This is a genomic window from Variovorax sp. Soil_C_39 (assembly GCF_057656815.1).
In genome coordinates this window covers 169287-391487 of the sequence record NZ_JBDGJQ010000002.1, presented here as the reverse complement: position 1 = coordinate 391487, position 222201 = coordinate 169287, and the positions used below count along the sequence as shown (strand labels likewise).

Below are 222201 nucleotides of genomic sequence, written 5' to 3'. Positions count from 1 at the left end.
GCGTGCATTCCGAACGCTTCGTGGCGCTGATGAAGTTCCAGGCCGAACGCGCGCACGCGGCGTACGACGAGGCGCTCGCGCTGCTGCCCGTGGCCGACCGCCGCGCACAGAAGCCCGGGCTCATGATGGCGAGCATCTACCGCACGCTGCTGCGCGAGATCGAGCGCGACGACTTCCAGGTGCTGCACCAGCGCGTGAGCCTCACGCCGGTGCGCAAGTTCTGGCTCGCGTGGAAAGTCCAGGCGCTGGGCCGGGTGTGACGCACCCATGAGGATCGCCGTCATCGGCGCGGGCTGGGCCGGCCTGGCCTGCGCGATCGAGGCCACGCGCGCGGGCCACGCGGTCACGCTGTTCGAAGCCGCGGCCATGCCGGGCGGGCGCGCGCGGCGCGTCGAGCGCCTCGATGGCATGGCGCTCGACAACGGGCAGCACATCCTGATCGGCGCCTACACCGCCACGCTCGCGCTGATGCGCGACATGGACGTGGACTCCGGGCGCGCGCTCCTGCGCACGCCGCTGTCACTGCGCTTCGCCGACGGCGGCGGACTGGCGCTGCCAAGGCTGCCGCCGCCGCTGGACCTGCTGGCGGGCATCTTCACGGCGCGCGGCTGGACCGCGCAGGACAAATCGACGCTGCTGCGCACCGCGCTGCGCTGGCGCCTCGGCGGATTTCGCTGCGCCCCGGCCACGACGGTCGCCGCGCTCTGCAGCGGCCTCACGCCGCGCGTGATGGAAGAGTTGATCGCGCCGCTGTGCGTGTCCGCGCTCAACACCCCCGTCGACCAGTCGAGCGGCGAGGTGTTCCTGCGCGTGCTGCATGACGCACTCTTCAGCGGCCGCGGCGGTGCCGACCTGCTGCTGCCGCGCATCGATCTCGGCGCGCTCTTTCCCGATGCGGCGCTCGGCTGGCTCGCCGCGCATGGCGCCATGCTGCGCATCGGCGCGCGCGTGCGCACCATCGCCCGCGAGGCCGGCGCATGGCGGGTCGACGACGACGCCTTCGACGAGGTCGTGCTCGCCTGCGCGCCCTGGGACGCCGCGCGGCTCGTGCGCGCTAGCGGCGAACCGGCCGCGCGCTGGTGCGACACCACCGAAGGCCTGCGCTTCGAGGCCATCGCGACGGTCTATGTGCGCGACGCTTCGCCGCTCGCGGCGCCGATGCTCGCGCTGCGCAGCGATCCGGCCACGGCGCCCGCGCAGTTCGTGTTCGACCGCGGCCAGCTCGGCGGACCCGCCGGCGTGCTGGCCTTCGTCGTGAGCGCCAACGAAGCATCGCGCGACGTGCTCGAGCCGCAGGTGCTCGCGCAGGCGGCCGTGCAGCTCGGCCAGCCGGGGCTTTCAATCGTGCAGACCGTGGTCGAGAAGCGCGCCACCTTCGCCTGCACCCCCGCGCTCGCGCGGCCGCCGATGCGCATCGCACCGGGCCTGCAGGCCTGCGGCGACTACACCGAAGGCCCCTACCCTGCTACGCTCGAAGGCGCAGTCCGCAGCGGGCTGGCCGCCGCCAAGGCACTTGAAAAGCTGTGAACCCATGACGCCACTGCGCTACCTCGATTTCGACTACAGCGAAGACACCGAAGGCCACGGCACCTTCGACGCCATGGCCACCACAGCGCCCGACAAGAACGCCGAAGTGCTCGCCGAGGTGGCGCAGGTGCTGGCCTGGGTGGATGAAACGTTTCCCGATGCGCGCGGCGCACTGGACGACGGCGCAGCCTGGGATTTCGACCTGCAGCAGACCCGCGAAGCACCCGGGCTCGACACGGTGACCTTCTCCCTCGGCGGTACGCAAGCGTTCTGCGACGCGCTGCGTGCGCACTTCAGCCTCGACTGACCCCACCTCTCTCCACCACGCAAACCACCATGGTCACCTGCTACCTGCGCTACGTCGTCGATCCCTACAAGCTCAAGGAATTCGAGTACTACGGCAAGCTGTGGATCCCGCTGGTCGAGAAATTCGGCGGCCGCCACCATGGCTACTTCCTGCCATCGGAAGGCGCGAACAACGTGGCGCTCGCGATGTTCAGCTTTCCGAGCCTGGCCCGGTACGAGCAGTACCGCGCCGATTCGATGCAGGACGCCGAATGCCAGGCCGCCTTCCGGTACGCCGAGGAGACGCGCTGCTTCCTGAGCTACGAGCGCAGCTTCTTCAGGCCGGTCTTCAGTTAGGCGCCGAGCGCCACGCAGAGCGCGTGCAGGTTCGGCACGATCAGCTGCGGCCGGGCGCCATGCACCCAAGGACGCTCGTCGCGCACCAGCCACGCCGCCTGCATGCCCGCGTTGAGGGCGCCCACCACGTCGAGTTCGGCATCGTCCCCCACGTGCAGCACGTCCTTCGGCAGCAGCCCGACCGAGGCCGCCGCGGCACGGAAGATCGGCGCATGCGGCTTGCCGCTGCCAAAGGCGCGGGCGTTGAACGCGGTGCGGAACCAGCGGCCCACGCCGGTCTGGTGGATGTCGGCATTGCCATTCGAGATCGCCACCAGCGGATAGCGCTCGCTGAGCCACCGCAGCGCCGGCAGCGCATCGTCGTAAAGCGTCACGCGCTGGCGTTCGGCAAAGAAGGCATCGAAAGCCGGATCGGCCAGCGCCGGGTCTTCGCCGGCCTGCCTCAGCGCGGCGCGGATCGATTCGCGCCGCAGCGCGCTGAGGTCGTGCGCGAGGTCCGAGCGCTCCTTGGCGGTGGCTTCGCGCAGTTCGCGCAGCACGCCCGGCGTCAGCAGCAGCGAGGCCGTCTTGGGCGCCTCGCGCAGTAGCCATTCATGCAGCACCGCCTCGGCGCGCTCGATGGTCGGCCAGATCGGCCAGAGGGTGTCGTCGAGATCGAGCGAGATGGCGGAAATGCGCTGGAGGTCGAGGGGTTCGACGCTCGCGAGCGCCTTGGAGGCGGTGGTCATGCCCGAGAATATCGCATGCCTCAAGACCCTGGGAACCCCGCCTCCATCCCTTCGCGCACCGCCGTGCTCTGGTGCAACCTGGGCTCGCCCGATGCCCCCACAGCGGCCGCCGTGCGGCCCTACCTGGCGGAGTTTCTCGGCGACCCGCGCGTGGTCGAGATTCCGCGGCTGCTGTGGGCGCCGATCCTGCACGGCATCATCCTGCGCGTGCGGCCCGCCAAATCGGCCGCCAAGTACGCGAGCATCTGGATGCCCGAAGGCTCGCCGCTGAAGGTGTGGACGCAGAGGCAGGCCGCGCTGCTCGCGGGGCGGCTCGGCGACCAGGGCCACCACGTGGCCGTGCACGACGCCATGCGCTATGCGAGCCCGTCGATCGCGTCGAGGCTCGATGCGCTGCAGGCCGCAGGCGTGGCGCGCGTGCTGGTGCTGCAGGCCTATCCGCAGTATTCGGCCACCACCACCGCGAGCGTGCTCGATGCCGTGGCCGACTGGAGCCGCAGGCAGCGCCGCATTCCCGAGTTCCGCTTCGTCAATGCGTACCACGACGACCCCGCCTACATCGAGGCGCTCGCGCTCGGCATCGAGGAGCACTGGCTGGCCGAGGGCCGCGGCGAGGTGCTGCTCATGAGCTTCCACGGCATCCCGGCGCGCAACATCGCGCTCGGCGATCCCTACCAGTCGCACTGCCTGGCGACCGCGCGCCTGCTGGCCGCGCGGCTCGGCCTTCCGGAGGGACGCTACCGCGTGACCTTCCAGTCGCGCTTCGGCCGCGCCAAATGGCTCGAGCCCTACACCGAGCCGACGCTGCGCGAACTCGGCGCCAGCGGCGTGAAGCGCGTCGACGTGGTGTGCCCCGGCTTTCCGGCGGACTGCCTCGAAACACTCGAAGAGATCGCCATGGAGGGCCGCGAGGCCTTCCTGCATGCGGGCGGCGAGACCTTCAGCTACATCCCCTGCCTCAACGACAGCCCCGCGTGGATCGAAGCGCTCGCGGGCATCGCTGAGCGCAACCTCGCAGGCTGGCCCACACGGTCCGCGGCCGAGGGTCAGAACCTGCCGAGATAGTCCATCTTGCCGATCGGCATGCCCCCGTGGCGCAGCACGCCGTAGGCCGTGGTCAGGTGGAAGAAGAAGTTGGGCAGCGCGAACTGCAGCAGATAGCGCTCGGCCGTGAAATGCGCCTCGCCTTCACGCGCCTTGATCGTCACGGGCCGGTCCTCCTGGCCGTCGATCAGCGCGCGGTCCACCGTGGCAAGAAACTCCTGCGTCTTCGCAATGCGCGCCAGCAGTTCCTCGTACGTGGTCTCCTCGTCGGCAAAGCTCGGCGCCGTGATGCCCGCGATGCGCGCCACGCCGAGCTTCGAGGCATCGCTCGCGCGCTGCACCTGGCCCGCGAGCGTGAGCATGTCCGGCGCGAGCCGGGCATCGACGAGCGTCTGCGGGTCGATGTCGTGGGCCCCGGCGTGGGCCAGGCTCTTGTCGAGCAGGTGGGTGAGCTGGCCGAGTCCGCGCGAGAAAACCGGAACGGACAGGTCGTACATCGAAAGCGCCATGGTGTGCAGTCCTCGTGGGTTGTGATCGGCGGCGATTCTCCGGCCGGCACAGACTCAGCGGGTCGCGGCGCGGATAAACCCTTCGACGAGCCCCAGTTGTTCGGGCACGTTGAGCGCGGGCGCGTGGCCGCACCCCTTTATTTCAACCACCTTCAACAGCCCCAGCGCACCGGGACCGCGACGCTGCATGCGCTCGGTCACCTCGGGCAGCACCAGGTCCGACTCGGCGCCGCGCAGGCACAGCACCGGCACGTCGATCGCGTCGTAGTGCGGCCAGATCAGGTAGTCGTCGGCCTCGGCGCTGAACTGGCGGACCATTGCCGGGTCGTAGTGCGGCGTCACGCGGCCATCGGGCAGGCGGCGCGTGGAGCTCTCGGTCAGTCGGCGCCACTGCGCATCGCTGAGCCAGCCGTACGGCTTGTAGACAGTGCGGAAGAAGGCCTCGAGCTCGGCCACGGTATCGAACGCCGGCGGCTGGCCCGCATAGGCGCGGATGCGCTCGATCGCCGCTTGCGCGAGCTCGGGCGCGTTGTCGTTGAGCGTGAGGCTCGCGATGCGCGCCTTCATGCGCGGATCGAACAGGCCTGACGCGCAGACCGTGCCGATCGCGCCGCCCATCGAAGTGCCGACCCAGTGCACACGTTCCAGGCCCAGCGCGTCGCACAGCGCATGGGCGATGCGGGCATAGAACGAGAGCTTGTATTCCTCGTCGGGCCGAGTGCTCCACTGGCTCAGGCCGCGGCCGATCGTGTCGGGGCAGATCACGCGGAAGCCGCGCGCTGCAAAGTGCTGCGCCAGTTCGTCCATGTCGCGGCAGGTGCGCGCGAGGCCGTGCCAGGCGATGACCGCGGGCGCATCGACCTCGCCCCATTCGAGCCAGTGCACCTCGAGGCCCGCGAGCTGCGCATAGTGCGACCGTGCATTCATCATCGCGCAGCCCTCGCCCGGAGCTTGCCGACGATGCCGGTCGGAAAGTAGTACACCGACAGCACGAACAGCACGCCGAGCCACAGCAGCCAGCGGTCGGGCGACAGCAGCGCGGCCAGCCACGGTAGACCGCTCGCGGCCTCGCTGCCGATGCGCAGCAGGTCCTGCAGGTAGCTTTGCGCCACCACGAACAGCACCGCGCCGATCGCCGCGCCATACATGGTGCCCATGCCGCCGATCACCACGATCAGCAGCACGTCGATCATGATCTCGAAGCTCAGCGAGGTGTCGGGCCCGTTGTAGCGCAGCCAGATCGCGAGCATCGCGCCCGCGAGCGTGGCGAAGAGCGCCGACAGCACCGCGGCCGTGGTGCGGTACACCACCACGCGGTAGCCGATGGCCTCGGCGCGGAACTCGTTCTCGCGGATCGCCTGCAGCACGCGGCCGAACGGCGAGTTGACGATGCGCAGCAGCGCGAGCACCAGCACCACGGCGGCGACGAACAGCAGGTAGTAACACAGCAGCCGGCCGTCGAGCGAAACGCCGAGGAAAGGTTCTTCCGCGAACTCGAAGCTCGGCGAGAGCAGCTCGGGCAGCCTGAACGTGAGCCCGTCCTCGCCGCCCGTGAACTCGGAGAGCTGCGACGCCAGCGTCTGGAAGGCCGAGGCCACGGCGAGCGTGATCATCGCGAAGAAGATCGCGCGCACCCGCAGCGAGAACAGACCGATCGCCAGCGAGAGCACCAGCGAAACCGCGAGCGCCGCGCCGATGCCCGTGAGCATCGCGCCCCAGGTCGACCCGAGCCGCGAGGCCGAGATCGCGATGCCGTAGGCGCCGATGCCGAAGAACATCGTGTGCGCGAAGCTCACGATGCCGGTGTAGCCCAGCAGCAGGTCGAAGCTCGCCACCAGCACCACGAACACCAGGATCTTGGCCGCGACGCTGAGCGCCTTCACGCCCGGAAAGATGAACGGCGCGAACGCCAGCGCGACGAACAACGCCACCAGCAGCAGCGCCAGCAGGCGGCTTCGGGGCATGTCGTTGGAAAGGAGTCGTTTCAGGAACATGGCGGTCTCGTTGTTGTTCTTCTTTTTCTTCTCAACGGTTCACCACCGGGTACACGCCCTGCGGACGCCACAGCAGCACCGCCACCATCAGGAAGATGCTCGCGAACTGCGTCAGCGTCGGCAGCAGGAAACCGACGTAGTTGGTCATGAGCCCGACGAGCAAGGCGCCGAGCAGCGCGCCGCCGGTCGAGCCGAGCCCGCCGATGATGATCACGATGAAGATCAGCACGTTGACCTGCGCACCCATCTGCGGCACGAGGTTCTGCTGGAACAACCCCCACATCACGCCGCCGAGCCCCGCGAGCGCGCTGCCCGCGACGAACACGCCCACGAAGAGCCGACCGATCCGGTAGCCAAGCGACTCGACCATCTCGCGGTCCTGCACGCCGGCGCGGATCAGGAGGCCGATCTTGGTGCGCCCGAGCGTCCAAGCCAACACGCCGAACACCACCACGCCCACCGCCACCGCAAGCAGCCGGTACTTGCTGATGGCCGCTTCGCCCACGAAGAGCGAGCCGCGCAGCGCCTCGGGCAGCGGCAGCGGCACCTGCGCCGGGCCCCAGATCACCTTGATGAGCTCCTCGCCGATGATCATGCCGCCCATCGTGATGAGGATCTGCTTGAGGTGCTGGCCGTACACGGGGCGAACGATGAAGCGCTCGAACGCCAGTCCCACCGCGCCAGCGGCCGCCATGGCCACGAGCATGGCCGGAAACACCGCCACGAGGTTGCGCCAGAGTTCCTGCGAGCCGGTCCAGTCGCCCATCAGGCCGAGCACGCTGCTCGCCACGAAGGCACCGAGCGCGATGAACACGCCATGGCCGAAGTTGAGCACGTCCATCAGCCCGAACACCAGCGTGAGGCCCGAGGCGATGATGAAGATGATCATGCCCATCGCGAGGCCCGCCACCGTGAGCGTGAGCCAGGTCGAGAACGAGCCCGTGAGCGGCAGCGCCACCAGCGCCAGCATGGGTGCGAGAAGCAGCGGCTTCCAGTCGAGTTCGAGTTTCATAGCGCAAGGCCCAAGAGAGATTGCTGCAGCTGGGCATCGGCGGAGAAGTCGGCCATCGCGCCGCTGTGCACCACGCGGCCGTTGTCCATCACCGCGACGGTGTCGCCCAGGCGCTGCGCAAAGTGGATGTTCTGTTCCACCAGCAGGATCGTGACGCCGCTTCGCTTGAGCTCGCCGAAGGCATCGATCATGTTGTTGATGATGGCCGGCGCCAGGCCCTTGCTCGGCTCGTCGACGATCAGCAGCTCGCGCGGCTCGACGATGGCGCGTGCCACCGCGAGCATCTGCTTCTGCCCGCCCGAGAGCTTGCCGGCCGGATGGTTCCAGAACTTTTCCACCGCGGGAAAGAGCTTGAAGATCCACTGCAGCCGCGTGTCGTCCATCTGCTGCGCGTTCTTCGCGCTGCGTGCGGCGAGCAGCATGTTCTCCTTCACCGTAAGGTCGGAGAAGATGCCCATGGTCTCGGGCACGTAGGCAATGCCGAGCTCGGCGATCTGCGGCGTGCGCATCGCGCCGATGTCGCGCTCACCGAAGCGCACCCTGCCCTCCGACGCCTGCCACAGGCCCATGATGGTCCGCAGCGTAGTGGTCTTGCCCGCGCCGTTGCGGCCCAGCAGCATCGTGAGCTGCCCGCGCGGCACGTCGAGGTCGACGCCGTGCAGGATGTGGTACGCCCCGATGTGCGTGTGCACGCCTTCGAGGCTGAGAAGATTTTCGGTGGTCATCGGTCTTGCGCCTTCCCCTTCCGGGGGAAGGTTGGGATGGGGGCATGCGGCGCTTGAAAGGCCGCGGCGGTGTGAAGGCCGCCTGCCCCCACCCCTGCCCTCCCCCAGAGGGGGAGGGAGAAAAACATGGAAGTCTTCATGCGGCAACCGCCTTCGCGACGCCGAGGTACGCCTCCTGCACGATCGGCGAAGCGATCACCTCGGCCGGTTCGCCATCGGCCACCAGCGTGCCGTTGTGCAGCACGATGATCCGGTCGGCCAGTTCGCGCACCACGTCCATCTTGTGCTCGACCAGCAGAATGGTCTTGGTCCGGTCCTGCTTGAGCTTGCGGATCAGGTCGAGGATGACCGGCGCCTCGGCGGCGTTCATGCCGGCCGTGGGCTCGTCGAACATGAACACCTTGGGTTCGAGCGCGATCAGGAGCGCCACCTCGAGCTTGCGCTGGTCGCCGTGGGGCAGGCTCGCCACCGTGTCCTGCGCGCGCGGCGCCAGCGCCACGTCGGCCAGGATCTGCTCGGCGCGGTCGGTCAGCGCGCGGTGGTCGCTCCAGATGCTCCAGAGATTCAGGCCGCGCCGGTGCGCGCCGTCGCGCGTGGCCTGCACCGCGAGGCGCACGTTCTCGCGCACCGTGAGGTTCGGAAACAGGTTGGTGAGCTGGAACGCGCGCCCCAGCCCGGCGCGCGTGCGCGCCGACGGCGACAGGCCTGCGAGGGCCTGGCCGTCGAGCGACACCGTGCCCGCGCTCGCCTTGAGCTGGCCCGAGATCAGGTTGAAGTACGTGGTCTTGCCCGCGCCGTTCGGGCCGACGATGGCCGTCAGCGTGCCGGGCGCAAAGCTGCAGCTCACGCCGTTCACGGCCACGTGCCCGCCGAAGCGGATGGTCAGGTCGCGCGTCTCGAGCATCGCTCAGCGCTTGTTCTTGATCGGGATTTCCATCTCTTCAGGCTTGATCTCGCGCACCAGCTCGGGCACGCCCCAGGCGAACGCCGGATCGGCCTTGATCTTGAAGTGGTACATCGACTGCATTGCCTGGTGGTCTTCCTTGCGGAAGGTCATCTTGCCCTTGGGCGTATCGAAGCTCATGCCTTCCATGGCGTTGATGAGCTTGTTGGTGCCGGTGTCGCCGCCGGTCTTCTTGAGCGCCGTGACCACCGCCATCGCGGCCGAGAAGCCGCCGGCCGTGAAGAAGTCGGGCGGCGCCTTGAATTCCTTGTAATGGGCCGACACCAGCGCCTCGTTGACCGGGTTCTTCGGAATGCCGAAGTAGTAGTACGCCGCGCCTTCCATGCCCGGCAGGTTCTTGTAGGCCGCCATCGCCGGCAGGATGTTGCCGCCGGTGGCGATCTCGATGTTGTAGCGCTTCAGGTCGAGGTCGACGATCTTGAACGGGTTGCCCGCACCGGCCCAGACGATCCAAATGATCTTGCGGCCCGGCTGGTCCTTGAGCTTGTCGATCAGGCGCTGCGCGCCGGCCGTGAAGTCGGTGGTCGCGGGCGGCAGGTACTCCTCGTGCACCAGCTTCGCCTTCTTGAGCGCGGCGCCGAACGCCTTCACGCCGTCGCGGCCGAAGGCGTTGTCCTGCGCGAGCGTGGCGACGGTGACACCGGCCTTGTCCACGGCCACGGCGTTGGAGATCGCGTCCTGGCTCGAATTGCGGCCGGTGCGGAAGATGTACTTGTTCCACTTGTCGCCGGTGATCGAATCGGCCACCGCGGGCTCGACGATCAGGATCTTCTTGTATTCCTCGGCCACGGGCAGCATCGCGAGCGCCACGCCCGAGGCGGTCGGCCCCACGGCCAGCGCGGCCTTGTCGTCCGCATAGGCGGCCGCCAGCAGCGACTTGCCGAGGTCGGGCTTGCCCTGGTCGTCCTTCTCGAGCACCACGAGCTTCTTGCCGTTGACCGCCATGGTGCCGCCGGTGGCGTAGTCCAGGCCCATCATGAAACCGGTCTGGGTCTGCTTGCCGTAGGCCTCCAGCGGCCCGGTCTTGCTGTAGATGTGGGCGATGCGGATCTGGTTGGACTGGGCCCACGAGGGCGCGGCGGCGGTGCAGGCGGCCAGGGTGGCCAGGGCGATGAGGTGGTGGCGGCGGTTCATTCTTGTCTCCTTGAAAGGTGACTGAATATTGCACAGTTCGTGCCAACCGCTAAGTCGTTGATCTGCAATGTCGCCCCAGCGCGAAGAGGCAGATTCGACTGATTTCAAGACACTTGATATGCCTGATATTCAGACAGTTGTCTGCGCACCAGTCAGGGTTTTTGCGGAGGATCGCGCCCGCTTCAGGGCGGGTTCGTCATGCGCTCGTACAAGGTCGCGCGCGAAATGCCGAGCAGCCGCGAGGTAGCGAGCTTGTTGCCCCCGGTCGATGCCAACGCGGCCGCGATCGCCTTGCGTTCGAGTTCGGCCACCTGCTGCGCCAGCGGCCTCAGCAGCGCCGCCTGTTCGTCGACGTGGTGCGCGCTCTGCAGCGTGGCCGGCGATGCGATCTGCTCCAGCCCCGCCTCGCGCAGGATGCGTTCGAGCTGCGCGGCGTCGATGCGCAGCGAGTCGCTGCGCATCGTCACCTGCTCGAGCACGTTGCGCAGCTCGCGGATGTTGCCGCGCCAGTGCTGGCCCGCGAGCAGCGCGAGCGCCTCGGGCGTGAGCTCGGGCGGCGCCTCGCCGCTGCGCAGCGCCATGTCTTCGCCAAGCGCCTCGACCAGCGCGGGAATGTCGCTGCGCCGCTCGCGCAGCGGTGGCACGCGCAGCGGCAGCACGTTGAGGCGGTAGTACAAGTCTTCGCGGAACTGCCCGCGCCGCACGAGTTCAGGCAGGTCGCGCGAGGTGGCGGCGATCACTCGCGCGTCGAAGGGCACGAGCTTGTTCGAACCCAGCGGCTCGATCTCGCCCTCCTGCAGCGCGCGCAGCAGCTTGGCCTGCAGGCCGAGCGGCATGTCGCCGATCTCGTCGAGGAACAGGCTGCCGCCGTCGGCGAGCTTGAACTTGCCCTCCCGGCCGCGCTTGTCCGCACCGGTGAAGGCGCCGGGCGCCACGCCGAAGAACTCGGCTTCGAGCAGCGTGTCGGGCACGGCCGCGATGTTGAGGCTGACGAAGGGACCCTTGGCGCGCGACGACGCCGCATGAACCGCATGCGCGAGCAGTTCCTTGCCGGTGCCGGTCTCGCCCAGCAGCAGCACCGGGCTCGCCGACTGCGCCGCGCGGCGCGCATGGCGCTTGACCTCGACCGCGGCCGGGCTGCTGCCGATGAAGCTGGCGAAGGTGTGCTTGGAGCGCCGCTGCCCGTCGGCCGCGTGTTGGTAGAGCGGGTTGTTGCGTTGGCTCGCGAGCTCGCGCCGCGCGTCGTCGAGGTCGCGCTGCAGCAACGCGAACTTGCTGATGAGCGGCTGCAGCGTGGTTTCGGGCTGGTCGAACAGCACGATGCCGATGGCACCGATGACCTCACCCGCGCCGCCCCCGTTTTCTTCGCGCAGCGGGATACGGCTCACGACGAAGGTGCCCGCCTTGTTGGTGAGCAGGTCCACGAGGATCGGCTCGCCGGTCTCGAGCACGCGCCGCATCTGCGTGTTGGGAATCACGTCCTCGACCATGTGGCCAAGGAACTGGTCGATCGACGAAAAGCCCAGCGCCGGCAGGAAGCGCCGATAGCCTTCATTGACCCAGACGATGCGCCCGCTCCGGTCGACCAGGAACATGCCCTGGCTGATGCTCGAAAACAGATGAAACATCGAACGCGCGGCCAGCGCGAGAATGCCCTCGGCATCGAGCGGCAAGGCGGGAGGTGCGGCAACGGGCGGAGCGGCGGACATGGGCGGCATGGTAGCGACAAAGCGCTCAACATTCCTTAAGTAAATCAAACGTTTGATTTTCTTCGTGGTTTAATTCGGCGTATGAGCGCCACCGCCCTTCAGGTCATTTCCTCCGCACGCGCGCCGCGCAGCGACGGCGTCGACGCACGGCAACGCCTGCTCTACGCCGCCCTCGCGCTGTTCGCGGCCAAGGGCTATGCCAAGACCTCCACGCGCGAGATCGCACGCTCGGCGGGCGTCAACATCTCGGCCATCAGCTACTACTTCGGCGACAAAGCCGGCCTCTACGCCGCCACCTTCGGCGAACCGATGGGCGGCAACGCCGGCGACTTCGTGTCGCTGTATGCGGAGCCCGGCCTGCCGATCGACGAGGCATTGCGCATTTTCTTCACGCGCATGATCGAGCCGCTCAAGCAGGGCGAGATCGTGCGCCAGTGCATCCAGCTGCACCTGCGCGAAATGCTCGAGCCCACGAGCCAGTGGGCCAAGGAAATGGAGCGCGACATCAAGGCGCCGCACCAGGCGATCGCGGGCGTGCTGTGCCGCCATCTCGGCCTTGCGCGGCCCGACGACGACGTGCACCGCCTCACCTTCGCGATCACCGGCCTGGCGATGCAGTTGTTCGTGAGCCAGGACCTGGTCGACGCGATCCGCCCGTCGCTGCTCAACACGCCGCGCAGCGTCGACACGTGGGCCGAGCGCCTCACGGGCTACGCGATCGCGCTCGTCGATGCCGAAGCCGCACGCCGCGAGCGCGCCACCACCGTTCGATCCGGGAGAAAGAAGACATGAGACGATTTCGATTGATTGCCGCAGCCCTCAGCCTGCCGCTGTTGCTGGCGGGATGCGGCTTCGCGCGCCCGCCCGCCGCGGTCGAGGCGCCGCTGCCGGCGCAGTGGCATGCGCCGCTGCCGCACGGCGGCTCGCTCGCATCGCTGGCCGAGTGGTGGCGCCAGCTCGACGACCCGCTGCTCGACGAACTCATCGCAGCGGCCGAGGCCGCGAGCCCGAACGTGGCGAGCGCGGCGGCGCGCGTGGCCGAGGCGCGCTCGACGCGCGTGGCGGCCGGCGCGGCGCTACTTCCCAACCTCGATGGTTCGCTGTCGGCGAGCCGCGGCGTCTCGGGCTCGTCGCTCGGCTCCGGCGGCGCGGGCGCCGCGTCGGGCAGCGCGGCGGGCGCTTCCGGGGCCGGTGCCGCGGCCATGGCACCGCTCACCACGCTGCAGGCGGGCCTCCAGTCGCAATGGGAGATCGACCTGTTCGGACGGCTGCGCGCCGACCGCGACGCCGCCCAGCGGCGCCAGGAAAGCGCCGATGCCAAATGGCACGAAGCGCGCGTGGCCGTGGCCGCAGAAACCGCCAACGCCTATTTCGCCGAGCGTGCGTGCCAGCAGCAGCTGCGCGTGGCCGAATCCGACGCCCAATCGCGCGGCGAGACGGCACGGCTCACCGACCTGTCGGCGCGCGCGGGCTTCACCGCACCGGCCGATGCCGCGCTGGCGCGTGCCAGCGCCTCCGACGCATCGGGCCGGCTCACGCAGCAGCGTGCACTGTGCGCAGTGCAGCGCAAGGCGCTGGTTGCGATCAGCGGGATCGACGAGCCCACGCTCGCGCAGAAGCTCGCCGCCGCACCGTCGCAGCGTCCGCTGCCGGCCGTGGGCAGCGTCGCGAGCGTGCCGGCCGAGGCGCTGTCGCAGCGCCCCGACGTCTATGCCGCCGAACTCGGCGTGGCCGCCGCGAGCGCCGACGTGGGCTCGGCCGAGGCCGCGCGCTATCCGCGGCTGTCGCTCACGGGGTCGATCGGGCGCGTGCAGATCCGCACCAGCGGTTTCCGCGAATCGCTCGACACCTGGACCATCGGGCCGGTGGCGCTTACCGTGCCGCTGTTCGACGGCGGCACGCGCCGGGCCAACGCCGATGCCGCGAAGGCGCGCTACACCGAAGCCGTGGCGCTCTACCGCGCCAATGTGCGGCAGGCCGTGCGCGAGGTCGAGGAGGCGCTCGTCAACCTCGACAGCACCGATGCCCGCGCGACCGATGCCGATGCCGCGGTACAGAACTACCAGGCCTCGTTCAATGCCACGCAGGCGCGCTACCAGAGCGGCCTGGCGAGCCTGTTCGAACTCGAGGATTCGCGCCGCACGCTGTTTGCCGCCCAGACGGCGCGCGTGTCGCTGCAACGCGAGCGCACCGAAGCCTGGGTGTCGCTCTACCGCTCGATGGGCGGCGGCTGGCGCCGCCCCGAGGCACCTTCATCACTGACTTCCAACCCGGCCGGCAAGGTCGCGACGTCGCCATGAAAAGAATCAAGCGTTCCACCCTCGCCATCGCACTGCTGGCGCTCCTGATCCTCGTTGCCGCGGCCGTGTGGCTCACGCGCAAACCGGCCGACGAAGCCGGCAAGGCCGAGGATGGCGCCGTGGCGCCGGCGGCCCGGCCGACGCTGACGGTCACCGTCACCAAGCCCGAGCCCACCGAACTCGCGCTCACGCTCTCGGCCAACGGCAACGTGGCCGCCTGGCAGGAGGCGCTGGTCGGCTCCGAATCGAACGGCCTGCGGCTGGCCGAGGTGCGCGTGAACGTGGGTGACCTGGTCAAGAAGGGCCAGGTGCTTGCGGTCTTCTCGCCCGAGACGGTGCAGGCCGACATCGCGCAGGCGCGTGCCTCGCTGGCCGAGGCGAAGGCCACGGCCGCCGATGCCGCCGGCAATGCCGCCCGCGCCCGCACGCTGCAGGCCACCGGCGCGCTGAGCCAACAGCAGATCAACCAATACCAGACCAGCGCCCAGACCGCCAGTGCGCGCGTGGAGGCCGCCGAGGCCGTGCTCAAGGCGCAGCAGGTGCGTGGCCGCAATACGCAGGTGCTGGCGCCCGACGACGGCGTGATCTCGTCGCGCTCCGCCACCGTGGGCAGCGTGGTGGCCGCCGGCACCGAACTGTTCCGGCTGATCCGCCAGGGCCGGCTCGAATGGCGTGCCGAGGTCACCTCGGCCGAGCTGAGCCGCATCGCCGTGGGCATGCCGGTGTTCGTGGTCGGTGCGAGCGGCGCCCAGGTGCGCGGCAAGGTGCGCAGCATCGCGCCCACGGTCGATCCGCAGACCCGCGCGGCGCTGGTCTACGTCGATCTGCCGAACGTGCAGCAGAACACCGGCATCAAGGCCGGCATGTTCGCCCGCGGCGAATTCGAGCTCGGGCGCAGCACCGCACCAACCGTGCCGCAGTCCGCCATCGTGCCGCGCGACGGCTTCAACAACCTGTTCGTCCTTCAGCCCGACAACCGCGTGAGGCAACTCAAGGTGCAGACCGGCCGGCGCGTCGGCGAGCGCGTGGAGATCACGAACGCGCTGCCCGAAGGGGCCCAGGTCGTGGTGCAGGGCGCCGGCTTCCTGAACGACGGCGACCTCGTGCGCGTCGTCGACGCCGCGGCGCCGCCCTCGGCCGCGGCCTCTGCCCCGGCCAACACCACCAAGGCACGCCCATGAACGTTTCCGCATGGTCCATCCGCAACCCGATTCCGGCGGTGATGCTGTTCGTGCTGCTCACCTTCGGTGGGCTGCTGTCGTTCAATGCGATGAAGGTGCAGAACTTTCCGGACATCGACCTGCCGACCGTCACGGTGTCGGCGGCGCTGCCCGGTGCGGCGCCTTCGCAGCTCGAGAACGACGTCGCGCGCAAGCTCGAGAATTCCATCGCCACCATCCAGGGCCTGAAGCACATCACCACCAAGGTGCAGGACGGCGCCGTCACGCTGATCATCGAATTTCGCCTCGAGAAGCCGGTGCAGGAAGCAGTGGACGACGTGCGCTCGGCGGTGCAGAAGGTGCGCTCCGACCTGCCGGCCGACGTGCGCGACCCGGTCGTCACCAAGCTCGACTTCGCGGCCCAGCCGGTGCTGGCCTTCACCATCGCCTCGTCGCGCATGGACCTCGAGGCACTGAGCTGGTTCGTCGACAACGACATCACCAAGAAGCTGCTTGCGCAGCCCGGCGTGGGCGCGGTCAACCGCGTGGGCGGCGTCACGCGGCAGGTGCACGTCGACCTCGATCCCGCCAAGCTCCAGGCGCTCGGCGCGACGGCGGCCGACATCTCGCGCCAGCTGCGGCAGGTGCAGACCGAAAGCGCGGGCGGGCGCATCGACCTGGGCGGAAGCGAGCAACCGGTGCGCACCTTGGCCACGGTGGACTCGGCCGACCAGCTCGCCGACATGCAGATCGCGCTGTCGGACGGCCGCCGCGTCCGGCTCGACCAGGTGGCGCGCATCAGCGACACCATCGCCGAGCCGCGCGCGGCAGCGTTGCTCAACGGCAAGCCGGTGGTCGGCTTCGAAGTGGCCCGCAGCCGCGGGGCGAGCGAGGTCGAGGTCGGCCGCGCGGTCCAGCAGGCGTTGGCCGAAATGCGCGCGCAGCGCCCCGACCTCGAGCTGACCGAAGCCTTCAACTTCGTCGACCCGGTCGAGGAAGAGTACGACGGCTCGCTGCACCTGCTGTACGAGGGCGCGATCCTCGCGGTGGTGGTGGTGTGGCTGTTCCTGCGCGACTGGCGCGCCACCTTCGTGTCTGCCGTGGCACTGCCGATGTCGGTGATCCCGGCCTTCATCGGCATGCACCTGCTGGGCTTCTCGGTCAACGTGATCTCGCTGCTCGCGCTCTCGCTGGTGGTGGGCATATTGGTGGACGATGCGATCGTCGAGGTGGAGAACATCGTGCGACACCTGCGCATGGGCAAGTCGCCTTACGAGGCGGCCATGGAGGCGGCCGACGAGATCGGCCTTGCGGTGATCGCCACCACCTTCACGCTCATCGCGGTGTTCCTGCCCACGGCCTTCATGAGCGGGGTGGCGGGCAAGTTCTTCAAGCAGTTCGGCTGGACCGCATCGCTCGCGGTGTTCGCGTCGCTCGTTGTCGCGCGCGTGCTCACGCCGATGATGGCGGCCTACATCCTCAAGCCGATCGTCGGCGAGGAGAAGGAGCCGGGCTGGCTCAAGGCCTACATGCGCGCGGTGGAATGGAGCACGCACCACCGCTTCAAGACCATGGTCTTCGCGACGCTGTTCTTCTTCGGCTCGCTCGCGATGATCCCGCTGTTGAAGACCGGCTTCATCCCGCCCGACGACAACTCGCAGACGCAGGTCTACCTGTCGCTTGCACCCGGCTCGACGCTGGCGCAGACCTCGGCCGCGGCCGAGGAAACGCGACAGCGCGTGATGCAGATCCCGCACGTGAAGAGCGTCTACACCACGGTGGCGGGCGGCAGTGCGGGCGGCGACCCGTTCGCAGGCTTCGGCACGCCAGAGACGCGCAAGGCCACGCTCACGATCAAGCTGGACGACCGCGGCGAGCGCCCGCGCAAGCAGGTGATCGAGAACCAGATCCGCGAAGCGCTGCAGACCCTGCCGGGCGTGCGCAGCACCGTGGGCCTCGGCGGCTCGGGCGAGAAGTACATCCTTGCGCTCACCGGCGAAGACCCCGCCGCGCTGGCCACCGCCGCCAGTGCGGTCGAGAAGGAACTGCGCACCGTGCCGGGCCTCGGCAACATCACCTCGACCGCGAGCCTGATCCGGCCCGAGATCGCCGTGCGCCCCGATTTCGCGCGCGCCGCCGACCTCGGCGTCACGAGCTCGGCCATCGCCGAGACCCTGCGCGTGGCCACGCTCGGCGATTACGACCAGGCGCTCGCCAAGCTCAACCTCGCGCAGCGGCAGGTGCCGATCGTCGTCAAGCTCGAGGACTCGGCGCGCCAGGACCTGGACCTGATCGGCCGCCTCACGGTGCCCGGCACGCACGGCCCCGTCATGCTGAGCCAGGTGGCTTCGCTCACGATGGAGGGCGGCCCGGCGGTCATCGACCGCTACGACCGCTCGCGCAACGTCAACTTCGAGATCGAGCTCTCGGGCGTCGGCCTCGGTGATGCGAAGACCGCCGTCACCTCCCTGCCCTCGATCCAGAAGCTGCCCCCCGGCGTGCGCGTGACCGAGATCGGCGACGCCGAGGTGATGACCGAACTGTTCGCGAGCTTCGGCCTCGCGATGCTCACCGGCGTGCTGTGCATCTACATCGTGCTGGTGCTGCTGTTCAAGGACTTCCTGCACCCGGTGACCATCCTGTGCGCGCTGCCGCTCGCGCTGGGCGGCGCCTTCGTCGGCCTGCTGATCGGGCAGAAGGCGCTGTCGATGCCGTCGCTGATCGGCCTGATCATGCTCATGGGCATTGCGACGAAGAACTCGATCCTGCTGGTGGAATACGCCATCGTGGCGCGCCGCGACCATGGCATGAGCCGCTGGGACGCGCTGCGCGATGCCTGCCACAAGCGCGCGCGGCCGATCATCATGACCACGCTCGCGATGGGCGCGGGGATGCTGCCGATCGCGCTGGGGCTGAGCGCGGCCGATTCGAGCTTCCGCTCGCCGATGGCGATGGCGGTGATCGGCGGGTTGATCACGTCGACGGTGCTGAGCCTGCTGGTGGTGCCGGCTGTGTTCACTTATGTGGACGACATCGAGCAGTGGATTCGGCGGACGGTGCGCAAGCTGCGTGGCCTGCCGGCGGATCCGCATGGCGATGAGGATCTGGTGAATCGGCCGGCTTCGTCCTGATTTGTTGTCCGGGGCCGGGTCTCGCCCCGGCGGGCGAGCTGTCTGCGACCCCTTCGCTGCTGGGCCTTCCTTTTCCCTCTCCCTCCGGGAGAGGGCCGGCGGCCTTGGCAGAAGCGCGCCATATCCACCGCCGTTGCCCTCACCCCCGCCCTCTCCCGGAGGGAGAGGGAGCAAGACAACCGGGTCGCCTTGTCTTTGGCTGCCCGCCGGGGCGAGACCCGGCCTCCGCCCTTATCCAGAACAGCCCAAAAACCGCCCGCAAACCCGCATGAACACTGGCGAATAAGCTTATCTGCATAAGAGTCGAACCAAAAAGTAGTTTGGATCCATAAGCCCTGCTTTCAGAATCCTGCCTTTCTTGCTGCCAGGCGCCGCGCTTCTTCAAGAACCACACGATGTACCAATACACAGACTTCGACCGCCAGTTCGTCCGCCAACGGGCTGCCCAATTCCGTGACCAGCTCGAACGCTGGCAAAAAGGCAAGCTCAGCGAAGACGAGTTCAAGCCGCTGCGCCTGCAGAACGGCTGGTACGTCCAGCGCTACGCGCCGATGCTGCGCGTGGCCGTGCCCTACGGCGAACTCTCGAGCCGCCAGCTGCGCGTGCTCGCGAAGATCGCTCGCGAATACGACGAGCCCGAAGCCGAGGTCTACCGCCAGGCGCTCGAGATCCAGGGCAAGCTCGGCAGCCACAAGCTGCCGACCCACTACGCCCACTTCTCGACGCGCCAGAACGTGCAGTACAACTGGATCCCGCTCGCCAAGTCGGCCGACGTGATGGACCTGCTGGCCTCGGTGGACATGCACGGCATCCAGACCAGCGGCAACTGCATCCGCAACATCACGAGCGACGAGCGCGCGGGCGTCGCAATCGACGAAGTGGCCGACCCGCGGCCGTACGCCGAAATCATGCGCCAGTGGAGCACGCTGCATCCCGAGTTCGCGTTCCTGCCGCGCAAGTTCAAGATTGCGATCACCGGCGCCACCGAAGACCGCGCCGCCACCGGCTGGCACGACGTGGGGCTGAAGCTCGTGAAGAACGCGGCCGGGGAGATCGGCTTTCGCGTGCAGGTGGGCGGCGGCATGGGCCGCACCCCGATCGTCGGCACCGTGCTGCGCGAGTTCCTGCCGTGGCAGCAGATCATGAACTACCTCGAGGCGGTGATCCGGGTCTACAACCGCTATGGCCGACGCGACAACATCTACAAGGCGCGCATCAAGATCCTCGTGAAGGCCGAAGGCCAGCGCTACATCGACGACGTCGAGGCCGAGTACAAGCAGATCATCGAACACGACGGCGCGCCGCACACGATCACGCAGGCCGAGTTCGACCGCGTGGCCGCTTCCTTCGTGCCGCCGACGCTCGCCACGCGCGTGCTGCAGAGCGCCGAGAAGACCGACGCCGAGCTGCGCGCCCATGCCGCCGACGACGTGCAGTTCGCGCGCTGGCTCGCGCGCAACGTGGCGCCGCACAAGAACCCCGCGCTGCGCGCCGTGACGCTGTCGTTCAAGCGCCTGAAGCAGGCCCCCGGCGATGCCTCTGCCGACCAGCTCGACACGCTGGCGGTGCTGGCCGATCGCTTCTCGGCCGGCGAAGCCCGCGTGACGCACGACCAGAACATCGTGCTGCCGTGGGTGCATGCCGAAGACCTGCATGCGCTGTGGCTCGCCGCGCGCGCGGCCGGTTTCGCCAGCGCCAACGTGCACCTGCTGACCGACATGATCGCCTGCCCGGGCGGCGACTTCTGCTCGCTGGCCAACGCGCGCTCGATCCCGATCGCCGAAGCGATCACCGAGCGCTACCAGGATCTCGACGAACTCGACGACATCGGCGAGATCGACCTGCACATCAGCGGCTGCATCAACTCGTGCGGCCACCACCACAGCGGCCACATCGGCATCCTCGGCGTCGACAAAGACGGCAAGGAGTGGTACCAGGTGACGCTCGGCGGCGGCGACGGCTCCGAGCTCGGCGGGCCTGCGCAGGCCGGCAAGGTGGTCGGCCCCTCGTTCTCGGCGGCCGAGGTGCCGGCGGTCATCGAAGCCGTGCTCACGGCCTACCGCGACAGCCGCGAGGGCGGCGAGAACTTCATCGACACGCTGCGCCGCGTGGGCCACGACCCGTTCAAGGCCGCGGCCAACGGTGCGCGCTTCAAGGTGGAGGAAGCGGCATGAACCGTCGACTCAACATCCTTGCGGCCGAGGAACACGTGGACGACGGCGACCCGAAGGTGCTGCAGCTCGCGAACGACGCCGACCCGCTCGCCATCGAGGTGTGCCTCGAAGACATCGAGCGCATCGACCTGCACTTTCCCAAGTTCACCGACGGCCGCGCCTACAGCCAGGCCTTCCTGCTGCGCCGTCGCCTCGGCTTCAAGGGCGACATCCGCGCGACCGGCGACGTGCTGATCGACCAGCTGGTGCAGATGGAGCGCATGGGCTTCTCGAGCGCGGTGCTCAAGGAAGGCGTGGACGCCACCGACGCGCAGCGCCAGTTCGACCGCTTCGCCAATTTCTACCAGGGCGACGCGGTTACCCCCGCGCCCCTCTTCAAGCGCGAAGGCGCAAGCGCATGAGCAACCTCGAGCTCGAACTGGCACGCATCAACACCGAGCTCGGGCGCAACGCCGAGGGCTTGGTGGACTGGGCGATCAGCCTCGGCCAGAGCGCGATCGTCACGACCAATTTCCGGCCCTTCGAGGCGGTGATCCTGCACATGGTCACGCGCGCCAGGCGCGACGTGCCCGTGGTCTGGATGGACAACGGCTACAACACCGAAGCCACCTACCGCTTTGCCGACGAAGTAACGAAGCAATTGGGCCTCGACCTGCACATCTATCTGCCGCGCCGCTCGCGCGCGCACCGCGAGGCGGTCGATGGCCCGACGCCCGCGCTCGACGATCCGCGCCATGCCGCGTTCACCGAGGAGGTCAAGCTCGAGCCGTTCGCGCGCGCGCTGCGCGAGACGGCGCCGAAGGTGTGGTTCACCGCGCTGCGCGCCACCGACACGGCCGTGCGCGCGCAGATGGACCCGGTCAGCGTCAACCCCGACGGGCTGATCAAGGTCGCACCGCTCCTGCACTGGTCGTCGAAGGAGCTCTACGCCTACTGCGAAGCGCACGGCCTGCCGAACAACTTCGACTACGTGGACCCCACCAAGGGCGAAGACAACCGCGAGTGCGGACTGCATCTCGCACACTGACCGAGCACCCATTTGATGAACGCCCGCACCGAATCCGAACTGCTGCTGCCACCGACGCACCTGTCGAACACGCACCTCGATGCGCTCGAGGAAGAGACCATCTTCATCCTGCGCGAAGTGGCGGCCGCCTTCGAGCGCCCCGCCCTGCTGTTCTCGGGCGGCAAGGACTCGCTGGTGCTGCTGAAGTGCGCCGAAAAGGCCTTCGGCGCCGGTCGCATTCCGTATCCGCTGCTGATGATCGACACGGGCCACAACTTTCCCGAGGTGACGGATTACCGCGACCTGCGCGCGAAGGAGCTGGGCGCCGAGCTGATCGTGCGCAGCGTGGAAGATTCGATGGCGCGTGGCACGGTGCGCCTGGCGCACCCCGGCGAATCGCGCAATGCGCACCAGTCGGTGACGCTGCTCGAAGCGATCGAAGAATTCCGCTTCGACGCGCTGATCGGCGGCGCCCGCCGCGACGAGGAAAAGGCGCGCGCCAAGGAGCGCATCTTCTCGCACCGCGACGCCTTCGGCCAATGGCAACCCAAGGACCAGCGGCCCGAGCTCTGGACGCTGTTCAACACGCGCCTCGCCCCGGGCGAGCATTTCCGCGTGTTCCCGATCTCGAACTGGACCGAACTCGATGTGTGGCAGTACATCGAGCGCGAGCAGGTCGGCCTGCCGTCGATCTACTACACGCACAAGCGCGAAGTGGTCGAGCGCCGCGGCCTGCTGGTGCCCGTGACGCCGCTGACCCCGCCGCGCGACGGCGAGACGGTGCTAACGCGCGACGTGCGCTTTCGCACCGTGGGCGACATCACGACCACCTGCCCGGTCGAAAGCCTGGCCGCCGATGCCGGCGATGTGGTGCTGGAGACGCTGTCGGTCGACGTCAGCGAGCGCGGCGCGACCCGCATGGACGACATGACGTCGGAAGCTTCGATGGAAAAGCGCAAGAAGGACGGATATTTCTGATGACCACGACGACTGCATCCCCTGCCATCGCCGCCGACACCGGCACCGCCCTGCGCTTCATCACCTGCGGCTCGGTCGACGACGGCAAGAGCACGCTGATCGGGCGCCTGCTGGTCGACAGCAAGACGGTGCTGCAAGACCAGCTGGCCGGCGTGCAGCGCGGCGGCGAGACCGACCTGGCGCTGCTGACCGACGGCCTCTCGGCCGAGCGCGAACAGGGCATCACGATCGACGTGGCCTACCGCTACTTCTCGACCGCCAAGCGCAAGTTCATCATCGGCGATGCGCCGGGCCACGAGCAGTACACCCGCAACATGGTCACGGCCGCCTCGGCCGCCGACGCCGCGGTGGTGCTGGTCGATGCCACCAAGCTGGCCTGGGCAGCCGAAGTCGAGGACGGCACCGTGGTCAAGCGCGAGCTGTTGCCGCAGACGCGCCGCCACACGCTGCTCACGCACCTGCTGCGCGTGCAGTCGATCGTGTTCGCGGTCAACAAGCTCGACGCCATCGGCGACGCCGCGCTGGCCTTCGAACGCATCTCGACGGCGCTGAACGCGTTTGCGGAAGCCGCGGGCGTGAAGGTCGCGGGGATCGTGCCGATCTCGGCGCTCAAGGGCTGGAACGTGGCCACGCGGCATGCCGACTGGGTCGGTTACGAGGGCCCGAGCCTGCTCGAGTTGCTCGAGGCACTGCCGGTCACCGTACAGGACGAGGCCGTGCCCTTCGCCTTTCCGGTGCAATGGGTGGAAAAGTTCTCTTCCTCCGCAGACACCTCCCAAGGCCGCCGCGTGTTCTGGGGCCGCGTGGCCTCGGGCCATGTCGAGCCTGGCCAGCGTGTGACCGTGCTGCCGAGCGGCCAGACCGCAACGGTCGCCCAGGTGCTGAGCCACACGCGCACGCCGAAGGCGGTGCATGCGGGCCACAGCGCCGGCATCGTGCTCGACCGCGAGGTCGACGTGTCGCGCGGCGACTGGCTGCTGGCGCCCGGCGCCTTCGAACCGGTGCGCGAGATCACCGCGACGGTGGCCTGGCTCGACGACGAGCCCCTGGTGGCGGGCCGGATCTACTGGGCGCTGCAGGGCCACCGCTGGGTCAAGGCCAAGGTGGCGCGCATCGTCGATCGCGTCAACATCACCACGCTCGAATCCGAACCTACAGCGCAGCTCGAAGCCAATTCCATCGGCGACGTGGTGCTGGCGCTGCAGCAGCCGCTGGCGGTGCTGCCGTTCACGCAATCGCGTGCGCTGGGCTCGCTGGTGCTGGTCGATACCGCCACCCACAAGACCGCCGCGGCCGTGCTCGTGCAGCCGGCGGCTGTAAACGCCTAAAATCACGGGTTTTCCCCGACCATTGCCGTTAGAAAAAGCCCATGACCCACGTCGTCTCCGAAGCCTGCATCCGCTGCAAATACACCGACTGCGTGGACGTTTGCCCCGTGGATTGCTTCCGCGAAGGCCCGAACATGCTGGTGATCGATCCGGACGAGTGCATCGATTGCGCCGTGTGCATTCCCGAATGCCCGGTCAATGCGATCTATGCCGAGGAAGACCTTCCGGCCAACCAGATCGCGTTCATCAAGCTCAATGCCGAACTCGCCCTGGCCGACGGCTGGAAGAGCATCACCAAGCGCAAGCCCGCGCTGCCGGACGCCGAAGAGTGGAAAGACAAGACCGACAAGGTCGGAGAACTGGTCCGCTGAGACCCCACTGAGACCAGGGACCTGCGCCGCATGCCGAACCCGACAGAGACCGACGCGCTGATCATCGGCGCCGGCCCGGTCGGGCTGTTCCAGGCCTTCCAGCTCGGCCTGCTCGAGATCCCCTGCCACATCGTCGATGCGCAGCCCGCCGCGGGCGGCCAGTGCGTGGCGCTGTACGGCGGCAAGCCGATCTACGACATTCCCGGCACGCCGGTGACCACCGGGCGCGGCCTCGCGGACGCGCTGCTCGCGCAGGTGGCGCCCTTCAAGCCGCAGTTCCACTTCGGCGAGCAGGTTGCCACGCTCGAACGCCAGGCCGACGGCCGGCTGCTGCTGGCCACCACGGCCGGCACGGCCTTTCTTGCAAAAACGGTGTTCATCGCGGCCGGCGTGGGCGCCTTCGTGCCCAAGCGCATCGCGCTCGATAACATTGCCAGGTTCGAGGGCACCGCCCTCTTCTATCACCCCGATTCGCTGGAGCGCTTCGCGGGCCAGGCCGTGGTGGTCAATGGCGGCGACGACACCGCACTCGAAGCGGCCATGGCGCTCGCGGGCATTGCGCGCCAGGTCACGCTGGTGCACCGGCGCGACGGCTTCCAGGCCGACGAGGCCACGGTCGCCGCACTGCGCGCGCAGGTGGCCGAAGGCCGGCTGGCCTTCGCGGTGGGCCAGCCGAGTGCGTTCGACGGGCGCACGCTCCAGATCACCACGCCCGACGGCGCCGCGGTCGACCTGCCGCTCGACGCGCTGGTCGCCTTTCTGGGGATTTCGCCGCGGCTCGGGCCGATCGCCGACTGGGGTTTCGAGCTCGAACGCAAGCAGGTGCCGGTCGACACCGAGAAGTACCAGACCCGCGAGCACGGCGTGTTCGCGGTGGGCGACATCAACACCTACCCGGGCAAGAAGAAACTGATCGTCTGCGGCTTCCACGAAGCCACGCTGGCCGCCTGGGCCGCCGCGGCGATCGTGTTCCCGGGCAAGGCGATTCCGTTGCAGTACACGACCACCAGCACCCGCCTGCACGAACTGCTCGGCGTCGCCGGACACTGAGGCAGCAACCGCTCAGCGCCCCGCGGGCAGCAGCAGCAGCGCGCGGTACCGCGCGATGAAGCGGCCGATGGCGGCGGCGTAGCGATCGATGTCCGCATCGGCGAGCGGCAGCGACAGCACGACGAAACCCCGCGGCGAGGTGTAGATGCCCTCTTCGAGCAGGTGGAAGAACAGCAGCTGGCGCAGCCGGGCGTCGACGCCCGCGAGATCGGTCACGCGCCGCACCTCTCCGCGCACGAAATGCGCATTCATCAGCGAGCCGATGCCCGTGAACTGCATCGCCACGCCCGCCTCCGCGCAGAGCGCATCGAGGCGCGCGCGCATCGCCTCGCCGCGCGCGCTCAGCGCAGTGGCCGCTTCGGGCGTGAAGAGCTTCGTGAGCCCCGCATGGCCGGCGGCCATCGTCATGACGTTGTTGTTGAAGGTGCCCGAATGCGCGAGCGCGCCGCTGCGCGGGTCGAACTGCGCCATCACGTCGGCGCGACCGCCGAAGGCCCCGAAGGACATGCCGCCGCCGATGTACTTGCCGAGCGTCGTGAGGTCGGCACGGATGCCCAAATGTGCGGCAAGGCCCTGCGACCCGAGCCGCGAAGTCATGACCTCGTCGAAGACCAGCAGCGCACCCGCTTCGCTCGCCGCTGTGCGCAGGGCGTGCAGAAAGTCGGGCTGCCCCGGGATGCAGCCGGCCGCGCCCTGCATGGGCTCGACCAGGACCGCGGCAATCTCGGACGCATGCCGCGCGATCTGCGCCTGGGCGAGCGCGGTGTCGTTGTAGGGCAGCACGAGAAAGTCGAAGGGCACGGTGGTGGGCAGGGGCTTGTCGCCGAAGCCCAGCACGCCGCCGTGGTAGCCGCCCGAGAACACCACGATCTTGCGCCGTCCCGTGAAATGCAGCGCGGCCGTGAGCGCCATCAGGTTTGCCTCGGTGCCCGAGTTGGTGAAGCGCAGCTGTTCGATCTGCGGAAAGCGCTCGCAGATCAGCTGCGCGAGGCGCCCTTCGAGCAGGTTGTGGCCCGTGAGGTTGATGCCGCTGCGCATGGCCTCGATCACCGCGTCGCGGATCTCGGGCGCCGAGTGGCCGTAGACGCCGGCCGTGTACTCGGCGATGAAGTCGGCATAGCGGTGGCCGTCGGCGTCCCACAGCGTCGCGCCCTCGCCTTTCGCGATGGTGAGCGGGAACGGCGCGTAGAACAGCACCGAGCGGGTGTTGGCGCCGGGCAGGTAGCGCACCTGTACGTCGAACTGGGCCCGGCTTGCGGGGTTGGCCTCGGCGAAGCGGCGGTGCGCGTCGGCAAGGGCCTGGTCGATGTCGTGTGTCATGCGGCTTCTCCTTGGAGCGAGGCGGGTTCGGCCGGTGCGTCGCGCCCGATGCGCAGCAGCGCGTCCTTGAGCCACAGCACGCCGGCATCGGAATTGGAGCGCCGGTTCCAGCACACCACCGAACGGTAGCCCTGCAGTTCGAAGGGCAGCGGATGCACCGCGAGCAGGTGGCGAAAGCGGTCGGCCACGCGCAGCGGCATCACCGCCACGTGGTCGGTCTGGGCGAGCAGGTCGACGATCTGGCCGAAGCTGGTCATCGCCACGCTCATGGTGCGCGTGCGTCCTAGCCGCGCCAGCACCTGGTCGATGAGGTCGTCGAGCGCCGAACTCCCGTAGCCCAGGAACACGTGCGGCCAGGCGCAGAAGGCATCGAGCGTAGCCTCTTGCGCCATGGCCGGGTGCCCGCGTCGCACCGCCACCACGTAGCGGTCTTCGTACAGCAGTGCCGACTCGCAATCGCTCGGCGGTGCCAGGCGCGGCAGCACCGCGATGTCGAAGTCGCCCTTGCGCAGCCGTTCGGTCAGGGTAAGGAAAGAGCTGGTTTCCCAGTAGATGCGCACGCGCGAGCCGCATGCCACGAGCTCGTTTGCGAGCCGCGGCAGCAGCAGGTGGCTCGCGTAGTCGCCGCCCGAGATGCGGAAGATGCGCTGCGACGCCGCGGGATCGAAGCCCTCGCCGGGCTCGAGCATCGCCGAGAGATCGGCCAGCACGCGCTCGACCTGCCCGGCCAGCGCCTGTGCGCGTGCGGTGGGCGCCACGCCGTGCGCGGTGCGCGTGAACAGCGGATCGCCGAAGGTGTCGCGCAGCCGGTTGAGCGATGCGCTCACCGCGGGCTGGCTCAAGAACAGGCGAGTCGCCGCGCGCGACACGCTGCGCTCGCGCATCAGCGCATCGAAGGTCCGCAGCATGCCGACGTCGAGGCTGCGGATATCACGTTGGGCCATATCTCATATCCAAAGCTTCGAATTGCCCGTGGGGCGGGCTGTCCGTATCGTCGAGCGCACAAGTACATCATGACTGGAGACCTGCGATGAATCGGTTCAGACCCTCGCCGCGTGCGCGGCACGCCACGCGGCGCCGCGCGCTCGGCATTCTTGGCGCGGGCTTCGCGGCACTGGCCGCCGGCCCCGCCTTCGCGCAGCAGCAGCCCGCGCAGTTTCCCGCGCGTGTCGTACGCATCGTTCCCTTCGGCACGGCGGGCGGGCCGATCGACACCATCGCGCGCATCTATGCCGAGAAGCTCAAGGCGCGCTGGAACCAGCCGGTGATCGTCGAGGCCCGGCCGGGCGCGAGCGGCACCATCGCGGCGGATGCCGTGGCCAAGGCCGCGCCCGACGGCTACACGGTGCTTCTCACGCTGCCGCTCACGCACATCAACAACGTGGTGCTGCAGCCGCGCCTTCCCTACGACCCGGTAAAGGACTTCGAGCCGCTCTCGCAGATCGCCACGGGCGGGCCGATGCTGATCGCGCGTGCCGCCGCGCCGTTCTCTAACGTGCGCGAGTTCGTGGCCTACGCCAAGGCCCATCCGGGCCTGAGCTACGGCACCTGGGGCAACGGCTCGAACGCGCACCTGTTCGGCGAACTGCTGGCGCGCCAGGCCGGCATCGAGCTCGTTCATGTGCCCTACAAGGCCGAGGCCGCGGCGCACAACGACATGTTCGGCGAGTCGCTCGGCGTGGCCTTTGCCAATCCGTCGACCGCGCGCGGCCTTGCGCAGGCCGGCCGCATCAAGGTGCTCGGCATCACCGGCCGCCAGCGCGTGCGCTCGATGCCCGACGTGCCCACCTTCACCGAGCAGGGCTTCCAGGGCTTCGACCTCGACAGCTGGATCGGCGCGTATGCGCCCGCGAAGACGCCGCAGCCCGTGCTCGACGAGTGGTCGGCCGCGCTGCGCGAGATCACGAAGATGCCCGACGTGCAGGAGCGCCTGGCCGGCTTCGGCTTCGAGCCGCTGGGCAGCACGCCGGCCGAGTTCCGCGCCAGCTACAAGGCCGATTTCCCCCGCGTCGCGGCCCTCATCAAGGCCGCAGGCGTCACGCCCGAATGAGCAATTCCATGCCCTCTTCCGCCACCTCTTCTGCCACCTCGCCTTCCGCTTCGCCCACCCTCCCCGCCGCCACCTCCGACCCCGGCTGGCAGCCGATCTCGTTCGACACCGGCACCGCCTACGGCCGGAAGCCACCGCACCACAGGCCGGAGCTCACCGAGGTCGGCGCCGGCACGCCCATGGGCGAGCTGCTGCGCCGTTACTGGCACCCCGTCGGCCTGGCCGCGGACGCGAGCGACACGCCGCGCAAGGTGCGCGTGCTCGGCGAAGACCTGATCCTCTTTCGCGACAGGAAGGGACGCCCGGGCCTGGTGCACTGGCGCTGTGCGCACCGCGGTGCCTCCCTCTACTACGGGCGCGTCGAGGAGGAAGGCATCCGCTGCTGCTACCACGGCTGGATGTTCGACGTCGAGGGCCATTGCGTCGACCAACCCTGCGAGCCCGAGGGCGGCGCACGCAGCCGCGGGCGCGTGCGCCAGCCCTGGTACCCGGTGCAGGAGCAATACGGCCTGGTCTGGGCCTATCTCGGCCCGCCCGAGAAGAAGCCCGTGCTGCCGCGGTACGACTGCCTCGAAACCCTCGGCGAGGGCGAGACGCTGGAGGCCGACGGCAACAGCATTGGCGGCGGCGGGCCGCAGATCATTCCGTGCAACTGGCTGCAGCACTACGAGAACGTGGCCGATCCGTTCCATGTGCCGGTGCTGCACGGCAGCTTCAGCGGCACGCAGTTCGTGGCGTTGATGGGCCAGATGCCCGAAGTGCAATTCGAGAGCACCGAGACCGGCGTGCTGATCACCTCGGTCCGCCGGCTCGAGGACGGCAGCGTCTTCCGCCGCGTGGCCGGCCCGGTACTGCCCACGCTGCGGGTGGTGCCGAATCCGCGCGTGGCGGAATTCGGGCGCGTCGAGTCCATCGGCTGGGTGCTGCCGATCGACGACCACAGCTTCCGGATCTACACCGCGGGCCGGGTGAAGAACCCCGGCGATCTCGCCCGTGTGCGCTCGCGCCTGAACGGCAAGCTGTGGGAGGAACTGAGCGAAGCCGAGCACCGCGCCTTTCCGGGCGACTACGAGGCGCAGGTGAGCCAGGGCGCGATCACTGCGCATTCCGAGGAACACCTGGCCTCCTCGGACCGCGGCATCGTCATGCTGCGCCGGCTGCTGCAGCGCCAGCTCGACGCGCTGCGCGAGGGCCGCGACCCGGCCGGCGTGAGCTTCGATCCCGCAGCGCCCCCGGTGCAGTTCGAGGCCGGCAACTTCCTCGTGCACCAGTGAACCTCGCGATCCCGGTGCGGGTGGCGCAAAAGACGGTGGAAGCCGAAGACGTGGCCGGCTTCCGGCTGGTCGCTGCCGATGGCCGGCCGCTGCCGGCCTTCGCGCCGGGCGCGCACATCGACGTGGCGCTGCCCGGCGGCCTGGTGCGGCAATACTCGCTGTGCAACCTGCCCGCGCAGGACGCGCACTACGAGATCGGCGTGCTGCGCGATGCGGCTTCGCGCGGCGGTTCGCGCGCGCTCCACGACGCGGTAAACGAGGGCGCGCTGTTGCAGATCGGCACGCCGCGCAACCATTTCCCGCTCGCCGAGGACGCCACCCACAGCCTGCTGCTCGCCGGCGGCATCGGCGTGACGCCGCTGCTGTCGATGGCGCAGCGGCTGGCCGCGCTGGATGCGGATTTCGCGCTGCACTGCTGCAACCGGACGACCGCGCGCACGGCCTACCGGCGGCGGCTGGAAGACAGCGCCTTCGCAGGCAAGGTGTTCTTCCACCACGACGACGGACCGCCCGAACAGCGCCTCGACCTCGCGGCCACCCTCGCGCATCCGGGACCCGGCAGGCATCTCTACGTCTGCGGGCCGCAGGGCTTCCTCGACGCAGTGCGCGCCACCGCGCGCGCGCTCCAATGGCCGGACGCGCAGGTGCACTTCGAGTACTTTGCTGGCGCCGCCCCGGTCGGCGACGACGCAGGCAGCTTCGAGGTCGCGCTGCGCAGCAGCGGCCGGGTGATCCGCGTGCCCGCCACGGTCAGCGTGGCCGACGCGCTCGCGGCCGAGGGCATCGAGATCCCGCTGTCCTGCGCCCAGGGCGTGTGCGGCACCTGCCTCACGCGGGTGCTGGCCGGCGAGATCGAGCACCGCGACCTCTATCTCACGCCCGCCGAACAGGCGGCCAACGACCGGTTCCTGCCCTGCTGCTCGCGGGCCCGCTCAGCCCGGCTGCTGCTCGACCTCTAGCAGTTCGTACAGCACCATCGGCATCTGCCTCCCGCGCAACTCGACCTGGCCCTCGATCCGGCGCGTGGGCAACCGGTCGCCGAGGCCCGCACGGGTGGCTTCCGACACCAGCGTGCGCGTGCCCAGGTGCTTGTTGGCGCCCTCGATGCGGCTTGCGACGTTGATCACGTCGCCGAGCGCGGTGTAGGCAAGGCGGTCGCTCGAGCCCAGCACGCCGGCGATCACCATGCCCGTGTGGATGCCCACGCGGGTGCGGAAGGCCTGCAGGCCCTCGGCCTGCCATCGGCGATTGAGCGGGGTCATCTCGGCATGCAGTTCGAGCGCCGCGATGCAAGCACGGTATTCCGCGTCGGGCAGGTCGAGCGGCGCGCCCCAGAGCACCATGATCCCGTCGCCCATGTACTTGTCGACGACCCCGCCGTGGCGCGCGAACACGCGCTGCGCGAGGTTGAAGTACTCGGTCAGTTGCGCCACCAGCACATCGGCCGGCAGCGACTCGGAGATGCCCGCGAAGCCTTCGACGTCGGTGAACATCGCGGTCACCCGGCGCGGCGAGCCGCTGGGCGCGAGCGCATGGCCCTGGGCGATGAGCTGGCGGATCACGCCCACGGGCACGAACTTGCTGAAGGCCTTGAGGCTGCGCGCCGAGTCGTCGAGCGCCTGGTTCAGGTGCTGGATCTCGAGCACTCGGCTGTGCTCCTGCGGCAGATCGTCGAGTTCGAGCCGGCCGATGCGGCGCGCGGTGTGCGAGAGCTTCTCGATCGGCGTGGTCACGAGCTTGGACAGCCGCAGCGAGATGAGCAGCGCGAGCACCAGGAACACCAGCGTGAGCACCAGGCCCCAGCGCAGCAGGCGCCTCAGGTCGCCGAGCAGCGCGTCCTCGGGCTCCCAGCTGATGAGCTCCCAGCCGGTCGCGCCGATGTGCGAGGCCTCCACACGGTAGCGCCGCCCCTCGTACGCGAGGGAGAAGCTCTCGTCCTCCACGTTGTACGAAATGCCGTGGGCCTTCATGTAGGCGTCCACCGCTCCGAGAATGCCGCCCTCGGGCGCCTTCAGCATGCGCACGGGATCGGTGTGGTCGCTGCGCGCGAGCACATGGTGGTCGTCGCTCAGCAGCACGCTGTCGCCGGGGCCGCGGCTGCCGAATGCGCGCACCAACCGCGACAGGTGCCCGAGCGAGAGGTGCGCCACCACCACCAGCCGCTGGACGTTCCCCTCGTCGTCGGTGCGCTGCGCGGGCTGCACGTAGCTCACGCCGAGCTCCTCGTCCTCGGCCAGGTGGAACGGCGGCGTCCACACCGGGAGCGGCGCCTCCAGCGCGCGCTTGTACCAGTCGCGCTCGGTCACGTCGTGGTCGCTTCGGAAGGCCTCGATGCGTCGGGTGGCGAAGCGCTCGCGCGCGCTGCCGCCTTCGGCGTCGGGCGAGGGCTTGAACTCCCAGGTCTCGGTGCTGAAGCCGCTGTCGCGCACCACCTTGCGGATCGCGGTTTCGGGATAGCGCTCGGCCATCAGCAGGTGGCCGTCGTCGCTCGCCACGCCGATGCTGTCGAGCTCGGTGGCCTCCTCCAGCATGGTCCAGAGCAGCTCGGCGCTGCGCTCGCCGTCCTCGCCGAGCGGATGCAGGCTCGGCGAATCGCCGATCGCATGCACCACCGCCTGGGTCTTGGCCAGGAACGCGAGCAGGTTGTCCTCGACGCGGTCGTGGCTCACCTTGTGCGCCGAAGCGCCGACACGCGACACCAGCCGCTGCGCGCCCCAATAGCCGAGCGCCACCAGCAGCAGCGACTGCACCAGCGCGACCAGGCAGATGATGGTGCCGACGTCGACCCTGAAGCGTCGCAGGCGCACGGGGGCGGCCTCGGTGGTCTCTGGCGCGGGATGGCTGGATCGGTCTGGCATGCGGGGCGGTGCTCGTCGGGACGGATTGTCTCCCGCCCGGCGTCCCCGGGGAAATACCGGTCGGCGTCGCGTTCGGCGGCCGGCACGGCCCGTCGACAGCGCCTAGCATCTCCTGGAATAGTGAAGGCGTTCTGGACAGGACTCGGGCATGCGAAAAGCCCGCGCAAGGCGGGCTTTCGAACATTGAACACGGCGTTCTCGACTACGCGGCTTTCTCGTTGTCTCCCGGTCCATTGAGACGCCATTGCACGTCATCGCTGAGGTCCGTTTCCATTGTGATCGGCTCTTCACTTTCGTTCACGCGATTCCAATGCATCACGTCGAAAGTGAGTTGGACGGCATCACCGACCATCTGTTCGCGTCGCTGTTGGAAGGAGCGGTGAGCAATATTGCGGGGCGCTTCATCAATATCTGTCCAAAGCGTTATTTGCTGACTTCCCTGCCATGTTGTCACTGCGAGGTTTGCGCGATAGGGTCTTCCTGTCACTTCGTCGCGTCGAACTTCTTCGCGCGCTGCACCCGAGAACTGCTCGGCCAGACGCTCCAACGCAGTTTTCGGCTTCGGCAGAGGCCAGCCCATGGAAACCGCGTACTTCGCGACGTCGTGCATGTCGACAGACGACTTGCCGGTCGTCTCCTTGTAGCGCTTCATGATGCCTTGCATTTCTTGAGACTTTTTCGCCATGGCTAACCTCCTTTAAATTCCAACTGGAGCTACATCGCCCCAGCCGTCGACGACAGCGCTAGGGGTCACGATTGATCTGATCTTCGCCAAGTGAGTGGCGAATCGGTTGTATTGACCGGTCCGAAAACGAAGTTGACCGGCAACTAGTCCTGGGTGAACTTTGAGTGTCGCGGCCACGCCAAGAATGTCGCGGTCGGCGAACATCGGCGCCTTCCGAGCGATGAAGCTATCCATCGTCTTGCGCGGCACGCAGAACTCTGATGCCGCAATATTGGCGATCCTCTCTTCTTCGGAGACGGACTGGTCCGTCCCAGCCTTTACCCCTTCCAACTCCGAGTCAATCACGATCTCGCTCTTTCCATGCTCGTGCAGGACATGCTCCAATTCATGCCGCAGTACGAACCAGAAGTTGTCGATTCGATCAAAGCGCATCGACAGACCGACTACGGGCGAGCTGGGATTGAGCCAAAAACAAACGCCATCGATCTTGGCAGATGGAAGTGACTCGACGATCACGAATCGGATGCCGCATTCAGCGAGCACACGAGGCACCTTGCGAGCTTCTTCAGCGGCCGACATAAGCGGTTTGAGTAGTTCAATCGCGCGCAACCCGCTGGTCTGTGAATACTTCGCCACGATCATCTCGGAGGCAATTTGTTTGACCCGGTACAGCCATGCCAACTGCACTGGCGTTGCATCCGCTGATATCGCAGTGCGCTTCGCCGCGTGCGGCATGATTTCGATTTCTTCGACCGAACTCACTCCGAAAAACTCAGAGAGCGATTTCTCGACCGCGGGCATATCACGCACATCGCTAACATTCAACCAGCCGCGCTTGATCATCTCGGCCACCGGCAGGCCACCAAAAAGATGAGCACGGGCAGCGCGCTTCGGGTTCGGACGAGCGACGAGTCGCGCCTTTGCCAGATCGTAGTCACGCTGCAATGCCAAGAATCGCTCGGCCGGGACCCCGAAAACTTCCTCCAGAGAAATCGCAATCTCCGGAGTCACGGCCTTCTTGTCAGCGATCATCTTGCTGACGCCCGTCTCATCTGACTCCAGCACAATCGCAAGGACACGATTGGTCCAGCTCCGCTGCTCCAGCAACGCCGCTATCAACTGTCCGGGGGTTCTATACTGCTCATCAATCGACATGTTTGCGATCATACGTCGACTTGCACAAAATCGCAAACTGTTGTTTTTTTTGGTGTTCACTTGGACAGTAGCCAAACGTCCGACCTTCCATGGGTAACCTGAACGATCCGGATACCGCGTCTTCATCAGCCCTGCCGACTAGGCCGTCGTCACTTGCTAAGCTCCCTCGACGACTTCGGCAGATTCTGAGTGGCAGGTCATCGGCACCGTCCTCGCCGTAGTCGGACTGTCGATTCGACCAAATAAGACCATCACGCCCAACAAAATGGCTGCTCCCAACCCCGTACTCGACACACTGCTGTTCGTAGATACCAATGTGTTGTTGGACTTCTATCGGATCAGAAAATCTGATGTCAGCACGAGCTACCTTGAGCAACTTGAAATTTGCCGTGATCGGCTCATCATCGGCGCGCAGGTCGAGATGGAATACAAGCGGAACCGACAGAAGGTTCTGCTGGACTACATCACTTCTTCGTCCGCACCCGACTGGTCAAAGCTGACACCACCTGCCTTGATCGCGGACGCCAAGGCAGTCGAGATGATCGAGAAGTACCAGGGCCTGATCATGGAAAAGAGAAAAGTGGTGACGGAAAAACTCAAGAAGGTGTTGAGTGATCCGACGCATCACGATCCTGTCTACCGTACTTTGCAGCGGCTCTTCCGGCGGCAATCGCCCCTGAACCTGAATCGAGCTAAGGAAGTTCGTTTCGAGGTGCGTGAACTCGCTGAAAAGCGCTTCAAGCTTGGATACCCGCCGCGCAAGTCGAGTGACACATCCATGGGCGATGCGATCAACTGGGAATGGATAGTGCGGTGCGCGGCCGACACTGGTAAGCATGTGGTCATCGTCACCCGCGACACGGATTACGGGGTCATCCAGGGCGGCCAATCATTCTTGAACGACTGGTTGCGGCAAGAGTTCAAGGAGCGCGTCGGGATAAGACGGAAGCTGATCCTGACGGACAAGCTATCCGTTGGCCTAAAGACTGTCCACGCAGCCGTGACACAGGAAATGGAAGAGGAAGAAGCACTGCTTCTTGCTCAGATCCCACCTTCGGCCGCCGATGAATTTGATCATGTTGAGGGCTAACTCGGGGTGAAGAAATCGGGTTGATAAAACTTCATACGAAGTACTCAAACCGAAGAAAAACAAAGCGGCGCCGACCCTAGTCCCGGAAGATCCATGGCTCCCTCTCCGAAGTGAAAGGCGAGGCTCAATTGCCTGCTTCTTCGTCCAATGTGAAAGGTGCGTCGGTTTCGCCACAGATGCCTTTTCCTGAGAGCCAGGGAGGCTGACGCGCCTGTTGTGCAGTGAACGAGTCTCGGTGCGTCAACGCTTGTCGCCAAGAAGCTTCACAGCCCGCGCGCATGCCATACGGTGACTACAATCGTGACCGCACGGCGACAAGCTGCCGTGTACCGCTAGGGGTGCTGGTCCGCAGGGGCCGGCTGAGAAAGTCCCTTTGAACCTGTTTGTGCCTGCTATGCAGGGAAGTTTTCCGAGAGGAAAACCCTTTTATATCAAGCACTTAGGCCGATTTACCTCAGTAGTCGGTCCGAGATAATCCTCGCGCAGGGAAGCTGGTCTGGCGGCCACTCGCGTTCTTTCTTCGCGCGGGGCCCGCGCCGCCCGGACACCGCCCACCTGCCAAACCTTTTGCATGGAGCAAACGGATGGCACGCACCGACGACGACAACAACACCGGACCCACGGGCACCGGGCCCGTGCCCAACGAGGCGCTCACGCCGCTGCCGCTTTCGCAGCGCGTCTTCGGCTGGCACGACCATGCGGCGCTGTGGTTCAGCCTCGGCGTCGGGCTGCTGGTGATGCAGGTCGGTGCCTACCTGGTGCCGGCCGTGGGCACGCGCGATGCCGCCCTCGCGATCGTGGTGGGCTCGGGCATCGGCGCTGCGCTGCTGGCCTGGACCGCACGCCTCGGCTGCGAGAGCGGGCTCGCGAGCGCGGGGCTGATGCACGCCACCTACGGCAGCGCCTTCGCGCGGCTGCCGGTGCTGCTCAACATCGTGCAGCTCGTGGGCTGGACCACCTTCGAACTCGTGATCATGCGCGAGGGCACGCAGGCCATTGCGGGCAAGGCCTTCGGGCTGCCGCTCGACGGCGCCTTGGGCGGCGCGCTCGCCACGCTGCTCTGGGGCGCGGTGCTGCTCGCGCTGCTCGCGGGCTCGATGGTGAAGCTGGTGCGCCGCTTCGTCAGCCGCTTCGGGCTGCCGCTGGTGGTGCTGTCGCTGTTGTGGCTCACGTGGCAGTTCGCGGCCGAACTCCAGGCGCGGGGCTTCGACGTCTTCTGGAGCCGTGCCGGCAACGGCGGCATGGGGCTCTTCGGCGCGATCGACCTGGTGATCGCGATGCCGGTCTCCTGGCTGCCGCTGGTGGCCGACTATGCGCGCCACGGCAAGCGCAGATTGAACGGGCGCGGCCTGGGTGGCGCCTTCGGCGGCACCTGGCTGGGCTATGCGCTCGCCAACATCTGGTGCTATGCGCTGGGCGTGATGGTGGTGAGCGTGGCCGAGCCCGGCACCGGCCTCGTGACCGCGCTGCTGCTGGCGCAGGGCGGGCTGGTGGCGCTCGGCCTCATCCTGGTCGACGAGCTCGACAACGCCTATGGCGACGTGTACTCGGGCTCGGTCTCGACCCACAGCCTGCTGCCGCGCTGGAGCGTGCGGCGCTGGGGCCTGCTGCTGGCCGTGCTGTGCACGGGCCTTGCGCTGGTGCTGCCGATGCACTCGCTCGAACCGTTCCTGCTGATGCTGAGCTCGGTGTTCGTGCCGCTCTACGGCGTGATCCTGGGGCGGCTCGGCACGGGACAGACGGTGGCTTCGTCGCTGCGCCGGGTGGACCTGGGTGCGGCGCTGATCTGGATCGGCGGCATCGCGGCGTACCACGCATGCGCCAAATGGGCGCCGCAATTCGGCTCGGCACTGCCGACGCTGGCGGCCACTTTCTTGATGGCGTGGATCAGCCGGCCGAAGCCGGTGCCGGGCACGGCAGGCGGTGCATCGGCACTGGCGCAAAACCGTGGTTGAGCGGCCCATGCCCGGCACCGGTCTTCACCTGCACGCCCGCGGCCATCGCGCCAAGGATGTAGGCGCGTGCACGCTCGACCGCATCGGGCAGCGCGAGGCCGAGCGCCAGGTGCGCCGCAATGGCGGACGACAAGGTGCAGCCGGTGCCGTGCAGGTTGCGGCTCGCGATGCGCTGCGACGCGAGCCGGCGGCGCGCGCCGCCGGCCTGCAGCAGCACGTCGACCACTTCTTCGCCCGGCAGGTGCCCGCCCTTGAGCAGCACCGCCTGCGCACCGAGCGCCAGCAGTTCGTCGGCAGCGCCGTCGAGCGCATCGATGCCGCCGATGGCGTGGCCGACCAGCAGCGCGGCTTCGTCGAGGTTGGGCGTGACCACCACGGCACGCGGGAACAGCTCGCGCACCAGCACCTGCACCGTCTCGGCCGCGATCAGGCGGTCGCCGCTGGTGGCCACCATCACCGGATCGAGCACCACGTTCGGCAACCGGTAGTGGTCGATGGCCCAGGCTACAACCTCGACCACCTCGGGCGCGTGCAGCATGCCGAGCTTGACGGCGTCGACGCCGATGTCTTCCACCACGGCCTGGATCTGCGCCTTCAGAAAGGCGGGCGGAACAGCATGGATGCCCGAGACGCCGAGCGTGTTCTGCGCGGTGAGCGCGGTGATGGCCGTCATGCCGTAGCAGCCGAGCGCGGCGAAGGTCTTGAGGTCGGCCTGGATGCCGGCACCGCCGCCGCTGTCGGAGCCGGCGATCGAGAGCACGCGTGCATAGCGCAGGGGCGCTTGCGGCGCGTCGGTGGGTGCTTGGTGGGTCATGCCGAAAATTATCGGCGACGCGGAAGGGCTCGGCCATGGTGAACCCCCTGCCAACGGCCGAACTGCCGTTCCGCTCGGTCGCCATCCTCGGCGCGGGCCTGATGGGCCGGCTGCTCGCCGTCACGCTCGCGCGCGCCGGCTGCCAGGTCGCGCTGCACGAAGCCGGCGGCCCGCAAGCCGAAGGTTCGGCCGCGCGCGTGGCCGCGGCCATGCTCGCGCCCCTGGCCGAATCGGCCGTGGCGCCGGTGCCGCTCGTGCGCATGGGCCACTACGCGCTCACGCGTTGGCCCGAGCTGCTGGCGCCGCTGGCCGAACCGGTGTTCTTCCAACGTGAAGGCACGCTGGTGCTCTGGCACCGGCAGGACGCTGCCGAGGCGGCGCGGCTTTCGCGCGTGCTGGCGCGCACCGGCGAAGACGTGCCGGCGCTCGCACCGATGCAGGCGCTCGACGGCGCAGGCATCGCTGCACTCGAACCGTCGCTGGGCCAGCGCTTTGCACGCGGCCTGTTCCTTCCGGGCGAAGGCCAGCTCGACAACCGTGCGCTGCTGGCGGCGCTGCTCGCCACGCTCCAGGCGTGCCCCGCCGTCGAACTGCACTGGCAGTCGCCGCGCGCGCCCGAGGATTTTTCGCCGGGCGCAGCCGGCCAGCCCGAGCAAGTGATCGACTGCCGCGGCCTCGGTGCGCGGCCGCAGTGGCGCGAACTGCGCGGCGTGCGCGGCGAAGTCATCCGCGTGCATGCGCCCGAGGTGGCGCTCAAGCGCCCCACGCGGCTGGTGCATCCGCGCTATCCGCTCTACATCGCGCCCAAGCCCGGCAGCGTGTTCGTGATCGGCGCGACGGAGATCGAATCGGACGACATGTCGAGCGCAAGCGTGCGCTCCACGCTCGAGCTGCTGAGCGCCGCCTATGCGGTGCACAGCGGCTTCGCAGAAGCGCGCATCCTCGAGATCGCCGCGCAATGCCGCCCCACCTTGCCAGACAACCTGCCCGCGATCCGCCGGCCGCATCCGCGCGTGCTGCAGATCAACGGGCTCTACCGCCACGGATTCATGATCGCACCGGCGATGCTCGACTGCGCGATGGAACTGCTCGTGCACGGGCACTCTGCACTCGCGCGCGAGTTCGGCCTGGAGACCTGACCACCATGAAGATCGACGTCCTGATCAACGACAAGCCCTTTGCACTGCCCGAGTGCGCCACGCTGGTGGACGCCGTTGCGGCGATCGAAGCCGTGCCGCCCTTCGCCGTGGCGGTGAACCGCGAATTCGTGCCGCGCTCCGGCTACGCGGCGCGCGCGCTGCAAGCCGGCGACCGCATTGAAGTGATCCGCCCCGTCACGGGCGGTTGAATGGAGACAACAGAAATGACCACGAACGACCCGCTGGTGCTCTACGGCCAGACCTTCCAGAGCCGGCTGCTGCTCGGCACCGCGCGCTACCCGTCGCCCGACCTGCTCGAAGCCGCCGTGCAGCGCGCGAAGCCGGCCATGCTCACCGCCTCGCTGCGCCGCCAGACGGCCAACCAGGGCTCTGGCAACAGCGAGCTCGGCAACGGCTTCTGGGAGCTGCTGCGCCGGCTCGCGGTGCCGGTGCTGCCCAACACGGCGGGCTGCCACAGCGTGCAGGAAGTGATCGCCACCGCGCAGATGGCGCGCGAGCTGTTCGACACGCCGTGGATCAAGCTGGAGCTGATCGGCGACGACTACACGCTGCAGCCCGACACGCTGAACCTGGTCGATGCCGCTTCGCAGCTGATCCGCGACGGCTTCCAGGTGCTGCCCTACTGCACCGAAGACCTGGTCCTGTGCCAGCGCCTGGTCGACGTCGGCTGCCAGGCCGTGATGCCCTGGGCCGCGCCCATCGGCACCGGTCGCGGGCCGGTCAACCCCTACGCGCTGCAGCTGCTGCGCGAGCGGCTGGACGTGCCGATGCTGGTCGATGCGGGCCTGGGCCTGCCCTCGCATGCCTGCCAGGTCATGGAGTGGGGGTACGACGGCGTGCTGCTCAACACTGCGGTGGCACTGGCGCAGGACCCGGTCGCCATGGCCGGCGCCTTTGCCGACGCGGTGCAGGCCGGCCGCGCCGCCCACCGCGCGGGCGCGATGGCGGCGCAGGACGCCGCCCAGCCGAGCACGCCGGTGCTCGGCACCCCTTTCTGGCACCACGCAACATGACCACCACCACTCACACCCCGGACGCGCGCAGCGTCGCCCATGCGATCGTCGCGGCCCACGGCCTGCGCTTCGGCGCCGCCACGGCCGCGCCCGTCTCGGCGAGCCATTTCTCGTCCGACGCGCCGGTGTACCGCGGCGCCAAGCAGGCCTGCACCGCACTCGGCTTCATCGAGGTCGACGCCGAATGCCTGGCGCGCGCGTGGCAGGCCCAGACCTTGCGAACAAGCGCCTTCGACGCCGACCATTGGCCCTGCACACCGGCCGACTTCGGCCTGCGCCCCTTTCCGCCCGCGGCGCGCGAAGACGCCTTCGCGCCCTGCCCCGAAAAGCTCGGCCTCTACGCCGTGCTGCCCGACGCGCAATGGGTGGGCCGCATGGCGCGTGCCGGCGTGCCGACGGTGCAGCTGCGCTTCAAGTCGGACGATGCGGCGGCGGTCGAGCGCGAAGTGCAGGCCGCCGTCGACGCCGCACGCGACACGGCCGCCCTGCTCTTCATCAACGACCACTGGCAGGCGGCCATCGCGGCGGGAGCCTACGGCGTGCACCTGGGGCAGGAAGACCTCGATGCGCTCGCACTCGAGCAGGTGCGGCAGATCCGCGACTCGGGCCTGCGGCTCGGCGTGAGCACGCACGGCTACGCCGAGATGGTGCGCGCCGACGCGGTCAGCCCGAGCTACATCGCGATGGGTGCGGTGTACCCGACCACGCTCAAGAAGATGGCGACCGCGCCCCAGGGCGTGGCGCGCCTTGAGGCCTATGCGCGGCTGATGCGCGGCTACCCGCAGGTGGCGATCGGCGGCATCGACGCGCTGCGGCTGCCCGAAGTGCTGGCCACGGGCGTCGGCTCGGTGGCCGTGGTGCGCGCGCTGGTCGCGGCCGAGGATCCCGAGGCAATTGCGACGCAATGGATGGCAGCCCTCGGCAGCGCCGCGGCATGAAGACCGCCGCCGTTTCAGCGTTGTGGCTGCTGGCCGGCACCTGCGGCGCACAGGCACAGCAAGCCGCCACCGAACTGCCCGCGATCACCGTCGTCGAAGGCGCCGCCGCGCCGCAGGCCGAGGTCGGCGGCTTCGGCGACGTGCCGCTGCGCGAGCTTCCGCTTTCCGCCACCGTGATCGACAGTACGCAACTGCGTGCGAGCGGCGCGCGCCGCCTGTCGGACCTGGCGCAGTTCGATGCCTCGGTCACCGACGCCTACAACTCTGCCGGCTACTGGGACTACCTGACCGTGCGCGGCTTCGTGCTCGACAACCGCTACAACTACCGGCGCGAGGGCCTGCCGATCAGCGCCGAGACGACGATCGCGCTCGACAACAAGGAGCGCATCGAGATCCTGCGCGGCACGAGTGGCATCCAGGCCGGCACCAGCGCGCCGGGCGGGCTGGTCAACTACGTCGTCAAGCGCCCGACCGAGCAGGACCTGCGCAACGTGCGCATCGAGACCACGAGCCGCGGCAGCGTGCTCGGCGCGCTCGACCTGGGCGGGCGCTTCGGCACGCGGCGCGAGTTCGGCTGGCGGCTCAATGTCGCGGGCGAGAACCTCAAGCCGCTCGCGCACAGCCTCGACGGCCACCGCAACCTGTTCGCGCTCGCGGGCGACTGGCGCATCACGCGCGATTCGGTGCTCGAGTTCGAGATCGAGCGCAGCCACAAGACCCAGCCGAGCCAGAACGGCTTCAGCCTGCTCGGCCACACGCTGCCGCCACCGGTCGACCCGAAGATCAACCTGAACAACCAGCCCTGGTCGCAGCCCTCGCAATTCGACGCGCTGACCGGCAGCGTGCGCTTCAGCCAGGCACTCAATGCCGACTGGCGCTGGAGCGCGCAGCTCGGCCAGCAGCGCCTCAAGACCGACGACCGGTTGGCCTATGCCTTCGGCTGCGGCGCCGAAGGCAACTACGACCGCTACTGCAGCGACGGCAGCTTCGACTTCTACGACTTCCGCAGCGAGAACGAACGACGCACCCAGACCGCGGGCAGCCTGAACCTCAAGGGCAACCTCACCACCGGCAGCGTGCGGCACGAACTCGGCTTCGGCCTGCTCGCAAGCCGCGTGCGCAACCGCTTCCAGGACCAGGCCTACAACTACGTCGGCACCGGCAACATCCTGGCCACCGCCGTGGTGCCGCCGGACCCGACGCTGACGGATGCCAACACGAACCGCGACGAGCGTTCGACCGAGCTCTCGGTGCAGGATGCGATCCGCTGGAACAGCCGCTTCACCACCTGGCTCGGCGTGCGCCACACGCGGCTCGACCGCGACAGCGTCCGCACCGATGGCACGCGGTCCACGGGCTACCGGGACGGCATCACCACGCCCTGGGTCGCCGCCAGCTACGCCATCCAGCCCGGCCTCCTGGCCTATGCCAGCTGGGGCAAGGGCGTGGAGTCGCAGGTGGTGCCGAACAAGGGATCGCAGTACGCCAATGCAGGCGAAGCGTTGCCCGCGCTGGCCTCGCGCCAATGGGAGCTCGGGCTCAAGGGCGGCACCGATACGTTCAACTGGCAGCTCGCCTGGTTCGACATCCGCCGGCCGATGACGAACCTCGACGCCTGTAACCGGCTCGGCACCACGCCCTGCGAAGGCCGCTACGACGGCAGCGCGGTGCACCGCGGGCTCGAGGCCGGCGCGCAGTGGTCAGCCGGGCCCTGGCGGCTCGGCGGCAGCGTCACGCTGATCGACGCCAAGCGCCATGGAAGCATCGACGAGCCCGCCACCAACGGACAACGCCCCACCAACGTGCCCAAGCAGGTGCTGCGCGCGCAGGCCGCCTATCGCGTGGCTGCGATGCCGGGCCTCGAACTACTGGGACAACTCTCGCACGAAGGCCAGCGCAACGTGCTGCCCGACGGCTCGATCGCGCTGCCGTCATGGACCCGCGTCGATGCCGCGCTGCGCTACGAAACCCGGGTGCGCGGCATGCAGACGAGCTGGAGCATCGCCATCGACAACCTGTTCGACCGGCGCTACTGGAAGGAGTCGCCCTACCAGTTCGGCCATGTTTATCTGTTCCCCGGGGCGCCGCGCACGCTGCGGCTCGGGCTCAGCGTGTCGCTCTGACCGCGGGCCCCGAAAAAATTCTAAGAAATTTATGCGGCCACATTCGCCTGCTCAAAACCTCAAAAAAACCACGCTATAATCTGAGGCTTGTTCCTCGATAGCTCAGTTGGTAGAGCGCCGGACTGTTAATCCGTAGGTCCCTGGTTCGAGCCCAGGTCGAGGAGCCAAAACAAACCCTCGCGGTTCCTGGATGCCCTGCTACCCCAAAGGTGGCGGGGCATTTTCATTTGGGCGGCTCATCCATCGTCAGGCGTCGCCGCCTCGCTGGCAATTTACAGTGCGGGCATGGTCCTCGATTACTGCATCCTTCTCGGCCTGGCCGCACCCCTGCTGTTGAGCGGCGTGCTGTTCCTGATCGTGCAGATGGCCGTCGCCCGGCGGCGCATCGGGCCGATGGCTGCCACCCTCTTCTACGGCCTGTGCGTCACGGCGCTGCCGCTGCCCGTGTGGTGGGGCGTCATCGCGCTGGCCGAGTTCTACATGGTTGGCGACGACACCTCGATCTGGGCATCCATATTGAAGGTTGGCCTGGCCTTTCTCATGTACGCGTACCTCGGCGTGTCGTGGGCCTTGAGCCTCGTTGCCGCTGGCCTCGCCGCATGGCGGTTCGAGGTCTGCGCGCGCCGAGCGGTTGGCGACACCGCCCCAGCGCCTCGCGGGCCGTAGGAAATCCCGGCGCACAACTTCAGGTTGTTTCCTCCAACCCGCGCTCGACGCGGCGAGAGACTGGCGGTGTTCAGCAACATCGCAAGGACAACAACAATGAAGAACAGATCGATCTGGAAGCTCTACGGCTACGGCTGGGTGACCCTCGGCTTCTTCCTCATTTCGCTGGTGGGCCACTGGATCTTCGGCTGGTTATCCTATGTGGACGAGCAGAAGCAGTTCGGCCACGCAATCGAGTTCAGCGGCTATGCCCTCCAGATGGGGCGCGACACGCTGGAGAACTGGCAGTCGGAGTTCCTGCAGCTGATCTGGCAGATCGGAGGCCTGGCCTTCCTGCTGTGGGTCGGCTCGCCGCAATCCAAGGAGGGCGATGACCGGATCGAAGCGAAGATCGATGCCATCCTTGCGGCCGTCGATCCCAAGAACGCCGACCAGGTCATCGACGAGATCGACAAGGAATACGAAGGCAGGCATACCGACCACCGCTGGATGCGGATGGCGGAAGACGGGGTCAGGAGATGAGGCGGCCGGCAGGTTCCCGCCGACATCTGTAGGGCCGGCCGCACAAGGGCCATCGGACAACACCTGGGCCCGTACCAAATCGCTCTGATCACTATTTGCACATGGGCGCCGCAACACCGATCGAATACCTGCTCGAGATCGAGCGGGCCAGCTTCCCGCTCCATGTGCGCGATCGCGGGGTGATCCAAGCCATTGCCGTGCTCCAGGCGGCGGGCTGTGTGGAAGCGGAAATCTCGCCGCCGCTCGACCTGCACGGCGCCTTCGAGGACTACGAGTCTGCAGTGGTCAAGCGCATAACACCCGAAGGACGGAGCGAGCTCTCACACGAATACGACAGCGAGAACCGTTAGCGCAGTTGGAGAAATGCCGAAAAGAGGGTAAGTCCCAGCGGCCCCGGCCGGGCCACAAACAGTAACGCCGCGTACATTACCGCCTACGTACTACCGGCCCGGCCTCCATGCAACTGAAATCATTTCTCATCATCGCGCTGCTGCTCATCGCAGGCGGGCTGTTCTGGTGGTGGGCGCTCGACGGCGGCATCGTGGCTGTGATCGCAATCCTTGTTCTCGGTGTCGCCCTCTTCCTCGCGTTGCGCGGCAACCGCTCGATCAAGGACGAACTCGACGCGCAGAAGGCGTGCGACGACGGCACGGGCGACAAGCCCTCCTGAGCCGCGCGCTTCAGAGGTGCCGGGTCTCGGCCGGCGCTTCGAACCAGTTGTCGTGGCGACCGTCCATGTACATCACCGGCGCCTCGGCCAACTCCACCGGGGTGGCATCGTCGAGGCAGGCGACATTGACGCTCACGTAGGCGCCGCCGATCTCGGGCACGTTGCCGCGCCCGAACGGGCGGATGCCGCAATGGCGGCAAAAAAGATGCTCGGCGCTGTGCGTAGCGAACTGATAGACCGACAGTTCCTGTTCGCCCGCGAGCAGCCGGAAGGCGCCGGGTTTGACGATCGCGCCCCAGCCGCGTGCCTTGGTGCAGATCGAGCAGTTGCACTTGCCGGTGCCCGCGGCCAGGTCGATGTCGGCCTGGAATTGCACTTGGCCGCAGTGGCAGCTTCCGTTATAGGTCTTCTTCATGGCGTGTCCTCGTGTGAAAGAGAGAAGCACGGAGGCTACGGCCTATTGCGGACACTTTCTGTCCTCGATCGCAGGCATGATCGGGCCATGCTGTCCGCTTCTGCACGCCTGTTGCGCCTTCTGTCGCTGTTCCAGGCGCAACGTTCATGGGCCGGTGCCGAGTTGGCCGGCCGGCTCGACATCACTGAGCGCACGCTGCGGCGAGACGTCGACCGGCTTCGCAGCCTCGGCTACACCGTCGACTCCACGTCCGGCGTGGCCGGCGGCTACCGCCTGGGCGCGGGGGCCTCGCTGCCGCCTCTGCAGCTCGAGGACGAAGAAGCCATCGCCGTCGCGCTCTGCCTCGGCAATCCGGGCGGTGGCGCGCGCGGCGACATCGAGACCGCCGCACTGCGCGCTCTGGCCAAGCTCGAGCAGCTCATGCCGCCGCGGCTGCAGAAACGGCTCGACAGCGTGCGTGGCGCGGTGGTGCCGGTCATGCGAAGCCGGTCGCGGGTGCGCATGACAGCGCTCTCGCTGTTCGCCGAAGCCTGCACCGACCGGCAGGAATTGCGCTTCGCGTACCGCGACCACCAGGGCGCCGCGAGTGCCCGCACGGCCGAGCCGCACCGCGTGGTCCAGACCGGGCAGCACTGGTACCTGCTGGCCTGGGACACGGCGCGCGCCGACTGGCGCACCTTTCGGCTCGACCGCATCGTCGATCCGGCGCCGACCGGCGCCCGCTTCACGGCACGCAGGCTGCCCCATGGCGACATCGAGGCGTACATGCAGCATGCGCTCACCGTGGCGCCGTTCCTGCACCATGCACGGGTGCTGGTGCATGCACCGCTCGCCGTACTGGCGCCGCAGCTGTCGTGGGTCGGGGGCGTGCCCGAGGCGGTGGGGCCGCACCACACGCGCATCGAGGCGGCAGGCAATTCGCTCGATGCATTGGCGGTCTGGCTCGCTTGCCTCGGCCACGCGTTCGAGATCGAGTCGCCGCCCGAACTCGCCGCGCACCTGGCGCAGGTCGCGGCGCGGCTGCAGCGCGCGGCGGATGCCGCAGCCGCAACACCAGCAGCAACCCCGCCTTAGCCGAGCCGCACCGGCACGAAGATCTTGTCGTCGCCGCGCTGGATCAGGAGCGCCACCGATCGGTCGGCCTTCGAGACCGCCTCGCGCACCTGGTCCACGCTCTTGGCGGGCGTGCCGTTGATCGCGAGCAGCACGTCGCCGGCCTGCACGCCCGCCGCCGCGGAGGGGCCGGTCACGTCCTCGACCAGCAGGCCGTCGACGGCGGCGCTGCGCCTTTCCTCCGGTGCGAGCGGCCGCAGCGCAAGGCCCAGCTTGCCCTGGCCGGCGGCGCTGTCGTTGGCGGCGACCTTCGTCTGCTTGTCGCTTGCATCGCCGAGCGTGGCGCTGAGCGCCTTGGGTTCGCCCTGGCGCCACACGTCGAGCGTGACCTTCGTACCCGGCGCCCGCTGTCCGATCGCAGCCGGCAGATCGCCCGACGCGACGATGGGATGCCCATCGACCTTTCGGATAACGTCGCCCGCCTTCAGGCCCGCCTTGTCGCCGGGGCCGCCCTTCTCGATGTTCGAGACCAATGCGCCTTCGGGCTTGTCGAGCTTGAACGAATCAGCGAAAGCCTGGTTCACCTCTTGCACGGCCACGCCGAGGCGTCCGTGCGTGGCCCGGCCGGTGGCGACGATCTGATCCTTCACCTGCACCGCCACGTCGATCGGAATCGCGAACGACAGGCCCTGGTAGCCGCCGCTGCGGCTGTAGATCTGCGAGTTGATGCCGACCACCTCGCCGCGCGTGTTGAGCAGCGGGCCGCCCGAGTTGCCGGGGTTCACCGCCACGTCGGTCTGGATGAACGGCACGTAGCCGTCGTCGGGCAGCGTGCGGCCCTTGGCGCTGACCACGCCCGCCGTGACCGTGCTCTCGAAGCCGAACGGCGACCCGATGGCCAGCACCCATTCGCCGACCTTCAGGTCCTTGGTGCTGCCGAGCGCGAGCGTCGGCAGGTTCTTCGCGTCGATCTTGAGCACCGCGATGTCGGTCTTCTCGTCGGTGCCGAGCACCTTGGCGCGGTATTCGCGCCGGTCGGTGAGCTTGACGGTGACTTCCTTCGCGTCCTTCACCACGTGCGCGTTGGTCATGATGATGCCGTCGGCGCTCACGATGAAGCCCGAGCCCTGGCCGCGCACCGGCACGTCGCGCGGGGCACTGCGCGGGCCCGGCTGGCCCTGGAAGTGGCGGAAGAACTGGAACATCGGATCGTCGGGATCGATGCCCTGCATCCCGGCCGCCGCTTCGGCGTCGGAGGCCTTCGCGCTGCCGGTCACGCTGATGTTGACCACCGCGGGACCGTCACGCGAGGTGATGGTGGAAAAATCCGGCAGCGTGACCATGGCCGCGGGTGCGGCGGCATTGGTGGCGGTGGCGGCGTTCAGGGCGCTCGCGCTGCTGTAGGCGCCGGCGCCCACGGCGCCGATCACGCCCGCAGTGGCCAGGGCGAGCACCAGGGCACGGGGCGAAGTCAGTCGGGTGTTCATGGATCGGTTCCTTTCATTGCGTCGAGACGCTGATGCGATGAAAGGAATGTCGTTGCGCTGGCTTAAGCGCCGCTTAAACGCGGGCGGCGCCCTCTTTGGCAAAGCGCACCACCACGCGCAGACCGCCCAGGCTCGGCGACGTGTCGAGCGCCACCTGCGCCCCGTGCAGCTCGGCGATCGACCTGACGATCGAAAGCCCGAGGCCGCTGCCGGGCGCCTGCGGCCCGCCCGCGCGGTAGAAGCGGTCGAGCACGCGCGCGCGCTCGGCGAGCGGCAGGCCCGGGCCGCTGTCGTCCACGCTGAGTTCAACGGCGGCATCGCCGCGCTGCGTCACCGCCACGTCGACCCTGCCCTCTTCGGGCGTGTACTTGACGGCGTTCTCGACCAGGTTGCGCAACAGCATGCGCAGCGCCTCGGGCTGGCCGGGCACCACGGCCGCGTCGGCATGGGAAATGCCGACGTCGATGCGCCTGGCCTGTGCGGCCGCAATCGCGTCGGAGATGGCGAGCCGCGCGACCTCGGCCAGGTCGACCGGTTCGGGCTTCGCGCCTGCGGCCATACTCGCCTCGTGGCGCGCCAACGCTAGCATCTGCTCGACGAGCCGCGTCGCGCGGTCGATGCCGGCCACCAGCCGACTCACTGCGAGTTCGCGCGTGGCTGCGTCGGGCGCACGCTGCAGGCCCTGCACCTGCAGCTTGAGTGCGGCAAGCGGCGAGCGAAGCTCGTGCGCGGCATCGGCGACGAAGTGCTTCTGCGCATCGAAGGCATGGCGCACGCGGCCGAACAAGAGATTGAGCTCCTGCACCAGCGGGCGCACCTCGTCGGGCAGCCCTTCCTCGCTCACCGGCGAAAGATCGTCGGCCTGGCGCGAGGCCACCTGCCCGCGCACGCGTGCCACCGGTGCGAGCGACCGACTCACGACCCACCAGACGACCAGCATCAGGAGCGGCGCCATCAGCGCCACCGGCGCAATGGTGCGCAGCGCCAGCGCGCCCGCCATGCTGCGGCGCGCGGCCATGTCCTGCGCCACCTGGATCACGAGGCCGCGGGTCTGCATCGAGAACACGCGGTAGGTATTGCCGCGCGCGCGCACCTCGGCAAAGCCCAGCACCGCGAGCTGCGGCAGCGCCGCCTGCTCGGCCGACTCGAAGATGCGCACGCCGTCCGCAGTCCACACCTGCACCACGAACTCGAAGTTCTGCTCGCCGCTGCCGATGCCGCCCACGGCCGCGCTCGGCGGCAGCCCGGCGCGCAGCGACAGCGCCATCTGCTGCATGTGGTAGTCGAAGATCTCGTCGGCCTCGCGCAGCACCGTGCGGTACGCCGCCAGCGCCTGCACCCCCGCCGCGAGCACGATCGCCGCGAGCAAAAACCACAGCAGGCGTGCACGCAGGGAGCCAAAAAACCGATGCACGCTCATCATCGCTGCGCCAAGCAGATCCACGAGCGCGCGGTTCGAAACAGCCGAGGCCCAGGCCAGGAACACCGCGGAGCCGGCTTCGCCGGGCCGCTGGTGTTGCCCCCGGCGAGGAGGAAGGAGAAGCGACACGAAGTGCCCGAAGCCTGGGGGAGAGTCATAGTCTCGGCACCATGTAGCCGACGCCACGCACGTTGCGGATGAATTCGGCACCGAGCTTCTTGCGCAGGCCGTGCACGTAGACCTCGACCGCATTGCTGCTGATCTCGTCCTTCCAGCTGTAGAGCTTTTCTTCGAGCTGGGCGCGCGAGAGCACCATGCCGGGCCGCGCGATCAGCGGCTCGAGCACCGCCCACTCGCGCGCAGAGAGCACCACCGGCTGGCCGCCGATGGAGACCTCGCGCGTGGCCGGGTTGATGCTCACGCCCATGTGCTCGTACACCGGTTCGGCCCGGCCCGCAGCGCGGCGCAGCAAGGCGCGGATGCGCGCCAGCAGCTCGTCGAGGTCGTAGGGCTTGAGCACGTAGTCGTCGGCGCCGGCATCGAGCCCTTCGATGCGCTGCTGCACCGAATCGCGCGCCGTGGCGATCAGCACCGGCATGCGCTCCTTGCGCGCGCGCAGATTGCGCAGCACCTCGAGTCCGTCGCGCCGCGGCACGCCGAGGTCGAGCAGCACCAGGTCGTAGTGCTGGGTGCGCAGTGCCGTCTCGGCCGCATCGCCGTCTTTCACCCAATCGACGGCGTACTGCTCGGCGCGCAGCAGGTCGAGCACGGCCTCGCCGATCATCACGTCGTCTTCGAGGAGCAGGAGTCGCATGGTGAGGTCCGGTTGTCGCGATTCGAGGCGAGGCCCGCGCGGAAGTTCATCGGCGCACCGTGATCAGAGCAACGCCCTGACCTCGCGCGCCGCCTCGAAGAGCAGCGGCAGCATCTCGCGCCGCAGCGCCTCTTCCTGGTAGCGCGTGCCGGACAGCACCACGTTGAGCGCGGCCACCGTGTGGCCCTGCATGTCGCGCAGCGGCACCGCGAGCGCCTGCACGCCGAGCTCGTGCTCCTCGCTCGCAAAGCAGCAGTCGTCCTTGCGCACCTGCGAGACCAGTTGGCGCAGGCTGCGCGCCTGGGTGGTGGTGTGCGGGGTCAACCGCGCGAGGAGTCGCCCCTTGAGCCACTGCGTGAACTGCGCTGACGGCATGGCCGCGAGCAGCACACGGCCGGTGGACGTGGCATGGGCCGGCAGCCGGGCGCCCAGGTGCAGGCCGTAGGCGAGCACGCGGGTCGGCGAGCCATAGCTGCCGCTGCGCGCAATGATGACCACTTCTTCGCCGTCGAGCACCACGGCCGAGAACGACTCGCCGGTCTGCGACGCAAGCCGGTTCAGCGTGGGCTGCAGCGCGCGCGGCAACCGCGACGAAGCCAGGTAGCTGCCCGAGAAGCGCAGCACCTTGGGTGCCATCCAGAAGTAGCTGCCATCGGTCTCGAGATAGCCGAGGTGCGCGAGCGTGAGCAGGTGCCGCCGCGCGGCCGCGCGCGTGAGGCCGGCGCGCTCGGCGGCCAGCGTGGCGTTGAGGCGCTGGCGCTCGGTGTCGAAGCTCTCCAGCACGGCCATGCCCTTGGCGATGCCCTCGATGAAGTCGGCTTTGGCGATGGTCATCAGTGGTTTCTTCGAAGTGTTGCGCGATGATCGCGCAGCCGGTCGCATGATCGCACAGAGCCTCGCGCGGCGCACGCACGCCTGCCGGTGGACGCCCTACGCTCCTGGCATTCCACTGGAGACACGTACATGCGCACACAGGTCGCGATCATCGGCGCGGGCCCGGCTGGCCTGCTTCTCGGGCAGCTGCTGTTCAAGGCCGGCATCGACAACATCATCGTCGAGCGCCAGAGCGGCGACTACGTGCTCGGCCGCATCCGGGCCGGCGTGCTCGAACAGGTCACGATGGACCTGCTGGCACGGGCCGGGGTCGACGCGCGCGCCCACGCCGAAGGGCTGCCGCACGAAGGCATCGAGCTGTTGTTCAAGGGTGCGCGGCATCGCATCGACATGCACGGGCTCACGGGCGGCAAGCAGGTTACGGTGTACGGCCAGACCGAGGTCACGCGCGACCTGATGGCCGCCCGCGAGGCCGAAGGCCTGACCACCGTGTACAGCGCGGCCAACGTCAGCCTGCACGACTTCGACGCGGGCCAGCCGCGCGTTCGCTACGAAAAAGACGGCCAGCAGTACGAGATCGCCTGCGACTTCATTGCGGGCTGCGACGGCTACCACGGCGTGAGCCGCGCGAGCGTGCCGGCGGGCGCGATCCAGACCTACGAGAAGATCTACCCCTTCGGCTGGCTCGGCGTGCTCGCCGACGTGCCGCCGGTGTCGCACGAACTGATCTACGCCAACACCGAACGCGGCTTCGCGCTGTGCAGCATGCGCAGTGCCACGCGCTCGCGCTACTACGTGCAGGTGCCGACCGAGGAGCGGGTGGAGAACTGGAGCGACGAGGCGTTCTGGAACGAGCTGCGTGCGCGGCTCGATCCCGAAGCACGCGAGCGGCTGGTGACCGGCCCTTCGCTCGAGAAGAGCATCGCGCCGCTGCGCAGCTTCGTCGCCGAGCCGATGCGCTTCGGCAAGCTGTTCCTCGCCGGCGATGCGGCGCACATCGTGCCGCCGACCGGTGCCAAGGGGCTGAACCTCGCGACCGCGGACGTGGGCTACCTGTCGCGCGCCTTCGAGATCTTCTACGGCGAGAAATCGGCCTCGGCACTCGACCGCTATTCCGACCTCTGCCTGCGCCGCGTCTGGAAGGCCGAGCGCTTCTCGTGGTGGTTCACCTCGCTGATGCACCGCTTTCCCGAGACCGGCGCCTTCGGCCAGAAGATCCAGGAGGCCGAGCTCGACTACCTGGTGCATTCGCAGGCGGCCTCCACCGCGCTGGCGGAAAACTACGTCGGGCTGCCGCTCGAGGACTTCTAGGCGGGCGGGACGGCGGCGGTGCGCCCTTCGAGCGCAGCTTTCATGGCTGTGCAGCCGTCGACCATCATCGGCTCGATGTAGGCCACCATGGCATCGGGCAGCACGTCGGTGATCCAGACGAAGCGCGAACGGCCCGGCCCTGCCTCGAACACCTGCGCCGACGCATGGTGGTGCGCGGCCTTCGTGCCGGTCACGGTGTAGGCGAGCCGGCGCTGCGCGTCGTCGAGGCCGACCAGCACCTCGCGCGCGACGAGGCCGTTGGCAAAGCCGAGAATGCGCGCGCCTTCGGCATCGATGGTGCAGCTGGTGAGAAAACCCGGCGCGAGCCGTGTGTGGACCGCCTCGAAGTCGCGCAGCGCGTCCCAAACCTGGGCCGCATCGGCTTCGACGGTGAATTCCTTGTAGATCGTGGCCATGGTGCGGCTCGCTTCAGAGGCGCGCAAGGCGCGCGTTGTGGCCGCTCGTGGCGTGGTCAGCGGGCTTCAGTCGGATGGCGTGGTACATGAGATGGCTTCCTGTTCGATGGGTGGATCAGGCGGTCATCGTCGAGCAGTGCAGCGATCCGGTCTTGGAGAATCTTGCGGTCGCCGCGCGCGGCCTTGCGGAATCCGCTTGGCGACACACCCGCAGCACGGTGGAAGGTGCGCACGAAATTGCTCAGGTCGGCAAAGCCGACATCGAGCGCCACCTCGGTGATCGTGCGGTCTTCGCTATCGGCCAGCAGACGCGCGGCATGGCGCAGTCGCGCACGCACGAGGTACTGGTGCGGCGTGACGCCAAGCACGCGCGAGAACAGCCGCAGGAAATGAAAGGCGCTCAGGCCCGCTTCGGCCGCAGCGCTGTCGAGCCCGATGTCACGGTGCGCGTGGGCATCGATCCACACCGCCGCGTCGACGGCGCGCCGGCGGTCCCGCGGTGCGGCGCTCTCGTCTCTGGCAACCTTCCTGCCGCCGCCGGAGACGACTTCGACGAAGCGGCGTGCGAACCAGATGCCGAGCTCGTCGAGCGCGGCGTCGACCTGTCCGTCGGCCGCAGCCTGCGCGAGCTCACCGAGCACCATGAGTTCGGCCACCGGCGGCAAGCCGGCGGTGCGCCAGACGGTCCGGTCGCCACCGATCAGGTCGACGAAGCCGGGCGAGAAATGGAAAGCAAGGCACTCGTCGCCGCACGCATGGTGGTCGTGCGTGCAGACGTATTCGTCACCCGGGCAGCCCACCAGCACCGAGCCCGCGACGAGCTCGTAGGCCTGGCCGTGCGCGCGGTAGCCGAAGCTGCCGCGCCGCACATACGACACGGAATGGCCGGTGTGCATTTCAGCGAAGGCCTTGGCGCCCGGCCCCGCATCGCAGCTGTAGCGCGAGACGCGGATGCTGGCGGTCTGCAGCTCGTTGGTGACGCGCATGGTTCGGGACGCCGCCGGCTGCCGTGTGGGACGCCTGTCAGTCCACCGTGTGCATCGCCTGCCACACACGCGCCGGGCTCAGCGGCATGTGCAGGCGCGGCGCGCTAGATGCGAAGCCGTTGCGCGCGAACGCATCGGCCACCGCATTGACGATGGCGGGCGTGGCACCGATGGTGCCGAGCTCGCCCACGCCCTTCACGCCGAGCGGGTTGTTCGCGCATGGCGTCGATTCGTCCATTTCCATCTGGAACATCGCGCCGACGATGTCCGCGCGCGGGGCGGCGTAGTCCATCAGGCTGCCGGTGAGCGGCTGGCCGGTTTCCTCGTCGTACACCACCTGCTCGTACAGCGCCTGGCCGATACCCTGCACCGCGCCGCCTTCGAGCTGGCCGCGTACGATCATCGGGTTGATGACGCGGCCGACGTCATTGACCGAGCTGTAGGCCACGACGCTGATCTCACCCGTGGGTGGATCGATCTCGATCTCGCAGATGTGGCAGCCGTTGGGCCAGGTCGGGCCGGCGACGCTGCTGGTCGAATCGACGAAGATCTCGCGCCCGGGTTGCCGGCCCGCGAGCGTGAACAAGTCGAGCGAGAGATCGGTACCGGCCACGCTGAAGGCACCGCGGCTGTAGGTGACGTCGTCGATGGCGGCTTCGAATTCCTGCGCCGCGAGTTCGCGCGCGCGGTCGATGGTGCGTTCGGCGCCGATGCGCACGGCCGAGCCGCCCGTGAAGAGCGAGCGCGATCCGGCGCTGCCGAAGCCGTCGCCGCGGTCGGTGTCGCCGAGCACCACGCGCACCTTCTCGATCGGCACGCCGAAGGCATCGACCGCAAGCTGCGCCAGCGAGGTCGCGATGCCCTGGCCCATCGCGTTAACGGCAGAGAACACCTCGATCACGCCGTCGGCCTGCACCGATACGGTGACGCGCTCCTCGAACACGTTGCCGCCAGTCCATTCGAGAAAGGTGGCGATGCCGAGGCCGCGGTGCATGCCGCGCCGCGCCGATTCGGCCGCCCGATCCTCGAAGCCGCTCCAGTCGGCCAGCGCCAGCGCCTGGTCCATCACCGATTCGAACTTGCCGGTGTCGTAGGTCTGCGCCATCGGATTCCTGTAAGGCATCTGCTCGGGGCGGATGAAGTTGCGCCGGCGCAGCGCGATGCGGTCGATGCCGGTCTGGCGCGCGGCCTCGTCCATCAGCCGCTCGATCGTGAAGATCGCCTCGGGGCGGCCGGCACCGCGGTAAGCCCCCGTCGGGGCGGTGTTCGTCAGCACCGCCTTGAAGTGGAAATCGATGGTCTGGATGTCGTAGACGCTGGTCTGCACCCAGGGACCGATCAGTAGCTGGATCGCGACGCCGGTGCCGGTGGCATAGGCGCCGACGTTGGCCAGCGTGCGGATGCGCAGCGCGAGGATGCGGCCTTCGGCGTCGAGCGCGAGTTCGGCCCGGGCCTGGATGTCGCGCCCGTGCGCGCTCGAAAGAAACTCCTCGCTGCGGTCGGCGACCCACTTCACGGGGCGGCCGGTCTGGAGCGCGGCGAACGCGACCGCGACGTCTTCGGGGTAGGCGCCGGTCTTCATGCCGAAGCCGCCGCCGACGTCGCCGACCACCACGCGCACCTTCTCCTTGGCAAGGCCGAGGGCGCCGCAGATCGTGTCACGCACCCCCGAGGGCATCTGGGTGCTCATGCGAACCGTCAGCCGGCCGGTCTGGGCGTCGGGCGCGGCGAGCACGGATCGCGGTTCGATGGTGAGCGCGACCACGCGCTGGTTGACCACGTCGAGACCCACCACGTGCGCCGCCTCGGCGAAAGCGGCCGCGGCGGCATCGCTGCTGCCATGGCGCATTTCCGCGGCAACGTTACCGATGGCCTCCTCGCACAGCAGCGGCGCGCCCTCGGCGCTGGCGCTGGCAAGATCGACCACCATCGGCAGCGGCTCGTAGTCGACCACGACCGCTTCTGCCGCATCGCGCGCATCGCGCAACGACTCTGCCACCACCGCCGCCACGGCCTCGCCGACGAAGCGGGCCCGTTCATGCGCCATGGCCCGGCGCGGTGGGCTGGCGCAGTCGCTGCCGTCGGCGCGCTTGAAGCCCGCGGCGCCCGGCATCGGCTGGACGCCGGCCTCGGCGAGTTCGGCCCCAGTGAACACGCGCAGCACGCCCGGCATGGCTGCGGCAGCGGCCGTGTCGATCGACACGATGCGCGCATGTGGATAGGGCGAGCGAAGGAACACGAGGTGCGACTGGCCGGGCAGCGTGACGTCGTCCGTGTAGCGGCCGGCACCGGCCAACAGGCTTTCGTCTTCTAGGCGGCGGACCGCGTGGCCGCTGCCGAAGCGCGTGGGATGGGATTCAGTGGTCAAGTGGTCCTCTTGGCTGCCGCGCAGGTCTGGGCGGTTGGCTGGCATCTGGGTGCGGTGGAGGCTGCACTATATGGGCTTCGGATAGTCGCGCACGATTGGGTGGACAACCTAGAACGAACGTAGAACGATGGCCGCAATCGTTTGCTGCCGGCCTCGAAGGCGGCATTTTCCCCTCTGCGCCTGAAACCCGTGCGAAGCCGTGTATATCTACGGGCATGCAACAACTGCCATGGCTCGAACCCGGCGATGCACTGCCCGATCCCGCATCGGCCTGGGGTGCGACCGACCCCGTCCCCGGCTTGCTCGCCGCCGGCGGCGCGCTCGACGTCGACACGCTGGTGCAGGCGTACGGCCGCTGCGTGTTCCCCTGGTTCAGCGACGACCAGCCGATCCTCTGGTGGAGCCCCGACCCGCGCATGGTGCTGCAGGTGGCCGACTTCAAGCTGCACCGGTCGCTGCGCAAGACGCTGGCGCGGTTCGCGCAGACGCCCGGCTGCGAGATCCGCATCGACCACGATTTCGCGGCCGTGATCCAGGCCTGCTCACAGGCGCCGCGCGTGGGCCAGTCGGGCACCTGGATCGTTCCCGACATGGTGCAGGCCTACATCGGGCTGCACCGGGCCGGGCACGCGCACAGTGTGGAAACCTGGATCGACGGCGAGCTCGCGGGCGGCCTCTACTGCGTGGCGCTCGGGCGTGCGGTGTTCGGCGAATCGATGTTCACGCACCGCCCCGATGCGTCGAAGATCGCGCTCGCGGCGCTGGTGAGCCTGTGCCGCCGCTACGACGTGCAGATGATCGACTGCCAGCAGAATACGTCGCACCTCGCGAGCCTGGGTGCGCGCGAAATGACCCGCCAGCGCTTCGTGGCGCACGTGGCACGGGCACGTCAACAGCAGGGCCCACGATGGCTTTTCGAGCCCGTATACTGGGCAGAACTCCTTTCCGCACGACCCTCCGGAACGCCGTGACGCACCTCAAGGATCTCCCGCTTCACACGCTGCAGTTCTACGCGACGGCGCCCTACCCCTGCAGCTACCTGCCCGACCGGCAGGCCCGCTCGCAGGTGGCCACGCCCAGCCACCTGATCCACAACGACGCCTACTCCGACCTGGTGCTGAGCGGCTTCCGGCGCAGCGGCATGTTCACCTATCGGCCATATTGCGACGGATGCAGGGCCTGCATCCCGCTGCGCGTGCGGGTCGACGACTTCCGCGCGAGCCGCAGCCAGCGGCGCGCCGTCAAGCAGCACCAGAACCTGCAGGCGCGGGTGCTCAAGCTGTGCTTCGTGCCCGAGCACTACCAGCTCTACCTTCGCTACCAGAACGGCCGCCACGCCGGCGGCGGCATGGACCACGACAGCATCGACCAGTACACCCAGTTCCTGCTGCAGAGCCGCGTCAATTCGAGGCTTGTCGAATTCCGCGAGCTGTCGCCCGACGGCAGCGTGGGTGCGCTCCGGATGGTGTCGATCCTCGATGTGCTGAACGACGGCATCTCCGCGGTCTACACCTTCTACGAACCCGAGAACCGCGCCGCCCGGTCCACCGCCTACGGCACCTTCAGCGTGATGTGGCAGATCGAGCAGGCACGTAAGTTGGGCCTGCCCCACGTCTATCTCGGCTACTGGATCGAGGGCAGCGCCAAGATGAACTACAAGGCGCGCTTCGCACCGCACGAGCTGCTGATCGACGGACAGTGGCAAGCGCCTTCTGATTTCACAAGGTAAAATGGCGCCCGGTCCACACCGCATCGCGCCATGAGAAAAAACCAAACCGACGCTCCTGCCGTTCCAGTCATCCAGGTGATCGAGCGCATGTTCGCGCTGATCGACGTGCTCGCCTCGCGCGAGGAGGCCATTTCGCTGAAGGAAATCAGCGAAAAAACGGGCCTGCACCCTTCCACCACGCACCGGATACTCAACGACCTCGCGGTCGGCCGCTTCGTCGACCGCCCCGAGGCAGGCAGCTACCGCCTCGGCATGCGGCTGCTCGAGCTCGGCAACCTCGTCAAAGGCCGGCTCAACGTGCGCGACGCGGCACTCGGCCCGATGCGCGAGCTGCACAAGATCACCCAGCAGCCGGTGAACCTCAGCATGCGCCAGGGCGACGAGATCGTCTACATCGAGCGCTCGTACAGCGAACGCTCGGGCATGCAGGTGGTCCGCGCCATCGGTGGGCGGGCAGCCTTGCATCTCACCTCGACCGGCAAGCTGTTTCTTGCAGCCGACGATCCGCAGCGCGTGCGCAGCTACGCCACGCGCACCGGCCTGTCGGGCCACACGCGCAACAGCATCACGCAGCTGCCCGCGCTCGAACGCGAGCTGTCGAAGGCGCGCCAGTACGGCATCGCGCGCGACAACGAAGAATTGGAACTGGGCGTGCGCTGCATGGCCGCCGGCATCTACGACGACCAGGGCAAGCTGGTCGCGGGGCTGTCGATTTCCGCCCCCGCCGACCGGCTCGACGAGGGATGGCTGCCCAAGCTGCAGGCCACCGCGCACGAGATCTCGGAAGCACTGGGCTACAAGAGCACCGACGCGGCCAACGGACCTTCGATCGGCGGCGGCACCGGCTCTTCAGCCGTCGCCTGAGCCTCCGCGCGCGGCCGCAGCCGCGCCGGGACGCCGGCAACGATCAGCCGGCGGCCTGGAGGATGTGCGCGTTGCGCGAAGCAGCGGGCGTGCTCGAGGCTTGCGTGGCCTCGACCCAGCGGCGCACGCGCTCGGCATCGGAGATGCGGCTGAACTTGCCGGCCGAATCCAGGAACACCATGATCAGCTTGCGCCCCGCCACCTTGGCCTGCATCACGAGGCACTGGCCGGCCTCGGAGATGTAGCCCGTCTTCTGCAGGCCAATGTCCCAGTCGGGGCTCTTCACCAGGCGATTGGTGGTGTTGTACTGCAGCACGCGGTTGCCGACCTCGACCTGGTACTCGGGCGAAGTCGAGAGCGCGCGCACCGTCGCATCGGCGTAGGCGGCGCTGACGAGCAGCGCCAGGTCCTGGGCGCTCGCCTGGTTTCGGCTCGACAGGCCCGTGGGCTCGACGTAGCGCGTGTCCTTCATGCCGAGCATCTTCGCCTTGGCGTTCATCACGCTAACGAAGGTCGCGAGGCCGCCCGGGTAGGTTCGGCCCAGGGCGTGCGCCGCCCGGTTCTCGCTCGACATCAGCGCCAGATGAAGCAGTTCGCCGCGCGTGAGCGTGGTGCCGACGGTAAGGCGCGAGCGGCTCCACTTTTCGGTATCGACGTCGTCCTGGGTGATGGTGATCAGTTCGTCGTTCGGCAGATGGGCTTCGCTGATCAGCAGGCCGGTCATGAGCTTCGTGAGCGACGCGATCGGGAGCACGGCATGGTCGTTCTTGCTGAACAGCACTTCATGGGTGTCCTGGTCGATCACGAGCGCCACGCTCGACTTCAGGTCGAGCGCGTCCTCGACGCTGTGCAGGCCGGCCAGCTGGCCGAAGGACTGGCGTGCGGGCGTTTCGACACGGACCAGCGAGCGGCGCTGCACGGCCACCACGGTCTTGCCGTTCTTCTTGCGGATGCTGGCGACCACGTTGCGGCCGCCACGAACGACTTTCTCGCTGCGGCTCTTGGCGCCACGCGACGCCTTGGCAGACTTGACTTGTGCCGGTGCCGCGCCGCGGGCCTTCTTGGCCACGGCGGTCTTGGCGGCAACCGTTTTTTCCTTCTTGGCGGCCTGCGCACCGGACAGCAAAAACGCCGTGGCGCAGAACGCGACGGCGAGGGCTTTGACGGCGGGCAGGAACCGCTGGCTGGAAACTCGGCGGAGACGGGCTTCAGGCATTGGGAATATCTCCAGCGGCGAAATGAGAACCGCAGTGTATCGAAATCAAAAAAGACACGCAATATCAGTTACTTGCATCCTTTTCTTCATTCGACATCAAGGACGACCCGTAAACCTAGCCCTGCGCAGACACTTTCTCAGCTTGGCTCTGTAACTTGTTGAGCGCGCTCAAATAAGCTTTGGCAGATGCGACGACGATGTCGGGGTCTGCCCCAACGCCATTCACCACTCGGCCCGCATTTTGTAACCGAACTGTAACTTCTCCTTGGCTTTCTGTCGAGCCACTGATCGCATTGACCGAGTAAAGCACCATCTCCGCGCCACTGCGGACATGCGATTCGATCGCCTTGAGCGATGCATCGACCGGGCCGTTGCCATCGGATTCGCCGGTGACTTCCTTGCCCTGGACCGTGAAGACGACCCTTGCGTGCGGACGTTCGCCGGTCTCGGAGTGCTGCGCGAGCGAGACGAAAGCAAACTGCTCGCCAACGTTCGACAGTTCCTCCGCGCTGACGAGCGCGAGGATGTCTTCATCGAAGATCTCGGACTTGCGGTCGGCCAGCTCCTTGAAGCGCAGGAAGGCGGCGTTGATGTCGGCCTCGCTCTGCATCGTCACGCCGAGGTCCTGCAGGCGCTGCTTGAAGGCGTTGCGCCCGCTGAGCTTGCCCAGCACGATCTTGTTGGCGGTCCAGCCCACGTCTTCCGCCCGCATGATCTCGTAGGTGTCGCGTGCCTTGAGCACGCCGTCCTGGTGGATGCCCGAGGCGTGCGCGAAGGCGTTGGCGCCCACCACGGCCTTGTTGGGCTGCACCACGAAGCCGGTGGTCTGGCTCACCATGCGGCTCGCGGCCACGATGTGCTGGGTGTCGATGTTGAGCGAAAGACCAAAGTAGTCCTTGCGCGTCTTCACGGCCATCACGATCTCCTCGAGCGAGCAGTTGCCTGCGCGTTCGCCGAGGCCGTTGATCGTGCATTCGACCTGCCGCGCACCGCCGATCTTCACGCCGGCCAGCGAGTTGGCCACCGCCATGCCGAGATCGTTGTGGCAATGCACCGACCAGATCGCCTTGTCGCTGTTGGGAACGCGCTCGCGCAGCATCTTGATGAAGTTGCCGTAGAGCTCGGGAATCGCGTAGCCGACGGTGTCGGGCACATTGATGGTGGTGGCACCTTCATTGATCACGGTCTCGAGCACGCGGCAGAGAAAATCGGGATCGCTGCGGTAGCCGTCCTCGGGGCTGAACTCGACGTCGGCCACCTGGTTGCGCGCGAAACGCACCGCGAGGCGGGCCTGCTCGTGCACCTCGTCGGGCGACATGCGCAGCTTCTTTTCCATGTGCAGCGCCGAGGTCGCAATGAAGGTGTGGATGCGGCCGCGTGCCGCGCCCTTCAGCGCCTCGGCCGCACGCGCGATGTCACGGTCATTGGCGCGCGACAGGCCGCACACGGTGGCGTCCTTGATCGCATTGGCAATCGCCTTCACGGCTTCGAAATCGCCGTTCGAGCTGGCCGGGAATCCGGCCTCGATCACGTCGACCTTGAGCCGCTCGAGCTGCTTGGCGATGCGCATCTTCTCGTCGCGCGTCATCGAGGCGCCGGGAGACTGCTCGCCGTCGCGCAAGGTGGTGTCGAAAATAATGAGCTGGTCGGTCATCGTGGATCTCCTTCTTCGTTCATTGGCACCTTGCGCGGACGGCGGTGGTCGCGTCAGGCGAGCTCAACCGCCGATTGTGCGCTGTGCGCGCCGCGCCCGCGTGCCCGCCGCACGCCCGAGACGATGGCCTTGAGCGAGGCCGAAATCACGTTGGCGTCGATGCCCACGCCGAACAGCGTCTGCGACTCGTCCACGCGCAGTTCGAGGTAGGCCACCGACTTGGCATCGGCACCCGCACCGATCGCATGCTGGTGGTAATCCATCACGCGCACCGTGTGGCCGGTGGCCTGGCTCAGCGCCTGCGTGAAGGCGTCGATCGGACCGTTGCCCCGCCCTTCGATCGCAAGGGTCTCGCCGTCCCACGGCAAGTCGCCGCGCAAGACGACCGAGGCGCCCTCGCCTTCCTCCTCGATCACGCGGTGCTGCAGCGAGCGTGCCGTCTCGATGCCGTATTCGCGCACGAACAGCTGCCAGAGGTCGGCCGCCGTGAGTTCCTTGCCCCCGACGTCCATCGCGCGCTGCACCACCTGCATGAACTCCATCTGCAGGCGGCGGGGCATCTCGAGCCCGTACTCGCTCTCGAGCAAATAGGCCATGCCGCCCTTGCCCGACTGGCTGTTCACGCGGATCACCGCCTCGTAGCTGCGGCCTACGTCCTTGGGATCGATGGGCAGGTAGGGCATGTCCCAGATGTCGCCCTCCTTGCGCGCGGCGAAGGCCTTCTTGATCGCGTCCTGGTGCGAGCCCGAGAACGAGGTGTAGACCAGGTCGCCCACATACGGATGGCGCGGATGCACCGGGATCTGGTTGCAGTGCTCGACCGTCGCGCGGATCTCGTCGATGTTCGAGAAGTCGAGGTTCGGCGACACGCCCTGCGTGTAGAGGTTGAGCGCCACGTTCACGAGGTCGAGGTTGCCGGTGCGCTCGCCGTTGCCGAACAGGCAGCCTTCGATGCGCTCGGCACCCGCCATCAGCGCCAGTTCGCCGGCGGCCGTGCCGGTGCCGCGGTCGTTGTGCGGATGCACGCACAGCACGATGGAGTCGCGGCGCGCGAGGTGGCGGTGCATCCACTCGATCATGTCGGCAAAGATGTTCGGCGTGGAATGCTCGACCGTGGTGGGCAGGTTGACGATGCATTTGCGCTCGGGCGTCGGCGCCCAGACCTCGGTCACCGCATCGACCACGCGCTTGGAGAACACCACGTCGGTGCCCGAGAACATCTCGGGCGAGTACTGGAAGGTCCATTGCGTGCCCGGCTGCTTCGCGGCAAAGTCGTTGAACATGCGCGCATGGCTGCTCGCGAGCTCGACGATCTGGTCTTCGTCCATGCCGAGCACCACGCGGCGCATCACGGGCGCCACGGCGTTGTAGAGGTGGACGATCGCGCGCGGCGCGCCCTTGAGCGATTCGAAGGTGCGCTCAATGAGGTGGTCGCGCGCCTGCGTGAGCACCTGGACCGTGACGTCGTCGGGGATCCGGTCTTCCTCGATCAGCTTGCGGACGAAGTCGAACTCGACCTGCGAGGCGGAGGGAAAGCCGACTTCGATTTCCTTGAAGCCGATCGCCACGAGCGTCTCGAACATGCGCATCTTGCGCGCGATGTCCATCGGCTCGACCAACGCCTGGTTGCCATCACGCAGGTCGGTCGACAGCCAGATCGGGGCCTTGGTCAGCACGGCATCGGGCCAGGTGCGGTCCTTGAGGCCGATCGGGGCGAATGCGCGGTATTTGGCTTGAGGTTGCTTGAGCATGTCGATTTCTCTGTGATGGTTGGCGATCAACCAGCAACCCCAAATGACAAACGGCCCGTTGCTGGTGCGAACGGGCCGTGGTGAGGGATTTGCGCGTGCGCTACCGTCTCCGCCCGTGAGGGAGGGCTAGTAGGGCCAGCAGCGAAATCTTGGTCATGAGGATTGTGAATGTAGCACAAGCCTGCATCAGTTATGCAAGCCGCGCTCGTCGGGCTCTTCGGTCGACGTGCTGATGACGCTTGCCGGCTGCCCCTTGGCCTTGCGCCACGCATAGACCGCGTAGCCGCTCAGGCCGTAGGCCACGAACAGCCCGAACAGCACCGTCGGCGGGTGGATGTTGATGACGGCAATGCCGAGCGCGATGAGGACGATCACCGCGAAGGGCACGCTCTTCTTCATCTGGATGTCCTTGAAGCTGTAGAACGGCGCGTTGGTCACCATCGACAGGCCGGCATAGAGCGTGAAGGCAAAGGTGATCCAAGTGATCTGGGTCCACGAGAGGTACAGCACCTCGCCGCCGCGCTTGCCCCATTCGGTCATGAGCCAGATGAAGCCGGCCACCAGCGCGGCCGCCGCAGGCGACGGAAGCCCCTGGAACCACCGCTTGTCGACCACGCCGGTGTTGACGTTGAATCGCGCGAGCCGCAGCGCCGCGCAGGCGCAATACACGAAGGCCGCGATCCAGCCCCAGCGGCCCAGCCCCTTGAGCGACCACTCGTACGCGATCAGCGCAGGCGCCGCGCCGAACGACACCATGTCGGAGAGCGAATCCATCTGCTCGCCGAACGCGCTCTGCGTGTTGGTCATGCGCGCCACGCGGCCATCGAGGCTGTCGAGGATCATTGCGGCAAACACGCCGAGCGCCGCGAGGTCGAATCGCGCGTTCATCGCCATCACAACCGAATAGAAACCCCCGAACAACGCTGCGAGCGTGAACAGGTTCGGCAGGATGTAGATGCCTTTGCGCCGCTTCTTCGGCTCGATGGGCATCAGGGGCGTGTCGTCATGCATGGGGGCAAAGTGTAGTTCAGCGTTACCGGGCACTCCGTCCCCCAAAAAGAAAAAGGCCATCGAGAAAACTCGACAGCCTTTGTGCCCCCTCGAGGGGGTGGCGGACCTGCGAAGCAGGGTCGCCTGGGGGGTGGGCTTAATTCCGGGTCTGGTCCACGAGCTTGTTCTTCTTGATCCAGGGCATCATGGCGCGCAGCTTCTCCCCGACCACCTCGATCTGGTGCTCGGCATTCAGGCGGCGGCGGCTGATCAGCGCAGGCTGGCCGGCGGCGGCTTCGAGCACGAAGCTCTTGGCGTACTCGCCGGTCTGGATGTCCTTCAGCACCTGCTTCATGACCTTCTTGGTCTCGTCGGTCACGATGCGCGGGCCCGTGACGTACTCGCCGTACTCGGCATTGTTCGAGATCGAGTAGTTCATGTTGGCGATGCCGCCTTCGTAGATCAGGTCCACGATGAGCTTGAGCTCGTGCAGGCATTCGAAGTACGCCATCTCGGGCGCGTAGCCGGCTTCCACCAGCGTCTCGAAACCCGCCTTGATCAGTTCGACCGTGCCGCCGCACAGCACGGCCTGCTCGCCGAACAGGTCGGTTTCGGTCTCTTCGCGGAAGTTGGTCTCGATGATGCCGGCCTTGCCGCCGCCGTTGGCCGTGGCGTAGCTCAGTGCGAGGTCGCGGGCCTTGCCGCTCTTGTCCTGGTGCACGGCCACGAGGTGGGGCACGCCGCCACCCTGGGTGTAGGTGCTGCGCACGGTGTGGCCAGGCGCCTTGGGAGCGACCATCCACACGTCGAGGTCGGCGCGCGGCTGCACGAAGCCGTAGTGCACGTTGAAGCCGTGCGCGAAGACCAGCGAAGCGCCTTCCTTGATGTGCGGGGCCACGTCGTTCTTGTAGACGTTGGCGATCTGCTCGTCGGGCAGCAGGATCATGACCACGTCTGCCGACTTCACCGCGTCGGCGACTTCGGCAACCTGCAGGCCGGCCTTGCCGACCTTGTCCCACGACGCGCCGCCCTTGCGCAGGCCGACCACGACCTTCACGCCGCTGTCGTTCAGGTTCTGCGCGTGCGCGTGGCCCTGCGAGCCGTAGCCGATGATGGCGACCGTCTTGCCCTTGATGAGGCTGAGGTCGGCGTCCTTGTCGTAGTAAACCTTCATGATGTTCTCCAGATAGATGTGCGGGTTGCAGTGTGTTGTTGTGCCGTTCGTCCTGAGCCTGTCGAAGGGCTCAATGCAGTCCCCGCTCGCGCGGGGGCTTCGACAAGCTCAGCCCGAACGGGCAGCGACCGAGCTCCGTTTTGCCATGGGTCAGACCCGCAGGATGCGCTCGCCGCGCCCGATGCCGCTCGCGCCGGTGCGAACGGTCTCGAGGATAGCGCTGCGGTCGATCGCCTCCAGGAAGGCGTCGTTCTTGCCGTGGTCGCCGGTGAGCTCGATCGTGTAGCTCTTGTCGGTCACGTCGATGATGCGGCCGCGGAAGATCTCGGCCATGCGCATCATCTCCTCGCGCTCCTTGCCCACCGCACGCACCTTCACCATCATGAGCTCGCGCTCGGTGTAGGCGCCTTCGGTCAGGTCGACAACCTTGACCACTTCGATCAGGCGGTTGAGGTGCTTGGTGATCTGCTCGATCACGTCGTCGGAGCCGGCGGTGACGATGGTCATGCGCGACAGGCTCGCATCCTCGGTGGGTGCGACGGTCAGCGATTCGATGTTGTAGCCACGGGCCGAGAACAGGCCCACCACGCGGGAAAGAGCACCGGGCTCGTTTTCCAGCAGCACTGCAATGATGTGTTTCATGTTTGCGTGACTCCTCTTCTCGCCGCCCTCCCCCGCGCACGGTAATGCGCGGGCTCGACGGACAATAGATTCGTCAGTAAAAAGTTAAGCGAATGCGCCGAGGATCAGAGATCTTCGGAGCCCAACAGCATCTCGGTGATGCCCATGCCGGCCTTGACCATCGGGAACACGTTCTCGGTGGGGTCGGTGCGGAAATCCATGAACACCGTGCGGTCCTTGAGCTTGCGCGCCTCGCGCAGCGCCGGCTCCACGTCTTGTGGACGCTCGATCAGCATGCCGACGTGGCCATAGGCCTCGGCGAGCTTCACGAAATTGGGCAGCGCATCCATGTAGCTGTGGCTGTAGCGGCTGGAGTATTCGATCTCCTGCCACTGGCGCACCATGCCCAGGTAGCGGTTGTTGAGCGAGCAGATCTTGATCGGCGTGTTGTACTGCAGGCAGGTGGAAAGCTCCTGGATGCACATCTGCACCGAGCCCTCCCCGGTGATGGTGAACACTTCCGAATCGGGCTTCGCGAGCTTGATGCCCATGGCGTACGGAATGCCCACACCCATCGTGCCCAGGCCGCCCGAATTGATCCAGCGGCGCGGCTCGTCGAAGCGGTAGTACTGTGCGGCCCACATCTGGTGCTGGCCCACGTCGGACGTGATGTAGGTGTCCGCGTCCTTGGTCATGTTCCACAGCGTCTCGACGACGAACTGCGGCTTGATCACGTCCTTGTTGTTGCGGTCGTACTTGAGGCAGTCGCGGTCGCGCCAGGCCTCGATGGTCTTCCACCAGTCGGCCAGCGCGCCGGCATCGGGTTTGGTGGTGCTTTCGCGGATCATCGAGATCAGCTCGGTGAGCACGTCCTTCACGTCGCCGACGATCGGGATGTCGACCTTCACGCGCTTGGAGATGCTCGACGGATCGATGTCGACGTGGATGATCTTGCGCTCGTTCTGCGCGAAGTGCTTCGGGTTGCCGATCACGCGGTCGTCGAAGCGCGCGCCCACGGCGAGCAGCACGTCGCAGTTCTGCATCGCGTTGTTGGCTTCGATGGTGCCGTGCATGCCCAGCATGCCCAGGAACTTGCGGTCGCTCGCGGGATAGGCGCCCAGGCCCATCAGCGTGTTGGTAACCGGGTAGCCGAGCATGTCGACCAGCGTACGAAGCTCGTTGCAGGCGTTGCCCAGCAGCACGCCGCCACCCGTGTAGATATACGGGCGTTTGGCGTTCAAGAGCAGCTGTAGCGCCTTGCGGATCTGGCCGCCGTGGCCCTTGCGCACGGGGTTGTACGAACGCATCTCGACCTTGTCGGGATAGCCGGTGTAGACCACTTTCTTGAAGGAAACGTCCTTCGGCACGTCCACCACCACCGGGCCGGGCCGGCCGCTGCGTGCGATATGGAAGGCCTTCTTCATCGTCAGCGCGAGGTCCTTCGGGTCCTTGACGAGGAAGTTGTGCTTCACGATCGGCCGCGTGATGCCCACGGTGTCGCATTCCTGGAAGGCGTCGAGGCCGATGGCCGCGGTCGGCACCTGCCCCGAGATGATCACCATCGGGATCGAGTCCATGTAGGCGGTGGCGATGCCGGTGACCGCATTGGTCAGGCCCGGGCCCGAGGTGACCAGCGCCACGCCCACGTCGCCCGTGGCGCGCGCATAGCCGTCGGCGGCATGGACGGCGGCCTGCTCGTGGCGCACCAGCACGTGCTGGATCGTGTCCTGCTTGTAGAACGCGTCGTAGATGTAGAGAACGGCGCCGCCGGGGTAACCCCAGACGTACTGAACGCCTTCGGCCTGCAGTGCGTTAACCAGCACTTCAGCGCCCATGAGTTCTTGCGGTGCGTTGCCGGCGCCGGAGGACGCGGCGGCTGCGGAGAGAATTTCCGCCTTGGAGATTTCCATGATGAACCTTTGTCTATTTCGGGAACGAAATACCTTGGGTGCCCCTTGCCAGCCCTTGTGAGGCCGCGCCAGGACTTGAGGCCAAAGCCATGGGCGGACTGATTTTCCGCCGGACCGTGACCCGTTTGCCGTTTGAATTGCAATGCGGATTATGACATCGATGCTGCCGCCCTCGCCGGAGCCGGCGGACGAAAAACATGCGAAGGCATAATTCGCGCAGAAAAAACACAAGCGCTTCCAGACACCCCATTCCCCATGCGGCGCCTGCGGCGTCCCCTCTCGCTTGGCCACTGAACAAGAACTTTCCGACTTCCTGAAGAGCGTCGAACGACGTGCTTTCAAGCGCTCGGTCTATCACGTGCGGGACGAGGAGGCGGCACTCGACATCGTGCAGGACAGCATGATGAAACTGGCGCATCACTACGGCGACAAGCCGCCGCAGGAGCTGCCGATGCTGTTCCAGCGGATTCTTTCCAATTGCACGCTCGACTGGTTCCGCCGGCAGAAGACCCGCCGCGCGCTGTTTTCCAACCTCGGCGACTTCGAGGCCGCCGGCGAGGACGGCGATTTCGACCTGCTGGAGAACTTCGTCTCCCCGACCGACTCCAGAGAGACGGAAAGTGCCGAGGACACGACCCGGCGCGCGCAGATCTTCCGCGAGATCGAGCAGGAGATCGCGGCTTTGCCGGGCCGTCAACGAGAGGCTTTCCTGATGCGTTACTGGGAAGAAATGGACGTGGCGGAAACGGCGGCTGCAATGGGCTGCTCCGAGGGCAGCGTCAAGACCCACTGTTCGCGCGCCGTGCACGCCTTGAGCAAAGCGCTCAAAGCCAAGGGAATTTCGCTATGAACACCAAAGTTCCAAACTCTTCCGTCGCCGCCGAAGACAGCTTCGGCCGGCTTGTGGCTGCACGCCTGTCCGAGGGCAACCACGAACTGCCGCACGACATCGGCGAGCGACTGCGCGTGGCGCGGGCGCAAGCCGTGGCGGCGCGCAAGCAGGCGCCGCAGTTGCGCACCTCTCCCGCAGTCATGCAGTCGGGCCATGTGGCCACGATGGGCGGCGGCTGGTGGACCCGCATCGGCTCGGTGGTGCCTCTGGTCGCGCTCGTCGCGGGCCTGATCGCCATCAGTGCGATGCAGGACGAGGACCGTGCGAGCGAACTCGCGGAGGTCGATTCCGCCCTGCTGACCGACGACCTTCCCCCGGCGGCCTACACGGACCCCGGCTTTGCCCAGTTCCTCAAGTCAGGTGGCGGCTCCGACTGACCGACCTCCCCGAAACCCGCATGCGACGTCCCCTTGCCTTCCGCGCCCCTGCGCCCAGCACCCTGCGCCCGCACAAGACGGGCGCGGGCGTTTGGGCGGGCGTGCTCGCCATCGCTGTCTTCGGGCTGACGTCGGCTGGCGGCCAGCCGTTGGACGGATCGTCCAGCCGGGGACGGGACACCACGCAGGGCGCGTCGGTAGCCACCGCAAAAACGGCGCAGACCACCCGCCCCGCCTGGAGCGAGCTCACGGCCGAACAGCAGGAGGCCCTTCAGCCGCTTGCCTCGCATTGGCACGCACTGAATGCCGGGCACAAGCGCAAGTGGCTCGCTTTGTCACGCAATTACGCGAAGATGTCGGCCGATGACCAGACCACGCTGCACAGCCGCATGATCGAATGGACCGCGTTGAGCAACCGGCAGCGCGCCCAGGCGCGACTCAACTTCGCCGAAGTGAAGCGCGTGCCGGCCGACGAGCGCAAGGCCAAGTGGGAGCAGTACCAGGCGCTGAGCGAAGACGAGAAACGCCGGCTCGCCGAACGCGCGCCGGCCAGGCCGCGTGGTGCCGCGATCCCGGTGCGGCCGGTTCCGGCCCAGAAGCTCGTCGTGGTGCCGGCCGTCACGCCCACGGGACAGCACACGCCGCGCATCCTGCTGGCGCCGCCGTCTTCGCCCGCGCCGGTCGCAATGCCGGCGGCGGCCGTCCTGGCCCCACCCTCTTCCGAAGGCCGCAGCGCAGCCTCCCAACCCATCCCGGCCGAGGCGCAAGTGCTCGTGCCTTCATCGTCCACTCCCGCAGGCTCCGCCGTCGAGCAGCCTTCGCCTCCCTGAATCCCAAGGCTTCGATGGCTCCAAATTCTTCCGAAACTTCGGAATCGAATCCCTCCTCATCCTCCGCAGATCCTTCGTCCAGCGCTCCTCTTTCGAAAGTGCCCGGCCTGTGGCGGCGAATGGCATGCTGGCTCTATGAGGGCATGCTGCTGTTCGCTGTGGCGATGATGGCTGGTTGGCTTTTCAGCGCGCTGAGCCAGATGCGCAACGCCATGGATGAGACGCGCCGCCCGCTGCTGCTGGCCTATCTTTTCGTGGTCTTTGGCGTCTATTTCGTCTGGTTCTGGTCCAAGGGGCAGACGCTTGGCATGAAGACTTGGAACATTCGGATCGTCGACAAGCAAGGCCGTTCGGTGACGCAGTTGCGCGCCTTCGTGCGCTACCTGCTGAGCTGGATTTGGCTGCTACCGCCACTGACCTTGCATCCGCTCCTGGGCGTTCCTGCGGCCGAGACGATGGTCCTGCTCTTCGGATGGGTCGCCGTCTGGGCCCTGCTGGCGCGCTTCCATCCCGAACGCCAGTTCTGGCACGACGCCTGGGCCGGCACGCGGCTCGTCACTTCCAAGCCCCTCCCCCGCCGATGAGTGCCTTGCCCGAATCCAAGCTTCCCGACCCCGCCGTCAACCCGCAGAAAGCCCGCAAAGGCTTCGAACGCGTGTGGCATGCGACGCTGATCTCGCTGCACGGGCTGCGGGCGGGCTGGAGCGAGCCGGCCTTCCGGCAAGAGGCCATCATGGCGATCGTCATGATTCCCGCCTCGTTCTGGCTCGGCCGCAGCTGGGTCGAGGTGGCGCTGCTCGCGGGCAGCGCCATCCTGGTGATGATCGTCGAGCTGCTCAACACCGCGGTCGAGGCCGCGATCGACCGCATCGGACCCGAATGGCACGACCTCTCCAAGCGCGCCAAGGACATGGGCAGCGCCGCGGTGCTGCTGTCGCTCACGCTCTGCGGGGCGATCTGGCTGGCCGCGCTGTGGCAGCGCTTCGCGTCATGAAAGCGCCCGCTGTCCGAGGCATGATGGTGCGATGACGACCCCTGAATTTTCGATCTGTGTGTATTGCGGCTCGCGCCCCGGCGAGCGGCCCGAGTTCTCGAAAGCGGCGCAAGCCGTCGGCCAATGGATCGGCCGCCACGGCGGCCAACTGGTCTACGGCGGCGGACGAACCGGCCTCATGGGCACCGTGGCCGAAGCCACCCGCGATGCCGGCGGCCGCGTCGTCGGCATCATCCCCAAGGCGCTGGTCGACAGGGAACTGGCCAACACGCTCTGCGACGAGCTGCATGTGGTCGACACCATGCATGAGCGCAAGGCGATGATGGGCGAACGCGCCGACGCTTTCATCGCGCTGCCCGGCGGCATCGGCACCTTCGAGGAACTGTTCGAGATCTGGACCTGGCGCCAGCTCGGCTACCACGACAAGCCCACGGGCATTCTCAACACCGCGGGCTACTACGACGGCCTGCTGGGCTTTCTGGCGCACAGCGTGCGCGAAGGCTTCATGGGCGAATGGCAGATGGAACTCATCCGCACCGGCACCGACGCCGCCCAACTGCTGACGGCGCTGCGCGCCGAAGTGCCGCTGCACCCGCGCGACGACCGCCTGGCGGAAAACCTCTGAGCGAGGCGCCGGCCGGCGGGCAGGCGGTCAGACGGCGTTTTCGTTTTCTTCGCCGGTGCGGATGCGCACGATGCGCTCCACGTCCGTGACGAAGATCTTGCCGTCGCCGATCTTGCCGGTGCGCGCCGAGCTGACGATGGCTTCGATGCAGCGCTCCACGTCGCCTTCGTTCACGACGACCTCGACCTTCATCTTGGGCAGGAAATCGACCACATACTCCGCACCGCGGTAGAGCTCGGTGTGGCCTTTCTGGCGGCCGAAACCCTTCACCTCGGTCACCGTGAGGCCGGTGACACCGACTTCGGCCAAAGCCTCGCGCACGTCCTCCAGCTTGAAGGGTTTGACGATGGCGGTGATCTGCTTCATGGTTTCTGCGCTCCGGCGGTTTCGTTGAACTGGCTGGTGATAGGGTAACGCGTCATACGCAAGGAAGAAAAAACGCTTGAACGATTATGTCATTCGGGTGCTGGGGACGCCGTCGGACCTGAGCCCGACCGAGTGGAACGCACTGCTCGCCAGCCAGGACGATCCGTCGCCCTTCATGCGCCACGAATACCTCGCAGCCCTCCACGAGAGCGACAGCGCCTCGCCCCAAAGCGGCTGGTCGCCGCGCTTCGTGACCCTCTGGCGCGGCAAGGCGCTGATGGCGGCCTGCCCGGTCTACGTCAAGGCGCATTCCTACGGCGAATACGTGTTCGACTGGGCCTGGGCCAACGCCTACGAGCAGCATGGGCTGGCCTACTATCCCAAGGCGGTGGTGGCGGTACCGTTCACGCCGGTGCCCGGCGCCCGCCTCCTCGCGCGCGATGCGCCGAGCCGTGCCTTGCTGGTGCAGGCGCTCGTCGCATGGTGCAAGCAGGAGGGGCTCTCGTCGCTGCACCTGCTGTTCGGTGCCGCCGCCGACATTGCCGCGTGCACCGAGGCGGGCCTGATGCTGCGCAACACGGTGCAGTTCCACTGGACCAACGCGGCCTATGCGGGCTTCGATGCTTTTCTCGCGAGCCTGTCGCATGACAAGCGCAAGAAGATCCGCCAGGAGCGGCGCAAGGTCGCAGACGCGGGCGTGACCTTCCGCTGGTCACGCGGCGCCGACATCGCGCCGGCCGATTGGGATTTCTTCTACCGCTGCTACGCGCGCACCTACCGCGAGCACGGCAATCCGCCCTACCTGACGCGCGACTTCTTCCAGCGCATGGCCGACACCATGCCCGGCGCCTGGCTGCTGTTCGTGGCCGAACGCGAGGGACGGCCGATCGCGTCGAGCCTGATCGCGCTGGCCACACAGTCGGATGGCGCGGCCACGGTGGCCTACGGCCGTTACTGGGGTGCGCTCGAACGCGTCGACTGTCTGCACTTCGAGGCGTGCTACTACCAGCCGCTGCAGTGGTGCATCGAACACGGCGTGCGCCGTTTCGAGGGCGGTGCCCAGGGCGAGCACAAGATGGCCCGCGCCCTCATGCCCGTGAAGACCACCAGCGCGCACTGGCTCGCCCATCCGTCGTTTGCCGATGCGGTCGAGCGCTTTCTCGAGCGCGAAGGCGAAGGCATCGACAACTACATGGACCACCTGGGCGAGCGCAGTCCGTTCAAGGCCGCCTGAAACGGCGCGGCCTCGCGGGAGCGCCTGCGGCTACTTCTTGTAGCTGGCGATGCCGTCGACGATTTCCTTGCGGGCGGCGTCGATGCCTTCCCATCCGATCACCTTGACCCACTTGCCCACTTCGAGGTCCTTGTAGTGCTCGAAGAAGTGGCTGATGGCCTTCAGGCGCATCGGGTTCACGTCGTCGACCGACTTCCAGTGGCTGTAGATCGGCAGCACCTTGTCGGTCGGCACGGCAAGCACCTTGCCGTCGACGCCGGCCTCGTCCTCCATGAGGAGGATGCCGAGCGGGCGGCACGGCACGACCACGCCGGGCAGTAGCGGGTATGGCGCGATCACCAGCACGTCGACCGGGTCGCCGTCGCCCGACAGCGTCTGCGGCACGTAGCCGTAGTTGGCCGGGTAGTACATGGCGGTCGTCATGAAACGGTCGACGAAGATCGCGCCCGACTCCTTGTCGACCTCGTACTTGATCGGGTCGGCGTTCATGGGGATCTCGATCACGACGTTGAAGTCATCGGGAACATTCTTGCCGGGGGAAACTTTGTCGAAGGCCATGTCGTTGTCGAGTAGTTGGAAAGTATCTGAGGGATGGGGACAAACCCGAAGTTTACTTTCCGCGTCACGGACCGGTCGCACACGTTTGCGCTTTTGCCTGTAAATTGCCGTCGTTGGCCAATCGGCTCCGCACTCAGGTGCAGCGAGCTTCGAGGAAGCAACGCGGCGGAAAACTCAGTCCCGTACGCGTTGCACGCACGCCCGGGCCTGCGCTTTCCGTCTCCACAAGTCACAACGAACGAATGGAGAAGCTAAGCATGATCGGCAACGCCCCCCTCATCCTCGCCATCGTCTGCGGCCTCGTGGCCGTGGGCTACGGTTTCTGGGCCCGAAGTTGGATCCTCGCCAAGGACCCGGGCAATGCCCGAATGCAGGAGATCGCGGCCGCCATCCAGGCCGGCGCCTCGGCCTACCTCGCCAAGCAGTACACCGCCATCTCGGTGGTCGGCGTGGTGCTGGCCATCCTCATCGGCCTGTTCCTCGACGTGACCACGGCCGTTGGCTTCGTGGTCGGCGCCGTGCTCTCGGGCGCCTGCGGCTTCATCGGCATGAACGTCTCGGTGCGCGCCAACGTGCGCACCGCGCAGGCGGCCACCCAGGGCATCGGCCCGGCGCTCGACGTCGCGTTCCGCGGCGGCGCGATCACCGGCATGCTGGTGGTCGGGCTGGGGCTCTTGGGCGTCTCGGTCTTCTACTGGTTCCTGGCCGGCAACGGCAACCTCACGCCCGACCGCAACCTCTCGGTCCTGTTGAACCCGCTGATCGGCTTCGCCTTCGGCTCCTCGCTGATCTCGATCTTCGCGCGGCTCGGCGGCGGCATCTTCACCAAGGGCGCCGACGTCGGCGCCGATCTGGTGGGCAAGGTCGAGGCGGGCATCCCCGAGGACGATCCGCGCAACCCGGCCGTGATCGCCGACAACGTGGGCGACAACGTGGGCGACTGCGCCGGCATGGCGGCCGACCTGTTCGAGACCTATGCGGTCACGCTCATCGCCACCATGGTGCTGGGTTCGCTGATGATCGTCGCCGCGCCGGTCAACGCAGTGCTCTATCCGCTGGCGCTGGGCGGCGTGTCGATCATCGCCTCGATCATCGGCTGCTTCTTCGTCAAGGCCTCGCCGGGCATGACGAACGTGATGCCGGCGCTCTACAAGGGCCTGGCGGTCGCGGGCATCCTGTCGCTGATCGCGTTCTGGTTCGTCACGGCCTGGCTGATTCCCGACAATGCCGTGGCTCCGACCGGCAGCCAACTCAAGCTGTTCGGCGCCTGCTTCGTGGGCCTGGCGCTCACGGCCGCGCTGGTATGGATCACCGAGTACTACACCGGCACCCAGTACAAGCCGGTGCGGCACATCGCGCAGGCCTCCACCACCGGGCACGGCACCAACATCATCGCGGGCCTCGGTGTCTCGATGCGCTCGACCGCGTGGCCGGTGATCTGCGTCTGCGTGGCCATCATGGCCTCGTACTGGCTCGCCGGCCTGTACGGCATCGCAGTGGCCGCGACCGCCATGCTGAGCATGGCCGGCATCGTGGTCGCGCTCGACGCCTACGGCCCGATCACCGACAACGCCGGCGGGATCGCCGAGATGAGCGACCTGCCCGACAGCGTGCGCGCCGTGACCGATCCCCTTGATGCCGTCGGCAACACCACCAAGGCGGTGACCAAGGGCTATGCGATCGGCTCGGCGGGCCTCGCCTCGCTGGTGCTCTTTGCCGACTACACGCACAAGCTCGAGAGCTTCGGGCTCAACATCAGCTTCAACCTGAGCGACCCGATGGTGATCGTCGGCCTCTTCATCGGCGGCCTGATCCCGTACCTGTTCGGCGCCATGGCGATGGAAGCGGTCGGCCGTGCAGCCGGCGCAGTGGTCGAAGAGGTGCGGCGCCAGTTCCGCGACATCCCCGGCATCATGGAAGGCACCGGCAAGCCCGAATACGGCAAGGCCGTGAGCATGCTGACCGGCGCGGCGATCAAGGAGATGATGATCCCCTCGCTGCTGCCGGTGGTGGTGCCGATCCTGGTCGGCCTGCTGCTCGGACCGAAGGCGCTGGGCGGCCTGCTGATGGGCACCATCGTCACCGGCCTCTTCGTCGCGATCTCGATGTGCACGGGCGGCGGCGCATGGGACAACGCCAAGAAGTACATCGAGGACGGCCACCACGGCGGCAAGGGCTCCGAGGCACACAAGGCGGCGGTCACCGGCGACACCGTGGGCGACCCCTACAAGGACACCGCCGGCCCCGCGGTGAACCCGCTGATCAAGATCATCAACATCGTCGCGCTGCTGATCGTGCCGCTGGTGGTCAAGTTCCACAGCTGATGCCTACGCCAGAACGGCTCGAGTCCTTCATCGCCGCTGTGCAGGGCGGCGCCCATGCACAGGCGATAGAGGACTACTACACCGAAGACGCGACCATGCGCGAGAACCAGGCCGAGCCCCGGCGCGGCCGCGGCACGCTCGTCGCCCACGAGCAGGCGGTGCTCGACCGCACCGCGTCGGTGGCCTCGACCTGCGTGCGGCCCGTGTTCGTGAATGGCGACCACGTGGTGATCCGCTGGGTGTTCGAGTTCCACTTCAAGAACGGCAAGACCATGCGCATGGAAGAGCTCGCCTGGCAGCGCTGGGACGGCGAGCGCATCGCCGAGGAGCAGTTCTTCTACGACCCGGCGCAGCGCCAGCCGACCTGAGCCTGCCGCCGCGCCGCGCCGTTCAGCGCGCGCTCTCCGCCGCCACCGCCCGCACCAGGCGCGTGGCCGGCTGCACCAGTCGCTCGAGGTCGCCCACGCGGTCCTCTTCGATCGCCTGGAGCACCAGTTCATTGATGCCGCCGACGACCGTCATGGCCATCTCGCCCGTCAGGTGCGCGGCCGGCCCGCCTTTGGCGCCACCGCTGCCGTTGATCGCGTCCTGGATGAAGCGCGCGATCTCGGCATTGACGCGACGCCTGGCTGCCAGGCCGGGCATGCCGAGGCCCAGGATCTCGACGAACAGCGTGCGCAGCAGCAGTGGGTCCTGCGCGAGGTATTGGAAATACGCCGTGATCGCGCGCTCCACCTGCGCGTGCCAGGGCTGCGCCGGATCGAAGGCTTCGCTGACCGCCCGCAGAGCGAGCTTGCTCGCCGCCTCGTAGAGCGCCACCAGGCATTCGGCCTTGGTCGTGAAGTGCTCGTAGAAGGTGCGCCGGGAAACCGCAGCCTCCCGGACGATGTCGGCGATGGTCGTGTCCGCATAGCCCTTGGCCGCCACTGCGCGCGCCATGCCTTCGAGCAAGCGGCCATAGTGCCCCGACTCACTGTCTGGGACCGCCGGAGACGCTTCTTCAAATGCGATGCTGCTCATGGATTGCACATTTTCCTACGCATTGGTACTTGACGGTACCAGCTATCGCCGGCACCATAGACTATTGGTACGCACATGTACCAACTTATTTTCCAAGGATGGTTTCATGACCGCACTCGTCGTTCGCCGCCTCCTGATCGACCTGCAGACGCCGTTCGGCCGCAACTGGTGCGGCGGCGATGCATTCTCCACCGCCTTCTTCAACGCGCTGTCGATGAGCTTCCCCTTCGGCGAGCAGTTCTTCATCGATGCGGTACGGGACGCTGTCGCAGCACTGCCACCCGATCTGCAGGACAAGCACCGCGAAGAAGTGCGCGGCTTCATCGGGCAGGAGGCCACGCACCGGCGCATCCACGCGCTTTTCAACGGGCACCTGCAGAACCAGGGCCTGGTGGACCGCTGGACCGAGCGTGCCAACCGGCGGCTGGCGCTGATGGAAGGTGCCGATCCCCGCCACGCACTGGCCGTGACCGCCGCGACCGAGCATTTCACGGCCATGTTCGCCGAATGGCTGCTGGTCCATCCCGAGGTGCTGGACGGCGCCGAGCCCCGCCTGCGCACCATGTGGCTGTGGCACAGCGCCGAAGAGCTCGAGCACAAGACGGTCGCCTTCGACATCTACCAGGCCGCGGCCGGCTCCGATGCCTGGCGCACGCGCTGGTTCCGCCGCGTGACGGTGATGTTTCTCGGCGACCTGCTGCGCCAGACGGTCGACAACCTGCGCCATGAGGGGCAACTCTGGAAATGGGCGACCTGGAAGAGCGCGGCGCGCGTGCTGCTCGGCCGGGGCGGGCTGCTGCGCAGCAACTGGCGCGCCTGGCGCAGCTACTTCCGCCCTGATTTCCACCCGGCGCAGCAGGACAGCAGCCTCGCGGCGCGCTGGCTCGAGGACAACCGCGCGCAGTACACGCCAGTCGGCGCTGCCGCCGGCGCGGCGGCTGTAGTTCAGTAGAAGATGGCGCCGCGCGTGGGGGTGTCCGCGCTCTGCTCGGGGCGCAGGCCCAGGTCGTGCAACGTGTCGAAGTCCGAAGGGGCATCCGGCACCCGCATCACAGCTTCGAGTTCGTGCAGCGACGCCACCCAGCCCCCCGCGGCCGATTCGGCCGGCTCGTCGTTCGCGAAGGTTCCGTCGCGGATGTAGAGCGTTTCGCCCTCAGGACGCTCGGCATGCAATTCGATCAAACGCGAAATCGAGAAGTTGTAGGTCACGAGCTTTTCGCGCGTCTGGCGGTCCTTGCCACCGCAATTGAACGCGCCTTCGGACGAAATGACGATGCAGGAGCCCTCGACCCCCTGGTCGATCTCGCGCCCGCTGCGCCACACCGCGTTGGGCAGCCGCACCCGCACCTTGTCGATCACCAGGTCACGCTGCCTGTTGAGGCTGCCCAGCGGCGGAACGAGCGAACGCAATTGCCGCAGGCGCTCGGCGAAGATGTCGTCCATGGCGAATTCGACATGGTGCGTTGCGCTGCCCGACGAACGTCGGACGACCTGCATGACCACATGGCGCGATTTATTCATTGCAGGTCCTTTGCGCGTCGGATGGCGCAATGCGCCCTCGACTCGATTCCAGAATCATGACCGTCGTTGAGTTAGAACTTTTGATGGATGCAATGAAATGCATCAATTGTGTCTAACTGTATATCCAACACGTTCGATTTGGAAGAAGAACCGCAATGCTCGCGCGGGGCATGTCGCGGCAGTGCCGCCGCGGCTGCTAGGAGGCAGTCAACCCAAGGATTCGTCGAGCGCCTTGCATGACGGCGCGCAGACGGTCTGCGACTTGCCGAGCACCTGGCGCGTGCGCAACTGCGAGCGCACGCGATGCTTGCCGCACATGAAGCAGGACATCGTGGCGCCGCTGAACGACGCCGACGCGCGAAACGGCGATCCAGGTGTCTTGGACTTGTAACGCAGGCCGTCTTCGACGACGGCGGTCTTGACCTCAGCTTTGGCCATTGGCTTCGTCTTTCCTGGGTTCGATGGCGAGACGCTTGGCGCGCTCGATGGCCTTGCTGGCGATGACTTCGGCGGCGAGCGCCGCGTCGAGGCCCGAGCGGCAGAGGCCGGCATGCTGGTAGTTGAGGTTCTCGTACACCTCGGCGGCGGCCGGATAAGCGTCGAGCAGGCGGCCGAGTTCGGCGCCGGGCTCGATGTCGCTGAATTCCTGCACCAGGTGCTCGACGACCGAGCGGTACTGCTCGGCGCCAACGGGAACGGCGCTGTGCTCGAGTCGCTCCAGCAGTTGAGCCAGCACGTGGGTCACTGCCAGATCGGTCTTGGGAGACGGATTTTGGGTCGTGTTCATGGTTTGCATCTGGGGGCAGCATACGCCTATGCAAGTGCCTGCCCCGCCGGTGGGGCTGCTGGCTACAGCAGCATTTCGGGCACCAGGGGCGCGATGAGCATGTTGTAGAACCGCTGCAAAAAGCCCGATTCCGGCTCAGCGGTCAGGACGATTTCCTTCTCGCCGTCGGTCGTGAGCCATTGCAGCGTACCGGTGTCCTTGGCAAGACGCAGACGGTAGGCGCTCTGCAGCTTGCTGATGTTGATGACCCGGAGCATCTCGCCTGCAAGCTGCGGGCTGTCGACCACCACCCCCATCTCGGTGTTCTGGCTCGCCGAGCGCGGATCGAGGTTCATCGAGCCGACGAAGATGCGCGTCCCGTCGATCGCGGCGGTCTTCGAATGCAGCCGCCCGAGCGACTTGCCGAACATGCCGGAGCGATCGCCCGCCAGCCTGCGCTGCGGGCTCAGCTCGTACAGGTCGGCGCCGCTTCGGAGCAGCCGCTCACGGTAGCGCACGTAACCCGTGTGAACCAGGGGCTCGTCGTTGGCGGCCAGCGAATTGGTGAGGAGCGTGAGCTTGACCTTGCGCCGCGCAAGGTCCTCGAAGGCCGCCATGCCGCCTTCGCCGGGCACCAGGTAAGGCGAGGTAAGGTCGACCTGGACCTTGGCATTCATCAGCAGCGTCCACACCTGCATCGTCACGCTGGTGGCAATGGCTTCCTTGGCCGTCATGGTCGTCGGCTTGGTCGGCGGATCGGCGATCGCGCGTGCCTCGCCCCACAACAGCCCCATGCGCCCGACGTCCAGCTCTGTGGAGATCGGTCCATAGCCCAGCACGTCGGCCGACGGCAACACGATCCGAGGCGGCGGCGCCGCCATGCCGATCGCGGCGTCGAAGTCGGCGCCGGTCGGCGTGCGGCCGCCCTCCCCGCGCACGATCTCCGCCACGGGCCAGACCTGCTGGCTGTTCCAGTAGGCGTCGAAGATCGATTCGAGTTGCGCAACCACCTTGCCGACCGCGAGCGCGTCCATGTCGATGAAGTTCTGTGCCTCGCTGAGCATGAAATAGGCGTCGGCGATGTTGCGCCCGCCCACCACCGCCATTGCACCGTCGGCGATGAACAGCTTGTTGTGCATGCGATGGTTGAGCCGCACGATCTCGTGCGGCGACGCCGCGAAGCGCGACAGCAGCCCGCCGCGGCCGCAGCAGAACGGATTGAAAAGCCGCACCTCCACGTTGGGCGCGTCCGACAGCGCCAGCAGTAATTGCTGGCTCTTGGCGGTGTAGAGATCGTCGACCAGCAGGCGCACCTTGACCCCGCGCGCGCCGGCCTCGCGCAGGGCGCGCATCAGCAGGCGTCCCGTGGCGTCGTTCTCCAGCTGGTAGTACTGCACCACCAGCGAGCGCTGGGCGCGCTGCGCCAGCTGCACACGCGCATCGAGCGAATACACGCCGAGCGGCATCAGCCGGAAGCCCGAGTGCCCGCCCGGCGGCGTCGAGGCCGCGGCGATCCTTGCCAGCACGGTGCCCGGGTCGGGCGCAGTCGCATGTTCCGCCGGCCGCTCGCGAACCGGCGGAAGCGAGCCGCAGGCGGCCAGCAGCGCGGGCAGCAGCCCCGCGAGCGCCGCGCGCCAAAGTCGATTCCAGCCTGTCGTCATGAAGATCCCGCTCGTTCTGTTTTGTATGTGCGTCGTTGTACAGGTACGCACGCGAGGCCGCGCCGGTTTCATGCTGTCGCGCGAGATGACGCCCGCGCCCGGCGGCGCCGCGCCGCTTCGCGCAAAATCCCGCCCCATGCAACTCAACTTCATCGCCAACGCCAACGTTCCGTCCGCTTCGGGCCGCACCCTGCCGGTGCTCGATCCTTCCGACGGCCAGCCTTTTGACGAAATCCAGCGCAGCAACGCAGACGACATCGACACCGCGGTCCGCGCTGCCCGCGCCTGTTTCGAGGGGGTCTGGCACAAGGTAAGCGCCGCCGACCGCGGCCGGCTGCTCCACAAGCTCTCGCAGAAGATCGCCGAGCATGTCGACGAGCTTGCCTATATCGAGCAGCGCGACTGCGGCAAGCCCGTGAAGCAGGCGCGCGCCGACGCGGTGGCGCTGGTGCGCTATTTCGAGTTCTATGCGGGCGCCTGCGACAAACTGCACGGCGAAACCATTCCCTACCAAGAGGGCTACAGCGTGTTCACCTGGCGCGAGCCGCACGGCGTGACCGGTCACGTAATTCCCTGGAACTACCCGATGCAGATCTTCGGGCGCAGCGTGGGCGGCGCGCTGGCGGCGGGCAACGTCTGCGTGGTCAAGCCCGCCGAAGACGCTTGCTTGTCGCTGATCCGCGTGGCCCAACTCGCGGCCGAGGTCGGGTTTCCGGCGGGCGCGATCAACATCGTCACCGGCTACGGCCACGAAGTGGGCGATGCGCTCGCGCGACACGCCGGCATCGACCACATCAGCTTCACCGGCAGCCCGAAGATCGGCACGCTGATCCAGCAGGTGGCGGCCGAGCGGCACTGCCCCGTCACGCTCGAACTCGGCGGCAAGAGCCCGCAGATCGTCTTTGCCGATGCCGACCTCGACGCGGCCATTCCGGTGCTCATCAATGCCATCGTGCAGAACGCAGGCCAGACCTGCTCGGCCGGTTCGCGCGTGCTGATCGAGCGCGGCATCTACGAGCCGCTGCTCGAGCGCCTCGGCCATGCCTTCGAGGCGCTGCGCGTCGGCCCCGCCGCCATGGACCTCGACGTCGGCCCGCTGATCCGCCAGACCCAGCAGCAGCGCGTGTGGGACTTCCTGAGCGACGCCCAGGTGGCCGGCATTCCGATGGTGGCGCAGGGCGTCGTGGTCGACGAGGCGCCTGAAACCGGCTTCTACCAGGCCCCCACCCTGCTGCGCGACGTGCCGGTGAACCACCGGCTGGCGCAGGAAGAGGTGTTCGGCCCGGTGCTCGCCGCGATGCAGTTCGCCGACGAGGACGAAGCGGTCGCACTGGCCAATGCCACCCAGTTCGGGCTGGTGGCGGGCGTGTGGACCGCCGACGGCGCGCGCCAGTTCCGCATGGCCAAGCGCGTGCGCAGCGGCCAGGTGTTCATCAACAACTACGGCGCAGGCGGCGGCGTCGAGCTGCCCTTCGGCGGCGTGAAGTCGTCGGGCTACGGCCGCGAAAAAGGCTTCGAGGCGCTCTACGGCTTCACTACGCTCAAGACGGTGGCCATCAAGCACGGCTGAAGCCAGCCGCTGCCGGACACTCAGCCCAGCGCCGTGTCCAGCAGCATCATCAGCACGAAGCCGAGCATCAGCCCGCTGGTCGCGAAGCTTTCGTGCCCCTTGCGGTGCGATTCGGGAATGATCTCGTGGCTGATGACGAACAGCATCGCACCGGCCGCGAAGCCCAGGCCCCAGGGCAGCAGCGCGGCCGAATGGCCGACGGCGGCGGCGCCGAGCACCGCACCCACGGGTTCGACCAGCCCCGAAGCCATGCCGATGGCCACCGCAAAGCCGCGCCGGTAGCCGGCCGTGAGCAGCGCCACGGCGACAACCAGCCCCTCGGGCACGTCCTGGATCGCGATGCCGGTGGCCAGCGCGTCCGCCTGCACGCCGTTGCCGGCCGCGTAACCCACGCCGATAGCCAGGCCCTCGGGCAGGTTGTGCAGCGCGATCGCGAACACGAACAGCCAGGTGCGCCGCAGCCGGTGCGCGCCCTGCCCTTCGAGGCCCTTGATGAAGTGCTCGTGCGGCAGCACGCGGTCGAGCAGCATCAGCGCCGCGCCGCCGAGCAGGATCGCCGCGCCGATCACGCCGCCCGCGGCCCACGCGCCGCCGCCGAAGACCTGCGCCGCCTTCGCCGCCTCCAGCCCCGGGATGATCAGCGAGAACGCGCAGGCCGCGAGCATCACGCCCGCGCCGAAGCCGAACAGCGTGTCCTGCAGGCGGTCGGGGAGCTTCTGCGAGAACAGCACCGGCAGCGTGCCGAGCGCGGTGGCCAGTGCGGCGACCAGGCCGCCCGCGAGCGCGCTCGATGCGATGGGATCGCCCGCGACGAACTGCCAGAAGCGCACGGTCAGCGCGAGCACACCCGCGGCAACGATCGCCAGGCCGATCCGTTGGCGCAACGAGAGATCGCCAAGCGGCAACATGGGGAAAAACACGGTTCGCAAGCCCTTCTGCCTTGAAAAGAGCCCTTTGCGTCGATGCGGATTGCTGCGTAGTCAGGCAGGAGAATGATAGTAATTCTCATCAAGCTCGTCCAGCCGCTGCGCCGATACACTGCCCCGCGGCAAAGAACATCCAGGAGACAACGACGATGAAGTTCCTCTTCGCATGCGGCCTGCGCACGGCCCTCGTGGGCCTGAGCCTCGCGGCCGGCCAGCTGACCTCGGCGCAGTCGCTGCCCACCGCGCGGCCCGAGCAGGTCGGCCTTTCCACTGAGCGCCTGCAGATGGCCACCGACCGGCTCAAGGCCGATGTGGCCGCCGGAAAGATCCCGGGCGCCGTGCTGCTGGTGGCGCGCCAGGGCAAGGTGGCGTGGTTCGAGCCGGTCGGCGCGCTCGATCCGGCGGCTGGCACGCCGATGCCGCGCGACGGCATCTTCCGCATCTATTCGATGAGCAAGCCCATCACCACGGTGGCGGCAATGATGCTGGTCGAAGACGGGCGCCTGAAGCTCGACGATCCGATCTCGATGTACCTGCCCGAGTTCGCCCGCATGACCGTCGGCGTGGAAAAGCCCGGTGCCGACGGCAAACCCGTGCTCGAGACCGTGCCCGCCCGCCGGCCGATCACGGTGCAGGACCTGATGCGCCACACCTCGGGCCTGACCTACGGCTTCTTCGGTCCGGGCCTCGTCAAGCGCGCCTACAACGAGGCCGGCCTCGGCGCGGGCGATCCCGACAATGCCGAGTTCTCCCAGCGGCTCGCGAAGCTGCCGCTGGCCTACCAGCCCGGCACAACCTGGGACTACAGCTATTCGACCGACATCCTCGGCCGGCTCGTCGAGGTGGTCTCGGGCCAGTCGCTCTACCAGTTCGAGAAGGCGCGCCTGTTCGACCCGCTCGGCATGAAGGACACGAGCTACTACGTGCCCGAAGCGGCACGCCAGCCCCGCATCGCCGAGCCGCTGCCGACCGACCGCAGCTTCGGCGTAGGAGCCGAACTCAACGACCCGCGCATGGTGCGCAGGTTCGAATCGGGCGGTGGCGGGCTGGTGTCGACCGCGAGCGACTACGCGCGCTTCCTGCAGATGCTGCTGAACGGCGGCACGCTGGATGGCAAGCGCTACCTCGGCCCCCGCACGCTGGCGCTGATGACCGCCGACCACTCGAACGCGGGCGCCGGCATCGTCCCCGGCCCGCTCTACCTGCCGGGCCCGGGCTACGGTTTCGGCCTGGGCTTCGCGGTGCGCCGCAGCGACGGCGAGGCGCCCTACCCGTCGGCGGCCGGCGAATACAACTGGGGCGGCGCGGGCGGCACCTACATGTGGGTCGACCCGAAGAACGAACTCTTCGTGGTGCTGATGCTGCAGTCACCAAAACACCGCCAGCACTACCGCAGCCTGCTGCGCAACATGGTTTACGCCGCGGTACTCAAGTAGCCCTTGCCGGCCCTGCCCCTGCCCCGATCGGGTAAATTGGCTCCAGCCCCATGAACACCCGAAGCACCACCGTCATTCCGCTTTCCGAAGTCGGCCGCGCGCGACCCGCCGTCTCGGTGCCGGAGATCGCCGTGCCCGCCACGGGCAGCCTGCTCGACCAGCTGGGCCGGCCGCTGACCGACCTGCGCATCAGCGTGACCGACCGGTGCAACTTCCGCTGCAGCTACTGCATGCCGAAGGACGTGTTCGACAAGGACTACCAGTACCTGCCGCACAGCGCACTGCTGAGCTTCGAGGAAATGACCCGGCTCGCGCGCCTGTTCGCAGCGCATGGCGTGCGCAAGATCCGCCTCACCGGCGGCGAGCCGCTGCTGCGCAAGAACATCGAGGTGCTGATCGGGCAACTCGCCGAACTCCGCACGCCCGACGGCGAACCGCTCGAACTCACGCTCACCACCAATGGCTCGCTGCTGCGGCGCAAGGCCCGGGCGCTGGCGGATGCCGGCCTGAAGCGCGTGACCGTGAGCCTCGACAGCCTCGACGACGCGGTGTTCCGCCGCATGAACGACGTCGACTTCCCGGTTGCCGACGTGCTGGCCGGCATCGAGGCTGCCCAGGAGGCCGGGCTCGGGCCGCTGAAGGTGAACATGGTCGTCAAGCGCGGCACCAACGAGCAAGAGATCTTGCCGATGGCGCGCTACTTCCGCGACCATCACGGCGGCAAGGTGGTGCTGCGCTTCATCGAATACATGGACGTGGGCGCCACCAACGGCTGGCGCATGGACGAGGTGCTGCCCTCGGCCGACGTCATCGCCCGGATCGCGGCCGAGTTCCCGCTCGTGCCGCTCGACCCCAGCGTCGCCGGCGAAACGGCGCAGCGCTGGGCATATGCCGACGGCGGCGGCGAGGTCGGCGTGATCAGCAGCGTGACGCAGGCCTTCTGCCGCGACTGCAGCCGCGCGCGCCTGTCCACCGAAGGCAAGCTCTACCTGTGCCTCTTCGCGAGCGCGGGCCACGACCTGCGCCCCTTGCTGCGCGGCACGGCCAGCGACGAGGAGATCGGCTCGGCCATCGGCCACATCTGGCAGGGCCGCGCCGACCGTTATTCCGAACTGCGCGCGCTACGCGGCCCCGACAGCGGCGAACACGACGCCGGCGACCGGGCGCCGCGGCGCGTCGAAATGAGCTACATCGGCGGATGAACCCCACACCTGACAACACCAACATTCCCCCCGGCGAAATCACCGGACTGCTGCTCGCCGGCGGCCGCGGCTCGCGCATGGGCGGCATCGACAAGGGCCTGCAGAACTTCAACGGCTCGCCGCTCGCGATGCATGCGGTGCTGCGGCTGGGCATGCAGGTCGGCGAGGTCATGATCAACGCCAACCGCAACCTCGCGGCCTACGAATCCTTCGGCGTGCCGGTCTGGCCCGACAGCCTGGCCGACTACGCGGGTCCGCTCGCGGGCTTCCTGACCGGGCTCGAGCGCTGCGAGACGCCCTACCTGCTCACCGTGCCGTGCGACACGCCGCTCTTTCCGCTCGACCTGGCCAGCCGCTTGTCCGAGGCCATGGCGGCCGACGACGCCGAGATCGCGATGGTCAGCGCGCCCGAAGCTGCGCCCGAGCCCGGCGCAGCGCCAGTGCTGCGGCCACAGCCGGTGTTCTGCCTGCTGCGCACCACGCTGCTCGAGAGCCTCGTGAAGTTCACGCACGCGGGCGGGCGCAAGATCGACGCCTGGACCGCGCAGCATCGCACCGTGCTCGTGCCCTTCGACCGGCCGGGCGATGCGCCCGACGCTTTCTTCAACGCCAACACGCTGGCCGAATTGCACGCCCTCGAGAACCGATGAGCCGCATCGCCGACATTGCCTCCGCCCTCGCGGGCTACGACCCCCAGGCCCTGAGCGTCGAAGGCGTCCAGTCCTTCCTCACGCAACTGGTCGCGCCCGCCGTCGTCAAGGAAACCGAACCGGTGCCGCTGCGCGAGGCGCTCGGCCGGGTGCTGGCCGAAGACATCGTCTCGCCGGTCAGCGTGCCGCCGCACGACAACTCCGCAATGGACGGCTTTGCATTCGACGGCGCCGCGCTGCCGACCGACGCGCCGATCGACGCCTCGGTCGAATTTCGCGTGGTGGGCACTGCACTCGCGGGTGCAGCCTGGCGTGGCACGGTCGCAGCCGGCGAGGCCGTCCGCATCATGACCGGCGCGGTCATGCCCGCAGGGCTCGACACCGTGGTGCCGCAGGAGTTCTGCAAGATCGACGGCGAGCGCGTGAGCTTTCCGGCCCGGGTGCTGCGCCGCGGTGACAACCGCCGCTTCGCGGGCGAGGACCTGATGCAGGGCCAGCCCGCGCTGCGCCGCGGCGAACGGCTGTCACCCGCCGCGCTCGGCATGGTCGCAAGCCTCGGCATCGCATCGGTGCCCGCGCTGCGGCGGCTGCGGGTGGCGTACTTCTCCACCGGCGACGAGATCCTGAGCCTTGGCGAGCCGCCGCGCGAAGGCGCGGTCTACGACAGCAACCGCTACACGGTGTTCGGCCTGCTCACGCGGCTCGGTTGCGAAGTGATCGATCTCGGCCTCGTCGGCGACGACCCGGCCGCACTGGCCGACACGCTGCAGCGGGCCGCCGACCAGGCCGACGCCATCATCACCAGCGGCGGCGTCAGCGTCGGCGCGGCCGACCACACGCGCGCCGTGATGCAGCAGCTCGGCGACATGGCGTTCTGGCGCATCGCCATGCGGCCCGGCAGGCCGATGGCGGTCGGCCTCATCCCACGCCAGCAGTCTGTGGCAGGACGCGGCGCCGCCGCGCTCTTCGGCCTGCCGGGCAACCCGGTGGCGGTGATGGTCACCTTCCTTGCTTTCGTGCGGCCGGCCCTGCTGCGCATGATGGGCTGCCACGACACCGCCGCCGCGCCGCCACCCATGTTGCGCGCGCGCGCCGCGAGCGCCATCCGCAAGAAGCCCGGCCGCACCGAATACCAGCGCGGCTTCGTTCAGGCCGTCGCCGGCGCGCTGCCCGAGGTCCGCATTGCCGGCAACCAGGGCTCGGGCGTGCTGAGTTCGATGGTCGAGGCCAACGGACTCGTGGTGCTGCACCACGCCCAGGGCGACGTGGCCGCGGGGGACGAAGTCGACGTGATGATGTTCGAAGGGGTGATTTAGTCCACCCCGAAGCCGAGACAGCCTCAGGCTCTTCGGCCCAGCGCCTTGTCGACGCCCCTGTTCGCGAGCATGTCCGCGCGCTCGTTGCCGGGGTCGCCCGAATGCCCCTTGACCCAGCGCCACTCGATCACGTGGCCGCCCTCGGCCACGAGCTTGTCGAGCTTCTGCCAGAGTTCGACGTTCTTCACCGGCTGCTTGGTCGAGGTGAGCCAGCCCTTGGCCTTCCAGCCGCGGATCCATTCGGTGATGCCCATGCGCACGTACTGGCTGTCGAGGTAGAGGATGACCTTGCAGGGCCGCTTGAGCGCGGCCAGGCCCTCGATCACCGCGGTGAGTTCCATGCGGTTGTTGGTGGTGTTGAGTTCGCCGCCGAACAGCTCCTTCTCGGTGGGGCCCGACTTGAGCCACGCGCCCCAGCCGCCGGGGCCGGGGTTGCCTTTGCATGCACCATCGGTGTAGATCACAACTTCGTTCAAGACTCTTCTTTCCTTCTCTCTGTTCTTCGGTATTCGACCGGCTGACCGGTGGTGCTGTGCATCTTGCCTGCGATGGGAACCGGTGCGGTGGCGCGCGCCGCGGCGCGGCGCCAGTCGGCGCTCAGCAGGCGCATGCCGCGCACCCTCTTGACGGCCACCAGAAAGTACGCCGCGCCGAAGATGGGCCACCAGCGCTCGCCCGCGGTGTCCATCCAGTGGCAGCGCTCGAGCCATGCTTCGCTGCGCACCGCGGGCCGGTAGATGCCGAAACGGCCCGACTCCACTTCGAAGCTCAGCAGCCGCAACCAGTCGCGCATGCGCCAGTAGCCGATGGACTCGCCGCCCTCGGGCAGAAACAATTCGCCGAAACCGAGCTTGCGGTAGAGGTGCGCGCGGCGTTGGCGCATGCCCCAGAGGCTGGTCGGGTTCAGGCCGCAGATCACCACACGGCCTTCGGGCACCAGCACGCGCTCGACTTCGCGCAGCGTCGCATGCGGGTCCTGGCTCAGCTCGAGTGCATGCGGCAGCACCACGAGGTCGAGGCTGTTGGCCGCGAACGGCAGCGCGGCGAAGTCGGTGATGAGCGCTGCCTTGTGCTCTGCGTGCGGCTCGGCCAGCGCGAGCCAGCGGTGCGGCATGCGATTGGTGCTCAGGGCATCGACCTCGGCAGCGCCGAGCTGCAGCGCGTGATAGCCGAAGATGTCCGCCACGGCTTCGTCGAACTGAGCCTGTTCCCACGCCAGAAGATAGCGGCCAGGGGGGGTCGCGAACCAATCCTGCAAACCTATAATTTGACCGCTCATGACCCTTGTTCCGCTGCCCGCCTTCGCCGACAACTACATCTGGATGCTGCAGGACGGGCCCCACGCAATCGTGGTGGACCCGGGCGACGCTCAACCGGTGTTCGACGCGTTGGCGCGCGACAAGCTGCAGCTCGCCGCGATTCTAGTCACGCACCATCACGCCGATCACACCGGCGGCGTGGCCGCGCTGCACGCTGCGACCGGCGCACCGGTGTTCGGTCCCGCGCGCGAGCGCATTCCCGAACCCTTCCAGCCGCTGCACGATGGCGACAGCGCCGAAGTGCTCGGGCTGCGTTTCGCGGTCATCGACGTGCCGGGCCACACGGCCGGGCACATTGCCTACTTTCTTCCGGCCGGCGAAGGCCGCACGCCGCTGCTCTTTTGCGGCGACACGCTGTTCTCCGGCGGTTGCGGACGCCTGTTCGAGGGCACGCCTGCACAGATGCTCGCATCGCTCGACAGCCTCGCGGCGCTGCCGGGCGACACCCGCGTCTGCTGCGCCCACGAATACACACTTTCTAACCTGCGTTTCGCGCAGGCGGTGGAACCCGCCAACACCGATCTGACTCAGTACATCGCGCATTGCGAAAGCCTGCGCGCGCAAGGGCAGCCCACGCTGCCCGCGCAACTCGACACCGAACGCCGGATCAACCCATTTCTTCGCAGCCGCGAAGCCACTGTGCTCCAAGCGGTGCGCGAACATGCCGAGCTTTCCGCCAATGCGGCCGAAGCCGAGGTGTTCGCAGCGCTGCGCCAATGGAAAAACGATTTCCGATGAAATTTATCGCTGCCGTCTGCCTAGCAGGCTCCCTGTTGCTCGCGGGGTGCGCGGGCACCACCGGCTCTTCTTCCTCCACGGCCGCCAACCAGAATGCCACTGCCGGAGGTGCCGGCGCCGCAGCGTCGCGCAGCGCGGCACCGGTCTTCCCCGGCGGCCCGCTCACGCCGATCACCAGCAGCGAAGCCCATTCGCAGAGCGTCGTCACGCTGGCGCCGCCTGCGGACATGTGGGATCGCATTCGCCGCGGCTTCAAGATGCCGAACCTCGAGAGCGACATCGTGCGCGACCGCGAACAGTGGTATGCCACCCGGCCCGACTACATCCAGCGCATGGCCGAGCGCTCGAACAAGTACATCTTCCACATCGTCGAAGAGCTCGAGCGGCGCAACATGCCGACCGAGCTCGCACTGCTGCCCTACATCGAAAGCGCCTTCAACCCGCAAGCCGTCTCGAGCGCACGTGCGGCGGGCATGTGGCAGTTCATGCCGGCCACCGGCAACGACTACGACCTGAAGCAGAACCTCTTCCGCGACGACCGGCGCGACGTGGTTGCCTCGACCCGCGCGGCACTCGACTATCTGCAGAAGCTCTACGGCATGTTCGGCGACTGGCAGCTGGCGCTCGCTGCCTACAACTGGGGCGAAGGCAGCGTGAGCCGCGCCATCGCGAAGAACCAGCGCCTCGGCCTGCCGACCACCTACAGCGATCTCTCGATGCCGAACGAGACGCGCTACTACGTGCCCAAGTTGCAGGCGGTGAAGAACATCGTCGCGAATCCGCAGGCCTTCGCCACCGAACTGCCGCTGATTCCCAACCACCCGTATTTCCAGACCGTCACGCTGACGCGCGACCTCGACGTGGAACTCGCGGCCAAGCTGGCCGACGTGCGCATCGAAGACTTCCGTGCGCTCAATCCTGCCGCCCACAAGCCGGTGCTGATCGCCGCGCTCACGCCGCAGATCCTGCTGCCCTGGGACAACGCAGCGGTGTTCCAGCGCAACTTCGACGCCTACACGCAGGGCCAGTATGCGAGCTGGACCGCCTGGGTCGTGCCCGGCACGATGACGGTGGCCGACGCGGCGCAGCGTGCGGGCATGAGCGAGGCCGACCTGCGCGCGCTCAACAACATTCCGCCGCGCATGCTGATTCGGGCCGGCTCGACGCTCATCGTGCCGCGCGGCGCCCGCGTCAAGGAAGACGTGACCGCCGTGGTGGCCCAGACCGGCCAACTGAGCTTCCAGCCCGAGATCATCACCCGCCGCACCACCGTCAAGGCCGGCCGCAGGGACAGTGTCGCGAGCATCGCGCGCCGCTACAGGCTGCAGTCCGCCAGCGTGGCCGACTGGAACGACGTCAAGGTCAACCATGCGTTCAAGCGCGGCGAAAGCGTGGTGGTGTACCTGCCCGTGCGTGCCGCACGCGGCGCCCATGTCGGCTCGGGCGCCAAGCGCGCGGTGGGCGGCCGGGTCGCTAAACGCGGCAACAGCGCGGTAAAGCCCGTGGCAGCACGCGGCAACATGATCAAGTCACGGCCGGCGAGCAAGCGACCGGTCGCACCGCGCAGTGGCGCGTCGGCGAAGAAGAAGCGCTAGGAGCTCGCAGCCCGCGCGTCACGCAGGAGCTCGACGCCCAGTTCGTGCACGCCGTCCCACACGATCTCCACGCCCAGGCACAGCAGGATGAAGGCCGACAGGCGCAGGAAGATCACAGCGCCCGCCTCGCCCAAAGGCCGCAGCAGGCGCTGCGCATAGCGGAAGGCCAGGTACATCAGCACCGCGACCGCCACCAGCGCCAGCACCGCACCACCTGTGCGCGCGAGCGTGAACGACAGCCGCGGCCCGGCCAGCGACACGCCGATCGTGATCGCGGCCGCGATCGAGCCTGGGCCGCAGCTGATCGGGAACGTCAGCGGATAGAAGGCCTGCCGGCTCGCCATCTCGGGCGTGTAGGCCTCGGCCAGCGCGCTCTGGCTGGTACTGGCGGGCTGTGAGGCGGAGAGCATGCGCCAGGCATTGGCCGCCACGATCAGGCCGCCGCCCACGCGCACGATGGGCAGCGAGATGCCGAAGAACTCCAGCACGTAGACCCCGACCAGCATTGCGCCCAGCACCAGCCAGAACGCGTTGCGTGCGATGCGCCGGGCCAGCAGCGCGCGCGTCGGTGCCGAAGCCCCTTCGGTGAGGCCGAGGAAGATGGGCGCCGTCGCCGCGGGATTCAGGATCGGCAGCAGCGTTGCAAAAGCGAACAGGAATCCCTTGCCAAATGCGCCAAACAATTCGAGTGTCACGGTACGGCTCCTTTGGTCAGCGCAGACCGGGCTGATGCTCGACGATATCGCGCATGCGCTGGCGCAGCGCGCGTTCTCGCAGGCGCTCGGCCTCGTAATCTTCGCTCAGGCCGCGCCACAACGAAATCGCCATCAGCACGATCACGCCGGTGAACGGCAGCGCAAACACGATGGTCGCCGTCTGCACCGACTTCAACCCGCCGGCCAGCAGCAGGCTGGCGGCAATGCCGGCGACCAGCAGGCCCCAGGTGATCTTCACGCGGGCGCTCGGGTTCGGGTCGCCGCCGCTGGTCATCATGCCCAGCACCAGCACCGCCGAATCGCCCGAGGTGACGAAGAACACCACCACCAGCACCGTCGCCAGGCCCGACATCAGCGTGCCCAGCGGCAGCTGATCGAACATCGCGAACAGCGCGGTCGAGACGTCGGCCTTGACGGCGTCGGCGATCGGCAGGTGCTGGATGATTTCCATGTTGAGTGCTGCGCCGCCGAACACCGAGAACCACAGGAAGGCCGCTGCGGCAGGCGCGGCCACGGTACCGAGGATGAACTGGCGCACCGTGCGCCCACGCGACACGCGGGCGATGAACAGGCCCACGAACGGCGCCCATGAGACCCACCACGCCCAGTAGAAGATGGTCCAGCCACCGACCCAGCCGCTGTCGCGGAACGGTGTCATGCGCAGGCTCATGCGAACGAATTCGCTCGCATAGGTGCCCAGCGTGGTCGTGAGCGTGTCGATGATGGCCACCGTCGGCCCGAGTATGAACACGGCCATGGCCAGCAACGCAGCCAGGACGAGATTGAAGGTCGACAGCCACTTGATGCCGCGGCCCACGCCACTGACGGCCGAAACCAGGAACAGCACCGTGGTGACGGCGATGATTCCGAGCTGCGAGCCCTGCCCCACCGGCAACCCCAACACCGCGTTGAGGCCGCTGTTGATCTGCAGCGCGCCCATGCCGAGAGAGGCCGCCACGCCGAATGCCGTCGCGATCACGGCCAGCACGTTGACGACCGGCCCCAGGTGCTTCATCGGCGCCCAGGGCAGCGCCTCGACGGCCGTGCTGACCAGCGCCGAGCCGCCGCGGCGGAACTGGAAGAACGCGATCGCCAGCGCGACCACGCTGTACACCGCCCAAGGGTGCACGCCCCAATGGAAGAAGCTGTAGCGCATGGCCGCATGCGCGGCCTCGGGCGTGTGCGCCGCGATGCCCGGCGGCGGTGCGCCGTAGTGCGAGACAGGCTCGGCCACGCCCCAGAACACCAGGCCGATGCCCATGCCCGCGGCGAACAGCATCGCGAACCAGGCGCCGACGGAGAACTCGGGCTCTTCGTCTTCGGCACCGAGCTTCAAATCGCCGAAGCGGCTGAATGCCAATACCAGTGCGAGCACGACCAGGCCCAGCACCACCCACAGGTAGAACCAGCCGAAGTTGTGCGTGATGAGGGCCAGTGCGCCGTCGAACACGGCGCCCAGGTGGGCGGGCGCGACGATGCCCCACAGGACGATGGCCAGGATCAATCCGGCCGAGACGATGAGTTGCATGTTTTTTTCCCTTGGTGACCGGCCTCGCCGTCCAGGGACATCCTGGAGCGGCGGCGGGAAGCACGGGCTTCCGGCGCGATATGGCGGTCGAATGGAACGGCAGCGAGGAGGCCCGATGTGGCAGCACGCCTGTCGTGTGCGCGTCCGGGGACGCGGCGACGGGGCCGTCAGCAAGGGCGTCGGACTCGTGGACGGCAATGGCTGCACGCGGTGGCGCAGCCTCGACGTCCGTTGCCGAACCCATGAAGTCTAAAGGGCTACATGAATTCAGCAGCGTGAAGAAGTAGACAGATCCGGTAGTTGACTTGCATTGGCAGCGGTCAATCCGGCCTCTGTTCCCCGCTTACAGCTTCTCTGTCTCGCCGCTGCGCGGCTGCCATTTCATGAGGCGCCTCTCGATCCAGCCGACCAGCCCATCGAGCAGCAGCGCAAAGGCCGTGAGCACCACGATGCCCGCGAACACCGTGTTCACGTCGAAGGTGCCTTCGGCCTGCAGGATCAGGTACCCCACCCCGCGCGCCGAGCCCAGGTACTCGCCGACCACCGCCCCTACGAACGCCAGCCCCACCGAGGTGTGCAGGCTCGAGAACACCCAGCTGGTAGCGCTCGGCAGGTACACGGTGCGCAGCAGTTGCCGCTGGTTGGCGCCGAGCATCTTCGCGTTGGCCAGCACCACCGGGCTCACCTCGCGCACGCCCTGGTAGACGTTGAAGAAGACGATGAAGAACACCAGCGTCACCGCCAACGCCACCTTGCTCCAGATGCCAAGGCCGAACCACAGCGCGAAGATCGGCGCCAGGATCACGCGCGGCATCGAGTTGGCCGCCTTGATGTACGGATCGAGGATGAGGCTCGCAGTGGGCGCCAGCGCGAGCCAGAGTCCGCAGGCCAGCCCGAGCAGCGTGCCGATGCCGAAGGCCAGCACGGTTTCGAGCAGCGTGGTGCCCAGGTGGCGGTAGATGTCGGCGTTGCCCTTCAGGCCGTCGGGGAACAGCGGGTTCGGCGGCACAGCGAACGGCAGGAACCAGCTCCAGATGCGCCCCGCCACCTGCACCGGCTCGCCGAGGAAGAAGGCGATCTGCTGGTTGCGCGACGCGAGATGCCATGTCGCGAGAAGCACCACCAGCAGCATCAACTGCCAGAAGCGCGCATTGCGTTCGTTCAGGCCGAAGCGAGACATCATGCGGCCTTTTTCAGTTGCTGCGCATAGCCCTTCAGCACCTCGTCGCGCAGCACCTCCCAGATCCGCGTGTGCAGCTCGACGAAGCGCGGGTGCGTGCGCACCTCGGCCACGTTGCGTGGCCGCGCAAGGTCGATCTCGAACTCGCCGATCGGGTGCGTGGCCGGGCCGGCCGAGAGCACCACGACGCGGTCGCTCATCGCGATCGCCTCGTCGAGATCGTGCGTGATGAACAGCACCGCCCTCTTGCGGAGATTCCAGAGATCGAGCACTTCGTTCTCCATCAGCTGACGCGTCTGGATGTCGAGCGCGCTGAAGGGTTCGTCCATGAGCAGGATGTCCGGGTCGAGCACCAGCGTCTGCGCGAGCGCCACGCGCTTGCGCATGCCGCCCGAGAGCTGGTGCGGATAGCGATCGCCGAAGCCCGAGAGCCCCACGCGTGAAAGCCATGCCTCGGCCTGTTCACGTGCATCGGCATCGGGCACGCCGCGATACTGCAGCCCCACCATCACGTTGTCGATGGCATTGCGCCACGGCATCAGCGCCTCGGTCTGGAACATATAGCCCGCGCGCGCATTGATGCCGGCAAGCGTCTGGCCGAACACCTTCACGGTGCCCGAAGACGGCACGAGCAGCCCCGCGGCCACGTTGAGCAGCGTCGACTTGCCGCATCCCGTCGGTCCCACCACCGAGACGAACTCGCCAGCGCGCACGCGCAGCGTGGTGTCGGCCACCGCGGTGTAGCGCTGGCCGGGATCGTCGCGCGAATGGAAGATGCAGTGAATCGAAAGAAGCTCGAGTGCGTGGTCGGACATGTCGGGCAAATTTCTGGTGCCGGGCACCGCAAGAAAAAACCCGGCCGGAGCCGGGTCGCGAAGGCGTTCGAAATCAGGCTTTGAACCTGTCCTTCGCGCGCTTTGCAAAATCGTTGGTGTAGGTCTTCGCCAGGTCGATCCGGTCGGCCTTCACAGCGGTGTCGAAGCTCGCGATCGCAGCCAGTGCGGTCTTGGGGCCCTCCTCGGGCACTAGGCCGTCGGTGGCGATCGACTCGCGCACCTTGTCGAACGAGGCGAGATACAGCGCACGGTCGCCGAGCAGGTAGGTCTCGGGCACCGTCTTGATGATGTCGCCGGGCCCCGCCGTCTGCAGCCACTTGAGGCCGTGGACGATCGCGTTGGCCAGCGCCTGGCAGGTGTTGGGATTCTTCCGCACGAAGTCCATCGGCGCATAGAGGCACGCCGCGGGCATCGGGCCGCCGAATACCTGCTGCGTGCCTTTCAGCGTGCGCGTGTCGCTGATGATCTTCACGTCGCCCTTCTGCTCGAGCATGGTCATGACGGGGTCGGTGTTGCTGATCGCGTCGATCTGCCCCGAGCGCAGCGCCGTGAGCGCCCCTGCCGCGACGCCCACGCCGATGTAGCTCACGTCGCTGGCCTTGAGGCCGCCGCGCGACAGCACGAGGTTGGCCACCATGTTGGTCGACGAGCCCGGTGCCGAGACGCCGATCTTCTTGCCCTTGAGATCCGCGATGCCCGTGTAGCCCGCCATGTTCTTGGTCGACACGCCCACGGCGATCTGCGGTGCGCGGCCCTGCAGCACGAAGGCCTGAAAGAACTGGTTCTTCGCCTGCAGGTTGATGGTGTGCTCGTAGGCACCGGAACACACGTCGGCCGAGCCGCCGACCACCGCCTGCAGCGCACGCGCGCCGCCGGCAAAGTCAGAGATCTCGATCTCGAGCCCTTCGGCCTTGAAGTAGCCGAGCTGTTCGGAAATGGTGAGCGGCAGGTAGTAGAACGCCGCCTTGCCACCGACTGCAATGGAGATCTTCGTCTTCTCGAGCTTGGCTTGCGCAAAGACCCGCGGCAGTGCGACCGAGGCGGCAGCGACTGCGGATGCGGTGATAAGGGTTCTGCGATGAAGCATGGCGCGGTCCTGCGGGGCTCTTGGATTCTTGAATTGAATCGAGCTTAGGGGCGCGTGCCTGCGCTCGGCATCGGGGTCATCCCGTGCGGGTTTCCACGTAAGCATGAAGGCCTCTAACGAGGCCTCTGCAGAGCGGGCCGAGGCCCTCTTACGGCGCGATAAAAAGGATCGCGATGTTGACCAGGAAACCCAGCGCCCACACCGCGCTGCGTGCACCGCCGAGGCCCTTGATGTAGAGCGCGATGTAGGCGAGCCGCAGCACCACGTAGGCCGCCGCGAACATGTCGAGCCGAGCCTGCGCGGCACCGAGCTGATGCGCGATGATCACCGCGCCGATGAAGAACGGCAGGCCCTCGAAGCTGTTGGCCTGGGCGCTGTTGGCACGCGCGCGCCAGCCGCTCTGCTTGCTCGCCCAGTCGCGCGGATGCATGTTGTCGTGCGGGCCGAAGCTGCCGGCCTTCGCGGTCCATGCGGCGAGGTACGGCAAACCGCAGGCGATGAAGACACACCAGTAGGCGATGGTGAGGGACGAGAAGGTCATGGGGTTGTCTTCATTGCGCAGCGGCGGCTGCTTGCTATCGACGATCGACCAGCGCGTGCGCGATGGTGCCGAGGTCCACGTATTCGAGTTCGCTGCCGGCGGGCACGCCGCGCGCGAGCCGCGTGACGTTGAGGCCGCGCTGCTTCAGCGTTTCGCCGATCACGTGCGCGGTGGCCTCGCCTTCGGCCGTGAAGTTGGTCGCCAGGATGACCTCGCTGACCGTGCCGTCGAGCGCCCGCTCGAACAGCTTCTGCAAGCCGATGTCCTTCGGCCCGATACCGTCGAGCGGGCTGAGCTTTCCCATCAGCACGAAGTAGTAGCCACGGAACGCATTGGTGCGTTCGAGCGCGGCCTGGTCCGCCGGTGTCTCGACCACGCAGAGCTTGGTCGCGTCGCGTCGCGGGTCGAGGCACACATGGCACACCGGCGCTTCGGTAAAAGTGTTGCAGCGCTCGCAGTGGCGCACGCTGCCGGCCGCCTGCTGCAAGGCGCGCGACAGCAGCTGTGCGCCCTCGCGGTCGTGCTGCAGCAGGTGGAAGGCCATGCGCGAGGCCGACTTGACCCCCACACCCGGCAGGCGGCGCAATGCATCGACCAGCGCGTCGAGCGAACTGGCGTCGGCCATCCGTGGCTCAGAACGGCAGCTTCATGCCGGGCGGCAGGCCCGGCATGCCGGCCGTCAGCTTGCCCATCTTCTGCTCGCTCGTCTCCTCGGCCTTGCGCACCGCGGCATTGAAGGCGGCGGCCACCAGGTCTTCGAGCATGTCCTTGTCGTCGGCCAGCAGGCTCGGGTCGATGGTGATGCGCTTGACGTCGTGCTTGCAGGTCATCACGACCTTGACCAGGCCCGCGCCCGACTCGCCTTCGACCTCGATGGTGGCCAGTTCTTCCTGGGCCTTCTTGAGGTTGTCCTGCATTGCCTGCGCCTGCTTCATGAGGCCGGCCAGTTGTCCTTTGTTGAACATCGTTGGTCCTGAATGGTTGGGATGAATGAATGAAGAAAGGATAAGTGAGTGAGCGCCCGGTGCGTCGTGCGCCGATGCGGCCGGGTCAGGCCGGCTTGAGCGTTCCGGGCACGATCTTCGCATCGAATTCGCGCATCAGCATCTGCACCTCGGGGTCGTTGCGGATGGCCTCTTCGGCGACCCGCTGCCGCTCGTCGGCGGCCTGCTTGTTGCGGCGTGCGGGGCTGTCGACCACGGCGCCGATCTCGATCGCGAGCTTCACGCCGTGCCCGAGCGCGGCCAGCGCATCGGTGAGCTTCTCGCGCGCCGACGGCTGGTTGAGCAGTTCGCGTTCGACGCGCAGTATCCACTGGTCCACGTCGCGCGCCACGAGCTGCGACTGCAGCGCGAGTTCGCGTGCGAGCGCGCTGATGCTTTCGGCCGCCACCATCTGCGTGACCGTGGCATGCCAGAAGTCGCCGTCCTCGCTCGGCGGGATCGGCGCCGCGGGGCCGCGCTGCGCCTCGGGCCGCGGCACGTCGCGCTGGCCCGGCGGCGGCTGCACGCGCATCGGCACTGCGACCACCTTGGCCTCGCCCTCCACCGGCACCGCCCCTGCGGGCACCGGCGGCCGGGGTTCGTGGCGCCGGACCGGCTCGCTGACCACCGTCAGGCGCTGCACCGCCGGGGTGCCAGCGGGCGGCGGCACGGGCGCCGGGGCATCGGCGATCTGGCGCAGCGGCGGTGCAGCCACGGGGGCCGCAGCCGCGCGCGGGGCGTCATTCAGAGTTTTTTTTTCCGCGGAGGCCGAAGGGCCCGGGGTGGCGGCAGCGCCCGCTGACGGCTTGAACGCCAGCAAGCGCAGCAACACCATCGTGAGGGCGGCGTACTCGTCGGGCGCCAGGCCAAGCTCGCCGCGGCCGTGCAGGCAGAGGCTGTAGAGCAGCTGCGTTTCGTCGGCCGGCATCAGGGCCGCAAGGCGCGCGGTGTCGACCGCGTCGGGATCGGTGGCATCGGTGGCCGCTTCGGCGCGCGAGGGCACCGCCTGCAGCACCGCCATGGCCTGCAGCACCGCCGTCATTTCCTCGAGCGTCGAAGCCGCCGACATGCCGTCGACGCGCAACGCCTCCGAGGTGTCGACCACCGTCCGGCCGTCGCCCAGCGCCAGCGCCTCGATCAGCTTGAACACATGGCCTCGGTCCACGCTGCCGAGCATCTGGCGCACGCCGGCTTCGACCAGCTCGCCATTGCCGAAGGCGATCGCCTGGTCGGTCAGCGAGAGCGCATCGCGCATCGATCCGCGCGCGGCGCGCGCCAGCAGGCGCAGCGCCTGCGGTTCGGCCGGCACCTGCTCGGTCTGCAGCACGCTCGTGAGGTGTTCGAGCACCGTCTCGGGCGCCATCGGTCGCAGGTTGAACTGCAGGCAGCGCGACAGCACCGTGACCGGCACCTTCTGCGGATCGGTGGTCGCGAGCACGAACTTGAGGTATTCGGGCGGCTCCTCGAGCGTCTTCAGCATCGCGTTGAACGCGGTGTTGGTGAGCATGTGCACTTCGTCGATCATGAAGACCTTGAAGCGCCCCTGCACCGGCTTGTAGACCGCCTGCTCGAGCAGCGACTGCACCTCGTCCACGCCGCGGTTCGAGGCCGCGTCGAGTTCGGTGTAATCGACGAAGCGACCCGAGTCGATGTCCTTGCAGGCCTGGCACACGCCGCAGGGCGTGGCCGTGATCCCGCCCTGCCCGTCCGGCCCCTGGCAGTTGAGCGACTTGGCCAGGATGCGCGACACCGTGGTCTTGCCCACGCCGCGCGTGCCGGTGAAGAGATAGGCGTGGTGCAGGCGCTGCGTGGTCAGCGCGTTCTCGAGCGCCTGCACCACGTGCCCCTGGCCGACCATCTCACCGAAGGTTTTGGGACGGAACTTGCGAGCGAGCACGAGATAGGACATTGGGGGCATTCTAAAAGCCGCGGACCGGCGACTTCACGCTTGTTACCGCACGGTGCCACCGAAATCGCATTCACGCCCTCGCGGCGGGGGCAAGTTCACGCGGTTAGAATCGACCCTGACGGGCCTCCCTGCATGGTGAAGTGGCCAACCGGGTCAGGTGGGGAACCAAGCAGCCCTAACTGCGTAGTCAGTGCCAGGGGTAAGGCTCGTCAACTTCTTCAGCCGCTCGTTTCATCACTCACGCGAGTGAAACGAAACGCAGCGCGCCACGCGCCGCGGCCGCCCCGCTCGCCATCGACGCGGTCAGCAGATAGCCGCCGGTCGGCGCCTCCCAGTCGAGCATTTCCCCTGCCGCGAACACACCGGGCAATGCCGTCGCCATCAGCGCCGGATCGAGCGCATCGAAGCGCACACCGCCGGCAGTGCTGATCGCCTCGTCGACCGGCCGGGTCGCGACCAGCTTCAGCGGCACCGCCTTGATGGTGGCTGCGAGCTGCACCGGGTTCTGCATCGCTTCCTTGCTCAGCACTTCGTGCAACACGCCCGACTTGGTGCCTTCGATGCCGAGACGACTCTTGAGGTGGCTGCTCAACGAACGCGCGCCGCGCGGATGCTTCACCGCGGCGAGCACCTGCTCGGCGCTGCGGTCGGGGAGCAAGTCGAGCAGCAACGTCGCACTGCCGTTCGCGGCGATCTCGTCGCGCAGGAGCGCCGACGCCGCATAGACCAGGCTGCCTTCGATGCCCGTGGCCGTGGCGACGAACTCGCCCCTGCGGGCGAAGTGGCGCCCCTGACTGTCGGAGAAAGCGATCGCGACCGACTTGAAGGGCTGCCCCGCGAAGCGGCTCGAAAAATGTTCGCTCCAGCCTGCGCCGTCGAAGCCGCAGTTGGCGGGCAGCAGCGGCGCCACCGCCACGCCCTGTGCCTGCAGCCACGGTGCCCACGCGCCGTCGGAACCCAGGCGGGCCCAGCTCGCGCCGCCCAGCGCCAACACCACGGCATCCGCCTTGGCCATGACCTCGCCAGCGGGCGTGGCAAAGCGCAACGCGTTCGCATCGAATGCCCCCTCACCCCCCCAGCGATGCCGCATGTGGAACTGCACCCCCGCCGCGCGCAAGCGGTGCAGCCACGCGCGCAGCAGCGGCGCCGCCTTCATGTCGCTCGGGAACACCCGGCCCGAGGTACCGACGAAAGTGTCGATGCCAAGCCCGGCCGCCCATTCGCGCACCTGCTGCGGACCGAAAGCCGCGAGCATCGGTTCGAGCTGCGCGCGCCGTTCGCCGAAGCGCGTCACGAACACCTCGAAGGGCTCCGAGTGCGTGAGGTTCAGCCCGCCCCGGCCGGCCAGCAGGAACTTGCGGCCCACCGAGGGCATGGCGTCGTACAGGTGCACCTGTGCGCCGGAAGCGCTCAGGACTTCGGCCGCCATGAGGCCGGCGGGTCCGCCGCCAATGACGGCGACGGTGGGAGAAACAGTCATTCGAGATTCACCAGTTCGCCCTGCCCGGTGAGGAACGCGACGCGCACCGTGGCACCAGGATAGGCATGTTGCACTGCCGCGCGGTAGCGCTGCATCTGTGCGATCAGCAGCGCATCCCGCTCGGGACGCGCGGCCGACTTGTAGTCGAGGATCCACCAGGCGCCGCTGTCGCGCTCGCGCACGAGTCGGTCGATGCGCAGGGTTTCGCCTTCGTGCACGAGCGTGACCTCGTTGCCGTGCCAGTCGATCCTCCGATCGTCCCACACCCAGGCGCCGGCTCCCGCGCGGATGCGTTCGGCCAGCACGGCCGCGCCGCGTGCCTGTTGCGGCTCGAGCATGAATTCGCGCGCCACGGCACGCACATGCGCAGCCGGCAGCGCCTCGCCCGGCACGGCCCATTCGAGCAGGCGGTGCATGGCTTGCCCGAACGCGGCAGCGCGCGCATCGGCCGTGGCGGCCGCTGCCTTCCTGGCGGCTGCCGGCGCGGAAAGCCCGGCTGGCAGCAGCGGCAGTTGCTTCAGCACGAAGCTGCCCGTCGGCGTCTCGAGCGGCAGCGCGGCGACCGGCTCGTCGGCCTCGACGTGCGTGCAGGCCGGCGCGAGCCGCGTCCACCAGCTGCCCTCGTTGGCGCGCGCCGGGCGCACCGACGACAGCACCAGCCGCTCCCGCGCGCGCGTGGTGGCCACGTAGAGGCCGTTGAGCTCCTCGCGGTGGCGCGCCCGCTGTTCCTCGTCGAGCAGCGTGGCGGCACAGCCGGGCGGCGTCTTTTCGCTCGCGAGGAACACGAAGCGTGTGGGCGCACTGTCGCTGCCCTTCCATTCGACGAGCACGCCCATGGTCTGCGCACGCGACGGCGGCGCGTCGCAGTCGAGCATGAGCACGGTGTCGGCTTCGAGGCCCTTGGCGCCATGCACCGTGAGCAGTTGCACCGCGTCGGGCGCGGCCACCGAGGGCGCCCTGACGCCGCCCGCGCGCAGCGCACGCACCAGTGCATACGGCGTGGTGAAGCGTGCGCCATCGATCTCGAGCGAGGCCGCGAGCAGGCCGCGCAGGTTGGCGAGCGCGCCCTGCCGCATGGCCGGCGGCATGGCGGCGCCGAAGCGCGCCAGCACGTCGCCGTCGTGGAAGATCGCATCGAGCGCATCGTGCGGCGGCAGGTTCACGAGCCAGCGCTGCCAGCGCTTGAGCCGGATGCCGGCCTCGACCAGCGCCGGCGGCAGGTTCTCGCCCTTCTGCAACAGTCCGAACCAGCTCACCGACGGCAACTCGCGCTGCCGCAGCGCCAGCTGCACGAGCGCGTCGTCACCGATGCCGAAAAGCGGCGACTTGAGCGCGCGCGCCAGCGAGAGGTCGTGCGCGGGCGAGACCAGCGCATCGATCAGCGCCACCACGTCCTGCACCTCGGGCGCGTCGTGCAGTTCGTTCTTCTCGGGCTGCTGCACGGGGATGTGAAGGCTGCGCAGCGCGTCCTGCATGGCCGCGAGCCGGCTGCGCCGGCGCGCGAGCACCATGATCTGCCGCGGCGCGGTGCCGTCGGCAATGCACTGCGCGATCCAGCGCGCGGCCTGCTCGCATTCCTTCTGCAGCAATTGCTCCTCGGGCAGCACGCGCGGCGTGACGAGGCTGTCGCGCCAATGCAGCATGCCTTCGTCGGGCGGTAGCCCGGCTTGGGCCATGGCTGATTCGAGCGCATCGCGTTCGATGGGCGGTAGCTTGAGCAGCTCGCCTTCGTCCTGGCGTTCGGTGGTGTGCGCGCGGTAGCCATCGAACTCGCCTGCATCCTGCGCGACGAGCATGGCCTGATTGACCAACCCGACGATCTTGCGCGCGTTGCGGTGCGTGTGGTCGCAGTTGAGCAGCTCGCCGCCCAGGCCCTCGCGCACGAACTTCTTCGCGGCGATGAACACCTGTGGCTCGGCACGGCGGAAGCGGTAGATGCTCTGCTTCGGGTCGCCGACGATGAAGACGCGCGGCGCGCTGCCGCCGGCGCCGGTGTAGGCGCTGAGCCAGCCGTAGAGCGCCTGCCACTGCAGCGGGTTGGTGTCCTGGAATTCGTCGATGAGCAGGTGCGCCACGTGCGCATCGAGCCGCTCCTGCACCCAGCCCGAGAGCGCCGACTGGCCCAGCAGCAGTTGCGCGGCCTGCTCGACGTCGTTCATGTCGACCCAGCCGTGGGCGCGCTTGACGTCGGCGAAGGCCGCCACCAGCAGCCGCGTGAGCCGCGTCATGCGCTGCTGGTAGAGCCAGGCCGCATGCTGCGCCTGCGCGGCGCAGAGCGTCTGCAGTTCGGCTTCGGCCTCCTGCGCGGCGGGGAATTTCTGCAGGTTCTTGTTGAGGCGGTCTTCGGTCGCGACGAAGAAGTTCTTGCGCAGGTGCGACAGCGCGGCCGCGAGCGAATCGCGCGCCGGCTCGCCGGTGCCGAACACGTCGATGATCGCCTCGGCCGCCTTCTGCGGCGTCTTGTTGGCCTCGCGGCCGAGCGCGGCGGCGCGGTCGAGCCAGCGCCGCCGGGCCGACTCGCCGCGCAGCGCGTCGGTCGGCTCGTCGAGTCCCGCGAGCGATGAAAATCGCACGCCGAAAGGCTCCACCGCCGCGGCGGGGTCGGCCAGCGAGAACTCGACGCGTCGCGTGAGGGCCTCGCCGAGCGCCTTGGCGGTCTGCGAGCGGCCATAGGTCGCGACCACGGCGTAATAGTCGGCCAATGCCTGCCGGTCGGCCGTCACGGCTTCGAAGAACGGACGCCAGGTGCGTGCACGCGCCTCGGCATCGTCCTCGAGCAGTTCGTAGTTCGCGGGCAGCCCGAGTTCGCGCAGCACCGCGAGCGGCGCATTGCGCAGCAGGCCCGCAAACCAGGCATGGAAGGTTCGGAACTGCACCGGCCGGCCGCCTTCGAGCAGGCGCCGGTAGAGGCCTTGCAGGCGCGGCACGGCGGCCAGCGCGGCATCGGGCGCTACACCGCGGACCACGAGTTCGCGCATCAGCTCCTCGGGGTTGCGCTCGGCGAACTGTTCGAGCCACTGGTCGAGCCGCTCGCGCATTTCCCCGGCCGCCTTCTTGGTGAAGGTGATCGCGAGGATCTCGTGCGGCTCGCAGGCCGACTCGCCCTCTTCGAGCAGCGCGCGCAGGATGCGCGAGACCAGCATCCAGGTCTTGCCCGCACCGGCGCAGGCCTCGACCGCGACGGAGCGCCGCGGATCGCAGGCGACGGTGTAGAACGCCTCGCGCGTGACGTGGCGGCCGTTGTGTTCGTAGGCGGCGCCGTTCATGCCTTGCCTCCCGCAACGATGGGCGCCGCATCGGCCCAGAAGTCCTTGCGGCACAGGCCGCGCGCCGCGCAGTACTCGCACACGGCGCCCTCCCCCAGCGGCGGCAGCGGCGCGCCCCCGGCGATGCGCGTGAAGTCGTCGAGGATGCCGGCCACGAGCACGTCGCGCGCCGGCCCGACGAGCGGCTGCTCGACCGTCTGCGTGCCCGACGATTTCTCGCCGACATTGACGTAGGCCGCGCGCAGCGTGTCGTCGGCCAGCAGTGCCGCATAGAACGCGAGCTGCGTGTCCTCGGCCGGGTCCTTCACGCGTTCCTTGGTGACCGCGGCCGACTCGGTCTTGTAGTCGATCACGAAGGCCTGGCCGCCGGGCATCCGGTCGATGCGGTCGAGCCGGCCGACGAGTTGCAGGTTGCCGAGCGGCAGTTCCTTCCAGGGCTCGGATTCGTCGAACACCGCGCCGCTCGCCTCGTGGCCTGCCAGCCATTGAAGATAGCCGTCGCGCACCGCCGGCCAGGCCGCGGCGAACGGCAGGAACTCGGCGTCCGAGAGCGCGAACTCGCGCGTGGCGCGTTCCGACGCTGCGGTGATCAGCGCCACGCGTTCCGGCAGCTCGCTGGTGGGCGCGGTCTTGAGCGCGTCATGGAAATGGCCCAGCACCGCATGCAGCCAGTTGCCGAAGTCGCGCTTGTCGATTTCGGCGTCGAGCTCGTCGGCACTGCGCAGTCCCAGCTGGCGCAAGGCGAAGAAGCGGTACGGACAGCGGCGCAGGTCTTCGTAGACGCTGGTCGAGATGTTCTTGAGCGGCAACAGCGCGCCCGAGGGTGTCGGACACGGGGTCGGGTCGAGCGCGACGTCGCGCGGCAGGCGCGGATCGTCGCCAGGCTGCAGCGCATGGTCGAGCTGCAGCGCCTGCACCAGCGGACTCGGGCGGACCGGTTCGCCGCTGGCGTCCGACTGGCGCCAGAGCACTTCGCAGCAGGGATTGCACAGCGCCGCGGCCCAGGCCGAGCGCTGCGCAGCCTCGAGCGTCTCGCGCGCGGCGAGCCCCAGCTCGGCGCGCTGCGCGGCGCTCCAGTTGCCGGGTGGTTCGGGCGATGCGGGCAGGCGCCGGTCGTCGCAGCCGGGGATCACCACGGCGGCGAAGGTGCGGCCCAGCAGCTGGTGCAGCGGCAGCACCACGACCTGCGGCAGCTCGCTGCCCGCGGGCGGCACGAAGCTCGCGTCTTCCAGCACGTCGCGGACCCAGGCGGTGAACTCGGCGAGCGTGTGGCGTCCGCCCGGAAAATCGCCCTCTTCGCCGTGCGCGTCGGCATCGAGCCAGAGCGCGGCGATCACCTTGGCGCCGGCCATGTCGGCCGCGAGCGGCGCCCACTGGCCACCGGCGTCGAGCAGCTCGCGCAGCGCGCGCAGCCAGTCGGCCAGCGGCCGCGCCCGGGCCATGGCCATGCGGCGGCCTTCGATGCCTTCGGTGAACGCGAGCAAGGCCACGTCCTGCGGCTTCTCGCTGCGCGCCACCTGCGCGCACCAGGCCGACCATTCGCGCACGCCTTCGCGCCGCAGCCGCGCCTCGAGCGCCTGCACGGCCATCGCATCGCCATCGGCGCCGCTCTTGAGCCATTCGAGCACAGCGTCGCTGCCGGCATCGTGCGCGCAGGCGCGCAGCGCGCTCATCAGGGCAGCGGCGGCGCGCGTGGTGGACAGCTTCCATCCGGTCTCGTCGTGCGCCACCACGCCGCGGGCCTGCAACTGCGCGCCGATGCGGCGCGTGAGCGCGCGGTCGGTCGCGATCAGCGCGACGGGCTCGCGGCCCTCGGCCAGGTGCCGCAGCACGCAGGCGGCCGCGAGTTGGGCCTCGTCCTCGGCATCGGTGGCCACATGCGCGCCCACCGCCCTGGCCGCAGACGCCGCGGGCACCAGCGACAGATGGACCGCGCGGTCGCCCCAGAGCGCGCACAGCGTCTGCGTCAGCGGATCGGTTTGGAAGCCCTCGAGCGCGATCAGCGCATCGACCTGCGTGCGCACGCCGTCGCGCAGCAGCACGTCGGTGGCGTAGCCCGAATTGGCCGCCCAGGCCACGGCCACGCGGACCAGCGCGCTCTCGAGGCGGAACCACTCCGACTCGCTGCCCGCTTCGGCCACGCGCGCCGCGCGCTGCGCCCATTCGCCGCCGCGCGCCTCGGGCGATGCCGCGGCCGCGAGCGGTGCGAGCTGGTAGGCCAGCTCGACCACGCGCCCCGCCAGCGCGAAACGCTCGGCGGCAAAGCCGGCCTGTGACAGCAGCGCCTGGGCGGTGACGAGATCGCGCGCCATGTCGAAAGCGATGTCGTAGCCGGTGGGCAGGAAGCCCTCGAGGCTGCGCGCCCAGTTGCGTGTGGTCTCGAAGCGGGGCGCAAAGCCGGCATGGCCGCAGCGCGACCACATCGCGTGCGCCACGCCCATGAGCTGCGCATAAGGCACCAGCACCACCGTGCGCGCCGCATGCAGCTCGCGCTCGGCGACGACGCGCGCAATGCGCGCGATCACGCCGTCGGCGGGGTCGCACCACAGGGCCTGGACGGGGTGTCCTTCGTTCATGTTCTCTCGGGGGGTTTGAAGCGTGGGGAAAGCGTGGGAAGAGCGTCGCACCAAGGGCTTTTGCTATCGGCGCGATAGCGTTCCGCCAGCCACGCCGCCCCTTGGTTTCTGTCACAATGACCAGCACTTTAGCTGCACCGAAACCTCTCCGCGCACAAGGACACATCCATGGCCAGCGACCTGATCAAACACATCTCCGATTCCTCGTTCGAAGCCGACGTGCTCAAGTCCAGCCAGCCCGTGCTGGTCGACTACTGGGCCGAATGGTGCGGCCCGTGCAAGATGATCGCCCCGATCCTCGACGAAGTCTCGACCGCCTACGAAGGCAAGCTGCAGATCGCGAAGATGAACGTCGACGAGAACCGCGACATCCCGGCCAAATTCGGCATCCGCGGCATCCCCACGCTGATGCTGTTCAAGGACGGCCAGCTGGCCGCCACCAAGGTCGGCGCCATGAGCAAGGCACAGCTCACCGCGTTCATCGACCAGCAACTCGCCTGATGCATTTCAGGCGGCCAGCGCGCAACGCGCTGGCCCTTGCGCTTTTTTTCCTGTCATAATCTCCCGCAGATCACCGGATCATTCAGGTCCGGTCGAATTCCCCGGTTTGTGCGGCAACTCTCGCCGCACATCAAACCTCCCCCCGTTTGTTCGATCGATTACCCCGCGAGGGGTCATTCCATGCACTTAAACGAACTCAAGGCACTCCACGTGTCTGAAGTCCTCAAGCAAGCCGAGGCTCTTGAAATCGAAAACGTCGGCCGCATGCGCAAGCAGGAGCTGATGTTCGCGATCATCAAGAAACGCGCCAAGGCCGGCGAGCAGGTCTTCGCCGACGGTGTGCTCGAAATCCTGCCCGACGGCTTCGGCTTTCTGCGCAGCCCCGACACCAGCTTCACCGCCAGCACCGACGACATCTACATCTCGCCGAGCCAGGTGCGCCGCTTCAACCTGCACACCGGCGACATGATCGAAGGCGAGGTGCGCACGCCCAAGGACGGCGAGCGCTACTTCGCGCTGACCAAGCTCGACAAGGTCAACGACGGTCCGCCCGAGCAGAACAAGCACAAGGTGATGTTCGAGAACCTGACGCCGCTGTTCCCCAAGGTGCAGATGAAGCTCGAGCGCGACGGCATCAAGAGCGAAGAGAACATCACCGGCCGCGTCATCGACATCATCGCCCCCATCGGCAAGGGCCAGCGCGCCCTGCTCGTGGCGCCGCCCAAGAGCGGCAAGACGGTGATGATGCAGCACATCGCCCACGCGATCAGCGCCAACTATCCCGAAGTGCACATGATGGTGCTGCTGGTGGACGAGCGGCCCGAAGAAGTGACTGAGATGCAGCGCACCGTCAAGGGCGAAGTCATCGCGTCGACCTTCGACGAACCCGCGGCGCGCCACGTGCACGTGGCCGAAATGGTCATCGAGCGCGCCAAGCGCCTGGTCGAGCTCAAGAAGGACGTCGTGATCCTGCTCGACTCGATCACCCGCCTTGCCCGTGCCTACAACAACGTCGTGCCCTCGTCGGGCAAGGTGCTCACCGGCGGTGTCGACTCCAACGCGCTGCAGCGCCCCAAGCGCTTCCTGGGCGCGGCGCGCAACGTGGAAGAAGGCGGCTCGCTGACCATCATCGGCACCGCGCTGATCGACACCGGCAGCCGCATGGACGAAGTGATCTTCGAGGAGTTCAAGGGCACCGGCAACTCCGAAATCCACCTCGACCGCCGCCTCTACGAAAAGCGCGTGTTCCCCTCGATCCAGCTCAACCGCAGCGGCACGCGCCGCGAAGAGCTGCTGCTGGCTCCCGAGATCCTGCAGAAGACCCGCATCCTGCGCCAGCTCATGTACAACATGGACGAGATCGAGTCGATGGAGCTGATGCTCAAGAACATGAAGGCGACGAAGACCAATGTCGAGTTCTTCGACATGATGCGTCGCGGCGGCTAGCTGCTCGCTGCCCCGGAAGAATGCCCGCTGCTCGCGGGCATTTTTCTTTCAGGTGCGCAGCGCCCGGCCCTCGGCGGCACTGCGCGTGCCGAGCGCCAGCAGCTCCATGAGCGCGACGGCTTCTTCGGGCGGAACGGGGTTGGGGCCGTGGCCGAGGATCGCGTCGCGCACCGCAGCATAGTAGTCGGCATAGTTGCCGGGCCGTGTCGGCACCCTGCGCATGCGCGCGATGCCATCGGCACCGGGCACCGTGAGTTCGCCGTCGAGCGGGTCGGCGCCCCAATCCTCACCCGGCGGACGCTGGCCGGCGCGCAGCGCGTCTTCCTGCGTGTCCACGCCATGCTTGACGAAGGTCCCACGCGTGCCGTGCACGATGTAGCGCGGCGCGGCATGGGCCGCGAGCGTGGTGGCGTGCAGCACCACGCGCAACGGCGCATGCGGCCCCGCCTCGTAGCGCAGCACCGCATGGAAGTAATCCTCGACCACGGCGCCGTCCCGCAGCGCGGCCGTGTCGAGCTGGAGCGTGTCCGGGCGGCCGAACAGCTGCACCGCCTGGTCGATTAGGTGCGCACCCAGGTCGACCCAGAGGCCGGCGCCGGGCACCGCCTGTTCACGCCAGCGCGCCCTGACCTCGGGACGGAAACGATCGAAGTGCGATTCGAAGTAGACCGGTCGGCCGAGTTCGCCGGCGGCGAGCAGGTCCTTGAGCGTGAGGAAGTCGGCGTCGAAGCGCCGGTTCTGGTAGACCGACAGGACCAGGTTGTTGCGCTCCGCCAACGATGCGAGGTCGCGCGCTTCGGCCACATCGAGCGTGAAGGGTTTGTCCACCACGACGTGCTTGCCGGCCTCGAGCGCCGTCCGGGCGACGGGATGGTGCTGGGCATTCGGCGTGGCCACCACCACCAGGTCGATGTCCGCGCGCGCGGCAAGCGCCGCCACGTCGGGCACCACGGCCACGCCGGGCCAGTCGGCCTGGACCTTGTGCGGCTGCGAACTCGCCACCGCCACCAGTTCGAGCCCCGGCACGGCCGAGAGCACGGGCGCATGAAAGGTCTGGCCGGCGAAACCGTAGCCGACGAGGCCGGCGCGCAGCATTCTGGAGGTCATCTGGGGCGTCTTCCGCTGAAAGCGCCCAGTATGCGATAATCGCTGGCTCCGCGAAAAGTGCAGCCGGGCGTCTTGCCCTGCGATTCCGTCAAGCTCGACGGAACGGTCGTCGACCCGGCGTGTGCCGGCCCAGGCGTCTTGTGGCTCTCGCATCGACCCCAAAGGAAATACCATGGCAAAAGAAGGCATTCACCCGAACTACCGCGAAATCCTGTTCGTCGACATGTCGAACGGCTTCAAGTTCGTGACCCGTTCGTGCGCGAACACCAAGGAAATGGCCAAGGCCGACGACGGCCGCGAACTGCCGCTGTTCAAGCTCGACACCACGAGCGAATCGCACCCCTTCTACACCGGCACGCAGAAGTCGGTCGACAACATGGGCGGTCGCGTCGAGAAGTTCCGCAACCGCTTCGGCAAGACCACTGGCGCTGCTTCCAAGTAAGGCACGCGCTTTCGCATCGAGGGCAGCCCGGTTTACCGCGCTGCCCTTTTTCTTGTCGACGACTGCCGCCCTACTTCGTACGTGAACCAGCCCACTCCTGCGATCGTTGCCCAGAGCGCCGTGCGCCGGTTGCCGCGCGTGGCGCTGCTGCTGCTGTGCGCCGCCTACCTGCTGCCGGGCCTCGTCGGGCGCGGCCCCTGGAAGAGCGCGGACATCTCGGCCTTCGGCTACATGGCCGAACTCGCCGCCAGCACCGAAGGCATCGCGCGCTGGTTCGATCCCATGCTGCTCGGCCTGCGGCCCGAGACGCCGGCGCTGATCCCCTACTGGATCGGCGCCTGGGCCATCAAGATCGCGCCCGCGTGGGTGCACCCCGACTTCGCGGTGCGCTTCGTCTTCGCGCTGATGCTCTGGGGCACCTTCACCGCCACCTGGTACGCCGTCTACTACCTGGCCCGCACGTCGCGCGCCCAGCCTGTGGCCTTCGCCTTCGGCGGCGAAGCACGGCCGACCGACTACGCACGCGCCATTGCCGACGGCGGCCTGCTCGCGCTGATCGCCTGCCTGGGCCTGGCGCAGCTCGGCCACGAAACCACGCCGGCCCTGGCGCAGCTGTATTTCGCATCGCACCTGTTCTACGGCGTCGCCGCGCTGCCGTACCGCCGGGTTGGGCCGACGATCGCGCTCGTCGTCGGCACCGTCGGCATGACATTGAGCGGCGGCCCCACGATCGGCCTGGCGCTGGCGGCGGGCAGCGCGCTGTTCATGGCCTACGAACGGCGCACCGCGCGCAAGACCGCGCCGACCTACGCCGACGATGACGAAAGCCCCGGCTACACGCGTGGCGCGCTCGCGGCGACAGCCGGCGTCTCGCTTGCGGCGGCGGCGCTGGCCGTGGGGCTGGGGCTGCTGCAATGGAAGATCGAGTTGCCGGGCGATCATTCCAACAGCGCATCGGTGCTCGGCGACCTGCGCAGCCATGCCAAGCTGCTGGTCTGGTTCACCTGGCCGGTCTGGCCGCTGGCCCTCTGGACGCTCTGGCGCTGGCGCCGCCAACTCACCGCGCGCCACGTGGCGCTGCCCTTCTGGTTCGCGCTGGTGCCATTGGCCGCCACCCTGACCACGAGCTACTCCGACCGCTCGCTGCTGCTGGCGCTGCCGGCTTTCGCCACGCTCGCGGCCTTTGCGCTACCGACCTTCAGGCGCAGCGCTGCCGCGCTGATCGACTGGTTCAACGTGCTGTTCTTCAGCGGCCTCGCCGTGCTCGGCTGGATCTACTGGATCGCCATGCAGACCGGCGTGCCGCCCAAGCCCGCGGCGAGCGTGTCGCGGCTGGTGCCCGGCTTCGTGCCCGAGTTCGCGCTCGTTCCGTTCGTGCTGGCGCTGGCTGCCACCATCGCGTGGTGCTGGCTGGTGCGCTGGCGCACCGGGCGCCACCGCGCGGCACTCTGGAAGACGCTGGTGCTGCCGGCCGGCGGCACCGCCCTGTGCTGGATGCTGCTGATGACGCTGTGGCTGCCTTCGATCGACTACGCGCGCAGCTATGTGCCGCAGGTGCGCGCGGTGACCGAGCGCGTCGGTCAGCCGGTCTGCGTGGCCGAGCTGGCGCTCAGCCGCGCGCACATCGCGGCGCTCAGGCACCACGGTCATTTCAACCTGCGCCCGCTGCTGCTCGGCACCGACTGCCCCTGGCTGCTCGTGAGCCCCGACGTCATCACCCGGCTGCACACCATCGTGCCGCTGGAGCAGTGGCGGTTCAGCGGCACCCTGCGGCGCCCCAGCAGCGCGAGCGACGACCTGCTGCTCTACCAGAAGATCGCGCCCGCCCAGTGATCGGCGAACGCGGTCTGATCGCACGGCACGCCGGCACGGTGCTGGTCGGCCAGTTGGCGGTGATGGCGTTCGGCGTGACCGACACCATCGTCGCCGGCCGCTATGCCGAAGGCGCGCTCGCCGCGCTGTCGGTGGGCTCGGCGATCTTCATCAGCGTGTTCGTGTCGCTCATGGGCGTGCTGCAGGCCCTGCTGCCGGTGTGGGCCGAACTCCACGGCGCTGGCCGTCCCAGCGAGGTCGGCCGCTCGGTGCGGCAGTCGCTCTACCTGGCGGCCATCGCCATCGCCGTGGGCATGGCGGTGCTGCTCTTTCCCGGTGCGGTGCTGCAATGGACCCAGGTGCCGCCCGCGATGCGCGCCGTGGTGGAAGCGTACCTGGCGGTGCTCGCGTTCGCGCTGCCGCCGGCGCTGCTGTTCCGCCTGTTCAGCACGCTCAGCCAGAGCCTCGGCAAGCCGCAGGTCGTGACCTGGCTGCAGATCGGCTCGCTGGCCGTGAAGCTGCCGCTCTCGGTCTGGTTCACTTTCGGCGGCGCCGGTCTGCCCGCGATGGGCCTGGTGGGCTGCGCCTGGGCCACGCTGTTCGTGAACTGGGCGATGCTCGGATGCGCAGCGTGGTTGTTGCGCAGCAGCAGCTTCTACCGCGGCTACCAGCTCTGGGAGCGCATCGAGCGGCCCGACTGGCAGCAGATCCGCCAGTTCGCGCGCCTGGGCATTCCCGGCGGCCTCGCGGTGCTGGTGGAAGTGACCTCGTTCACGCTGATGGCGCTGTTCATTGCACGGCTGGGCACCGCGGCGGCAGCGGCACACCAGATCGCGTCGAACCTGCTGGCCGTAGCCTACATGGTGCCGCTCTCGCTGGCCATCGCGACCAGCGCGCGGGTGAGCTTCTGGCTCGGCGCCGGGCAGGCGCACCGGGCGCGCCGCGCCTGCCGCCTCGGCTTCGAACTCACCGCCCTGTGCGCGCTGTTCTTCGCGGGCGCGATGGTGGCGCTGCGCTTCAAGCTGGCGCAGGTGTATTCCGACAACCCCGCCGTGGCCGCGCTGGCCGCGTCGCTGCTGCTGGTGGTGGCGGCCTACCATTTCGCCGATGCGCTGCAGACACTGTGCGTGTTCGTGCTGCGAAGCTACCGCGTCACCTTCATGCCGCTCGCCATCTACTGCACGCTGCTCTGGGGTGTCGGGCTCGGCGGCAGCTACCTGCTGGCCTACCGGGGCCTCGGTCCGTGGCCCGCCATGCAGTCGCCGCTGGCGTTCTGGCTCATGAGCGCGGGTGCGCTCGCGGTCACGGCGTTGTTGTTCGGCGCGCTGCTGCGCTGGACGATGCGGCGCTCGATGGGCCCGATGGGCTCGTAGGCGATTTCGCCAGCAGCCGCGCCTCGCGCACCCGGCTGGCGGGAAACACCAGCGCAAAACGCGAGCCCTTGCCCACGGTGCTTTCGATGCGCAGTTCGGCCCCGTGCCGCTGTGCGATGTGCTTGACGATCGCAAGGCCCAGGCCGGTGCCGCCGGTCTCGCGCGAGCGGCTGCGGTCGATGCGGTAGAAGCGCTCGGTCAGGCGCGGGAGGTGCTCGGCCGCGATGCCGGGCCCGGTATCGCGCACCGCGTATTCGCCGCGCCCGTCGGGCAGCAGCCGCCAGCTCACCGCCACTTCGCCGCCGCCGGGGGTGTAGCGGATGGCATTGGTCAGCAGGTTCGACATCGCGCTCTGCAGCTCCGTCGGCGCACCCGAGATCTCGGATTCCGCACCGAGCTCGAACGAGAGCCGGTGCCCGAGCGGCGCGAGCCGGCCCGACAAACCGCGCCCTTCGTCCTCGCACTGCGCGAACAAGGCGCGCATGCGGACCCATTGGCTGCCCGAAGGCGGCGCGCTGCCTTCGAGGCGCGACAGCGTCAGCAGGTCATTCACCAGCGTTTCCATGCGGTGAGATTGCTGGCTCATGAGTGCGAGGTACCTCGCGCGCTCCTCGGCGTCGAGCGGCAGGTTCTGCAGCGTCTCGACGAAGCCCGCGAGCACCGTGAGTGGCGTGCGGATCTCGTGCGAGACGTTGGCCACGAAATCGCGCCGCATCGCCTCGGCCTGTTCGAGCGCGGTGATGTCGCGCGTGAGCAGCATGCGGCGGTTGCCCGCATAGGGATGCACCTGCACCGACAGCCGGATCGAGTGGCTGCGCTGCTGCGCGGGCCCGGCCCCCGAGGCATCGATCACCACGTCGCGGCTGTAGTTCCACGAGGCCAGGTAGGCGACGAAAGCCGGGTCGCGCACCAGGTTCGCCAGGTGTTGCAGCAGGTCGCGCTCGGCGTTGATGCCGAACTGGCCGGCGGCCGTCTGGTTGCACCACTCGATGCGGCCCTGCTCGTCGAGCAGGATCACGCCATTGGGCGAAGCCTGGATCGCCGCAAGGAACTCCTGTAGCCGTTCTTCAGCCTGCCGGGTCTGCTGCTCGCGCTCGCGCAGCAGCTTGCGGATGCGCTCCGCCAGTTCGCCCCAGACCCCCGGGCCGCGCGTGGGCAGGCCGGCGGCATCGTTGCGCAGCACCCGCAGCAGTCGTTCTGCGCGCCAGGCGTCGAGCCCGAGCCACAGCACCGCGCCCAGCCAGGCGCCGAGCCACCAGTACTTCCAGCCGAGAATCGCGCCGACACCCGCCCCGACCAGGAGGGACGCGAGCAGAAACGTGGCAATGCGAAACGGCATGGCGCGCGATTATCCGCGCCCGTGGCCGGAGCGAACGGCGCGCCGGCTCAAACCGTGACCTGGGCGGTCAGACGATAGCCGGCGCCGCGCACCGTCTCGACCATCGGCGAAGCCGCACCGAGCGATTCGCGCAGGCGCTTGACGTGCACGTCGACCGTGCGCTCCTCGATGTAGACGTGGTCGCCCCATACCTTGTCGAGCAGCTGCGCGCGGCTGTGCACGCGCTCGGCATGCTGCATCAGGTAGGCGAGCAGCTTGAATTCGGTCGGGCCCACCTTGAGTGCATTGCCCTGCCAGGTGACCCGGTGCGTCGCGGTGTCGAGCACCAGTTCGCCGATCTCGACGCGCTCGGTCACGACCTCGGGCGCGCGGCGGCGCAGCACGGCCCGGATTCGGGCGAGCATTTCCTGCGTGGAGAACGGCTTGGTGATGTAGTCGTCGGCACCCGCGTCGAGGCCCGCGACCTTGTCGGGCTCGTCGCCGCGCGCGGTCAGCATCAGGATCGGGATGCCCTTGGTGCGCGCATCCTTGCGCCACTGGCGTGCGAGCTGCAGGCCGCTCTGGCCCGGCAGCATCCAGTCGAGCAGGATCAGGTCGGGCAGAAAGGCGTCGATCTCGCGCTGGGCTGCGGCGCCGTCTTCCGACCAGATCGGCTCGAAGCCGTTGTGGCGCAGGTTGACCGCGATCAGCTCGGCGATCGAGGATTCGTCTTCAACGATCAGGACTCGTGGCTTCTTCATGAGAGAGATTGAAATGCTGCGCAAGCCCCCGCGCCCAATGGCCTAGGCGGGGAACACCGCGGAACCGGCTTTGCCGGGCCGCTGGTTTTGCCCCCTTGAGGGGGGAGTCGGCTACACGAAGTGAGCAAGGAACGGGGGTGGGTCATTGAAGCGCCGACTCGATTTCCTGCATCGAAGTGTGCCGCACATCGGCGCCCTTGACGATGTAGATGATGAATTCGGCAATGTTCTTCGCGTGGTCGCCGATGCGCTCGATGGCCTTGGCCAGGAACAGCAGGTCGAGGCTGGCCGAGATGGTGCGCGGATCTTCCATCATGTAGGTGACCAGCTTGCGCACGAAGCCGTCGAACTCCTTGTCGATCAGGTCGTCGTCCTTGAGGATCGACAGCGCCGCGGCCGTGTCCAGCCGCGCAAACGCGTCGAGCGCGGTGCGCAGCAGGCCCGAGGCCAGGTCGGCGGCGATGCGCAGCTCGTTCGAGGGCAGCGCACGGGCCGAGCCGCTCTCGATGATCGACTTGACCATGCGCGCGATCTTGTGGGCCTCGTCGCCCACGCGCTCGAGGTTGGCAGTGGTCTTGGAGATGGCGATCAAGAGGCGCAGGTCGCGCGCCGTGGGCTGGCGCCGCGCGATGATCGACGACAGCTCGCGGTCGATCTCGATCTCCATCGCGTTCACGCGCACTTCGGTCTCCATCACGCGATCGGCCGCCTCGGGGTCGAACTGAAGCAGCGCGTACACGGCCTGGTGAATCTGCGATTCGACCATGCCGCCGAGCTCCATCACGCGCGACGAGACGCCGTTGAGTTCGCTGTCGAACTGGCTGGAAAGGTGTTTCTCGGTCATGTTGTCTCCTTTGACTTAACCGAAGCGGCCGGTGATGTAGTCCTCGGTCTCCTTGCGCTGCGGCTTGAAGAACATCTGCTCCGTGGCACCGAACTCGATGAGGTCGCCCAGGTACATGTAGGCGGTGTAGTCGCTGCAGCGTGCGGCCTGCTGCATGTTGTGCGTGACGATGACCACGGTGTACTCGCTCTTGAGTTCGGCGATCAGTTCTTCAATCTTCGCAGTCGAGATCGGGTCGAGCGCCGAGCACGGTTCGTCGAGCAGCAGCACCTCGGGCTTGATGGCGATGCCCCGCGCAATGCACAGGCGCTGCTGCTGGCCGCCCGAGAGGCCCGAGCCGCTCTGCTGCAGCTTGTCGCGCACTTCGGTCCAGAGCGCGGCCTTCTTCAGGGCCCACTCCACGCGGTCGTCCATGTCGCTGGCCGAGAGATTCTCGAACAGCTTCACGCCGAAGGCGATGTTGTCGTAGATCGACATCGGGAACGGCGTGGGCTTCTGGAACACCATGCCGATCTTGGCGCGGATCAGCGCGACGTCCTGCTTGGAGGTGAGCAGGTTCTCGCCGTCGAGCGCGATGGTGCCTTCCGCGCGCTGCTCGGGATAGAGCTCGAACATGCGGTTGAAGGTGCGCAGCAGGGTCGACTTGCCGCAGCCCGACGGGCCGATGAAGGCCGTGACCTTGTTCTCGGGAATCTCGAGGTTGATGCCCTTGAGCGCGTGGAACTTGCCGTAGTAGAAGTTCAGGTCCTTGACCGAGAGCTTCGAGCGCGACGGTTGTGCGGCGGTGTTTGGCATGGTGGCTACTTGTTGGATCAGAATTTGTTGCGCGTCAGTACTCGCGCCAGGATGTTGAGGGCGAGCACGGCCACGGTAATCAGGAACACGCCGGCCCAGGCCAGCTGTTGCCAGTTCTCGTACGGGCTCATCGCGAACTTGAAGATCGTCACCGGCAGGCTGGCCATCGGCTGGCTCACGTCGGCGGTCCAGAACTGGTTGTTCAACGCGGTGAAGAGCAGCGGTGCCGTCTCGCCGGCGATGCGTGCCACGGCCAGCAGCACACCCGTCACCACACCGGCGCGCGCGGCGCGCAGCGTGATGCTCAGGATGACCTTCCACTTCGGCGTGCCGAGCGCATAGGCCGCTTCGCGCAGACCCGGGGGCACCAGCTGCAGCATGTTCTCGGTGGTGCGGATCACCACCGGAATCACGATCAGCGCCAGCGACAGCGCACCGGCCAGGCCCGAGAAGGTCTTGAAGTACGCGACCACGACGGCATACACGAACAGGCCGATCACGATCGACGGTGCCGACAGCAGGATGTCGTTGACGAAGCGCGTCACCGACGAGAGCCAGCCCTTCGGGTTGTACTCGGCCAGGTAGATGCCGGCCATGATGCCGATGGGCGTGCCCACGAAGGTCGCCATCATCACCATCACGAACGAACCGAAGATCGCGTTGGCAATGCCGCCCGCCTCGTTCGGCGGCGGCGTCATCTCGGTGAAGGTGGCGAGCGCCAGGCCGCCGATGCCCAGGCGCAGCGTTTCCCAGAGAATCCAGACCAGCCAGAAGACGCCGAACGCCATCGCCGCGAGCGACAGCGTCAGCGCGACCTTGTTCACGCGGTTGCGCGAGGCGAATCTGGCCTGGCGCGTTTCCGCCAACGCCTTGGCGTTGAGGAGGTTCTGTGCGGTGCTGCTCACGACTTGGTTCCTTCGCTCTTCTTCATCTGGGCCAGCAGCACTTTCGACAGCGTCAGCACGACGAAGGTGATGAAGAACAGCACCAGGCCGAGGTACATCAGCGCAGCCTGGTGCAGGCCGGCGCCGGCTTCGGCGAACTCGTTGGCGAGTGCCGATGTGATGCTGTTGGCCGCCTCGAACACCGACAGCGAGTTGAGCTGGTTCATGTTGCCGATCACGAAGGTGACGGCCATCGTTTCACCGAGCGCCCGGCCGAGGCCGAGCATGATGCCGCCGATGACGCCGGCCTTGGTATAGGGCAGCACCACCTTGGAAACCACTTCCCAGGTGGTGGAACCGAGGCCGTAGGCCGACTCCTTGAGCAGCGGCGGCGTCACCTCGAACACGTCGCGCATCACCGAGGCGATGAACGGAATGATCATGATCGCGAGGATGATGCCGGCCGACAGGATGCCGATGCCCACGGGCGGGCCGGACACCAGGGCGCCCAGGTATGGCACGCCCTCGAACAGCTTCTGCAGCGGCTGCTGCACATAAGTGGAAAGAATGGGGCCGAACACCAGCAGGCCCCACATGCCGTAGACGATCGACGGCACGGCGGCGAGCAATTCGATGGCTGTGCCCAGCGGGCGCTTGAGCCAGTTGGGCGAAAGTTCTGTCAGGAAAAGCGCGATGCCGAAGCTCACCGGCACGGCGATCACCAGTGCGATGAGCGAGGTGGCCAGCGTGCCGTAGATCATGACCAGGCCGCCGTACTCGTCCTTCACCGGGTCCCAAACGCTGCTCGTCAGGAAGCCGAGGCCGTACTTCGCGATCGCTGGCCATGCGCCGGCGATCAGCGACAGCAAAATGCCGATCAGCATCGCGAGCGTCAGCAACGCGGCGCCCTTGGCCGCCCAGCCGAACAGGCGGTCGGCCATGGGACCGGAACGCGGCGCCTTGGCCGGTGGCGGGTTGGTTCGCGCACGATCGCCTGAACGGTCGAGCGCGGCTGCGGAAGCAGGGAAAGTGGATGACACGGGTCGCTCCGGCAATGACGAAAGCGGCGCACCGTCGAGCGTTCTGTTGCTCACGGTGCGCCGTCCTGGACTGTGATGGTTGGAATTACTTGGATGCGACCGGCTTGCCCGATGCGTCCTTCACTTCACCCCATGCCTTGGCGATCGTGGCCTTCACGTTGTCGGGCATCGGCACGTAGTCGAGGTCGTCGGCCGTCTTGTCGCCGCTCTTGTAGGCCCAGTCGAAGAACTTCAGCACCGTGGTGGCATTGGCGGGCTTGTCCTGCACCTTGTGCATCAGGATGAAGGTGGCGCCGGTGATGGGCCATGCGTCCTTGCCGGCCTGGTTGGTCAGCACCTGGAAGAAGCTCTTGTTCCACTCGGCGTTGGCAGCGGCGGCCTTGAAGGCGTCGGCTTCCGGCGAGACGAAGTTGCCGGCCGCGTTCTGCAGCTGGGCGTAGGTCATCTTGTTCTGCTTGACGTAGGCGTACTCGACGTAGCCGATCGAATTCGGCAGGCGGTTCACGAACGCTGCGACGCCTTCGTTGCCCTTGCCGCCCGCGCCGGTCGGCCAGTTGACGGCCGTGCCCTCGCCGACCTTGGTCTTCCACTCGGCGTTGACCTTGCTCAGGTAGTTGGTGAACAGGAAGCTGGTGCCCGAACCGTCGGCACGGCGAACCGGTGCGATGGTGGCGTCAGGCAGGGCCAGCGAGCCGTTCAGCGCCTTGATGGCGGGGTCGTTCCACTTGGTGATCTTGCCCAGGTAGATGTCGCCGAGCACCTGGCCGTTGAGCTTCAGCTCGCCGGGCTTGATGCCCTGGATGTTGACCACGGGGATCACGCCGCCGATGACGGTGGGGAACTGCATCAGGCCCTTGGCCTGGAGGTCCTCGTCCTTCAGGGGCGCGTCGGAAGCGCCGAAGTCGACCGTCTTGGCCTCGATCTGCTTCAGGCCGGCGCCCGAGCCCACCGACTGGTAGTTGATCTTGACGCCGGTGGCCTTGTTGAAATCGGAGGCCCACTTGGCATAGAGCGGTGCCGGGAAGCTGGCACCGGCGCCGGTCACGTCTTGCGCGAAGGCGGGCACATGGGCGAAGAGCGCGGTCACGAGGCCGGCGGCGGCGAATTTGAAGGTCGTATTCATCAAAGGCGTCCTTTAGAAGTAAGAAGTAGTCCCTTTCGGGCTTGGAACGGACTCTAAAAAGCTTGTGTGACATCGGTGTGACACCTCGCTGTCGAGGGAAAAAGCGGTTGCTCTCCCCTGGCGCATGTGACGCTGTCACGGAACCGTCATTTGTCACGCCTAGCCTCTGCCGATGCCCGCCGTGGACCTTCGGCGCGCCATACGGCGCTACGATCCATGTCACTGCTCCTCTCACAGAACTACATGCAAAACGGCACCCGCCTCGCCGCTGTCGACCTCGGTTCGAACAGCTTCAGGCTCGAAATCGGCCAGGTCGACCACGGCCAGATCCACCGCACCGAATACCTCAAGGAAACCGTGCGCCAAGGCAACGGCCTCGACAGCGCCCGCAACCTCACACCCGAAGCCATGCAGCGCGGCTGGGACGCCCTGGCCCGCTTCGGCGAGCGGCTGTCCGGCTTCAAGCGCTCGCAGGTGCGCGCCGTGGCCACGCAGACGCTTCGCGAGGCGCGCAACCGAGAAGAATTCCTGTTGCGTGCGCGCACCATCCTGGGGTTCGGCATCGACGTGATCCCGGGCCGCGAGGAAGCGCGCCTGATCTACCAGGGCGTGGCGCACATGCTGCCGCACACCGATGCCTCCGACCGCGAACGGCGGCTGGTGATCGACATCGGCGGGCGCTCCACCGAAATGATCATCGGCCGCGCTCTCGAGGCCGAGCTGGTGGAGTCCTACCGCGTGGGCAGCGTCGCCTGGTCGATGAAGCACTTCGCCGAAGGGCTCTTCACGCCCGCCGCCTTCCGCGCCGCCGAGGTGGCCGCCAAGGCGGTGCTCGACGATGCGCTCTCCGGCTACGGCCGCGACCGCTGGGACGTGGCCTATGGCGCCTCCGGCACCATCGGCGCGGTGGGCGACATGCTGGCCGCGGCCGGCGGCGAGCCGGGGCTCGTCACGCGCGAAGGGCTCGACTGGCTCGTCGACCGCCTGCTCAAGGCCGGCAGCACCGACCGGCTGCGCATCGACGGCATGCGCGAAGACCGCAAGGCCGTGATCGGCGGCGGCGTGAGCGTGCTGCGCGCCGTGTTCGACCTGCTCGGCATCGAGCAGATGAAGGTCGCCCAGGGCGCGCTGCGCCACGGCGTGCTGTACGAACTGCTGGAGCGCGACGAGAGCGTGGCCGACATGCGCACGGCCACGGTGGCGCGGCTGGCCAGCCGGTTCGCGGTGGATGCGGCACAGGCACGGCGCGTGGGCGACACCGCGGCGGCGCTGTTCGTGCAGCTCATGCCCGCAGCCCGGGGCGGCAGCACCGGCAGCCGCGCCGGGCGCGCGCTGCGCAAGCTCGGCTGGGCAGCGCAGCTGCACGAGATCGGCACGCTGGTGTCGCACAGCGACTACCACAAGCACGGTGCCTACATCCTCGACAACACCGACGCGCCCGGCTTCGCGGTCAACGAACTGCATGCACTGGCGCAACTGGTGCTGGGCCAGCGCGGCAAGCTGCGCAAGCTCGAGGCGGCACTCGATGACGAAACCTTCGTGATGCAGCTGCTGTCGCTGCGGCTCGCCGTCATCCTGTGCCACGCGCGCCGCGACCCCGACGCCGAAGCGCTGCATCTGGCGGCGCTGGGCGCACGGGCGTTCACGATCGCGTGCGCGCCAGACTGGGCCGAGGCCTATCCGCAGTCCGCGCATCTGCTGCGCGAAGAAGTGCTGGCGTGGCAAAAAACCAGCAACTGGCGCATCGAACTCAGCTAGAACGAGCGCCCTGCCGGCCCCGCGCAGTCTTATTTCGGATCGGCTTGGGCAAGACGGGGCAGCGCATCGTCGCCGAACATGCCGGCGTAGGCCGGCCAGAGGATCTGCGACAGCCCGCGCCGCAGGCCCTCCTGGGCCTTGGCCGTGTCCTGCAGCAGGCCGTCGTAGGCCAGGAAGGCCGGCTCTTCGAGGTCGGCGGTGTGAGTGGTCTGGTGGAGCACCGCCTGCTGCTCGTTCTTGAGCGCCTGCTCGATCGCGACGAAGGGCTTGTAGCTCGAGGTCATGTCGGCCGCGCCGTAGGTCGTGGTAACCCGCATGATGAGCGTGCTGTAGCCAGGGGTGGGCTCGAACCCCGGCGCCTGCAACACGTCGTCCGGCCTGTCGACGCGAGCGACCGGCGTCAACTTGACCTCTCGGCCACTGGCCCGCAGGCGTGCCGCCACCAGGTCGGCGAAATGCCGATTCAGCGGCACCGCCCCGCCCTGCTTCACACGGGTGGTGAACTCCCCAGTGCGGCGTTCGATGCGATCGGCCCGCGTGACGCGGGTGCCGACCTCCACGCCGAGCGCAACGAGCGTGCCGACCGGGCCAAAGACACCCGCCCATCCGACGATGGCGGAACCGCCGCCGTCCATGACATTCAGCAGGTCTTCGTCGTTGTAGACGAGTTCGATCCGGGTGACGGTGCGGGTCGCGTCGTGTCGAACCTGCGGGGCGGGCTCGGGGGAGCGCGTGGCGGCACATCCCGACAGGAGAAGAACTGCTGCGGCCAGCAGCGGCACAAGCGCTTTCATGGGCATTCGCGGGTGAAAGGCGGCTGTACAGCCTGCTCACCCGCCTGCCCGGAATTCCGCGGCACACAAGGCGCTTGCTGCGCAATCGCCTTGTAGTTGTAAGTTATAGATGCATATGTTTCTAAATGCATCCGGCACGGCCATTGTGCCTACATAACCGTGCCGCGTCCCCGCGAAATTGGTGAATTAGTTTACATATTGGGGCAGATCGCGCGCCCCACCAACTCAGAGCAGCTCGGGCGACTGCACCGTGACCACCACCGTCTGCACATCGCCATCGCGCTCGCGCGTGCGGATCCACCACACCGAGCCCTTGCGCACCGGGCAGCTGTCCTGCTTCAGCCCCAGCAGCAGCGAGATGGCCTGGCCGAGCGAGGGCTGGTGGCCGATCATCAGCACGACCGACTTGCCGTTGGGCCAGCCCGCCGCGCTCAGCAAAGCGTCGGGCGTGGTGTCGGGCGCGAGCTCCGAACGCAACTTGTACTTGCGGCCGAGCGCCAGCGCAGTCTGCTCGCAGCGCCGCGCCGGGCTGCAGATGATGCGCGTGCCGTCGGGCAGCTGGCGGTCCAGCCAGCTGGCCATGCGCTTGGCCTGCTTTTCGCCGCGGCCGGTCAGCGAACGCTGCAGGTCGTCACAGCCCTCGGTCCAGTCGTCGGCTTCGGCATGGCGCCAGAAGATCAGGTCCATGGTCATCGCCTTTCGGTCGTCGTCAGCTGCCGGAGGCCTCGGCGTGCCCACCACGCGCGCCGTACCGGTTCATGAGCGCGGTCTGCGCGCCGTGCGCCTCGATGGCGCGCGAGGCGCCGGCCTCCCCGGGGTGGGTATCGCGGTCGACGCGCGTGTAGATGCCGTCGCCGCCAAGGTCCCAGGCATCGCGTCCGTCGTGCAGGTAGGCCACTAGGCATTCGTCGATCAGACGCTGGCGCAGGCTCGGGTCGGTCACGGGCCAGGCCAGCTCGATGCGCCGCATCATGTTGCGGTTCATCCAGTCGGCGCTCGACAGGTAGAGCGATTCGTCCTCGCCGTTGCGGAAATAGAAGACCCGCGAGTGTTCGAGGAAACGCCCGATCACCGAGCGCACGCGGATGTTGTCGGTCAGCCCCGGCACCTGCGCCGGCAGCGTGCAGGCGCCGCGCACGATGAGGTCGATCTTCACGCCGTTCTGCCCGGCGCGCACCAGCGCTGCGACCAGTTCCTCGTCGGTCAGCGCATTCATCTTGGCGACGATGCGCGTGGGCTCACCGGCAGCCGCCGCCACGCCGAGCGCGTCGATCTGCGCCACGAGGTTGCGGTGCAGGTCGAAGGGCGCAAGCCACATGCGGTTGAGCTTCGGCAGCCGGCTCTGGCTGGCCAGGTGCACGAACACCGCCTCCATGTCAGCCGTCAAGAGCGGATCGGCCGTGAGATGGCTGATGTCGGTGTAGAGCCCCGCGGTGCGCGGGTTGTAGTTGCCGGTCGAGAGATGCCCGTAGCGACGCATCTGCTTGCCCTCGCGGCGCGTCACCAGCAGCATCTTGGCGTGCGTCTTCAGGCCGACCACGCCATACACCACCTGCGCGCCGATCGATTCGAGCATCTCGGCCCAATTGATGTTGGCCTCTTCGTCGAAGCGGGCCTTGAGCTCCACCACCACCGTCACTTCCTTGCCCTTGCGCACGGCCTCGCGCAGCAGGTCCATCAGTTCGGAGTCGGGGCCGGTGCGATAGATGGTCTGCTTGATGGCCAGCACCTGCGGGTCGTCGACTGCCTCACGCAGGAAGGCGAGCACGCCGTCGAAGCTCTCGAAGGGCTGATGGATCAGCACGTCGCCGCGCTGCAGGCGCTCGAAGAACGACTGCGCCGGCGACAGCGTCACGGGATAGGAGGCGGCGTAAGGCGGAAAGCGCAGTTGCGGCTCTTCGAGCAGGTCGATCAGCTGCGTCAGCCGCGCGAGGTTGACCGGCCCATGCACGCGGTAGAGCGCCTGCGGCGGCAGGTTGAACTGCGCCAGCAGGAAGCTCGCCAGGGACTCCGCGCAGCTGGCCGACACCTCGAGCCGCACCGCCTGCCCGAAGTGGCGGTGCTGCAGACCCTGACGCAGCGCGGTGCGCAGGTTCTTGACGTCTTCCTCGTCCACCGCGAGATCGGAATGCCGCGTGACGCGGAACTGCGAGAAGTCGCCCACCTCGCGGCCGGGGAACATGCCGGACAGGTGCGCGCGCACCACGCTGGACAACGCCACGAACAGCGTCTTGCCCTCCGACACCTTGGCCGGCATGCGGATCACGCGCGGCAGCACCCGCGGCACCTTGACGATCTGAATCGGGTTCTCGCGCCCGAAGGCATCCTTGCCGCCGAGCCGCACGATGAAGTTGAGCGACTTGTTGGCCACTTGCGGGAACGGATGCGCCGGATCGAGGCCCACCGGGATCAGCAGCGGGCGCACCTCGCGCTCGAAATACTCGCTGACCCACTTGCGCTGCGCGGCATTGCGCTCGCCGTGCGAAATGATGTGAATGCCGTGCGTCGCGAAGGTCGGCATCAGCTCGTCGTTGTACAGCGCGTACTGGCGCGCCACCAGCGCATGAGCGGTTTCGGCCAGGCGCTCGAACGAGCCGACGGTGTAGACGCCTTTGCGGTCGCCGGCACCGCTGGCGATCAGGTGCGGCGCGGCACGGACCTCGAAGAATTCATCGAGGTTCGACGACACGATGCACAGGTAGCGCAGGCGCTCGATCAGCGGCACTTCGGGCCGGTGCGCCCAGTCGAGCACGCGCTCGTTGAACGACAGGATGCTGTGGTCGCGGTCGAGGAGTTTGAATGCCGAAGCCGCGACTGGCGGGCCAGCGGAAACAGATTCCATGGGCAATGATTCTGGGGCAAGCGGCACGGCAGTACACAAAGACGGGAATATGACAGTGTCACCGTCGTTCGTGACGGTTTCGTGACGCACCCGTGACGCCAGCGGTCCGCCCGCCTCCGGCGCCAGGCTGGGCGAGGAACCCGGCGGCCCTCCCTCGGGCCGGATCGCCGCTGGCTTCATGCGCCGAGAAAATGCTTGCGGTAGCGCGGCGGCAGGTCGTCGATGCGCATCAGCATCGGCAGGTCGGCGGTGTTGAAGTCCGGGTCCCAGGCCGGCGCGCCCAGCACCTTGGCACCGAGGCGCAGGTAGCCCTTGATGAGTGCAGGCGGCTCGACATCGAGCGCGCTGTCGAGCCGCTCGACCGGCAGCGGCAGGCGCGGCTGCACCTGGTACTGGATCGGTGCCATGTGGGTGGCCGAGAGCTGGCGCCAGATGCTGGCCGCGGCGTCGCCGCTGGTCACGCCGTTGTGCGACATCGGGATGCTCGCGCAGCCGATCATCGTGTCTAGCTTGTTGCGGTGCATGAACCCCGCCAGCGCGCCCCACAGGGCGAGGATCACCCCGCCCTGCCGATGCGCCGGGTGCACGCAGCTGCGGCCGAGCTCGACCATGCGCTCGCGCAGGTCGCGCAGGCGGGTCAGGTCGAATTCGGTGTCGCTGTAGGTGCTGCCGACGCGCCGGGCCTGCGCCGGCGTGAGCACGCGGTAGGTGCCGATCACCTGCTGTGTCAGTGCATCGCGCACCAGCAGGTGCTCGCAGAAATCGTCGAACAGGTCGATGTCGTGGCCCGCCAGCGGCGTGCTCACGCGGGCGCCCATCTCGCCGACGAACACCTCGTGGCGCAGGCGCTGCGCGGCGCGCACGTCGTCGAGGTGGCGTGCCCAGCCCACCGTGATGCCCTGCTTCGCATCGACCACCGGCGGCACCAGGATGGCGGCGGGCACCTCGGCGACCGGCACGCGCGGAAGGCCGGGCGTGGGCCAGAGCGCGGCGCGCAGGCCGATCTGCGAAAGCGGGAACGTCGGATTGGGCAGTTCTTTCATGGGGAACCCTTTCTGCGACGGAGTCTCGGCACCCGCGGTGAAACCGGCATGTCAACGGCATGGCATTTGCATGACCGTGTTACAGCGCATGAATGGCCTTGCTTGAAGGTTTAATGCGGGTTCCCCGACATGGAGCGTCCGACATGGCGACAGCCGCAACCAGCAACAACACAAGCAGCAGCAGTTTCGACAACCGCCTTCACCAGGCCTTTCCGGTGCTCAGCGACGCCGAAGTCGCGCGCGTGGCGCGCTTCGGCACGGTGCAGCGCTTCGCGCGCGGCGAGCGTCTCTTCACCGCCGGCGAAACCAGCCCCGGCATGTTCGTGCTGTTGCGCGGCGTGGTCGCTGTCACGCAACGCGACGGCCTGGGCCACGTGGTGCCGATCGTGCGCCAGGGACCGGGCGAGTTCCTCGCCGAAGTGGGCCAGCTGAGCGGCCAGCCCGCGCTCGTCGACGGCCATGCCGACGAGGACGTGGAGGCGCTGCTCGTGCCGCCCGCGCAATTGCGCGCGCTCCTGGTGGCCGAAGCCGACCTGGGCGAGCGCATCACGCGCGCGCTGATCCTGCGGCGCGTCGCCCTCATCGAATCGGGCGCGAGCGGGCCGGTGCTGATCGGCCAGCCGGCCTCGCCCGACATGGCACGGCTCGAGAACTTCCTGCGCCGCAACGGGCACCCCTACCACCTGGTGGATGCGGCCGACGACCCCGACGCCGCGGCGCTGCTCGAACAGTACGGCGCCTGCAAGCTGCTCGCCGTGTGCCCCGACGGCTCGGTGCTGGTGAATCCTTCCGAGGACGAGCTCGCCCGCTGCCTCGGCATGCTCGACACCGCGCCGCGCGACGAGGTGTTCGACGTGGCCGTGGTCGGCGCAGGTCCAGCCGGGCTGGCCACCGCGGTGTATGCGGCGTCGGAAGGGCTGCGCGTGATCGTGCTCGACTGCCGCGCGTTCGGCGGACAGGCCGGCGCCAGTGCGCGCATCGAGAACTACCTCGGCTTTCCCACCGGCATTTCGGGCCAGGCGCTCGCGGGCCGCGCCTACGTGCAGGCGCAGAAGTTCGGCGTCGACATGCTGATTCCGGCCAAGGCCGTGTCGCTCGACTGCACGCGCGACAACGCGAACGGCAGCCTGCGCATCGCGCTCACCGACGGCCGCGCCATCGAGGCCCGCACGGTCGTCATCGCGAGCGGCGCACGCTACCGGCGGCCCGAAGTACCCCGGCTCGCCGAATTCGAAGGGCGCGGCATCTGGTACTGGGCCTCGGCCATCGAAGCCAAGCTCTGCGCGCAGCAGGAGGTCGCGCTCGTCGGTGGCGGCAATTCCGCCGGCCAGGCCGCGGTGTTCCTGTCGCGCCATGCGGCCAAGGTCAACGTGCTGGTGCGCGGCCCCTCGCTGGCCGCGAGCATGTCGCGCTACCTGATCGACCGGATCGAGGCCACGCCGAACATCGAGCTGCATCCACACACCGAACTCGTAAAGCTCAACGGCGGACCGGACGAAGGCCTCACCGGCGCGACCTGGCGCTGCCGGGCCACCGGCCAGGAGCACGACTGCGACGCGCGCAACATCTTCCTGTTCGTCGGCGCCGAGCCCGAGACCGGCTGGCTCGAAGGCTGCGGCGTTTCGGTCGACAAGCACGGCTTCGTGCGGACCGGCGATGCGGCGAGCGGCGGCTTTCCGGCACGGCCGGCCGCGGCGCTCGAATCGAGCGTCCAGGGCGTCTTCGCGGTCGGCGATGCGCGCTCGGGCTCGGTCAAGCGCGTGGGCGGCGCGATCGGCGAAGGTGCGGCCGTGGTGGCGCTGATCCACCAGCACCTCTCGTCCGCCTCCGCCGTGGCCTGACGACGGCGCTGCGCCGGCCGGCGGGCAAGCCCCTCTGCGACATCGAACTGTCCGGCGCGGCTATGCTGCCTTTTCCGAATCACAACCCGCATAACGGAGAGCCGCGACATGTCCGCTTCGCCCACCATCGACGTCTATTCCTGGCCCACGCCCAACGGCCACAAGGTTCACATCATGCTGGAGGAGTGCGGCCTGCCCTACCGCGCCCACCCGATCAACATCGGCAAGGGCGACCAGTTCGCGCCCGACTTCCTCGCGATCAGTCCCAACAACAAGATCCCGGCGATCACCGATCCCGAAGGTCCGGACGGCCAGCCGATCTCGCTCTTCGAATCGGGCGCCATCCTGGTCTACCTGGCGGGCAAGACCGGCAAGTTCCTGCCCACGGGCGACCGCGAACGCTACGACGTGCTGCAGTGGCTCATGTTCCAGATGGGCGGCGTCGGCCCCATGCTCGGGCAGGCGCACCATTTCCGCATGTATGCGCCCGACAAGATCCCCTACGCCATCGAGCGCTACAGCAACGAGGCCAAGCGCCTCTACAGCGTGATCGAGCGGCAGCTGTCGAAGAACCGCTTCATCGCGGGCCAGAGCTACTCGATCGCCGACATCGCGATCTTCCCGTGGCTGCGCAGCTGGGAGAAGCAGGGCATCACGCTCACCGACTATCCGCATCTGAAGGCCTGGTTCGACGGGATCGAGGCCCGCCCCGCCGTGCAGCGTGGCGTGAAGGTGCTGGCCGACCTGCGCCAGCCGATCACCGGTGACAAGGAACGCGAAATTCTTTTTGGCAAGACGCAGTACGAGCGTCGCTGATCGCTATATATCCGGGCTAGAATGGAAGGCTTGTCGGGGTGTAGCGCAGCCTGGTAGCGCATCTGGTTTGGGACCAGAGGGTCGAAGGTTCGAATCCTTTCGCCCCGACCAAGTTTTCTTCTCGTATCTCGTTTTCGCTTCTGTCCGGCCCGGAATCTGCCCGTAGCTCAGTTGGATAGAGCACCTGCCTTCTAAGCAGGTTGTCGGGGGTTCGATCCCCTCCGGGCAGGCCACCTCTCCCCCCCTCCCTCTTTCGTTCATCGGCACGGATTCCTCAATTCGGCAAGCTGCTCGCGCGTCCGCGCGCGTGTTCAATTCCAATTGCAACGACGCAAACGCGTGCAGCTATTGCATGCGGTCACATCGAGTGTGGCGAATTGGCCTCGGTGTAAACGTGTGCAACGCGGCATGCATGTTGCAAAGCCCGTGTATCCTTTCTGGCCGCCAATCAGGTGCGCGCCGTCCTTCCCGAACCAATGAAATTAGCGATCCTGACCGTCCGCGGAAAGCCGGTGAACCCCGGCATATCGGCGCTTATTTTCATTTTCTTCTCCATCGTCGTCGGCGTCATACCTTTTGCCTACCATGACACGGCGGCCGCGACTTTCCCCGACGAAGAAACGCTGCTGAGCTTTTTCGGGGAGGACGCCTGCCAGTTGACTTCCACCACGGTGGAGGAACGCAATTCATACGCGTGCAGCGCTTTTCTGCTCGAATCGGCCGGCCTCAGCGCCGCCACCGCACCGCTTGCGGGCGCGATCCTGAGCGTGGCGCTCACGATCATCCCGCTGCTGCAGTTCCGGCGCGTCACGCTCGGGGTGTTCCTGGTTTCACTCGGCTGGGGCTTCATCCGGGCCATTTTTCTATCGGTGCTCTCGAAGGACATGCTGTCGGCGACCGTGGTGCTGATTTGCGTGCTCGCGGCGCGAAGTTCGAGCTTCGGCTGGGTCTGGCTCGCCACCGCAACGCTCTACGGCTGGATGGTGCGCAAATACTGGCTGCTCGTGAGCGCCGTGTGGGTCGGGCTCTGGCTGCTGCGCAGCCGACTCACCGTATTTCGCCTGGTCTTATTGATTCTTTTGGTCTATATCGCCATGGCGCTGATCTTTCAGTTTGCGCTCGGCGTTTCCCTTGATTTCGCGCGCTCGCAGGTGAACGAAAACCGCGAAATAGGCGCCGAGGGGTCCCGCACGATCATCCAGGCCGTGATCGCCTCCGAAAACCCGATTGCGCAAGCCCTCAATGCGCTGATCACCTATTTCCGCCTGGCATTTCCGCTGGAACTGCTGCGATTTGGCTCGGTGGGGCAATTGGCATTCATCGCGATCATGCCTTTCACCTACATCTGGATGATCCGGACAATCGTCAAGGGCGTGAAATCGACCGACCCGCGGATGATCCAGGCCGGCAAGGTCGCGCTCGCACCGCTGTCCTTCCTGATCGTCGAAGGCATCTTCGAGCCCGATTTCGGTTCCTTCGCACGCCATTTCGCGATGGTCAGCCCGCTGATCTTCTCGGCCATGGCTCTGGTGCAGCAGGCCGAGCGGGTGCAGAACCGCCGGCTGCGCCGCGCGCGCATCCAGCAAGCCCTGGCCACCGCCGCCGCAGCGGCAGCAACAACCACAACAACCCCGGTCCCGCAAGGGGCCCAGCTCCGGTGAAATCCCAAGCCATCGTCGAAGACCCCTCTCGCTACCTCGAGTCGATCCAGGCCGGACGGGGCATCGCCGCGCTGCTCGTGGTGGTGCACCATGCCGCGCAGAAGGCCGCCGCGCTGTCGAACGGGGCGATCCCGTCCTTCGACTTCGGCATCGTCGGTGTCGATCTGTTCTTCATGATCAGCGGCTTCATCATCTACTTCGTCACGGCACACAAGCCGGCGACGCATGCCGAGTTCTTCGAGAAGCGGCTGGTGCGGATCTTCCCGCTGTACTGGGGGCTCACGCTGATGGCGCTGGCCATCTTCCTGGTGAAGCCGGGGCTCATCAACAGCAACGCGAGCGTGCCGACCGACGTGGCCGCGTCCTTCCTGCTGTGGCCCACGGTGGCGCCGTACCTCGTCAACAACGGCTGGACCCTCACCTACGAGGTGCTGTTCTACATCCTGTGGGGCCTGGTCGCGCTGCCGATGGCGACCGATCGACGCGCGGTGGTCGCCTGCGCGCTGCTGCTGGCGATCGCCATCGCGGGGCCGGTGATGGCGATCGATCCGAAGGTGCTCAACCTCTCGCTGTTCGTGGAGTTCGCGGCCGGCGTGCTGACCGGCGTCGCCTTCCACAAGCGATGGCTGCGGCCGAAGCGGGGCCTGTCCGCCCTGCTCCTGCTGGTCGGCACGGTGCTGGCTTTCGCGGCCGTCGAGGGCGGGATGTCGAACTCGCCGTTGCGCGGCTTCGTGCTGCTGGTGCCGGTGGCGATGATATTCCTGGGCATCGTGCTGGCCGGACCGCTCTGGCGCGGCGCTCCCTGGATGCTGCGGATCGGCGACAGCTCGTATTCGCTGTACCTGTTCCATCCGTTCGTCTTGGTGCTGATTCCGATCGCCGTGCGCCTCACGGGGCTGCAGCATTCGGCCGTCGCGGTGCTGCTGATCGCCCTGGCGGGGTGCGTGGCCGCCGTCGCGTTCTCGTTCCTGCTCTACAAGCTGGTGGAACTGCCGATGACGAACTGGCTCAGGCGCTGGGTCGGGCGTGTCGGCCGTTCTTCGCGCCTGCCCGCCTGAAGGCTTACAGCGCCTCGCGCAGGCGGCTGTCGCACGGCGGGATCGCGCCCTGCCAAGGTCGCGCCATGCACACCGCCGACGCCCCCGACGCGCGATCGCCCCTCCCTTCCTGCTGGCGCATGGCCGCGCTCACCTACACGGCCGCGGGCGTGGCCGGCATCGTGGCGTGCGCGATGTTTCCCGAGAGCGAAATCGCCATGCTCGCCACCATCGCGGGCGGCCTGCCCTGGTCGCTCGGCCTGCTGACGCTCGACCTTGCGCCGGGCGTGGCACAGGCCGCGCTGCTGCTGCTGGCGGGCAGCTGGGGCATCAATGCGGCGCTGCTGTGGTGGCTCGCGCTGCGCCGCGGCCGCCGGCACACTTCGGCGCGCGAAAGCTGAAACACGCCACGCTTTCAGTGCGATCATTTCGCCGGCCGCGCCGCGACAACATTGCGCCGGCACTCCCGATTTCACCAACGAGGTGCGCCATGCCCCCTGAGACGCAGCAAGTCAACACGCCCCTGATCGGCCTGGCCGGCGGCCGCCTGTCGCTCGACACGCCGGCTCTGCTGGTCGACCTGGGCGCCCTGTCGCGCAACATCGAGCGCATGGCCGCATTCGCGAAGGCACGTGGCGTCGCGCTGCGTCCGCATGTCAAGACGCACAAGTCGGTGGAGATCGCGCGCCGCCAGGTGGCAGCGGGCGCGGTCGGCGTGAGCTGCGTCACGCTCGGCGAGGCGGAGGTCATGGTCAGGGCGGGCATCCCCGACGTCCTGATCACCTCGCCGGCCGTCACGCCCAGCAAGATCGCGCGCCTGGTCCGGCTCGCCAGGCTCGCGGGCCCCGGCGGCATGATGGTCGTGGTCGATGACCCGCGAAACGCCGCCGACCTCGCGGCGGCCACGCTGGGCCTGCCGCATCCGCTCGAAGTGCTGGTCGACTACGGCGCCGGCTACAACCGCACCGGTGCCGCCGACGAAGCGCAGGTGCTCGAACTCGCGCGCCACGTCATGGCGGAGCCGCGGCTCAAGCTGCGCGGACTGCAGGCCTATGCCGGCAACCTGCAGCACATCGTCGCACGCGAGCAGCGCAGTGCCGCAGCCGCCGGGCTGCGCGAGGACATCGCGCACATCGTGGCGGAGGCGCGGCGCATCGGCATCCATTTCGAGATCGTGACCGGCGCCGGCACCGGCACGCACGACCTCGACGCCGGGCGCGACGCGTTCACGGAACTGCAGGCGGGCTCCTATGTGTTCATGGACGCCGAGTACGCACAGGTGCTCGGCGGTGCCGGGCAGCCCGCTCCATTCGAGGTGTCGCTGTTCGTGCAGACGGCGGTGGTCAGCACGCATGCGGCCGACTGGGTCACGGTGGACGGCGGCACCAAGTGCTTTGCCACCGACAGCGGCGTTCCCCTGGTGGCGCGCGGCGCCGACCCGGCCAGCCGCTATGCCTTCTTCGGCGACGAGCACGGCAAGCTGCTGTTCGCCGGCGAGCGGCCCGCGCTTGGCGCCCGGGTGGAGTTCGTCACGCCGCACTGTGATCCCACGGTCAACCTGCACGACGCCTACCATGTGTTCGATGGCGACACGCTGGTGGCCATCTGGCCCGTGGACGCGCGCGGGCGGCATTGACGCCGCGCTCGGCGGGCCTCTTCTTCAGAGCCGCGGCAGCGCCGCGAGGTAGGTTGCCACGATGATCGCGGCCGCGCGGTCGAGCTGGAGGATGTCGGCCACATCAAAAGGCTGCGGCGGATCGGCGTCGCTCGTCTGCGGCGACGGGCGCAGCTCCACCACCGCTTCGGCCGCGAGTTCGCGGTCGCTGCGCGGCCTTCCGTCTGGATGCATCACCCACTCGTCGACCTGCTCGTGGGCAAGGCTGCGGAACACCGCAACGAAGGGGATATATTTGTAGCGGTCCTCGCCCACCAGGATGGGGACAGTGAGATTGCAAAAGAACGTGGTCGACATGCAGGACCGCCGCCGTAGTCAAAAGGATTAATTGTTAATTAATGTGACCGCGACTGCCATTCTTTTTTAGCGGTGTTGCTGCACCGCAGCGTGACCTAACTCACACATTGGCACACTTTTCGTGCCGATACGGCATGAACCTTAGGCGCTTGGCGCGCCAAACCGGGGCGGACGCCGCGCCACATTGGCCCGAACCGCCTCGACCTGGTTCGGGCTGGCAATCAGCTGCTTCTGCTCGAGTGATTCGGCCAGCAGCAGCTCGGCCGGGCCGAGCGACAGCGAGGCATTGAGCAGGCGCTTGCCGGCCCGGATCGCATCGGGGCTCCTGGCGGCGATCTCCCGCGCCATCTCGCGCGCCTGCGCCAGCGGGTCCGCGGCCACCCGCGTGGCAAAGCCGAGCTGCAGCGCCTCTTCGCCCGAGAAGATGCGCCCCGTGAAGGTGAGCTCGCGCACCACGTCGCTGCGCGCGAGGCCGCGCATCAGCACCATGCCCCCCATGTCGGGCACCAGGCCCCACTTGATTTCCATCACCGACAGCTTCGCCTCGGGCGCGACGACGCGGATGTCGGCGCCCAGCGCCACCTGAAGGCCGCCGCCGAAAGCCACCCCGTGCACGGCGGCGATCACCGGCACCGGCACCTCGCGCCAGACCATCGCCACATGCTGGGCCGCGTTCGAGATGCCGTGGGTACGCGTCATCAGGTCGGTGCCGCCAGCGGCTTCGCCCAGCACGGCGCTGGCCGCGCCCTCCCCCATGCGCTCGAACGAGGCCATGTCCAGCCCGGCGCAGAAAGCCTTGCCCTGGCCCGAGATCACCACCGCGCGCACCGCCCGGTCGCCGCGCAGCGCTTCACCGGCCGAGATCAATGCATCGAACATCGCGGGATCGAGCGCGTTCATCTTCTCGGGGCGGGCGAGCTGCAGTTCCACCACGCCATCGGGATGGCGGGTCCATTCGATTCGGTCGGTCATGCGCGGGGTCTCCTTCGGGTTGGGGGCCAGTATCGCCCCGGCTTGCCGCTCGGCGATGATGGCGCCTGTCGCCGACCCAACAACCCTTCCCCCATGCCTCTCGACCGCCGGATCTTTCTGCAATCGGGTGCCGCCGCCGTGGTGGCACTGTTCCAATCGGGCCGCGCGCATGGGGCGGCCGACCCCGCGGTGCTCGGCTTCACCGCGGTGCCCGCGTCGCTGCGTGACGCCGTGGTGCTGCCGCACGAGTACGAATGGCAGTTGCTCTGTGCGTGGGGCGACCCCACCGGCGTGGCGGGCCGGCCGATGCCCGTGTTCGCGCCCGACGGCAGCAACAGCGCGGCCGAACAAGCGCTGCAGGCCGGCATGCACCACGACGGCATGCACTTCTTTCCGCTCGCAGCACCGGACCGTGCACTGCTCGTGATGAACCACGAGTACACCGACGAGCGGCTGCTCCATGCCGACGGCAACGCGGCATGGACCGCCGAGAAGGTGCGCAAATCGCTGCACGCCATGGGCGTCTCGGTCATCGAGATCGAACGCACGCGCAGCGGCTGGCGCCAGGTGCGGCCCTCGCCTTTCGCGCGGCGCATTCACGGCAACACGCCGATGCGCATCGCCGGTCCGGCGGCCGGGTCGGCGCTGATGCGCACCGCGGCCGATCCTGCAGGCAAACGGGTGCTCGGCACCTTTGCCAACTGCGCCATGGGCGCCACACCCTGGGGCACCTACCTGAGCTGCGAGGAAAACTTCCACGGCTATTTTGGCGGACCGAAAGACGCCGCGAAAGCCGTCACCACCGCACAGCGGCGCTACGGCACCGTGCCTGGCGCACAGTGGGTGGAATACTGGCGCTTCGACGAGCGCTTCGACTTGAGCCAGCATCCGAACGAGCCGCACCGCTTCGGCTGGGTGGTGGAGATCGATCCGTTCGATGCGTCGTCCACGCCCGTCAAGCGCACGGCGCTGGGGCGCAAGCGCCAGGAAAGCGCCACCTGCACGCTCGCAGCGGACGGCCGCGCAGTGGTCTACATGGCCGACGACGCGCGCTTCGAATACATCTACAAGTTCGTCAGCCACGCCAGGATGCAGGTCGCCGGCAGCGGCGCAGCCGCCGTCAACAGCCGCCTGCTCGACGAGGGCACGCTGTACGTGGCCCGCTTCGATGCCGACGGCCGCGGCCAGTGGATCGAACTCGTGCACGGCCGCAACGGCCTCGATGCGGCCCGCGGCTTTGCCGACCAGGCGCAGGTGCTGGTCCATGCCCGACTCGCCGCCGATGCCGTGGGCGCCACGCCGATGGACCGCCCCGAGTGGATTGCCGTGCATCCGCAAACCGGCGAGGTGTACGTCACCCTGACCCACAACAGCCATCGCGGCGCACCGGGGCAGCCCGCGACGGACGCCGCCAACCCGCGCGCGGGCAACCTTTTCGGCGGCATCCTGCGATGGCGCGAAGATGGCGCCGACGCCGGCAGCGAAGCCTTTGCCTGGGAACATTTCGCGCTGGCCGGAGACCCGGCCCAGGCCGGCAGCGGCGCGCGCTATCCCACAGCCGACGCCGATCTCTTCGGCAACCCCGACGGCCTGCACTTCGACAGCGGCGGGCTGCTCTGGATCCAGACCGACATGGGCGGGCAAATGGTGGGCAAGCCGCCGTATGCCGCGTTCGGCAACAACCAGATGCTCTGCGCCGACCCCGCGAGCGGACGGATCAAGCGCTTTCTCACCGCACCGAACGGCGCAGAGGTCACGGGCTGCGTGGTAACGCCCGATCGGCGCACCCTGTTCGTCAACATCCAGCATCCCGGCGAAGCGCGCGAGGACGGCAGCGCCATGCCGAACAGTGCCTGGCCCGACGGCACCACGCCCGGCAGCGCGCGCCCGCGCTCGGCCACGCTCGCTATCCGCCGGCGCGACGGCGGCATTGTCGGCACTTGAAGCCACACTCGAAAAGGAGACCCCGCATGAGCATCCGCATCGTCCGCCTCGGCACGCCGCGCGCCGACGGCGAAGGCCTTCGCATCGGTACCGTCCGGCGCCCACCGCGCGGCGTGCCCAAGGCCGCGTTCGCATCGCAGGACTGGTACGACGTCTGGTACCCCAACCTCGCGCCGTCCGCCGAGACCATGAAGCTCGGCCAGCAGGCGGAGACCGCAACGCAATGGAACGCCTTCACGCGCGAGTACAAGGCCGAGATGGCCGAAGCCGACGCGAGCCGCAGCCTCGACCTCCTCGCGGCGCTGTCGCACACCACGGCGTTCTCGGTGAGCTGCTACTGCGAGAACGCGTCGCGTTGCCACCGTTCGCTGTTGCGCGGCCTGCTGGCCGACCGGGGCGCCGACATCGCAGACTGACGCATGGCCGGCGGCATGGGCCAGAATAGGCCACGGAGACAACGCCCGTCACGGGCTCCATACGCCATGCCAGCCGCCACCCCGATTTCTTCTTCCACCACCTTCCAGCCGCTCGCGGGCGTGCGCGTGCTGAGCCTCGCGCTCAATCTGCCCGGCCCCGCTGCGCTGCTGCGCTGCCGGAACATGGGCGCCACCTGCACCAAGCTCGAGCCGCCGGCCGGTGACCCGATGGCGCTCTACAACAAGACGGCCTATGCGGCGCTGCACGAAGGCGTTTCCGTCGAGGTGGCCGACCTCAAGTCCGAGGCGGGCCAGGAGCGCCTGCATGCTGCGCTCGCGCAGACCGACGTGCTGCTCACCTCGTTTCGCCCCTCGGCGCTCGGCAAGCTCAAGCTCGACCGGGCCTCGCTGCAGCAACGCCATCCGTCGCTGTCGCAGGTGGCGATCATCGGAGCGCCCGGCGCGCGCGCCGAGGAGCCGGGACACGACCTGACCTACCTCGCCGAAAGCGGCCTCGTCACCGGCACCGAGCTGCCGCCCACGCTCTACGCCGACATGGGCGGTGCGCTGCTCGCGAGCGAGGCCGTGCTGCAGGCCACGCTGCATGCGCGCTCGTCACCGGGCGCGGGCGGTCTGTACCTCGAAGTGGCGCTGAATGCCTCGGCCGACTGGCTTGCGCTGCCGCGCACCTGGGGCCTGACCCGGCCCGACGGCGCGGTGGGCGGCGCGCACGCGGGCTACCGCGTGTACCCGTGCGCCGACGGCCGCGTGGCCATTGCCGCGCTCGAGCCGCACTTCGCGGCCCGCCTCTGCGAGGTGGCCGGCGCGCCGTCTTCGCACGACATGTCGGCGCCCGCGACGCACAAAGCCATCGCGGCCTGGGTTTGCACGCGCACGCGCGCCGAACTCGACGCGATGGCGCGCGAGCGCGACGTGCCGCTGCTCACGCTGGTCGATTAGCTCAGCGGCCCGCGCGCTCGCGCTGCCGGTCTTCGCGCTTGAGCGCGAGGTAGGTGTCGAGATCGATCTCGCGCAGTTGCCGCGGGTAGCGCTGGGAGGCGACGAACCAGTGGCGCTCCCGCGCAAGCGGCTCCCCACCCGGCGGAACCGACACATGCGCATCGAGCGCAAGGAAGTAGCGCATCGCATTGCGCTCCACGAGCCCACGCGGACCCCGGATGTACTCGGGCTGACCGTCGGCGCCCGTACCCACCACCGTGAAGCCCACCTTGTTGCGCCCAAAGGTCGACAGATAGGCCTGGGTCGCCAGGCGCACCATCATGTTCTGGTCGTAGCTGTAGCTGAAATGCAGGAAGCTGCGCTGTGCGTCGATGGCGATCGCCTCGAGCGTGACCCGGTAGTTGCTCGTCCCCAGCGGGCCCTCGGCCGCGGACATCTCGACCGACAGGTGCCCCGGCGTGGCTTCGGCGAGGCGATAGGTGAACGGCAGCTGGAATGCCTGCTCGACCGGCTTGTCGTAGCGCCGCACGACGTCGAGGGTCAGCTTTTCTCGCCCTTCACCACTGCTCGTGCGGCAGCGGCGGTTGTTGACGTGCAGCGTCAGCAGTTCGCACCAGTCCGAGGGCGATTGGAGCGCCGCCGCGATCGTGGGCAACGGATGCGCCAGCACTGCGTAGATGTCGCCCTGCAATCCGTTCGGCGTTTCCGTCGAGTCGAGCTGGATCGGCCGGCCCAGGCCGCTGTGCGCGAGGCTGGCGCCCATGCGCTGGTAGGCCGCACGCAAATCCTCCGGAGATGCGGCGCCCGCACCCGGGGCCGCGCCGAGCGCCAGGCCGAACAGGACGACGCCCGCAAGCCGGTGCCATCCTGAAGCCCGCCACGTCAACGATGTGCTCATGGGGCGACACCATACAGCGCGCGGCGCCTCGTCCGTTCAACCTGGGCCGTTCATCCCGTGCGTCGCGGCCATGCGAGCAACAACATGGCCAGCGCAAGCACCGCCGCCCCCAGCCATTGCCGCGGCGCCATCGGCTGCGCAAGGAGCAGCCCGGCCAGCAGCGCGGCCACGAGCGGCTCGACCAGCGTGCCCACCACCGCGGACGTGGGCGGCAGCCGCCGTGCACCCCATGCGAACGCCAGGTAGGCGACCGACGTGGTGACCACGCCCGTGTAGCCCACGCCGAGCCACTGCGCCGCGCCCGCCGGCCAGGTGATGCCCGCCGGCCACGCGATCGCCAGCATGCAGAGCGCGGCCACGCTCATTCCCCAGGCCGACGCGGTGACCGCCCCGAGGCGTTGCGGCATGCGCGCATTGCCGAGCACCACCGCCGCGTAGCAGAAGGCCGAGCCGAATGACCATGCGAGGCCTGCCGAATAGTCCGCCGGCAGGCCATCGCGCTGCCACCCCGCCGCCGGCGCCACGAGCAGCGCCACCCCGCCGATTGCCAGCAGCAATCCCGAGGCGAGGCGCATACCGAAGCGCTCATGGCCGCGCAGCACCGATACCAGCGCCACGATCACGGGCGCGCAGCAGATCGAAATCACCGTGGGAAGCGCCGCGCCCAGGTGTGCGATGCCGGCGAACCAGCAGCTCACGTTCAGGGCCATCGCAGCGCCGGTGCCGGCCACCTGCCACCGCTCGCGCGGCGCCATGCTGCGCCAGGTGGGCGTTGCTGCCTCCGCGCGATGCATGTGCCAGTGCAGGCACCAGAGCAGCGGCAGGCCGAGCGCAAAGCGCGCGAGCGACAGGCTCTGCGGTGCGATGCCGCCATCGATCAGGAATTGCGCCACCAGCGCGCCGCCGCCCCAGAGCACGCCGGCCAGCAGCACGCCGCCCCAGGCCAGGACGACCGTTGTTCTTGCACTCATTGATGAAACTCTCCGTGGGGCCCGCCGCCGCGGCGTCGTGTCGACGCAGTGCCGGGAGCGGGCATGACCATCCGGCCACCGCCCGGCGTTCTTCGATCAGCGGAAGAAGGCGGACGGCAGCGACCACTTGCGGGTCTGACGGGCGCGGCGCGAGGCGCGCGCGAACGTCAGCAGCGGGTCGACGGAGGGGGAGAGTGATGCAGATTCATGAGCGGCCGATGATAGGAGCGCGACCGCGGGCCCACAAGAGAGAATGCGCCGGCATGTGCCCAGCCCTCTTTCTCCGGATTTCATGAAGCGCCAAGGTCGTCTCGTTCGCTGGGAGGCCGAACGCGGCTTCGGTTTCATCCGCAGCCCGGAGGTGTCGGCCGATGTGTTCGTGCACCTGCGCGACTTTCTCGATCGCCAGCTAAAGCCGCAGGTCGGCATGGCGGTGCGATTCGAGGAAATTCATGTCGGTGGCAAGGGGCCGCGGGCAGTGGCCGTGGAGGCTGCTGAGGCCTCGGCGAGTGGAGTGCCTCGTGCAGCGTCACGCGCACAGCCGCGCCGTCCCTCGAGTCGCAGTGCGGCGGGCACGCCGTGGGGCGCGTGGCTGATCGTGATCTATGCCGCTGCGCTGGGCGCCGCCGTGTGGCTCGGTCGCCTGCCGCTGCTCGCGCTGGCAGTCGTTGCAGGGCTGAGCGTGCTCACCTTCGTGGCCTACGCCCTCGACAAGAGCGCGGCGCGGGCCGGGCGCTGGCGCACGCAGGAAAGCACGCTGCACCTGCTCGCATTCGCAGGCGGCTGGCCGGGCGCGTGGTGCGCACAGCGGCTGCTGCGGCACAAGTCGAGCAAGGCGAGTTTCCTGTGGCGGTTCTACGCCACGGTCGCGCTGCATGGCGCGGCGCTGGGGGCATGGGTGTTCTGGCTGTCGAAGCACGCGGCCTTCGGCTGACCGCGCCTTCTCCAACGCATCAACGCACCTTGCGTGAGGGCTTGTTGACCGGCTTGCCGCCACTGCCGGTATCGCGCGGCGGCAGGCCGGTGTGCTGCGTCAGCATGCGGCCCTTCGATGGCTTCGCCATCGGCAGCTTCACCGGCGCGGCCTTGCCGGTGGGCACGGCGGTCGAGTTCTTGCGCCGCGCGCTCGTGTAGCCACCGTCAGTCAGCGGCTGCCAGGTCGGAATGAGGTGATGCTTGCCGTTGCCGATCAGGTCAGCGCGGCCCATGGACTTGAGCGCCTCGCGCAGCAGCGGCCAGTTGTTGGCATCGTGGTAGCGCAGGAAGGCCTTGTGCAGGCGGCGCCGCTTGTCGCCGCGCACGATGTCCACCGTCTCGCTCACGCGCGTGACCTTGCGCAGCGGGTTCTTGTTGGTGTGGTACATCGTCGTGGCCGTGGCCATCGGGCTCGGGTAGAAGGTCTGCACCTGGTCGGCGCGAAACCCGTTCTTCTTGAGCCAGATCGCGAGGTTCATCATGTCCTCGTCGCTCGTGCCCGGGTGCGCAGCAATGAAGTACGGAATGAGGTACTGCTTCTTGCCCGCCTCGGCCGAGTACTTCTCGAACATCTGCTTGAACTTGTCGTAGCTGCCGATGCCCGGCTTCATCATCTTGGTGAGCGGGCCCTGCTCGGTGTGCTCGGGCGCGATCTTCAGGTAGCCGCCGACGTGGTGCTGCACCAGTTCCTTCACGTACTCGGGCGACTGCACGGCCAGGTCGTAGCGCAGGCCCGAGCCGATCAGGATCTTCTTGATGCCCTTGAGCGCACGCGCACGGCGGTAGATCTTGATCAGCGGATCGTGGTTGGTGTTGAGGTTCGGGCAGATGCCCGGGTACACGCAGCTGGGCTTGCGGCAGGCCGACTCGATCTCGGGCGACTTGCAGCCGATGCGGTACATGTTGGCCGTCGGGCCGCCGAGGTCGGAGATGGTGCCGGTGAAGCCCTTGACCGAATCGCGGATGGCCTCGACCTCCTTGATGATCGAGTCTTCCGAGCGGCTCTGGATGATGCGGCCCTCGTGCTCGGTGATCGAGCAGAAGGTGCAGCCGCCGAAGCAGCCGCGCATGATGTTCACGCTGAAGCGGATCATTTCCCAGGCGGGGATCTTGGTCGCGCCGTCGTGGCTGCCGTTCTCGTCGGCATAGCGCGGATGCGGGCTGCGCGCGTACGGCAGGTCGAACACGTGGTCCATCTCGGCCGTGGTGAGCGGGATCGGCGGCGGGTTGATCCACACGTCGCGCGCCGTGGCGCCCTCGCCGTGGGCCTGCACCAGCGCGCGCGCATTGCCGGGGTTGGTCTCGAGGTGCAGCACGCGGTTGGCGTGGGCATAGAGCACCGGGTCGGCGCGCACCTGCTCGTACGACGGCAGGCGGATCACGCTGCGGTCGCGCGGCGGCACCTTGAGCTTGGCGCGCTGCGCCAGGGCAGGGTTCGGCACGAAGGTCAGCGGCTTGATCGCGGGGTTGACCACGGCGGCGCCCGCCTCGGCCGCGCGTGCCACGGCCTCGGCCTCGTCTTCCTTCGCGCAGGTGGCGCCATTGGCCTTGGCCTGCTCCGACACCATCAGGTACGGGTTGACGTGCGCCTCGACGCGGCCGGGTTCGTCCACGCTGGTGGAGTCGATCTCGAACCATCCCTCGGGTGTCTCGCGCCGCACATAGGCGGTGCCGCGGACGTCGGTGATCTGTTGCACCGGCTCCTTGGCGGCCAGGCGGTGCGCGATCTCGACGATGGCCCGCTCCGCGTTGCCGTACAGCAGCAGGTCGCACTTGGCGTCGACGACGATGGAGCGGCGCACCTTGTCCGACCAGTAGTCGTAGTGGGCGATGCGTCGCAGCGAGCCTTCGATGCCGCCCAGGACGATCGGCACGTCGTTCCAGGCTTCCTTGCAGCGCTGCGAATACACGATCGCCGCGCGGTCGGGCCGGGCACCGCCGACGTCGCCGGGCGTGTAGGCATCGTCGCTGCGGATCTTCCGGTCGGCCGTGTAGCGGTTGATCATCGAATCCATGTTGCCGGCGGTCACGCCGAAGAACAGGTTCGGCTTGCCGAGCGCCTTGAACGGCTCGGCGCTCTGCCAGTCGGGCTGCGCGATGATGCCTACGCGGAAGCCCTGCGCCTCGAGCATGCGGCCGATCACGGCCATGCCGAAGCTCGGATGGTCGACATAGGCGTCGCCGGTCACCACGATGATGTCGCAGCTGTCCCAGCCGAGCGCGTCCATCTCCTTGCGCGTGGTCGGCAGGAACTTGGCCGTACCGAAACGCGCGGCCCAGTACTTTCGGTAGCTGGTCAGCGGCTTGGCGGCACGCGCGAAAAAGGAGACGTCGACGGGGGCGTTCATCGTGGGGAAGTGGGCGGCGCGCGGCTCGGGTCGGCCGGCGCCGCAATGGGCAACCGGTGATTTTAGGGTTTTCCATCACATCTGTCGCGCTGCGCGCGCTTGGCGCAATGTCAGCAAGGCCATTCAATCGATTGCCAAAGTCAAATATGAACATGACAATGGCAAACATGATGGCATCTGCGTCCACCCCCGACCCCGCCGCCGTCAAGGCGATCCGGCGCTTCAACCGCTTCTACACGGGCCGCATCGGCGTGCTCGATCCGTACCTTGGCAGCGACATGTCGCTGACCGATGTGCGCGTGCTCTACGAACTCGCGCACCGCGAGACGCCCGTGGCGAGCGAGATCGGGCGCGACCTTCGCCTCGACGCGGGCTACCTGAGCCGCATCCTGCGCCGCTTCGAGGCATCGGGCTGGCTGGTGCGCGAACGCCACGCGCGCGATGCGCGCCAGAGCGTGCTGCGCCTCACCGAGGCTGGCCATGCGGCCTTCGCGCCACTGCAGCAGAAGTCGCGCGACGAGGCCGCCGCCCTGCTCGCGCCGCTGCCGCCGCCCGAACGGCAGCAGGTGGTAGAGGCCATGGTGCGCATCGAGCGCCTGCTCGATCCGGGCCACAGTGCGCCGGTCCGCACCCGTACCGTCGTGCTGCGCGATCCGCAGCCCGGCGACATGGGCTGGGTGGTGCAGCAGCACGGCGAGCTGTACGCGCGCGAGTACGGCTGGAACACCACATTCGAGGCGCTGGTCGCCGAGGTCGTGGCGCAGTTCGTGCGCAAGTTCCAGCCCGAGGGGGAGAAATGCTGGATCGCCGAGCTCGACGGCGAGCGCGTGGGCGCGGTGTTCGTGGTGCGCAAGTCGGCCCTCACCGCGCAATTGCGCCTGCTGCTGCTGGCACCGTCGGCGCGTGGCCTCGGGCTTGGTGGGCGCCTGACCGACGAATGCATCGCCTTCGCTCGTTCGAAGGGCTATCGCAGGATGGTGCTCTGGACCAACAGCTGCCTAGCTGCCGCACGTGCAATCTACGCCAAGCGCGGCTTCAAGCTCGACAAGGCCGAGCCTTACGAAGGCTTCGGGCAGCAGCTCGTGGGCGAGACCTGGTCGCTCAGGCTGTCGTCGTAGCGCGGCGCCTGCGCAGCCACAGCAACCTCGACACCGGCACGAGCCACACCAGCACCACCACGACGGCCAGCGAGGCCGCGATCGGGCGCGACACGAAGCCGACGAGCTGCCCGTCGGACTTGATCATCGAGGTGATGAAGTTCTCCTCGAGCATGCCGCCGAGCACCACGCCGAGGATCGCCGGCGCGACGGGAAAGCCGTTTTCCTCGAGCAAGTAGGCCACGATGCCCGCCACCAGCATCACGCCGACGTCGAACAGCGAGTTGTTGATCGCGAACGCGCCGACGATGCAGAAAAGCAGGATCAGCGGCATCAGCACGTTGCGCGGCACCCGCAGGATCCGCTTGGCCACCTTGATGCACAGAACGCCGAGCGGAATCATGATGAGGTTGGCGATGATGAACAGCAGGAACACCGCGTAGATGTTCTGCGGATTGGTCGTGAACAGCGTCGGTCCCGGGTTGAGGTTCTTCATGTAGAGCACGCCGATCACGATGGCGGTGATCGAGTCGCCCGGGATGCCGAACACCAGCGCCGGGATCCACGCGCCCGCGAGCGCGCTGTTGTTGGCCGCACCCGATTCGACGATGCCCTCGACGTGGCCGGTGCCGAACTTCTCGGGTTCCTTCGAGAACTTCTTGCTCGTGGCGTACGACATCCATGCCGCGATGTCGGCCCCCGCGCCCGGCAGCGAACCCACCGCGGTACCGAGCACGCTGCCGCGCAGGATCTGCACCGGGTACTTCTTCGCGAGCGCCCACTGGCCCGCGAGCACGCGGCCCACCTTGTCGACCATGATCTCGCCCGGTGGCCGCGTGTCGACAGCGAAGCGGATCACTTCCGACACGGCGAACATGCCGATCATCATCGGGATCATGCCGATACCGCCGGTCATCTCGGCATTGCCGAAGGTGAAGCGCGGAAAGCCTGCGGGGTTGCCGAGCCCCACGCAGGCCACGAGCAAGCCCAGCAGCAGCGTGACCATGCCCTTGAGCGGCCGGTCGGAGGTGATGAACACCGCGCAGGTCAGGCCCAGCAGCACGAGCCAGAAGTACTCGAACGAACTGAAGTTGAGCGCGAAATCGGCGAGCGCCGGTGCAGCGACGATCAGCACCACGGTGCCGAAGAGCCCGCCCACGGCCGAAAAAACCAGCCCCGCACCGAGCGCGGTCTCGGCCATGCCCTTGCGCGTCATCGCGAAGGCCTCGTCGGTGTAAGCCGCCGAAGCCGGCGTGCCCGGAATGCGCAACAGACAGCCCGGTATGTCGCCCGAGAAGATCGCCATCGCGGTGGCCGTCACCATGGCCGCGATCGCGGGGATCGGCTGCATGAAGAAGGTCACGGGCACCAGCAGCGCGACGGCCATGGTGGCCGACAGTCCCGGCACCGCGCCGACGAAGAGGCCATAGAGCGCCGCCAGCACCATCACGAGGAGCGTGTAGGGCTCGAACACCATCGAGAAAGCCTGCAAGAGGGCTGCCGACATGGAGGTTGCTTTCGGTGGTTACCAGGCGATCGGCATCAGCACGCCCCAGGGCAGAGGAACGCGCAGCAGCTTGTAGAACACGGTGTGGATCACGAGCGCCGCGACGACGGCGATCAGCAGCGCACGCGCTGGCGGCACTCGCATGACCAGCATCAACGCGAGCAGCAGGATCGCGGCGATCGGCAGGAAGCCGACGCGCTCGGACAGCAGCATGTAGAACAGCACGGCGCCGATGACCAGCGCCACCGCGAGCACATGGCGCGGCGAGGCCGTCCAAGCGCCGAGCCGCACCCAGGCGACGGTCCGGCGCTCGCGCCAGCCCTTCGCCAGCAGAAGCGCACCGCAGACGCACAGCCCCGCGGCGATCAGCCCCGGAAAGAGCGCGGGCCCGAACTGCTGGCCCGCCATGCCGGGAAAGCCCCGCACCACAGCGAGCACCAGCCCGCCGAGCACGAGCAGGACCAGTCCGAAGACGGCATCGTTGAACTTCATCGCGCCAGGGCCCCCGTGCCCGGCGCGGCCACGCTGCGCAGGGCGCTCACTTGACGATGCCCACTGCCTTCATCGTCGCGCCGAGTTCGGCATCGGATTTCGCCATGTAGGCGGCAAACTCGTCGGGCCCGGCATAGATCACGCCGAAGCCGCGCGAGGCCATGAAGTCGGTGTAGTCCTTGCTGGCCACCACCTTCTTGAGCGCGGCCGCGAGCTTGTCGCGCACGTCGTTGGGCAGGCCCTTGGGCGCGACGATGCCGCGCCACGCCGCCATCGACCAGTCGCTGCCGATGGCCGACTTGAGTGTGGGCACGTTGGGGTACAGCGCCGAGGGCTTGTCGCTCATGATCGCGAGGCTCTTGACCTTGCCGGCATCGATCAGCGAACGCGCCTCGGGCAGCGACACCGGTGCGATCGCGACGCCGCCCGCCACCACGTCCTGCAGGCCCGGCGCGGCGCCGTTGCTCGGCACCCAGGGCACCGCCGCGGGGTCGATCTTCTGGTCGCGCAGCAGCCCCGCGATCGCGAGGTGCCAGATGCCGCCCTGCCCCGTGCCCGAGGCTTTCAGCTTGCCCGGGTTGGCCTTGATGGCGGTGAGCAGGTCGGCCACCGTCTTGTATGGCGCATCGGCACCGACCTGGATGCCGGCGGGGTCGAGGTTGGCCAGGCCGATGGGCGTGTACGAGGCGCTCGTCAGCTGCGTGAGGCCCTGCCAATGCATCATGCCGATCTCGACCGTGGCCATGCCGATGGTGTAGCCGTCGGGTGCTGCCGCGGCGATGGCCGCATGGCCCACCACGCCGTTGCCGCCGGTGCGGTTCACCACCGCGAAGGGCTGGCCGAGCTCCTTTTCAAGCAGGCTCGCGATGATGCGCGCCGTGGCATCGGTGCCGCCGCCCGCGCCCCAGGGCACGATCAGCGTGACCGGGCGGCTCGGGTAGGCCTGGGCGGCCGCGGGGGCCGCCGCGGCAAACAGGGCGAGCCCCGCGGCGACGCCGGCGGCATGGGTCACGAAGGAGCGTCGGGAGAAGAAACGGGCTGGACGGGCACGCATGGCGGTTGTCTCCTATCGAGGTCATTGGTATGACGATTGAACGGAAACCGGTTTTCTCACGTTTCGCCCGCCGGAGACATTAGGGTCAACCATCCCTTGTGCGCACCAGGCCGGGCCGCTTGACGCGTTCGACGCCTGGCTCGCAGAAGTCGAAAGTGGTCACGCCGTTGACCGTGGCATCGCTGCGCAGCGTCTCGGGGTGCGCGAGCGTGCGGCGCATGTCACGCACGCCGGCCTCCCAGTGCTCCTCGACCGCGGCGCGCGAGAACTCGTAGTCCTTCGACTCGCGCTCGTAGGGCTTGTCGCGGTAGATCAGGTGGAAGATGTCGATCGGCTCGTGCGTGAGCCCGGCCTGCACCGCGCGCACCGAGGGATCGTCGCGCAGGTGCGCAGGCAGCCTGGCGATCAGGTCCGCGATCGCCTGCTGCAGGTTCACGTTGGCCGCCAGTGCATCGGTGTTCATGCGGGTGCGGCTGGAGTAGGTGATGTCCTTCTGCCGCTCCAGCACGCCCGAGAGCGTTCGCGGTATTTCGCCGCGCGCGCTGAACAGGTCGACCTGCAGCACCACCAGCGGCTCGGCGCGCGGATGCACGTCGAGCACGTACTGCAGCGGCGTGTTCGAGACGATGCCGCCGTCCCAGTAGTGCTCGCCGTCGATGCACACCGGCGCGAAGCCCGGCGGCAGCGCGCCGCTCGCCATGATGTGCTCGGGGCCGATGCGATGGCGCGTGTTGTCGAAGTAGACCGAGTTGCCGGTGCGCACGTCGACCGCGCCCACGCTGAAGCGCGCTTCGCGCGCGTTGATGCGGTCGAAGTCCACCAGGCGCTCGAGCGTTTGCCGCAGCGGCGCGGTGTCGTAGTAGCTCAGCAGCGGCGCCGCGGCGCCCAGCAGCAGCGAAGGCGAATAGCGCGGTTCGAAGAAGCCGGGAATGCCCACCAGCACGGCCATCGCCGCGCTCCACTGGTTCTGCGTGGCGCGGTCGCCGAGCCACGGCGGCAGGCGCTGCGCGGGACCGGACGACACCAGGTGCCAGAACTCGCGCAGCCGCTCGACGCGGCGGTCCGGCGCATTGCCGGCAATCAGCGCCGCGTTGATGGCGCCGATCGAGACGCCGGCGATCCAGTGCGGCTGCAGGTCGGTCTCGCTCAGCGCGGCGTACACGCCGGCCTGGTAGGCGCCGAGCGCGCCGCCGCCCTGCAGCACCAGCGCCTTGCGCGCGGCGCGCATGTCCTCGCGGCGGCCGCGGAACGGATCGATGACGGGCTGGCGAGCGGTGGTGCGGGGCTTCGGCTTGCGGGAGGTCATGCGGTGCATTGGACACCAGCGCCGGCGCCGCAGCCGAGCCTTGCGGGCGCTGCTACATCTTGGGCAGCATCTGCCCGCGGATCTCGCCGGCCGGGTTGGCGGCGGTGTGGATGTTGGCGTACCACTTGCCCGCGATCAGGTCGGCGGCCTGCGCCGGCGTGAGCGTGGCCTGGCCCTCGATCGGGCTGGCCGCATTGGCAAAGGGCAGCACCACGCCGGCGTTGGCGCCGGCGGTGGCCGGTCCGTGGAAGTGCGCTGCAGTGGCCGGCCCGCTGAGGCCGGTGTAGGTGATCTTGTATTTCAGGACGTTGGTGTCCCGGTTGAGCCAGGCCTCGGCCAGGCCGCTGCCGCGCGTCATGTTGGGCGGCACTTCGCTGGCGGCATTCATCGTGCCGCTGAAGCTCGCGACGTTCGACCGCGACATCATTCCGCAGCCCGCCAAGGCGGCACTGGCCACGCCGGCAACGAGGGTCGCGCGCAAAAGGGTGCCATATCGGTTCATGTGTCGATCTCCTGGAATGATGAAAACCGCTACAGCATAGGCAGCGCCGCCACGAGCGCATGTCGGCCACCACCGCGACTTTTTCAACCGAAGGAGAATGCGGCCATGAACCCTTCTGCCTCCCTCCCCTCGGCCCGCGACATCGTCGACTTCTGGCGCGATGCGGGGCCCGAACGCTGGTTCGCCAAGGATGCGGCCTTCGATGCCGCATTCCGCGAACGCTTCCTCGCCGCCCATGAAGCGGCCGCCGCCGGACAGCTCGATGGCTGGCTGCACGATGCCGAAGGCGCGCTCGCGCTGCTGGTGCTGCTCGACCAGTTTCCGCGCAACACCTGGCGCGGCGAGGCGCGCATGGTGGCCACCGACGACAAGGCGCTCGACGTCGCGCGCCGGGCCATCGACGACGGCTTCGATCGCGCGGTCGACGACGCGCTCAGGCGCTTCATCTACCTGCCGTTCATGCATTCGGAGTCGCCCGCGGACCAGGCGCGCTCGGTCGAGCTCAATGCCGCGCTCGATGCGAACACGCAGCGTTTCGCGGTGCTGCACCGCGACATCATCGAGCGCTTCGGCCGCTTTCCGCACCGCAACCGCATGCTCGGGCGCGAAAGCACGTCCGAAGAGCAGCGCTTCCTCGACGAAGGCGGCTTCGCAGGTTAGGTGCCCGAGCGGCTCGGCGACGCGCTGGCAGGCGCGTCGGCCTTGTCGTGGCGGCGCGATCCGTAGGTCTTGGCATAGACCCAGGTGAACTCGGCCCCGAGAAGGAAGATCTGCGCCGAGTAATACACCCACACCAGCACCACCACCAGCGAACCCGCCGCGCCGTAGCCCGAGGCGACGCTGCTCTTGCCGATGTAGAGGCCGATGAGGTGCTTGCCGATCGTGAACAGCATGGCGGTGGCCGCGGCCCCGACCCAGACGTCGCGCCACTGCACCTTCGCCCTCGGCATGATCTTGTAGATCATCGCGAAGATCACTGTCACCATCGCGAAGCTGAACGCGAAGTTCACCGCCTGCGCCAGCGTGGCCCAGGCGCCGAACACCGGCGACCACCACTTGCTCAGCGCGGCCAGCGCCGCGCTCGCGACCAGCGACACGATGAGCAGGAAGCCGATGCCCATGATCATGCTGAACGACAGCAGCCGCACGCGCACCAGGTTGAACAGGCCCGAGCTCTTGGCCCGCGCGGGCGCACGCCAGATGCGGTCGAGCGCGTCCTGCAGTTCGCCGAACACGGTGGTCGCGCCGACCACCAGCAGGCCGATGCCCAGCACGGTGGCCACCACGCCTTCGGTCGGCTTGTTCACGGCTTGCAGCATGCCCTGCACTGCGGCGGCGCCCTGCTCGCCCATGAGCCCCGCGAGCTGCGCGAAGATCTCGCCGCGCGCGGCCTCCTCGCCGAACACCAGTCCTGCCACCGAAATGACGATCAGGAGCAGCGGTGCTATTGAGAACACGGTGTAGTAGGCGAGCGCGGCGCCCATGCTCGGCGCATAGTCGTTCGACCACGACGCGAAGGCCTGCTTGCAAAGATCGAAAAGTGCGCGGATTGGCATCATCTTGGTGATTCTCCCTGGGTGAGTTGTCGACGCCTGTCAGTCCGCTCCCCAGCAGCCTGCAGGCAGGGCTACGATAATCCCATTCACATGCATCCGTCCCCCTCCGGCGCGGCGCCGCCACCACCCGCATCCCCTGCGCAACCGCAGTCGCCACGCGACCTTTTCGTTTCCTTCACCTGGCTGGCGCTGCAGGGATTCGGTGGCGTGCTCGCCATCGTGCAGCGCGAGATGGTCGAGAAGAAGCGCTGGCTCACGCCCGAGCAGTTCCTCGAGGACTGGGCCGTGGCCCAGGTCATGCCGGGGCCGAACGTGATCAACCTCGCGCTGATGATCGGCGACCGCTACTTCGGCCTGCGCGGCGCGGTGGCCGCAGTGGCCGGCATGCTCGCGGTGCCGCTCGTGGTGATTCTGGTGCTGGCCGTGCTCTACGCGCACTATGCGGCCAACCCGCAGGTCGCCGGCGCGTTGCGCGGCATGGGCGCGGTCTCGGGCGGGCTGATCGCCGCCACCGGCATCAAGCTGATTCCGCAGCTGCGCAGGCATCCGCTCGGCTTCGGCGCCTGCCTGGGCTTCGTGGCGGTGGTGTTCGGCGCCATCGCCCTGCTCAAGATTCCGCTCGGCTGGGTGCTTCTGGCGGTGGGCGGCGTGGCATGCGCCTGGACCTGGCGAAAGATCGCCGCATGACGATCGCGATGCAATGGCACGACTGGCTCGCGCTCTTCGGCCAATACCTGCTGCTGTCGCTGCTGTCGATCAGCGGCGCGATCACCACGGTGCCCGACATGCACCGCTACCTCGTCACGCAGCACGGCTGGCTCACCGACGCGCAGTTCAGCTCCTCGGTGGCGATCGCACAGGCGGCGCCGGGGCCCAACGTGCTCTTCGTCGCGCTGATGGGTTGGAACGTCGGGCTCAATGCTGGCGGCGGCATCGGCGCCGGCCCGTTCGCCTGGCTGCTAGGGCTGTTCGGGCTGACGGTCACCATGGTGGGCATCATGCTGCCGAGCACCACGCTGACCTACCTGGCCACGCGCTGGGGCCACCGCAACCGCGAGCGGCGCGGCGTGCGGGCCTTCAAGCAGGGCATGGCGCCGGTGGTGGTGGGCCTGCTGATTGCCACCGGCTGGGTGCTGGCGGCCGGCAACCCGGCCGGCGGCGCGCCCGCGTGGCACCTGTGGCTGCTGACCGCGGTGGCCGCGCTCATCGTCTGGCGCACGCGCGTCCACCTGCTGTGGCTGCTCGGTGCAGGTGCGCTGCTCGGTGCCGTAGGCTTCGTCTGATCTTCATCGCTTTCTGCCTTCTTCTTCAGGAACACACCCATGACGCAACTCCGCTCGCTCGGCCGCTCCGGCCTCCTGGTTTCGCCGCTCGCCTTCGGCGGCAACGTGTTCGGCTGGACGGTCGACGAGGCGGCTTCGTTCAAGTTGCTTGATGCCTGGGTCGAGGCCGGCTTCAACCTGGTCGACACCGCCGACGTCTATTCGCGCTGGGTGCCGGGCCACACCGGCGGCGAATCGGAAACCATCATCGGCAAGTGGCTCCGCCAGAGCGGCAAGCGCAGCCGCGTGGTGCTGGCCACCAAGGTCGGCAAGCCGATGGGCGACGGCAAGTCGGGCCTCTCGCCAGCCTATATCCGCGAGGCCGTGGAAGCCTCGCTCCAGCGCCTGCAGACCGACTACATCGACCTGTACCAGTCGCACGACGACGATGCCGCGACGCCGCTCGAAGACACGCTCGGCGCCTTCGACGCGCTCATCAAGGAGGGCAAGGTACGCGCCATCGGCGCCTCGAACTACACGGCACCGCGGCTGGCCGAGGCACTCGACGTGTCGGAGCGGCTCGGCATCGCGCGCTACGAAAGCCTGCAGCCGCTCTACAACCTCTATGGCCGCGCGGCGTTCGAGGATGCGCTCGAGCCGCTGTGCGTGCAGCGCGAGATCGGCGTGGTCAATTTCTACGCCCTCGCGGCCGGCTTCCTGACGGGCAAGTACCGCACCGAGGCCGATGCCGCCAAGAGCGCGCGCGGTGCCAGCACCACGCAGAAGTACCTGAATCCGCGCGGCCTTCGCATCCTGGAGGCGCTCGACAAGGTGGCGCAGCAGTACAACGCCAAGCCGGGACAGGTAGCTATCGCCTGGCAGATCGCGCGGCCTTCGATCACGGCGCCGATCGCGAGCGCGACCTCGATCGCGCAACTGGAAGAACTGGTGGTCGCGACGCAGCTCAAGCTCGATGCCGGCACCATCGAGATGCTGGACCGGGCCAGCGCCGAGACCACCGAAGCTCATCAGTAGGCAAGTTCCCACACCGACTGGCGACGACGGCCGGGTCAGGCCGCGGCGCGCATCGGGATACTGCGAGGAATCAAAGCTTTCGGGGAAACAAGCATGTCTTTCGCGCTCTACATGGTCGGCTTTTTGATCTTCCTCGGCGGTATCGCCTGGGGCGCATCGGTCGCCGGCGTGCCAACGCTCTACATCGGCATCGGCGCGCTGATCCTGCTCGGAATCGGCATCTTCAGCGCCGTGGCGCGCACGCGCAGCAAAGACCCGTCCTGACGGGGCTCAGGCGCTGCGTTGCCGCAGCGCCTCGTAGAGGCAAACCCCACTCGCCACCGAGACGTTCAGGCTCTCGACGGCACCGGCCATCGGGATGCTGACCAGCTCGTCGCAGGTCTTGCGCGTGAGCTGGCGCATGCCCTCGCCCTCGGCACCCAGCACCAGCGCGAGCGGCCTTTTGAAATCACTCTGGTAGAGCGTCCCGGGCGCATCGTCGCTCGTGCCGACGCACCAGATGCTGCGTTCCTTGAGCTCGTTGAGCGTGCGCGCGAGATTGGTCACCATGAAATATGGCACGGTCTCCGCCGCGCCGCTCGCGACCTTGGCCACGGTGGCATTGATGCCTGCCGCATGGTCCTTGGGTGCAATGACCGCATGCGCGCCCGCGCCGTCGGCCACGCGCAGGCAGGCGCCGAGGTTGTGCGGATCTGTCACGCCGTCGAGCACCAGCAGCAGCGGCACGGTACCGGCCTCTTCGAGCCCTTCGAGCAGCTCGTCGAGAGAGCGGACCTGCGCCACGGGGTCGACCCGCGCCACCACGCCCTGGTGGCCATGGCTGCCGCTGAGCTTGGCGAGCCGCAGGCCGTCGGCCTCGACGAGCCGCACGCCGGCCTCCTGGGCGCGCGCGATGAACTGCTTCATGCGCGCATCGCGCCGGCTGGCGTCGAACATCACTTCGAGCACCGATTTCGGCGCGGTCTTGATGCGCACGCCCACGGCATGGAAGCCGAAGATCACTTTGGGAGAAGACATGCCCCGATTATCCCTGCCGCCCGGCGACCCCGCGCGCGTGCCTCAGGCAATCGGCATGCCGCTGTCGGCGCGCGTGAGCGCATCGTGCAGCTGCTGCACCGCGAGTGCGCGCGGATGCGCCTGCGCAACGCTGCCCACGCTCTCGATGTACGCGCAGGCCGCATAGCGTTCGGCCACCTGCTCGTAGCGTGCGACCCAGGCGTCGCGCAGTGCGCGCTTGTCCGGCGCCACGGGCCAGACGCCCGGCTGCGGGCGCATGTGCTCGCCGATGCCGATGCGCCACGGCTTCGCGGTCAGCCGGGCGCGAAAGCAGTTCTGATTGCGGCACATGCGCGCATAGACCTTGTCGGCACCCAGTGTCTGGAAGACGTCGGTGACCGCATGGTCCGACGGCGCAAAGACGTCGTGCATGGCGAGCGCCCGCAGCCCCGACGGCGTGCGGTAGAGCCGCAGGTGCCATTGCGGATGCTGGTGGATGAAGCGATCGATGCGCGCCCGCGCCGCAGCGAGCGGATCGCCTTCATCGCCCTTCGGCTCGCTGGCGCGCAGGCCCTCGGCGCGCAGGCGCCAGAAGCCGATCGCGGCGATCGCCATACCCGCTGCCGCCGCAGCGATCCACGAGCCCGACGCGAAGCCTGTGACCAGCACGCCGATCAGCGCCGCGCCGATCACTGTGAACCCGCGCGCGCCGCCCGGCTGCGGCGCCTCGAAGTCGACGTCGACGAACAGCACGTCGGGCGTGTTGAGGCAGCGCGCGCCATAGCCGTTGCGCGTGACGATGTCCTCGCCATGGCGTTCGAGGATCTGCTCGCGAATCGGCATGCCGTTGGCACCGTTGTAGGCGCGCTTGCGTTCGCGGCGCTCGAGCGTCTCGCCAGCGGCGATGCGCTCGAAGGCCTCGCGCGTGCGTTCGTCGGCATGGGCCTGCGCGGCCAGCGGGCTGTCGTCGGACCAGCCGAAGCGGCGCACGGTGAGCTGCTTGCCGTCGACGATCTGCTGGATGCGGCCTTCGGCCCAGAACTGCGGAACGATCATCGCGACCCGTTCACGGCTTCTTCAGGCGCCCGCGAAGAGAAAGCCCACGGCCAGCACCGCAAGCGCGATGACGATCACCAGCCAGACCTTGCCGCCACCCGAAGCAACGCGCCCCGGTTCGGCCATCGGATCGAAGGCGCCGCCGGGCGCACCCGCACCGCCCCGCTGTCCCTTCAGGTGGCCTTCGATGAGCTTCAGCGTCTCGGCCAGACCGAGACCGGTGGCCTCGCGCACGATCTTCACCGCATCGACCTTGCGGCCTTGGGCCAGGGCCGCAGCGGCTGCGGCCGGAACGGCCGGCGGGCCGCCGCCCATGGGCCCGCTGAATCCGCCGGCCGGCGCCTGCGAATCGGCAGGCATGTGGCCGGCATGACGCTCGACGAGGTCCTTGGACTCCTTGAGGCCCAGGCCTGTGCGGTCGCGCACGACCTTGATCGCCTCGATGATGTTGCCGCGCTCCAGCGCAAGCCGCGCTTCGGGGGGAAGTTCGTCCGTCATGGAAATCTCCTCTTGTCGTTATCGTTGTCGTCGTGCGCGCGGCCACCCTGCACCGCGCCGCGGGGGCTCATCAGAGCCTGCCGGCGTCGGCGGTCTTTTCGTTGTGGCTCACGCGGCCGGCCTCGATGGTGATGCGGCGCTCGCACTGGGCCGCGATGCCGCGGTCGTGGGTGACGAGCACCAGCGTTGTGCCGAGCTCGCGGTTGAGGTCGAACATCAGGCGCATGACCTGCTCGCCGGTCGCGAAGTCGAGGCTGCCGGTAGGCTCGTCGGCCAGCAGCAGCGCCGGCTGCACGACGAAGGCCCGGGCCAGTGCGACGCGCTGCTGCTCGCCGCCCGACAGCACCTTGGGATAGTGGCCCAGCCGCTGGCCGAGGCCGACGCGACCGAGCATTTCGGTGGCCGCCTTGCGTGCATCCTTGCGGTCGGCCAGCTCGAGCGGCAGCATGACGTTTTCGAGTGCGCTCAGGTTGCCGAGCAGCTGGAAGCTCTGAAACACGAAGCCCACGCGCTGGGCGCGCAGCGCGGCGCGCTCGTCCTCGTCGATGGCGAAGATGTCGTCGCCCGCGAGCCGGACCGTGCCGCGGGTCGGTGTGTCGAGCCCGGCGATGATCGACAGCAGCGTGCTCTTGCCGGAACCCGACGCGCCCACGATGGCGGCGGTCTCCCGCACGCCCAGGGTGAAATCGATGTCCTGCAGAATATCCAGCGTGCCGGTCGAATCCGTGACGGACTTGAACACATGCTCGACGGCGACAATGGCATCAGACGGGGGTTGGGACATGGAAAGGCTTTTCGTTTTGAATCGACGTGACTTTATCTTGACCGCCGGCGCCGTCGGCAGCGCAGGGACTTGGACCGTGGCGCAGGCCCAGCCCGCGCGCACCGCAGCCGCTCGCAAGCCGGTGATCCTGGTGCTCGGCGATTCGCTCTCCGCCGAGTACGGCCTCAAGCGCGGCGAGGGCTGGGTGCCCCTGCTCGAGAAGCGGCTGGCCGAACAGAAGATCGCCGCCACGCTGGTCAATGCGAGCATCAGCGGCGACACCACCTCGGGCGGGCGCGCCCGCTTCGCGCCGCTGCTGGCGCAGCACAAGCCGACGCATGTGGTGCTCGAGCTTGGCGCCAACGATGCGCTGCGCGGCCTGCCGCTGCAAAGCACCGAAGACAACCTGCTGCACATCACCAAGGCCGCGCAGGCGGCCGGCGCCAAGGTGCTGATCGTCGGCATCCAGGTGCCGCCGAACTACGGCGGCGACTACACGCGCCGCTTCGAGGCGGTGTTCGGCAAGGTGGCCAGCGCGACCCAGTCGCCGCTGGTGCCCTTCCTGCTCAAGGACGTGGCCGATGCCCCCGACGCGCTCGCGCTGTTCCAGGCCGACCGCATCCACCCCAACGCCACGGCGCAGCCGCAACTGCTCGACAACGTCTGGCCCGAACTGCGCAAGCTGCTGCTCGCATCGAAGTAGCCCGGCCCGGCGGACGCGGCGCAGCCCAAAAAAAACCGCCGCGGGCACGGGCCAGCGGCGGCTTTTAGGGCGGGGGTGACGCAACGGGTCAGCCGTTCTTGGTGGGCAGCTCGGGGATCGTGGGAGGATCGCGTTCGAGCGAGGCCACGTCGGTCTCCGGATCGCCGGGTGCCAGCCCTTCACTGCTGGGAGAGAGCTTGCGATTCGCCTTTTCGCGGAGCTTCTCTTCCTTCTTTTTCTTCTTGGCCAGCTCTTTCTGGCGCTTTTCGTAGCCGTAATTTGGTGTTGCCACTGCATCTCCTTGAGGCGAAGGCAGTCAAAGTGACTGCGCGTAGCCTACTGTAAGCGATATCGCGGCCGACTCAAGACACCCGGCGGGCCGGTGTTTCGAACTCGAACACACCTTGCAAAGCCGGCTGGAGCCCGCGCCAGCCTACATCTTCGCCAGCGCCTGCGCCAGGTCGGCGCGCAGGTCCTCGACGTCCTCGAGCCCGACCGAGAAGCGCACGAGCGTGCCCTTGTGCGGCCAGCGTGCCACGCTGGCGTCGCGCATCAGGCCGATGTCGTACGGCACCACGAGGCTGATCGGCCCGCCCCACGAATAGCCGAGCCTGAACAGCGCCAGGCTGTCGCAGAAACGGTCGACCTGCTCGTTGCTGAAGCGTGCGTCGAACACGACGGAGAACAGTCCGGCGGCGAGGTCGGAAGCGCCGCACAGCGCACGCCAGTTCGCATGGCCCGGCGATCCTTCGAGCGCCGGATGCAGCACCTGGGCGATCTCGGCGCGGTCGGCCAGCCAGCGTGCCAGCTCGCGCGCGGCGCGGTCGTGCGCGGCGTAGCGCAGGCCAACGCTCGGCAGCGAGCGCAGCAGCGTCTCGACGTCGCCCACGCCCACGCCGAAGCCCAGGCGCATGTGCGTGAGCTTGAGCGCGCGGTGCAGCCGCTCGTCGCGCGTGGTCACGCTGCCCATGAGCACGTCGCCGCCGCCGCTCGGGTATTTGGTGAGCGCATGCACCGAGATGTCCACGCCCTGCCCGCTGGCGCCGAGATCGAAGGGCGCAAAGGCCAGGCCCGCGCCCCAGGTGTTGTCGAGCGCGGTGAGCACGCCACGCGCGCGGCAGGCACCCACGAGCGCCGGCAGGTCGGGGAATTCCATCGTCACCGAGCCCGCCGCCTCGACCCAGACCAGCCGGGTCCGCTCGGAAAGCTTGGCCGCCAGGTCGGCCGGGTCCATCGCGTCGTAAAGGCGGTGCGTGATGCCGAAATTCGCGAGTTCGCCGGTGGCGAGCGCCTTGTTGGGCCCATAGGCGTTGTCGGGGATCAGCACCTCGTCGCCGCTCTTGAGGAAGGCGAAAGCCACCAGCGTGATGGCCGCGAGGCCGCTCGGGACCAGCAGGGTTTCGGTGCCGCCCTCGAGCGTCGCGAGCCGCTCCTCGAGCGTGAAGGTGGTCGGCGTGCCATGCAGGCCATAGGTGTAGCCGGCCTTGGTCTTCCAGTCGCGCGCCCGCATCGCAGCCACGTCGGCGAAGAACACGGTCGAGGCCTTGTAGATGCCGGGCTGCGGCGCGGCAAAGCTGGCGGGCGGCGCGTAGGGATGGTGGATCAGGGTCGTGGAGGGCCTGCTCATGGCCCCGATGCTAGCGCGGCATTCCGCCGCACAATGCGCCGATGGGCAACAGCGTGTTTTCGATCGAACCCGCGGCATCGCGCATGCTGACGGCACGCCCCTCGCCAGGCCTGCAACATTGCGTGCGGCTGATGTGGGCCTCGGCTCCCGCCGCCGTGGCCGAGCAGCCGGGCGCACGCGAGCACGTGCTGCCGACCGGGTGCATGCACCTGGTGTTCCGTCTCGACGGCCCTCCGCTGCGCCTGTTCCGCAACGAGGCGGATGCGCACGGCTACACCGTCGGCTACGCCATGGTGGGCGGGGCCCGTTCCGCTTTTTTCGTGCGCGACGTGTCGGTCGAGACCCGCTCGGTCGGCGTGATGCTTCAACCGGGTGCCGCCCGGGCACTGCTCGGCGTCCCCGAGGACGCGCTCGCTGAATGCCACACGCCGCTCGACGCGCTCTGGGGCTCGGACGCCAGTTTCGCACTCGAGCAACTGCACGGCGCCGATTCGCTGGCGCGCCAGCTTGCCATCCTCGATGCCCTGCTGCGTGCGCGCCTGTCCGCTTCTGCCCTGCCAGGCCTGCACCCGGCGGTAGCTTATGCACTGGCCGGCCTGTCCGGCACGCAACCGCGCGCCATCCGCGACCTGGTGCAGCAAAGCGGCTACAGCCATCGACGCTTCATCGCGCTGTTTCGCGGCATGGCAGGCATGGCACCCAAGCAGTACGCGCGGATGCTGCGCTTCAATCGGGTCATCGATCGGTTCGCGCAGGACCCTGCCCAGCCATGGGTGGCGCTGGCACTGGATGCCGGATACAGCGATCAGTCGCATTTCAGCCGAGAATTTCTCGCGACCGCCGGCATCGGGCCAGAGGCATACCGGCGCGCGGCGCCGGTGTCGTCGCGGCATGTGCGAATCTGAGCGCCTGCAGGGCAGGTCAATTTCGTTCAAGACGGCGCATGCGGCAGCGGCCAGAATCGTCGATCCCATCACCCGAACGGAACATGCCATGGCGATCCACGAACTCTTTCCGTACCTCTGTGTCGACAATGCCGCAGCGGCCATCGACTTCTATTGCGAGGCCTTCGAAGTCAAGGAGATCTTCCGGCTCACAGAACCCAGCGGCCGCATCGGCCATGCCGAACTCGACTTCCACAATGGCGCGATCCTGATGATCTCGGACGAGTTCGCCGAATACAACATCCGCAGCGCGAAGACGCTGGGCGGCAGCGCCGTGACGCTGCACCTGCACGTGGACGACGCCGATGCCGTGGTGGCGCGCGCGGTCGCGGCCGGCGCCACGCTCGACATGGCGCCGCAGGACCAGTTCTATGGCGAGCGCTCGGGCGTGTTTCGCGACCCCTTCGGCCATCGCTGGAACGTGGGCCACAGCATCGAGAAGCTCACGCCCGAAGAGATGCAGCGGCGCTACACCGCCATGTTCTAGAGAACGCTCAGACCGACCACTTCTCGAGCAGCTTCTCGGGGCCGAGCGAGTCGTAGCCTTCGAAAGGCTGATGAATCCAGGGGTTGGTCGCGAGGTACTCGACCGAGTAGTCGGGCGTGAAGGTCGACAAGGCCTTGGTCCAGAGCACCGCGCTGCGTAGTTCGGTGATCGGCTTGTAGTTGTTGCGCAGCATGTCCATCACCGCATGCAGCGTGTGGCCCGAGTCGGCCAGGTCGTCGACCAGCAGCACCCGTCCCGCGATCTCGCCCTTGGGCGTGGTGATGAAGCGGGCGATGTCGAGGTGGCCCTGCACCGTGCCGGCGTCGGCGCGGTAGGAGCTCGTCGACATGATGGCCAGCGGCTTGTCGAAGATGCGCGACAGCACGTCGCCCGGGCGCATGCCCCCGCGCGCAAGACAGAGGATGGTGTCGAACTCCCAGCCCGACTGGTGCACCTTGATCGCGAGCTTCTCGATCAGGTTGTGGTACTCGTCGTAGCTGACGTAGAGATGCTTGCCGTCTTCGGTCAACATGATTCTTGGGTTCCTCTTCAGTCGGCCAGGTAGGGGTGACGCATCATGATGGTGTGGTCGCGATCCGGGCTGGTCGAAACCATGTGGATCGGCACGCCGGTGATCTGCTCGATGCGCTGCAGGTAGAGCCGCGCATTGACCGGCAGCTTGTCGAACTGCGTGACGCCCACGGTGCTTTCGCTCCAGCCTTCGAGCGTCTCGTAGATCGGCGTGCAGCGCTCGATCTCGTCCGCGCCCATCGGCAGGATGTCGGTCTTCTCGCCGTCGAGTTCGTAGCCGGTGCACAGCTCGAGCTTCTCGAGTCCGTCGAGCACGTCGAGCTTGGTGATGCAAAGGCCCGACAGGCCGTTGACCTGGGCCGAGCGCTTGAGCAGCGCGGCATCGAACCAGCCGCAACGACGGCTGCGGCCCGTGGTCACGCCCTTTTCGGCGCCCACGGTGCTCATGTGGTAGCCCGGCGTGCCCGGCGTGGCCCAGTCGAGTTCGGTCGGGAACGGACCGCCGCCAACGCGCGTGCAATAGGCCTTCGTGATGCCGAGGATGTAGTGCAGCATGCCCGGGCCGACGCCCGAACCCGCGGCCGCGTTGCCCGCGACGCAGTTGCTCGACGTGACGTACGGGTAGGTGCCGTGGTCCACGTCGAGCAGCGTGCCCTGCGCACCTTCGAACAGCAGGTTGGCGCCGGCCTTGTTCGCGTCGTTCAGCTCGCGGGAGACGTCGGCCATCATCGGCTTGAGCAGCACCGCGTGGCGCATCGCCTCGTCGAACACCTCGTCGAAGTCGACCGCGGGTGCGCCCAGCACCTGCGTCAGCACGTGGTTGTGCAAGTCGAGCAGCACGCGCAGCTTGGTGGCGAAGCGCTCGGGATGCTTCAGGTCCTGTACGCGCAGCGCGCGGCGTGCGATCTTGTCCTCGTAGGCCGGGCCGATGCCGCGGCCGGTGGTGCCGATCTTCTCGACGCCACCCTTTTCGCGGTAGGTCTCGCGTGCGATGTCGAGCGCGGCATGGAACGGCAGGATCAGCGGGCAGGCCTCGCTGATGCGCAGGCGCGAACGCACCTCGACGCCGACCTTCTCGAGCCCTTCGATCTCCTCGAACAGCTTGGCGGCAGAAAGCACCACGCCGTTGCCGATGTAGCACTTGACGCCCGGACGCATGATGCCGCTCGGGATCAGGTGCAGCGCCGTCTTCACGCCGTTGATGACCAGCGTGTGGCCCGCGTTGTGGCCGCCCTGGAAGCGGACCACGCCCTGGGCGCTTTCCGTCAGCCAGTCGACCAGCTTACCCTTGCCCTCGTCGCCCCATTGGGTGCCGACGACGACCACGTTTCTTCCGGTGGTTACGCTCATGCTCGTTCCATTACTTCAAAGATTCAGATGGCTACTACCCGCCACTGCCCCGCTTGCTCGACGAGCTCGCGGTCGCAATGGAATTCATCGATTTCGCTGCTGTGGCCCGGCAGCACGCAGACCACGACCTCGCCGGCGCGGCGCAGGCCGGCGATGGCCTCGTGCAGGCCGGCCGCGTCGCTCCAGGGCGCACGGATCGCGGCGCGCAGCGGCCGTGCCGGCAGCACACCGACCAGTTCGCGCACGTCGAGGCTGAAGCCCACGGCGGGTCGGTTGCGGCCGAACACGGCGCCGACCTCGTCGTAGCGCCCGCCGCGCACCAGCGCATCGGCTGCGCCGGGCGCGTAGATGCCGAAGCGCATGCCGCTGTAGTACGCATAGCCGCGCAGGTCGGCCAGGTCGAAACTGATCTGCCGGCCGGTATGGCCGTTCAGGCTGGCGGCCAGCTGCCGCAGCCCGGCCAGCGCCGCATCGACCTCGGGGATGGCCTTGAGCGCCTTTGCGGCCTCGTCGAGCACGGCGGCGTCCCCGTACAGGTGGACCAGCGCGCGCAGTCCGTCGCGCGAGGCGGCCGGGAAATCGCGCGTGAGCGCATGCAGCTCGCTCGCGTCCTTGGCGACCAGCGCCGCATGCACGCGCGCCAGCGCAGCGCCATCCACAGGCACGCCTGCGAACAGCGCGCGCACGATGCGTGCATCGGCCAGGTCGACGATGAGGCCGTCGTCCAGGCCCGAAGCCTGCAGGCAGTCGAGCGCCAGCAGCAGGATCTCGGTGTCGGCCTCGAGGGCGGCATGGCCGTAGATCTCGGCACCGAACTGCAGCGGCTCGCGCGTGGCATGCGGACGATCGGGCCGCGTGTGCAGGACCGGTCCGCAGTAGCACAGTCGCGCCACGCCTTCGCGATTGAGCAGGTGGGCATCGATGCGCGCCACCTGGGGCGTGGTGTCGGCCCGAAGGCCCATGCTGCGGCCCGACAGCTGGTCGACGAGCTTGAAGGTCTGGAGGTCGAGCGCCTCGCCGGTGCCCGACAGCAGCGACTCGAGATGCTCGAGCAGCGGCGGCATCACCAGCTCGTAGCCATAGCCACGGGCGGTATCGAGCAGCTGGCGTCGAAGTTCTTCGATGTGGCGCGCCTCGGAGGGCAGCACATCGGCAATGTGATCCGGGAGGACCCAGGCGGACATGAGGATCGGGGGCGTGGTTAAACCGGGATTCTACCGGGGCGGCGCCGGGGCCCGGCCACAAGCCCTAGAAAATCAGGAGCAGAACGACTCCGAGCAGGATGCTGCAGAGACCGAAGAAGCGCAGCTGGCCGTCGCGCAACTGCATGAGCTGTCCGAAGCCGCGGCGCCAACCGCCCGGTGAAACGAGGGGCAGGATGCCCTCGATCACCAGCACCAGCGCCAGCGCGCTCCAGAACGTCTCGGCGCTCACGACCCGGGACGCCGGATCAGCGGCGCGGCGCGTTGCCTGCCGGCGTGCCGGCGCTCTGCATGGCGCGGAAGAAGTCGGACGACGGGTCGACCACCATCACGTCGCTCTTCTTGTTGAAGCTCTGCTTGTAGGCCTCGAGGCTGCGGTAGAACTGCGCGAACTGGGGATCGCGGCCGAACGCATCGCTGTAGATCGCGGCCGCCTGCGCATCGCCCTCACCCTTGATCTTCTGCGCGTCGCGGTAGGCATTGGCCACGGTCACTTCGCGCTGGCGATCGGCGTCGGCGCGGATCTTTTCGCCCTCTGCGTAGCCGGTCGAGCGCAACTCGTTGGCCACGCGCTTGCGCTCGGCCTCCATGCGGCGGTAGACCGACTCGGTGATGGCCTCGACATAGTCGACGCGCGTGATGCGCACGTCCACCACGTCCACGCCCCAGGGCTTGGCGCCCTTCACCACGGCCAGCACCTCGCGCTGCACGTCGGTCATGAGTTCTTCGCGGCGCGACGAAATCAGGTCGCGCACGGTGCGCTTGTTGATGTTTTCCTGGAAGGCATTGCGCACCACGCGGTTGAGTTGCATCGCGCCCGCGTTTTCGTCGAGCCCCACATTGCGGATGTAGGCCTGCGGGTCGGTGATGCGCCAGCGCACGTACCAATCGATCACCACGCGCTGCTTCTCGGCCGTGAGCATCGGCTCGGTCTCGAGGCTCGAGAGCGTGAGCAGGCGCTTGTCGATGTAAGACACGTTCTGGAACGGCGGCGGCATCTTGAAGTTGAGGCCGGGCTCGGTGATGACCTGCTTGATCTCGCCGAGCGCGTACACCACGCCGAATTGCCGCTGGTCGACCACGAAGAGCGTGGAGCTCAGCAGCAACAGCAGCACGAGGAACGACGAGGCGATGAATCCGATTCTGTTCATGTTCTTCTTCCTGGCCTGTTCAACGCACGTCGCGGTCGCGCGAGCGGCCGTCGCGGGCTCGGTTGTCGCCCGAAGTGGGCGCCACCGGGATCACCGACGATTGCGGCGGCGCCGTGCCGGCCACGCTGGGGCTGGCGGCATCGACCGGCGTGACGGCCTGGTTGCCGCCGCTTTGCTGCATGAGCTTGTCGAGCGGCAGGTACAGCAGGTTCGAGCCCTGCTTGGTGTCGACCAGCACCTTGGTGGTGCTGGCGTAGATCTGTTGCATCGCGTCGGTGTACATGCGGTCGCGCGTGACCTGCGGGGCCTTCTGGTACTCGGCCAGCACCGCGGCGAAGCGGCCGGAATCACCCTGCGCCTGCGCAACGATGCGCGCCTTGTAGGCCTCGGATTCTTCCTGGAGGCGCGAAGCGGTACCCGTTGCGCGCGGCACCACGTCGTTGGCATAGGCCTGCGCCTCGTTCTTGGCACGCTCACGTTCCTGGCCGGCCTTGAGCACGTCGTCGAAAGCCGCCTGCACCTGCTCGGGCGGACGCACACCGCCCTGCTGCAGGTTGATGTTGACGACTTCGACGCCGACCTTGTAGCGGTCGAGAATGGTCTGCATCAGCGTGCGCACGCGCGGCGCGATCTGGTCGCGTTCCTCGGCCAGCGCCGCGTCCATCTTCATGTTGCCCACCACCTCGCGCACGGCGGTCTCCGCGACCTGCACGACGGTTTCAGCAGGCGACTTGCTTTCGTACAGATAAGCCCGCGCATCGCTCAAGCGGTATTGCACCGCGAACTTGATCTCGACAATGTTCTCGTCCTGGGTCAGCATGGCCGACTCGCGCAGGCCCGTGGAGCGCACGATCGCATCGCGGCCCACGTCGGTCGAGCGGATCTGCGTGACCACCACCACCTCGTGGCGCTGGATCGGATACGGAAGCCGCCAATTAAAGCCGGCGCCCACGGTCGTCTTGTAGCTACCGAACTGCGTGATCACGGCCTGCTGGCCTTCGTTCACGATGAAGAAGCCGGTGCCGAGCCAGATGAGAAGCGCCACGACGGCGACGAGTCCGATGCCGAAGCCCGCATTCTTCATGTCGGGCCGGTAGCCATTGCCGCCACCGCCGCTCGGGCCGCTGGAACGCCCCCCGCCGCCGCCCTTGCCGCCGAAGAAGCCGCCAAGCTTGCGGTTGAGGTCGCGCCACAGTTCGTCGAGGTCCGGCGGGCCCTGGTTCGGCCCCTGGCCGCGAGGGCGGTTGCCGTTGTTGTTGTTGTTGCCCGAAGGCGGGGGCGGAGGTACACCCGGTGGGTCTGCGTCGGGAGGCCGGTTGCCGCTCGGGCGATCGCCACCGGAGGCCGGCTCGTCGCCACGCCCCCACCGGCCATCGTTCAGGTTGAACATGCCCAGAAACCCACTCCACGCTGGCTTTGCATTCATTCGCTTCGTTCTCTTGTCAGTGGCGGGATTGTGCCCAATCAATGGGCGTCACCGTGCAATTCAGTGTCCGCTTCTGGGGTCATCGTAGCGTCGAGCGAACCCGACCGACGCGCCAGTTCGGTGCGCAGCAGGGGCAAGCCCTCGCCGCTTCGTGCGCTCAGGAAGATGCGGGGGACCTGTGCGCCGTCGATTTCCATTTCGTCCTGCAGATGCAGCGGATGCTGCGCGCTTTCAAGGGCGTCGAGCTTGTTGAACACCAGAAGTTGCGGAATGGCTTCGGCACCGATCTCGCGCAGCACCAATTGCACCTCGGCCATCTGCTCGGGGTAATGGGGGTTGGAGGCATCGATCACGTGCAGCAGCAGGTCGGCATCGACGGCCTCCTGCAGCGTGGCCTTGAACGCATCGACAAGGCCGTGCGGCAGGTCGCGAATGAAGCCCACCGTGTCGGAGATCGACACCTTGCGGCCGGCGTCACCCAGGTAGAGGTTGCGCGTGGTCGTGTCGAGCGTCGCAAAGAGCTGGTCGGCCGCGTACGCACGGGCTTTGACCAGCGCATTGAAGAGCGACGACTTGCCCGCGTTGGTGTAGCCCACCAGCGAGATGTTGAAGGTCTCGCGGCGCTCGCGCTGGCGGCGCTGGGTGCCGCGCTGCTTCTGCACCTTGGCGAGCCGGTCGCGCGTGCGCTTGATCGACTCGTTGATCATCCGGCGGTCGAGCTCGATCTGCTTCTCGCCCGGGCCGCCGCGTACGCCGGCACCGCCGGTCTGGCGCTCGAGGTGGGACCAGCGACGCACGAGGCGCGTGCTCAGGTACTGCAGCCGGGCCAGTTCGACCTGCAGCTTGCCTTCGTGCGAGCGTGCACGCTGGGCGAAGATCTCGAGGATGAGAAAGGTGCGGTCGTACACCGCGACGTCGAGCTGGCGTTCGAGATTGCGCTGCTGCGCCGGGCTCAGCGACTGGTCGAAGATGACCTCGCTCGCGCGGTGCATGGCGGCCAGCTCCTTGATCTCGTCGGCCTTGCCGCTGCCGACGAAGAGTGCCGCGTCGGGGGCTTTGCGCTTGCAGACGAGACGGGCAACGGGGTCGAGGCCTGCGGTCTGCGCGAGCAGGCCGAGTTCCTCGAGTTCACTGTCGAAATGGGGCAACCCGAAATCGACACCGACGAGAACGGCGGCGCCTTCCTGGCGGGAGTTCAGATCAGACAAGCGGGAATTCAATAAGGAAAAAGCGCGGCGGGGTTGCCGCCGCGCTCCGCGCGATCAGGCTGCGGCGTCGTCGTTCTCGTTGGCCGAGAAGTTGACGGCACGACCTGGCACGATGGTGGAAATGGCGTGCTTGTAGACCATCTGTGTCACCGTGTTGCGAAGCAGCACGACATACTGGTCGAAAGACTCGATCTGACCCTGCAGCTTGATACCGTTCACCAGATAAATGGAGACCGGCACATGCTCGCGACGCAGGGTGTTCAGAAACGGGTCTTGTAGGAGTTGCCCTTTATTGCTCACGATATTCTCCGTGTTCAAGAGTAGTTGTTGGAGCGATGACCTTAACACAGGGTTTCCGCGCTGCAGCAGCCGACGCCAAAGGCCTTTGAAAAATAACGGGACTCAAAAGCCGGAACTTTCGGCCCTCTCATCGCTCATCAGCAGCCATCGGTCGCCAAGCGCCCTCAGTTGTCCTTGTCGGCAAACGGATTCTGCGAGCTCTTGAACTGGATGCGCAGGGGGGTGCCCACGAGGTCGAACTCCTTGCGGAACCGCCCTTCGAGGAAGCGCTTGTAGGCCTCCGTAACGTGCTCGAGCGAATTGCCGTGGATGATGATCACCGGCGGGTTCATCCCGCCCTGGTGCGCATAGCGCAGCTTCGGCCGGAACATGCCGGCGCGCTTGGGCGCCTGGAACTGCACCGCCTCGAGCAGCAGCCGCGTCAGCACCGGCGTGGACATCTTGCGCGTGGCCGACTTGTGGGCCTGCGCGATGGCCTGCCACACTGGCCCGAGGCCCTGGCGCTTGATGGCCGAGATGAAATGCAGCGAGGCGAACTTGAGGAACGGCAGCCGGGTCTCGATCTGGCGCTGGATCTGCTCGCGCTGGTAGCTGTCGACCGCGTCCCACTTGTTGATGGCGATCACGACCGCCCGCCCGCTCTCGAGGATGTAGCCCGCGATGTGCGCGTCCTGGTCGGTCACACCCTGGGTCGCGTCGAGCAGCAGCAGCACGACATTGGCCGACTCGATGGCCTGCAGCGTCTTCACGACCGAGAACTTCTCGATCGCCTCGAACACCCTGCCCTTGCGGCGCAGCCCGGCGGTATCGATGAGTTCGAAGCGCTGACCGTTGCGCTCGAAGGGCACGCTGATGGCGTCGCGCGTGGTGCCGGGCAGGTCGAAGGCCACGAGCCTTTCTTCGCCGAGCCATGTGTTGATCAGCGTCGACTTGCCCACGTTGGGCCGGCCTGCCACCGCCAGCTTGATCGGTTTGTTGACGTCTTCCTCGTCGGACTCGTCGTCCGGGTCGGCAAGATTCAGCGGCGCCAGCGCGAGTTCGACCAGGTCGCGGATGCCCTGCCCGTGCGCGGCCGAGATGCCGTACACCTCGCCGAAACCGAGTTCGTAGAAATCCACGAGCTTGGTGCCGTCTTGCATGCCCTCGGCCTTGTTCGCCACCAGCAGGCATGGCTTGCCGAGCCGGCGCAGCTCGTTGGCGATCTCGTGGTCCTGCGACGAAAGCCCCTCGCGGGCATCGACGACGAAGATCACCACATCGGCTTCGGCGACCGCCTGCCGCGTCTGCTTGGCCATCTCCTTGAAGATGCCGCTGCCCGCGTCGGGCTCGAAGCCGCCGGTGTCGATGACGATGAACTCGTGCTTGCCCTGGCGACCGTTGCCATAGTGGCGGTCGCGCGTGAGCCCCGCGAAGTCGGCGACGATGGCGTCGCGCGTCTGCGTCAGGCGGTTGAACAGGGTCGATTTGCCGACGTTCGGACGCCCGACCAGGGCCACGACCGGCTTCATGGCCGGCCTTTCGTTGGCGCGGTTTTCATGGTCGGGCCTTGCTGAAGATCATTCGGGGCGATAGCCGAACACGCCGCCGTTGGCGGTCACCACGACCACCGTGTTGTCGGACAGCACAGGCGTCACGGCAATGGCGGAGCCGTCGGGCGTCACACGATTGAGGAGCGCGCCGTCTTCGCGCGACACGAAGTGCAGCGTGCCGGTGCTTTCGCCGATGACGAGCGAACGACCGACGGCCAGCGGCCCGGTCAGCACGCGGTGCTTGAAGCGCGTCGATTGCCAGGCGCGCTCGCCGTCGGCGCGACGCCAGGCCGTGACGCTGCCGTCGGCCTCGGTGCCGTAGACGAAGCCTTCGTCGCCGCTCACGCCCTCGGCGCCCATGGCTGGCTTGCTCCAGAGCAGCTGGCCACGCAGCGTGTCGACGCAGCCGACGTTGGCGTAGTAGGCACGCGCGCAGACGGTGTCGCCGACACGGCTCACGCTGCCGGTCAGGTCAACCAGGCGCTCGACGTCGTTGGTGCCGCGCGGTGCCGAGATCGGTGCTTCCCAGCGCGAGGAGCCATTGGCCGGATTGAGGCCGACCAGGCGGCCACCGATGCCCGAGACCAGCGTGTCGCCCACGGCGATCAGCACGCCCGACTTCCGAAGCACGAGGTTCTCGGCCGTGCGCTGCTGCAGCCACAGGCGGCGGCCGCTCTGGCCGTCCCAGGCGCTGATGGTGCGGTCGGCGGTCTGCACGAAGACGCGGCGGCCGGCGACCAGCGGCGCGGTGAAGGCCTGCGCCGTGAGCCGCTGTTTCCACAGGACCTTGCCGCCCTCGAGCGCCACCAGTTCGTTGTTCTCCGTTACCACGGCGGCCAGAGAACCGTCGCTGCCGACCCCAGCCGCCAGCGGTGCGCCGGCATTGGCGCGCCAGGTCTCGCGACCCGCGCGGGCATCGATGGCGACCACGGTGCCATCGCTGCCCGCGACGGTCACGGTGTCGCCGCTCACGTCGACGGCAAGCGGGAACTTCACCGCCGGGATGCGTACGCTCCAGGCCTGACGCACACCGAACAGCGACGGGTTCGCCGGCAGTTCGGTGGGCTTGGGTTTGCTGGTGCCGGAGCACGCAGCGAGCATGGCGACCAGAACAATGGCCGAACCGACGCGCAGTGCGCGCGACTCCGGCAAGAAACGCTTGAAATTCATGGTGCGATCAGGAAGTTTGGGGGGCGGCGGGCGTGACCGTGATCACGGGCGCAAGGCTCTTAGGGTCCACGCCGGAGGCGTTGAGCTTGAATTCGACGAGTCGCCGGTAGTCCGACGTGGGACCGAGGCCGGTCCAGGCCTTGCGGTATTCGGCCTGTGCCTGCTCGCGCTTTCCCTGGGCCATGTAGATGTCGCCCTTGCGGTCGGCCACGAGCGGCTCGAATTCCTTCGGCACTTCGCCCTCGAGCTGCTTGAGCGCTTCGTCGTACGACTTGCTGCCGAGCAGTTCGGCCGCGAGCCGCAGCTTGGCGACCGCCTTGTAGCCGGGGTCTGCGGCGTTCTGCGCGACCCAGCCGAGCGCGGCGCGCGATTCCTCGGGCTTGCCCTTCTCGTAGAAGGTCTTCGCTGCGAGCAGGCCCGCCTGCGGCGCGTACGCGGTGCGCGCGAAACGCTCCTTCATGTCGCCCAGGACGCGCTGGGTGCGCTCGACATCGCCGGCCTGCGCGCTGCGTTCGAGTTCGTCGTAGAGCGCCGAGGCCTGTGCGGCCTGGCTGCGCTGGTAGTACTGCCAGCCGTTCCAGGCCACGAAGGCACCGGCCACGAGCAGCACGACCCAGGTGATCAGGGTGCCGTAGGTATTCCAGAAATGCTTGAGCTGGTCGAGCTGTTCCTGTTCGTCGAGGTCGAGATGGGTTGCCATGCGCTTCAGGTGTTGGGAGCAGCCGGGGATTGTAGGGTGGCGGCCCAGGCGGCCACGTCGGCGAGGGGCCGCGCCACCTGTTCGCCGTCGCCACCGCGCAGGGATTTGACGGTGACCTCGCCGCGCGAGAGTTCGTCCTCGCCGAAGATCAGCGCATAGCCTGCGCCGCTCGCGTCGGCCTTCTTGAACTGCGTCTTCATGCTGCCGCCGCCCGCATGTTGCAGCACGCTGACGCCGGCGGCGCGCAACTGCTCGATCGCCACCATCGCCTGCGGCAGCACGACGGCCGAGGGCACGACGGCATAGGCCATGGGGGAGGCAGCGGGGACCGGCAGGCGCAGCTCCTGGATCAGCAGCAGCAGCCGCTCGATGCCCAGGCCGAAGCCCACGGCCGGCGCGGGCTTGCCGCCCATCTGACCGATCAGGCCGTCGTAGCGGCCGCCGCCGCAGACGGTGCCCTGCGAGCCGAGCTGGTCGGTGACCCACTCGAAGACCGTCAGGTTGTAGTAGTCCATGCCGCGCACCAGGCGCGGATTAACGCGGTAGGCCAGCCCGGCAGCATCGAGCACGCCGCGCACCGCATCGAAGTGCGCGCGCGATGCCTCGCCGAGAAAATCCATCAGCTGCGGCGCGGCCTCGACCACGGCCTGCATCGCGGGGTTCTTGGTGTCGAGGATGCGCAGCGGATTGCTGTGCAGGCGCCGCTGGGCGTCGGCGTCGAGCAGCTCCGCATGCGCCTCGAAATGGCGGATCAGCGCTTCACGGTGCGCCTGCCGCTCGGCGGGCTGGCCCAGGCTGTTGATCTCCAGGCGCACATGCTCGCCCTCGACCAGCCCGAGTTCGCGCCACAGCGCACGCACCATCAGGATCAGCTCGGCGTCCACGTCGGGGCCGGCAAAGCCCAACGCTTCGACGTCGAGCTGGTGGAACTGGCGATAGCGGCCCTTCTGCGGGCGCTCGTGGCGGAACATCGGCCCCATCGTCCACAGGCGTAGCGGGCCGTTGTAAAGCGCGTTGTGCTCGACCATCGCGCGCACGATGCCGGCAGTGGCTTCGGGGCGCAGCGTGAGCTTGTCGCCGTTCATCGCGTCGGTGAACGAGTACATCTCCTTCTCGACGATGTCGGTGACCTCGCCGAGCCCGCGCACGAACAACGCGGTCGGTTCGACCACCGGCGTCAGCATGTACTGGTAGCCGTAGCGCGCCAGCAGCTGCCGCACGGTCTGCTCGAACCACGACCACAGGGCCGAATCGGGCAGGCGGTCGGTGCGCGGCACGCTCGCCGGCAATATGTCGTTCATGCCTTTGACGGCATTGATCTTTTCAGCCATGGGAGAAAGTGGTCAGGCGACGTCGGCAGCCTGGGGCTGGCCGAAGCGCTTTTCGATGTAGTTTTCGACGAGCTGATGGAACTCGTTGGCGATATTGTCGCCGCGCAGCGTCAGGGCCTTCTCGCCGTCGATGAAGACCGGCGCCGCGGGGGCCTCGCCAGTGCCCGGCAGGCTGATGCCGATGTCGGCATGCTTGCTTTCGCCGGGGCCGTTGACGATGCAGCCCATCACGGCCACCTTCATCGCCTCGACGCCGGGGTATTTCTTGCGCCAGACCGGCATCTGCATGCGCAGGTAGTCGTCGATCTGCTTGGCGAGTTCCTGGAACGTGGTGCTGGTGGTGCGGCCGCAGCCCGGGCAGGCCGTGACGCTCGGCACGAACACGCGCAGGCCGAGCGCCTGCAAGATCTCGGAGGCGATCAACACCTCCTGCGTGCGCGACTCGCCCGGCTGCGGCGTGAGCGAAACGCGGATCGTATCGCCGATGCCCTCCTGCAGCAGGATCGCGAGCGCCGCGGCCGATGCCACGGTGCCTTTGGTAGCCATGCCGGCCTCGGTGAGGCCCAGGTGCAGAGGGTAGTCGCAGCGCCCTGCCAGCTCGCGGTAGACCGAGATCAGATCCTGCACGCCGCTCACCTTGCACGACAGAATGACCTGGTTGCCGGCCATGCCCATCGACTCGGCCAGCTTCGCGGACTCGATGGCCGAGGTGGTCAGCGCCTCGTACATCACCTGCCTGGCTTCCCACGGTTCGGGGCGCCGGCTGTTGGTGTCCATCAGGCTCGCGAGCAGCTCCTGGTCGAGGCTGCCCCAGTTCACGCCGATGCGCACCGGCTTGTTCCAGCGCATTGCGGCATCGATCATCTGGCCGAACTGCCGGTCCTTCTTGTCGCCCTTGCCCACGTTGCCGGGGTTGATGCGGTACTTGCTCAGCGCCTCGGCGCAGGCCGGGTAGTCGGTGAGCAGGCGGTGGCCGTTGTAGTGGAAGTCGCCGACCAGCGGCACGTCGATGCCCATGCGGTCGAGCTGCTCGCGGATGTAGGGCACCTGCGCCGCCGCCTCGGGCGTGTTCACGGTGATGCGGACCATCTCCGAGCCGGCCTGGGCCAGCTCCTTGACCTGGATGGCCGTGCCGATGGCATCGACCGTGTCGGTGTTGGTCATCGACTGCACGCGCACCGGCGCATCGCCGCCCACGGTGACGATGCGCGAGCCCCAGACCACGCTGGCCTGGCGGGAGCGGCGCGGCTTGGGCGCGGCCGCGGCGATGGGTTGCGGGCTGCAGTCGGTCGTCATTGCGCTTTCACCTCGAAACGGGCCACGCCGCCGCCGCGCGCGAACGGCTTCAGGTCGAACGGCTTTCCGCGCACCTGCACGTCGACGGCCGAGGCGCGCCCCACCACCACCGACAGCGGCAACGCACCCGAAAGGCCGACGGTCTCGCCAGCCTGCAGGTTGCGGCGCAGCAAGACCCTGCCGCCGGTTTCGGTGACCGTGACCCAGCATTCCTCGCGCGCGACGAAGACCAGCGGCTGGCCTGCGCCGGCCGCAGCGGAACTCGTCGACGCTGCCGCAGCCACTGCAGCGGTGTTTGCGCCGGGCACCGGCTGCGCGGCCGCTGGCGAAGCCGGGCCTGCTGCTGCAGATGCGGGCAGCGCGGGCGAAACCGCCGCGCTTTCGACCACCACCGACGACCCGCCCGCTGCACCTGCGGTGCCGGCCGACGTGGCGGGGACGTCGGACGCGGTTTCGGCTCCGCCCTCGGTGGTCCAGCGCGAAATGGAAACGCCGATCTGATCGAAGACCGACTGCGGCAGCCAGAACAACAGGGCCGCGCCCACGAGCAGCAGACCCACCACCGTCAGCAAGGCGCGCGACGGAAGCCCGCTGCTGCGGCCACCGTTCCACCGCGGCTTTCGCGAGACGACACTCGCCTTGAGCGTGCGGTCGGCCTCGGCCAGCGCCGCGCGCTGCGCGCCCGGCAGCTTGGCGAGCACCGGCCCGGAATCGATCCGGAGGGCACGGCAGACACTGCTGGCCAACGCACGCGCAAAGACCGGATCCGGCAGCGCGGCGATGTCGTCGGCCTCGAGGGCGATGAGCTTCTGCGGCGGCACCTTGAGCGCCGCAGCCACCATTTCGATATGCAGCCCGTGCGCTTCACGCGCTTCGCGGAGCAAGTCGCCGGCTGTCTTGTGCGTGATGTCGCCTTCCTCGAGCGGCAGTGCCGCGGAAGTGCCGAACTCCGAAACCCGTTCAGTCATTGAAATTCCCGCGCTCGTACGCGATGGCTTCCTTCGATTGCGGGAAGCGGCGTTGCAGCTGGCCTCCCAGTTGGGCCACTGCTTCGCGATTGTTGAGCCGTCGTTCGATCTTGATGCCAAGCCACAGCGTCTCGGCACTCGCCGAGGGGCTGTTGTTGACGCGGCGGATATAGAACTGCGCACGCGACCATTCTTCGCGCTGCGCGAGCAGCGACGCCAGATTGAAACCCACCACCGGATTGCCCGCATCGAGCTCGTAGGCCTGCAGCAGGCTGCGCTCCGCCTCCGCGCGCTGGCCGGCCTGCAGCTGGCAGACGCCTTGCGTCATCAGCGTCTTGGCGCGGTCGGTATAGCCCGGCACGGTGAGCGCGCCGGTGAACTGCTGGCCTGCGTCGCCATAGCGCTTCTGCTGGCACAGCAGCCAGCCGTAGTTGTGCCGCGCGTCGGCGTCGCGCGGATTGATCGCAATGGCGCGGCGAAAGCTGTCTTCGGCCAGGCCGGGGTTCTCGAGCCGCATGTAGACGAGGCCGCGCAGGTTGTAGGCGTCGGCGTTGTTGGGTTCGATGGCCAGCGCCTGCTGGATCTCCTCGAGCGCAACGCTGGTCTGGCCCTGCTGGAAATAGCCCGCAGCCAGCTCCAGGCGCAGGCGCGCACGGCGTTGTCGGTTGGCCTCGTCGGATTCGGCCACCACCTGGTTGCCCGTGCTTGAGCTGTTGTCGGCAAGGCTGGTGGTGGTGGTGCGGGTGCTGACGCAGCCGCCGAGCAGGAACGCCATGGCGACGCCAGCAAAGCCAGCGGCTGCAAGCCGCGGCAGGTTCACGGTCGTCGTCGAAAAGGCCATGCGCATGGGGTCAGTGCTCCTGGGGTGCAGTCTTGCGGGCCGGATGCAGAACGATGGTGCGTTCGCCGGCGCGGCGCTGCGCCATGCGCTCGGCCGCGCGCGTGCGGTCCTTGACGTCTCCCGCCAGCTGTCCGCAGGCAGCGTCGATGTCGTCGCCGCGCGTCTTGCGCACCGTGGTCACGAGCCCCGCCTCGCTCAGCGTTCTGGCGAATGCCAGCACCCGCGCCTGCGGCGAACGCAGGAGGCCCGAGGCCGGAAACGGGTTGAACGGAATCAGATTGAACTTGCACGAGATGCCGTGCGTGCGGACCAGCTCCACCAGTTGGCGCGCATGCTCGGGCAGGTCGTTGACGCCATCGAGCATGCAGTATTCGAAGGTGATGAAGTCGCGCGGTGCGTGCGCCAGATAGCGCTTGCAGGCCTCGATCAGTTCGGTGATCGGGTACTTGCGGTTGAGCGGCACCAGATCGTCGCGCAGCGCATCGTTGGGCGCATGCAGAGACACCGCGAGCGCCACCGGGCAATCGGCACCGAGTCGGTCGATCATCGGCACCACGCCCGAGGTCGAGACCGTGACACGGCGGCGCGACAGGCCGTAGGCGTTGTCGTCAAGCATGGTGCGCAGCGCCGGCACGAGCGCCGCGTAGTTCTGCAGCGGCTCGCCCATGCCCATCATCACCACGTTCGAGATGATGCGTTCGTCGCGCTTCAGGTGCTTGCGCAGGAAGTGTTCGGCAAACCAGAGCTGGGCGACGATCTCGCCCGTTCCGAGGTTGCGGCTGAAGCCCTGGTGCCCCGTGGAGCAGAAGCGGCATCCGACCGCGCAGCCGGCCTGGGACGACACGCACAGCGTGCCGCGGTCGTCCTCGGGAATGAACACGGCTTCGACGGCATTGCCGTCGCCGACGTCGAACAGCCACTTGATCGTGCCGTCCTTGGATTCGTGCTGCGTGAGGACCGGCAGGGCCTCGACGCGCGCGGTGGTGGCGAGCTTCTCGCGCAGCGATTTCGCCAGATCGGTCATCTGGGCGAAGTCGCTCGCGCCACGCTGGTGGATCCAGCGGAACAGCTGCGTGGCGCGAAAGCGCTTCTCGCCGAGCTTTTCGCAGAACGCAGCCAGCCCCTCGAGATCGAATTCGAGCAGGTTGGCCGTGGTCATGAAATCAGCCGGAATGCGGCTTCAGCGTGCGTAGACGTTGAGGCCGGCGAAGAAGAAAGCGATTTCGTTCGCTGCGGTTTCAGGCGCGTCGGAGCCGTGCACGGCGTTGGCGTCGATGCTGTCGGCGAAGTCGGCGCGGATGGTGCCGGCAGCCGCCTTCTTCGGGTCGGTGGCGCCCATCAGGTCGCGGTTCTTGGCAATTGCGTTCTCGCCTTCGAGCGCTTGCACGAAGACGGGGCCCGAGATCATGAATTCGACCAGGTCCTTGAAGAAGGGACGCTCCTTGTGGACCGCGTAGAACTGCTCGGCTTCGTTGCGCGACAGATGCACCAGCTTGGCGGCAACGATCTTGAGGCCGGCAGCTTCGAAGCGGGAGACGATCTTGCCGATGACGTTCTTGGCGACGGCGTCGGGCTTGATGATGGAGAGGGTACGTTCGATAGCCATTGAAGTGCTTCCTGAGCTTTGATTTTGAAGTGATTTGTCACAGCAGCAACAAGGTTGTTGCACCGTTGGTCGACAAAGCCTCTGATTTTAACCGGCGCAGCCCCCGGGGTTGGTGAAAACCCCGCGAAAGGCTGCGCTGGACGGGCGGCTTTCAGCGCCCGCGACGGCGGTTTCCGCCCGGGCCGCCGAAGCCGCCGCCGGACCCGCCACCCGACGAGCCCCCGCCGCGGCGTCCGGGACCCTGGCGCTGCTCCTTGCGCTGGCGCGAGAAGCTGTCGGCACCGATGTAGCCGAGCGATGTCTTCATCGGATCGGGCTGGCTGGCACCGCCGGGTGCGCGGTCTTCACCCTGGCGGCCGCCGCGGTCGTTGCCACGGCGCCCCTGCGGCACCGGGCCGGCATTGCCGCCGCCTCCGCCGCCACCCCGGTTGCCGCGTCCGCCGCGCGGGCCGCGGCCGTCGCCGAGCGGATTCGGGATTGGGTCGCGGCCTTCTTCGCGCGGCGCCTGGCCGCCGGCATTGCGATTGCCGCGGCGCTTCTTGTTGCGTCCGTTGCGACCGCCGCCGCCCGGGCCTTCCGCACCGCGCTGCTGCTGCTGCGGACGCGGCGCACCGCCGCCCGAGGCCTGGAACAGCGCGTTGATGTCGCGCTCGTCGAGCTCCATCCAGGCGCCGCGCTTCAGCCCGCGCGGCAGCACCATGGCGCCGTAGCGGATGCGGATCAGGCGGCTCACCGCATGGCCGACCGATTCGAACAGGCGCCGCACCTCGCGGTTGCGGCCTTCGGAGATGGTGACGCGGTACCAGCAGTTGGAACCCTCGCCGCCGCCTTCCTCGATGGCGCCGAACTGCGCCATGCCGTCGTCGAGGCGCACGCCTTCGAGCAGGCGCTTCTTCTCGTCGGCGCTGAGCGCGCCGAGCACGCGCACCGCGTATTCGCGCTCGAGCCCGAAGCGCGGGTGCATCAGCTGGTTGGCAAGGTCGCCCGAGCTGCTGAACAGCAGCAGGCCTTCGGTGTTCAGGTCGAGTCGCCCGACAGATTGCCACTTGCCCTGCTGCAGGCGCGGCAGCTTGCGAAACACCGTCGGGCGGTTCTGCGGGTCGTCGTGCGTGACGACCTCGCCCACGGGCTTGTGGTAGGCGATGACGCGCGGCGGCGGCGGCGCGATCCGGTAGCGGATCGGCTTGCCGTTGATCTTGACCTGGTCGCCGTACTGAATGCGCTGGCCGATGTGGGCCGGCTCGTTGTTGACCGAGATGCGGCCTTGCAGGATCAGCTGCTCCATCTCGAGGCGCGAACCCAGGCCCGCCTGCGCGAGCACCTTGTGCAGCTTGGGCGAATCAGCCTCGGGCAGCAGCACGCGCTTGAGCGGCGGCACTTCGGGGCTTTCCTCGTCGGCATCGAACTGCCCCGAGATGACGTCCGCGAAGCGGATCGGCTCGGGCGGCAGCGCATTGCGCTGCTCGCGCTCGGCCGCGCGGCGCGCGCGGTCGAGGTCGTCCTCTTCCTCGTCGGGCTCTTCGTCCTCGTCGTCTTCGTCCTCATCATCCCGGTCGTCGTCGCGCGCGCGGACCTCCTGCTGCACCGCCGGCGGCGCAGCGGGCGGCTCGGCGATCGCAGGTGCAGGTGCAGGTGCAGGTGCAGGTGCAGGTGCAGGTGCAGGTGCAGGTGCAGGTGCAGGTGCAGGTGCAGCAGCCTCGGCATCGGGTGCCGGCTGCGCCACGGGCTCGGCCGCCTTCGCCTCGTCGGCGGCGGGTGCCGCATCACCCTCTGCGGCCGGCGCGGCGACCTTCTTGCGGCGGGGCGCGCGCTTCTTCTTCGGCGCCTCGCTCTCGCTCGCTGCAGCCGGGGCGGCTGCATCGGTCGTCTCGGGCGGGACCGGCACGAAGGCCGCGTCGTCGGTGTCGGAAGGGCTCATGAGGTTTTTCCGGGGGGAACAGCGTGGGGTTCGGTCTCGTCGGACGACGTGACTTCGGATGGGAGGGGGTCGGACGGCGGCGCGTCGCCGATCGCGGGTGCGGCGTCAGGTGCGGCGTCGGGTGCTTCAGCGGCCCCGGGTGCGTTGGCGTCGAAGCCAGGCTCGGCCATGGCGGAGGCGTCGACATCGCCGTCGCCATCGACCGGACCGTCCATCGGCAGCGCCGGCTGATGCCCCGAGGCCTGGTCGAGCGCATCGACCAGCGCCGCCTGCTGCGCCGGCGTCTCGATCAGGGGCAACTGGTCGAGCGATGCGAGGCCGAGGTCGTCGAGGAACTGGCGCGTGGTCGCGTAGAGCGCGGGCCGGCCGACCGTTTCGCGATGGCCGATCACCTCGACCCAGCCGCGGTCCTCGAGCTGCTTGAGGATGAGGGAATTGATGGTGACGCCGCGGATGTCTTCCATGTCGCCGCGCGTGACCGGCTGGCGGTAGGCAATGATGGCGAGCGTCTCGAGCGCGGCGCGCGTGTAGCGCGGCGGCTTCTCGGGGTGCAGGCGGTCGAGATGGTCGCGCATCTCGGGGCGGCTCTGGAAGCGCCAGCCGCTGCCCACGCTCACCAGTTCCAGGCCGCGCTGCGCCCAATCTTCCTGCAGCTCGATCAGCAACCCCTTGATGGTGTCCGCGCCGAGCTCGTCGTCGAACAGCACGCGCAGGTCGCGCACCGGCAACGGCTGGCTCGAACAGATCAAGGCGGTTTCGAGAATGCGCTTGGCATCCGCCGTATTCATGTTTTTTGCGTTATCCGGGAAAAGGCGTCGGGCGACGCTGGCTCACAAGGATGGAAGAAGGCGCTGCCGGCACGCGGCGAGTGCAACGCAAGGCCGGCAACGGATGGCCGGCGCGGCCCTTGGGCCGTCAGGCGCGATTGTAATCCAGCCCCCAGGCCTGCAGTGCATGCACCAGGTCCGGGGGCGGCGCGGCCCGGAACTCGAGCGGCGCCTGGGTCATGGGGTGCACGAAAGCAAGCCGGAACGCATGCAGCGCCTGCCGCGTCAGCCCCGCGGCGGGTGCGCCGCCATAAAGGGCGTCGGCCACCAGCGGATGGCCGATCGAGGCCATGTGCACGCGGATCTGGTGGGTGCGCCCGGTCTCGAGCGTGCAGCGCACGGCGCAGCCCTGCGCATTGCTGTCGAGGCGTTCGATGAAGGTGCGCGCGGTCTTGCCTGCATGGCGCTCGAGGTCGACCACCGCCATGCGCAGGCGGTTGCGCGGATCGCGGCCGATCGGCGCGTCGACCTGGCGCGAGGCCGTACCGGCCCATGGCTTGTGGGCGAGCGCGAGGTACTGCCGCTTGACCTCGCGCGCGGCGATCAGCGCCACCAGCGCGTCCATGGCGGCCCGCGTGCGTGCCACCACCATCAGGCCACTGGTGTCGCGATCGAGCCGGTGCACGATGCCTGCGCGCGGCAGCAGCGACGCCCGTGCATCGAGCGCCAGCAGTCCGTTCAGCAGCGTGCCGCTCCAGTGGCCCGGGGCCGGATGCACGACCAGGCCGGCCGGCTTGTCGATGATGCGCAGGTGCTCGTCCTCGTGCAGGGTGACGATCTCCATCGCCTCCGGACGAAAGGCCTGGCTCTGAGGCGTCGGGCGCAGCTCGATGCGGCCCACCTGCCCGGCGCGCACGGTGGCCGAGGCCTTCTGCAGCACGCGGCCCTGCAGTTCGACCGTGCCGGCCTCGATCAGCTGTTGCAAATAGTTGCGCGAAAATTCAGGCACCAGCGCAGCCAGCGCGCGGTCCAGCCGGAGCCCATGCTCCGCGGGCCCGACCGTGAACGGCCGCAGTTCGCTGGCTTCGACCGGGTCGGCGCCCTCCTCCACCTCGGCAGCGTCGAGGGGAAGGTCCAGGGGGTCGGTCGATATAATTCGGGGCAACTGTTTCACGAAAGCCGTCTGTGATGTATCGCGCCAAATTATCGGTCCCCGCATGGATCGCCCTCAGCGCGGCCGCTCTGCTGGCCACCGGCTGCTCTTCCACCAAGGAAGACAAGACCGCCAGCTGGAGCCCCAACCGCATCTACTCGGAGGCCAAGGACGAAGCCAACTCGGGCGCCTACGACAAGGCCGTGCCGCTCTACGAGAAGCTCGAGGGCCGCGCCGCCGGCACGCCACTCGCGCAGCAGGCCCAGCTCGAGAAGGCTTACGCGCAGTACAAGGCCGGCGAAAAGGCCAGCGCGATCGCCACCATCGACCGCTTCATGAAGCTGCACCCGGCGAGCCCGGCGCTCGACTACGCGCTGTACCTCAAGGGCGTGATCAACTTCAACGACGACCTCGGCCTGTTCTCGTTCCTGACGCGCCAGGACCTTTCCGAACGCGACCAGAAGGCCGCCAAGGAGTCGTTCGAATCGTTCAGGGAACTGACCACGCGCTTTCCCGAGTCGCGCTACGCGCCCGACGCGCGCCAGCGCATGAACTACATCGTCAACTCGCTGGCCCAGTACGAAGTGCACGTGGCGCGCTACTACTACTCGCGCGGCGCCTACCTCGCCGCCATCAACCGCGCGCAGCTCGCATTGGCCGACTACCGCGAAGTGCCGGCGCTCGAAGAGGCCCTGTACATCATCGTGCGCTCGTACGACGCACTCGGCATGAAGGACCTGCGCGACGACGCGCAGCGCGTGCTGACCACCAACTATCCGCAGAGCCAATACCTGGCGAACGGATTCAAGGGCAACGACGATCCCTGGTGGAAGGTCTGGTAAGCAGGTAAGACAAAGAGAAAGGCCCCGCGGGGCCTTTCTCTTTGGCTACTGCCAGCGACGGCTCTCAGGCCGAGAGCGCGCTCTTCAGCTCGCCGATGGCGGCGTCGAAATCGGCTTCGCTCTCGAGCCGCCGCATCGGCGGCAGCGCCGCCACGAGGCGCCGGCCGTAGCCCATGGCCACGAGTCGGGTGTCGCAGATCGCAAGCACGCCGCAGTCGGTCTCACGACGGATCAGGCGCCCGGCCCCCTGCTTCAGCGCCACGGCGGCCTCGGGCAGCGAGTAGTCGTTGAATGCGCTGCGCCCCTGGGCCTCGAGGCGCTGCGACCGCGCCTCGACGAGCGGATCGTTGGGCGGCGGGAACGGCAGCTTGTCGATCACCACCAGCTGCAGCGCGTCGCCCGGCGCGTCAAAGCCTTCCCAGAACGAGGCCGAGGCCACGAGCACGCAGCCCGCGCGCCCCGCATCCGCGCCTTCGCGAAAGCGGTCCATCAGCACGCGCTTGGGCAGTTCGCCTTGCACCAGTACCTCGGGCCGCAGATGCGGCTCGATCTGTTCGAACTGCTTCTTCATCTCATCGCCGATCGTGCGCAGGGCACGCAGCGTGGTTGTCAGCACCAGCGTGCGCCCATTGAGCTCGGCTGCGCCCCGCGCGGCGAGCTGGGCCACACGCAGGCTGTGGGAGGCGTCGTTGGGCTTGGGAAAAGTGCGGGGCACGTAGAGGCCCGCCTGCGCGGCGTAGTCGAACGGACTGCGCACCCGGAGCACCTCTGCGTCGCCGAGCCCGCAGGGCTCTGTGAACCAGCGCAAGGTCGGTTCGTCGCCGAGCGTGGCCGACGTGAAGACCCAGGCGCGGCGGCTCTCGCGCGGCGCCGCACGGCCATTGCCCTCGTCGCCCTCATCCGCCTCGTCGCCGGCTTCGCCCTGCGCGATCTTGAGCACGCGCGTGCGCATGGCCTCGGCGATGTCGAGCGGCGATTCGACGAGCCGCAACTGCGTGCCCACGTCGACCCAACGCACCGAATCGACCGCGCAGGGTTGCGCGAATCGCGCGGCGCGCTTCGCCAGCTGTTGCGCCCGCTCGTGCAGCCGCACGAAGTCGGGCGAGATCTCGCTGACCATGTCGAGCCCTTCGGCGGCCATCTCGAAGGCATGTTGCAGCGCATCGAGCGCCTCCTGCCAGGTCTGCGCGTCGAGGCCTTCTGGCGAACGCCCGACCCAGCGCAGCTTGGCGCCGGGCCACTGCTTGCCGACGGCGAGGCGCAGCTCGCGGGCCGCCCGGTCGACCGCGGCCACGAGCTGCTGCCAGTCGACCAGCCCGCGCGCATGCTGCAGGCCGGCACCAAGCATGTCGCGCGCGAAATCGAGCGCCTGGCCGCTGCCGAGCTGCGCGCCGAGGAACTGCACGCCGGTCTCGTTGAGCTGGTGCGCCTCGTCGAACACGACGACGCTCACCGAGGGCAGCAGCTCGGCCATGCCGGTCTCGCGCACTGCCAGGTCGGCAAAGAACAGGTGATGGTTGATGACCACCACGTCGGCCGCGAGCGCCTCGCGTCGCGCAAGGTTCACATGGCAGGGCTTGAACTGCGGGCATTGCGCGCCAAGGCAGTTCTCGCGCGTGGAGGTGATCAGCGGAATGAGCGGCGAGCGCTCGTCGAGCCCGGGCAGCTCGGCGAGGTCGCCGGTGCGCGTGGCCTTGGACCATTGCTCGATCTTGGCCAGCGTGCGCAGGCTGCCGCGCTCGGGCAGCGATGCGTCGTGGCGCGCCATGTCGAGCCGGTGCAGGCAGAGATAGCTCCCACGCCCCTTGAGCAGCGCGGTACGCACCGGCAGCGCGAGCGCCTCCACCAGTCGCGGCAGGTCACGGCCAAAAAGCTGGTCCTGCAGCGTCTTGGTGGCCGTGGAAAGCAGCACGCGCTCGCCGCTCAGCAGTGCCGGCACCAGGTACGAAAAGGTCTTGCCGACACCGGTGCCAGCCTCGACGACGAGCATGCCGCCGTCCTCGATGGTGCGGGCGACGGCCAGCGCCATCTCGGTCTGGCCTGAGCGCTCGCGGAACTGCTCGGCGGCGCGGGACAGCACACCGCCCAGCGCGAAGGCGTCGCGCACCTTGTCCTCGAGTGTTTCGCTCTCGCAGGCGACGCGCGGTTCGATCAATTGGGGGGAGAGGGAATGGAGATTGGAGTCCAACGTTGGCGCTGCATGCGTATTCCGCGCGCAGCTCGTGTTCATTCGATAATACGTCCTGCAACCACCCCCCAAGAAGACGGACTGCGCGCCCCCGACGCCCCGCCCATGCCCCAAGGCTTTCGACTTGCCGCCGCCACCGGCCTCCACAAGGGAGACCGTCCCTATCAGCAGGACCAGGTCTTGATGATGAGCCATCCACGCGTGCCCGGCTGCATGCTGGGCGTGGTGGCCGACGGCATGGGCGGGCGCAGCGGCGGGCGCAAGGCCTCCGACCAGGTGCTGATGACCGCGCGCCAGCTGTTCACGCGCTACCAGCCCGGGCGCGACAGCGCGGCTTCTGTGCTGCGCCAGCTGCTCGACGATGCGCACACGGTCATCAAGCTCACCGCGCTGTCGAGCGAGCAGGAACCGCACAGCACGCTCGCGGCCTTCCTGATGAACCCGCGTGGCGACTGCGCCTGGATCCACGCGGGTGACTCGCGCATCTACCACTTCCGGGACGGCCGGCTCGTCACGCGCACGCGCGACCACTCGTACGTGCAGGTGCTGGTCGATCGCGGCGAGATCACCGAATCACAGGCCAACGTCCATCCCAAGGGCAACATCCTGCTCGGATGTCTCGGCATGACCACGACGCCCCCGCCCGTCGACCCGCACCAGATTCCGGCCATGGCACCCGGCGACCTGCTGATGGCGTGCAGCGACGGGCTCTGGCACTACTTCAGCCACGAAGAGCTGGCGAGCGTGCTGTACGCCGAGGCGCCCCGCGATGCGGTGGAAATCCTGGTCGGCGAGGCGCGACGCCGCGCGCGCGGCGCGGGCGACAACCTCTCGATCGCGGTGCTGAAACTCGAAGACTTGCCGGACGCCTGAGCGCCGGAGGCGCTCGGCGCAGTCGCACTCAGCGCGCGGGCGAAGACGCCGCAGGGGCCGGCGGCAACGGTGCGCCGCGCGGCTTGGTGCGCTCGGCGTTCTGCCGTTCGCGGTCGGCGCGGTGCTCGGCGGCGCGGCGCTGCTTGGCCTCGAAGCGTTCGACTGCGGCAGGCGCCGCGGCGCGTTCGCGTTCGGCCTTGGCCCGTTCTTCGGCCTGGGCCCGCTGCTTGGCTTCGAACTCGCGGCGCCGCTCGTCGGCTTCGGCCGCAGTGGCGGCGCGGCTCGCGGCATGGTCGGCGGCGCGCTGCTCGCGGTCTTGTTGGGACTGACGCGCTGCTTCCTGCTTTTCGGGCGCGTCCTCGGGTCGGCGCGTCGCCGCCTTCTCGTCGAGCTTCTGGAGTTCAGCGGCGCCCCGGCGCTGGCGCTCGATGTCGTTGATCGCGGATTCCTGGCGCTTGATGTGGTCCGTCTCGGTGCGGCGGCGCTGGCGACTGTCGCGCAAACAGTCTTCGACGGCGAACTTCTGGTAGCAGACGGCGCGCTCCCGCTCGAAGCGGACCTCGATGGCCGCGCGCTCGGCAGCCAGCCGGCTGCGCTCGGCCTCGAAGTCGGCGCTGCCCGCGGCCGCATTGGACTGCGCCCACAGCGGCAGACTGCCCAGCATCATCAGCACGGCTAAAACGGTATGTTTCATGTCAGTCGGGTGTCGACGATGCGGCGTTCCAGGGACAGGAACTCGCTCGATTGCATTTCGGTGAGCCTGGAAACCGTCCGCGGGAACTCATGCGCCAGCGGTCCCTCGGTGTACAACGCCTCCGGCGCCACCTCGGCCGACATGATGAGCTTGCAGCGCCGGTCGTACAAGACGTCGACCAGCCAGGTGAAGCGGCGCGCCTCGGAAGCCATGCGCACCGGCATGTGCGGCACGTCGGACAGCAGCACGGTGTGGAACTGGCTCGCGATCTCGAGATAGTCGTTCTGCGAGCGCGGGCCGCCGCACAGCGTCTTGAAGTCGAACCAGACCACGCCGCCGGCCTTGCGCCGCGCGCGGATCTCGCGCTGCTCGATGTGCAGGATCGGGTTTTCGTCGGCCGTCTCGGCCAGCTTCTCGAACGCCTTGCGCATCTCCTTCTCGGCCGCCGCATCGTTCGGCGTGAGGTACATGCGCAACTGCTCGAGCGTACGGCGCCGGTAGTCGGTGCCGTTGTCCACGCTGAGCACTTCGAGCTTCTCGTTCAGCAGCGCGATCGCGGGCAGGATGCGGTCGCGGTGCAGCCCGCCGGGATAGAGGTCGTCGGGCTTGAAGTTGGAGGTGGTGACAAAACCCACGCCGTTCTCGAACAGCGACACCAGGAGCCGATGAAGGATCATCGCGTCGGTGATGTCGGCGACGTGGAACTCGTCGAAGCAGATCAGCTTGTAGCGCTTGGAGATCCGCAGCCCCAGCTCGTCGAGCGGATTCACCGTGCCCTGCAGGTCGCGCAGTTCGCGGTGCACCTCGCGCATGAACTCGTGGAAATGCAGCCGCGTCTTGCGGCGCAGCGGCACGGCGTTGAAGAAGAGGTCCATGAGGAAACTCTTGCCGCGCCCCACGCCGCCGTACATGTACACGCCGCGCGGCAGCTCTGGCCGGTTGATCAACTTCTTCAACGCGTTGGAACGCTGGGCCTTGTAGCCAGCCCATTCGTTCGCGCAGCGGTCCAACGCCTCCACGGCGTGCAGCTGCGCGGGATCGCTTTGGAACCCGCGCGCGGCGAGTTCCTTCTCGTAGGCCTCTTTGACGCTGGTCAATGGATCAGCGCGTCAGAAGTTGAGCGTGCGCTTGTCCACCGCCAGTGCGGCTTCCTTGGTGGCTTCCGACAGCGACGGGTGCGCATGGCAGATGCGCGCGATGTCCTCGGCGCTGGCCTTGAATTCCATCGCCACCACCGCTTCGGAAATCAGCTCGCTCGCTTGCGGGCCGACGATGTGCACGCCGAGGATCTCGTCCGTGGCCGCGTCGGCCAGGAACTTGACCATGCCGGTCGTATCGCCGAGTGCGCGCGCGCGGCCGTTCGCGAGGAACGGGAAGGTGCCGGCCTTGTAGGCGCGCCCCGCGGCCTTGAGCTGCTGCTCGGTCTGGCCGACCCATGCGATCTCGGGGCTGGTGTAGATCACCCACGGGACCGTGTTGAAGTTGACGTGGCCGTGCTGCCCCGCGATGCGCTCCGCCACGGCAACGCCCTCTTCCTCGGCCTTGTGCGCGAGCATCGGGCCACGCACCACGTCGCCGATGGCCCAGACGTTGGGCAGGCTGGTCTTGCAGTCGTCGTCCACGGCGATGGCGCCGCGCTCGTCGAGCTTCAGGCCCACTGCTTCGGCGTTGAGGCCGATGGTGTTGGGCACGCGGCCGATCGAGACGATCAGCTTGTCGACTTCGAGCGTCTGGGCTTCGCCCTTGGCATTGGTCCAGGCCACGCTCACGCCCTTCTTGGACGTCTTGATCTCGCCGACCTTGACGCCGAGTTCGATCTTGAGCTTCTGCTTGTCGAAGGCCTTCTTGGCTTCCTTGGCGATCTGCTCGTCGACCGCGCCGAGGAAGGTCGGCAACGCTTCGAGCACCGTGACTTCGGCGCCCAGGCGGCGCCACACCGAGCCCATCTCGAGGCCAATGACGCCCGAGCCGATCAGGCCCAGCTTCTTGGGCACGGCGCCGATGCGCAGTGCGCCGTCGTTCGAGAGGATGTTCTCCTCGTCGAACGGCGCACCCGGCAGCGCGCGGGCGTTGGAGCCCGTGGCCAGGACGATGTGCTTGCCACTGATCGATTCCTCGGCGGTGCCCGCGACCTTGATCTCGTAGCCGGCGTCGTCCGCCTTCACGAACGAGCCGCGGCCGTGGAAGAACGTGATCTTGTTCTTCTTGAACAGGTACAGGATGCCGTCGTTGTTCTGCTTCACGACCTGGTCCTTGCGGGCCAGCATCTTGTCGATGTCCAGGCCCAGGCCCTCGACCTTGATGCCATGGTCGGCGAAGTGGTGGCCGGCCTGCTCGTAATGCTCCGACGATTGCAGCAGCGCCTTCGAGGGAATGCAGCCGACGTTGGTGCAGGTTCCGCCCGGTGCGGGGCCGCCCTTGCCGTTCTTCCACTCGTCGATGCAGGCCACGTTGAAGCCGAGCTGGGCCGCACGGATCGCGGCGATGTAGCCGCCGGGGCCACCGCCGATGACGATGACGTCAAATTGTTTGGACATGATTTCTTTCAGTGTTTCGCGTACCGTCTCCGCTCAAAGGCAAGCGAAGCGAAGCCCGTTCGGGAGCACCCGTGGAACCGGCTTTGCCGGGCCGCTGGGCGCGCCCCCTCGAGGGGGAAGGCGGCTACACGAAGTGAGCAAGCCACGGGGGTGGGACAGAATTCGATCAGATGTCGAACAGGAGGCGCGACGGATCTTCGAGCGCTTCCTTCATGGCGACCAGGCCCAGCACGGCTTCGCGGCCGTCGATGATGCGGTGGTCGTAGCTCATGGCGAGATAGTTCATCGGGCGGATGACGATCTGGCCGTTCTCCACCACCGCGCGGTCCTTGGTCGCGTGCACGCCGAGGATGGCCGACTGCGGCGGGTTGATGATCGGGGTCGACAGCATCGAGCCGAAGGTGCCGCCGTTCGAGATCGAGAACGTGCCGCCGGTCATCTCCTCGATGCCGAGCTTGCCCTCCTGGGCCTTCTTGCCGTACTCGGCGATCTTCTTCTCGATGTCGGCAAAGCTCATCTGGTCGGCGTTGCGCAGGATCGGCACCACCAGGCCGCGCGGCGAACCGACGGCAATGCCGATGTCGAAGTAGCCGTGGTACAGGATGTCGTTGCCGTCCACCGACGCATTGATCACCGGGTACTTCTTGAGCGCATGGACCGCGGCCTTCACGAAGAAGCTCATGAAGCCGAGCTTCACGCCGTGTTCCTTGGTGAAGCTGTCCTGGAAGCGCTTGCGCAGTTCCATGACAGGCGCCATGTTGACCTCGTTGAAGGTCGTGAGGATCGCGTTGGTCGACTGCGACTGCAGCAGGCGTTCGGCGATGCGCGCGCGCAGGCGGCTCATCGGCACGCGCTGCTCGGGGCGTTCGCCCAGGTCGGGCGCGCCGGCCGGTGGCGCGACCTGCGGCAGCGCTGGCTTGGCGGCCGGCGTGGGAATGGCGGCAGCGGCCGCGGGCTTGGCGCCCGAAGCCACGGCGCCGAGCACGTCGCCCTTGGTGACGCGGCCGTCCTTGCCGGTGCCGGCCACGTCGCTGGTCTTCAGGTTGTTGTCGGCCAGCAGCTTGGCTGCGGCCGGCATGGCGACGTCGGACTTGGCGCCACCGGTGGCGGCTGCGACCGCGGCGGGTGCCGGAGCGGCAGCCGCCGGTGCGGCCGCTGGAGCGGCTGCAGCGGCAGGTGCCGCAGCGCTGGCCTTGCCCTCGGTGTCGATCTTCGCGATCACCTGTTCGGCGACCACGGTGGCGCCGTCGGGCTGCACGATCTCGGCCAGCACGCCGGCGGAGGGTGCGGGCACTTCGAGCACGACCTTGTCGGTCTCGATCTCGATCAGGATTTCATCGACAGCGACGGCTTCGCCGGCCTTCTTCTTCCAGGTGAGCATGGTGGCTTCGGCCACGGATTCGGAAAGCTGGGGGACTTTGACTTCTACGATGGACATTTGGAGTGAGCTCCGTTTTGTTCTTCAGGGTGTTCGTTTGAAAGGAGGCTTGGCGTATTGGCGACTGCTACTTGGTCAGCACGAAGCCCTTGAGCTTGCCGAACGCGCCATCGACGAGCGCCTTCTGCTGTTCCTGGTGCAGGTGCGAGTAACCGACGGCGGGCGACGCCGAAGCGGCGCGGCCGGAGTAGCCGAGCTTCTGGCCTTCCTGCATGTTCTCGTGGATGTAGTGCTGCACGAAGAACCAGGCGCCCTGGTTCTGCGGCTCGTCCTGGCACCAGACCACGTCGACGAGGTTCGGGTACTTCTTGATTTCCGCGGCAAACACCTTGTGCGGGAACGGATAGAGCTGCTCGACGCGCACGATCGCCACGTCCTCGTCGCCGCGCTCTTCGCGCTTCTTGGCGAGGTCGTAGTAGACCTTGCCCGAGCAGGCGATCAGGCGCTTGACCTTCTCGGCCTTCAAGGCCTTGTTGTCCGGGATCACGGTCTGGAAGCTGCCCTTGGTGAACTCGGACAGCGGCGACGTCGCGTCCTTGTTCCGCAGCAGCGACTTCGGCGTCATGATGATCAGCGGCTTGCGCAGGCTGCGCACCATCTGGCGGCGCAGCACGTGGAAGATCTGGCTGGCCGTGGTCGGTTGCACCACCTGCATGTTGATGTCGGCCGACAGCTGCATGAAGCGCTCGAGGCGCGCCGAGCTGTGCTCGGGGCCCTGGCCCTCGTAGCCGTGCGGCAGCATCATCGTGAGGCCGTTGACACGGCCCCACTTCACTTCGCCCGAGGCGATGAACTGGTCGATCACCACCTGGGCGCCATTCACGAAGTCGCCGAACTGGGCTTCCCAGATGACGAGCGTGTTCGGGTCGTTCGAGGCATAGCCATACTCGAATGCGAGCACAGCCTCTTCCGAGAGGATGGAGTCGATGACGACGAACGGAGCCTGGTTTTCAGCCACGTTCTGCAGGGGCGTGTAGGTGCCTTCGTCGAACTTCTCGCGGTTCTGGTCGTGCAGCACGGCATGGCGGTGCGTGAACGTTCCGCGGCCCGAGTCTTCACCCGACAGTCGCACCGGATATCCGCTGGCCACCAGCGAGGCATAGGCCATGTGTTCGCCCATGCCCCAATCGACGTTCACCTCGCCGCGGCCCATCGCGGCGCGGTCGTCGAGCACCTTCTTCACGAGCGGATGCACCGTAAAGCCTTCGGGCACGGTCGTGATTTTTTCTGCCAGCCGCTTCCACTCGGTGGTCGGAATCGCGGTGTCGGAGGCGTCGGTCCACTTCTTGTTGAGGTACGGGCTCCAGTCGACGGCGTACTTGCTCTTGAAGTTCGTGAGCACCGGGTCGACCGTGTTGCGGCCTTCGTCGAAGGCGGCGCGCTGGGCCTTGACCATGTCGTCGCCGAGCGTGTCGCCGAGGCCCTGCGTGGCCAGCTTGTCGGCGTACAGCCTGCGCGTGCCGGGGTGCTGCGCGATCTTCTTGTACATGAGCGGCTGCGTGAGCGACGGCGTGTCCTGCTCGTTGTGGCCGAGCTTGCGGAAGCAGATGATGTCGACCACCACGTCCTTCTGGAACTCCATGCGGAATTCGAGGGCGAGCTGGGTCGCGAGCACCACGGCTTCGGGATCGTCGCCGTTCACGTGCAGCACCGGCGCCTCGATCATCTTGACGATGTCCGAGCAGTACAGCGTCGAGCGGCTGTCGCGCGGGTCGCTGGTGGTGAAGCCGATCTGGTTGTTGATGACGATGTGCACCGTGCCACCGGTGAAGTAGCCGCGCGTCTCGGCCAGCGCCAGCGTCTCCATCACGACGCCCTGGCCCGCGAAGGCTGCGTCACCGTGCACCAGCACGGGCAGCACCTGCTTGCCCTGCGGGTCGGCGCGGCGGTCCATGCGGGCGCGAACCGAACCCTCGACCACCGGGTTCACGATCTCGAGGTGCGAAGGGTTGAACGCGAGGCTCAGGTGGACCGGGCCGCCGGGGGTGGTCACGTCGGAGCTGAAGCCCTGGTGGTACTTCACGTCGCCGCTCGGCAGGTCTTCGGGCGCGGTGTGGTCGAACTCGGCGAACAGGTCGGCCGGCATCTTGCCGAGCGAGTTGACCAGCACGTTGAGGCGGCCGCGGTGGGCCATGCCGATGACGATTTCCTGCACGCCGCGGATACCGGCCTGGTTGATCAGCTCGTCCATCGAGACGATGAAGCTCTCGCCGCCTTCGAGCGAGAAGCGCTTCTGGCCGACGTACTTGGTGTGCAGGAAGCGCTCGAGGCCTTCGGCGGCCGTCAGGCGGTTGAGCACGTGCTTCTTCTGCTCGGTCGTGAGCTGCGGGTTGGTGCGCGCGCTCTCGAGCTTCTGCTGCCACCAACGCTTGTGGTTCTGGTCGGTGGTGTACATGTACTCGGCGCCCATCGTGCCGCAGTACGTTTCGCGCAAGGCATTTAGCAGGTCGCGCAGCGACATGGTCTCCTTGCCGAAGAAGGTATTGCTGGTGTTGAACACCGTCTCGAGGTCGGCATCGGTGAAGCCGTAGAACGAGGGCTCGAGCTCCGGAATCGCCGGGCGCTCGGCGCGCTTGAGCGGATCGAGGTCGGCCCAGCGGGCGCCGACGTTGCGGTAGGCGGCGATGAGCTGCTGGACGGCGGTGCGCTTGCGGCCGAGCTCGGAGTCGGCACCGCTCGCCTGCACGACCTTGGTCGTGCCCTGCTTGGCGCGTTCGGCAAAGGCGTTGACGACCGGCAGGTGCGGCACGTCGCGCGTGTTGGAGCCATCGACGGCGGGCACGTTCTGCAGCGCGTCGAAGTAGGTGCGCCAGTTGTCGGGAACGCTTCCGGGATTGGAAAGATAGTTCTCGTACATCTCTTCGACATACGGCGCGTTGCCGCCGAAGAGGTACGTGTTGCCCTGATACGCGGCGTACGCCGAGGGCTTGGAGGAATCGCTCATGATCCGCTGACCTTCGCTTCCCTGCAGGAAGCATTAGCTGGTTGAGAAACCTTCCGCGACACGGCTGAACCGGTTGGCGGATGCGACTGTGGCTGGGGAAGGGCCTGAGTACTTGGGCATTGTGCCACGTTCACCCTGTGACGGTGTGGCGCGGCGGCACAAGGGCCGGTGTTCGACGCTCAGGAAAGGGAAAGTGACTGCCGGATCTGCCGCAGCGTCGCGGGGTCGTCCATGGTGGTCAGGTCGCCGGGATCGCGCTGCTCGCAGACGGCCTGGATGGCGCGCCGCAGCAATTTGCCGCTGCGGGTCTTGGGCAGCCCGCCCACGAAGCGCACCCGGGCTGGTCGCGCCAGGGCGCCGAGCTGGTCGGCGACCCGCTTCATGATCTCGCCCTCGAGCTTCAGCGCCGCATCGGCATCGGCCAGCGCGGCGCCCTCCCGCGGCACGACAAAGGCCATCGCGACCTGGCCCTTGAGCGTGTCGGCCACGCCCACCACCGCCACCTCGGCCACGCCCGGGTGACCGGAAATGCTTTCCTCGATCTCGCGCGTGCCCAGGCGATGGCCCGCCACGTTGATCACGTCGTCGGTACGCCCGAGGATGTAGAAGTAGCCGTCCTCGTCGCGAATGCCCCAGTCGAAGGTCGAATAGACCATCCGGCCGGGCACGCTCTTCCAGTAGGTGTCGACAAAGCGCGCGTCGTCCCGCCACACCGTCTGCATGAAGCCAGGCGGCGTCGGGCCCTCGATGACCACCACGCCCTTCTGGTTGGCGCCGGTGAGTTCCTCGCCGGTCGCTTCGTGCAGGATCTTCACGTTGTAGCCGTACATCGGCACGCCGGGGCTGCCCAACTTGCTCGGCTTGCGCTCCACGCCGTTGGCGATCGTGATGATCGGCCAGCCCGATTCGGTCTGCCAGTAGTTGTCGATGATCGGCACGCCGAGGCCCTCGCCGATCCAGCGGCCCGTGGGCTCGTCGAGCGGTTCGCCCGCGAGGAACAACGCGCGCAGGCTCGACAGGTCATGGGCCTTCAGCAGCGCCGGGTCCTGCCTCTTCAGCACGCGCACCGCGGTGGGCGCGCTGAACATCACCGTCACGCGGTATTTTTCGACCAGTCGCCACCAGATGCCGCCGTCGGGCTGCCGGTCGATGCCCTGCGTCGGCAGGCCTTCGTACATGAGGGTCGCCATGCCGGCGATGAGCGGGCCGTAGACGATGTAGCTGTGGCCCACCACCCAGCCGATGTCGCTGGTGCAGAAGTAGGTTTCGCCGGCGCGGCCGTCGAAGATGTGCTTCATGCTCGCCGCGAGCGCCACGGCATAGCCGCCCACGTCGCGCTGCACGCCCTTGGGCCGGCCGGTCGTTCCGCTGGTGTAGATGGTGTAGCTGATGTCGGTGGCGGGGAGCCATGCGCAGGGCACCTCGGCGTCGAGGTGCTTCTGCCGCAGTTCGCTCGCGAGATGGTCGCGGCCGGCGGTCAGTGCCATGGGCGCCAGGCCGCGGTCGGTCAGCAGCACGGCGGCGGGCTTGTGCGTCGACAGGCGGATCGCCTCGTCGAGCAGCGGCTTGTACGCAATGACCTTGCCGCCGCGCGATCCCGCGTCGGCGCTGACGATCACCTTGGGTTCGGCATCCTCGATGCGCGAGGCCAGCGATCCGCTCGCGAAACCGCCGAACACCACGCAGTGGATGGCGCCGATGCGCGAGCAGGCCAGCATCGCGAATGCTGCCTCCGGGATCATCGGCATGTAGATCAGCACGCGGTCGCCCTTTTCGACCCCGAGCTCGACCAGGCTGGCGGCCGTGCGCTGCACCTCGGCGTGCAGTTCGCTGAAGCTGTAGCTTCTTTCGGTGCCGGTCTCGGTCGAGACGAAGATCAACGCGGGCTGGTCGCCGCGCGCGGCCAGGTGGCGGTCGACCGCGTTGTGGCAGAGGTTGGTGGTGCCGCCGACGAACCAGCGTGCGAACGGCGGCTCGCTCGCGTCGAGCACCTGCTCTGGGGGCGCGTGCCAGTCGATCAGCTTCGCCTGCTCGGCCCAGAACGCCTCGGGCGCCTCGATGGACTGGCGATGGAACTCTTCGTAGCGGCTCATCTGCATGTCTCCTGTGAATCTCGCGGCTTCGATTCTGGTTGCCAGCGCCTTTGCCGGCCCCGCGACCGGGTCAGCGGATCAGCGCAAGCAGTTCGGGAAAGGCCGGGTGTTCCGCGGTGCGCAGCCACTCGAACCCGACCATCTCGGTGGTCACGAGCTCGGCGCCCGCGCCTGCCAGCCGGTCGAATGCGGCATCGCGGTTGCGCTCGGTGCGCGAGCTGCAGGCATCGGTCACGACCCAGACCTCGAACTCATCCTCGAGCAGGTCGAGCGCGGTCTGCAGCAAGCAGACGTGCGCCTCACAGCCCGCAATCACGATGCTGTTGCGCTCTTCGGCGCCGGCGGCCGGTTTCTGCAGATGCTTGGGCAGGCTGCGGGCATTGCCCTGCGGCGCCTTGGCCGGCGCGCGCAGCCATTCGCCGAGCCCCTCTTCGACGCCGCTGAAGTGCATCTTCGACAGCGTGCGCTGGCACAGCGCGCGCAGCGCTGGCAGGTTTTCGCCCAGCTTCGAGGGATTGTGTTCGGTGCCCCATGCGGGCACGCCGAGCAGCCGTGCCATCTTGCCGAGGCGAACCGCGTTCTGCGCCACGGCATCGGCCTCGAAGATCGCCGGCATCAGCTGGGCCTGATAGTCGACCAGCACGAGTTGGGATTGCGAGGCGTCGAGCAGCATGGAACGGGAACTTTCAGAAAAAGAATGGCGTTGGATCGGCGTGACCGTACCACCGAAAACAGCGCGCCGGCGAGCGGCCCTCTAGACTCCGGCGGATGCAGATTCTCGCGCCCGGTCGCCTTGTTTCGATTTTGAGCCTTTGCGCGGCACTCGTGCTGGCCGGCTGCGGCGGCCTGCGCCCGTCCAGGGTGCCGCTAGCCGCCACACTCGAGAAGAGCCGTTGCACGGCCCGGGCCGATACGCTGATGGTGCTCCTGCCCGGCGCGTACTCGAGCCCCGACGAATTCGTGCGCGAGGGCTTCATCGAGGCATTGAACGACAACCGGCTGGCGGTCGATGCGATGCGGGTCGACGCGCACCTGGGCTACTACAACGATCGGAGCATTCTCGAGCGGCTCGAGAAAGACATCATGGCGCCGGCGCGCGCGGGCGGCTACAAGGCCATCTGGATCGTCGGCATCTCGGTCGGCGGCTTCGGCGGCCTGCTCTACGCGCAGACCCATCAAGGAGAACTCGCAGGCCTCGTGACGATCGCGCCCTACCTCGGCGAGCGCACGCTGGCCGCGGACATCGCCAATGCCGGCGGCCTGGTGCGATGGACCGGCCCCTTGGGCGCTGGGCCCGGCAGCGATCCGCGGCGGCCGAACGAAAGCCAGTTGTGGCAGTGGCTGCGCGGGTACGCGGGCCATACCGCCACCTTCGGCGCTCGTCCGCCGCTCTACCTGGGCTACGGTGCCGACGATCGCTTCGCCTTCAGCCACCGGCTGCTCGCCGCGGCGTTGCCGCAAGAGCGCGTGTTCACCACCGAGGGCGGCCACGACTGGCCCGAATGGATTCGGCTCTGGCGCCGGATGCTGCCGACCTTGCCGCTGCCGGGCTGCCCCGGCTGAAGGCCGCGCGAGGTCAGTTGGGCCGCAGCCGCAGCAGCTTGCCGTCCGCTTCGTCGGTCAGCACATAGAGCCAGCCGTCGGGCCCCTGCTTCACATCGCGGATGCGCGCGGTGCGATCGGCGAGCAGCTTGTGCTCGGCCACCACCTTGCCGTCCTTCAGTTCGATACGGTCGAGGTAGCCGAACTTGAGCGAGCCGACGAACAGGTTGCCTTTCCACGCGGCGCCGTAGCGGTCGCTGGTCAGGAACGCCATGCCCGAGGGCGCGATCGAGGGCACCCAGTAGTGCAGCGGCTGCTCCATGCCCTGGCGGGAGGTGACGCCCTCGCCGATCTTCCCGCCGCCATAGTTCTCGCCGTCGGTGATCACCGGCCAGCCGTGGTTGCGGCCGGCCTGCGGCACATTGATCTCGTCGCCGCCCTGGGGGCCGTGCTCGGTCATCCACAAGCGGCCGTCCGGCGCGAGAGCCGCGCCCTGGGCGTTGCGGTGCCCATAGCTCCAGATTTCGGGCAGCGCGCCCGCCCGGCCCACGAAGGGGTTGTCCTTCGGCGCGGCGCCGTCCTTGGCGATGCGCACGATCTTGCCAATGTGGTTGTCGAGCTTCTGGGCATCGTCCATGCGGCTGTAGCGGTCGCCGAGCGTGAGGAACAGTGTGCCGTCGCGCGCCTCCACGATGCGGCAGCCGAAATGGCTGCGGCTCGCCACCTTGGGCTTTTGGCTGAAGAGGATGCGCAGGTTTTCGATCCGCGTGCCGTCTTCGGCCAGGCGGGCACTGGCAAGCGCGGTGCTGTTGGCCGAGCCGCCGGGCTCGGGCTCGGAGAAGCAGAAGTACAGCGTGCGGTTCCGCTCGAAGGCCGAATCTGCCAGCACGTCGAGCAAGCCGCCCTGGCCGCCTGCCGCGATGGCCGGCAGCCCGTTGACCGGCGGGCCGATCTTGCCGTCGGCGGCGATCAGCCGGAGCCGGCCCGGACGCTCGGTGACCAGATAGCGGCCATCGGGCAGGAAGGCCACGCCCCAAGGGTTCTGCAGCCCCGTCGATATGGTTTCGGGACGTATCTGGGCTGTGGCGGCAAAACAAATACCCAGGATTGCCGTGGCCGCGCAGCGCAAGGCCGCACGGCGCAGGGCGCGAAGTTGGAAGTTCATGTCATTTCCCCACAGTTCAGGGCATCTTCGGACCGAATACGGCTTTGATCCAGCATGTTGGCCAATTCACGGTGTCCGCGAGGGCCTTTTGAAATGCAATCACTTATGGAGCATAAGCGTTCACTGTTACATCTTTTCTTTGAGTCATTCGAAAATCTTCAAACAAATCAACGGTTTGTGGACACATTCCCGAATCGGGGTTAAGTTGACATAACCGCGCGTCATCCATATCCTACGCGCCATGCGTTTTTTCGTCCTACCCGCTTCCCTCCTGTTTGCCGTTGCCGTCCAGGCCGCTCCTCAACAGGATCGATCCGATGACGAACTGGCCCGGCTTCTGGCCGACAAGGGCCTGCTCGGCCAGCTCCAGCAAGTTCGCCAGACCGTCGCCGAACGCACCTCCGACCTCGTCGTGACCGCCATCGGTTTCCTGGGCGTGCCTTACCGCCGCGGCGGCAACACCGCGGAATCCGGCTTCGATTGCAGCGGCTTCGTCCGCGCGATGTACAACCAGACGCTCGGCCATGTGCTGCCGCGCCGCGCTGAAGAACAGGCCGCCGCCACCGAGAAGATCGACCGCAGCCAGCTCAAGCCCGGCGACCTGGTCTTCTTCAACACCATGCGCCGCGCCTTCAGCCACGTCGGCATCTATGTCGGCGAGGGCAAGTTCATCCATTCGCCGCGTACCGGCGCCCAGGTGCGCGTGGAAGACATGAACGGCAGCTACTGGAGCCGCCGCTTCGACGGCGCGCGCCGCGTGCTGGCCGGCGCCGCGCCGACCGACGAGATCAAGAGCATGGGCAACTGAGCCTCCTGGCCGCCAACAAACAAAAAATCCCGCCTCGGCGGGATTTTTTTGTGCCCGCTTCGATCGTTCGAAGCGGTGCAGGAGGCGCTCAGGCCTTCTTCTGCGGCGGTATGTCGGTGCAGGTACCGTGCGCCACCTCCGCCGCCATGCCGATGCTCTCGCCCAGAGTGGGGTGCGGATGAATGGTCTTGCCGATGTCGACCTCGTCGGCGCCCATCTCGATCGCGAGCGCGATCTCCCCGATCATGTCGCCCGCATGCGTGCCCACGATGCCGCCGCCCACGATGCGGTGCGTCTCGGCATCGAACAGCAGCTTGGTGAAGCCCTCGTCGCGGCCGTTGGCGATCGCGCGGCCCGAGGCGTTCCACGGGAACAGGCCCTTCTTGACCTTCACGCCCTCGGCCTTGGCCTGGTCTTCGGTGAGGCCCACCCACGCCACCTCGGGGTCGGTGTAGGCCACGCTCGGGATCACGCGGGCATTGAAGGCGGCGCTCGCGAGCTCCTTGTCGCCCTGCTGCTCGCCCGCGATGACTTCGGCCGCCACATGCGCCTCGTGCACCGCCTTGTGCGCGAGCATCGGCTGGCCCACGATGTCGCCGATCGCGAAGATGTGCGGCACGTTGGTGCGCATCTGGATGTCGACCGGGATGAAGCCGCGGTCACTCACCGCGACGCCCGCCTTCTCGGCGCCGATCTTCTTGCCATTGGGGCTGCGGCCCACGGCCTGCAGCACCAGGTCGTAGACCTGCGGCTCCTTGGGTGCGTTCTCGCCCTCGAAGCTCACCTTGATGCCGTCTTTCGTGGCCTCGGCACCGACCGTCTTGGTCTTGAGCATGATGTTGTCGAAGCGCGGCGCATTCATCTTCTGCCAGACCTTGACGAGGTCGCGGTCGGCGCCCTGCATCAGGCCGTCGAGCATCTCGACCACGTCGAGCCGCGCGCCGAGCGAGGAATAGACCGTTCCCATCTCCAGCCCGATGATCCCGCCGCCCAGGATCAGCATGCGCTTGGGCTCGGTGCCGAGCTCGAGCGCGCCCGTGGAATCGACCACGCGCGGGTCCTTCGGCATGAAGGGCAGGCTCACGGCCTGCGAGCCGGCCGCGATGATGGCGTTGCGGAACTTGACGGTCTGCTTCTTGCCCGTCGTCTCCCAGCTGGTGCCCGCGCTTTCCTCGACCTCGATGTGGTGCGGATCGACGAAGTTGCCGACGCCGCGCAGCACCGTCACCTTGCGCATCTTGGCCATCGCCGCGAGACCGCCGGTGAGCTTGCCCACCACCTTGTTCTTGTGGCCGAGCAGCTTGGCGCGATCGATCGTGGGCGCGCCGAAGCTCACGCCGAGGTCGGCGAAGTGCTTCACCTCGTCCATCACGGCCGCGACGTGCAGCAGCGCCTTCGACGGGATGCAGCCGACGTTCAGGCACACGCCGCCGAGCGTCGCATAGCGTTCGACCAGCACCACCTTGAGGCCCAGGTCGGCCGCGCGGAAGGCGGCCGAATAGCCGCCGGGACCGGCACCGAGCACGACGACGTCGCACTCGACGTCGACCTTGCCGCCGTAGGCCGAAGCCGGCGCGGGCTTGCTCCCTCCCCCGCTGGGGGAGGGTTGGGGTGGGGGCACGGCGGCGCTGGCGGGCGCCGCTGCAGGTGCCGCAGCGGCCGGCGCGGACGCCGCGGCGCCTTCGGCCTCGAGCACCAGCACGACCGAGCCTTCCTTGACCTTGTCGCCCACCTTGATGGCGATCGACTTCACGACGCCGGCCGCCGACGAGGGAATCTCCATCGAGGCCTTGTCCGATTCGACCGTGATGAGCGACTGCTCGGCCTTGACCGTGTCGCCGACGTTGACGAGCACCTCGATCACCGCGACTTCGTCGAAGTCGCCGATGTCGGGCACCTTGATTTGTTGTTCGCTCATTTGGACACTTTCAGTTTGAGTGTGAGAACGTCGACCGGTGGGGCCGAATTGCGATCGAATTCGCAGGCGGCGGCGATCCCCGCCTCCGCCACGTCGCGCGCGCTGCTGCGCGACTTGCCGTCATAGGCCGCGTGCATGGCGCCGAGCGCAAAGCTGCGCCCCGAGCCGATGGCCCAGAACTGCTTGAACTCGAACACCTCGCGGTAGCTGTAGATGCCGTAGATGCCGCTCTGGTTGGCCATCAGCATCGTGAACTGGCTCGACTCGTAGGGCTCATGGTCGTCTTCCTTGGTCTGCATGAAGAACGAGTCCTTGAGCACCGGGTGCAGCAGCGTGAAGGTGCGGAAGATCTCGTGCTTGCTGCCGAACAGAAGCGCCTCGCGCGGCTGCGCGGCCAGCGCATGCTGCAGCACCAGAAAGTGCGCGGCAGCACCGGCCACGGCGAAGAGGCTCTGCCCCGCTGCATCTTCCACGGAGAAGATCTTCTGGTTCGCCTCGGACCGGTGCGACAGCCGCGTGTCGCCGAAGGTCACCAGCGAATCGGCCGCCATGGCGACCTGGCCGCCCTTGCGCACGGCCACCACGGTGGTCATAGCAGGATTCGACGGTAGTCCGCGAGCACTTGGCCGAGGTAGGCATTGAAGCGCGCGGCCAGGGCGCCGTCGATCACGCGGTGGTCGTACGACAGCGACAGCGGCAGCGTGAGCCGCGGCACGAACTGCTTGCCGTCCCACACCGGCTTCATCGCGCTCTTCGAGAGGCCGAGGATGGCCACCTCGGGCGCGTTGATGATCGGCGTGAAATGCGTGCCGCCGATGCCGCCGAGCGAGCTGATCGAGAAGCAGCCGCCCTGCATGTCGGCCGAGCCGAGCTTGCCGTCGCGCGCCTTCTTGGCGAGTTCGCCCATCTCCGCGCTGATCTGAAGGATGCCCTTCTTGTCGGCATCCTTGAGCACCGGCACCACGAGCCCGTTGGGCGTGTCGGCCGCGAAGCCGATGTTGTAGTACTGCTTGTAGACGAGTTGCTCGCCGTCGAGGCTGGCATTGAAGTCGGGGAATTTCTTCAGCGCCGCGACCACGGCCTTGATCACGAAGGCGAGCATCGTGACCTTGACGCCCGACTTCTCGTTCTCCTTGTTGGTGGAGACGCGGAAGGCCTCGAGCTCGGTGATGTCGGCCTCGTCGTTGTTGGTGACGTGCGGGATCATCACCCAGTTGCGGTGCAGGTTGGCGCCGCTGAGCTTCTTGATGCGCGACAGGTCCTTGCGCTCGACCGCGCCGAACTTCGCGAAGTCGACCTTCGGCCACGGGATGAGCCCGAGTGCCGCACCGTCCGCTGCGCCGCCGGCCGGCGCCTTGGCCGACCCGGCCTTGGTGCTGGCCTGTCCGCTCATCACGGCCTTGGTGAAGTTCTGGACGTCTTCCTGCGTGATGCGGCCCTTCGGGCCCGAACCCTTGACCTCTTCGAGCGGTACGCCGAGTTCGCGCGCGAACTTGCGCACCGAAGGCGAGGCATGCGGCAGGTTGCCCTTGGGCGCCGTGGTGGGATCGTGCGGCGCGGCGGCGGCCGCGGGGGGCGCTGCGGCAGGCGCAGGCGCCGCCGGCGCGCTTGCGCTCGCCGCGGCCGGTGCTGCGGCGGCCTGGGCCTGGGCGGGCGCCGGTGCAGCGGCACCCGAGGCGCCCTCGAGCACCGCGATCAGGTCGCCGATGTTGACGGTATCGCCCACCTTGACCTTGAGTTCCTTGAGCACGCCGGCCGCCGACGACGGAATCTCCATCGAGGCCTTGTCCGACTCCACCGTGATCAGCGACTGGTCCGCGGCGATCGTGTCGCCGGGCTTGACCAGAAGCTCGACGACCGAGACGTCCTTGAAATCGCCGATGTCGGGGACCTTGACCTCGACCGGGCCCGAAGCCGCGGGCGCGGCGGCCGGGGCCGGTGCTGCGGCGACCGGGGCCGGTGCTTCGGCTGCGGCCGCGGGGGCCGGCGCAGGTGCAGCTTCCGCGGCAGCGCCCGCCGCCTCGGCCTCGAGCACGAGGACCACCGAGCCCTCCTTCACCTTGGCGCCGACATCGACCTTGATCTCCTTCACGACGCCGGCGCTCGATGACGGGATCTCCATCGAGGCCTTGTCCGATTCCACCGTGATGAGCGACTGCTCGGCCTTGACCGTGTCGCCCACCTTCACGAGCACCTCGATCACCGCGACTTCATCGAAATCGCCGATGTCCGGCACCTTGACTTCCACTGCTGCCATGTTGTGTGTCTCCCGCCGCAAAGGCGTTCGTGGTTGTTGTTACGCGTAGAGCGGGTTGATCTTGTCGGCGTTGATGCCGTACTTCTTGATCGCCTCGGCCACCTTGGCGACCGGCACGGTGCCGTCCTCGGAAAGTGCCTTGAGCGCCGCCACCACGATGTAGTGGCGATTGATCTCGAAGTGCTCGCGCAGCTTGTTGCGGAAGTCGCTGCGGCCGAAGCCGTCGGTGCCCAGCACCTTGTAGGTGCGGCCCTTCGGGATGAAGGGGCGGATCTGCTCGGCGTAGGCCTTCATGTAGTCGGTCGATGCCACGACGGGGCCGGTGGTGGCCGAGAGCTGCTCGGCCACGAACGGCACGCGCGGGGTCTCGGTCGGGTGCAGCAGGTTCCAGCGGTCGGCGTCCTGGCCGTCGCGCGTCAACTCGTTGAAGCTCGGGCAGCTCCACACCGAGGCCGAAACGCCCCAGTCCTTTTCGAGCAGTTCCTGCGCGAAGAAGCTCTCGCGCAGGATGCTGCCGCTGCCGAGCAGCTGCACGGTGGGCGCCTTCGCCTTGAGTGCCGGACCCTGCTTCGACAGGTACATGCCCTTGATGATCTGTTCCTCGGTGCCGGGCTGGAGTCCGGGCATCGGGTAGTTCTCGTTGAGCAGCGTGAGGTAATAGAACACGTTGTCCTGGCGCTCGACCATGCGCTTCAGGCCGTGGTGCAGGATCACGCCCACTTCGTGCGAGAAGGTGGGGTCGTAGCTCACGCAGTTCGGGATCGTGTTCGCGAGGATGTGGCTGTGGCCGTCCTCGTGCTGCAGGCCTTCGCCGTTCAGCGTGGTGCGCCCCGAGGTGCCGCCGAGCAGGAAGCCGCGCGCCTGCATGTCGCCCGCCGCCCAGGCCAGGTCGCCGACGCGCTGGAAGCCGAACATCGAGTAATACACGTAGAACGGCACCATGATGCGGTTGTTGGTGCTGTACGAGGTGGCCGCCGCGATCCAGCTCGACATGCCGCCGGCTTCGTTGATGCCCTCCTGCAGGATCTGGCCGGCCTTGTCTTCCTTGTAGTACATGACCTGGTCCTTGTCGACCGGGGTGTACTGCTGGCCTGCGGGGTTGTAGATGCCGATCTGGCGGAACAACCCCTCCATGCCGAAGGTGCGCGCCTCGTCGACCAGGATCGGCACCACGCGCGGGCCGAGCGCCTTGTCGCGCAGCAACTGCGTGAGAAAGCGCACATAGGCCTGCGTGGTCGAGATCTCCCGGCCTTCGGCCGTCGGCTCGATCACCGACTTGAAGGTCTCTAGCGAAGGCACCGTGAAGCTCTCTTCCGCCTTGGTGCGGCGGTGGGGCAGGTAGCCGCCGAGGGCCTTGCGGCGCTCGTGCAGGTACTTCATCTCGGGCGTGTCGTCGGCCGGCTTGTAGAACGGCAGTTCGGCAATCTGACTGTCCGGGATCGGGATGTTGAAGCGGTCGCGGAAGGCCATGATGTCCTCGTCGCTGAGCTTCTTGGTCTGGTGGACGTTGTTCTTGCCCTCGCCGATCTTGCCCATGCCGAAGCCCTTGACCGTCTTGATCAGCAGCACCGTCGGCTGACCCTTGTGCTTCACGGCGGCGTCGAACGCGGCATAGACCTTCTGCGAATCGTGGCCGCCGCGGCGCAACTGCCAGATGTCGTCGTCGCTCATCTTCGAGACCATCTCGAGCGTGCGCGGATCGCGGCCGAAGAAGTGCTTGCGAACGTAGGCGCCGTCGTTGGCCTTGAAGGCCTGGTAGTCACCGTCGTTGGTCTCCATCATGATCTTGCGCAAGGCACCCTCCTTGTCGCGCGCGATCAGCGGATCCCAGCCGCTGCCCCAGATCAGCTTGAGGACGTTCCAGCCCGAACCGCGGAATTCGCCTTCCAGCTCCTGGATGATCTTGCCGTTGCCGCGCACCGGGCCGTCCAGGCGCTGCAGGTTGCAGTTGATCACGAAGATAAGGTTGTCGAGCTTCTCGCGCGCCGCCAGGCCGATGGCACCCATCGACTCGACCTCGTCCATCTCGCCGTCGCCGCAGAACACCCAGACCTTGCGGTTCTCGGTATTGGCGATGCCGCGCGCGTGCAGGTACTTGAGGAAGCGCGCCTGGTAGATCGCCATCAGCGGGCCGAGGCCCATCGACACGGTGGGGAACTGCCAGAACTCGGGCATCAGCTTCGGATGCGGATAGCTCGACAGGCCGTTGCCGTCGACTTCCTGGCGGAAGTTGAGCAGTTGCTCCTCGGTCAGGCGGCCTTCGAGGTAGGCGCGCGCATAGATGCCGGGCGACACGTGGCCCTGGATATAGAGACAGTCGCCGCCGTGGTTCTCGCTCTCGGCGTGCCAGAAATGGTTGAAGCCGGCGCCGAACATGTTGGCCAGCGAGGCAAAGGAGCCAATGTGGCCGCCGAGGTCGCCGCCTTCGGGCGGATGGTGGCGGTTGGCCTTGACCACCATCGCCATGGCGTTCCAGCGCATGTAGGCGCGCAGGCGCTCCTCGATCTCGAGGTTGCCGGGGCAGCGCTCTTCCTGGTCGGGTTCGAGCGTGTTGACGTAGGCGGTGTTGGCCGAGAACGGCTTGTCGATGCTGTGCTGACGCGCATGCTCCAGCAGCTGTTCCAACAGGAAGTGCGCCCGCTCGGGCCCCTCGCTCTGGATCACGGAGGACAGGGCATCCATCCATTCACGGGTTTCCTGGGCGTCCGCGTCGTTCGCGGCCGAACCGAACAGGTTCTCGGGATTTGCCGACATGCTTGTCTCTCCTATAAGGGCTGTGGCTGTAATTTAGTGCGCTGGGGCGCCGAACGCGGCGGAGTTTCGCATAGAAATACTTAGATTTCAAATGGCGCATGATGATTTCTTAATGTGATATTTCATCAACGAACTTGGCCTGATCGTCGGCGTCGAAATCAATGTCACCGAATCTTTTCCGCGCCCTGTACACCTAAACTCGGAAGATGCCCTTTTCCTCTCCGCTCGCGGCCGCCCGCAGCGCCGCGAACGTGCCGATCCTGTCCTGGTGGCGGCGCTGGTGGCGGCGCCAGACACCAGTGCTGCAGGACTCGGTCGCCATGTTCGCGCCGATCGCGGCGGTGCTGTTGTTCCTGGCGGCGATCGTGTCGGCGTTCTGGTACCTGCGCACCGAAGAAATCGAGCGCGAGCAGGAGTCGGTGCGGCGCGACGTCGAATACGCCCAGCAGCGCATGCGCCTGCGGCTGCTCGAGCGGCAGGAACAACTGATGCGCCTGGCGCGCGACGCCTCCAACCGCGAGATCGATCCGGTCGAATTCGCGAGCCGCGCCGAGTCGCTGGTGAGCCAGTTTCCCGAGTTGCAATCCGTGGCCTGGATCGACGACCGGCGCCGCTTCAAGGCCGGCTATTCGGCACCCAGCGTCCACCCCGCGCAGCAGCACCTGATCGGCGACGTGCTGCGCCCGGGCGAGATCGAGAGCAACTACGCGCTTGCCCGCGAACTGCGGCAGCCGGTGTTCTCGCAGCCCGTGGCCGGCGGCGATCCGACAGCGATGCTGCAGTTGCACATCCCGCTGTTCGACCAGGGCCTCTTCGCGGGCGTGGTGCTCGGCGAATTCTCGGTCGACGGCCTTCTGCGCTACGGCATGCCGTCGGAGGTGCAGGCGCGCTATGCGGTGTCGCTGCTCGACTCCAAGGGCAGCGTGCTGGCCGGCAACACCGCGAACCTGCGCGAAGGCGGCACGCGGCTGCTGCCATGGCCCGAGCGAACCAACGAATATGAAGTGCCGGTGTCGCCCGTGGGCAATGCGCTGGTGCTGCGGGCCCAGGCCTACCGTACGTCACAGGGGGTGGTCGGCAATGGCCTGTTCTGGCTGGTCTGCGCACTCAGCGTGCTGACGAGCTGGATGCTGATCGGCACCTGGCGCCACACCCGCAGGCGCCAGCAGGCGCAGCAGCGGCTGGTCGCCGAAACCAATTTCCGCCGTGCCATGGAGAACTCGATGCTCACCGGCATGCGGGTGCTCGACCTGCAGGGGCGCATCACCTACGTGAATGCCGCCTTCTGCGCGATGACGGGCTGGAGCGAAGCCGAACTGGTCGGCCAGTCGCCCCCCTTCCCTTACTGGCTCGAATCGGACCGCGAGGTGATGAACGAACGGCTCGAGGAAGAGCTGCACGGCCGCGCGCTGCCCGGCGGCTTCCAGGTGCGCGTGAAGCGCAAGAACGGCAGCGTGTTCAATGCGCGGCTCTACGTGTCGCCGCTGATCGACGCGCGCGGCCACCAGACGGGCTGGATGACCTCGATGACCGACATCACCGAGCCGACCCGCATCCGCGAGCAGCTCTCGGCCTCGTACGAGCGCTTCACCACGGTGCTGGAGGCGCTCGATGCCGCGGTCTCGGTCGCGCCGATCGGCAGCGAGGAGCTGCTGTTCGCCAACAAGCTGTACCGCCTCTGGTTCGGCTCCGACACCGTGGGCCATCTCGGCATGGTCGCGCAGGCCGGCGTGCCGGCATCGAATGCGCACGACGAGGGCCTCGACGACGTCGACCCCTACGCCGGCCTGCCGATCGACACGCTGACCGCGGCACAGACCGCCAACAACGAGATCTTCGTGCCGCACCTGGGCAAATGGCTCGAAGTGCGCTCGCGCTATCTGACCTGGGTCGACGGCCGGCTGGCCCAGCTGGTGATCGCCACCGACATCACGCCGCGGCGCGATGCCGAGGAGCAGGCCGCGGCCCAGGCCGACCGCGCGCAGGCCGCGAGCCGGCTGATCACGATGGGCGAAATGGCGTCGAGCGTGGCGCACGAGCTCAACCAGCCGCTCACGGCCATCACCAACTACTGCAACGGCATGATGTCGCGGATCAAGGGGCAGGCGATCGACACCGAGGCGCTGCTCGCGGCACTGGAGAAGACCTCCAAGCAGGCGCAGCGTGCCGGCCAGATCATCCAGCGCATCCGCTCCTTCGTGAAGCGCAGCGAACCCAACCGCACACCCTCCGACGTGTCCACCATGGTCGGCGAAGCGGTCGAGCTGGCGGGCATCGAGCTCCGGCGGCGCAACGTGCGGCTCAACCACTATGTGGCCGCGCGGCTGCCGGTGGTGCAGGTGGACCCGATCCTGATCGAGCAGGTGCTGGTCAATCTGCTGAAGAACGCGGCCGAGTCGATCGACATCGCCGAGCGTCCGCTCGCGCGGCGCAGCGTCGAACTGCGCGTGCTGCCCAAGATGATCGAAGGCCAGAATGCGATCGAGTTCTCGGTGCAGGACACGGGCAAGGGCCTCGCGCCCGAGGTGATGGAACGGCTCTACGAGGCCTTCTTCTCCACCAAGCCCGAGGGCATGGGCATCGGGCTGAATCTCTGCCGAACCATCGTCGAGTCGCACCGCGGCCGGATGCAGGCGGAGAACATCTACAATGGCCCGGATGTGATCGGATGCCGTTTTTCCTTCTGGATTCCGGTGTTGGACGCTACCAGTTCGGTAGCAAGCGACGAGACAAAGGTACCTGCATGAGTTTGATTCCGAAGAAGGGCACCGTCTATGTCGTCGACGACGACGAGGCCGTGCGAGATTCGCTGCAATGGCTTCTCGAAGGCAAGGACTACAGAGTGCGGTGTTTCGATTCCGCCGAATCCTTCCTTTCGCGCTACGACCCGCGTGAAGTCGCCTGCCTGATCGTCGACATCCGCATGGCGGGCATGACGGGCCTCGAGCTGCAAGACCGGCTGATCGAGCGCCGCTCGCCGCTGCCGATCGTGGTCATCACCGGCCACGGCGACGTGCCGATGGCGGTCGACAGCATGAAGAAGGGCGCGATGGATTTCATCCAGAAGCCCTTCAACGACGAAGAGCTCGTCGGGCTCGTCGAGCGCATGCTCGAGCATGCGCGCGGCGCCTTCACGCAGCACCAGCAGTCGGCCAGCCGCGACGCGCTGCTGTCCAAGCTCACCGGCCGCGAGGCGCAGGTGCTCGAGCGCATCGTCGCGGGCCGGCTCAACAAGCAGATCGCCGACGACCTGGGCATCAGCATCAAGACCGTCGAGGCGCACCGCGCCAACATCATGGAAAAGCTCAACGCCAACACCGTGGCCGATCTGCTCAAGATCGCGCTCGGTCAGGCGGCCCCTGCGGCCAAAGCGTAGAACTATTCGCGCGATAGCGACGAACGCCCCCCACGCCTGCGCAAGCGGGCGTTTTTAATTGGAAAATCGAAACCGATGACCGCCCAACTGATCGACGGCAACGCCCTCGCCCAAACCATTCGCGCCGAAGTCGCCGGCCGTACTGCCGCGCTCAAGGCCCGGGGCGTGAACCCGGCCCTGTCCATCATTCTCGTGGGCGAAGACCCTGCGAGCCAGGTCTACACCAAGCACAAGGTCAACGACAGCATGCAGACCGGCCTCGCGGCCACGCTCGAGACCTACCCCGCTGACCTCAGCGAAGCCGACCTGCTGGCGCGCATCCGCGCCCTCAACGACGACCCGAAGGTGCATGGCATCCTTGTGCAGCTGCCGCTTCCGAAGCACATGGACAGCCAGAAAGTCATCGAGACGATCTCGCCTGCCAAGGACGTCGACGGCTTCCACGTCGCGAGCGCCGGTGCGCTGATGACCGGTGCGCCGGGCTTCTGGCCCTGCACGCCGTACGGCTGCATGAAGATGCTCGAATCGATCGGCTGCGACCTGCGCGGCAAGCATGCGGTGGTGATCGGCCGCAGCAACATCGTCGGCAAGCCGATGGCCATGATGCTGCTCGCGAAGAGCGCCACCGTGACCATCTGCCACAGCGCCACGCAAGACCTCGGCGCCATCACGCGGCAGGCCGATGTGATCGTCGCGGCCGTGGGCAAGCGCAACCTGCTGACCGCCGACATGGTGAAGCCCGGAGCCGTCGTGATCGACGTGGGCATGAACCGAAAGGAAGACGGCAAGCTCGCCGGCGACGTCGATTTCGACGGCGTGAAGGATGTGGCCGGCTGGATCACGCCCGTGCCCGGCGGCGTAGGCCCGATGACGCGCGCCATGCTGCTTGCGAACACCCTTGAAGCCGCCGAACGCGCCGCCAAGTAAGGACGACATGACGAATCCGCTTCTCGACTTCACCGACCTGCCACTGTTCGACCGCATCCGCCCCGAGCATGTCGCGCCCGCCATCGACACCTTGCTGGCCGATGCCGAAAACGCACTGCAGACAGTGACCGCCGCCGATTTCCCGGCCGACTGGAACGCCATCTCGAAGGTGCTCGATGTCGCGTCGGAACGCTTCAGCCGCGCCTGGGGCGCCGTGGGCCACCTCAATGCCGTGGCCGACACGCCCGAACTGCGCGCCGCCTACAACGAGGCGATGCCACGCGTGACCGCGTTCTGGACCCGCCTGGGTTCCGACGAGCGCCTCTACGCAAAGTACAAAGCGATCGACCCTGCGACGCTGAACCCCGAGCAGCGCCAGGCCCATCGCAACGCGGTGCGCAACTTCGTGCTCGGCGGCGCCGAGCTGCAGGGTGAGGCCAAGAAGCGCTTCGCCGAGATCCAGGAGCGCCAGGCCGAGCTGAGTCAGAAGTTCAGCGAGAACGCGCTCGACGCGACGGATGCGTTTTCTTACTACGCGTCGTTCGGCGAGCTCGAAGGCGTACCCGAAGACGTGGTGAGCGCCGCCCGTGCGGCCGCCGAGTCCGAAGGCAAGGACGGCTACAAGCTTACGCTCAAGATGCCCTGCTACCTGCCGGTGATGCAATTCGCCAAGAGCAGCGCGCTGCGAGAGACGCTCTACCGCGCCTATGTCACGCGCGCCAGCGAACTCGGCGACCCGGCCTTCGACAACACCACGCTGATCAACGAAATCCTCGCGCTTCGCGAAGAAGAGGCGAAGCTCCTGGGCTACGAGAATTTCGGCGAGCTCTCGGTCGTGCCGAAAATGGCCGATTCGCCGGAGCAGGTCATCAAGTTCCTGCGCGACCTGGCGGCCAAGGCCAAGCCCTATGGCGAGCGCGACCTGGCCGACCTGCGTGTCTTCGCGTCGGAACAGCTCGGCATCGCCGATCCGCAGCCCTGGGACTGGACCTTTGTCGGCGAGAAGCTCAAGGAAGCGCGCTATGCCTTCAGCGAGCAGGAGGTCAAGCAGTACTTCCCGGCGCCGAAGGTGATGGCCGGCCTTTTCAAGATCGTCGAGACGCTGTTCGAAGTGACGATCCGCCGCGACAGTGCGCCCACCTGGCACCCGAGCGTCGAGTTCTACCGCATCGAGCGGCAGACACCCCAAGGCGCGCAGAAGGTCGGGCAGTTCTATCTCGACCCCTCGGCACGCGCTGCCAAGCGCGGCGGCGCCTGGATGGACGACGTGCGCGCGCGCTGGCTGCGCCCCGACGGCGGCGAATTGCAGACGCCGGTGGCGCAACTCGTGTGCAACTTCGCGAGCGGCGTCGACGGCAAGCCGCCGCTGCTCACGCACGACGACGTGACCACCCTCTTCCATGAATTCGGCCATGGCCTACACCACATGCTGACCCAGGTGAACGAGCGCGACGTCTCGGGCATCAGCGGCGTCGAGTGGGATGCCGTCGAACTGCCGAGCCAGTTCATGGAGAACTTCTGCTGGGAGTGGGACGTGCTCAAACACATGACGGCCCACGTCGACACCGGCGAGCCGCTGCCGCGCGCACTGTTCGACAAGATGACCGCGGCCAAGAACTTCCAGAGCGGGCTGCAGACGCTGCGCCAGATCGAGTTCTCGCTGTTCGACATGCTGCTGCACACCGAATACCAGGCTGGCGCCGCAGCGGCCGACGGCGTGCTCGCGCTGCTTGCCGAAGTGCGCCGCGAAGTGGCGGTCATGCCCTCGCCTGCGTTCAGCCGCACGCCCAACACCTTCAGCCACATCTTCTCGGGCGGCTATGCGGCCGGCTACTACAGCTACAAGTGGGCCGAGGTGCTGAGCGCCGACGCGTATGCCGCCTTCGAAGAGACCATGGGCGCCGATGGCCAGCCCGACATCGAGACCGGACGCCGCTACCGCCAGGCGATCCTCGAGGCAGGCGGCAGCCGAAGCGCTATGGATTCGTTCAAGGCCTTCCGCGGCCGCGAGCCCCAGCTCGACGCGCTGCTGCGACACCAGGGCATGGCGCAGGCCGAACCCGCTTGATGCGCGGCTGAAGCTTGAGATACTCGGGCGATGCATTCGACTCACTCGAAAACCGCCTTGCCGCGCCTGTCCGGCCTCACCCTGGTGGTGCTGCTGGCCGCTGCCGGCGCCATGGCCCAGCCGATCTACCGCAACGTGGACAAGGACGGCAAGGTCAGCTTTTCGGACCGCGCGCCAACTGCGAGCACGGCGCCCGCCGCCGCGCCGCAGGCCGCCAGCGCGTCCGCGGCCAGCGCGGGCCTGCCCTATGAACTGAGGCAGGTGGCGCAGCGCTATCCGGTCACGCTGTACAGCGGCGAGGAATGCGAGCCCTGCGGCGCCGCCCGTTCGCTGCTCATCACGCGCGGCGTTCCGTTCGAGGAACGGACCGTGAAATCGCGCCAGGACGTCGAGGCACTGCAGCGCCTCAGCAACCAGGCCTCGCTGCCGCTGCTGACCATCGGTTCGCAGCAGCTCAAGGGCTTCTCCGACGCCGAATGGTCGCAATACCTCGATGCCGCGGGCTACCCGAAGAGCAACAGCCTGCCCGCCGGCTACCGCCAGCCCGCTGCGCGGCCGCTGGTCGCGCAGCAGCCCGCGCCCGGCACGGCGCCTGCCCCTGTGGCGCAGGAGCAGCCTGCCCCGGCCCCGCAGCCGCCCGCACCGCCACCGAGCGGGCCGACGCCCAGCAATCCCGCGGGCATCAAGTTCTGAGCGAGCGCCGCGCTCGCGCAGCGCGGCTCCTCAGTCGAACTGCAGCGTCCGAACGCCCGCAGGCGTGCCGAGCAGGCAGACATGGGCCCTCTGGTGCGCGAACACGCCCACCGTGACCACGCCGGGCCACTGGCTCACTTCCGATTCGAAGGCGAGCGGATCGCTGATCTGAAGGCCCGTCACATCGACGATGTGCTGGCCGTTGTCCGTCACCAGCGGCAGGCCGTCCTTCTCGCGCACCTGCGCAACGCCGCCCATGGCCTCGAACTGGCGCATCACGCGCCGCGCCGCCATCGGGATCACCTCCACGGGCAGCGGAAAGGCGCCGAGCGTGGTCACGAGCTTGGACTCATCGGCAATGCAGACGAAGCGCCGCGACTGCGCAGCAACGATCTTCTCGCGCGTGAGCGCCGCACCGCCGCCCTTCACCATGAAGCCGCGGTGGTCGATCTCGTCGGCACCGTCGATGTAGACGCCGAGTTCGTCGACCTCGTTGCTGTCGAACACCGGAATGCCCAGCGCGCGCAGCCGCTCCGTGGACGCGACCGAGCTCGACACCGCGCCCTTGATCTGGTCCTTGATCGTGGCCAGCGCGTCGATGAACTTGTTCACCGTCGAGCCGGTGCCCACGCCGACGATCTCGCCCTTGGCCACGTAGGCGAGCGCGGCGCGGCCAACCTGGGCCTTGAGTTCGTCCTGGGAGATAGCGCCGCCGGGAGCAGCGGAAGAAGTGGGTGCGGTCATCGCGGAGAATCCTTGGCTCATTGAAGTCGAGAATTATCCGATGCCCCTGCTACCTTCCTCTCTCTACGGCCTGGCCCGGCCCTTCCTGTTCGGTCTCGACCCGGAGCATGCCCACGAACTCACGCTCGACGCGCTGGCCCGCACCCAGAACACGCCGCTCGCCTGCGCCTACGCTGCACCTCGCGTCGAAGACCCCGTCACGCTGGCCGGACTCCGGTTTCCCAACCGCGTGGGTCTGGCGGCAGGGCTCGACAAGAACGCCCGCTGCATCGACGCCTTCGCCGCCATGGGCTTCGGCTTCGTCGAGGTCGGCACGGTCACGCCCAAGGCGCAGCCAGGCAATCCGAAGCCGCGCATGTTTCGCCTGCCGGAGCGCGACGCGCTGATCAACCGGCTCGGCTTCAACAACGGAGGGCTGGCGGCCTTTCTGGCCAACGTGCAGAAGTCGCGCTTCCGGCAGGCAGTGCGCAACGGGGCCGCACCGATGCTGCTCGGCCTGAACATCGGCAAGAACGCCAGCACCCCGATCGAACGCGCGGTCGACGACTACCTCGCCTGTCTCGACGGCGTGTACGCGCATGCCGACTATGTGACGATCAACATCTCGAGCCCCAACACGGCGAACCTGCGCTCGCTGCAGAGCGACGAGGCGCTCGATGCCCTGCTCGGCGCGATCGCCGAGCGTCGCGAGGCGCTCGCTGTGCAGACAGGCCGGCGCGTCCCGCTGTTCGTCAAGATCGCGCCCGATCTCGACGCGCCGCAGGTCGCCGTGATTGCCGCCACGCTGCGGCGCCACGCCATGGACGGCGTGATTGCCACCAACACCACGCTGGCGCGTGATGCGGTCGCCGGGCTGCGGCATGCAGAGGAGGCAGGTGGGCTCTCGGGGGCGCCGGTGCGCGAAGGCAGCAACCGCGTGGTCGCGCAACTGCGCGCGGCACTGGGTTCGGGTTTTCCGATCATCGGCGTGGGCGGCGTCCTGAGCGCGGCCGATGCCAAGGCCAAGGTGGCCGCGGGTGCCGACGTGGTGCAGATCTACACCGGCCTCATCTACCGTGGCCCCGGGCTCGTGCGAGAAGCAGCCCAGGCGTTGCTGCAAGGTCGCAGCGCCGCCTGAGCCGTCTTTCTCAGCGCATGCGCCAGAGGATGGGCGCCAGAAACGCCGTCAGGCGCAGCAGGCGCTTGGGACGGATCACCACCATCGCCACGGCTGCAGCCGCACCCACGGCGACGGGATGCTCCCGCGCGATCCGCAGCGCCGCATCTGCCGCCGATTCGTTGGCCGGCGGGGCTTTGGCCGAAGCCGCCGCAGTGGCGGAGGCATCGGTACGCGGAGCCTGAACCGTGGCAATGCGCTCGCGCTGATGCGCAATGCGCGCAAGCAGTTCCTCGCGCGTGGCAGGCCGCCTTGGCGTCGGTTCCTCACCTTCCGGGTCGGAGTCCTTGCCGAAGCCGAAACTCTCCTGGGCCCAGGCCCAGTCGCGTTCGAGTTCACGGCGTGCCGGCTCGAAGCTGTTCGAGGCGCCGCGCAGCGACGAGAGCAGGCCCAACGCAGCCGCCAGCCAGAGCAAGCCCCAGACCGCGGCCACCCACCAGGCTGCCGCAATGCGATGCGGCGTGTCCCAGAAATGCACCACCACGGCCATCGACAGCAGCGCCACGGCCACCGTGGTCAGGCCGCCCACTGCGACCACGAGCACGAGCGCGACCTTGAGGCGCCGCTTCTCGTCCTCCCACCCCATGCGCAAGAGCTGCATGCGGTCCTCGGCGGCCAGCGCACCTTCGGCAGCGGCAATCCGCAAGCGCCGCAGACGGGCATCGAGTCCGAAGAGGGACAACAGCTTCATGCGTCAGCGGCGGCCAAGCAGCAGACCCACCAGCAGGCCGACGGCAAGCGCGGCGCCGGCAATCTGCCACGGTTCATCGTGCGCATAGGCATTGGCCGACGTGGCGGCATCGCGCGCTTTCTTCGCGGCGAGCTTGCTTTTTTCGGCCGCGAGTTCGCGTGCGATCGCGAGCTTCGAGTCGATGCGCTGGCGCAGCGCCTTGATGTGGGGAACCGAATCCAGGTCCTTGCTGGCCAGGACCCCGCGGATGTCGCTCGCGATGTCTTCGGCTGCGGCTTCGATGTTGTTGGATGCACTCATTGGAATCTGTCCTCCGTGATGACACCGGCAACGCGCCGGCGGCTCACGCCAGCGAAATGGCGTGCCGTCATGTTACAGGCACAAAAGCCCCTAATAAATCACGAAGTTGTCGACTCCTGCACGTGGTGGGCGTCTAGTCACATTTTGGTTACGCATGAGCGAGCATTTGCGCCACGTGGCGTCCGATGGCCAGGCTGCTCGTGAGCCCCGGCGATTCGATGCCGAACAGGTTGACCAGTCCGGGCACGCCGTGCCTCGCAGGCCCGTCGATCACGAAATCGCTGGCGGGCTCGTGCGGGCCCGAAATCTTCGGGCGCATGCCCGCGTAGCCGGGGATCAGGGCCCCGTCGGGCAACGCAGGCCAGTACTTGCGCACCTCCGCATAGAAGCCCTCGCCGCGCGCCGCGTCCACCACGAGATCGTCCGCCGCATCGACCCACTGCACGTCGGGACCGAACTTGGCCTGGCCACCCAGGTCGATCGTCAGGTGCACGCCCAGGCCGCCGGGCTCCGGCACCGGGTAGATCAGGCGCCCGAACGGCGTCCGGCCGGACAGCGTGAAATAGCTGCCCTTCGCAAAATAGGCCCGGGGCACCGCCGCCGCCGGCAGGCCTTCGAAACGCCGTGCAAGTGCGGGGGCGCCGAGGCCGGCGGCGTTGACAACGGTGTTGCAGCGCAAGGCCGTGCCGTCCTGCGCCACCAGCACGATGCCTTCCGGGCCGCATTCCGCGCGCGCCACGGGCGATTTGAGCGCCAGCATGCCGCCGGCATTCTCGAGGTCGCCGAGCAGGCTCAGCATCAGCGCATGGCTGTCGACGATACCGGTGCTCGGGGAATGCAGCGCCGCAAGGCAATGCAGTTGCGGCTCCATCTCAGCAGCCTGCTGCGCGGAGATCATCTGCAGGTCGTCGACACCATTGGCGGCGGCCTTGGCGCGGATCGTTTCGAGCTGTCCGACCTGCTCGAGCGAGGTCGCCACGATGAGCTTGCCGCAGCGCCGGTGCGGCACGCCCCGCTCGGCGGCGTAGGCATAGAGCGCCTCGCGCCCTTCCACGCAAAGGCGCGCCTTGAGCGAGCCTTGCGGGTAGTAGATGCCCGCGTGAATCACCTCGCTGTTGCGCGAACTGGTACCGGTGCCGATCGCACCTTCCGATTCGAGCACCACCACCTCCCTGCCTGCGAGCGCCAACGCACGCGCCACGGCCAGGCCCACCACACCGGCGCCGATAACAGCGCAATCGAGTTCGTCCATGCCGCGAGCTTATCGCGGCATGGACGACGCGCGCCGCGCGCCGTCAGGACGGCGCCGGCTCGGGTTCGGTGGGGTTGTCGCCGGGCGGAATGCTGGGGCCCTCGTCGGGCTCCACGGGCAGGTCTGGCGGAAGATCGGGGTGGGTTGCCATGGTGTTTGCTTTCGTGTGTCTTGCCTTTTTAGGCTTCAACACGAGGCGTGTCGGCCGGCCCGCACCGGCGATCTGCGTCGGGTCATGTCGTACGAGACTGAGGCGGACGCAAAAAAAGCGACCCGGTGTTCCTGGTCGCTTTCTGCAAAATCTTGGTGGGCGGTGGAGGCTTCGAACCTCCGACCCCAGCAGTGTGAATGCTGTGCTCTACCCCTGAGCTAACCGCCCTTTCAGCCTTGGCTGCCTTCCGCTGCCCCGGCATGAATCGCGCTGTGCGAAGCCTTCGATTATGCCACAGGATTTTCGTCAATCTGGCGAAACAGCGTGCGTCCGTTGCTGGATTTGTCGAGCTGGGACAACAGCGCCTCGTGCGCAGCGAGCTCCTGCTCCCCGGCCATGATGACCGGCAGCTCGAACTGGCTCAGGTCGATGGCCACCACGGTCGTACCCTGGGCCGGCTCATTCGAGCCGACGTCGATCAGCAGTGCGTCCTGCCCGCGCGTCAGGTTGATGTACACGTCGGCGAGCAGCTGGGCATCGAGCTTGGCGCCGTGGAAGGTGCGGTTCGAGCGGTCGACGCCGAAGCGGTCGCACAGCGCGTCGAGCGAATTGCGCTTGCCCGGATAGACCTGCTTCGCCATCGCGAGCGTATCGGTCACCTCGCCCACGAAGCTCTGCAGCGGCGGCAGGCCCGCGAGCTCGAACTCCTTGTTGAGGAAGCCGACGTCGAAGGCCGCGTTGTGGATGATCAGCTCGGCGCCACGCAGGTACTCTACGACGTCGTTCGCGAGCATGGCGAACTTCGGCTTGTCGCGCAGGAAGTCGGTCGTCAGGCCGTGCACCTTGAGCGCATCCTCGTGGCTTTCGCGCCCGGGATTGAAGTAGATGTGCAGGTCGTTGCCGGTGAGCTTGCGCGCAAACAGCTCGACGCAGCCGAGCTCGATGATGCGGTCGCCGTTCTCGGCGGAAAGGCCGGTGGTTTCGGTGTCGAGGACGATCTGGCGCGTCATGCGTGGCTCATCAATGGTTTTCCTTGGCGTGGTTGATCGAATACTTGGGGATCTCGATCGTGACGTCTTCACGCGCCAGGATGGCCTGGCAGCTGAGCCGCGATTGTGGCTCCAGGCCCCACGCGCGGTCGAGCAGGTCTTCCTCGCCCTCCTCGGCCTCGTTGAGCGAATTGAAGCCCTGCCGCACGATGACATGGCAGGTGGTGCAGGCGCAGCTCATCTCGCACGCATGCTCGATGTCGATGTGGTTGTCGAGCAGCGCCTCGCAGATCGAGGTGCCTGCCGGTGCCGTGATTTCTGCACCCTCGGGGCAGTACTCTGGATGCGGAAATATCTTGATGATGGGCATGTTGTTCTTAGAGAGATTCGACCTTGCGGCCCGACAGCGCACGCGCAATGCCCGCGTTCATGCGTTGTGCGGCGAAGGCCTCGGTGTCGTGCGCCAGCGCCTTGGTCGCGCTTTCGATGGCCGCGGCGTCGCTGCTGCTGGCTGCCGCTTCGCGCAACCGGTCCATTGAAGCCTCGATCACGGCGCGCTCATCCGCGGCCAGCAGGTCGCCGTCGGCGTCGAGCGCGCTCCGGGTCGCGAGCAGCATGCGTTCGGCATCCACGCGTGCCTCGACCAGCGCGCGCGCCTGCATGTCCTGCTGCGCGGTGCTGAAGCTCTCCTGCAGCATGTTGGCGATCTGATCGTCCGAGAGGCCGTACGACGGCTTGACGGTGACGCTGGCCTCGACGCCGCTGGCCTGCTCCTTCGCGCTCACACTGAGCAGGCCGTCGGCGTCGACCGTGAAGGTCACGCGGATGCGCGCCGCGCCCGCCGCCATCGGCGGGATGCCGCGCAACGTGAAGCGAGCCAGGCTGCGGCAATCGGCCACCAGATCGCGTTCGCCCTGCACCACGTGCAGCGCGAGCGCCGTCTGGCCGTCCTGGTAGGTCGTGAAGTCCTGCGCCATCGCGGTCGGGATGGTCTGGTTGCGCGGCACGATGCGTTCGACAAGGCCGCCCATGGTCTCGATGCCGAGCGACAACGGGATGACGTCGAGCAGCAGCAGGTCGTCGGCGCCGCCGTTGCCCGCCAACTGGTTGGCCTGGATCGCGGCGCCGAGCGCCACGACCTCATCGGGGTTCAGGTTGACGAGCGGTGCGCGGCCGAAGAAGTCGGCGACGGCGCGGCGCACCTGCGGCATGCGCGTGGAGCCGCCGACGAGCACGATGCCCTGCAGTTCCTGCGGCTTGAGCTTCGCGTCGCGCAGCGCCTTGCGCACCGCGTCAATGGTTCGGTCGGTGAGCGGACGGGTCGCCGCATCGAATTGCTCGCGCGACAGGTCGAATGCCACCGCGCCGCCAGCCAGTTCGGCGCGGAAGGCCGTAGTTGCCGCCTCGGTCAGCGCCTCTTTCGCGGCGCGCGCCGCCACGAGCATCGCGGCCCTGTCGGTGTCGCTCGCGGTGCGCGCGCCGGTCTGCGCAAGCACCAAGTCCGCGAGCGCATGGTCGTAGTCGTCGCCGCCGAGGGCCGAATCGCCGCCCGTGGCGATCACCTCGAACACGCCCTGCGTGAGCCGCAGGATCGAGATGTCGAAGGTGCCGCCACCGAGGTCGTAGACCGCATAGACGCCTTCGCTCGCATTGTCGAGGCCATAGGCAATGGCCGCGGCCGTGGGTTCACTGATCAAGCGCAGCACGTTGAGGCCGGCGAGTTGCGCGGCATCCTTCGTGGCCTGGCGCTGGCCCTCGTCGAAGTAGGCGGGCACGGTGATGACCGCGCCGTAGAGATCGTCGTTGAAGGTGTCCTCGGCACGGTAGCGCAGCGTGGCGAGGATCTCGGCGCTGATCTCCACCGGCGACTTCTCGCCAGCGAGTGTCTGCACCTTCACCATGCCGCCATCCTCGCCGGCGATCCGGTACGACATCGATTCGCGGTTCGTGATGTCGGCCAGGCCCCGGCCCATGAGCCGCTTGACGGAGGTGATGGTGTTGCCCGGGTCTTCGCCGCGCGCCGCCGCGGCATCGAAGCCGATCTGGCGACGGTCGCCTTCGAGGTAGCGCACCACCGACGGCAGCAGCACGCGGCCCTGGTCGTCGGGCAGGCACTCGGCCACGCCGTTGCGCACTGCGGCCACCAGCGAGTGCGTGGTGCCGAGGTCGATGCCCACGGCGATGCGGCGCTGATGAGGATCGGGCGCCTGGCCCGGTTCGGAAATCTGGAGAAGAGCCATAACGTTCAGCGCCTATTGTCCCAATTGATCGATCCTGGCCTCGACGTCGTGCGAGAAGCGCTCAATGAACATGAGGGCTCTCACCTGCTGCGCGGCGGCGGGGTGGTCGCCCTTCTCGTCGAGCAGCCAGTCGAGCGACGAGAGCACGCGGGCACGGCCGGTCTCGACCTCGGCCTGCAGCCGCTCGACCGCGGCGACGTCGCGGGCGTCTTCGAGCGCCTCGCGCCATTCCATCTGCTGCATCAGGAAGTCGGACGGCATCGCCGTGTTGTTCTCCGCATCGAGCGGAGCACCGTTCAGTTCGCAGAGGTAGCTCGCGCGCCGCACCGGGTTCTTGAGGCGCTGGTAGGCCTCGTTGATGCGGACCGACCACTGCATCGCCACGCGCTGCGCGGCGGCACCCTGCGCGGCGAAGCGGTCGGGGTGCGCTTCGCGCTGCAGTTCCTTCCAGCGCGCATCGAGCACGGCGCGGTCCTGCGCAAAGGTCGCCGGTACGGCGAACAGTTCAAAGTCGGTGTCGTTGAGATTCATGGCAAGAAAAAACCGCCAGCACATGACATGGTGGCGGCCTTGGTCGCGGTCAGCGACGATGCATCAGATGCGAAAGCTCTCTCCGCAGCCGCAGCGGTCGCGTTCGTTCGGGTTGTTGAACTTGAACCCCTCGTTGAGGCCTTCGCGCACGAAGTCGAGCTGCGTGCCGTCGATGTAGGCCAGGCTCTTC

General features: G+C 67.8%; 211 protein-coding genes, 4 tRNA genes and 1 other RNA gene (2 of these 216 running past the window's edge). 91 read left to right on the top strand and 125 right to left on the bottom strand.

The features are described from left to right. The 4 genes in view from hpnD to AC3A6J_RS05890 are tightly spaced (at most 29 nt apart) and all read left to right on the top strand, a layout consistent with a single transcriptional unit that may run on beyond the window. A protein-coding gene (hpnD, locus tag AC3A6J_RS05905; protein ID WP_487858977.1) for a presqualene diphosphate synthase HpnD crosses the window boundary here: on the top strand, nucleotides 1-260 show its final stretch. It extends 580 nt beyond the left edge of the window; the window shows 260 of its 840 coding nt (coding positions 581-840); its start codon lies beyond the left edge, outside the window; it ends in the stop codon at nucleotides 258-260. A 7-nt stretch (nucleotides 261-267) separates the two neighbouring features. Continuing rightward, nucleotides 268-1527, top strand: a complete 1260-nt coding sequence (hpnE, locus tag AC3A6J_RS05900) for a hydroxysqualene dehydroxylase HpnE (RefSeq protein ID WP_487858976.1) — start codon at nucleotides 268-270, stop codon at nucleotides 1525-1527. A 4-nt stretch (nucleotides 1528-1531) separates the two neighbouring features. After that, a complete protein-coding gene (locus AC3A6J_RS05895) occupies nucleotides 1532-1834 on the top strand; it encodes a hypothetical protein (RefSeq protein WP_487858975.1) in 303 nt (100 codons plus the stop codon). A gap of 29 nt (nucleotides 1835-1863) precedes the next feature. Continuing rightward, on the top strand, nucleotides 1864-2169 hold the full coding sequence (locus tag AC3A6J_RS05890) for an NIPSNAP family protein (protein ID WP_487858974.1): 306 nt from the start codon (nucleotides 1864-1866) through the stop codon (nucleotides 2167-2169). Here the strand turns inward: AC3A6J_RS05890 and AC3A6J_RS05885 are convergent. Beyond that, on the bottom strand, nucleotides 2166-2897 hold the full coding sequence (locus tag AC3A6J_RS05885) for an HAD family hydrolase (protein WP_487858973.1): 732 nt from the start codon (nucleotides 2895-2897) through the stop codon (nucleotides 2166-2168). The two genes, AC3A6J_RS05890 and AC3A6J_RS05885, sit on opposite strands and share 4 nt — an antisense overlap. A gap of 15 nt (nucleotides 2898-2912) precedes the next feature. Here AC3A6J_RS05885 and hemH point away from each other — a divergent pair, with 15 nt between their 5' ends. Beyond that, complete coding sequence (gene hemH, locus AC3A6J_RS05880) at nucleotides 2913-3962, top strand: ferrochelatase (protein ID WP_487858972.1); 1050 nt, start codon at nucleotides 2913-2915, stop codon at nucleotides 3960-3962. Here hemH and AC3A6J_RS05875 read toward each other — a convergent pair. The 8 genes from AC3A6J_RS05875 to AC3A6J_RS05840 all read right to left on the bottom strand — a co-directional run bounded on the left by AC3A6J_RS05875 (nucleotide 3944) and on the right by AC3A6J_RS05840 (nucleotide 11988). Continuing rightward, the gene (locus AC3A6J_RS05875) at nucleotides 3944-4450 is read right to left on the bottom strand and encodes a DUF1993 domain-containing protein (RefSeq protein WP_487858971.1); all 507 of its coding nucleotides are present in this window, start codon (nucleotides 4448-4450) and stop codon (nucleotides 3944-3946) included. The genes hemH and AC3A6J_RS05875 overlap by 19 nt on opposite strands. Before the next feature lie 54 nt (nucleotides 4451-4504). Beyond that, nucleotides 4505-5377, bottom strand: a complete 873-nt coding sequence (locus tag AC3A6J_RS05870) for an alpha/beta fold hydrolase (protein WP_487859345.1) — start codon at nucleotides 5375-5377, stop codon at nucleotides 4505-4507. Continuing rightward, nucleotides 5377-6444 (bottom strand): branched-chain amino acid ABC transporter permease, encoded by a 1068-nt coding sequence (locus AC3A6J_RS05865; protein ID WP_487858970.1) that lies wholly within the window; start codon nucleotides 6442-6444, stop codon nucleotides 5377-5379. The genes AC3A6J_RS05870 and AC3A6J_RS05865 overlap by 1 nt, the downstream gene beginning before the upstream one ends. Before the next feature lie 31 nt (nucleotides 6445-6475). Then, nucleotides 6476-7456: a branched-chain amino acid ABC transporter permease gene (locus AC3A6J_RS05860; protein WP_487858969.1), complete on the bottom strand. Its 981-nt coding sequence runs from the start codon at nucleotides 7454-7456 to the stop codon at nucleotides 6476-6478. Then, a complete protein-coding gene (locus tag AC3A6J_RS05855; protein ID WP_487858968.1) occupies nucleotides 7453-8181 on the bottom strand; it encodes an ABC transporter ATP-binding protein in 729 nt (242 codons plus the stop codon). The genes AC3A6J_RS05860 and AC3A6J_RS05855 overlap by 4 nt, the downstream gene beginning before the upstream one ends. Nucleotides 8182-8317: 136 nt before the next feature. Beyond that, nucleotides 8318-9085, bottom strand: coding sequence for an ABC transporter ATP-binding protein (locus AC3A6J_RS05850; RefSeq protein WP_487858967.1), 768 nt, complete (start codon nucleotides 9083-9085; stop codon nucleotides 8318-8320). 3 nt (nucleotides 9086-9088) lie between these two features. Continuing rightward, nucleotides 9089-10279, bottom strand: a complete 1191-nt coding sequence (locus AC3A6J_RS05845) for a substrate-binding domain-containing protein (protein ID WP_487858966.1) — start codon at nucleotides 10277-10279, stop codon at nucleotides 9089-9091. Nucleotides 10280-10461: 182 nt separating this feature from the next. Then, nucleotides 10462-11988: a sigma-54 interaction domain-containing protein gene (locus AC3A6J_RS05840; RefSeq protein ID WP_487858965.1), complete on the bottom strand. Its 1527-nt coding sequence runs from the start codon at nucleotides 11986-11988 to the stop codon at nucleotides 10462-10464. 81 nt (nucleotides 11989-12069) lie between these two features. Between AC3A6J_RS05840 and AC3A6J_RS05835 the strand changes: the two genes are divergently transcribed. The 11 genes from AC3A6J_RS05835 to AC3A6J_RS05785 all read left to right on the top strand — a co-directional run bounded on the left by AC3A6J_RS05835 (nucleotide 12070) and on the right by AC3A6J_RS05785 (nucleotide 25486). Beyond that, nucleotides 12070-12780, top strand: coding sequence for a CerR family C-terminal domain-containing protein (locus AC3A6J_RS05835; protein ID WP_487858964.1), 711 nt, complete (start codon nucleotides 12070-12072; stop codon nucleotides 12778-12780). Next, nucleotides 12777-14288 carry an efflux transporter outer membrane subunit gene (locus tag AC3A6J_RS05830; protein WP_487858963.1) on the top strand — a complete coding sequence of 504 codons (1512 nt, stop codon included), beginning with the start codon at nucleotides 12777-12779 and terminating at the stop codon, nucleotides 14286-14288. The genes AC3A6J_RS05835 and AC3A6J_RS05830 overlap by 4 nt, the downstream gene beginning before the upstream one ends. Continuing rightward, nucleotides 14285-15469 carry an efflux RND transporter periplasmic adaptor subunit gene (locus AC3A6J_RS05825; protein WP_487858962.1) on the top strand — a complete coding sequence of 395 codons (1185 nt, stop codon included), beginning with the start codon at nucleotides 14285-14287 and terminating at the stop codon, nucleotides 15467-15469. The genes AC3A6J_RS05830 and AC3A6J_RS05825 overlap by 4 nt, the downstream gene beginning before the upstream one ends. Then, nucleotides 15466-18579 (top strand): efflux RND transporter permease subunit, encoded by a 3114-nt coding sequence (locus tag AC3A6J_RS05820; RefSeq protein WP_487858961.1) that lies wholly within the window; start codon nucleotides 15466-15468, stop codon nucleotides 18577-18579. Before AC3A6J_RS05825 ends, AC3A6J_RS05820 begins: the two co-directional genes overlap by 4 nt. A 395-nt stretch (nucleotides 18580-18974) precedes the next feature. Continuing rightward, complete coding sequence (locus AC3A6J_RS05815) at nucleotides 18975-20753, top strand: nitrite/sulfite reductase (protein WP_487858960.1); 1779 nt, start codon at nucleotides 18975-18977, stop codon at nucleotides 20751-20753. Next, nucleotides 20750-21154: a DUF934 domain-containing protein gene (locus AC3A6J_RS05810; RefSeq protein ID WP_487858959.1), complete on the top strand. Its 405-nt coding sequence runs from the start codon at nucleotides 20750-20752 to the stop codon at nucleotides 21152-21154. Before AC3A6J_RS05815 ends, AC3A6J_RS05810 begins: the two co-directional genes overlap by 4 nt. Then, entirely contained in the window at nucleotides 21151-21780 is a 630-nt protein-coding gene (locus AC3A6J_RS05805) for a phosphoadenosine phosphosulfate reductase domain-containing protein (protein ID WP_487858958.1), read from the top strand. Before AC3A6J_RS05810 ends, AC3A6J_RS05805 begins: the two co-directional genes overlap by 4 nt. 15 nt (nucleotides 21781-21795) lie before the next feature. Further along, the gene (gene cysD / locus AC3A6J_RS05800; protein ID WP_487858957.1) at nucleotides 21796-22737 is read left to right on the top strand and encodes a sulfate adenylyltransferase subunit CysD; all 942 of its coding nucleotides are present in this window, start codon (nucleotides 21796-21798) and stop codon (nucleotides 22735-22737) included. Next, nucleotides 22737-24065, top strand: a complete 1329-nt coding sequence (locus AC3A6J_RS05795) for a sulfate adenylyltransferase subunit 1 (RefSeq protein ID WP_487858956.1) — start codon at nucleotides 22737-22739, stop codon at nucleotides 24063-24065. The genes cysD and AC3A6J_RS05795 overlap by 1 nt, the downstream gene beginning before the upstream one ends. Before the next feature lie 41 nt (nucleotides 24066-24106). Beyond that, on the top strand, nucleotides 24107-24436 hold the full coding sequence (gene fdxA, locus AC3A6J_RS05790) for a ferredoxin FdxA (protein WP_126746444.1): 330 nt from the start codon (nucleotides 24107-24109) through the stop codon (nucleotides 24434-24436). Between the two features lie 30 nt (nucleotides 24437-24466). Beyond that, nucleotides 24467-25486, top strand: a complete 1020-nt coding sequence (locus tag AC3A6J_RS05785; RefSeq protein ID WP_487858955.1) for an NAD(P)/FAD-dependent oxidoreductase — start codon at nucleotides 24467-24469, stop codon at nucleotides 25484-25486. A 12-nt stretch (nucleotides 25487-25498) separates the two neighbouring features. Here the strand turns inward: AC3A6J_RS05785 and AC3A6J_RS05780 are convergent, their stop codons facing one another. Next, entirely contained in the window at nucleotides 25499-26806 is a 1308-nt protein-coding gene (locus AC3A6J_RS05780) for an aspartate aminotransferase family protein (protein ID WP_487858954.1), read from the bottom strand. Continuing rightward, nucleotides 26803-27750: a LysR family transcriptional regulator gene (locus tag AC3A6J_RS05775; RefSeq protein ID WP_487858953.1), complete on the bottom strand. Its 948-nt coding sequence runs from the start codon at nucleotides 27748-27750 to the stop codon at nucleotides 26803-26805. Before AC3A6J_RS05775 ends, AC3A6J_RS05780 begins: the two co-directional genes overlap by 4 nt. Before the next feature lie 86 nt (nucleotides 27751-27836). Between AC3A6J_RS05775 and AC3A6J_RS05770 the strand changes: the two genes are divergently transcribed. From AC3A6J_RS05770 to AC3A6J_RS05760, 3 genes are read left to right on the top strand one after another with little or no spacing between them, the layout of a single operon-like run. Further along, nucleotides 27837-28856 (top strand): Bug family tripartite tricarboxylate transporter substrate binding protein, encoded by a 1020-nt coding sequence (locus AC3A6J_RS05770; protein WP_487858952.1) that lies wholly within the window; start codon nucleotides 27837-27839, stop codon nucleotides 28854-28856. An 8-nt stretch (nucleotides 28857-28864) separates the two neighbouring features. Beyond that, a complete protein-coding gene (locus tag AC3A6J_RS05765; RefSeq protein WP_487858951.1) occupies nucleotides 28865-30130 on the top strand; it encodes a Rieske 2Fe-2S domain-containing protein in 1266 nt (421 codons plus the stop codon). Beyond that, nucleotides 30127-31089, top strand: coding sequence for a PDR/VanB family oxidoreductase (locus tag AC3A6J_RS05760; protein ID WP_487858950.1), 963 nt, complete (start codon nucleotides 30127-30129; stop codon nucleotides 31087-31089). Before AC3A6J_RS05765 ends, AC3A6J_RS05760 begins: the two co-directional genes overlap by 4 nt. Here AC3A6J_RS05760 and AC3A6J_RS05755 read toward each other — a convergent pair. From AC3A6J_RS05755 to AC3A6J_RS05745, 3 genes are all read right to left on the bottom strand, one after another. Continuing rightward, nucleotides 31063-32988 carry an adenylate/guanylate cyclase domain-containing protein gene (locus AC3A6J_RS05755; RefSeq protein WP_487858949.1) on the bottom strand — a complete coding sequence of 642 codons (1926 nt, stop codon included), beginning with the start codon at nucleotides 32986-32988 and terminating at the stop codon, nucleotides 31063-31065. The genes AC3A6J_RS05760 and AC3A6J_RS05755 overlap by 27 nt on opposite strands. Nucleotides 32989-33190: 202 nt before the next feature. Continuing rightward, nucleotides 33191-33673 carry a hypothetical protein gene (locus tag AC3A6J_RS05750; RefSeq protein WP_487858948.1) on the bottom strand — a complete coding sequence of 161 codons (483 nt, stop codon included), beginning with the start codon at nucleotides 33671-33673 and terminating at the stop codon, nucleotides 33191-33193. Between the two features lie 12 nt (nucleotides 33674-33685). Beyond that, the gene (locus AC3A6J_RS05745) at nucleotides 33686-34888 is read right to left on the bottom strand and encodes an ImmA/IrrE family metallo-endopeptidase (RefSeq protein WP_487858947.1); all 1203 of its coding nucleotides are present in this window, start codon (nucleotides 34886-34888) and stop codon (nucleotides 33686-33688) included. A 205-nt stretch (nucleotides 34889-35093) separates the two neighbouring features. On the opposite strand from AC3A6J_RS05745, the gene AC3A6J_RS05740 reads away from it, so the two are divergent. Beyond that, nucleotides 35094-35918: a PIN domain-containing protein gene (locus tag AC3A6J_RS05740; protein ID WP_487858946.1), complete on the top strand. Its 825-nt coding sequence runs from the start codon at nucleotides 35094-35096 to the stop codon at nucleotides 35916-35918. Nucleotides 35919-36502: 584 nt separating this feature from the next. Beyond that, a complete protein-coding gene (locus AC3A6J_RS05735; RefSeq protein WP_487858945.1) occupies nucleotides 36503-37873 on the top strand; it encodes a purine-cytosine permease family protein in 1371 nt (456 codons plus the stop codon). Here AC3A6J_RS05735 and thiD read toward each other — a convergent pair. Then, nucleotides 37806-38687 carry a bifunctional hydroxymethylpyrimidine kinase/phosphomethylpyrimidine kinase gene (thiD, locus tag AC3A6J_RS05730; RefSeq protein WP_487858944.1) on the bottom strand — a complete coding sequence of 294 codons (882 nt, stop codon included), beginning with the start codon at nucleotides 38685-38687 and terminating at the stop codon, nucleotides 37806-37808. The two genes, AC3A6J_RS05735 and thiD, sit on opposite strands and share 68 nt — an antisense overlap. Before the next feature lie 35 nt (nucleotides 38688-38722). Here thiD and AC3A6J_RS05725 point away from each other — a divergent pair, with 35 nt between their 5' ends. The 10 genes from AC3A6J_RS05725 (at nucleotide 38723) to AC3A6J_RS05680 (ending at nucleotide 45779) form a co-directional block, all read left to right on the top strand. Next, entirely contained in the window at nucleotides 38723-39826 is a 1104-nt protein-coding gene (locus tag AC3A6J_RS05725; RefSeq protein WP_487858943.1) for an FAD-dependent oxidoreductase, read from the top strand. A gap of 5 nt (nucleotides 39827-39831) precedes the next feature. Further along, nucleotides 39832-40035 (top strand): sulfur carrier protein ThiS, encoded by a 204-nt coding sequence (gene thiS / locus AC3A6J_RS05720; RefSeq protein ID WP_487858942.1) that lies wholly within the window; start codon nucleotides 39832-39834, stop codon nucleotides 40033-40035. A gap of 15 nt (nucleotides 40036-40050) precedes the next feature. Continuing rightward, on the top strand, nucleotides 40051-40860 hold the full coding sequence (locus tag AC3A6J_RS05715) for a thiazole synthase (RefSeq protein WP_487858941.1): 810 nt from the start codon (nucleotides 40051-40053) through the stop codon (nucleotides 40858-40860). Continuing rightward, a complete protein-coding gene (gene thiE / locus AC3A6J_RS05710) occupies nucleotides 40857-41798 on the top strand; it encodes a thiamine phosphate synthase (RefSeq protein WP_487858940.1) in 942 nt (313 codons plus the stop codon). The genes AC3A6J_RS05715 and thiE overlap by 4 nt, the downstream gene beginning before the upstream one ends. After that, nucleotides 41795-43921, top strand: coding sequence for a TonB-dependent siderophore receptor (locus tag AC3A6J_RS05705; RefSeq protein WP_487858939.1), 2127 nt, complete (start codon nucleotides 41795-41797; stop codon nucleotides 43919-43921). The genes thiE and AC3A6J_RS05705 overlap by 4 nt, the downstream gene beginning before the upstream one ends. 91 nt (nucleotides 43922-44012) lie before the next feature. Further along, nucleotides 44013-44088: transfer RNA gene (locus tag AC3A6J_RS05700), tRNA-Asn, on the top strand. A gap of 118 nt (nucleotides 44089-44206) precedes the next feature. Next, nucleotides 44207-44587, top strand: coding sequence for a hypothetical protein (locus tag AC3A6J_RS05695; protein ID WP_487858938.1), 381 nt, complete (start codon nucleotides 44207-44209; stop codon nucleotides 44585-44587). Nucleotides 44588-44683: 96 nt separating this feature from the next. Continuing rightward, nucleotides 44684-45109 carry a DUF6766 family protein gene (locus AC3A6J_RS05690; RefSeq protein ID WP_487858937.1) on the top strand — a complete coding sequence of 142 codons (426 nt, stop codon included), beginning with the start codon at nucleotides 44684-44686 and terminating at the stop codon, nucleotides 45107-45109. Nucleotides 45110-45210: 101 nt separating this feature from the next. Then, nucleotides 45211-45459, top strand: a complete 249-nt coding sequence (locus AC3A6J_RS05685; RefSeq protein WP_487858936.1) for a hypothetical protein — start codon at nucleotides 45211-45213, stop codon at nucleotides 45457-45459. Between the two features lie 107 nt (nucleotides 45460-45566). Beyond that, on the top strand, nucleotides 45567-45779 hold the full coding sequence (locus AC3A6J_RS05680) for a hypothetical protein (protein ID WP_487858935.1): 213 nt from the start codon (nucleotides 45567-45569) through the stop codon (nucleotides 45777-45779). A gap of 10 nt (nucleotides 45780-45789) precedes the next feature. On the opposite strand, the gene AC3A6J_RS05675 is transcribed toward AC3A6J_RS05680, so the two are convergent. Next, nucleotides 45790-46194, bottom strand: a complete 405-nt coding sequence (locus AC3A6J_RS05675) for a GFA family protein (RefSeq protein ID WP_487858934.1) — start codon at nucleotides 46192-46194, stop codon at nucleotides 45790-45792. 87 nt (nucleotides 46195-46281) lie between these two features. Between AC3A6J_RS05675 and AC3A6J_RS05670 the strand changes: the two genes are divergently transcribed. Then, nucleotides 46282-47268 (top strand): helix-turn-helix transcriptional regulator, encoded by a 987-nt coding sequence (locus AC3A6J_RS05670; protein ID WP_487858933.1) that lies wholly within the window; start codon nucleotides 46282-46284, stop codon nucleotides 47266-47268. Here AC3A6J_RS05670 and AC3A6J_RS05665 read toward each other — a convergent pair. The 4 genes from AC3A6J_RS05665 to AC3A6J_RS05650 form a co-directional block, all read right to left on the bottom strand. Further along, entirely contained in the window at nucleotides 47265-48734 is a 1470-nt protein-coding gene (locus AC3A6J_RS05665) for a DegQ family serine endoprotease (protein WP_487858932.1), read from the bottom strand. The two genes, AC3A6J_RS05670 and AC3A6J_RS05665, sit on opposite strands and share 4 nt — an antisense overlap. A gap of 73 nt (nucleotides 48735-48807) precedes the next feature. Then, entirely contained in the window at nucleotides 48808-50157 is a 1350-nt protein-coding gene (locus AC3A6J_RS05660) for an ATP-binding protein (RefSeq protein WP_487859344.1), read from the bottom strand. A gap of 151 nt (nucleotides 50158-50308) precedes the next feature. Continuing rightward, entirely contained in the window at nucleotides 50309-50968 is a 660-nt protein-coding gene (locus tag AC3A6J_RS05655; RefSeq protein WP_487858931.1) for a response regulator, read from the bottom strand. A gap of 63 nt (nucleotides 50969-51031) precedes the next feature. Continuing rightward, complete coding sequence (locus tag AC3A6J_RS05650; protein ID WP_487858930.1) at nucleotides 51032-51802, bottom strand: IclR family transcriptional regulator domain-containing protein; 771 nt, start codon at nucleotides 51800-51802, stop codon at nucleotides 51032-51034. Between the two features lie 129 nt (nucleotides 51803-51931). Here AC3A6J_RS05650 and pobA point away from each other — a divergent pair, with 129 nt between their 5' ends. After that, entirely contained in the window at nucleotides 51932-53113 is a 1182-nt protein-coding gene (pobA, locus tag AC3A6J_RS05645) for a 4-hydroxybenzoate 3-monooxygenase (protein ID WP_487858929.1), read from the top strand. Here the strand turns inward: pobA and AC3A6J_RS05640 are convergent. The 3 genes from AC3A6J_RS05640 to AC3A6J_RS05630 are packed head-to-tail and all read right to left on the bottom strand — an operon-like array spanning nucleotide 53110 to nucleotide 56883. Then, complete coding sequence (locus AC3A6J_RS05640) at nucleotides 53110-53529, bottom strand: SRPBCC family protein (RefSeq protein ID WP_487858928.1); 420 nt, start codon at nucleotides 53527-53529, stop codon at nucleotides 53110-53112. The genes pobA and AC3A6J_RS05640 overlap by 4 nt on opposite strands. A gap of 56 nt (nucleotides 53530-53585) precedes the next feature. Further along, on the bottom strand, nucleotides 53586-54515 hold the full coding sequence (locus tag AC3A6J_RS05635) for a helix-turn-helix transcriptional regulator (RefSeq protein WP_487858927.1): 930 nt from the start codon (nucleotides 54513-54515) through the stop codon (nucleotides 53586-53588). Between the two features lie 37 nt (nucleotides 54516-54552). After that, nucleotides 54553-56883, bottom strand: a complete 2331-nt coding sequence (locus tag AC3A6J_RS05630; RefSeq protein WP_487858926.1) for a xanthine dehydrogenase family protein molybdopterin-binding subunit — start codon at nucleotides 56881-56883, stop codon at nucleotides 54553-54555. A 215-nt stretch (nucleotides 56884-57098) separates the two neighbouring features. Here AC3A6J_RS05630 and aat point away from each other — a divergent pair, with 215 nt between their 5' ends. The 3 genes from aat to AC3A6J_RS05615 are packed head-to-tail and all read left to right on the top strand — an operon-like array spanning nucleotide 57099 to nucleotide 59476. Next, nucleotides 57099-57854: a leucyl/phenylalanyl-tRNA--protein transferase gene (aat, locus tag AC3A6J_RS05625; RefSeq protein WP_487858925.1), complete on the top strand. Its 756-nt coding sequence runs from the start codon at nucleotides 57099-57101 to the stop codon at nucleotides 57852-57854. After that, nucleotides 57851-58612, top strand: a complete 762-nt coding sequence (locus AC3A6J_RS05620; protein WP_487858924.1) for an arginyltransferase — start codon at nucleotides 57851-57853, stop codon at nucleotides 58610-58612. Before aat ends, AC3A6J_RS05620 begins: the two co-directional genes overlap by 4 nt. A 30-nt stretch (nucleotides 58613-58642) precedes the next feature. After that, the gene (locus AC3A6J_RS05615) at nucleotides 58643-59476 is read left to right on the top strand and encodes an IclR family transcriptional regulator (RefSeq protein WP_487858923.1); all 834 of its coding nucleotides are present in this window, start codon (nucleotides 58643-58645) and stop codon (nucleotides 59474-59476) included. Nucleotides 59477-59519: 43 nt separating this feature from the next. On the opposite strand, the gene AC3A6J_RS05610 is transcribed toward AC3A6J_RS05615, so the two are convergent. From AC3A6J_RS05610 to AC3A6J_RS05580, 7 genes are all read right to left on the bottom strand, one after another. After that, nucleotides 59520-60692 carry a serine hydrolase gene (locus tag AC3A6J_RS05610; RefSeq protein ID WP_487858922.1) on the bottom strand — a complete coding sequence of 391 codons (1173 nt, stop codon included), beginning with the start codon at nucleotides 60690-60692 and terminating at the stop codon, nucleotides 59520-59522. A gap of 115 nt (nucleotides 60693-60807) precedes the next feature. After that, complete coding sequence (locus tag AC3A6J_RS05605) at nucleotides 60808-62346, bottom strand: 2-isopropylmalate synthase (RefSeq protein ID WP_487858921.1); 1539 nt, start codon at nucleotides 62344-62346, stop codon at nucleotides 60808-60810. Nucleotides 62347-62399: 53 nt separating this feature from the next. After that, a complete protein-coding gene (leuA, locus tag AC3A6J_RS05600) occupies nucleotides 62400-64097 on the bottom strand; it encodes a 2-isopropylmalate synthase (protein ID WP_487858920.1) in 1698 nt (565 codons plus the stop codon). Nucleotides 64098-64283: 186 nt separating this feature from the next. Further along, nucleotides 64284-65108, bottom strand: a complete 825-nt coding sequence (pssA, locus tag AC3A6J_RS05595; RefSeq protein WP_487858919.1) for a CDP-diacylglycerol--serine O-phosphatidyltransferase — start codon at nucleotides 65106-65108, stop codon at nucleotides 64284-64286. 136 nt (nucleotides 65109-65244) lie between these two features. Further along, complete coding sequence (gene ilvC, locus AC3A6J_RS05590) at nucleotides 65245-66261, bottom strand: ketol-acid reductoisomerase (RefSeq protein WP_487858918.1); 1017 nt, start codon at nucleotides 66259-66261, stop codon at nucleotides 65245-65247. Nucleotides 66262-66411: 150 nt separating this feature from the next. Continuing rightward, complete coding sequence (ilvN, locus tag AC3A6J_RS05585) at nucleotides 66412-66903, bottom strand: acetolactate synthase small subunit (RefSeq protein WP_012747479.1); 492 nt, start codon at nucleotides 66901-66903, stop codon at nucleotides 66412-66414. Between the two features lie 104 nt (nucleotides 66904-67007). Further along, nucleotides 67008-68792 (bottom strand): acetolactate synthase 3 catalytic subunit, encoded by a 1785-nt coding sequence (locus AC3A6J_RS05580; protein ID WP_487858917.1) that lies wholly within the window; start codon nucleotides 68790-68792, stop codon nucleotides 67008-67010. 283 nt (nucleotides 68793-69075) lie between these two features. Between AC3A6J_RS05580 and AC3A6J_RS05575 the strand changes: the two genes are divergently transcribed. Genes AC3A6J_RS05575 through AC3A6J_RS05550 form a run of 6 tightly spaced genes read left to right on the top strand, consistent with a single transcriptional unit; the run spans nucleotide 69076 to nucleotide 72510 of the window. Then, the gene (locus AC3A6J_RS05575) at nucleotides 69076-69642 is read left to right on the top strand and encodes an RNA polymerase sigma factor (protein ID WP_487858916.1); all 567 of its coding nucleotides are present in this window, start codon (nucleotides 69076-69078) and stop codon (nucleotides 69640-69642) included. Continuing rightward, nucleotides 69639-70061 carry a DUF3619 family protein gene (locus AC3A6J_RS05570; RefSeq protein ID WP_487858915.1) on the top strand — a complete coding sequence of 141 codons (423 nt, stop codon included), beginning with the start codon at nucleotides 69639-69641 and terminating at the stop codon, nucleotides 70059-70061. The genes AC3A6J_RS05575 and AC3A6J_RS05570 overlap by 4 nt, the downstream gene beginning before the upstream one ends. A gap of 20 nt (nucleotides 70062-70081) precedes the next feature. Continuing rightward, nucleotides 70082-70891, top strand: coding sequence for a DUF3106 domain-containing protein (locus AC3A6J_RS05565; RefSeq protein WP_487858914.1), 810 nt, complete (start codon nucleotides 70082-70084; stop codon nucleotides 70889-70891). A 14-nt stretch (nucleotides 70892-70905) separates the two neighbouring features. After that, nucleotides 70906-71475 (top strand): RDD family protein, encoded by a 570-nt coding sequence (locus AC3A6J_RS05560; RefSeq protein ID WP_487858913.1) that lies wholly within the window; start codon nucleotides 70906-70908, stop codon nucleotides 71473-71475. Then, the gene (locus tag AC3A6J_RS05555) at nucleotides 71472-71885 is read left to right on the top strand and encodes a diacylglycerol kinase (protein ID WP_487858912.1); all 414 of its coding nucleotides are present in this window, start codon (nucleotides 71472-71474) and stop codon (nucleotides 71883-71885) included. The genes AC3A6J_RS05560 and AC3A6J_RS05555 overlap by 4 nt, the downstream gene beginning before the upstream one ends. A gap of 31 nt (nucleotides 71886-71916) precedes the next feature. Next, on the top strand, nucleotides 71917-72510 hold the full coding sequence (locus AC3A6J_RS05550) for an LOG family protein (RefSeq protein WP_487858911.1): 594 nt from the start codon (nucleotides 71917-71919) through the stop codon (nucleotides 72508-72510). Nucleotides 72511-72537: 27 nt separating this feature from the next. On the opposite strand, the gene AC3A6J_RS05545 is transcribed toward AC3A6J_RS05550, so the two are convergent. Next, nucleotides 72538-72876 carry a P-II family nitrogen regulator gene (locus AC3A6J_RS05545; RefSeq protein ID WP_487858910.1) on the bottom strand — a complete coding sequence of 113 codons (339 nt, stop codon included), beginning with the start codon at nucleotides 72874-72876 and terminating at the stop codon, nucleotides 72538-72540. 76 nt (nucleotides 72877-72952) lie between these two features. Between AC3A6J_RS05545 and AC3A6J_RS05540 the strand changes: the two genes are divergently transcribed. After that, complete coding sequence (locus AC3A6J_RS05540) at nucleotides 72953-74110, top strand: GNAT family N-acetyltransferase (RefSeq protein ID WP_487858909.1); 1158 nt, start codon at nucleotides 72953-72955, stop codon at nucleotides 74108-74110. 30 nt (nucleotides 74111-74140) lie between these two features. Here AC3A6J_RS05540 and ppa read toward each other — a convergent pair whose 3' ends face one another. Then, on the bottom strand, nucleotides 74141-74668 hold the full coding sequence (gene ppa / locus AC3A6J_RS05535) for an inorganic diphosphatase (RefSeq protein ID WP_487858908.1): 528 nt from the start codon (nucleotides 74666-74668) through the stop codon (nucleotides 74141-74143). A gap of 257 nt (nucleotides 74669-74925) precedes the next feature. Here ppa and AC3A6J_RS05530 point away from each other — a divergent pair, with 257 nt between their 5' ends. Further along, entirely contained in the window at nucleotides 74926-76992 is a 2067-nt protein-coding gene (locus AC3A6J_RS05530) for a sodium-translocating pyrophosphatase (RefSeq protein WP_487858907.1), read from the top strand. Continuing rightward, nucleotides 76992-77360, top strand: coding sequence for a nuclear transport factor 2 family protein (locus tag AC3A6J_RS05525; RefSeq protein WP_487858906.1), 369 nt, complete (start codon nucleotides 76992-76994; stop codon nucleotides 77358-77360). The genes AC3A6J_RS05530 and AC3A6J_RS05525 overlap by 1 nt, the downstream gene beginning before the upstream one ends. Before the next feature lie 22 nt (nucleotides 77361-77382). Here the strand turns inward: AC3A6J_RS05525 and AC3A6J_RS05520 are convergent, their stop codons facing one another. After that, nucleotides 77383-78012, bottom strand: a complete 630-nt coding sequence (locus AC3A6J_RS05520; RefSeq protein ID WP_487858905.1) for a TetR/AcrR family transcriptional regulator — start codon at nucleotides 78010-78012, stop codon at nucleotides 77383-77385. A gap of 106 nt (nucleotides 78013-78118) precedes the next feature. Here AC3A6J_RS05520 and AC3A6J_RS05515 point away from each other — a divergent pair, with 106 nt between their 5' ends. Then, the gene (locus AC3A6J_RS05515) at nucleotides 78119-78964 is read left to right on the top strand and encodes a metal-dependent hydrolase (RefSeq protein WP_487858904.1); all 846 of its coding nucleotides are present in this window, start codon (nucleotides 78119-78121) and stop codon (nucleotides 78962-78964) included. On the opposite strand, the gene AC3A6J_RS05510 is transcribed toward AC3A6J_RS05515, so the two are convergent. The 4 genes from AC3A6J_RS05510 to AC3A6J_RS05495 form a co-directional block, all read right to left on the bottom strand. Further along, complete coding sequence (locus AC3A6J_RS05510; protein WP_487858903.1) at nucleotides 78958-79533, bottom strand: hypothetical protein; 576 nt, start codon at nucleotides 79531-79533, stop codon at nucleotides 78958-78960. The two genes, AC3A6J_RS05515 and AC3A6J_RS05510, sit on opposite strands and share 7 nt — an antisense overlap. Before the next feature lie 207 nt (nucleotides 79534-79740). Beyond that, nucleotides 79741-79971: a hypothetical protein gene (locus AC3A6J_RS05505; protein WP_487858902.1), complete on the bottom strand. Its 231-nt coding sequence runs from the start codon at nucleotides 79969-79971 to the stop codon at nucleotides 79741-79743. After that, nucleotides 79958-80329 carry a hypothetical protein gene (locus AC3A6J_RS05500; protein ID WP_487858901.1) on the bottom strand — a complete coding sequence of 124 codons (372 nt, stop codon included), beginning with the start codon at nucleotides 80327-80329 and terminating at the stop codon, nucleotides 79958-79960. Before AC3A6J_RS05500 ends, AC3A6J_RS05505 begins: the two co-directional genes overlap by 14 nt. A gap of 53 nt (nucleotides 80330-80382) precedes the next feature. Further along, nucleotides 80383-81960: a phospholipase D-like domain-containing protein gene (locus AC3A6J_RS05495; RefSeq protein WP_487858900.1), complete on the bottom strand. Its 1578-nt coding sequence runs from the start codon at nucleotides 81958-81960 to the stop codon at nucleotides 80383-80385. A 136-nt stretch (nucleotides 81961-82096) separates the two neighbouring features. Here AC3A6J_RS05495 and AC3A6J_RS05490 point away from each other — a divergent pair, with 136 nt between their 5' ends. Next, complete coding sequence (locus AC3A6J_RS05490) at nucleotides 82097-83530, top strand: aldehyde dehydrogenase family protein (RefSeq protein WP_487858899.1); 1434 nt, start codon at nucleotides 82097-82099, stop codon at nucleotides 83528-83530. A gap of 20 nt (nucleotides 83531-83550) precedes the next feature. Here AC3A6J_RS05490 and AC3A6J_RS05485 read toward each other — a convergent pair whose 3' ends face one another. Then, nucleotides 83551-84438 (bottom strand): ZIP family metal transporter, encoded by an 888-nt coding sequence (locus AC3A6J_RS05485; protein ID WP_487858898.1) that lies wholly within the window; start codon nucleotides 84436-84438, stop codon nucleotides 83551-83553. Between the two features lie 167 nt (nucleotides 84439-84605). Here AC3A6J_RS05485 and AC3A6J_RS05480 point away from each other — a divergent pair, with 167 nt between their 5' ends. Genes AC3A6J_RS05480 through moeA form a run of 4 tightly spaced genes read left to right on the top strand, consistent with a single transcriptional unit; the run spans nucleotide 84606 to nucleotide 89060 of the window. Beyond that, entirely contained in the window at nucleotides 84606-85892 is a 1287-nt protein-coding gene (locus AC3A6J_RS05480; protein ID WP_487858897.1) for a serine hydrolase domain-containing protein, read from the top strand. A 50-nt stretch (nucleotides 85893-85942) separates the two neighbouring features. Then, nucleotides 85943-87094 carry a GTP 3',8-cyclase MoaA gene (gene moaA, locus AC3A6J_RS05475; RefSeq protein WP_487858896.1) on the top strand — a complete coding sequence of 384 codons (1152 nt, stop codon included), beginning with the start codon at nucleotides 85943-85945 and terminating at the stop codon, nucleotides 87092-87094. Beyond that, on the top strand, nucleotides 87091-87744 hold the full coding sequence (gene mobA, locus AC3A6J_RS05470) for a molybdenum cofactor guanylyltransferase MobA (RefSeq protein ID WP_487858895.1): 654 nt from the start codon (nucleotides 87091-87093) through the stop codon (nucleotides 87742-87744). The genes moaA and mobA overlap by 4 nt, the downstream gene beginning before the upstream one ends. Next, on the top strand, nucleotides 87741-89060 hold the full coding sequence (gene moeA / locus AC3A6J_RS05465; protein ID WP_487858894.1) for a molybdopterin molybdotransferase MoeA: 1320 nt from the start codon (nucleotides 87741-87743) through the stop codon (nucleotides 89058-89060). The genes mobA and moeA overlap by 4 nt, the downstream gene beginning before the upstream one ends. Nucleotides 89061-89083: 23 nt before the next feature. Here moeA and rnhA read toward each other — a convergent pair whose 3' ends face one another. Then, complete coding sequence (rnhA, locus tag AC3A6J_RS05460; RefSeq protein ID WP_487858893.1) at nucleotides 89084-89536, bottom strand: ribonuclease HI; 453 nt, start codon at nucleotides 89534-89536, stop codon at nucleotides 89084-89086. Further along, entirely contained in the window at nucleotides 89533-90339 is an 807-nt protein-coding gene (locus tag AC3A6J_RS05455) for a class I SAM-dependent methyltransferase (RefSeq protein WP_487858892.1), read from the bottom strand. The genes rnhA and AC3A6J_RS05455 overlap by 4 nt, the downstream gene beginning before the upstream one ends. Between AC3A6J_RS05455 and gloB the strand changes: the two genes are divergently transcribed. Beyond that, complete coding sequence (gene gloB, locus AC3A6J_RS05450; RefSeq protein WP_487858891.1) at nucleotides 90338-91117, top strand: hydroxyacylglutathione hydrolase; 780 nt, start codon at nucleotides 90338-90340, stop codon at nucleotides 91115-91117. The genes AC3A6J_RS05455 and gloB overlap by 2 nt on opposite strands. Continuing rightward, nucleotides 91114-92712: a transglycosylase SLT domain-containing protein gene (locus AC3A6J_RS05445; protein ID WP_487858890.1), complete on the top strand. Its 1599-nt coding sequence runs from the start codon at nucleotides 91114-91116 to the stop codon at nucleotides 92710-92712. The genes gloB and AC3A6J_RS05445 overlap by 4 nt, the downstream gene beginning before the upstream one ends. Here AC3A6J_RS05445 and AC3A6J_RS05440 read toward each other — a convergent pair. From AC3A6J_RS05440 to dnaX, 9 genes are all read right to left on the bottom strand, one after another. After that, a complete protein-coding gene (locus AC3A6J_RS05440; protein WP_487858889.1) occupies nucleotides 92709-93407 on the bottom strand; it encodes a MarC family protein in 699 nt (232 codons plus the stop codon). The genes AC3A6J_RS05445 and AC3A6J_RS05440 overlap by 4 nt on opposite strands. A 16-nt stretch (nucleotides 93408-93423) precedes the next feature. Then, nucleotides 93424-94956, bottom strand: coding sequence for a BCCT family transporter (locus tag AC3A6J_RS05435; RefSeq protein WP_487858888.1), 1533 nt, complete (start codon nucleotides 94954-94956; stop codon nucleotides 93424-93426). Between the two features lie 343 nt (nucleotides 94957-95299). Then, entirely contained in the window at nucleotides 95300-96139 is an 840-nt protein-coding gene (locus AC3A6J_RS05430) for an ABC transporter permease (RefSeq protein WP_487858887.1), read from the bottom strand. Continuing rightward, the gene (locus AC3A6J_RS05425; RefSeq protein WP_487858886.1) at nucleotides 96136-96951 is read right to left on the bottom strand and encodes an ABC transporter ATP-binding protein; all 816 of its coding nucleotides are present in this window, start codon (nucleotides 96949-96951) and stop codon (nucleotides 96136-96138) included. The genes AC3A6J_RS05430 and AC3A6J_RS05425 overlap by 4 nt, the downstream gene beginning before the upstream one ends. Nucleotides 96952-97024: 73 nt before the next feature. Continuing rightward, nucleotides 97025-98059, bottom strand: coding sequence for an ABC transporter substrate-binding protein (locus AC3A6J_RS05420; protein ID WP_487858885.1), 1035 nt, complete (start codon nucleotides 98057-98059; stop codon nucleotides 97025-97027). A 148-nt stretch (nucleotides 98060-98207) separates the two neighbouring features. After that, nucleotides 98208-98600: an MAPEG family protein gene (locus tag AC3A6J_RS05415; RefSeq protein WP_487858884.1), complete on the bottom strand. Its 393-nt coding sequence runs from the start codon at nucleotides 98598-98600 to the stop codon at nucleotides 98208-98210. A gap of 34 nt (nucleotides 98601-98634) precedes the next feature. Continuing rightward, nucleotides 98635-99225, bottom strand: a complete 591-nt coding sequence (gene recR, locus AC3A6J_RS05410; protein ID WP_487858883.1) for a recombination mediator RecR — start codon at nucleotides 99223-99225, stop codon at nucleotides 98635-98637. 7 nt (nucleotides 99226-99232) lie between these two features. Continuing rightward, nucleotides 99233-99565, bottom strand: coding sequence for a YbaB/EbfC family nucleoid-associated protein (locus tag AC3A6J_RS05405; protein WP_012747441.1), 333 nt, complete (start codon nucleotides 99563-99565; stop codon nucleotides 99233-99235). Between the two features lie 85 nt (nucleotides 99566-99650). Next, nucleotides 99651-101492, bottom strand: a complete 1842-nt coding sequence (gene dnaX, locus AC3A6J_RS05400) for a DNA polymerase III subunit gamma/tau (protein WP_487858882.1) — start codon at nucleotides 101490-101492, stop codon at nucleotides 99651-99653. Between the two features lie 117 nt (nucleotides 101493-101609). Here dnaX and ffs point away from each other — a divergent pair. Next, an RNA gene (gene ffs / locus AC3A6J_RS05395) (signal recognition particle sRNA small type) lies at nucleotides 101610-101706 on the top strand. A gap of 24 nt (nucleotides 101707-101730) precedes the next feature. On the opposite strand, the gene AC3A6J_RS05390 is transcribed toward ffs, so the two are convergent. From AC3A6J_RS05390 to AC3A6J_RS05380, 3 genes are read right to left on the bottom strand one after another with little or no spacing between them, the layout of a single operon-like run. After that, the gene (locus AC3A6J_RS05390; protein WP_487858881.1) at nucleotides 101731-102972 is read right to left on the bottom strand and encodes a TIGR03862 family flavoprotein; all 1242 of its coding nucleotides are present in this window, start codon (nucleotides 102970-102972) and stop codon (nucleotides 101731-101733) included. Beyond that, nucleotides 102969-106238: a UvrD-helicase domain-containing protein gene (locus AC3A6J_RS05385; protein ID WP_487858880.1), complete on the bottom strand. Its 3270-nt coding sequence runs from the start codon at nucleotides 106236-106238 to the stop codon at nucleotides 102969-102971. The genes AC3A6J_RS05390 and AC3A6J_RS05385 overlap by 4 nt, the downstream gene beginning before the upstream one ends. After that, the gene (locus AC3A6J_RS05380) at nucleotides 106235-108814 is read right to left on the bottom strand and encodes a PD-(D/E)XK nuclease family protein (protein ID WP_487858879.1); all 2580 of its coding nucleotides are present in this window, start codon (nucleotides 108812-108814) and stop codon (nucleotides 106235-106237) included. Before AC3A6J_RS05380 ends, AC3A6J_RS05385 begins: the two co-directional genes overlap by 4 nt. A 168-nt stretch (nucleotides 108815-108982) precedes the next feature. Between AC3A6J_RS05380 and trxA the strand changes: the two genes are divergently transcribed. Together trxA and rho are read left to right on the top strand one after the other, a co-directional pair. After that, nucleotides 108983-109315, top strand: a complete 333-nt coding sequence (gene trxA / locus AC3A6J_RS05375) for a thioredoxin TrxA (protein WP_280816965.1) — start codon at nucleotides 108983-108985, stop codon at nucleotides 109313-109315. Between the two features lie 180 nt (nucleotides 109316-109495). Further along, the gene (gene rho / locus AC3A6J_RS05370) at nucleotides 109496-110761 is read left to right on the top strand and encodes a transcription termination factor Rho (protein ID WP_487858878.1); all 1266 of its coding nucleotides are present in this window, start codon (nucleotides 109496-109498) and stop codon (nucleotides 110759-110761) included. A 48-nt stretch (nucleotides 110762-110809) separates the two neighbouring features. Here rho and AC3A6J_RS05365 read toward each other — a convergent pair whose 3' ends face one another. Next, a complete protein-coding gene (locus AC3A6J_RS05365; protein WP_487858877.1) occupies nucleotides 110810-111868 on the bottom strand; it encodes an oxidoreductase in 1059 nt (352 codons plus the stop codon). A gap of 172 nt (nucleotides 111869-112040) precedes the next feature. Between AC3A6J_RS05365 and AC3A6J_RS05360 the strand changes: the two genes are divergently transcribed. The 3 genes from AC3A6J_RS05360 (at nucleotide 112041) to AC3A6J_RS05350 (ending at nucleotide 115495) form a co-directional block, all read left to right on the top strand. Next, complete coding sequence (locus tag AC3A6J_RS05360; protein ID WP_487858876.1) at nucleotides 112041-112310, top strand: type B 50S ribosomal protein L31; 270 nt, start codon at nucleotides 112041-112043, stop codon at nucleotides 112308-112310. Between the two features lie 81 nt (nucleotides 112311-112391). Continuing rightward, nucleotides 112392-114143, top strand: a complete 1752-nt coding sequence (locus tag AC3A6J_RS05355; protein WP_487858875.1) for a hypothetical protein — start codon at nucleotides 112392-112394, stop codon at nucleotides 114141-114143. Beyond that, a complete protein-coding gene (locus tag AC3A6J_RS05350; protein WP_487858874.1) occupies nucleotides 114140-115495 on the top strand; it encodes an MATE family efflux transporter in 1356 nt (451 codons plus the stop codon). The genes AC3A6J_RS05355 and AC3A6J_RS05350 overlap by 4 nt, the downstream gene beginning before the upstream one ends. Here AC3A6J_RS05350 and phoR read toward each other — a convergent pair. The 7 genes from phoR to pstS form a co-directional block, all read right to left on the bottom strand. After that, on the bottom strand, nucleotides 115425-116834 hold the full coding sequence (gene phoR, locus AC3A6J_RS05345; protein ID WP_487858873.1) for a phosphate regulon sensor histidine kinase PhoR: 1410 nt from the start codon (nucleotides 116832-116834) through the stop codon (nucleotides 115425-115427). The two genes, AC3A6J_RS05350 and phoR, sit on opposite strands and share 71 nt — an antisense overlap. A gap of 47 nt (nucleotides 116835-116881) precedes the next feature. Further along, entirely contained in the window at nucleotides 116882-117574 is a 693-nt protein-coding gene (phoB, locus tag AC3A6J_RS05340; protein ID WP_487858872.1) for a phosphate regulon transcriptional regulator PhoB, read from the bottom strand. A 142-nt stretch (nucleotides 117575-117716) separates the two neighbouring features. Continuing rightward, entirely contained in the window at nucleotides 117717-118418 is a 702-nt protein-coding gene (gene phoU / locus AC3A6J_RS05335) for a phosphate signaling complex protein PhoU (RefSeq protein WP_487858871.1), read from the bottom strand. A gap of 15 nt (nucleotides 118419-118433) precedes the next feature. Continuing rightward, nucleotides 118434-119213: a phosphate ABC transporter ATP-binding protein PstB gene (pstB, locus tag AC3A6J_RS05330; protein WP_487858870.1), complete on the bottom strand. Its 780-nt coding sequence runs from the start codon at nucleotides 119211-119213 to the stop codon at nucleotides 118434-118436. Between the two features lie 17 nt (nucleotides 119214-119230). Continuing rightward, nucleotides 119231-120118, bottom strand: a complete 888-nt coding sequence (gene pstA, locus AC3A6J_RS05325; RefSeq protein ID WP_487858869.1) for a phosphate ABC transporter permease PstA — start codon at nucleotides 120116-120118, stop codon at nucleotides 119231-119233. Next, on the bottom strand, nucleotides 120115-121137 hold the full coding sequence (pstC, locus tag AC3A6J_RS05320) for a phosphate ABC transporter permease subunit PstC (protein WP_487858868.1): 1023 nt from the start codon (nucleotides 121135-121137) through the stop codon (nucleotides 120115-120117). The genes pstA and pstC overlap by 4 nt, the downstream gene beginning before the upstream one ends. Before the next feature lie 85 nt (nucleotides 121138-121222). Then, the gene (gene pstS / locus AC3A6J_RS05315; protein WP_487858867.1) at nucleotides 121223-122260 is read right to left on the bottom strand and encodes a phosphate ABC transporter substrate-binding protein PstS; all 1038 of its coding nucleotides are present in this window, start codon (nucleotides 122258-122260) and stop codon (nucleotides 121223-121225) included. Nucleotides 122261-122503: 243 nt separating this feature from the next. Here pstS and AC3A6J_RS05310 point away from each other — a divergent pair, with 243 nt between their 5' ends. Then, entirely contained in the window at nucleotides 122504-124018 is a 1515-nt protein-coding gene (locus AC3A6J_RS05310; RefSeq protein ID WP_487859343.1) for a Ppx/GppA phosphatase family protein, read from the top strand. Between the two features lie 29 nt (nucleotides 124019-124047). On the opposite strand, the gene AC3A6J_RS05305 is transcribed toward AC3A6J_RS05310, so the two are convergent. The 4 genes from AC3A6J_RS05305 to AC3A6J_RS05290 form a co-directional block, all read right to left on the bottom strand. Next, entirely contained in the window at nucleotides 124048-124812 is a 765-nt protein-coding gene (locus AC3A6J_RS05305; RefSeq protein ID WP_487858866.1) for a hypothetical protein, read from the bottom strand. 225 nt (nucleotides 124813-125037) lie between these two features. Then, nucleotides 125038-125499 carry a SixA phosphatase family protein gene (locus AC3A6J_RS05300; RefSeq protein ID WP_487858865.1) on the bottom strand — a complete coding sequence of 154 codons (462 nt, stop codon included), beginning with the start codon at nucleotides 125497-125499 and terminating at the stop codon, nucleotides 125038-125040. Between the two features lie 22 nt (nucleotides 125500-125521). Beyond that, a complete protein-coding gene (gene ppk1 / locus AC3A6J_RS05295; protein WP_487858864.1) occupies nucleotides 125522-127834 on the bottom strand; it encodes a polyphosphate kinase 1 in 2313 nt (770 codons plus the stop codon). Then, nucleotides 127831-128697 carry a GNAT family N-acetyltransferase gene (locus AC3A6J_RS05290; RefSeq protein ID WP_487858863.1) on the bottom strand — a complete coding sequence of 289 codons (867 nt, stop codon included), beginning with the start codon at nucleotides 128695-128697 and terminating at the stop codon, nucleotides 127831-127833. The genes ppk1 and AC3A6J_RS05290 overlap by 4 nt, the downstream gene beginning before the upstream one ends. Before the next feature lie 143 nt (nucleotides 128698-128840). Between AC3A6J_RS05290 and AC3A6J_RS05285 the strand changes: the two genes are divergently transcribed. The 8 genes from AC3A6J_RS05285 to AC3A6J_RS05250 all read left to right on the top strand — a co-directional run bounded on the left by AC3A6J_RS05285 (nucleotide 128841) and on the right by AC3A6J_RS05250 (nucleotide 135688). Then, nucleotides 128841-130538 carry an FAD-dependent oxidoreductase gene (locus tag AC3A6J_RS05285; RefSeq protein WP_487858862.1) on the top strand — a complete coding sequence of 566 codons (1698 nt, stop codon included), beginning with the start codon at nucleotides 128841-128843 and terminating at the stop codon, nucleotides 130536-130538. A gap of 108 nt (nucleotides 130539-130646) precedes the next feature. Beyond that, the gene (locus AC3A6J_RS05280) at nucleotides 130647-131354 is read left to right on the top strand and encodes a glutathione binding-like protein (RefSeq protein WP_487858861.1); all 708 of its coding nucleotides are present in this window, start codon (nucleotides 130647-130649) and stop codon (nucleotides 131352-131354) included. Nucleotides 131355-131388: 34 nt separating this feature from the next. Next, nucleotides 131389-131465, top strand: a tRNA-Pro gene (locus tag AC3A6J_RS05275). Between the two features lie 45 nt (nucleotides 131466-131510). Further along, a tRNA-Arg gene (locus AC3A6J_RS05270) sits at nucleotides 131511-131587 on the top strand. A gap of 243 nt (nucleotides 131588-131830) precedes the next feature. Next, nucleotides 131831-133015: a hypothetical protein gene (locus tag AC3A6J_RS05265; protein ID WP_487858860.1), complete on the top strand. Its 1185-nt coding sequence runs from the start codon at nucleotides 131831-131833 to the stop codon at nucleotides 133013-133015. Beyond that, nucleotides 133012-134073 carry an acyltransferase family protein gene (locus AC3A6J_RS05260; protein WP_487858859.1) on the top strand — a complete coding sequence of 354 codons (1062 nt, stop codon included), beginning with the start codon at nucleotides 133012-133014 and terminating at the stop codon, nucleotides 134071-134073. The genes AC3A6J_RS05265 and AC3A6J_RS05260 overlap by 4 nt, the downstream gene beginning before the upstream one ends. Before the next feature lie 65 nt (nucleotides 134074-134138). Continuing rightward, nucleotides 134139-134453: a hypothetical protein gene (locus AC3A6J_RS05255; protein ID WP_487858858.1), complete on the top strand. Its 315-nt coding sequence runs from the start codon at nucleotides 134139-134141 to the stop codon at nucleotides 134451-134453. Nucleotides 134454-134542: 89 nt separating this feature from the next. Continuing rightward, complete coding sequence (locus tag AC3A6J_RS05250; RefSeq protein ID WP_487858857.1) at nucleotides 134543-135688, top strand: DSD1 family PLP-dependent enzyme; 1146 nt, start codon at nucleotides 134543-134545, stop codon at nucleotides 135686-135688. A gap of 24 nt (nucleotides 135689-135712) precedes the next feature. Here AC3A6J_RS05250 and AC3A6J_RS05245 read toward each other — a convergent pair whose 3' ends face one another. Together AC3A6J_RS05245 and AC3A6J_RS05240 are read right to left on the bottom strand one after the other, a co-directional pair. Next, complete coding sequence (locus AC3A6J_RS05245; protein ID WP_487858856.1) at nucleotides 135713-136024, bottom strand: hypothetical protein; 312 nt, start codon at nucleotides 136022-136024, stop codon at nucleotides 135713-135715. Between the two features lie 141 nt (nucleotides 136025-136165). Next, nucleotides 136166-136996 (bottom strand): crotonase/enoyl-CoA hydratase family protein, encoded by an 831-nt coding sequence (locus tag AC3A6J_RS05240; protein WP_487858855.1) that lies wholly within the window; start codon nucleotides 136994-136996, stop codon nucleotides 136166-136168. Between the two features lie 93 nt (nucleotides 136997-137089). Between AC3A6J_RS05240 and AC3A6J_RS05235 the strand changes: the two genes are divergently transcribed. From AC3A6J_RS05235 to AC3A6J_RS05225, 3 genes are all read left to right on the top strand, one after another. Beyond that, nucleotides 137090-138940: a PhoX family protein gene (locus AC3A6J_RS05235; protein WP_487858854.1), complete on the top strand. Its 1851-nt coding sequence runs from the start codon at nucleotides 137090-137092 to the stop codon at nucleotides 138938-138940. A gap of 26 nt (nucleotides 138941-138966) precedes the next feature. Further along, complete coding sequence (locus tag AC3A6J_RS05230) at nucleotides 138967-139356, top strand: DUF488 domain-containing protein (RefSeq protein WP_487858853.1); 390 nt, start codon at nucleotides 138967-138969, stop codon at nucleotides 139354-139356. 66 nt (nucleotides 139357-139422) lie between these two features. Continuing rightward, nucleotides 139423-140316 carry a CoA transferase gene (locus AC3A6J_RS05225; protein WP_487858852.1) on the top strand — a complete coding sequence of 298 codons (894 nt, stop codon included), beginning with the start codon at nucleotides 139423-139425 and terminating at the stop codon, nucleotides 140314-140316. Between the two features lies 1 nt (nucleotide 140317). Here AC3A6J_RS05225 and AC3A6J_RS05220 read toward each other — a convergent pair whose 3' ends face one another. Both AC3A6J_RS05220 and AC3A6J_RS05215 read right to left on the bottom strand, forming a co-directional pair. After that, nucleotides 140318-141214, bottom strand: a complete 897-nt coding sequence (locus AC3A6J_RS05220) for a hypothetical protein (RefSeq protein ID WP_487858851.1) — start codon at nucleotides 141212-141214, stop codon at nucleotides 140318-140320. A 50-nt stretch (nucleotides 141215-141264) separates the two neighbouring features. Further along, nucleotides 141265-142185 carry a DMT family transporter gene (locus AC3A6J_RS05215; protein WP_487858850.1) on the bottom strand — a complete coding sequence of 307 codons (921 nt, stop codon included), beginning with the start codon at nucleotides 142183-142185 and terminating at the stop codon, nucleotides 141265-141267. 292 nt (nucleotides 142186-142477) lie between these two features. Between AC3A6J_RS05215 and AC3A6J_RS05210 the strand changes: the two genes are divergently transcribed. Next, nucleotides 142478-143119 carry a DUF1294 domain-containing protein gene (locus tag AC3A6J_RS05210; protein ID WP_487858849.1) on the top strand — a complete coding sequence of 214 codons (642 nt, stop codon included), beginning with the start codon at nucleotides 142478-142480 and terminating at the stop codon, nucleotides 143117-143119. A gap of 19 nt (nucleotides 143120-143138) precedes the next feature. Here AC3A6J_RS05210 and AC3A6J_RS05205 read toward each other — a convergent pair whose 3' ends face one another. Beyond that, complete coding sequence (locus AC3A6J_RS05205) at nucleotides 143139-145508, bottom strand: YgiQ family radical SAM protein (RefSeq protein WP_487858848.1); 2370 nt, start codon at nucleotides 145506-145508, stop codon at nucleotides 143139-143141. Nucleotides 145509-145678: 170 nt separating this feature from the next. On the opposite strand from AC3A6J_RS05205, the gene AC3A6J_RS05200 reads away from it, so the two are divergent. Beyond that, nucleotides 145679-146626, top strand: coding sequence for a bifunctional helix-turn-helix transcriptional regulator/GNAT family N-acetyltransferase (locus AC3A6J_RS05200; RefSeq protein WP_487858847.1), 948 nt, complete (start codon nucleotides 145679-145681; stop codon nucleotides 146624-146626). Here AC3A6J_RS05200 and AC3A6J_RS05195 read toward each other — a convergent pair. From AC3A6J_RS05195 to AC3A6J_RS05175, 5 genes are all read right to left on the bottom strand, one after another. Then, complete coding sequence (locus AC3A6J_RS05195; RefSeq protein ID WP_487858846.1) at nucleotides 146610-148112, bottom strand: tripartite tricarboxylate transporter permease; 1503 nt, start codon at nucleotides 148110-148112, stop codon at nucleotides 146610-146612. The two genes, AC3A6J_RS05200 and AC3A6J_RS05195, sit on opposite strands and share 17 nt — an antisense overlap. Before the next feature lie 18 nt (nucleotides 148113-148130). Beyond that, nucleotides 148131-148604: a tripartite tricarboxylate transporter TctB family protein gene (locus tag AC3A6J_RS05190; protein ID WP_487858845.1), complete on the bottom strand. Its 474-nt coding sequence runs from the start codon at nucleotides 148602-148604 to the stop codon at nucleotides 148131-148133. Nucleotides 148605-148650: 46 nt separating this feature from the next. Then, nucleotides 148651-149658, bottom strand: a complete 1008-nt coding sequence (locus AC3A6J_RS05185; RefSeq protein WP_487858844.1) for a tripartite tricarboxylate transporter substrate binding protein — start codon at nucleotides 149656-149658, stop codon at nucleotides 148651-148653. An 85-nt stretch (nucleotides 149659-149743) separates the two neighbouring features. Then, a complete protein-coding gene (locus tag AC3A6J_RS05180) occupies nucleotides 149744-150964 on the bottom strand; it encodes a patatin-like phospholipase family protein (RefSeq protein ID WP_487858843.1) in 1221 nt (406 codons plus the stop codon). A 52-nt stretch (nucleotides 150965-151016) separates the two neighbouring features. Then, on the bottom strand, nucleotides 151017-151466 hold the full coding sequence (locus AC3A6J_RS05175; RefSeq protein ID WP_487858842.1) for a CHRD domain-containing protein: 450 nt from the start codon (nucleotides 151464-151466) through the stop codon (nucleotides 151017-151019). 105 nt (nucleotides 151467-151571) lie between these two features. On the opposite strand from AC3A6J_RS05175, the gene AC3A6J_RS05170 reads away from it, so the two are divergent. Continuing rightward, entirely contained in the window at nucleotides 151572-152126 is a 555-nt protein-coding gene (locus AC3A6J_RS05170; RefSeq protein ID WP_487858841.1) for a DUF924 family protein, read from the top strand. On the opposite strand, the gene AC3A6J_RS05165 is transcribed toward AC3A6J_RS05170, so the two are convergent. Then, complete coding sequence (locus AC3A6J_RS05165; protein WP_487859342.1) at nucleotides 152123-153022, bottom strand: YihY/virulence factor BrkB family protein; 900 nt, start codon at nucleotides 153020-153022, stop codon at nucleotides 152123-152125. The genes AC3A6J_RS05170 and AC3A6J_RS05165 overlap by 4 nt on opposite strands. Before the next feature lie 90 nt (nucleotides 153023-153112). On the opposite strand from AC3A6J_RS05165, the gene AC3A6J_RS05160 reads away from it, so the two are divergent. The 4 genes from AC3A6J_RS05160 (at nucleotide 153113) to AC3A6J_RS05145 (ending at nucleotide 155583) form a co-directional block, all read left to right on the top strand. Next, complete coding sequence (locus AC3A6J_RS05160) at nucleotides 153113-153709, top strand: chromate transporter (RefSeq protein WP_487858840.1); 597 nt, start codon at nucleotides 153113-153115, stop codon at nucleotides 153707-153709. After that, on the top strand, nucleotides 153706-154305 hold the full coding sequence (locus AC3A6J_RS05155) for a chromate transporter (RefSeq protein WP_487858839.1): 600 nt from the start codon (nucleotides 153706-153708) through the stop codon (nucleotides 154303-154305). The genes AC3A6J_RS05160 and AC3A6J_RS05155 overlap by 4 nt, the downstream gene beginning before the upstream one ends. Before the next feature lie 39 nt (nucleotides 154306-154344). Continuing rightward, nucleotides 154345-155319 carry an aldo/keto reductase gene (locus tag AC3A6J_RS05150; RefSeq protein WP_487858838.1) on the top strand — a complete coding sequence of 325 codons (975 nt, stop codon included), beginning with the start codon at nucleotides 154345-154347 and terminating at the stop codon, nucleotides 155317-155319. Between the two features lie 93 nt (nucleotides 155320-155412). After that, the gene (locus AC3A6J_RS05145; RefSeq protein WP_487858837.1) at nucleotides 155413-155583 is read left to right on the top strand and encodes a hypothetical protein; all 171 of its coding nucleotides are present in this window, start codon (nucleotides 155413-155415) and stop codon (nucleotides 155581-155583) included. A gap of 6 nt (nucleotides 155584-155589) precedes the next feature. Here the strand turns inward: AC3A6J_RS05145 and rlmB are convergent, their stop codons facing one another. From rlmB to AC3A6J_RS05125, 4 genes are all read right to left on the bottom strand, one after another. Next, nucleotides 155590-156336 carry a 23S rRNA (guanosine(2251)-2'-O)-methyltransferase RlmB gene (gene rlmB / locus AC3A6J_RS05140; RefSeq protein WP_487858836.1) on the bottom strand — a complete coding sequence of 249 codons (747 nt, stop codon included), beginning with the start codon at nucleotides 156334-156336 and terminating at the stop codon, nucleotides 155590-155592. A gap of 42 nt (nucleotides 156337-156378) precedes the next feature. Next, nucleotides 156379-157371, bottom strand: a complete 993-nt coding sequence (locus tag AC3A6J_RS05135; RefSeq protein WP_487858835.1) for a hypothetical protein — start codon at nucleotides 157369-157371, stop codon at nucleotides 156379-156381. Nucleotides 157372-157392: 21 nt separating this feature from the next. Continuing rightward, nucleotides 157393-157869: a ribosomal protein L7/L12 gene (locus AC3A6J_RS05130; protein WP_487858834.1), complete on the bottom strand. Its 477-nt coding sequence runs from the start codon at nucleotides 157867-157869 to the stop codon at nucleotides 157393-157395. Between the two features lie 70 nt (nucleotides 157870-157939). After that, nucleotides 157940-158653, bottom strand: a complete 714-nt coding sequence (locus AC3A6J_RS05125; protein WP_487858833.1) for an ABC transporter ATP-binding protein — start codon at nucleotides 158651-158653, stop codon at nucleotides 157940-157942. Between AC3A6J_RS05125 and AC3A6J_RS05120 the strand changes: the two genes are divergently transcribed. Beyond that, nucleotides 158652-159335, top strand: coding sequence for an arylesterase (locus tag AC3A6J_RS05120; RefSeq protein ID WP_487858832.1), 684 nt, complete (start codon nucleotides 158652-158654; stop codon nucleotides 159333-159335). The genes AC3A6J_RS05125 and AC3A6J_RS05120 overlap by 2 nt on opposite strands. Nucleotides 159336-159423: 88 nt before the next feature. On the opposite strand, the gene AC3A6J_RS05115 is transcribed toward AC3A6J_RS05120, so the two are convergent. Together AC3A6J_RS05115 and AC3A6J_RS05110 are read right to left on the bottom strand one after the other, a co-directional pair. Then, a complete protein-coding gene (locus AC3A6J_RS05115; protein WP_487858831.1) occupies nucleotides 159424-159627 on the bottom strand; it encodes a hypothetical protein in 204 nt (67 codons plus the stop codon). Between the two features lie 141 nt (nucleotides 159628-159768). Continuing rightward, nucleotides 159769-160962 (bottom strand): PLP-dependent transferase, encoded by a 1194-nt coding sequence (locus tag AC3A6J_RS05110; protein WP_487858830.1) that lies wholly within the window; start codon nucleotides 160960-160962, stop codon nucleotides 159769-159771. Between the two features lie 41 nt (nucleotides 160963-161003). Here AC3A6J_RS05110 and AC3A6J_RS05105 point away from each other — a divergent pair, with 41 nt between their 5' ends. Then, nucleotides 161004-161867 carry a helix-turn-helix domain-containing protein gene (locus tag AC3A6J_RS05105; RefSeq protein WP_487858829.1) on the top strand — a complete coding sequence of 288 codons (864 nt, stop codon included), beginning with the start codon at nucleotides 161004-161006 and terminating at the stop codon, nucleotides 161865-161867. A gap of 88 nt (nucleotides 161868-161955) precedes the next feature. Further along, nucleotides 161956-162393 (top strand): VOC family protein, encoded by a 438-nt coding sequence (locus AC3A6J_RS05100; protein WP_487858828.1) that lies wholly within the window; start codon nucleotides 161956-161958, stop codon nucleotides 162391-162393. 7 nt (nucleotides 162394-162400) lie between these two features. Here AC3A6J_RS05100 and AC3A6J_RS05095 read toward each other — a convergent pair whose 3' ends face one another. The 20 genes from AC3A6J_RS05095 to AC3A6J_RS05000 form a co-directional block, all read right to left on the bottom strand. Next, complete coding sequence (locus tag AC3A6J_RS05095) at nucleotides 162401-162925, bottom strand: phosphoribosyltransferase (RefSeq protein ID WP_487858827.1); 525 nt, start codon at nucleotides 162923-162925, stop codon at nucleotides 162401-162403. A 17-nt stretch (nucleotides 162926-162942) separates the two neighbouring features. Further along, nucleotides 162943-164274, bottom strand: coding sequence for an adenylosuccinate synthase (locus tag AC3A6J_RS05090; protein ID WP_487858826.1), 1332 nt, complete (start codon nucleotides 164272-164274; stop codon nucleotides 162943-162945). A gap of 23 nt (nucleotides 164275-164297) precedes the next feature. Further along, complete coding sequence (locus AC3A6J_RS05085) at nucleotides 164298-165458, bottom strand: ATP phosphoribosyltransferase regulatory subunit (RefSeq protein WP_487858825.1); 1161 nt, start codon at nucleotides 165456-165458, stop codon at nucleotides 164298-164300. A 64-nt stretch (nucleotides 165459-165522) separates the two neighbouring features. Then, complete coding sequence (locus AC3A6J_RS05080; RefSeq protein WP_487858824.1) at nucleotides 165523-165708, bottom strand: DUF2065 domain-containing protein; 186 nt, start codon at nucleotides 165706-165708, stop codon at nucleotides 165523-165525. A 16-nt stretch (nucleotides 165709-165724) separates the two neighbouring features. After that, the gene (gene hflC, locus AC3A6J_RS05075; protein WP_487858823.1) at nucleotides 165725-166627 is read right to left on the bottom strand and encodes a protease modulator HflC; all 903 of its coding nucleotides are present in this window, start codon (nucleotides 166625-166627) and stop codon (nucleotides 165725-165727) included. Between the two features lie 19 nt (nucleotides 166628-166646). After that, nucleotides 166647-168017 (bottom strand): FtsH protease activity modulator HflK, encoded by a 1371-nt coding sequence (hflK, locus tag AC3A6J_RS05070; RefSeq protein WP_487859341.1) that lies wholly within the window; start codon nucleotides 168015-168017, stop codon nucleotides 166647-166649. A 74-nt stretch (nucleotides 168018-168091) separates the two neighbouring features. Next, a complete protein-coding gene (gene hflX / locus AC3A6J_RS05065; protein WP_487858822.1) occupies nucleotides 168092-169261 on the bottom strand; it encodes a GTPase HflX in 1170 nt (389 codons plus the stop codon). Nucleotides 169262-169315: 54 nt separating this feature from the next. After that, nucleotides 169316-169561 (bottom strand): RNA chaperone Hfq, encoded by a 246-nt coding sequence (gene hfq, locus AC3A6J_RS05060; protein ID WP_056582504.1) that lies wholly within the window; start codon nucleotides 169559-169561, stop codon nucleotides 169316-169318. Between the two features lie 164 nt (nucleotides 169562-169725). After that, a complete protein-coding gene (gene der / locus AC3A6J_RS05055) occupies nucleotides 169726-171069 on the bottom strand; it encodes a ribosome biogenesis GTPase Der (RefSeq protein ID WP_487858821.1) in 1344 nt (447 codons plus the stop codon). Between the two features lie 48 nt (nucleotides 171070-171117). Beyond that, entirely contained in the window at nucleotides 171118-172260 is a 1143-nt protein-coding gene (bamB, locus tag AC3A6J_RS05050; protein ID WP_487858820.1) for an outer membrane protein assembly factor BamB, read from the bottom strand. A gap of 7 nt (nucleotides 172261-172267) precedes the next feature. Next, nucleotides 172268-172960 (bottom strand): YfgM family protein, encoded by a 693-nt coding sequence (locus AC3A6J_RS05045; protein WP_487858819.1) that lies wholly within the window; start codon nucleotides 172958-172960, stop codon nucleotides 172268-172270. Nucleotides 172961-172965: 5 nt separating this feature from the next. Continuing rightward, nucleotides 172966-174291: a histidine--tRNA ligase gene (gene hisS / locus AC3A6J_RS05040; protein WP_487858818.1), complete on the bottom strand. Its 1326-nt coding sequence runs from the start codon at nucleotides 174289-174291 to the stop codon at nucleotides 172966-172968. A 12-nt stretch (nucleotides 174292-174303) separates the two neighbouring features. Further along, complete coding sequence (gene ispG, locus AC3A6J_RS05035) at nucleotides 174304-175587, bottom strand: flavodoxin-dependent (E)-4-hydroxy-3-methylbut-2-enyl-diphosphate synthase (RefSeq protein ID WP_487858817.1); 1284 nt, start codon at nucleotides 175585-175587, stop codon at nucleotides 174304-174306. Continuing rightward, nucleotides 175584-176555: a helix-turn-helix domain-containing protein gene (locus tag AC3A6J_RS05030; RefSeq protein ID WP_487858816.1), complete on the bottom strand. Its 972-nt coding sequence runs from the start codon at nucleotides 176553-176555 to the stop codon at nucleotides 175584-175586. The genes ispG and AC3A6J_RS05030 overlap by 4 nt, the downstream gene beginning before the upstream one ends. Next, nucleotides 176548-177402 (bottom strand): type IV pilus biogenesis/stability protein PilW, encoded by an 855-nt coding sequence (pilW, locus tag AC3A6J_RS05025; RefSeq protein WP_487858815.1) that lies wholly within the window; start codon nucleotides 177400-177402, stop codon nucleotides 176548-176550. The genes AC3A6J_RS05030 and pilW overlap by 8 nt, the downstream gene beginning before the upstream one ends. 4 nt (nucleotides 177403-177406) lie before the next feature. Next, entirely contained in the window at nucleotides 177407-178555 is a 1149-nt protein-coding gene (rlmN, locus tag AC3A6J_RS05020; protein WP_487858814.1) for a dual-specificity RNA methyltransferase RlmN, read from the bottom strand. Between the two features lie 21 nt (nucleotides 178556-178576). Next, nucleotides 178577-179002, bottom strand: coding sequence for a nucleoside-diphosphate kinase (ndk, locus tag AC3A6J_RS05015; protein WP_487858813.1), 426 nt, complete (start codon nucleotides 179000-179002; stop codon nucleotides 178577-178579). A 151-nt stretch (nucleotides 179003-179153) separates the two neighbouring features. Next, the gene (locus tag AC3A6J_RS05010; protein ID WP_487858812.1) at nucleotides 179154-180920 is read right to left on the bottom strand and encodes a pseudouridine synthase; all 1767 of its coding nucleotides are present in this window, start codon (nucleotides 180918-180920) and stop codon (nucleotides 179154-179156) included. Beyond that, entirely contained in the window at nucleotides 180917-181708 is a 792-nt protein-coding gene (gene scpB, locus AC3A6J_RS05005) for an SMC-Scp complex subunit ScpB (RefSeq protein ID WP_487858811.1), read from the bottom strand. Before scpB ends, AC3A6J_RS05010 begins: the two co-directional genes overlap by 4 nt. Before the next feature lie 127 nt (nucleotides 181709-181835). After that, nucleotides 181836-182891, bottom strand: a complete 1056-nt coding sequence (locus AC3A6J_RS05000; protein ID WP_487859340.1) for an RluA family pseudouridine synthase — start codon at nucleotides 182889-182891, stop codon at nucleotides 181836-181838. Between AC3A6J_RS05000 and AC3A6J_RS04995 the strand changes: the two genes are divergently transcribed. Beyond that, nucleotides 182876-183682, top strand: a complete 807-nt coding sequence (locus AC3A6J_RS04995) for an outer membrane protein assembly factor BamD (RefSeq protein WP_487858810.1) — start codon at nucleotides 182876-182878, stop codon at nucleotides 183680-183682. The two genes, AC3A6J_RS05000 and AC3A6J_RS04995, sit on opposite strands and share 16 nt — an antisense overlap. A gap of 64 nt (nucleotides 183683-183746) precedes the next feature. On the opposite strand, the gene yoaA is transcribed toward AC3A6J_RS04995, so the two are convergent. After that, on the bottom strand, nucleotides 183747-185912 hold the full coding sequence (yoaA, locus tag AC3A6J_RS04990) for a DNA repair helicase YoaA (protein WP_487858809.1): 2166 nt from the start codon (nucleotides 185910-185912) through the stop codon (nucleotides 183747-183749). 63 nt (nucleotides 185913-185975) lie between these two features. Between yoaA and AC3A6J_RS04985 the strand changes: the two genes are divergently transcribed. Continuing rightward, nucleotides 185976-186743, top strand: a complete 768-nt coding sequence (locus tag AC3A6J_RS04985; protein ID WP_487858808.1) for a PP2C family protein-serine/threonine phosphatase — start codon at nucleotides 185976-185978, stop codon at nucleotides 186741-186743. A 28-nt stretch (nucleotides 186744-186771) separates the two neighbouring features. On the opposite strand, the gene AC3A6J_RS04980 is transcribed toward AC3A6J_RS04985, so the two are convergent. The 7 genes from AC3A6J_RS04980 to AC3A6J_RS04950 form a co-directional block, all read right to left on the bottom strand. After that, a complete protein-coding gene (locus tag AC3A6J_RS04980) occupies nucleotides 186772-187437 on the bottom strand; it encodes a hypothetical protein (protein WP_487858807.1) in 666 nt (221 codons plus the stop codon). Further along, nucleotides 187434-188534 (bottom strand): cell division protein ZapE, encoded by a 1101-nt coding sequence (gene zapE, locus AC3A6J_RS04975; RefSeq protein ID WP_487858806.1) that lies wholly within the window; start codon nucleotides 188532-188534, stop codon nucleotides 187434-187436. Before zapE ends, AC3A6J_RS04980 begins: the two co-directional genes overlap by 4 nt. Before the next feature lie 12 nt (nucleotides 188535-188546). Next, nucleotides 188547-189974, bottom strand: a complete 1428-nt coding sequence (gene lpdA / locus AC3A6J_RS04970; RefSeq protein ID WP_487858805.1) for a dihydrolipoyl dehydrogenase — start codon at nucleotides 189972-189974, stop codon at nucleotides 188547-188549. A 166-nt stretch (nucleotides 189975-190140) separates the two neighbouring features. Then, nucleotides 190141-191412 (bottom strand): 2-oxoglutarate dehydrogenase complex dihydrolipoyllysine-residue succinyltransferase, encoded by a 1272-nt coding sequence (gene odhB, locus AC3A6J_RS04965; protein ID WP_487858804.1) that lies wholly within the window; start codon nucleotides 191410-191412, stop codon nucleotides 190141-190143. Between the two features lie 67 nt (nucleotides 191413-191479). Then, the gene (locus AC3A6J_RS04960) at nucleotides 191480-194356 is read right to left on the bottom strand and encodes a 2-oxoglutarate dehydrogenase E1 component (protein ID WP_487858803.1); all 2877 of its coding nucleotides are present in this window, start codon (nucleotides 194354-194356) and stop codon (nucleotides 191480-191482) included. A 179-nt stretch (nucleotides 194357-194535) separates the two neighbouring features. Then, a complete protein-coding gene (locus tag AC3A6J_RS04955; RefSeq protein WP_487858802.1) occupies nucleotides 194536-196449 on the bottom strand; it encodes a propionate--CoA ligase in 1914 nt (637 codons plus the stop codon). Between the two features lie 70 nt (nucleotides 196450-196519). Continuing rightward, on the bottom strand, nucleotides 196520-197122 hold the full coding sequence (locus AC3A6J_RS04950; RefSeq protein ID WP_487858801.1) for an isochorismatase family protein: 603 nt from the start codon (nucleotides 197120-197122) through the stop codon (nucleotides 196520-196522). Between the two features lie 95 nt (nucleotides 197123-197217). On the opposite strand from AC3A6J_RS04950, the gene AC3A6J_RS04945 reads away from it, so the two are divergent. Then, entirely contained in the window at nucleotides 197218-198012 is a 795-nt protein-coding gene (locus tag AC3A6J_RS04945; protein WP_487858800.1) for an alpha/beta hydrolase family protein, read from the top strand. Between the two features lie 13 nt (nucleotides 198013-198025). Here AC3A6J_RS04945 and AC3A6J_RS04940 read toward each other — a convergent pair whose 3' ends face one another. Continuing rightward, nucleotides 198026-199156, bottom strand: coding sequence for a PQQ-dependent sugar dehydrogenase (locus tag AC3A6J_RS04940; protein WP_487858799.1), 1131 nt, complete (start codon nucleotides 199154-199156; stop codon nucleotides 198026-198028). Between the two features lie 241 nt (nucleotides 199157-199397). Between AC3A6J_RS04940 and AC3A6J_RS04935 the strand changes: the two genes are divergently transcribed. Next, complete coding sequence (locus AC3A6J_RS04935; RefSeq protein WP_487858798.1) at nucleotides 199398-199964, top strand: C40 family peptidase; 567 nt, start codon at nucleotides 199398-199400, stop codon at nucleotides 199962-199964. A gap of 88 nt (nucleotides 199965-200052) precedes the next feature. On the opposite strand, the gene lpdA (AC3A6J_RS04930) is transcribed toward AC3A6J_RS04935, so the two are convergent. The 4 genes from lpdA (AC3A6J_RS04930) to aceE are packed head-to-tail and all read right to left on the bottom strand — an operon-like array spanning nucleotide 200053 to nucleotide 206893. Continuing rightward, nucleotides 200053-201882, bottom strand: a complete 1830-nt coding sequence (gene lpdA / locus AC3A6J_RS04930; RefSeq protein ID WP_487858797.1) for a dihydrolipoyl dehydrogenase — start codon at nucleotides 201880-201882, stop codon at nucleotides 200053-200055. Continuing rightward, a complete protein-coding gene (locus AC3A6J_RS04925; RefSeq protein WP_487858796.1) occupies nucleotides 201879-202475 on the bottom strand; it encodes an MFS transporter in 597 nt (198 codons plus the stop codon). Before AC3A6J_RS04925 ends, lpdA (AC3A6J_RS04930) begins: the two co-directional genes overlap by 4 nt. Further along, on the bottom strand, nucleotides 202472-204139 hold the full coding sequence (aceF, locus tag AC3A6J_RS04920) for a dihydrolipoyllysine-residue acetyltransferase (RefSeq protein WP_487858795.1): 1668 nt from the start codon (nucleotides 204137-204139) through the stop codon (nucleotides 202472-202474). The genes AC3A6J_RS04925 and aceF overlap by 4 nt, the downstream gene beginning before the upstream one ends. 39 nt (nucleotides 204140-204178) lie before the next feature. Next, entirely contained in the window at nucleotides 204179-206893 is a 2715-nt protein-coding gene (aceE, locus tag AC3A6J_RS04915) for a pyruvate dehydrogenase (acetyl-transferring), homodimeric type (protein ID WP_487858794.1), read from the bottom strand. A 206-nt stretch (nucleotides 206894-207099) separates the two neighbouring features. Between aceE and AC3A6J_RS04910 the strand changes: the two genes are divergently transcribed. The 5 genes from AC3A6J_RS04910 to AC3A6J_RS04890 all read left to right on the top strand — a co-directional run bounded on the left by AC3A6J_RS04910 (nucleotide 207100) and on the right by AC3A6J_RS04890 (nucleotide 213957). After that, entirely contained in the window at nucleotides 207100-209640 is a 2541-nt protein-coding gene (locus tag AC3A6J_RS04910) for a PAS domain-containing sensor histidine kinase (protein WP_487858793.1), read from the top strand. Next, nucleotides 209637-210269, top strand: coding sequence for a response regulator transcription factor (locus tag AC3A6J_RS04905; protein ID WP_487858792.1), 633 nt, complete (start codon nucleotides 209637-209639; stop codon nucleotides 210267-210269). Before AC3A6J_RS04910 ends, AC3A6J_RS04905 begins: the two co-directional genes overlap by 4 nt. 75 nt (nucleotides 210270-210344) lie before the next feature. Continuing rightward, on the top strand, nucleotides 210345-211196 hold the full coding sequence (folD, locus tag AC3A6J_RS04900; RefSeq protein ID WP_487858791.1) for a bifunctional methylenetetrahydrofolate dehydrogenase/methenyltetrahydrofolate cyclohydrolase FolD: 852 nt from the start codon (nucleotides 210345-210347) through the stop codon (nucleotides 211194-211196). A gap of 7 nt (nucleotides 211197-211203) precedes the next feature. Beyond that, nucleotides 211204-213264: a M3 family metallopeptidase gene (locus AC3A6J_RS04895; protein WP_487858790.1), complete on the top strand. Its 2061-nt coding sequence runs from the start codon at nucleotides 211204-211206 to the stop codon at nucleotides 213262-213264. Nucleotides 213265-213294: 30 nt separating this feature from the next. Continuing rightward, nucleotides 213295-213957, top strand: coding sequence for a glutaredoxin domain-containing protein (locus AC3A6J_RS04890; protein ID WP_487858789.1), 663 nt, complete (start codon nucleotides 213295-213297; stop codon nucleotides 213955-213957). 30 nt (nucleotides 213958-213987) lie between these two features. Here AC3A6J_RS04890 and rpiA read toward each other — a convergent pair whose 3' ends face one another. Continuing rightward, complete coding sequence (gene rpiA / locus AC3A6J_RS04885) at nucleotides 213988-214701, bottom strand: ribose-5-phosphate isomerase RpiA (protein WP_487858788.1); 714 nt, start codon at nucleotides 214699-214701, stop codon at nucleotides 213988-213990. Between the two features lie 40 nt (nucleotides 214702-214741). Between rpiA and AC3A6J_RS04880 the strand changes: the two genes are divergently transcribed. Beyond that, nucleotides 214742-215818 carry a quinone-dependent dihydroorotate dehydrogenase gene (locus tag AC3A6J_RS04880; RefSeq protein WP_487858787.1) on the top strand — a complete coding sequence of 359 codons (1077 nt, stop codon included), beginning with the start codon at nucleotides 214742-214744 and terminating at the stop codon, nucleotides 215816-215818. A gap of 10 nt (nucleotides 215819-215828) precedes the next feature. On the opposite strand, the gene AC3A6J_RS04875 is transcribed toward AC3A6J_RS04880, so the two are convergent. The 10 genes from AC3A6J_RS04875 to iscA all read right to left on the bottom strand — a co-directional run. Then, nucleotides 215829-216548 (bottom strand): phage holin family protein, encoded by a 720-nt coding sequence (locus AC3A6J_RS04875; protein WP_487858786.1) that lies wholly within the window; start codon nucleotides 216546-216548, stop codon nucleotides 215829-215831. A 3-nt stretch (nucleotides 216549-216551) separates the two neighbouring features. After that, nucleotides 216552-216848 (bottom strand): glycine zipper domain-containing protein, encoded by a 297-nt coding sequence (locus AC3A6J_RS04870; RefSeq protein WP_487858785.1) that lies wholly within the window; start codon nucleotides 216846-216848, stop codon nucleotides 216552-216554. Between the two features lie 148 nt (nucleotides 216849-216996). After that, nucleotides 216997-218100, bottom strand: coding sequence for an NAD(P)/FAD-dependent oxidoreductase (locus AC3A6J_RS04865; RefSeq protein ID WP_487858784.1), 1104 nt, complete (start codon nucleotides 218098-218100; stop codon nucleotides 216997-216999). A 43-nt stretch (nucleotides 218101-218143) separates the two neighbouring features. Then, nucleotides 218144-218251 (bottom strand): stereocilin, encoded by a 108-nt coding sequence (locus tag AC3A6J_RS04860; RefSeq protein WP_487858783.1) that lies wholly within the window; start codon nucleotides 218249-218251, stop codon nucleotides 218144-218146. Between the two features lie 153 nt (nucleotides 218252-218404). Next, nucleotides 218405-218479 (bottom strand) — tRNA-Val (locus AC3A6J_RS04855). A 59-nt stretch (nucleotides 218480-218538) separates the two neighbouring features. Beyond that, nucleotides 218539-219261 (bottom strand): DNA polymerase III subunit epsilon, encoded by a 723-nt coding sequence (gene dnaQ / locus AC3A6J_RS04850; protein WP_487858782.1) that lies wholly within the window; start codon nucleotides 219259-219261, stop codon nucleotides 218539-218541. A 10-nt stretch (nucleotides 219262-219271) separates the two neighbouring features. Continuing rightward, nucleotides 219272-219610 (bottom strand): ISC system 2Fe-2S type ferredoxin, encoded by a 339-nt coding sequence (gene fdx, locus AC3A6J_RS04845; RefSeq protein ID WP_487858781.1) that lies wholly within the window; start codon nucleotides 219608-219610, stop codon nucleotides 219272-219274. Between the two features lie 7 nt (nucleotides 219611-219617). Then, nucleotides 219618-221480: a Fe-S protein assembly chaperone HscA gene (gene hscA / locus AC3A6J_RS04840; RefSeq protein ID WP_487858780.1), complete on the bottom strand. Its 1863-nt coding sequence runs from the start codon at nucleotides 221478-221480 to the stop codon at nucleotides 219618-219620. Nucleotides 221481-221492: 12 nt separating this feature from the next. Continuing rightward, nucleotides 221493-222011 (bottom strand): Fe-S protein assembly co-chaperone HscB, encoded by a 519-nt coding sequence (gene hscB, locus AC3A6J_RS04835; protein WP_487858779.1) that lies wholly within the window; start codon nucleotides 222009-222011, stop codon nucleotides 221493-221495. Nucleotides 222012-222074: 63 nt separating this feature from the next. Beyond that, a protein-coding gene (gene iscA / locus AC3A6J_RS04830) for an iron-sulfur cluster assembly protein IscA (protein ID WP_487858778.1) crosses the window boundary here: on the bottom strand, nucleotides 222075-222201 show its 3' portion. 197 nt of this gene lie beyond the right edge of the window; only the last 127 of its 324 coding nucleotides appear in the window; its start codon lies beyond the right edge, outside the window; its stop codon occupies nucleotides 222075-222077.

Coding starts and splice junctions, on each gene's coding strand:
- hpnE (WP_487858976.1), top strand. CDS start 268: ATGAGGATCGCCGTCATCGGCGCGGGCTGGGCCGGCCTGGCCTGCGCG.
- AC3A6J_RS05895 (WP_487858975.1), top strand. CDS start 1,532: ATGACGCCACTGCGCTACCTCGATTTCGACTACAGCGAAGACACCGAA.
- AC3A6J_RS05890 (WP_487858974.1), top strand. CDS start 1,864: ATGGTCACCTGCTACCTGCGCTACGTCGTCGATCCCTACAAGCTCAAG.
- AC3A6J_RS05885 (WP_487858973.1), bottom strand. CDS start 2,897: ATGACCACCGCCTCCAAGGCGCTCGCGAGCGTCGAACCCCTCGACCTC.
- hemH (WP_487858972.1), top strand. CDS start 2,913: ATGCCTCAAGACCCTGGGAACCCCGCCTCCATCCCTTCGCGCACCGCC.
- AC3A6J_RS05875 (WP_487858971.1), bottom strand. CDS start 4,450: ATGGCGCTTTCGATGTACGACCTGTCCGTTCCGGTTTTCTCGCGCGGA.
- AC3A6J_RS05870 (WP_487859345.1), bottom strand. CDS start 5,377: ATGAATGCACGGTCGCACTATGCGCAGCTCGCGGGCCTCGAGGTGCAC.
- AC3A6J_RS05865 (WP_487858970.1), bottom strand. CDS start 6,444: ATGTTCCTGAAACGACTCCTTTCCAACGACATGCCCCGAAGCCGCCTG.
- AC3A6J_RS05860 (WP_487858969.1), bottom strand. CDS start 7,456: ATGAAACTCGAACTCGACTGGAAGCCGCTGCTTCTCGCACCCATGCTG.
- AC3A6J_RS05855 (WP_487858968.1), bottom strand. CDS start 8,181: ATGACCACCGAAAATCTTCTCAGCCTCGAAGGCGTGCACACGCACATC.
- AC3A6J_RS05850 (WP_487858967.1), bottom strand. CDS start 9,085: ATGCTCGAGACGCGCGACCTGACCATCCGCTTCGGCGGGCACGTGGCC.
- AC3A6J_RS05845 (WP_487858966.1), bottom strand. CDS start 10,279: ATGAACCGCCGCCACCACCTCATCGCCCTGGCCACCCTGGCCGCCTGC.
- AC3A6J_RS05840 (WP_487858965.1), bottom strand. CDS start 11,988: ATGTCCGCCGCTCCGCCCGTTGCCGCACCTCCCGCCTTGCCGCTCGAT.
- AC3A6J_RS05835 (WP_487858964.1), top strand. CDS start 12,070: ATGAGCGCCACCGCCCTTCAGGTCATTTCCTCCGCACGCGCGCCGCGC.
- AC3A6J_RS05830 (WP_487858963.1), top strand. CDS start 12,777: ATGAGACGATTTCGATTGATTGCCGCAGCCCTCAGCCTGCCGCTGTTG.
- AC3A6J_RS05825 (WP_487858962.1), top strand. CDS start 14,285: ATGAAAAGAATCAAGCGTTCCACCCTCGCCATCGCACTGCTGGCGCTC.
- AC3A6J_RS05820 (WP_487858961.1), top strand. CDS start 15,466: ATGAACGTTTCCGCATGGTCCATCCGCAACCCGATTCCGGCGGTGATG.
- AC3A6J_RS05815 (WP_487858960.1), top strand. CDS start 18,975: ATGTACCAATACACAGACTTCGACCGCCAGTTCGTCCGCCAACGGGCT.
- AC3A6J_RS05810 (WP_487858959.1), top strand. CDS start 20,750: ATGAACCGTCGACTCAACATCCTTGCGGCCGAGGAACACGTGGACGAC.
- AC3A6J_RS05805 (WP_487858958.1), top strand. CDS start 21,151: ATGAGCAACCTCGAGCTCGAACTGGCACGCATCAACACCGAGCTCGGG.
- cysD (WP_487858957.1), top strand. CDS start 21,796: ATGAACGCCCGCACCGAATCCGAACTGCTGCTGCCACCGACGCACCTG.
- AC3A6J_RS05795 (WP_487858956.1), top strand. CDS start 22,737: ATGACCACGACGACTGCATCCCCTGCCATCGCCGCCGACACCGGCACC.
- fdxA (WP_126746444.1), top strand. CDS start 24,107: ATGACCCACGTCGTCTCCGAAGCCTGCATCCGCTGCAAATACACCGAC.
- AC3A6J_RS05785 (WP_487858955.1), top strand. CDS start 24,467: ATGCCGAACCCGACAGAGACCGACGCGCTGATCATCGGCGCCGGCCCG.
- AC3A6J_RS05780 (WP_487858954.1), bottom strand. CDS start 26,806: ATGACACACGACATCGACCAGGCCCTTGCCGACGCGCACCGCCGCTTC.
- AC3A6J_RS05775 (WP_487858953.1), bottom strand. CDS start 27,750: ATGGCCCAACGTGATATCCGCAGCCTCGACGTCGGCATGCTGCGGACC.
- AC3A6J_RS05770 (WP_487858952.1), top strand. CDS start 27,837: ATGAATCGGTTCAGACCCTCGCCGCGTGCGCGGCACGCCACGCGGCGC.
- AC3A6J_RS05765 (WP_487858951.1), top strand. CDS start 28,865: ATGCCCTCTTCCGCCACCTCTTCTGCCACCTCGCCTTCCGCTTCGCCC.
- AC3A6J_RS05755 (WP_487858949.1), bottom strand. CDS start 32,988: ATGCCAGACCGATCCAGCCATCCCGCGCCAGAGACCACCGAGGCCGCC.
- AC3A6J_RS05750 (WP_487858948.1), bottom strand. CDS start 33,673: ATGGCGAAAAAGTCTCAAGAAATGCAAGGCATCATGAAGCGCTACAAG.
- AC3A6J_RS05740 (WP_487858946.1), top strand. CDS start 35,094: ATGGCTGCTCCCAACCCCGTACTCGACACACTGCTGTTCGTAGATACC.
- AC3A6J_RS05735 (WP_487858945.1), top strand. CDS start 36,503: ATGGCACGCACCGACGACGACAACAACACCGGACCCACGGGCACCGGG.
- thiD (WP_487858944.1), bottom strand. CDS start 38,687: ATGACCCACCAAGCACCCACCGACGCGCCGCAAGCGCCCCTGCGCTAT.
- AC3A6J_RS05725 (WP_487858943.1), top strand. CDS start 38,723: ATGGTGAACCCCCTGCCAACGGCCGAACTGCCGTTCCGCTCGGTCGCC.
- thiS (WP_487858942.1), top strand. CDS start 39,832: ATGAAGATCGACGTCCTGATCAACGACAAGCCCTTTGCACTGCCCGAG.
- AC3A6J_RS05715 (WP_487858941.1), top strand. CDS start 40,051: ATGACCACGAACGACCCGCTGGTGCTCTACGGCCAGACCTTCCAGAGC.
- thiE (WP_487858940.1), top strand. CDS start 40,857: ATGACCACCACCACTCACACCCCGGACGCGCGCAGCGTCGCCCATGCG.
- AC3A6J_RS05705 (WP_487858939.1), top strand. CDS start 41,795: ATGAAGACCGCCGCCGTTTCAGCGTTGTGGCTGCTGGCCGGCACCTGC.
- AC3A6J_RS05695 (WP_487858938.1), top strand. CDS start 44,207: ATGGTCCTCGATTACTGCATCCTTCTCGGCCTGGCCGCACCCCTGCTG.
- AC3A6J_RS05690 (WP_487858937.1), top strand. CDS start 44,684: ATGAAGAACAGATCGATCTGGAAGCTCTACGGCTACGGCTGGGTGACC.
- AC3A6J_RS05685 (WP_487858936.1), top strand. CDS start 45,211: ATGGGCGCCGCAACACCGATCGAATACCTGCTCGAGATCGAGCGGGCC.
- AC3A6J_RS05680 (WP_487858935.1), top strand. CDS start 45,567: ATGCAACTGAAATCATTTCTCATCATCGCGCTGCTGCTCATCGCAGGC.
- AC3A6J_RS05675 (WP_487858934.1), bottom strand. CDS start 46,194: ATGAAGAAGACCTATAACGGAAGCTGCCACTGCGGCCAAGTGCAATTC.
- AC3A6J_RS05670 (WP_487858933.1), top strand. CDS start 46,282: ATGCTGTCCGCTTCTGCACGCCTGTTGCGCCTTCTGTCGCTGTTCCAG.
- AC3A6J_RS05665 (WP_487858932.1), bottom strand. CDS start 48,734: ATGAACACCCGACTGACTTCGCCCCGTGCCCTGGTGCTCGCCCTGGCC.
- AC3A6J_RS05660 (WP_487859344.1), bottom strand. CDS start 50,157: ATGATGAGCGTGCATCGGTTTTTTGGCTCCCTGCGTGCACGCCTGCTG.
- AC3A6J_RS05655 (WP_487858931.1), bottom strand. CDS start 50,968: ATGCGACTCCTGCTCCTCGAAGACGACGTGATGATCGGCGAGGCCGTG.
- AC3A6J_RS05650 (WP_487858930.1), bottom strand. CDS start 51,802: ATGACCATCGCCAAAGCCGACTTCATCGAGGGCATCGCCAAGGGCATG.
- pobA (WP_487858929.1), top strand. CDS start 51,932: ATGCGCACACAGGTCGCGATCATCGGCGCGGGCCCGGCTGGCCTGCTT.
- AC3A6J_RS05640 (WP_487858928.1), bottom strand. CDS start 53,529: ATGGCCACGATCTACAAGGAATTCACCGTCGAAGCCGATGCGGCCCAG.
- AC3A6J_RS05635 (WP_487858927.1), bottom strand. CDS start 54,515: ATGCGCGTCACCAACGAGCTGCAGACCGCCAGCATCCGCGTCTCGCGC.
- aat (WP_487858925.1), top strand. CDS start 57,099: ATGCAACAACTGCCATGGCTCGAACCCGGCGATGCACTGCCCGATCCC.
- AC3A6J_RS05615 (WP_487858923.1), top strand. CDS start 58,643: ATGAGAAAAAACCAAACCGACGCTCCTGCCGTTCCAGTCATCCAGGTG.
- AC3A6J_RS05610 (WP_487858922.1), bottom strand. CDS start 60,692: ATGCCTGAAGCCCGTCTCCGCCGAGTTTCCAGCCAGCGGTTCCTGCCC.
- AC3A6J_RS05605 (WP_487858921.1), bottom strand. CDS start 62,346: ATGACCGACCAGCTCATTATTTTCGACACCACCTTGCGCGACGGCGAG.
- leuA (WP_487858920.1), bottom strand. CDS start 64,097: ATGCTCAAGCAACCTCAAGCCAAATACCGCGCATTCGCCCCGATCGGC.
- pssA (WP_487858919.1), bottom strand. CDS start 65,108: ATGCATGACGACACGCCCCTGATGCCCATCGAGCCGAAGAAGCGGCGC.
- ilvC (WP_487858918.1), bottom strand. CDS start 66,261: ATGAAGGTTTACTACGACAAGGACGCCGACCTCAGCCTCATCAAGGGC.
- ilvN (WP_012747479.1), bottom strand. CDS start 66,903: ATGAAACACATCATTGCAGTGCTGCTGGAAAACGAGCCCGGTGCTCTT.
- AC3A6J_RS05580 (WP_487858917.1), bottom strand. CDS start 68,792: ATGGAAATCTCCAAGGCGGAAATTCTCTCCGCAGCCGCCGCGTCCTCC.
- AC3A6J_RS05570 (WP_487858915.1), top strand. CDS start 69,639: ATGAACACCAAAGTTCCAAACTCTTCCGTCGCCGCCGAAGACAGCTTC.
- AC3A6J_RS05565 (WP_487858914.1), top strand. CDS start 70,082: ATGCGACGTCCCCTTGCCTTCCGCGCCCCTGCGCCCAGCACCCTGCGC.
- AC3A6J_RS05560 (WP_487858913.1), top strand. CDS start 70,906: ATGGCTCCAAATTCTTCCGAAACTTCGGAATCGAATCCCTCCTCATCC.
- AC3A6J_RS05555 (WP_487858912.1), top strand. CDS start 71,472: ATGAGTGCCTTGCCCGAATCCAAGCTTCCCGACCCCGCCGTCAACCCG.
- AC3A6J_RS05550 (WP_487858911.1), top strand. CDS start 71,917: ATGACGACCCCTGAATTTTCGATCTGTGTGTATTGCGGCTCGCGCCCC.
- AC3A6J_RS05545 (WP_487858910.1), bottom strand. CDS start 72,876: ATGAAGCAGATCACCGCCATCGTCAAACCCTTCAAGCTGGAGGACGTG.
- ppa (WP_487858908.1), bottom strand. CDS start 74,668: ATGGCCTTCGACAAAGTTTCCCCCGGCAAGAATGTTCCCGATGACTTC.
- AC3A6J_RS05530 (WP_487858907.1), top strand. CDS start 74,926: ATGATCGGCAACGCCCCCCTCATCCTCGCCATCGTCTGCGGCCTCGTG.
- AC3A6J_RS05525 (WP_487858906.1), top strand. CDS start 76,992: ATGCCTACGCCAGAACGGCTCGAGTCCTTCATCGCCGCTGTGCAGGGC.
- AC3A6J_RS05520 (WP_487858905.1), bottom strand. CDS start 78,012: ATGAGCAGCATCGCATTTGAAGAAGCGTCTCCGGCGGTCCCAGACAGT.
- AC3A6J_RS05515 (WP_487858904.1), top strand. CDS start 78,119: ATGACCGCACTCGTCGTTCGCCGCCTCCTGATCGACCTGCAGACGCCG.
- AC3A6J_RS05510 (WP_487858903.1), bottom strand. CDS start 79,533: ATGAATAAATCGCGCCATGTGGTCATGCAGGTCGTCCGACGTTCGTCG.
- AC3A6J_RS05505 (WP_487858902.1), bottom strand. CDS start 79,971: ATGGCCAAAGCTGAGGTCAAGACCGCCGTCGTCGAAGACGGCCTGCGT.
- AC3A6J_RS05500 (WP_487858901.1), bottom strand. CDS start 80,329: ATGCAAACCATGAACACGACCCAAAATCCGTCTCCCAAGACCGATCTG.
- AC3A6J_RS05495 (WP_487858900.1), bottom strand. CDS start 81,960: ATGACGACAGGCTGGAATCGACTTTGGCGCGCGGCGCTCGCGGGGCTG.
- AC3A6J_RS05490 (WP_487858899.1), top strand. CDS start 82,097: ATGCAACTCAACTTCATCGCCAACGCCAACGTTCCGTCCGCTTCGGGC.
- AC3A6J_RS05485 (WP_487858898.1), bottom strand. CDS start 84,438: ATGTTGCCGCTTGGCGATCTCTCGTTGCGCCAACGGATCGGCCTGGCG.
- AC3A6J_RS05480 (WP_487858897.1), top strand. CDS start 84,606: ATGAAGTTCCTCTTCGCATGCGGCCTGCGCACGGCCCTCGTGGGCCTG.
- moaA (WP_487858896.1), top strand. CDS start 85,943: ATGAACACCCGAAGCACCACCGTCATTCCGCTTTCCGAAGTCGGCCGC.
- mobA (WP_487858895.1), top strand. CDS start 87,091: ATGAACCCCACACCTGACAACACCAACATTCCCCCCGGCGAAATCACC.
- moeA (WP_487858894.1), top strand. CDS start 87,741: ATGAGCCGCATCGCCGACATTGCCTCCGCCCTCGCGGGCTACGACCCC.
- gloB (WP_487858891.1), top strand. CDS start 90,338: ATGACCCTTGTTCCGCTGCCCGCCTTCGCCGACAACTACATCTGGATG.
- AC3A6J_RS05455 (WP_487858892.1), bottom strand. CDS start 90,339: ATGAGCGGTCAAATTATAGGTTTGCAGGATTGGTTCGCGACCCCCCCT.
- AC3A6J_RS05445 (WP_487858890.1), top strand. CDS start 91,114: ATGAAATTTATCGCTGCCGTCTGCCTAGCAGGCTCCCTGTTGCTCGCG.
- AC3A6J_RS05435 (WP_487858888.1), bottom strand. CDS start 94,956: ATGCAACTCATCGTCTCGGCCGGATTGATCCTGGCCATCGTCCTGTGG.
- AC3A6J_RS05430 (WP_487858887.1), bottom strand. CDS start 96,139: ATGATGTCTCGCTTCGGCCTGAACGAACGCAATGCGCGCTTCTGGCAG.
- AC3A6J_RS05425 (WP_487858886.1), bottom strand. CDS start 96,951: ATGTCCGACCACGCACTCGAGCTTCTTTCGATTCACTGCATCTTCCAT.
- AC3A6J_RS05420 (WP_487858885.1), bottom strand. CDS start 98,059: ATGCTTCATCGCAGAACCCTTATCACCGCATCCGCAGTCGCTGCCGCC.
- AC3A6J_RS05415 (WP_487858884.1), bottom strand. CDS start 98,600: ATGACCTTCTCGTCCCTCACCATCGCCTACTGGTGTGTCTTCATCGCC.
- recR (WP_487858883.1), bottom strand. CDS start 99,225: ATGGCCGACGCCAGTTCGCTCGACGCGCTGGTCGATGCATTGCGCCGC.
- AC3A6J_RS05405 (WP_012747441.1), bottom strand. CDS start 99,565: ATGTTCAACAAAGGACAACTGGCCGGCCTCATGAAGCAGGCGCAGGCA.
- dnaX (WP_487858882.1), bottom strand. CDS start 101,492: ATGTCCTATCTCGTGCTCGCTCGCAAGTTCCGTCCCAAAACCTTCGGT.
- AC3A6J_RS05390 (WP_487858881.1), bottom strand. CDS start 102,972: ATGACTGTTTCTCCCACCGTCGCCGTCATTGGCGGCGGACCCGCCGGC.
- AC3A6J_RS05385 (WP_487858880.1), bottom strand. CDS start 106,238: ATGAACGGCGCCGCCTACGAACACAACGGCCGCCACGTCACGCGCGAG.
- AC3A6J_RS05380 (WP_487858879.1), bottom strand. CDS start 108,814: ATGAACGAAGGACACCCCGTCCAGGCCCTGTGGTGCGACCCCGCCGAC.
- trxA (WP_280816965.1), top strand. CDS start 108,983: ATGGCCAGCGACCTGATCAAACACATCTCCGATTCCTCGTTCGAAGCC.
- rho (WP_487858878.1), top strand. CDS start 109,496: ATGCACTTAAACGAACTCAAGGCACTCCACGTGTCTGAAGTCCTCAAG.
- AC3A6J_RS05365 (WP_487858877.1), bottom strand. CDS start 111,868: ATGACCTCCAGAATGCTGCGCGCCGGCCTCGTCGGCTACGGTTTCGCC.
- AC3A6J_RS05360 (WP_487858876.1), top strand. CDS start 112,041: ATGGCAAAAGAAGGCATTCACCCGAACTACCGCGAAATCCTGTTCGTC.
- phoR (WP_487858873.1), bottom strand. CDS start 116,834: ATGCCGTTTCGCATTGCCACGTTTCTGCTCGCGTCCCTCCTGGTCGGG.
- phoB (WP_487858872.1), bottom strand. CDS start 117,574: ATGAAGAAGCCACGAGTCCTGATCGTTGAAGACGAATCCTCGATCGCC.
- phoU (WP_487858871.1), bottom strand. CDS start 118,418: ATGACCGAGAAACACCTTTCCAGCCAGTTCGACAGCGAACTCAACGGC.
- pstB (WP_487858870.1), bottom strand. CDS start 119,213: ATGCCAAACACCGCCGCACAACCGTCGCGCTCGAAGCTCTCGGTCAAG.
- pstS (WP_487858867.1), bottom strand. CDS start 122,260: ATGAATACGACCTTCAAATTCGCCGCCGCCGGCCTCGTGACCGCGCTC.
- AC3A6J_RS05310 (WP_487859343.1), top strand. CDS start 122,504: ATGCAAAACGGCACCCGCCTCGCCGCTGTCGACCTCGGTTCGAACAGC.
- AC3A6J_RS05305 (WP_487858866.1), bottom strand. CDS start 124,812: ATGAAAGCGCTTGTGCCGCTGCTGGCCGCAGCAGTTCTTCTCCTGTCG.
- AC3A6J_RS05300 (WP_487858865.1), bottom strand. CDS start 125,499: ATGGACCTGATCTTCTGGCGCCATGCCGAAGCCGACGACTGGACCGAG.
- ppk1 (WP_487858864.1), bottom strand. CDS start 127,834: ATGAAGCCAGCGGCGATCCGGCCCGAGGGAGGGCCGCCGGGTTCCTCG.
- AC3A6J_RS05290 (WP_487858863.1), bottom strand. CDS start 128,697: ATGAAAGAACTGCCCAATCCGACGTTCCCGCTTTCGCAGATCGGCCTG.
- AC3A6J_RS05285 (WP_487858862.1), top strand. CDS start 128,841: ATGGCGACAGCCGCAACCAGCAACAACACAAGCAGCAGCAGTTTCGAC.
- AC3A6J_RS05280 (WP_487858861.1), top strand. CDS start 130,647: ATGTCCGCTTCGCCCACCATCGACGTCTATTCCTGGCCCACGCCCAAC.
- AC3A6J_RS05265 (WP_487858860.1), top strand. CDS start 131,831: ATGAAATTAGCGATCCTGACCGTCCGCGGAAAGCCGGTGAACCCCGGC.
- AC3A6J_RS05255 (WP_487858858.1), top strand. CDS start 134,139: ATGCACACCGCCGACGCCCCCGACGCGCGATCGCCCCTCCCTTCCTGC.
- AC3A6J_RS05250 (WP_487858857.1), top strand. CDS start 134,543: ATGCCCCCTGAGACGCAGCAAGTCAACACGCCCCTGATCGGCCTGGCC.
- AC3A6J_RS05245 (WP_487858856.1), bottom strand. CDS start 136,024: ATGTCGACCACGTTCTTTTGCAATCTCACTGTCCCCATCCTGGTGGGC.
- AC3A6J_RS05240 (WP_487858855.1), bottom strand. CDS start 136,996: ATGACCGACCGAATCGAATGGACCCGCCATCCCGATGGCGTGGTGGAA.
- AC3A6J_RS05235 (WP_487858854.1), top strand. CDS start 137,090: ATGCCTCTCGACCGCCGGATCTTTCTGCAATCGGGTGCCGCCGCCGTG.
- AC3A6J_RS05230 (WP_487858853.1), top strand. CDS start 138,967: ATGAGCATCCGCATCGTCCGCCTCGGCACGCCGCGCGCCGACGGCGAA.
- AC3A6J_RS05225 (WP_487858852.1), top strand. CDS start 139,423: ATGCCAGCCGCCACCCCGATTTCTTCTTCCACCACCTTCCAGCCGCTC.
- AC3A6J_RS05220 (WP_487858851.1), bottom strand. CDS start 141,214: ATGAGCACATCGTTGACGTGGCGGGCTTCAGGATGGCACCGGCTTGCG.
- AC3A6J_RS05215 (WP_487858850.1), bottom strand. CDS start 142,185: ATGAGTGCAAGAACAACGGTCGTCCTGGCCTGGGGCGGCGTGCTGCTG.
- AC3A6J_RS05210 (WP_487858849.1), top strand. CDS start 142,478: ATGAAGCGCCAAGGTCGTCTCGTTCGCTGGGAGGCCGAACGCGGCTTC.
- AC3A6J_RS05205 (WP_487858848.1), bottom strand. CDS start 145,508: ATGAACGCCCCCGTCGACGTCTCCTTTTTCGCGCGTGCCGCCAAGCCG.
- AC3A6J_RS05200 (WP_487858847.1), top strand. CDS start 145,679: ATGGCATCTGCGTCCACCCCCGACCCCGCCGCCGTCAAGGCGATCCGG.
- AC3A6J_RS05195 (WP_487858846.1), bottom strand. CDS start 148,112: ATGTCGGCAGCCCTCTTGCAGGCTTTCTCGATGGTGTTCGAGCCCTAC.
- AC3A6J_RS05190 (WP_487858845.1), bottom strand. CDS start 148,604: ATGAAGTTCAACGATGCCGTCTTCGGACTGGTCCTGCTCGTGCTCGGC.
- AC3A6J_RS05185 (WP_487858844.1), bottom strand. CDS start 149,658: ATGCGTGCCCGTCCAGCCCGTTTCTTCTCCCGACGCTCCTTCGTGACC.
- AC3A6J_RS05180 (WP_487858843.1), bottom strand. CDS start 150,964: ATGACCTCCCGCAAGCCGAAGCCCCGCACCACCGCTCGCCAGCCCGTC.
- AC3A6J_RS05175 (WP_487858842.1), bottom strand. CDS start 151,466: ATGAACCGATATGGCACCCTTTTGCGCGCGACCCTCGTTGCCGGCGTG.
- AC3A6J_RS05170 (WP_487858841.1), top strand. CDS start 151,572: ATGAACCCTTCTGCCTCCCTCCCCTCGGCCCGCGACATCGTCGACTTC.
- AC3A6J_RS05165 (WP_487859342.1), bottom strand. CDS start 153,022: ATGCCAATCCGCGCACTTTTCGATCTTTGCAAGCAGGCCTTCGCGTCG.
- AC3A6J_RS05160 (WP_487858840.1), top strand. CDS start 153,113: ATGCATCCGTCCCCCTCCGGCGCGGCGCCGCCACCACCCGCATCCCCT.
- AC3A6J_RS05155 (WP_487858839.1), top strand. CDS start 153,706: ATGACGATCGCGATGCAATGGCACGACTGGCTCGCGCTCTTCGGCCAA.
- AC3A6J_RS05150 (WP_487858838.1), top strand. CDS start 154,345: ATGACGCAACTCCGCTCGCTCGGCCGCTCCGGCCTCCTGGTTTCGCCG.
- AC3A6J_RS05145 (WP_487858837.1), top strand. CDS start 155,413: ATGTCTTTCGCGCTCTACATGGTCGGCTTTTTGATCTTCCTCGGCGGT.
- rlmB (WP_487858836.1), bottom strand. CDS start 156,336: ATGTCTTCTCCCAAAGTGATCTTCGGCTTCCATGCCGTGGGCGTGCGC.
- AC3A6J_RS05135 (WP_487858835.1), bottom strand. CDS start 157,371: ATGATCGTTCCGCAGTTCTGGGCCGAAGGCCGCATCCAGCAGATCGTC.
- AC3A6J_RS05130 (WP_487858834.1), bottom strand. CDS start 157,869: ATGACGGACGAACTTCCCCCCGAAGCGCGGCTTGCGCTGGAGCGCGGC.
- AC3A6J_RS05120 (WP_487858832.1), top strand. CDS start 158,652: ATGGAAAGGCTTTTCGTTTTGAATCGACGTGACTTTATCTTGACCGCC.
- AC3A6J_RS05125 (WP_487858833.1), bottom strand. CDS start 158,653: ATGTCCCAACCCCCGTCTGATGCCATTGTCGCCGTCGAGCATGTGTTC.
- AC3A6J_RS05110 (WP_487858830.1), bottom strand. CDS start 160,962: ATGAGCAGGCCCTCCACGACCCTGATCCACCATCCCTACGCGCCGCCC.
- AC3A6J_RS05105 (WP_487858829.1), top strand. CDS start 161,004: ATGGGCAACAGCGTGTTTTCGATCGAACCCGCGGCATCGCGCATGCTG.
- AC3A6J_RS05100 (WP_487858828.1), top strand. CDS start 161,956: ATGGCGATCCACGAACTCTTTCCGTACCTCTGTGTCGACAATGCCGCA.
- AC3A6J_RS05095 (WP_487858827.1), bottom strand. CDS start 162,925: ATGTTGACCGAAGACGGCAAGCATCTCTACGTCAGCTACGACGAGTAC.
- AC3A6J_RS05090 (WP_487858826.1), bottom strand. CDS start 164,274: ATGAGCGTAACCACCGGAAGAAACGTGGTCGTCGTCGGCACCCAATGG.
- AC3A6J_RS05085 (WP_487858825.1), bottom strand. CDS start 165,458: ATGTCCGCCTGGGTCCTCCCGGATCACATTGCCGATGTGCTGCCCTCC.
- hflC (WP_487858823.1), bottom strand. CDS start 166,627: ATGAACAGAATCGGATTCATCGCCTCGTCGTTCCTCGTGCTGCTGTTG.
- hflK (WP_487859341.1), bottom strand. CDS start 168,017: ATGTTCAACCTGAACGATGGCCGGTGGGGGCGTGGCGACGAGCCGGCC.
- der (WP_487858821.1), bottom strand. CDS start 171,069: ATGAAGCCGGTCGTGGCCCTGGTCGGGCGTCCGAACGTCGGCAAATCG.
- bamB (WP_487858820.1), bottom strand. CDS start 172,260: ATGAATTTCAAGCGTTTCTTGCCGGAGTCGCGCGCACTGCGCGTCGGT.
- AC3A6J_RS05045 (WP_487858819.1), bottom strand. CDS start 172,960: ATGGCAACCCATCTCGACCTCGACGAACAGGAACAGCTCGACCAGCTC.
- hisS (WP_487858818.1), bottom strand. CDS start 174,291: ATGGCTGAAAAGATCAATGCCGTCAAAGGCATGAACGACATATTGCCG.
- ispG (WP_487858817.1), bottom strand. CDS start 175,587: ATGACGACCGACTGCAGCCCGCAACCCATCGCCGCGGCCGCGCCCAAG.
- AC3A6J_RS05030 (WP_487858816.1), bottom strand. CDS start 176,555: ATGACTGAACGGGTTTCGGAGTTCGGCACTTCCGCGGCACTGCCGCTC.
- pilW (WP_487858815.1), bottom strand. CDS start 177,402: ATGCGCATGGCCTTTTCGACGACGACCGTGAACCTGCCGCGGCTTGCA.
- rlmN (WP_487858814.1), bottom strand. CDS start 178,555: ATGACCACGGCCAACCTGCTCGAATTCGATCTCGAGGGGCTGGCTGCG.
- ndk (WP_487858813.1), bottom strand. CDS start 179,002: ATGGCTATCGAACGTACCCTCTCCATCATCAAGCCCGACGCCGTCGCC.
- AC3A6J_RS05010 (WP_487858812.1), bottom strand. CDS start 180,920: ATGAGCCCTTCCGACACCGACGACGCGGCCTTCGTGCCGGTCCCGCCC.
- scpB (WP_487858811.1), bottom strand. CDS start 181,708: ATGAATACGGCGGATGCCAAGCGCATTCTCGAAACCGCCTTGATCTGT.
- AC3A6J_RS04995 (WP_487858810.1), top strand. CDS start 182,876: ATGTATCGCGCCAAATTATCGGTCCCCGCATGGATCGCCCTCAGCGCG.
- yoaA (WP_487858809.1), bottom strand. CDS start 185,912: ATGAACACGAGCTGCGCGCGGAATACGCATGCAGCGCCAACGTTGGAC.
- AC3A6J_RS04985 (WP_487858808.1), top strand. CDS start 185,976: ATGCCCCAAGGCTTTCGACTTGCCGCCGCCACCGGCCTCCACAAGGGA.
- AC3A6J_RS04980 (WP_487858807.1), bottom strand. CDS start 187,437: ATGAAACATACCGTTTTAGCCGTGCTGATGATGCTGGGCAGTCTGCCG.
- lpdA (WP_487858805.1), bottom strand. CDS start 189,974: ATGTCCAAACAATTTGACGTCATCGTCATCGGCGGTGGCCCCGGCGGC.
- odhB (WP_487858804.1), bottom strand. CDS start 191,412: ATGTCCATCGTAGAAGTCAAAGTCCCCCAGCTTTCCGAATCCGTGGCC.
- AC3A6J_RS04960 (WP_487858803.1), bottom strand. CDS start 194,356: ATGAGCGATTCCTCCAAGCCCTCGGCGTACGCCGCGTATCAGGGCAAC.
- AC3A6J_RS04955 (WP_487858802.1), bottom strand. CDS start 196,449: ATGAGCCGCTACGAAGAGTTCCATCGCCAGTCCATCGAGGCGCCCGAG.
- AC3A6J_RS04950 (WP_487858801.1), bottom strand. CDS start 197,122: ATGCTGCTCGACGCCTCGCAATCCCAACTCGTGCTGGTCGACTATCAG.
- AC3A6J_RS04945 (WP_487858800.1), top strand. CDS start 197,218: ATGCAGATTCTCGCGCCCGGTCGCCTTGTTTCGATTTTGAGCCTTTGC.
- AC3A6J_RS04940 (WP_487858799.1), bottom strand. CDS start 199,156: ATGAACTTCCAACTTCGCGCCCTGCGCCGTGCGGCCTTGCGCTGCGCG.
- AC3A6J_RS04935 (WP_487858798.1), top strand. CDS start 199,398: ATGCGTTTTTTCGTCCTACCCGCTTCCCTCCTGTTTGCCGTTGCCGTC.
- lpdA (WP_487858797.1), bottom strand. CDS start 201,882: ATGAGCGAACAACAAATCAAGGTGCCCGACATCGGCGACTTCGACGAA.
- AC3A6J_RS04925 (WP_487858796.1), bottom strand. CDS start 202,475: ATGACCACCGTGGTGGCCGTGCGCAAGGGCGGCCAGGTCGCCATGGCG.
- aceF (WP_487858795.1), bottom strand. CDS start 204,139: ATGGCAGCAGTGGAAGTCAAGGTGCCGGACATCGGCGATTTCGATGAA.
- aceE (WP_487858794.1), bottom strand. CDS start 206,893: ATGTCGGCAAATCCCGAGAACCTGTTCGGTTCGGCCGCGAACGACGCG.
- AC3A6J_RS04910 (WP_487858793.1), top strand. CDS start 207,100: ATGCCCTTTTCCTCTCCGCTCGCGGCCGCCCGCAGCGCCGCGAACGTG.
- AC3A6J_RS04905 (WP_487858792.1), top strand. CDS start 209,637: ATGAGTTTGATTCCGAAGAAGGGCACCGTCTATGTCGTCGACGACGAC.
- folD (WP_487858791.1), top strand. CDS start 210,345: ATGACCGCCCAACTGATCGACGGCAACGCCCTCGCCCAAACCATTCGC.
- AC3A6J_RS04895 (WP_487858790.1), top strand. CDS start 211,204: ATGACGAATCCGCTTCTCGACTTCACCGACCTGCCACTGTTCGACCGC.
- AC3A6J_RS04890 (WP_487858789.1), top strand. CDS start 213,295: ATGCATTCGACTCACTCGAAAACCGCCTTGCCGCGCCTGTCCGGCCTC.
- rpiA (WP_487858788.1), bottom strand. CDS start 214,701: ATGACCGCACCCACTTCTTCCGCTGCTCCCGGCGGCGCTATCTCCCAG.
- AC3A6J_RS04880 (WP_487858787.1), top strand. CDS start 214,742: ATGCCCCTGCTACCTTCCTCTCTCTACGGCCTGGCCCGGCCCTTCCTG.
- AC3A6J_RS04875 (WP_487858786.1), bottom strand. CDS start 216,548: ATGAAGCTGTTGTCCCTCTTCGGACTCGATGCCCGTCTGCGGCGCTTG.
- AC3A6J_RS04870 (WP_487858785.1), bottom strand. CDS start 216,848: ATGAGTGCATCCAACAACATCGAAGCCGCAGCCGAAGACATCGCGAGC.
- AC3A6J_RS04865 (WP_487858784.1), bottom strand. CDS start 218,100: ATGGACGAACTCGATTGCGCTGTTATCGGCGCCGGTGTGGTGGGCCTG.
- AC3A6J_RS04860 (WP_487858783.1), bottom strand. CDS start 218,251: ATGGCAACCCACCCCGATCTTCCGCCAGACCTGCCCGTGGAGCCCGAC.
- dnaQ (WP_487858782.1), bottom strand. CDS start 219,261: ATGACGCGCCAGATCGTCCTCGACACCGAAACCACCGGCCTTTCCGCC.
- fdx (WP_487858781.1), bottom strand. CDS start 219,610: ATGCCCATCATCAAGATATTTCCGCATCCAGAGTACTGCCCCGAGGGT.
- hscA (WP_487858780.1), bottom strand. CDS start 221,480: ATGGCTCTTCTCCAGATTTCCGAACCGGGCCAGGCGCCCGATCCTCAT.
- hscB (WP_487858779.1), bottom strand. CDS start 222,011: ATGAATCTCAACGACACCGACTTTGAACTGTTCGCCGTACCGGCGACC.